Origin of the sequence: Streptomyces sp. NPDC091371 (genome assembly GCF_040684275.1) — a bacterium.
Lineage (GTDB): Bacteria > Actinomycetota > Actinomycetes > Streptomycetales > Streptomycetaceae > Streptomyces.
Genome location: NZ_JBFBFP010000009.1, coordinates 1 through 219,752, shown reverse-complemented (window position 1 = coordinate 219,752; position 219,752 = coordinate 1). Strand labels below are relative to the sequence as shown.

The following is a 219,752-nucleotide window of genomic DNA, read 5'->3' as shown; positions in this document are numbered from 1 at the left end:
GCACCAGGAGCACCGGGCGGACCGGGCGGCTGCGGAACCCCGCCACGCGGAGCCCCCGGCGGACCAGGAGGCGCCGGCGGCTGACCCGTCACAGCAGGACCGGCCAACATCGTCGCCGCATGGTCCAGCCCACCACCGAGCGACCCCGCACCAGGAGCACCGGGCGGACCGGGCGGCTGCGGAACCCCGCCACGCGGAGCCCCCGGCGGACCAGGAGGCGCCGGCGGCTGACCCGTCACAGCGGGACCGGCCAACATCGTCGCGGCATGATCCAGCCCGCCACCCAGCGACCTGGGAGCAGCCGGCGGGTTCGGCGGACCGGGCGGCGCCGGCGGCTGACCCGCACCCGGCGCGCCGGGAACACCCGGAGCACCCGGCCCGGCGGCGCCATCGGCGCCCCCGGCGGAGTCGCCCGGGCGGGAGATCCGTGCCTTGCTCGTCGGCGCGTCGGCGATGTCCGCCGCCTGTGCCCCGAGCGCCGGCACGACCGCGGTCCTCGGCAGCTGGCTGCCGCCCGGCATCAGCGTGGTCTTCGCCTCGGCCGCCACCCCGGGGGACGGCGCGTCGTCCAGGTCCGACCCGGACAGCGGCGGCGCGAACACGGTCGCCGGCAGCGGCACGGAAGCATCGTCGGAGCCGGGATTCACATCGGTCCCGGCCCACGGGGTGGCCCCGGCCGGCACTCCGTCGTTGGCGGTCGGCTCGTACGGGATCTCGCCCCCGCGCCGCAGCGGCACCGCGTCCACGGGCTCCGGGGCCCGAACGGGAGCGGGCGCCGGAGCCGGCACGGCGTCAACGGGCTCGGCGAAAGCGGGAGCCGGAGCGGGAGCGGGAGCGGGCGACGCGGCCGACACCGGCTCCGGCGAAGGCGTCACGGCCGGCGGAATCCCCGCCCGGTCCGCCGCCTCCTGCAGCCACTCCGGCGGACTCAGCATGAACGAGGTCTGCTCCGAGTCGATCCGCGGCGGCGGCACCGAGGCCTCCGAAGCCGACGCCGCCGCAGCGGCCCCGTACTCCTCCTCGTACCGGCGGATCACCTCACCCACCGGCAGCCCCGGCCACAGCGTGACCTCCCCGCTGTCCCGCGCGATGACCAGCCGCTGCCGCCCACCACCGGACACCGGACCGGCCGCGCGGTCCTCCGCCCACACCACGAACCCGAGTCCGAACTCCCGTACGCGCACCTCACGGTGCTGGTACGCGGGAACGTCCCCGTTGATCCACTCCTCGGCGCGCTCCTGCGCCTGCGCGAACGTCACCATCGCGCTATCACCCCTCCACCCGTGCCGGACCCGACACGGGAACCGAGCGTGCGAATCCGCCGTCCACCATCAGACCGGCCACCGTTTCCAGTTCCGGCGGATTGCCCGCCAACCGCTCCAGAAAGGCGTCGAAATCACCGCCGCACGGCAGCAACAGCCGCTCCACGCGCTCCTGCACGGACCATCCGTCCCGGTCGCGCGCGTCGTCGTACGGGGAGAACCACACCGACCCGATCGACTCGCCCTTGACCTTCACCGCGAGCAGTCCGCCCTGCGCGAAGCCCACGCAGAGGTAGTCCTTCGTCAGGTGGTCGCGCAGGCACTTGTTGATGTAGACGAGGTCGTTGACCGCCGCCTCCTCGCGCACCGTGAAGAACGGCTGGTCCACCAGCAGTCCGAGGTCCACGTCCAGACCCGCGCCCACCGGCGCGCAGCCGCCCGCCGCCTTCAGGAACGAGCGGTACGGCTCCGGCAACCGGTAGCCGAGGTCCTCCTCGACGCCCTGCACCTGCGACTCGGACACCGAGACCACCGACTTCGGCAGCCCCATGTGCACCGGGCGCACCTCCTGCAACGGCCGCGTCCCGCGCTTCTCGTGGTCCACCGGAGCCGTCGCCAGCCCGGCGTGGTGCCGCAGCAACGCCTTCACCTCGACCGGGACCAGCTCCATGCGCCGCGAGCCCGCCACGTGGTGCCAGGTCCAGCCGTGCGGGGTCGCGACCTCGCCGACCGTGTCCCACAACTCGTGCCCGGCCGCCTTCATCGCGGCGTTCGCGGACACGACGTCCGTCAGACGCAACTCGTCGACGCCGAAGCCCTCCGGCGGTTCGGCGATCTCCACCGCCGCGCGCGCGTACGCGGAGAAGTCCGGATGCCCGTTGGCGTCCATCCGCACACCGTGGGGATGCCGAGCTGCCCGGACCGGGTCCGGGAAGTGCACGACCTGCCCCGAGTAAGCGGCGTTGGGTGGCGCGGCCTGCTGCCCGAGCCGACCTGTCGTCATGGCGGTAGCCCCCTGCTGGATCTGGCTGGTTCACCACAGCCTATGCGCTGGGGCAAGAGCGTCACCCGCGCGCGACCGGCACACCCCCGCGAGGGCCGGGAACATCCGAATTGATACGAATATTCGACCCCGCTTCCGCATGACAGGTGACATTTGGCAGGCTGTCCCCGCAGCACGGGGGCGTGCGCACAGCGGCTACCACCGCGGCCACGGGAGGGAAGGCGCAACCATGCAGAACACGGCAACACGGACCGATCCGGCCGACACCACCGGCCCGGCCGCCACTTCGGCCACCGCCCCGGCCACCGACCCCGGCGGCCCCGCCGGCGACCCACGCCTGCGCTGGAGCAGCGCGGGCGACCGCCCCGCCGTACCCGTCCTGCGCTTCCGCCGCGACGGCATCCTGCCCACGGTCGCCGCAGCCCTCTCCGTACGCGGCGAAACCCTCACCGGCACCGCCGGCAAGGCCGACCAGCCACCCGTGCTCCACCCCCTCGTACAGGACTTCCTCGACACCCTCACGAGCGGCCAGCGCGAACGTTTCACCGGCCGCTGCCCCGAGGCCATCCTCATCTCCCGCCACCTGACGGCCATCGAGGGCGCCCGCTCCAAGCGCGCCTCCCGCAAGCCCCTATCCCCCAGCGAGGCCCGCCGCTCCCTCAAGCACGCGAAGATCACCGCCCGCCGCATCCGCGAGGACGGCGACCCCCTCCACGGCAGCTACGCAGCCCCCTGCCGCTCCTGCGAGCCCCTCCTCGCCCACTTCGGCGTACGCCCCGTCGACCTCACCCCAGCCGAGTAGCCATGACCACCGCCTCCGCCTCCTACGACCGCTCCTCGGCCACCCGCTTCCCCGTCGCCGTGGACTCCGCCCTGCGCACAGCCGGCTGGGAACCCGGCCGCTGGGACATCAAGCAGGCCGAGTACTGGGCCGACGCCCTGCGCGACCACACCACCCCCGCCGGCCACCGGCACACCGTCTTCCCCGCCGCCGTCGAGGCCTGGGCCGAATTCGGCGGCCTCACCGTCTCCGCCCCCGGACCGGGCCGCCAGATAGCGCCCACGACGCTCCGCCTCGACCCCCTCACGGGCCTGCACCTGGCCCGCACCTTCGCCGACCTCGGCCGCGCCCTGTCCAGCGAGCTCTGCCCCCTCGGCGTCGAGGCCGACGCGGGCTCCCACCTCGCCATCGACCGCGAGGGCCGCGTGTACGGGATCGACCACAGTGGCGACTGGTACCTCGGCTCCGACACGGACGAGGCCCTCACCCTCCTCCTCACGGGCCTCCAGCCCACCCGCCTCACCACGACCTGACCCGACCCCGCCGCGCGGATCCGGCCCCGCCGGGCAAAACCCAGCCCCGCCGGCGTTTGAGGCGCGGGGGCCCGGGGGCAGCGCCCCCGGCAACGGCGCCGCACCCGACCGCACACCGCGCGCCCGGCCCCGGCGCAACCAGCCCCCAGCCCTGCCCGACCTACCGCGCCGCCCCCACGGGAAGCACCGCCGACACCTTGAACCCGCCCCCATCCGTCGGCCCCGACACGAACACCCCGCCCAGCCCCAGCACCCGCTCCCGCATCCCCACGAGCCCGTTCCCCCCACTGGGAAGCCCCGGCTGCGGCGCCTGCCCGTCACACGGCCCGTTCTCCACCTGCATGGCCACCTCCCCCTCCCGGTGCGCGAGCCGTACGACGACCCGCGCGCCCGGCGCGTGCTTGTGGCAGTTGGTCAGCGCCTCCTGCACCACCCGGTAGGCCGTCTGCTCCAGCTCCGCCGGGTACCCGGACACCTCCCCCTGCACCAGCATCTCCACGGCCATCCCGGCCACCCGGGACTGCCCGACCAGCGCCTCCAGCTCCGCCAGCGAGGGCCCGTCCTCGAAACCCCCCACCAGCGCCACCGGCACGGCAGCGGCAGCCACGTCGGGCCTCGCCGGCTCCTCCCGCCGCAGCACCCCCAACATCTCCCGCAGCTCCGTCAACGCCTGCCGCCCCATGTCACCCACCAGCGCCGCGTTCTTCACCGCCCGCGCCGGATCCTTCGCCGCCACCGCCTCCAGCGCGGCCGCGTGCACCACCATCAGGCTCACCCGGTGCGCCACCACGTCGTGCATCTCCCGCGCGATCCGGGTCCGCTCCTCCGTACGCGCCCACTCGGCCCGCTCCTCGGCCCGGTCCGCCAGCAGCGACAGCTCCCGCTCCAGCGAGTCCGCCCGCTCCTGCAGGCTCTCCATCAGCCGGCGCCGGGCCCCCATGTACAACCCGAACAGCACCGGCGGCACGGTCAGCGCCACCGCCACGAACACGGACAGCATCAGCACGAAGGAGCCGCCGGCCGCCACGTCCCCCCGGGTCCGCAGGTACATCACGGCGAAGGTCGCGGCCAGCGCCATCGAGGTCAGCGTGGCGGTGATCCGCCGGGGCACCTCGGAGGAAGCCACCGTGTACAGCCCCACCACCCCGAGCAGGAAGCCCATCACGGCCGGCGTGACGCCGATCCCCACCAGCACCACGGCGACGGGCCACCGCCGCCGCACCACGAGCGCGGACCCCACCACCAGCCCGAACAGCACCCCGACCGCGGTCGGCACCCCCGCCTCCGCGGCGAAGCCGACCCCCTCCCACCCGCACTCAATCGCGGACGCCACGCCGAGCGCCACATCCACCACGGCATCCCGCCGCCGCACCCACCACCACACAGGCGGCCCAGCGCGGCCTTCCACATCCCCCGTACTGGTCATGCCGTCCAGCGTACGCAGGGGCCCCAGCACAGGGCCGAACGGATTTCCCGCAAACCCCCGGTAATCGCACGCACGGCTGAATCGTCCGTTATCCGGGACCTGAATCCTGCATTCCGGACGACATTGAAGCCATGACCGAAATCCGACGTCGCCCCGGCGACGGCACCGGCGGGCTCCGCCAGGGCACCGCGACCTTCGAAGCCCTCCGCGAGCAGGCGGTGGCCCTGCGCCGGGAGGGCCTCAGCCGCCGCGAGATCCGCGACCGCCTGGCCGTCCACAACAACGACATCCTCAACCGCCTCCTGGAGGGCGAGCCGCCGCCCGAGTGGACGAAGCGGCCGAACGCGAAGGACGACCTCCGCGCGAGGGCCCGCGAACTCCGCCTCCAGGGCATGACGTACGACCAGATCCAGCTGGAGCTGGGCTGCTCGAAGAGCTCGATCTCCCTCTGGGTCCGCGACCTCCCGAAACCGGAGCGCCGACGCAGCCCCGAAGAGGCCTCCGCCATCGCGAAGCGGGGCTGGGAACGAACCCTTCAGTTGCGCGATACCGAAAGAAGCCGGATCAAGGAACAGGCGGCATCGGAAATCGGGGCCCTTTCCGATCGCGAGCTGTTCGTCCTCGGAGTCGGCCTGTACTGGGCCGAGGGAAGCAAGGACAAGCCGTACGACCGGCGCGAGCGGGCCGTGTTCGTGAACAGCGACCCCGGCATGATCGGCGTCTACCTCGCCTGGCTCCGCCTCCTCGGCGTCGAGCAGCAGCACGTTCGCTACTTCCTGATGATTCACGAGAGTGCCGACATCGCGGAGGCGGAAGGGTTCTGGGCCGACTTCGTCGGCGCCGATCCGTCACAGTTCACGAAGACCACGCTCAAACGCCACAACCCGAGGACCCGCAGGAAGAACACCGGCGAGGAGTACCGCGGCTGCCTTGCCGTTCGGGTGCTCAAAAGTGCGGATCTGTATCGTCGCATTGAGGGCTGGTGGTGCGGCATAGTAGGGGCTGTGTCCGAAGCCGATCAACAGAATCGGACATAGGGGGCGAACCATCCCGGATCGTCTAAGGGCAGGACAAATGGTTTTGGTCCATTGAATGAGGGTTCGAATCCTTCTCCGGGAGCTCACAGAACACTGATGCTCAGATTCGGGTCCTGATCTCCACGGTCGGGACCCGCCCTCGTTTCCGCCCCTTAACGCCCCGGTATCCTTCACGGGTCCACCCCCGAAGCCGAAGGGCACACCCGTGAGCGCCAACCGCCCGGCAGCCGTCGTCGTCCTCGCAGCGGGTGAGGGCACCCGCATGAAGTCCGCGACCCCGAAGGTTCTGCACGAGATCTGCGGGCGCTCGCTCGTCGGTCACGTCGTCGCCGCCTCCCGCGAGCTGGACCCCGCCCACCTCGTCGTGGTCGTCGGGCACGCCCGTGAGCAGGTCACCGCGCACCTCGCCGGCATCGACGCCGGCGTCCGCACCGCCGTCCAGTACGAGCAGAACGGCACCGGGCACGCGGTCCGGATGGCCCTCGAAGAGCTCGGCGGCGCGCCCGACGGCACCGTGATCGTCGTCTGCGGCGACACCCCCCTCCTCACCGGGGAGACCCTCGCGCAGCTCGCGGCCACGCACACCGCCGACGGCAACGCCGTCACCGTGCTGACCGCCGAGGTGCCGGACTCCACCGGCTACGGCCGCATCGTCCGGGACGCGGAGAGCGGCGCCGTGAAGGCGATCGTCGAGCACAAGGACGCCACCGACGCCCAGCGCGCCATCCGGGAGATCAACTCCGGGGTCTTCGCCTTCGACGGCGCCCTGCTCGCCGACGCGCTCGGCAAGGTCCGTACGGACAACAGCCAGGGCGAGGAGTACCTCACCGACGTCCTCGGCATCCTGCGCGAGGCCGGCCACCGCGTCGGCGCGGCCGTCGGCGCCGACCACCGGCAGATCCTCGGGATCAACAACCGCGTGCAGCTGGCGGAGGCCCGCGCGCTGCTGAACGCGCGCCTGCTGGAGCAGGCCATGCTCGCGGGCGTGACGGTCGTCGACCCGGCCAGCACCTTCCTCGACGTGACGGTGACTTTCGGCCAGGACGCCCTGATCCACCCGGGGACCCAGCTCCTCGGCGCCACGCACATCGCCGAGGGCGCCGAGGTCGGCCCCAACACCCGCCTCAAGGACACCCGGGTGGGTGCGGGGGCCCGCGTGGACAACACGGTGGCGGACGGCGCGATCGTCGGCCCCCACGCGAGCGTGGGCCCGTTCGCGTACCTGCGTCCCGGTACGGACCTCGGCGCGAAGGCGAAGGCCGGCACGTACGTGGAGATGAAGAACGCGACGATCGGCGAGGGCACGAAGGTGCCGCACCTGTCGTACGTGGGCGACGCCACGATCGGCGAGTACACCAACATCGGCGCGGCGAGCGTCTTCGTGAACTACGACGGCGAGCACAAGCACCACACCACCGTCGGCTCGCACTGTAAGACGGGGTCGGACAACATGTTTGTGGCACCGGTCACCATCGGGGACGGTGCCTACACGGCCGCCGGGTCCGTGATCACGAAGGACGTGCCGCCCGGCGCGCTGGCCGTGGCCCGGGGCCAGCAGCGGAATATCGAGGGCTGGGTGGCCCGGAAGCGTCCGGGAAGCGCCTCGGCGACGGCGGCTCAATCGGCAGTCCAGGTGGACTCCGACGCCCGTTGAGGTGAACTGACCGGAAACGGGTACGTTCAGGACGGCGTACCGTGATAGGTGCACCCAATTCGGCTGGCTCACCGTGTGCGGGACGGACGCACATGGGGGCGAGCAGCTTTCAACACGTCTGAGGAGACAGTGCTGTGACCGGGATCAAGACGACCGGCGAGAAGAAGCTGATGCTCTTCTCCGGCCGCGCCCACCCCGAGCTGGCCGAGGAGGTCGCGCACCAGCTCGGTGTCGGCCTCGTGCCGACCAAGGCTTTCGACTTCGCGAACGGTGAGATCTACGTCCGCTTCCAGGAGTCGGCACGTGGCGCGGACTGCTTCCTGATCCAGAGCCACACGGCTCCGATCAACAAGTGGATCATGGAGCAGCTGATCATGATCGACGCGCTGAAGCGCGCGTCGGCACGCTCCATCACCGTGATCGTCCCGTCCTACGGGTACGCCCGCCAGGACAAGAAGCACAAGGGCCGCGAGCCGATCTCGGCCCGCCTGGTCGCCGATCTGCTGAAGACCTCGGGTGCCGACCGCATCCTGACGGTCGACCTGCACACGGACCAGATCCAGGGCTTCTTCGACGGCCCGGTGGACCACCTGTCGGCCCTGCCGGTCCTCGCGGACTACGTGGGCGCCAAGGTGGACCGCTCGAAGCTGACGATCGTCTCCCCGGACGCCGGCCGCGTGCGCGTCGCCGACCGCTGGTGCGACCGCCTGGACGCGCCCCTCGCGATCGTGCACAAGCGCCGTGACAAGGACGTCGCCAACCAGGTGACCGTCCACGAGGTCGTCGGTGAGGTCAAGGGCCGCGTCTGCGTCCTGGTCGACGACATGATCGACACGGGTGGCACGATCTGCGCCGCTGCCGACGCGCTGTTCGCGCACGGTGCGGAGGACGTCATCGTGACGGCCACGCACGGCATCCTGTCGGGTCCGGCGGCCGACCGCCTGAAGAACTCCAAGGTCAGCGAGTTCGTGTTCACGAACACCCTGCCGGACCCGTCGGACCTGGAGCTCGACAAGATCACGGTGCTGTCGATCGCCCCGATGATCGCGCGCGCGGTGCGCGAGGTCTTCGAGGACGGTTCGGTCACCAGCCTGTTCGAAGAGCAGGCGTAGCACCGTAGAAGATCCTTTTGAGTGCGGCCTCCCCGCCGGGTAGACTCCTTGAGTTGCTCGGCGAGGGAGGCCGCACTTTTGTGTGCGGGCACTCCGTTATCGACGCGCTCTTCGTAGCAGGCCGTTTCGGCCGGGTGACTCTGTCCGTTTTCCGTCACCCCACGAGGAGTGAACATGTCCGAGGTCAAGCTTTCCGCCCAGCTCCGTGACACCTTCGGCAAGGGCTCTGCCCGCCAGGCCCGTCGCGACGCCCTGGTTCCCGGTGTCATCTACGGTCACGGCAACGACCCGAAGCACGTCAACGTCGAGGCCCACGGCCTGGCGCTGGCGCTGCGTACCCCGAACGTCCTGATCTCCCTGGACATCGCGGGCGACGGCACCGAGCTGGTCATCCCGAAGGCCGTTCAGAAGCACCCCCTGAAGCGCTCCATCTCCCACGTCGACTTCCTGATCGTCAAGAAGGGCGAGAAGGTCACCGTCGACGTTCCGGTCGTGACCGAGGGCGAGCTGGCCGCCGGCGGCAACCTGCTGGAGACCCTGCTGTCGACCGTTTCGGTCGAGGCCGAGGCCACCCACATCCCGACCGAGATCACCGTCTCGATCGCGGGCCTGGAGGCCGGTGCCACGGTGCACGCCTCCGACCTGGTCCTGCCGGCCGGCACCACCCTGGCCGTCGACGGTGAGACCGCCGTCCTGCAGGTCGTCGCCCCGCAGGCCGAGGAGCCGGCCGCCGAGGCCGCGGCCGAGGGCACCGAGGCCTGAGCCTCGCCTTCACCCCTCAGCAGTTGCTGACCGACCGCCGTCCGGCTCCACTGGAGCGGGACGGCGGTCGTCTTCGTTCTCAAGGCGGTAAGGAGACAGTGATGTCGGACGACGCGGCGGCTCCCTGGCTGGTCGTGGGCCTGGGCAATCCGGGTGGTGAGTACGCCGGGAACCGGCACAACATCGGTTTCATGGTGGCGGACCTGCTCGCGGAGCGGATCGGCGGCAAGTTCAAGGCGCACAAGGCGCGTGCCCAGGTGGTCGAGGGCCGTATCGGTCCTCCCGGTCCGGCGAACCGCCGTGTGGTGCTGGCGAAGCCGATGTCCTTCATGAACCTGTCGGGCGGCCCGGTGACGGCCCTGCGCGACTTCTACAAGGTGCCGCTGGACCGGATCGTGGCGATCCACGACGAGCTGGACATCGACTACCCGACGCTGCGGCTGAAGCTGGGCGGCGGGGACAACGGCCACAACGGTCTGAAGTCGATGACGAAGTCGATGGGTCCGGACTACCACCGGGTGCGCTGCGGGATCGGCCGCCCGCCGGGCCGTATGCAGGTCGCGGACTTCGTGCTGAAGGACTTCTCCTCGACGGAGCGCAAGGATCTGGACTGGTTCGTGGACCGGGCGGCCGACTCGGTGGAGTGCCTGATCACGGAGGGTCTGGAGCGCGCGCAGTCGGCGTACAACTCCTAGGCCGGGGCGGGGCGGTCGGGTCGGTGGCGTGAAACGATCGCCACGACGGGCAGGGGACAAACGGCGCAGTCGACCCCAAGGTCACATAAATACTGTGCGGTACCTCTTGACCGGGCCGGGGCGGCGTCAGCAAGCTGGGCGGCGCCACCCCCACGGCCCGCTTCCCCCTCCTGTGCCAGAGGTGCCCCATGCACGTTTTCAGCCAGCGTTGGGCGGTGATTGCGGTCCCGGCCGCGGCTTCCCTCGTGCTCGCCGCCAGTGCCGTGCCCGCTTCCGCGATCGACTCGTACACGATCCCCCTGCACCAGCCGGTGCCCATCACCGCCGCTTCCTACGGTGAGAAGGAAGCGGCGTGCGCGGGCGTTCCCGCGTCGAAGGACGGCTGGCACTTCGTGCTGCCGGGCAACACCACCGTGTTCAAGAAGCTGACGGTGACCTTCGAGCCGGGTGGTACGCAGGTGATCACCGTTTTCGGTCCGCCGACCGGGAAGCACGCCTACGCGGCCTCCGCGGCCGGTGCCAAGCTGACGGCCGCGTCCGCGGTGGTCGAGGGCGGCTCGGTGGAGTGGTTCAACCTGTCGCACACCTGCCCGGCTTCGGTGACGCCGAGCCCCACCCCGTCGAAGACGCCGTCCGGCACTCCGTCGAAGACGCCGTCGGGCTCCGCCTCGGCCTCGCCGTCGCCGTCCCGGTCGGCCTCCCCGTCGGCCTCCAAGTCGGCTTCCCCGAGCCCCTCGGCGTCGGTGAGCCGGAGCGGCGGCTCCACGCCGTCCGGTTCGGGCACGCCGAGCTCGACAGCGAGTTCCCCGGCTCCGGTGACGGGCGGAGGCGGCGACCTGGCCGACACCGGTGCGGACCTGCCGGTGGCCCTGCTCTCGGCGCTGGCCGCCGCGCTGGTGGCCGCGGGCGGGGTGCTCGTGGTGCGGCGTCGGCGCGCGCGGTAGTCGCGTAGGGCGTACGGGAAAGCCCCCGCACCGTCGGCTTCGGTGCGGGGGCCTTCGCGTGTCCGGGGGCGGCTCAGCCGGTGTTGCGCAGGCCGGCGGCCACGCCGTTGACGGTGAGCAGGAGGGCGCGGGCGAGGAGCGGGTCGGCTTCCTCGCCGCGGGCCGCGGCGGCGCGCTGGCGGGCGAGCAGGGAGACCTGGAGGTAGGAGATGGGGTCCAGGTAGGCGTCGCGTACGGCGAAGGTCTGCTGGAGCACCGGCTGGGAGTCGAGGAGCTTGTCGCCTCCGGTGATGCGCAGGACTTCGGCGACGGTGAGCTCGTGTTCGGCCTCGATGCGGTCGAAGACGTGCTTGAGCTCGTCGGGGACGAGGGTGTCGACGTAGTGGCGGGCGATCCGCAGGTCCGTCTTGGCCAGCGTCATCTCGACGTTGGAGAGGAAGTTGCGGAAGAAGTGCCAGCGCTGGCCCATTTCGGTGAGGACGTCCTCCTGGCCGGCCTCGCGCAGGGCCTTGAGGCCGGAGCCGACTCCGTACCAGCCGGGGACGATCTGGCGGGACTGGGTCCAGCCGAAGACCCACGGGATGGCGCGCAGGCCGTCGAGGCCGGCGCCGGAGTCGGGGCGGCGGGAGGGGCGGGAGCCGAGGTGGAGGTCGGCGAGCTGGTCGACGGGGGTGGAGGCGAAGAAGTAGGAGGGCAGGTCGGGGTCCTCGACGAGCGCGCGGTAGGCGCCGTGGGCGGCGTCGGACACGATGTCCATGGCCGCGTCCCAGAGGGTGAGGGCCTCTTCGGACTGGCGGGGCGCGGTGTGCAGGGCGGAGGCCTGCAGGGTGGCGGCGACGGTCAGTTCGAGGTTTTCGCGGGCGAGGGAGGGGACGAGGTACTTGTCGGAGATGACCTCGCCCTGTTCGGTGACCTTGATCTCGCCTTCGAGGGTGCCCCAGGGCTGGGCGAGGATCGCGTCGTGGGAGGGGCCGCCGCCGCGGCCGACGGTGCCGCCGCGGCCGTGGAAGAGGCGCAGGCGGACGCCGTAGCGGTGGGCGACGTCGCGCAGTCGGCGCTGGGCGCGGTGGATTTCCCACTGGCTGGTGGTGATGCCGCCGAACTTGGAGGAGTCGGAGTAGCCGAGCATGACCTCCTGGACGTCGCCTCGGAGGGAGACGAGGCGCCGGTAGGAGGGGTCGGCGAGCATGTCGCCGAGGATGACGTCGGCGGCGCGCAGTTCGTCGGTGGTTTCGAGGAGCGGCACGATGCCGATCTTGGCCCAGCCGGCGTGGAGGTCGATGAGGCCGGCTTCGCGGGCGAGGACGGCGGCGGCGAAGACGTCGTCGGCGCCCTGGCACATCGAGATGATGTACGACTCGATGACTTCGGGGCCGAACTTCTCGAAGGCGTCCTTGATGGCGGAGAAGACGCCGAGGGTCTTGTGGCCGGCCGGGTCGAGGGGGGCCGGGGTGGGGGCGAGGGGGCGGCGGGAGCGGAGTTCCTTGGCGAGGAGCTTCTGCCGGTAGTCGCGGGGCATGTCGGCGTAGCGCCAGGATTCCTCGCCGAGCCGGTCGAAGAGCTGGCCGAGGGCGTGGTGGTGGGCGTCGGCGTGTTCGCGTACGTCCATGGTGGCGAGCTGGAGGCCGAAGGCGGCGAGGGTGCGGATGGTGCGGTCCATGCGGCCGTCGGCGAAGAGGGCGCCGCGGTGTTCGCGCAGGGAGGTCTGGATGAGGGTGAGGTCGGTGAGGAGTTCGGCGGTGCCGAGGTAGTCGCGGCCTTCCTCGTGGGGGATGCCCTTGGCGAGGCGCTCGCGGGTGTTGAGGAGCTTCTGCCGGATGCAGGTGGCCTTGAGGCGGTACGGCTCCTCGGCGTTCAGCCGCTTGTAGCGGGGGCTGATCTCGGGGAGGCGTTCGAGGTCGGCCTGGAGGGAGGCGAGGAGTTCCTCGGTGGCTCCGGTGTAGCGGATGGAGTTGGAGAGGAGCGAGCGCAGGAAGTCGATGAGTTCGAGGGCGTCGGTGATGCCGTGCTCGTGCTGGAGGATCAGCACGTCGCGGGTGACCTCGGGGGTGACGTTGGGGTTGCCGTCGCGGTCGCCGCCGATCCAGGTGCCGAACGTGAGGGGGCGGGTGCCGGCGGGGAGCTCGACGCCGACGCGCTGGAGTTCGGCGGCGAGGTCTTCGAGGACGTCGCCGACGGCGCCGGCGTGCAGCTCGTCGAGGTAGTAGATGGCGTTGCGGGCCTCGTCGGCGGGTTCGGGGCGGACCACGCGGAGCTCGTCGGTCTGCCAGACGAGGTCGATGTTCTCGGCGAGGCGCAGGTCGTGGCGGCGGCGGTCGCCGGCGCCGGTGACGGGTTCCTCGAGGAGGGCGGCGATGCGGCGCAGCTTGTTGAGGACGCTGCGGCGGGCGGCTTCGGTGGGGTGCGCGGTGAAGACGGGCCGGACGTTGAGGTTCTTGACCGTTTCGCGCAGGTGCTCGGGGTCGGCGTCCTTGAGCATGTCGGCGGTGCGGGCGAGGAGGCTGCCTTCGGCGGCGCGGTGGGCGCGCAGTTCCTTGCCGCGGTGCACCTGTTCGGTGACGTTGGCGAGGTGGAAGTAGGTGGAGAAGGCGCGTACGAGCTTGGCGGCGGTCTCCAGGTCGGTGTCGCCGAGGAGGGTGGCGGCGGCTTCGCCGTCGGTGCGGGTGAGTGCGCGCACTTGTTCGACGAGGTCGAGTAGGTCCTGGCCCTCCTGGCGGACGAGCGTCTCTCCGAGGAGGTCGCCGAGGCGGCGGATGTCCGCGCGCAGCTCTGCGTTCGCGGCGTCGGCGGTGTGGGCGGGGACCTGGTCAGCACTGCTCACAGGTGCGGCTCCTTGCAGTGTTCGAGCGCTACTGGGCGGTGGGCTCCCGACGGCGCGCGGCGTCGCCGCTCCTGATGCGCAGCTCGGGCTGCCCGTGCGGACCGCGCTGTCCGACGGCAACAGGATAGGTGTCCCGCGCGTGTGCCTGGGCAAATGTCTCACCAGACGGCAAGTGGGCGGCTCGCGGGCGGGGCGTCGGGTGCCTTCGCACGCCCCGGTCGCGCTCCTGTTGTCTCGGGCCGCGGCTTTGCCATACTTACGATGCCGTAGGTTACGGGTCCGTAACCTACGGCCCTGCCGACTTCTCACCCTCAGGGGACACCCATGACCATCAGCCCCGATCTGATCGAGGACGCCTCGGCGACCTCCGACGGGCCTGTGCCGTCCGCGACTCTCGGCGGCGAGAGCAAACGCTCGATCGAGCAGATCGCTCTCCTGCTGTTCATCACCGTTCCCTTCCTGGCCCTGCTGGCGGCGATTCCGCTGGCCTGGGGCTGGGGGGTGAGCTGGCTGGATCTCGGCCTGATGGTCTTCATGTACTTCCTGGCCTGCCATGGGATCACGATCGGCTTCCACCGGTACTTCACCCATGGTTCCTTCAAGGCGAAGCGGCCGCTGCGCATCGCACTCGCGATCATGGGGTCGATGGCGGTGGAGGGGCCGCTGGTGCGGTGGGTGGCCGACCACCGCAAGCACCACAAGTACTCGGACCACGAGGGTGACCCGCATTCGCCGTGGCGGTTCGGGGAGACGGTGCCGGCGCTGATGAAGGGCCTGTGGTGGGCGCACATCGGCTGGCTCTTCGACGAGGAGCAGACCGACCAGCAGAAGTACGCGCCCGATCTGATCAAGGATCCGGCGATCCGGCGGATCTCGCGCGACTTCATCTTCTGGACGATGTTCTCGCTGGCGCTGCCGCCGCTGGTGGGCGGTCTGGTGACGATGTCGTGGTGGGGCGCGTTCACGGCGTTCTTCTGGGGTTCGCTGGTGCGGGTCGCGCTGCTGCACCACGTGACGTGGTCGATCAACTCGATCTGCCACGCGGTGGGCAAGCGTCCGTTCAAGTCGCGTGACCGGTCGGGCAACGTGTGGTGGCTGGCGGTGCTCTCCTGCGGCGAGTCCTGGCACAACCTGCACCACGCGGACCCGACGTCGGCCCGCCACGGTGTGCTGCGCGGCCAGGTCGATTCCAGCGCCCGGCTGATCCGCTGGTTCGAGCAGCTGGGCTGGGCCAGTGACGTGCGCTGGCCGTCGGCGTCCCGGATCGAAGCCCGGCGCAGGGAATCCGAGCCGAACGCGGCATGATGGGGGACGTGGCGATCGACGGCAGCAACTCCAGCAGCGACAAGCCCAGGCGCGGCCGCCGGGTCCGGATGACGGGCGCGGAGCGGCGCCAGCAACTGCTGGACATCGGCCGGACGCTGTTCGCGGAGAAGGGCTTCGAGGGCACCTCGGTGGAGGAGATCGCGGCGAAGGCCGGGGTGTCCAAGCCTGTGGTGTACGAGCACTTCGGCGGCAAGGAGGGCCTGTACGCGGTCGTCGTGGACCGGGAGATGCGCCAGCTGCTGGACGGGGTGACGGGTGCGCTGACGGCCGGGCACCCGCGGGAGCTGCTGGAGCAGGCGGCGTTCGCGCTGCTCGACTACATCGAGTCGTACACGGACGGTTTCCGGATCCTGGTGCGCGATTCGCCGGTCGCGCAGTCGACCGGCACCTTCGCCTCGCTGATCAGTGACATCGCCACGCAGGTCGAGGACATCCTGGGCCTGGAGTTCAAGGCCCGGGGCTTCGATCCGAAGCTGGCGCCCCTGTACGCGCAGGCGCTGGTCGGGATGGTGGCGCTGACCGGGCAGTGGTGGCTGGATGTGCGCAAGCCCAAGAAGGCGGAGGTGGCCGCGCACCTGGTGAACCTGGCCTGGCACGGCCTGGACGGGCTGGAGTCGAAGCCGCACCTGGTGGGCCGCCGCAAGAGCTGAGTCCGTACCCCGTACGCGACGGCGCCCCGTCACCGGAGTTCCGGTGGCGGGGCGCCGTCGCGTGGTGCCGTGCGCCGTCCTAGGCGCAGGATTCCTGCGTGAGCGGTTCCAGGCTGTGCTGTTCGAGGAATTCGAGCCGGTTGCCCACCGGGTCCTCGGAGTAGAAGCGGCGGTGGTCCGGCAGGTTGTCGTCCCAGACGACCTTGGCTCCGCGCTCCTCCAGTCTGCTCGCGTACTCCACGATGCCGCTCACCCGTAGCCCCGGATGGGCCTTGCGTGCGGGCCTGAAGTCCTCTTCGACGCCCAGGTGCAGCTGTACGGGCCCGGCGGCGAACCAGCAGCCGCCGCGTGCGGCGAGGGCGGGCGGTTTGGGGATCTCCGTCATCCCGAGGACGTCGGTGTAGTAGGCGCGGAGCCGGTCCTCCGATCCGGGCGGCGCGGCGAGTTGGACGTGGTCCACGGCGATCAGCATGGTCAGGCCTCCTTGCGGGCTACGGCGAAGATGCGGCGGAAGGGGAAGACGGTGCCGCGCGGGCCGGTCGGGTAGGCGTCGCGCAGCAGTTCCCGGTATTCGGCGAGGAAGGCGCCGACGGCCTCCTCGTCGTCGCCCAGGGCGGTGAGGACCGGTCGCAGGGCGGTGCCCTTGACCCAGTCGAGCACCGGGTCCGGGCCTTGGAGCAGTTGGTGGTAGGTGGTCTCCCAGACGTCGGCGGCGCAGCCGAGTTCGGTGAACCGGGCGAGGTATTCGGCGGGTTCGAGGAAGTGCCGGTAGCGGGCGCCGTGGCCGGCGAGCCGGGCGCGCCAGCGCGGGGTGTCGCAGAGTTCGGCGAGCAGGGCGTGGCTGGGGGCGTGGAAGTTGCCGGGGATCTGGAAGGCGAAGGTGCCGCCGGGGCGCAGTCCGTTGATCCAGGTGCCGAAGGAGCCGGGGTGGCTGGGGACCCACTGGAGGGCGGCGTTGGAGACGATCAGGTCGTAGGGCTGGTCGGGCAGCCAGGAGGCGAGGTCCGCGTGCTGGAAGTCGAGGCGGCCGCCGCCGGCGGTGGGGCCCGCGTATTCCTGGTCGGCGCGGTGGAGCATTTCGGGGGACAGGTCGAAGCCGGTGATCCGGGCGTCGGGCCAGCGGCCGGCGAGGAGGGCGGTGACGTTGCCGGGGCCGCAGCCGAGGTCGGCGATGCGGGCGGGGCTGGTGGGGAGTTCGGGTATGCGGGTCAGCAGGTCGAGGAAGGGGCGGGTGCGGTGGCCGGCGTGCCGGAGGTACTGCTGGGGATCCCATGTGGGGGCGGACGGCGCTGTGGACGTGGGGGTCCCGGCGCGTGCCGTATCGGAATACATGTTCGAGCCTCCCTGCTGGCGGGGCGGTCGGAAGCGGAATCAGTTCCGGGACGCTCCATGCCCCATGGTCGCCGCAATTATATCTCGACGTCAAGATAATCGTGGTCGAGATACTCGACGTGAAGAGACTTCATGTCGACAGACCCCTTACACTGATCGGCATGGAGGACGAGGTCGACCGACTGGTAGCGGCATGGCGCCGGGAGCGCCCTGACCTCGACGTGGAACCGCTTGAGGTGCTCAGCCGCGTCAGCAGGCTCGCGCGCCACCTCGACCGGGCCCGCAGGCTGGCCTTCTCGGAGCACGGCCTGGAGCCCTGGGAGTTCGACGTACTCACCTCGCTGCGCCGCGCCGGAGCGCCCTACCAGCTCTCCCCCGGCCAGCTCCTGACCCAGACTCTGGTCACCTCCGGCACCATGACCAACCGCATCGACCGGCTCGCCAAGAAGGGCCTCGTCGAACGCCTCCCGGACCCCAGCGACCGCCGGGGGGTCCTGGTGCGGCTCACCCCCGAGGGCCGCGACCGCGCCGACCAGGCCCTCGCCGGCCTGCTGGCCCAGGAGCGGGCGATCCTCGCCCAGCTCTCGCGGAACGAGCGCGTCGATCTCGCGGGCCTGCTACGCCAGTTGACCGCTCCGTTCGACAACATCCCCGGCTAGCCCCAGATCCGCCGGCCGTACGCCCGCCCGCCGGGCCAGGGCCACCGCGGCGAGGGTGGAGTGCACGCCCAGCTTGCCCAGCACGTTCTGCATGTGCGTGCGGACCGTGTGCGGGGACAGGAACAGCCGCGCCGCCACGTCCTTGCGGCCCAGCCCGGCCACCATGCAGCGCAGCACCTCGTGCTCGCGCGGGGTCAGCGACTCGACCAGCCGCTCACTGTCCGTACGGTGCTTGCGCGCGGCCGTCAGCTCGCGCAGCACCCCGGTGAGCAGCGCGGGCGGCAGGTGGGTCTCCTCGCGCAGGACCCCCCGGATGACGGCCAGCAGCCGCGAGAGCGAGCAGTCCTTGGCCACCCAGCCCGAGGCGCCGGCCTGGAGCGCGTGCGCGGCCCTGCGCGGGTCGTCGCGCTCGGCGAGGACGACCGTGCGCACCCCGGGGTGGGCGACCCGCACCGTGGCGACCAGGGCGATGCCGTCCGGGCCCGGCGGCGGCGCCCCGGAGCCGGACTCCCGCTGGGCGGGCACGCCGCCCGGGGCGCCGGCGCCGGCCGCCACCGCGGCGAGGTCGGCGTCGACGAGCAGGACGTCGAAGCGGCGGCCCTCGGCCACCGCGCGTTCGAGGCAGCGCAGGGCGGCGGGACCGCTGCCGGCCGCGGACACGTCCACGTCCGGCTCGGCCGCGAGCGCGGCTGCGAGCGATTCGGCGAAGATGCGGTGATCGTCGACGACGAGAACCCGGATACGAGCCACAAAACCCCCAAGGGTAGGGGAACGGACGACGGCGGGTACGACGCCCGGGCCGGGTGGTCCAGAGCTGCCGCGGCCGCCGCCGAGACATCTCTGCACTACCCCGGACCGAACGCCGTACCCGACTTGTCTCGACCCCTGAATCAACACCGGCCCCCACCGGTGTCACGCATCAGCGTAGGGCCGGGGGCGGCTCGCGGTTGGCCGAATAGCAGAAGTTTTCCCGGCGATTTTCCAGCGGGGAGGGACCGAACGGCCTTTGTGGTGGCTTGAATTCGACCGCGCCGAAGGTCCGGATGACGGCATCCGCACCGGCGTGTGCCACAGGCAGTTGCACGGGGTGCATTTCACCCGGCGTGTGCACGCCGGGCGCCCGCGCACAGCGCCGGGACCCCGCGCACGGCGGATCCGCGCGCGCCCCCCGCACCGGAGGGTGCGGGGGGCGCGAGGGGAAGCAGATGGGCGGGTGGTTCAGGAGGCGTCCCTGCGCGCGAAGTTCCACGCGTCCGTGATGATGCCGGTGAGGTCCGGGCGGCTCGGGGTCCAGCCCAGGCGCTCGTGCGCGGTCCGCGCGGAGGCCACCAGCTTCGCCGGGTCACCGGCCCGGCGCGGGGCGACGACCTCGGGGATCTCGTGGCCGGTCACCTTGCGGACCGTCTCGACGACCTCGCGCACCGAGAACCCGCTGCCGTTGCCCAGGTTGCAGATCAGGTGCTCGCCCGCGGTGGCGTTCTCCAGCGCCGCCAGGTGGGCCTCCGCCAGGTCGGCGACGTGGATGTAGTCGCGCACGCAGGTGCCGTCCGGCGTCGGGTAGTCCTCGCCGAACACCGAGATCGACTCCCGCTCGCCCAGCGCGACCTGGAGCACCAGCGGGATCAGGTGCGTCTCGGGCGTGTGGCGCTCGCCGAACTCCCCGTAGGCGCCGGCCACGTTGAAGTAGCGCAGGGACACCGCGGCCAGGCCGTGCGCCACGCACTCCCCCGCGATCATGTGGTCCACGGCCAGCTTCGAGGCGCCGTACGGGTTGGTCGGCGCGGTCACCGAGGCCTCGGTGAGCAGGCCCTCCGTCGGCTCGCCATAGGTGGCGGCGGTGGAGGAGAACACCAGCTTGCCGATGCCCGCCTCGCGCATCGCGGCGAGCAGGGCGAGGGTGCCCCCGACGTTGTTCTCCCAGTACTTGCCCGGGTTCACCACGGACTCGCCGACCTGCGAGGAGGCCGCGAAGTGCAGGACCGCGTCGTAGGAGCCGTCCACGTACCGCGCCGCGTCCTGGATCCGGCCCTCGATGAAGGTGGCGCCCGCCGGGATCCCCTCGCGGAAGCCGGTGCTGAGGTCATCGAGGACGGTCACCTCGTGGCCGGCCTCCAGCAGGTGCGCCGCGACCACGCTGCCGACGTATCCCGCGCCGCCGGTCACCAGGTACTTGTGCATCGCCGTCTTGCTCACTCGCCTCTTGCCTCTCGCCGGGGAACACGCGCCCGTGCACGCGCGTGCTAGGACACTGGCTTACCCGATCCGGCGCCCCGGGGGAAATCCGGGGCCGGCATCAGTCCTGCCCGGCTTGCCCCGGCTGCCCGGCCTGCCCCGCCTGCCGCGGGACCGCCCGGTCCAGCAGACCGGTACGGGCGGCCAGCGCGGCCGCCTCCAGCCGCGAGCCCACGCCCAGCTTCATCAGGACCCGCTGCACGTGCGTCCGGGCGGTGCTCGGGGCGATGTCCATGCCCGCCGCGATGAGCCGGGTGTCCTCGCCCTCGGCGACCCGCACGAGCACCTCCACCTCCCGCGGGGTCAGCAGCCGCAGCAGCCTGCTGCCCTCGTCGTCGGGCTGGGCGGCGGGGTTCAGGAGCTCCGTGAAGGCCCCCTGGAGCAGTTGGGGGGCGATCGCCACCTCCCCCGCCCGCGCCTTGGCCAGCGCGCGCTCCACGCCCTCGATGCGCTCGTCCTGGCGTACGTACCCCGAGGCGCCCGCGGCGAAGGCGGCGGCGATGCCGCGCGGGCTGGGCACCGGGCCCAGGACGACGACGGCGATCTGCGGGCGCTCCCGCTTGATCCGCACGACGGGTTCGAAGACCCCGGGCTCGGCGGGGCTCGCGGTCCCCAGCAGGCAGACCTCGGGGGCCCGGCTGATGACCAGGTCGGCCGCGCCCGCGGCCGGGGCGGCGGCCGCCAGCACCCGGTGACCGCGCAGTTTCAGGGCAGAGGCGAGCGCCTCGGCCAGCAGCCGGTGCTCGTCGACCACCACGACCCGTACGCCCATTGAGGCACCCACCCCCGAATCTTCTGACCCGGCAAGCTACACGCTTGTTCGACGGTGCGCTCCGGTAACAGCGCAGAAGCCCCCGGAAGGGCGGACCTTCCGGGGGCTTCATGCCGCTTCGTGCTCGGCTCGGTTTCGGCTCCGCTCAGCTCGCGGTGAAGGAGACGAAGAGGTTGTCCGGGTCGCCGGAGACCGAGGTCGACTTGCGGGCGTACCGCTTCGCGATGAACAGCTTGCCGTTGTGGTAGCGGTACTCCGAGGAGTCGAACAGGAAGGAGGTCTCGGCGCGCTGGCTGGCCTTGTCCGCCGGGTTGTCCATGAGGAGGGTCTCCTTCATCGTCTTGCCGTCGATGCTGACGACCTGGCCGCCCTTGTCGTACGGGGGCACCTTGTAGGCGATGATGTTCGATCCGTCCATGCGCATCGGGTAGATGGTGTACCGCTCGCCCGCGTCGGCGCGGTCGGTGGTCTGCTTGCCGGTCTCCAGGTCGAAGGAGAGCAGCTCGTTGGTCCGGCCGTACTCCGCCGTTCCCTGGTGCTCGTACGAGGGGATGTAGACCTTGCCGTTGCCGACCACCATGCTGGAGCAGCGCTCGACGTCGTTGGCGGGGCACTTGGGCGCGAAGTTGCCCGAGGCGAGACCGATGCGCGCCTTCAGCTGGCCCGCGTCGTCGAGGACGAAGAGGTCGCTGACGTTGGTGGCGTTCTTGGCGGTGCCGCCGACGTTGGCCGCGATGACCACCGGCTTGGTGGAGATGATGCCGGCGTAGGGGATGCCCGGGGACAGCTTGTACGAGTACTTCGGCGCGCCCGTGGTCGCGTCGAGGAGCTGCGCGTACAGGGTCGGTTCGGTGGCGCGGCCGCAGGACCGCATCACTGCAAGGGCTTCACCGCCCGCGTAGCCGACGTCCTTGCAGCCCTCTCCGTCGACCTTGGGGGCCCACAGGGGCTTGCCGTCGTCGAGGTTCCAGGCGGCGCCGCCGCCGAGGCCGCCTGCGGCCACGGTCTTGCCGCTGATGGTCACCTCGCTGAAGGTGACGGGCTTGTCGCCGCCGGTGGAGGACTTGGCGGTCGCGGACCACAGGAGCTTGCCGGTCTCCAGGTCGATGACGCCGACCTGGTTGCACGACGGGTACTTCTTCTCCGCCGTGGGCAGGGCCTCGTCGAAGAGGACGGCCGTCTTCTTCTCGCTGATGTGCTTGGTCGCACCGCAGACGTGGGCGGGGAGCGGGGTCTCCCACTTCTTGCCGCCGTCGACCAGGTTGTAGCCGACGATCTTCGCCACGTCGGACTTGATGTAGGTGGAGTCCGTGAGCCAGGAGCCCTCGACGGTGACCTGGTCCACCGGCCCCGGGTTGGGGAGGTTGAACAGCGTCTTCGACTTGGGGTTGGCGGGCACCCTCTCGGTGCCGCCGGAGAGGGCCTGCTCGTTGCCCTTGCCGTCGGTCTTGCCGCTCGGGCCGCCGGTCGCGGTGGTGTTGGTACCGCCGTCGTCGCCCGAGACGTAGAAGAGCCCGCCGCCGACGATGAGGACGATGGCCAGCAGGGCCGCGCCGACGATCATCAGCTGGGTGCGCTTGTCGTTGCCGCCGGCCGGGCCGGCCGCCGGGGGCTGGGGCGCGTACATCGGCGTGGTGACCGGCCCGGACTGCTGCGGGTGGCCGTAGCCGGGCCCGGGCTGCGGGTACCCGTACGCGGGCTGCCCGGCCGGCTGGGCGGGCGGCTGCGCGGGCGGCTGCGCGGGCATCTGCGCAGGAGGCTGTGCGGGCATCTGCGCGGGCTGCGTCGGGGGCTGCTGCGGAGGCGCCGGCGGCATGGGCGGCGGGGACTTGGCGAACCCGCCCGGCGGGGGGTCCTGCGGCGCTCCGAAGCCGCCGGACGGCGGCTGGCTGGGGGGCGGCGGGGTACTCATGCGTTGCTACTGCCTCTCGGTGGGCGGCTCGTCGGACACGTTCACTTGCCGAAGACCATCAGGAGCTTCTCGTCCTTGCCCCGCGCCACCAGGTGGGTGGCGGAGATGAAGAACCGCCCGTCCACGTAGTCGAGCTTCGGGGTGCTGAAGGAACTCTCGATCGGAGCGGCGGGGCCCGACGGGTGGCGCAGGAGCGCGGTGGGCGTGCCTCCGGAGGCCGGGATCGAGAGGATCTCGCCGCCCCTGTCCTCCTCCGCCGTGCGGTAGAAGATCAGTTTCCCGCCCTCGGCCTTGAGCGGGGTGATGGTGCGCTTGTCCCCGGCCGGGGTGCGCCACTTGACCTTGCCTCCGGCCAGGTCGAAGGCGACGATCTCGTTGGCCGCGCCGGCGGCCGGCGAGGTGGCCAGGTAGAGGTTGCCCGAGTCGACGACGGCCGAGGAGCAGGTGGACAGGGAGCGCAGGCCGCCCCGTCCCCCGCAGTTCGTGGCGAAGCTGCCCTCGCCGGTGAGCGAGGCGGTCTGCTTCCCGTCGGGGCCGAGGACCAGGATGGAGCGGTCGGTGGATCCCTCGATGCCGATGTCGAGCACGACCGGGTCCACCGAGTAGATGCTGGTGACCTTGGCCTTCTTGGGGAGCCGGAAGATCCAGCCCTTCTTGCCGGTGACCGGGTCGATGCCGTGGACCTCGGCCGTCGTGTCCGCGTCGGCGCAGGTGGCGAGGGCGATCATCTTGCCGTTGCCGCCCTCGTAGGAATCGGGCTTGCAGCCCTCGGCCTGGTTGCTCCCGAAGAGCTTGTCGCCGGTGCTGATCTTGAAGGCGCTGGCGTTGCCGAGGCGGCTGACGGTGACGGTGTCTCCGGTGAGGGACAGGGTGGGGCTGGTGAAGATGTCGAAGAGCCCTTCCTTGGGCACCTCCTTCGACCAGCCCTCCTTGCCCGTCTTGAGGTCGACCATGCGCATCTGGGTGCAGTTGGCGGACTCGGAGTCGCCGTCGCGGTACATGACGACCGTCTTGCCGTCGGGGGTGGCGCGGTTGGTCACGGCGCAGACCAGGGCCGGGAAGGGCAGTGTCCACTTCTCCTTGCCGTCGGTGGCCGAGTAGGCGGTGAGGGACTTCCAGACGCTCTTGACGACGGTGTCGCCGACGACCCACTGGCCGACGGAGTCGACGCCCATGCCGGGTCCGTCGATCTTGGCGGTCTTGTACCAGAGGACCTTGTCCTCGCCCTGCTTGCGGCCGGAGTTGAGGTCGGCGTTCTGGGTGCCGCCGCCGCTGCCGTCGCCGTCGTCCACGGAGGGGGACGCGGACCCGGAGGGCTTGCCGTCGGTGGGCGTGGACGGCTGCGCGACGGGCTGCTCGGGGTCGTCGTCGCCGTTGGAGAAGGCGACGTAGCCGACGCCGCCGACGAGGAGGAGTCCGGCCACCGAGGCGGCGATCAGCAGGGTCAGCTTCTTCTTCGGCGGCATGCCGGGCGCGGTCGGCGGCATCCCGGGCGGGCCGGGGGGCGGCGGCGGGTAGCCGTAGCCCGGGTGCGCGGGCTGCTGGGGCTGCGTCGGGGGCTGTTGTGCGTACGGATTGGGGCCCTGCGCCGGATGGCCGTAACCGGACGGCGTCGGTCCGGGCAGGTGACCGTAACCAGAGGGAGTCGGCGGCTGGTTCGGCGGCTGGGGCGGCTCGGTCATCAGCGCACGCTTTCGGCTTCGGACGGTCGTGGGGAATGACCTTTCTATCACTGACGGCGCTCGCACAACGGGCCGGTCCCGCCCCTGTACCCAAGGGAGGACCGGCCCGTGATGCCGCCGTTATCGCGTCGGTTGGCGTGCCGCGGCTACTGGGCCTCCTCGGCCAGTTCGAGCCAGCGCATCTCCAAATCGTCGCGTTCCGAGAGGAGTTCCCGCAGTTCGGCGTCGAGCTTGGCGACCTTGTCGTAGTCGGTGGAGTGCTCGGCGATCTGCGCGTGCAGGTTGCTCTCGCGGTCGGACAGCTTGTTCAGCTGCCGCTCGATCTTCTGGAGTTCCTTCTTCGCCGCACGGGAGTCACCCGAGGAGGTGGACTTCGTCGCGGTGGCGGCCGGGGCGGGCGCGGGGGCGGCGGCCTCGATCATCCGCCGGCGGCGCTCCAGGTACTCGTCCAGGCCGCGCGGCAGCATCCGCAGGCTCGCGTCGCCGAGCAGGGCCATCACCGTGTCGGTGGTGCGCTCGATGAAGAACCGGTCGTGGGAGATCACGATCATCGAGCCGGGCCAGCCGTCGAGGAGGTCCTCCAGCTGGGTCAGGGTCTCGATGTCGAGGTCGTTGGTGGGCTCGTCGAGGAAGAGGACGTTCGGCTCGTCCATCAGCAGGCGCAGGATCTGCAGCCGGCGCCGCTCGCCGCCGGAGAGGTCGCCGACGGGCGTCCACTGCTTCTCCTTGGTGAAGCCGAACTGCTCGCAGAGCTGACCCGCCGTCATCTCGCGGCCCTTGCCGAGGTCGACGCGGTCGCGGACCCGCTGGACGGCCTCCAGGACCCGCAGGGACGGGTCGAGTTCGCCGACCTCCTGCGAGAGGTAGGCGAGGCGGACGGTCTTGCCGACGGTGACCTGGCCGGCGGCCGGCTGGGCCTCGCCCTGGGTGCGGGCGGCCTCGGCCAGGGCGCGCAGCAGGGAGGTCTTGCCGGCGCCGTTGACGCCGACGAGGCCGATGCGGTCGCCGGGGCCGAGGTGCCAGGTGAGGTGCTTGAGGAGGACCTTCGGGCCGGCGTGGACGCTGACGTCTTCGAGGTCGAAGACGGTCTTGCCGAGGCGGGCGTTGGCGAAGCGCATCAGCTCGGACTTGTCGCGCGGCGGCGGCACGTCGGCGATCAGCTCGTTGGCCGCCTCGATGCGGTAGCGCGGCTTGGAGGTCCGGGCGGGGGCGCCGCGGCGCAGCCAGGCCAGCTCCTTGCGCATCAGGTTCTGCCGCTTCTGCTCCTCGGTGGCGGCGATCCGCTCGCGTTCGGCGCGGGCGAAGACGTAGTCGCTGTAGCCGCCCTCGTACTCGTGGACGTCACCGCGCTGGACGTCCCACATGCGGGTGCAGACCTGGTCGAGGAACCAGCGGTCGTGGGTGACGCAGACGAGGGCGGAGCGGCGCTCCTGGAGGTGTTTGGCCAGCCAGGAGATGCCCTCGACGTCGAGGTGGTTGGTGGGCTCGTCGAGGATCAGGAGGTCCTGGTCGGCGATGAGCAGCTTGGCGAGCGCGATGCGGCGGCGCTCGCCGCCGGAGAGCGGGCCGATGACGGTGTCGAGGCCCTGGCCGAAGCCGGGCAGGTCGAGCCCGCCGAAGAGGCCGGTGAGCACGTCGCGGATCTTGGCGTTGCCGGCCCATTCGTGGTCGGCCATGTCCCGGATGATCTCGTGGCGGATGGTGGCCGCGGGATCGAGGGAGTCGTGCTGGGTGAGGACGCCCATGCGCAGGCCGCCGGACTGGGTGACGCGCCCGGTGTCGGGGTCCTCCAGCTTGGCCAGCATCCGGATGAGGGTGGTCTTGCCGTCGCCGTTGCGGCCGACGACGCCGATCCGGTCCCCCTCGGACACGCCGAGGGAGATGCCGTCGAGCAGGGTACGTGTGCCGTACACCTTGCTGACTGCCTCGACATTGACCAGATTGACGGCCATCAGACGCGCTCCAGGGAAGGGGTGTGGATCAGCCCCTCAGCCTAACGCGCCGGGCGGTGCCGGACCGTTCCACCAGGAGCCAGCCGCCCAGCGCCATCGCGATGGCGGCCGGCGCGGTGACGGGGACGGCGATCAGGGTGGCGCTGTGCCCGTCGAGCAGGCCGCCGAGGCCGGTCATGGAGAGCCCGAGGACGCCGAGGAGGCACAGGGCGATGCCGGCGGCGGCGCGGGGGCCGCTTCCGGCGGCGGTGGAGGCCTCGGCCGGCCGGGGCGGGGCCTCGAAGCGGCGGAACAGGGCGACCAGGACTGCGGTCAGGGCAGCCGCGGCCAGGATCCTCACGGGCACCTGCGCCCACCAGGCGGCGGTGGCGGGCTCGGGCAGCCGGATCCCGAGGGCGAGCTGGGCTCCGTAGACGGCGAGCATGGCGGTGAGGTGCCAGAGGAAGGCGGTCATGGCGATCCCGTTGGCGGCGACGACCCCGCGCCAGACGCGGGGGCGGCGCAGCCAGGCGGTGGCCGGGCCGGCCAGGAGCTGCACGGCGCCGACGAGCCACAGGCCGTGGCAGAGCAGGGCCAGGGTGGGCGGGGCCATGTTGGAGACCTTCTCGCCGGGCATCCCGACCATGGACAGCGGGTACGGCCCGTACGCCACCAGCAGCGCGGCCCCCGCCAGGCCGGCGGCGGCGAGGAGGGCGGGGCGGCGCAGCCCGTCGAGTCGGCCGTCGGCGCGGAGGAAGCCGAGCTGGTGGACGGCCAGCCAGACGAAGGCGAAGTTCAGGAACTCCACGTACGGCACGCCTTGCGCGAAGCGCAGTACGTCCACGACGGCGGCCGCGCCGAACAGCGCGGCGAAGGCCGCCCAGCCGTGGCGCTCGTGCAGCTTCAGCAGCGGCGGGGTGAAGGCCACCATGGCGAGGTAGATCCCGATGAACCACAACGGCTGCGTGACCATCCGCAGCGCGGCCCCGCTCAGCACCCCGTCGCCGCGCCCGGCGAGCTGCACGCCGAGGGCGAGGGCGGCCCACACGAGGACGAAGACGACCGTGGGCCGCAGCAGTCGGCGCAGCCGGGCGCGCAGGAAGGCGGCGTAGACGGGCCGGCCGTCGCTGCGGCGGACCAGGGAGCGGTACGACAGCGCGTGCGAGAACCCGCCGACGAAGAAGAACACCGGCATGATCTGCAGCCCCCAGGTGAGCACCTGGAGCCCGGGCACGATCGCGAGCAGGTTCCCTATGCCGCCGGTGCTGACGGCGGCCATCAGCCAGTGCCCGGCGATGACGGTGCCGAGGGAGGCGACCCGCAGCAGGTCTACGTACCGGTCCCGCGTGGCGGGCGTCGCCTCGGCCATGTCGCGTGCGCTAGCTGTCATGGGCCTACGGTCGCCCGCCGCGCGGCTCCGCCGACAGGGTGCGGGTACTCAACCCTGTCTAGGTACCGCTCCGCTCCCGGGGCTCCGCCCCGGACCCCGCGCCTCAATCGCCGGCGGGGCTGGATTTTGCCCGGCGGGACCGGAATGGCGCCCTGCGGAGCCATTCGCTGCGCGCACCTGGCGGCTGACGTCGCCCAAATCCAGCAGCACCTGCCGGACTGCAGGAGCGAAATCCAGCCCCTCCGGCGTTTGAGGAGCGGGTCTGGGCGGAGCCCAGGGTGCCGCGCAGCGGCATCTTCAGCCCCGCGGGGCTACGGCAGGACCGTGGCCCCGGGGGCAGGGGCCGCAGCCACGCGGGTGGTGCGGCAAGTACCGGAGGCTTCGAGCGCGGCAGCCACCTTCAGCGCGGATTCCGGGTCGCGGACCAGGAAGGCCGTGGTCGGGCCCGAGCCCGAGACCAGCGCGGCCAGCGCCCCCGCGTCCGTGCCCGCGGCGAGGGTGTCCGCCAGCTGCGGGCGGAGCGAAAGGGCCGCCGGCTGGAGGTCGTTGGCCAGTGCGCCCGCCAGCGCGTCCGGGTCGCCGGAGGCGAGGGCGGCGAGGAGGGCCGGGGAGGCTTCGGGGGCCGGGATCGCCGTCCCGGCGGTGAGGCGGTCGAACTCGCGGAACACCGCCGGGGTGGACAGCCCGCCGTCGGCCACCGCGAACACCCAGTGGAACGTGCCCGCGGCCACCGGGGTCAGCAGCTCCCCGCGGCCCGTGCCCAGCGCGGCCCCGCCGACGAGGCTGAAGGGGACGTCGCTGCCCAGATCCGCGCAGATGTCCAACAGCTCGGCCCGCGGGGTGTCCAGCCCCCACAGGGCGTCGCAGGCGAGCAGCGCCGCCGCGCCGTCCGCGCTGCCGCCCGCCATGCCGCCCGCCACCGGGATGTTCTTCGCGATGTGGAGGTGGACCGCGGGGTCGATCCCGTGGCGCCCCGCGAGGATCTCGGCGGCCCGCGCGGCGAGGTTCGTACGGTCCAGAGGGACCTGGTCGGCATCCGGGCCGGTGCAGGTGACGGTGAGGGAGTCGGCCGGTGTCGCCGTGACCTCGTCGAAGAGGGAGACGGCGAGGAAGACGTTCGCGAGGTCGTGGAAGCCGTCGGGGCGGGCCGCGCCCACCGCCAGCTGGACGTTGACCTTCGCGGGGACTCGTACGGTCACGTTCACAGCGCGGGCCTCTCCGCCACCGGCTTGTGCTCGGCGATCGCGGCGAACTCCTCCACCGTCAGCGACTCTCCGCGCGCCTGCGGGGAGATCCCGGCGGCGACCAGCGCGGCCTCGGCGCCCGCCGCGGAGCCGGCCCAGCCGGCCAGCGCGGCGCGCAGCGTCTTGCGGCGCTGCGCGAAGGCGGCGTCCACGACCGCGAAGACCTCGGCCTTGGAGGCGGTGGTCTTGATCGGCTCGGTCCGGCGGACCAGCGAGACCAGGCCGGAGTCGACGTTGGGCGCGGGCCAGAAGACCTTGCGGCCGATGGCGCCGGCGCGCTTGACGTGGGCGTACCAGTTGGCCTTGACGGAGGGGACGCCGTAGACCTTGTTGCCGGGCTCGGCGGCGAGCCGGTCGGCGACCTCCGACTGCACCATCACCAGGGTCCGCTCGATGCTCGGGAACCGGTCCAGCATGGTCAGCAGCACCGGCACCGCCACGTTGTACGGCAGGTTCGCGACGAGCGCGGTGGGCGCCGGCCCGGGCAGCTCCGTCACCAGCATCGCGTCGGAGTGGACCAGCGCGAAGCGGTCCTTGCGCCCGGGCAGGCGGGCTTCGATGGTGGCGGGCAGCGCGGCCGCGAGGATGTCGTCGATCTCGACGGCGGTGACCCGGTCGGCGGCTTCCAGCAGGGCGAGGGTCAGCGAGCCCAGCCCCGGCCCGACCTCGACGACCACGTCGTCGGGCCGCACCTCGGCGGTGCGCACGATCCGGCGCACCGTGTTGGCGTCGATGACGAAGTTCTGCCCCTTCTGCTTCGTCGGCTTCACGCCGAGTACGGCGGCCAGCTCCCGGATGTCGGCCGGTCCGAGGAGGGCGTCGGAAGGGGTGGAGGGGTTTTCGTTGGGCTGCTGCTCTGCGGTGCTCACCGGCCAAGCCTACGGCCGCAGTGCGGCCACGGGCTCGCCCCCCGCTGCACGTACAGCTTCTTCGCCCGGTACGTCTGTTCCGCGGCCGGTGCGTCCTGGGGGCGGCCGCTGCCGCCGAGGCCCTGCCAGGTGCGGACGTCGAACTGGTAGAGGCCGCCGTACGTGCCCGAGGCGTCGGTGGCGGTGGGACGGCCGCCGGACTCGCACTGGGCGAGGGCCGCCCAGTCGAGGCCGTCGGCGCCGGCCACGGTGGTGGGCAGCGGCTTGGTGCCGACCTTGACGAGCTGGGTGACGGGCTCGCGGACGATCTCCTCGGCGATGCGGCGGGGCTTCTGCCGGACCCCGTTGACGGTGCGCAGGCTGTAGGTGACCCGGCGGGCGCCGGGCCGGCCGGGCCGTTCGACGACCTCGGTGCCGTTGAAGAGGGTGGCGTCCTCGGTCTTCTCGGTCGCGTAGGGGATGCGCTCCTCGCGGACCTCGCGGGTGCCGGTGATGCGGAGCACGGTGACCGTCTGGCCGTCGCGCGGGAAGGAGTGCGGGGGGACGGAGGTGGTGTCCTGGCCGTGGAGGGTGATGCCGGCCTGGTCGAGGGCCTCCTGGACGGTGGCCGCGTTGGTGCGGATGGTGCGTTCGCTGCCGTCCGCGAGGAAGGTGATGCTGCGTTCGGTGCGGACGCTGAGGGCGAGGCCCGTGCGGGGGACGGGGGCGGTGCGGGGGGCGGAGAGGTAGGCGCCTTCGGCGCGGATGCCGAGCTGGCGCAGGGCGGCTTCGACGGTGCGGGCGGTGGTCCACACCTGGCGCTGCTGTCCGTCGAGGGTCAGGCGCAGGGGGCGGCCGTAGCGGACGACGACCTGTTCCCCGTCGTCGAGGGGTTCGCCGGGGGCGGGGGCGACGAGGTCGTGGGGGCCGACGCCGAGGCCTTCGGCGGCCAGCAGTTCGGTGACGTCGTCGGCGAAGGTGTGGAGGTCGCGCGGGACCCCGTCCACGGTGAGCCGAACGGTCTTGTCGGCGGCGACGAAGGCGGTGGTGCCGCCGGCGAGGAACGCGACGACGAGGGCCTGCGGCACGATCCGCCGCCAGCTCCCTCCCGGGGTGGGCGGGGGTTCGGGCGCGGCCCGGCGGCGGCCGGTCCCGGGCCCGGCCGGCGCCGGGAGCGTGGCGGTCCCCGCGCTCCGGCGCCGGCCGGTTCCGGGCGGGGCGGCGGAGGTGGGCGCTTCGGCCGTGGCGGCCCCGCCCCGACGGCGGCCGGGCGGGGCCGGGGCGGGGCCCGGGGGCTCGGCCGTCGCCGCCGCGCTCCGGCGCCGGCCGGTGCCCGCCGGCGCGGCCGGGCCCGCCGCCTCGGGGGCCGCGGCCCGCCGCCTGCCGGTCCCCGGCGGGGCGGCGGCCGTGGTCACGTCGGCGGCTGCCGGGCTCCGGCGGCGGCCGGTACCCACCCCGGCGGCGGGCGTGCCCTCGGGTCCTGCGGGGGCGGGCCCGGCGCTCCGGCGGCGGCCGTGGCCGGTCGGGCCGGGCTCCGGCACGGGCTCGGCGGCCGCCGGGCCGCGGGCGCGGCGGCGCGATGGGCGGTGATCGGCGCCGCGCGGGGCGGGGACGCCGGGCCCGGGATCCCCGGCGGCGCCCGCACCGGCGGGCCAGGCCGGGAGGGTGGGCTCGTACGCCCCCGGCAGGGGACTGCCCTGCGTATCGCTCACGACGCTCGCTCCACTGGTGGTCGGCACCCGCTGGTTCGGGCACGGCACCTTAGCGGAGGAGTCGTCACACTCCAAAGTTGTACGACTACCCAGGGTGGCCGCGGGATGGGGCGGGTCAGTAGTCGAAGGCGCGGGCCGTGTTGGCCGCCAGGGCCGTGGCCATCGCGTCCTCGTCGATGCCGCGGACCGCGGCCATGGCGCGCACCGTCAGCGGAATGAGGTACGGCGCGTTCGGCCGTCCGCGGTACGGCGCCGGGGTGAGGTAGGGGGCGTCGGTCTCGACGAGCACCAGCTCCAGCGGGGCCACGGCCAGGGCCTCGCGCAGCGGGGCCGCGTTCTTGAAGGTGACCGTCCCGGCGAAGGACATGTAGTACCCGGCGGCCGCGCACTCGCGGGCCATCTCGGCGTCCCCGGAGTAGCAGTGGAAGACGGTCCGCTCCGGGGCGCCCTCCTCGCGCAGGACGCGCAGGACGTCCGCGTGCGCGTCGCGGTCGTGGATGACGAGGGCCTTGCCGGTCCGCTTCGCGATCTCGATGTGGGCGCGGAAGGAACGCTCCTGCGCGGCCATCCCCTCCGGCCCGGTGCGGAAGTAGTCCAGCCCGGTCTCCCCGACCGCCTTGACGTGGTCGAGCCCGGCCAGCGCCTCGATCTCCGCGAGCGCCTCGTCGAGGGCCGCGTCGCCGCCGCCCGCGCGTGCGCCCTGCCGGGACCAGCCGTCGGGGTCGCCGTGCACGATGCGGGGGGCTTCGTTCGGGTGCAGGGCCACCGCCGCGTGGACGTTCTCGTACGCGGCGGCGGTCTCGGCGGCCCACCGGGAGCCCTTCACGTCGCAGCCGACCTGGACGACGGTGGTCACGCCCACCGAGGCGGCCTTCGCGAGGCCCTCCTCGACGGTGCCGGACTGCATGTCCAGGTGCGTGTGCGAGTCCGCCACCGCCACCCGGAGGGGCTCGGGCAGCGGCGGCGGCGCGTCCTTGGAGGCCTTGGAGCCGGAGGAGGAAGCCGAGGGAGCCGGAGAAGCCGGGGAAGAGCTCATACGGCCGATCTTATGACCGGCGGAAGAACCCCATCAGCCGGGAGAACCAGCCCCGGTCCGCGTCGTCCGCGGCGACGGGTCCCGGGCCTTCGTGGGCCTTCCGGGTCCGGGGGACGTCGGCGCCCGCCGGCACCGGCCCGGCGATCCCGGGGGCGATGCGGTGGTGGTAGAGCCGGTCGATCGTGCCGAGCACCGAGGAGACCTGGCCCGCCCGCATGATCCGTACGACGTGGCCGCCGCAGTTCAGGCAGGTCGGGTTCGACAGGGGAGAGGGCACCCGCTCGCCCTTGACCGTGTACATGATGAACGGCTCGCCCTTGCCGTCCACGTGGTGTTCGATCTCGTACCCCTGCTCCCAGCCGTACCCGCACTTCATGCAGGCGAAGGAGTACGCCTCGTGCACGACCTGCACGGGCGGCGTGGACACGTCGGCAGGGACTGCGGCCGCTACGGGTACCGGGGTGTCAGCGATCTCACTCATGCCAGCTCCTTTGCTCCACTGGTGCCATTGCCAGTGGACGCCTCTTCGGGCGGGAGCGCATCAGGCCCTGTCTAGTGTTGGACGGTCTTTGGGCGACTCATGCCCAAAGCGCCCGGTGCGCGGTCTGAGCTTTGCTTTTCAGGTTAGCTCTTTACCGACTTACGGCACCTTTTGTGCCGCGTTCTTTGCCGCGACGACCGCGTCGAACACCTCTCGCTTGGGTACCCCGGCCTCGGCCGCGACCGCCGCGATGGCCTCCTTGCGGCGCTCCCCCGCCTCCTCGCGCACCCGGACGCGGCGCACGAGCTCCTCGGCGTCCACGTCTCCGGGCCCGGCCGCCGGGGCGCCCTCGACCACGATGGTGATCTCCCCGCGCACGCCCTCGGCCGCCCAGGCCGCCAGCTCGCCGAGGCCGCCGCGCTTGACCTCCTCGTAGGTCTTCGTCAGTTCGCGGCACACGGCGGCCCGCCGGCCGGCGCCGAACACCTCGGCCATCGCGGCGAGGGTGTCGTCGAGCCGGTGCGGGGCCTCGAAGTAGACGAGCGTGCGCCGCTCGCCCTCGACCTCGCGCAGCCGGCCCAGGCGCTCCCCCGCCTTGCGCGGCAGGAACCCCTCGAAGCAGAACCGGTCCACGGGCAGCCCGGACAGGGCCAGCGCGGTGAGCACGGCGGAGGGCCCGGGGACGGCGGTGACCTTGATGTCCTTCTCCACGGCGGCGGCGACGAGCCGGTAGCCGGGGTCGGAGACGGAGGGCATGCCGGCATCGGTCACGAGCAGGACGCGCTTGCCGTCCTCCAGCGCCTCGACGAGCTCCGGGGTGCGCGCCGACTCGTTCCCCTCGAAGTACGAGACCACGCGCCCGGTGGTGTGCACGCCGAGCCCCTGGGTCAGCCGGCGCAGCCGCCGGGTGTCCTCGGCGGCGACCACGTCGGCCCGCTCCAGCTCGGCCGCGAGCCGCGGCGGGGCGTCCGCGAGATCGCCGATGGGCGTCCCGGCGAGGACGAGCGTGCCCGCCGCGGAGGAGGGTCCGGAACCGTGGAGCTGGTCAGTTGTCACCCGCCCATCCTCTCAGTCCCGTGGCCCGCCGCCCCCCGGTGCTGGGGCGCACACAGATCTCTTCCCTACGATGTGCCGGTGACCAGTACCGCGACGCCGCCGCCCAGCCCCGCGGGGGCCCCTCCCAGCCCGCCGCCGGGGCGGGCAGAAGAGCAGCCCGCCTGGCTGCGCCGCCTGCGCGGCTTCGGCTACGTGCCGCCCGCGGGCCCGTCCGCGCGCGCGGACGTCCGCGGCCGCCTGGTGCCCCCGTACGCCCAGCCCTCTCCACAGCTGTGGATGACGTTCGGCCTGCGGCCCGAGGTGTGGGGGACGTGGAACCGGATCCTGGCGTGGGCGGGGCCGCTGCTGGTGGCGCTGGTCGCGGGGGTGCTGCGGTTCGTGCACCTGGGCAGCCCGAAGGCGGTGATATTCGACGAGACGTACTACGCCAAGGATGCCTGGGCCACGATCAAGCAGGGCTACGAGGCGAGCTGGCCCAAGGACATCGACAAGCTGATCCTCGACAACCCGCACGCGGTAGCCCTCCCGGCGGACGCCGGCTACGTCGTGCACCCGCCCGTCGGCAAGTGGGTCATCGGGCTCGGCGAGTGGATCTTCGACTTCACGCCCTTCGGCTGGCGGTTCATGACCGCCCTGCTCGGCACCCTGTCGGTGCTGATGCTGTGCCGGATCGGGCGCCGCCTGTTCCGCTCCACCTTCCTGGGCTGCCTGGCGGGGGCGCTGCTGGCGGTGGACGGGCTGCACCTGGTGATGAGCCGCACCGCGCTGCTCGACCTGGTGCTGATGTTCTTCGTGCTGGCCGCGTTCGGTGCGCTGCTGATCGACCGGGACAAGGCGCGGGCCAGGCTCGCGGCGGCGCTCCCGGTGGACGAGGAGGGCCGTACCCGGCCCGACCTGAAGATCGCCGAGACGCTGCGGCTGGGCTGGCGCCCGTACCGGATCCTGGCGGGCGTCTGCCTGGGCCTGGCGGCCGGCACGAAGTGGAACGGTTTCATCGCGCTGGCCTTCTTCGGCGTGCTGACCGTGATGTGGGACGCGGCCGCGCGCCGCACCGCGGGTTCGGGGGCGCCGTACGCGTCGATGCTGCGGCGCGACGCGCTGCCCGCCTTCGTGTCCACCGTCCCGGTCGCGGTCGTGACGTACGTGGCCTCCTGGTCGGGGTGGATCTTCAGCCCGGACAACGGCAAGGGCGGGTACCTGCGCGACTGGGCGGCCAAGTACGACCAGAACAGCCCGCTGTCCTTCCTGCCGGAGTGGGTGCGGAGCCTGTGGCACTACGAGACCGAGGTCTACAAGTTCCACGTCAACCTGCACGACGGGCACACCTACGACTCCAATCCCTGGAGCTGGCTGGTCGCGGGCCGGCCCGTCTCCTATTTCTACGAGTCCCCCGCGCCCGGCACGGACGGCTGCCCGGCGACCGCGGCGGGCAAGTGCGCCCGCGAGGTGCTGGCGCTGGGCACCCCGCTCCTGTGGTGGGCGGGCTGCTTCGCGCTGCTGTACGTGCTGTGGCGGTGGTTCTTCCGCCGCGACTGGCGGGCGGGCGCGATCGCGTGCGCGCTGGGCGCCGGCCTGCTGCCCTGGTTCAACTACCAGGAGCGGACGATCTTCTACTTCTACGCCGTGGTCTTCGTCCCGTACCTGTGCCTGGCGGTGGCGATGATGATCGGCGCCCTGCTGGGCCCGGCCGGTTCGACCGAGCGGCGGCGGGCCCTGGGTGCGATCGGGGCGGGCGTGCTGGTCCTGCTGATCGTGTGGAACTTCATCTACTTCTGGCCCATCTACACGGGCCAGACCCTGCCGATGGAGTCCTGGCGGAACCGCATGTGGCTGGACACCTGGGTCTAACAGCGAAAACGAGGGGCCCGGCACCGTCAGATGCCGGGCCCTTCATGGTTGTTAGCGGTGGTCGCTGGCCGTCCTGGGCCGCCCTGCGACGGCCCACAGACGGCCCAGCAGTCCTCGTGTGGACCGCTCGCAGCGGGGCCTACTGGCGCCACCGCTCCCGGTGCAGAGCAACGCATGCCGGGTTGATGCCGGGTGGGAAAGGTCCGCAGCTTGCTCCCGCCTTGCTGTCCCCAATGATGGTGAGATCGTCGGCGAGGCCGATGGTGCCTCCGCTGAAAGGACGTGACAGGTCGGGCACAGGCAGAGCAAGTTGTCGGTCGCGTCAGGTCCGTTCTCCGGGCTGCCCAGCGCCTGGATACGCGCACCCTCGCTGCACTTTGCCGTCGGGCAGCTCAACCGTCAGGCCACAGATCTAGCGGGCGTGGTCATGCCAGATCTTCACCTGACGCGGCGTTTGCGATCACATGAGGGTAGGCGTAGAGAGGAAGTGAGGAAATTTCTGCCCGAGCCGCATGTATTGGGGATGGCCCCCATGCCTAACAGAGGGTGGATTTTGCTCGGGGTGTTGATTCTGCTCGGTGTTCTCGGAGCGATGGGTGCAGTTTTCGCATGGTGGATGGCTATCAAAGAGCCAGAGCGTGAGCCGAAGATTGAAGTGCTGGCCGGAATCGGGGGCGGGTTGATCACTGGCATCGCCGTAGGAGTGTCGGCTCTATTTCTGGAACAAGCACTCTCGGAGTCCCAGAAATATGCGGCTTGGCGCGCGAATGTTGAAATCGCCGAAAGCATACCGGGGTTCTCGCCCGGCGATCGCGACATCGCAGGGATTAATTTCAGCGGCAAGTCCCTCCATAATGCCGACCTCAGAGGAGCCGATCTGCGGGGGGCCCAGCTTCGGGATACCGACCTGACAGGGGCGAACCTTAGCGAGGCCAAGCTACAGGGTGCGCACCTGATCGGGGCCAACTTCTACGAAGCAGATTTGAGCGGCGCTAAACTCGACGGGGCTGAGCTGCATAGTGCGAACCTCACACACGCGCTGGTCAACGTTGAAGCCACCACCTTCCATGGAGCGATGGTTGACTCGCATACTTGCTGGCCGGAAGGCGTTCAGCAGGAGAAAGTTGACTCGACCATCCCCAACAATGAGGAGCGTGGGGAGAAGGTTCCCAAATGCACACTATGGAAGGACGGGGAGCGAACCAGGTGAATTGACATAAGTCGACCTTACCCATTTGAGCCTATTGGGAGTTCCCGGCTCAGCCCTCCACGGCCGGAACCCGCGTTCGGAGCCCCCGCTATTCCGGAGCCTGAGCGCCCCACCGGAGGCAGGTCGGTTCTGGCCGCAGGTTGGTCGCAGAGCTTGATCACTCGTCGGTGCCTCGTTCCTCATGCCGAGCAGCGAAGGGCGCACACGGAAAGCAGTCGATGCCCTCTTCGGGGCTCCCCGCCAGCAAGGGTGTGGCCAACTGCGTCAGCAGCGGAGCTAGCGCCTTGGTCACGCGGTCGGCGGCGCGTCGCTGCACCGCGCGACCATCCTGCGGGGTGGGGGTGGCGCTGCCGCACCGCCTGGCGTTGGGCGTTCCGGCCATCTTGTGCGAGCTGTAGGCGCTCCAAATGCCGCCTAATGCTGCCAGTCTATTTCGATTGGACTAGTGGTCTAGTCCAAAGAAGCCCGGGGGGGCGTTTGCCAGCTCCCATCACAAGGCTGATGCTGGAGGTGTATTGACGGCGCCCATCATCCGCAAGCTACCTGAGGCCGGTGATGCGACGTGAGCACGGCTGCATGGGCGCTCATCGCGTCGATTGTCGGCGGCATCGTGGGTGCGGGCATTAAGTTCACGTTCGAGGAGCTCCTCGGGCCGAGGCTAGGCCATCGGCGCGACACGCGAAATCTCGTTAGTCGCTACACAACACCCCTGCTCCGCTCCGCGGAGCAGTTGGAGCGCCGCATTAATAACCTTGTGCGTAACGAGAAGGAGCAATGGTTCGAGACGGACGATTACTATCAGCTCAGCACCCTCTACGTGTTTGGCGAACACCTTGGCTGGATCCGCATCATCGAACGCCGATTCGGCTTCATGCCGATCGAATCAGCCCGCCGCACAAGAGTTTTCACGGCGCGGCTCTACGGGAGCATCCGGGGGCTGTCAAGCTTCCAGTATTTTCACAGCCATCAATCAGCCACTGTCGGAAGATCCACAATTCCGCGCCTAATGCTCACAGCAATTGGCGAGGCGATGACCGCAGCGGATCGCGAGTCGGTAATCGAGTTTACCGAGTTCGTGACGAAGTACAGAAATGACCCTCAGTTCGCGAGTTGGTTTTCCAATCTTGAACTGTTCCTGCGGCGCGCCCATCCACGAGATCCAGTGGTGTGGGATCGAGTCGTCATTACCGGCGCCGAGCTGCGGGCACTGATCGGCTTTCTCGATCCGAAGGGGAGCCTTGCCCGTCGCCGCCCTCTGGTCAACCTCGACCACCTCATCACTCCAGGGTTGCAGGCCGAGTTGACGCGAGAACTCGCGAGGTGGGCGTCTACTCCGACTGGGGCGAAGAAGCCCGCAGGCGTGATAGACGCGGGGCAATGACGGGCGACTGTGGAACAGGAGCGACCTCGTGAGTCCGCAACCGGCCAACTGACAGCCTCTCCCGCCGATTCGCCAAGATCACGGCCCAGAGACGGCCCAAGCCACCCCAGAGGGCCCGGCCCGACCCGAACGCCCTGGTCGTGGCCGTGTGCCAGCCATGGCACGAGACTTCATCTACTTCTGGCCGATCTGCACGGGCCAGACCCTGCCGATGGAGTCCTGGCGGAACCGCATGTGGCTGGACACCTGGGTGTGACGCCTCGCCGCACAAAGCCGTAGGGCCCCTTCCCGGTGCGGGAAGGGGCCCTACGGCTATTGCACCGTGGATCACGGGTCGATGTCACCGAAGTCGAACGACAGGACTTCATTGCCCGGAGGCTGCTCGACGTGGAGCGTGACGTCGTTGAACGTCACGCTCGTCACGAGCACGGTCCAGCGGCGGTTGGGGCAGACGTCCTCGGCGGCCGGGGTCTCGGGCACCGGGAGCGTGGCCCGGATGTTGATCCGGCCGTTCCGCGGCGGGATGTCCACGACCGGGCCTTGGACGGCCCCGCTGATGGTGCGCTGACCGGGAACCATCTCGGTGGGCCGGCCGGGGTTGGCGCACGCGGTGGTGAGGACGATGCTGCTCGTGTCCAGGAAGACCCGGGTGACGTCGCTGCCCAGCCCGGCCACCTTGCCGGTGCACGTCAGGCCCGTCGAGAGGCTCTTGGTGCAGGTGGGGGTGCCCACGAAGTGCGGGCTCTGAGCCGTGGCCGTCGTCATGCCGACGACCGTGGTGGCTAGCGTCATGACCGCCGTGGCGAAGACGCGTCTCATGTATCTCTCCGAAGGGTGGGGGGGATGATCACCGCCCATGGGCCCGAGGGCACACGGGACGGACACCAGGCCGACCCCGAGGGGGAGGCGGGCCCGCTAGGTAATGAACCGCACATCGAACTCGTACGATGACATTTCGGGCTGGCAAACGAGGAGTCTCACCCGGAAGGAGCCCTCCTGCCATTTCGCCGTCCTTTTCGGCCATCGACATTCCGTTCCGGTAACAAGCGCGAACCGTGACGACGGGGCCACGTAAGGTCCACACCAAAGGGTTCTTTGAACGCGTTCAGGGGACCGTGGCTCTCGGGGGAGGACTCAACATGAACGGGGCAGCCAAGGGCGCCATAGTCGGCGGGGTGTTCCTCGCCCTCGTCGGCGGCGCCGGATACGGGGTGTACGCGCTCGTCGGGGACGGCGGCGAGGGCAAGAACGGCGGCACGGGCGGCGACAGCTCCGTCCAGGCGGGGAAGGGCAGCGGGCCGGTCACCGACAAGGAGACCCTGGCCACCGCAAAGGCCTTCCTCGCCGCATGGGCCTCGGGGGACGAGCGCGCGGCCGCCGACCTGACCAACAACGCCCAGGCCGCCCAGGTCGCCGTCCACGACTTCAAGGAGAGGGCGTACGTGTCCAAGGCGGTGATCACCCCCGGCCCGGCGAACGGCACGACCGTGCCCTTCAAGGTCGAGGCGGAGATCACCTACGAGGGCACCACCAAGCCCCTCGTCTACGACTCCGAGCTCAGCGTGGTGCGCGGCCTGACCACCGGGAAGGCACTGGTCGACTGGAAGCCCTCGGTGATCCACCCGCAGCTCCAGAAGGACGAGAAGCTGCGCGGGGGCTCCCCCGCGACCCCGCCGGTCAAGGCGCTCGACCGCAACGGCAAGGAGCTGACGGCCGAGCAGTACCCCTCGCTGCGCGCCATCCTGGACGACCTGCGCAAGACCTACGGGGAGAAGGCGGGCGGCACGAGGGGGGCGGAGGTGTGGATCGAGCCGGCGGCCCAGGACGCGCCCAAGCGGACCCTGCTGACGCTGGCGAAGGGCAAGCCGGGGGAGATCCAGACCGTACTGGACGCCGATGTTCAGGCCGCGGCGGAGAAGGCGGTGGCGAAGCACGCCGAGGCCTCGGTGGTGGCCGTCAAGCCGAGCACGGGCGAGATCCTGGCCGTGGCCAACCACCGCAAGGACGGCTTCAACGCGGCGATGCGGGGGGCGCGCGCGCCGGGCTCGACGATGAAGATCGTGACGGGGGCCATGCTGATCGAGAAGGGCCTGGTGTCCGCGGACCAGCCGGCGGCCTGCCCGCCCACCGCCACGTGGGAGGGGAAGTCCTTCCACAACCTGAAGAACTTCAAGTCCGAGGGCGAGCCCTTCTCGTCGAGCTTCGCCAAGTCCTGCAACACCGCCTTCATCAGCCTGATCGACAACGTGGGCGACAACGCCGCGCTGCCCCGTGAGGCGAAGGAGGTGTTCGGCATCGGGCTGGACTGGAAGACCGGGGTCATCTCGGTGGACGGGTCGGTGCCGCAGGTCTCGGGCCCGGCCGCGGCCGCCGCGTACATCGGCCAGGGCACGATCACGATGAACCCGCTCAACGTCGCCTCGATCACCGCGACCGCGCGGACCGGGGTGTTCCGTCAGCCGGTGATCGTGAAGGCCTCGCTGGACGGCCGTACTCTCGCCACCGCCTCGCGCCCCTTGAAGCCGGGGGTGTCGGCACAGCTGGTGAAGATGATGAAGCTGACGGCGACGAGCGGCACCGGGCGCGAGGCGATGGCCGCGGTCGGCGGCTCGGACAAGGGCGCGAAGACCGGCTCGGCCGAAGTCGACGGCGCGGGCAGCCCGGACAGCTGGTTCACCGGCTTCAGCGGCGACGTGGCCGCGGCGGCGATGGTCGAGGCCGGCGGGCACGGCGGCGAGGCGGCGGGCCCGATCGTCGCGGAGGTACTGAACGCCGGCTAGTGCTGTGGCCGGAAAGGTTTGCCGGGTCGCGGTGTCCGGTGCGGTGCATCGCAAGGCGGAGGGCCGCGGCTCGTACTGGACGTACTTGCGCGGTCCGACAACGCAGCGAGGTGCCGTGCCGGGCGCCGTGACCCGGTGAACCTTGCCGGTCACAGCACTAGCCCTCCCGGGCGGGGTCGGGCCGGTCGCCCTGCGCGGCCCCGCCGCCGGGGCTCCGCCGGGGTAGCCCTCCCGGGCGGGGTCGGGCCGGCCGTCCTGTGCGCCCCCGCTGCCGGGGCTCCGCCCCGGACCCCGCTCCTGTGGTGTCCGCGGGCGGGGCTTCGACCGTCCGGGTTGGTCCGCGGTGTCCCCCCGCGCATGCCATGCCACTACCCCCTGGGCCGGGGTGGAGTGTCCGCGACGACGAAATCCAGCCCCGCCGGCGATTGAGGCGCGGGGTCCGGGGCAGAGCCCCGGCAGCGGCACCGCCCCGACAGGGCGGCGGTCCCGCCGGGTGGGCTCCGCGCGGACGGGGAAACGTGGTCGACCCCGTCGGGCGGGCAGCGCTAGCGTCCCCGTATGACGACCACCACGCACCCCCTGTTCGCCGAGGCCCTGGACGGGCTGGGCCTCGAGCTCACCGTCCGCTCCTTCCCCGAAGGGACCCGTACGGCCGCCGACGCCGCCGCCGCGATCGGCTGCGAGCTCAGCCAGATCGTGAAGTCGCTGATCTTCGCCGCCGACGGGGTCCCCGTACTGGTCCTCATGGACGGGGCCTCCCGCGTCGACGTGGAGGCCGTACGCCGAGAGCTCGGCGCGGGGAAGGTGACCCGGGCGGACGCCGCCGTGGTCCGGGAGACGACGGGCTACGCCATCGGCGGGGTCCCGCCCTTCGGCCACCGCACCCGCACCCGGGTCCTGGCCGACCGGTCCCTGCTGGCCCACACCAAGGTCTGGGCGGCGGCCGGCACCCCGAACACCGTGTTCCCGATGGGCCCGACGGAGCTCATCGAGCATGCGGGGGCCACGCTGGCCGATGTACGGGAGCGGGTCTCAGAGGGCTGACAGCGCCGACTTCAGGGCCCGTACCAGGGCCTGCGCGCGCGGGTCGGCGGTCACCGACTTGGCCAGCGCGTTCGTCACGTAGCCGAAGCCGATCCCCGCCTCCGGGTCCGCGAACCCGAGGGAGCCCCCGCGGCCCGGGTGCCCGAAGGAGGCCGGGGAGAGCAGCGGCGAGGCCGGGCCGTGCAGCATGTAGCCGGGGCCGAAGCGGGTGTTCACGACGAGCACCCGGTCGGGGCCCGCCGAGAGCTCCCGGCCGGCGAGCGCGGTGGTCTCGGGGGTGAAGACGCGCGCGCCGTCCTCGACCACCCCGACGGTGGACCCGTAGAACCGGGCCAGGCCGCGGGCCGTGCCGATGCCCGCGGAGGCGGGGAGCTCGGCGGCCCGGTAGGCGGGGTCGTTCTCGTCGGGCAGCGGGTCGATGGCCGCGAAGGCGCGGCGGGTGAGCGAGGCGGGGTCGGCGTAGGCCTCGGAAACGTTTCGCCTCGGCCGGGTCTTCAGCATGCCCGCACTCTCGGGCGGGTCGACGGGGGCCACCCGGCCCACCCGGTGGGCCTCGGCCTCCGGCAGGCCGATCCAGAAGTCCACGCCCAGCGGTTCCGCCATCTCCTCGGCCAGCACCGAGCCCAGCGTGCGGCCGGTGACCCGCAGCACCAGCTCGGACAGCAGCCAGCTGTAGGTCTGCGCGTGGTAGCCGTGCCCGGTGCCCGGCTCCCAGAAGGGCCGCTGCGCGGCGATCGCGCGCGCCCCGGACACCCCGTCGGCGGCCTCGGCGGCGGTCAGCCCCCGGTCCAGCGCCGGGACGCCCGCGCGGTGCGCGAGCAGGTCGCGGACCAGCGTCTTCTCCTTGCCGCCCGTCTTGAACTCCGGCCAGTACGAGCCCACGGGCGCGGCCAGGTCCAGGAGTCCGCGCTGGTGCAGCAGCAGCGGCACGGCGGCGGCCACGCCCTTGGTGGCGGAGCGGACTATCTGCGCGGTGTCCGCCGTCCAGGGATCCGTACCGTCGGCGTCCTTCGTGCCGCCCCACAGGTCGACCACCTTGCGCCCGTCCCGGTAGACGGACACCGCCGCGCCCCGGTCACCGAGCACCTCGAAGTTGCGTACGAAAGCGTCGCGGACCGGCTCGAAGCCCTCCGCCACCTCACCCTGGATGTTCACGTGCACACCAACAACGGACGGCGTGCGCTTATGCCACGCTCACGGAGCGCGGGTCGAAGCCGAAGGGGAGCTCCAGCCGGTGCGCCCGCATCAGAGCCTCGTCGCACAAGAGGTCCCGCGTCGGGCCGTCGGCGGCGATGACCCCCTCGCTGAGGATCACCGAGCGCGGGCACAGTTCCAGCGCGTAGGGCAGGTCGTGGGTGACCATCAGCACGGTCACGTCGAGCGAGCGCAGGATGTCCGCGAGCTCGCGGCGCGAGGCCGGGTCGAGGTTGGACGAGGGCTCGTCGAGGACGAGGATCTCCGGCCGCATGGCCAGGACCGTGGCGACGGCCACCCGGCGGCGCTGGCCGAAGGAGAGGTGGTGAGGCGGCCGGTCGGCGAAGTCCGTCATGCCGACCTGCTCCAGCGCCGCGCGCACCCGCTCCTCCAGCTCCACGCCGCGCAGGCCCGCCGCGGCCGGGCCGAAGGCCACGTCCTCGCGCACGGTCGGCATGAACAGCTGGTCGTCGGGGTCCTGGAAGACGATCCCGACCCGGCGCCGGATCTCGGCGAAGTTCCGCTTCTCCACCGGCAGCCCGGCCACGGCCACCGTGCCGACCCCGCCGCCGAGGATCCCGTTGAGGTGCAGCACGAGGGTGGTCTTGCCGGCGCCGTTGGGGCCGAGCAGGGCGACCCGCTCGCCGCGCCCCACGCTCAGGTCGACCCCGAACAGGGCCTGGTGGCCGTCGGGGTAGGCGTAGGCGAGGCCGGTCACTTCGAGCGAGGGGGTGGGATTCACTTGGACCTCCGGTCACAGGATCCGATATGCTTCACTACAGACAGTGCGCAGCGAGAACCAAGCACGCACGTCCCTTACGCGTTGCTGTTATCCGGGCTGGTTTCAACCCGGCTGGCGTTGATCGTGGAAGACCTGACGGGCCGCCGGTCCACCAGGCAGCGTGAGCCAGGAATCCCCTCCCTCGGGAAGGGAGGATTCAAAAGGTCCAGCCCATCAGACAGACGGCGAGGGCCGTCACCGGGAGCACGGCCGCGTACGCCCACTGGGCGCGGGTGGCCACGACTTCGTCGATCACCGGCATCGAGCCGGCGTAGCCGCGGCTGACCATCGCGAGGTAGACCCGCTCGCCGCGTTCGTAGGAGCGGATGAACAGCGCGCCGGCCGTCTTGGCCAGCACCCCCCAGTGCCGGATGCCGCTGGCCTCGAAGCCGCGCGAGCGGCGGGCGATGGACATCCGGCGCAGCTCGTCGCTGATCACGTCCCCGTAGCGGATCATGAAGGAGGCGATCTGGACGAGGAGCGGGGGCAGCTTCAGGCGTTGCAGGCCGAGCAGCAGGGCCCGCAGTTCGGTGGTCGAGGCGAGCAGCACGGAGGCGGCGACGCCGAGCGTGCCCTTGGCCAGCACGTTCCAGGCGCCCCACAGGCCCGAGACGCTGAGCGACATGCCGAGGAACTCCACCCGCTCGCCCTGGGCGACGAAGGGCATGAGCACGGCGAAGGCGACGAAGGGGATCTCGATCAGCAGCCTGCGCAGCAGGAAGCCGGCCGGGATGCGGGCCACGGCCGCGGCCGCCGCGACGAGCACGGCGTACGCGCCGAAGGCCCACACCGCCTCGCGCGGGGTGGAGACGACGACCACGACGAAGGCGAAGGTCGCGGCGAGCTTGCAGTGCGGGGGCAGCGCGTGGACGGGCGTGTGGGCGTGCCGGTAGAGCTTGTGGGCGTGCCCCGCGCCCATCAGACCGCTGCCGACGGTGCGGCCGAGGGCTCGACCGCGCGGCGGCGGCGCACGACCCAGAAGATCCCGGTGCCGACGGCGACGGTCGCGCCGACGCCGAGGGCGCCCGCGAGGCCGCCGGAGAGGCGGGCGTCGGTGACGTCCTTGACGGCGTAGTCGGCGAGCGGGGAGTCCTTCGCGGCGTGGTCCTCGACCTTGGCGTCGATGCCCTGGTCGGCGGCGACCCTCTCCAGGCCGTCGGGGCTGGCGGAGGCGTAGAAGGAGACGAAGCCGGCCAGGACGAGGGCGGTGACCAGGCCGGTGACCCATACCTTCACGGTGGAGCGGGCGGCGGCGGGCGCGACCGCGGCCGCCGGGGCGTCGACGAGTTCGCCGCCGACGCGCAGCTTCAGCGGGGCGGTCAGCCCGCGCGCGCCGTGCACCAGGTCGGGCCGTACGGCGATCACGGCGCCCACGGTCGCCGCGGTGATGGCGGCCTCGCCGATGCCGATGAGCGTGTGGACGCCGACCATGGCGGTGAACACCTTGCCAATGGCGACGTCGGTGGTGCCGCCGATGGCGTAGAGGGCGGTGAAGGCCGCGGCCGCGCCGGGCACCGAAAGCAGGGCTCCGGCGAAGGCGGCGACGGTCACGGAGCGGCGGGTGGGCGGCAGCACCTTGAGCAGCCCGCGGAAGACGGCGTAGGCGACGACGACGGTGACGACGCCCATGACGGTGATGTTCACGCCGAGGGCGGTCAGGCCGCCGTCGGCGAAGAGGATGCCCTGCATGAGGAGGACGACGGACACGCAGAGCACGCCGGTGTAGGGGCCTACGAGTATCGCGGCGAGGGCCCCGCCCAGCAGGTGGCCGCTGGTGCCGGCGGCGACGGGGAAGTTCAGCATCTGTACGGCGAAGATGAAGGCGGCGACGAGGCCGGCGAGCGGCGCGGTGCGCTCGTCGAGCTCCCGGCGGGCTCCGCGCAGGCTCACGGCCACGGCGGCGGCGGCCGTCACTCCGGCGGCCACCGACACGGGTGCGTTGATGAATCCGTCGGGCACGTGCATGGGGGCTCCGCTTTCTCGCAGTCTGCAACCGTCCAAGAATAGTGCCCACCTGCAAACCACTGGCAATAGCGCCTTCATCACAATTGAATCCGTGCGGATCGGGCGGAATGTGCGAGGCTGGACGGACAAACGGACTCATTTGCTCCGATTCGAGGAGTCTTGTCGATGTCAGCCACCGCCGAGAATCCCGCACCGACCGTCACCGTCACCGCCGTCGAGGAGCGGGTCATCGCGCGCGTGATCAGCGACGATCCCCTCTACCGGAAGATTCCGGTGGCCCTGCGCTTCGCCCCGTCCGAGCCACTGGCCGTGCGGATCGTCTTCCCCGCCGACCTGTCCCCCGAGGGCACGGACAACGAGTGGGTCTTCCCCCGGGCCCTGCTGGAAGCCGGGCTACAGGCCCCGACGGGGACCGGGGACGTACGCGTCTGGCCCTGCGGCCGCGTCCAGGCGGTCGTCGAGTTCCACTCCCCGGACGGCGTAGCGGTGGTGCAGTTCGACATCGCGGCCCTGCGCCGCTTCCTGCGCCGCACGTACGCGCCCGCCGGCCGTTAGGCCGCCTCCTCCGGACCTGCGCGCGAACGGGCCCGGCCCCGTACCTCCTGGTGATCAGGGGGTGCGGGGCCGGGCCGTTTCAGTGCCTCACACGTTCAGCGGGTCACGCGTTGACCAGCTCGCGGTCCTTGCCCGGCCCCTCGGGGCCGTCGCCGGAACCGGACAGGTGCTTGCGCAGGCTCTCGCCCTCGACGTCGACGTTCGGCAGCAGCTTGTCCAGCCACTTCGGCAGCCACCAGGCCTTGTGCCCGAGCAGTGCGAGCACCGCGGGGACGATGGCCATGCGGACCACGAAGGCGTCGAAGAAGACGGCGACGGCCAGAGCGAAGCCGATCATCTTGACCATCTGGTCGCTCGCCCCCAGGAAGCCGGAGAAGACGGCGATCATGATGACGGCGGCGGCCACGACCACCCGGGCGCTGTACTGGAAGCCGGTCACCACGGCCTGGCCCGGGCGCTCGCCGTGGACGTACGCCTCCCGCATGCGGGTGACGAGGAAGACCTCGTAGTCCATGGCCAGACCGAAGACCACGCCCACCATGAAGATCGGCATCATCGACATGATCGGGCCGGTCTGCTCCACGCCGAACAGCGAGCCGAGCCAGCCCCACTGGAAGACCGCGACGACCGCGCCGAGGGCGGCGACCACCGAGAGCAGGAAGCCGAGGGCCGCCTTGAGCGGGACCAGGATCGAGCGGAACACCAGCATCAGCAGCAGGAAGGCGAGGCCGACGACGAGCGCCAGGTAGGGCAGCAGCGCGTCGTTCATCTTCTGCGAGAAGTCGATGTTCATCGCGGTCTGGCCGGAGACGAGGACGTCGTCCCCGTTGCCGTCGCGGATCTCGTGGACCAGGTCCTCGGTCTGCGTGGAGGACGGACGGTCCTTCGGGATGACGTTGATGATCGCCGCGTTGCCGTCCTTGTTGGGCATCGGCGGGGTGACCGCGGCCACGCCGTCCAGGCCCTTGATCCGGTCGACGGTCTGGTCGGCGAGCTCCTTGCCGCCGTCCACGACCACCATCAGCGGGCCGTTGAAGCCGGGGCCGAAGCCGTCGGACAGCAGGTCGTACGCCCTGCGCTGGCTGGTGGAGACCGGCGCGGCGCCGTCGTCCGGCAGGCCCATCTCCAGCTTGCTCGCCGGGATCGCGATGACGCCGAGGCCGATCACACCGGCCAGCAGGACCATGACGGGGCGGCGCAGGACGAAGCGGGCCCAGCGGGTGCCGCCGTTGGCCTTCTTCTCCGAGCCCGCAGGCTTGCCCTTGCCGAACAGCCTGCTCTTCTCGCCGGCCGGCAGGACCTTCTTGCCCGCGAAGCCGAGGATGGCCGGGACCAGGGTCAGGGCGACGAGCACCGCGATGACCACCGTTCCGGCGGCCGCGAAGCCCATCTTGCTCAGCATCGGGATGTTGACGACGGCCAGGCCCACGAGGGCGATGACCACGGTCAGACCGGCGAAGACCACGGCGGAGCCGGCGGTTCCGGCGGCCCGGCCGGCGGCCTCGTCGCGCTCCCGGCCCTCGGCGAGCTCCACGCGGTAGCGGGAGACGATGAAGAGGGCGTAGTCGATGCCGACCGCGAGGCCGATCATCATCGCGAGGGTGGAGGTGGTGGAGCCGAGGTCCAGCACGTTGGCGAGCGCGGTGATGGAGGAGACGCCGATGCCCACGCCGATCAGCGCGGTCAGCAGCGGCAGCCCGGCCGCGATCAGCGAGCCGAAGGTGATGACGAGGACGATCGCGGCGACCAGGATGCCGATGACCTCGCCGGAGCCGGTCTCGGGGGCCTCCATCAGCGCGTCGCCGCCGATCTCGACCGTGAGGCCGGAGGCCTTGGCGTCCTTGCCGGACTCCTTCAGCGCCTCGCGGGTCGCGTCGGTCAGCTCCATGCCGCTGACCTTGTACTTGGTGCTGATGTAGGTCGTGGAGCCGTCCTGGCTCACGGCCTGCGCCTCGTACGGGTTGGCGACCGAGGCGACCTGGTCCTTGCCGGGACCGGACTTCAGGTCGTCGATGATCTTCTCGACCTCGGCCTTGGGGCCGGGGTCGGTGACCTTCGCGCCCGCCGGGGCCTTGATCACGATGCGGGCGGTGGCGCCGTCGGCGGCCATGCCCGGGAAGCGCTCTTCGAGCAGGTCGAAGGCCTTCTGGGCCTCCGTGCCGGGTATCGAGAAGGAGCCGGAGGTGGGCGCGCCGGCCGACGCCGCGCCGAATCCGGCGGCGAACAGCAGCGCCACCCATATGAGGGCGACGAGCCCGCGGCGCCGGAAAGCGCCGCGGCCGAGCCGGTAGAGGAAGGTAGCCACGAGGGTGGTTCTCCCGTTCAGGTCGTGGGATGAGAAGGGCAGGAAAAGCCGGCCCGACGACGAGAGCGGCGTGTCAGGAGCAGCGCGGAGCGTGGAGCAACGGGGACGGGGTCGAACGGGGAGTGTCAGACGCCGAGGGCGGGGAAGACCACGGCGTCGATGAAGTCACCGAGGAAGGTCCGGTCCACCGGACGGTCCTCGATCAGCGGGAGCGCGATGAACGCCCCGATGAGCATGTGCGGTACGAAGTCGAGGGCGGGGCAGTCCGGGCGGATCTCGCCCCGGTCCACCGCGCGCCGCAGCATCGCCTGGAGACCGTTGATCTCCGGGTCGACGAGCAGGTCGCGCAGCGCCTTGTGGAGCTCCGGGCTCTCGTGGACGGCATGGGCCAGGCCCCGCATCAGCGCGGTGTCCTTCGCCATCTGCGCGTCGTCCGAGTGCTCCACCATGCGCGCGAAGTCCCCGCGCAGGCTGCCCGTGTCGATCTCCCGCAGCGAGACGGGCTGCGTACATCGCAGGGCCTTGGCGACCAGCTCCGGCTTGCTCCCCCACTGGCGGTAGAGGGTGGCCTTGCTGGACTTCGTACGGGCGGCGACCGCGTCCATGGTCAGCGCCTCGTAGCCGACGTCACGCAGGAGGTCGAGGACCGCCTCGTGCAGTTCGGCCTGCCGTTCGGGCGTGATCCGGCTGCGCCTCGGCGCATTCGCCTCGGTCATCTCCGCACCTCCATCCGAACGAAACGACTCCGTACACATAAGACCATACCCCCCGCCCCAACGAAACGAAACCGTTCCGTTTCGCTTGCGGGAGTGGTGTGGATCACCTGTACGAGTTGCCAGGCCCCCCTGGCGCGGAAAGCATTGGGGGGTGAGTCACGACGTCGCGTACCTCCGCTTCCCGCACCTGCACGACGACCTGCTGTGCTTCGCCACCGAAGACGATCTTTGGGTGGCGCCCTTGGTTCCCCCTGGAGAGCCGGTCGGCCGGGCCTGGCGCCTCACCGTCGACCGGACCCGGGTCAGCCACCCCCGCTTCTCCCCCGACGGCAGCCACATCGCCTACACCACCTGGCGCAGCCTCGACCCCGAGATCCACCTCGTCCCGGTGCACGGCGGGCCCGCCCGCCAGCTGAGCTACTGGGGTGCCACCGACACCCGCGTCTGCGGCTGGGACCCGGACGGCAACGTCCTCGCGGTCTCCTCCCACGGCCAGCCCTTCTCCTACTTCTCCTGGGCCTACAAGGTGCCCACGGACGGCAGCCCCGGCGGCCGCCTGCCCTGGGGGCCCGTCTCCGACATCCAGGTCGCCGACATCGACGGCGAGCACCGCACCCTGCTCCTCACCGGCAAGCCCCCGCACGAGCCCGCCGCCTGGAAGCGCTACCGGGGTGGCGCCACCGGGCGGCTGTGGCTGCACGGCAAGAGGCTGCTGGAGGACGTCGAGGGGCACCTCGACGCCCCCATGTTCGTGGGCGGCCGCATCGCCTTCCTCTCCGACCACCAGGGCGTCGGCAACCTGTACTCCTGCCGGTACGACGGCACCGACCTGCGCCGCCACACCGACCACGACGAGTTCTACGCCCGGCACGCCTCCAGCGACGGCCGCCGGATCGTCTACCAGTGCGCCGGGGACATCTGGCTCGTCGACTCCCTCGAACCCGACGCCGTCCCGCGCAAGCTCGACGTCCGCCTCGGCGGCCCGCGCGCCGGCCGGCGCACCTACCAGGTGCCGGCCGCCAGCCACGTCGACTCCCTGTCCGTCGACGCCACCGGGCGGGCCAGCGCCGTCGTGGTGCGCGGCAGCCTGTACTGGCTGACCCACCGCGACGGGCCCGCCCGAACCATCGCCGACACCCCGGGCGTGCGGGTACGGCTGCCCGAGATGCTCGGCTCCGGCGGCCAGGTCGCGTACGTGACGGACGCCGAGGGCGAGGACGCCATCGAGATCGCCTACCTCCCCCGGGCCTCCGGGGACCGGGAGCCGCGCCGGCTGGCCTCCGGCGAGCTGGGCCGCGTAACGGAGCTGCTGTCCGATCCGGACGGGGAGCGGCTCGCGATCGCCTCCAACGACGGCCGGCTGCTGCTCATCGACGCCACCGAGGAGTCCAACGGGGAGGTCACCGAGCTCATCCGGTCCATCAACGGGCCCGTCACCGACCTGGCGTTCTCCCCCGACGGCGGCTGGCTGACCTGGTCCCACCCCGGCATCGGGCGCTCGCTGCGGCAGATCAAGATGGCCCGGATCTCCGGCCCCGGCCCGCGCGTCATCGTGGACGTCACCAACGGCCGCTTCGAGGACGAGAACCCGGTCTTCACCCGGGACGGCCGCTACCTGGCCTTCCTCTCCTGGCGCGGCTTCGACCCGGTGTACGACGTGCACACCGGCGACCTGTCCTTCCCGCTGGGCTGCCGCCCCTACCTGGTGCCGCTGTCCTCGGCCACCCCCTCCCCCTTCGCGCTGTCCGCGGAGGGCCGGCCCGCCGCGGGCGGACTCGACCCGGCGGAGGGCGACACCGGCGACGGCACGGTGACCGTGGAGGTGGAGGGCCTGGAGAGCCGGGTCACCCCCTTCCCGGTGACCGCGTCCAAGTACTCGGCCCTGTACCCGGTGCACGGCGGCGGGCTGGTCTGGCTCCGCTGGCCGATCTCGGGCGCCCTCGGCGAGACCTTCGCCAACCCCAACGACATCAGCGGCAAGCCGACGCTGGAGTACTTCGACCTCACCAAGGCCCGCAAGACCGAACTGGCCTCCGGGCTCGACTGGTTCGCGGTCAGCGGCGACGGCACCCGGCTCGTCATCAACGACGACGGCGACCTGCGCGCGGCCCCCGCGACCGAATCCGGCGACAGCGACTCGACGGTCTACCTCGACCTGCGGCGCATCCTGCACGAGGTGGACCCGGCCGCCGAGTGGCGCCAGGCCTACGAGGAGGCCGGGCGGATCATCCGCGCGTACTTCTGGGAGCCGAAGATGTGCGGCATCGACTGGGACGGGGTGCTGCGCCAGTACCGCTCCCTGGTCGAACGGGTCGCCTCCCCCGACGAGTTCGCCGACCTGCTCCGCGAGGTCCTCGGCGAACTCGGCACCTCGCACGCCTACGTCTCCCCCGCCCGCCGCAACGAGGGCCCCCCGCACTACCAGCGCGCCATCGGGCTGCTCGGCGCCAACCTCGTCCCCCGGGACGGGGCCTGGGTGGTCAGCCGCATCCTGCCCGGCGAGTCCTCCGACTCCAAGGCCCGATCCCCGCTGGCCGGCACCGGCATCCGGGAGGGCGCGGTGCTCACCCACGTCGACGGCCGGCCCGTGGACCCGGTCACCGGGCCCTACCCGCTGCTGTCGGCGGCGGGCGGCACCACCGTCGAGCTGACCTTCACCCCGGCCGAGGGCGAGGGCCGGGCCCGGCGGGTCGCGATCGTGCCGCTGGTCGACGAGCGTCCGCTGCGCTACCAGGACTGGGTGGCCAAACGCCGCGCGGTGGTCCGCGAGGTCAGCGGCGGCCGGTGCGGCTACCTGCACATCCCCGACATGGGCGGCTCGGGCTGGGCGCAGTTCAACCGCGACCTGCGCATGGAGATGTCCCGGCCCGCGCTGATCGTCGACGTGCGCGGCAACGCGGGCGGGCACATCAGCGAGCTGGTGGTGGAGAAGCTGACCCGCTCGATCCTCGGCTGGGACCTGACGCGCAACGCGCAGCCGGTGTCGTACGCCTCCAACGCGCCCCGCGGCCCGATCGTGGCGCTGGCCGACGAGGCCACCTCCTCGGACGGCGACATGATCACCGCGGCCTTCAAACTGCTGGGCCTGGGCCCGGTGGTCGGCCAGCGCACCTGGGGCGGGGTGGTCGGCATGACAGGCCGGCACACCCTCGGCGACGGCACGGTGATCACGGTGCCGATGAACGCCGCGTGGTTCCCGGAGTACGGCTGGTCGGTGGAGAACCACGGCGTGGAGCCGGACCTGGCGATCCTGCGCACCCCGCTCGACTGGGCGGAGGGCCGGCACGCCCAGCTCGACGACGCCGTGCACCTGGCGCTGGAGCTGCTGGAACAGGACCCGGCCGCCGTGCCCCCCGGCTACACGGACGTCCCGGACCGCCGCCGCCCGAAGCTCCCGCCGCGGTAGTTCCGCATGCGGTAGGAGCGCATGCGGAAGGGGCGCGATCCGCAGGACGGTGCGGATCGCGCCCCTCGGCGCCGCGTGGACGTCAGGCGTCGAAGTCGTCGTCGAACCGGGCACGGGCCGAGTCGGCCTCGTCCTGCGCCCGCTGCTTCGCCCGGTCGCCGGTCTGCGAGGAACGCTCGGAGGCCTCGTCCTGCGCCGAGCCGAGCTTCTCCTTCGCCTGCTGCGCGAGCCGGTCGGCCTTGTCCTGGAACTGGTCCTTGATACCCATGCTTTTCACTCCATGAGGGGTGTTGGTGGTTGGGCCTCGACCAGACTTGCACGGGTGGACAAAGCTCGCATTTTGATCAGCTGCTCTGCGCGCGCTCCTGCTCGTCCGCAGCCCCGCCGGCTCCCACAAGTCCCCTGGAAACACCGGCCAGTCGCGGCTCGAAGCGCTTCATCTCGCGCTGTCCGACTGTCGAGATGATCCCCGGCAGGTAGCCGCGCACCCCCTGCATCCCGCGCAGCCACCACTGCGCGTACACGTGCGCCGAGCGCCGCTCGATGCCCGCCACGATCCGGTCGACGGCCGGGCCCAGCGGGTAGGTGCGGTTCGACGGCCAGGGCAGCCGCTGCCGCAACTCGCGCATGACCTCGTCCTGGTCGGCGCCGCGCACCATGTCGGTGTCGGTCCAGGAGAGGTAGCCGACGCCGACCTTGACGCCCTTGTAGCCCACTTCGGCGCGCAGGCAGTGGGCGAAGGCCTCGACACCCGACTTGGAGGCGCAGTACGCGGTCATCATCGGGGCCGGGGTGATCGCGGCGAGCGAGGCGATCTGCAGGAAGTAGCCGCGGCTCTCCATCAGTACGGGCAGGAAGGCGCGGGCCGTGACGGCCCCGCCGATGAGGTTGACCTCGATGACCCGCCGCCAGGCCTCGGGGTCCGAGTCGGCGAACGGCCCGCCGGCGGCCACGCCCGCGTTGGCGACGACGATGTCGACCTTGCCGAAGCGCTGCTTGACCTCCTGCGCGACCCGGGCCATGGCCTCGTGGTCGGTGACGTCGGCGTACCAGTGGTCGCTGTCGGTGTGCAGCCGCCCGGAGACCTCCTTGAGGGCCTCCGGCTCCAGGCCGACGAGCGCGATCTTCGCGCCGCGGGCGGACAGCTTGCGGGCGAGCAGCTCGCCGACCCCGCGGGCGGCGCCGGTGACGACGGCGACCTGGCCTTCCAGATTGCGGTGGGAGCTCATGCCGTCTTCTCCTTCGTGTGTGCGTCGACGAGTTCGCGGATGACGTTCGTGACGGCCTCGGGGGCCTCGATCGGGGTCATGTGCCCGATGCCGGTCAGCGCCGTCAGCCCGGCGCAGTTCGGCAGCGCGGCGGCCAGGGCGCGGGCGTGCACGATGGGGGTGAGCCGGTCGGCGGTGCCGCCGATCACCGCCGTGGGCACGGTCAGCGCGGCCAGGTTCGCGTCGAGGTCGAGCCCGGCCAGCACCTCGGACCACGCGTGGCGCACCTTGGTGGGGCAGGCATGCACGATACGGGCGCACGCCTCCACCCGGTCGGGCGCGGAGCCGGGGCCCATGGTGGCGTACTTGAGGACCTTCCGGGCGATGCCCGTGACCGGCCCGAGCGGGGCCCGGGACCCGAGTACCGCGCCGGTGATACCGGTCCGCACGCGCCCCGCGCGCAGCGGCAGCACCCGCGCCTCCTCGACCAGCCGGGAGCTGCCGGTGCTGCACAGCAGCGCGGCGGCGGCGTGCTCGGCGAACTCCGGCCGGCCGGCGGCCGCCATGATCGTCATACCGCCCATGGAGTGCCCGGCGACGACCGCCCGCTCCCCGGGCTCCAGGGCCGCCCCCAGCACCGCGACGAGGTCGTCGGCGAGGGCGGTCGTACTGTGGGCCGCCGCGGCGGGGCTGCGCCCGTGCCCCCGCTGGTCGTAGGCGATGACCCGGTGCCCCTTGGCCAGTTCCCGCACCTGGGCGGCCCAGAAGGCGGTGGAGCAGGTCCAGCCGTGGGCCAGCACCACGGCCGGCGCCCCCTCCTCCCCGTGCACCTCCACGTGCAGCCGCGCCCCGTCGGCGGACACCGCGACGAACTCCCGCCGCGCGACGGGCGGGGCGTAGCGCCCGAAGGCAACGTGCGCCACCCTGCTCACGCGCCCCCCTCCCCGCCCCCGCCGGGGGCAACTCCACCCCTGCCGGCCTTCGACGCCCCGCCAGGGGCAACCCCACCGCCGCCGGACTTCAACGCCCCGCCAGGGGCAACTCCAGCCCCGCCGGCGTTTGAGGCGCCGCCGGAGGCCAATCCAGCCTCGCCGGCGTTTGAGGCGCGGGGGCCCGGGGGCAGAGCCCCCGGCAGCGGCGCCGCACCGGACTCCCCGGAGCCCGCCCGCCGGCGGCCCGCCTTCGCCCCGGCAGCAGCCGGCTCGCGCTCCCGGACCCGTACGACCTCGTACTCCGCCAGATCGACGCTCCGCGTCACCCGCCGGAACTCCCCCGTCGTCCCCGGCCACACCGTGGTGTTGCGCCCCTGAGCGTCCAGGTACCAGCTGGTGCAGCCGCCGGTGTTCCACACCGTCCGCTCCATCCGCGCCTGCACGTGCCGGTTCCACTGGTTCACCGCCGACGGCCGCGCCGCCAGCGCGACCCTCCCGCCCGGCCCGCCCAGCACGCCCAGCTGCCGCAGGTAATCCGCCATGTAGTTCAGCTGCGACTCGATCATCAGGATCATCGAGCTGTTCCCCAGCCCGGTGTTCGGCCCGATGATCGTCATCCAGTTGGGGAAGCCCGCCGCCGTCGCCCCGCGCAGCGCCTGCATCCCGTCCTTCCAGGCGTCCGCGAGGGTCTGGCCCTCCGCGCCCACCACCCGGTCGGCGATCGGCATGTCCGTGACGTGGAAGCCCGTGCCGAAGATGATCGCGTCGACCTCGGTCTCGGTCCCGTCGTCGGCCACCAGCACCGAGCCCCGGATCTCCTTCAGCCCCGAGGCGACCAGGTCCACGTTGGGCCGGGCCAGCGTCGGGTAGTACTCGCTCGACAGCAGGATCCGCTTGCAGCCGATGCGGTACGAGGGCGTCAGCTTGGCCCGCAGCGCCGGGTCCTTGATCGAGCGCGCCATGTTGGCCTTGGCCAGCGACTGGACGATCCCGAGCTGGTTCGGCCGCAGGCAGAAGGCGCTGACCTGGAGCTCCCGGATCCCCCACAGCAGCCCGCGCCGGGCCGCCCGGGTGAAGGGCAGCCGGCGGTGCAGCCAGCGCTCCACGGAGGTGATGGCCCGGTCCGAGCGCGGCAGGACCCACGGCGGGGTCCGCTGGAACAGCGTGAGCCGCTGCACCTCCGGCGCGATGGCCGGCACGATCTGGATGGCGGAGGCGCCCGTACCGATCATGGCGACGCGCTTGCCGGCGAGGTCGTAGTCGTGGTCCCAGCGCGCGGTGTGGAACACCTTGCCCGGGAACTCGGCGAGCCCCGGGACCTCGGGCATCTTCGGGTCGGACAGCGGCCCGGTCGCGGAGACGACCACGTCGGCGGTGAAGTCCCCGCCGGAGGTCTCGATCTCCCAGCGCAGCTCGTCCGCGTCCCAGCGCATCATCCGGACCTCGTGGTCGAGGCGGATGTGGCGGCGCAGCCCGAAGGTGTCGGCGACGTGCTCCAGGTACTCCCGGATGGCCGGCTGCCCGGAGAAGGTGCGCGGCCAGTCCGGATTGGGCGCAAAAGAAAAGGAGTAGAGATGGGAGGGCACATCGCACGCGCACCCGGGGTAGCTGTTGTCGCGCCAGGTCCCGCCGACCGAGCCGGCCCGCTCCAGCACGACGAAATCGGTGATCCCCTCGCGCCGCAGCCGCACGGCCGCACCGAGCCCGCCGAACCCGGACCCGATCACCGCCACGCGTACGTGCTCGCGCTTGCCCACGCCGCCCATGCCGCCGCCTTCCGCATCTGCAACACTGCCAGCAATCACTGGCACAATCGGGAGAGTAGAGCAGGCCCGTACTCATGGGTAGGGGTCGCGCGCGGAAAGTTACCGGCAGTACGCCATAGGCTGCGCCCGTGGCGAAGGACGGCGTGCACGAGACGGGAACCGACACAGTGCGTGAGTACCGTACGGAGGAACTGGCCGAGGCGGCCGGCATCCCCGTGCGCACCCTGCGCTTCTACCGCGAGCGCAAACTGCTCCCGCCGCCGCGCCGCGAGGGCCGGATCGCCTGGTACGACGAGCACCACCTGGCCCGGCTGCGCACCATCGCCGCCCTGCTGGAGCGCGGCCACACCCTCGGCGGCATCGCCGACCTCACCGCCGCCTTCGAGAACGGCCGCGAGGTCGGCCGGCTCGGCGAGCTGCTCGGCATCGGCTGGTCCGAGGAAACACCCGTCCGGCTGTCACCCGAGGCCCTGGCCGACTACTTCGAGGGCGAGGTCACCCCGGAGAACCTGGCCGCCTCGCTCGACCTCGGCTACCTGGCCGTCGACGGGGACGCCATCGTGCACGTGAGCCGGCGCCTGCTGGACGTCTCCTCCGCCCTCGTCCGCGAGGGCGTGCCGCTGGCGGCCGTACTGGAGACGGGCCGCCAGGTCCGCGCGCACGCGGACGCGATGGCCGCCCTGTTCACGGAGCTCATCGCCGCCCACCTACCGGGCGAGGACGCCCCGGCCCGGCTGCGCCCGCTGGCGAAGAGCGTGGTCGAGGCGGAACTCACCATGGCGATGGACCGCCTCCTGGCCGCGCCCCGGCCCCAGGCCCCGGAGCAGACCCCGGATCAGGCCCCGAGCTCGTAGACCACGGTGACCGGCGCGTGGTCGGACCAGCGCTCGGGGTGCGTCTCGGCCCGCTCGACGAAGGCCTTCACGGCCTTGGCGGCCAGCCCCGGGGTCGCCACCTGGAGGTCGATGCGCCAGCCGGCGTCGTTGTCGAAGGCCCGCCCGCGGTAGGACCACCAGGAGTAGGGCCCCTCGGTGTCCGGGTGCAGCTCGCGCACGACATCCACGTACCCGGCCTCCTGGTACACCCTCCCGAGCCACTCCCGCTCCTCGGGCAGGAAGCCGGCGTTCTTCCGGTTGGTCTTCCAGTTCTTGAGGTCGGCTTCCTGGTGGCAGATGTTCCAGTCCCCGCAGACCACGACCTCACGCCCGTCGGCCGCGGCCCGGGCCTTCAGCCCCTCCAGGTACGTGAGGAACTCCCCCATGAACCGGTACTTCTCGTCCTGCTTCTCGGTCCCTGCCTCGCCGGAGGGCAGGTACAGACTGGCCACGGTCACCCCGGGCAGGTCGATCTCGATGTAGCGCCCGCTGGTGTCGAATTCGTCACTCCCGAATCCGACCTGCACCCGCTCGGGCTCCCGCCGCGTGTACAGCGCGACCCCGGCCCGCCCCTTGGCGGCAGCCGGCGCGAACACGGTGTGCCACCCCTCGGGCTTCCGGGCCTCCTCCGGAATCTGCCCCTCCTCGGCCCGCACCTCCTGCAGGCAGACGACGTCGGCGTCGGACCCGGCCAGCCACGGGACGAAGCCCTTCTTGGCGGCGGCGCGGATCCCATTCACATTCACGGAGGTCACGGTGAGCATCCCAGCACCATAGCCGGAGCGTTCCGTACGATATTCGAATGTCTCACGGTATAAACCTCCGCGCCGTGCCGTACGACCACCCGGACGCGGTCAAGCTCAACGACCAGGTACAGCTCGAATACCGGGAGCGGTACGACGGCGAGGGCGATGAAACGTTCCTCGACCCGGCGATGTTCGTACCGCCGCAGGGCCTGTACCTGATCGCGTACGACGCGTCGGAGGCCCCGGTCGCGAGCGGTGGCTGGCGGGGCCAGGAGCAGAACGACGAGGGCTACTCGGACGGCGACGCCGAGCTGAAGCGCATGTACGTGATCCCGGAGGCCCGCAGCCTGGGCCTGGCCCGCCGCATGCTCGCCGCCCTGGAGGAGGACGCCCGCGAGGCGGGCCGCGCCCGCATGGTCCTGGAAACGGGCGACCAGCAGCCGGAGGCGATAGCCCTGTACCTCTCGTCGGGCTACACGATGGCCCCCAAGTTCGGCTTCTACCGCTACTACGACTCCAGCCGCTGCATGTCCAAACCCCTCCGCTAGCCCCACACCCAGCCCCGCGGCACAACCCCGCCGGGCCACATCCAGCCCCGCCGGCGTTTGAGGCGCGGGGGTCCGGGGGCAGCGCCCCCGGCAACGGCGCCGCACCCGCCAACCCCACCGAGCCACATTCCAGCCCCGCCGGCGTTTGAGGCGCGGGGTCTGGGGCGGAGCCCCAGCAGCGGCGCCGCACCGTTCCAGCCCCCACCCCGGCGGAACCACACACCCCCGCCCTACCGGCGGAGCCACACGGCTTGGTCCGCGCCCCACCGCGACGGCCCCCGCCCCCAGTCCCCGAAGGGGCTGGCCGCGTACCGCAGCACCCCGTACCCCGACTCCGCCTCCCGCAGCCACGCCCCGGCGGCGTATCCCGCGTCCACGGGCGACACGCCACCGGCCAGGTCCCGCACCAGCCACGACCCCGTCCCCGCGAGGGAGAACCGCAGCCCGCGCCCGCCCCCCTCGGCCAGCGCCCTCAGCACGCCCGCCGCCACGAGGTAACCGGTCCCGTGGTCCAGCGCCTGCGCCGGCAGCACCCCCGGCGCTCCGTCCGGCCCGGCGCACGCGGCCGCGATCCCGTACCCCGCCTGCACGAGCGAGTCGAACCCCCGCCGGGCAGCCCACGGCCCCCGCCACCCCCACGCGCACAGCTCGGCCACCACGAGCCCCGGCCACCGCTCCAGCAGCTCCGCCGCGCCCAGCCCGTACGCCTCCAGCGCCCCCGGCCGGTACCCGGACACCACCACGTCGGCCTCGGCCAGCAGCCCCTCGAACACCGCCCGGTCCCCCGCCACCGCCAGGTCCAGCCGCGCCGACCGCTTCCCGAAGCCGGTGTCCGCGTACGCGTCGTCCGCCTCGCGCAGCCCCGGCGGGTCGATCCGCAGCACGTCCGCGCCGAGCAGCCCGAGCGTCCTCGTCGCCACCGGCCCGGCGATGACCCGCGTCAGGTCCAGCACCCGCACCCCGACGGCGGGCCGCCCGGCGGGGGCCTGCCCGAGCGGCCGGCCCCGCCCGCCCGATTCCCGTACGGGCTCCACCAGCGGCTGCGGCTCCCCGTACGCGCCGGCCACGGCGACGGCCAGCCCGCCCGCCGCGTACACGGCCTCCTGCACCTCGACGGCCGGCCGCTGGCCCACCGCGGCCCGCAGCGCCTCCGGGGTCGCGGACGGCAGCCCGAGCGCGCGCACCAAGGCGGCCTCGTGATGCGGGTAGTTGGCATGCGTGCGCACCCACCCGTCCGCCGCCCGCCAGAAGCCCGACAGCGGCGCGAAGGTCACCGGCGCCCGCCCCGCCACCCTCAGGTGCCGCTCGCTGACGAACGCCGTGGCGACCGCGCCCTCGTCCACCACCGCCGGAGCCGCATCCTCCGGCCGGCCACCGGCCCGTACGGCGGCCAGCTCGGCCGCCGCCAGCGCGCACGCCCCGACCGTGGCCCGCGCCAACTCCGCCACGGGAAGCGGCCCTTCGCCGAGATTCCCGGCCCCCTCGTACCGCACCCGCCCCGCCGGCTCCGGCGCCCCGCCGAGTGCCGCCCAGGCCTGGGCCGTACCGCCGTCCCCCGTGCCGCCGTCCCCCGCGCCCCGCTCAGTGATCGCCATGCGGCCATTCTGCGATGCCGGCCGCCACCATCGCGGCGATGCGCGGCGCGAGGGCCGGGCCGGGGGGCTCGGCCAGCAGGAACACCCAGGCGAAGACGGTGCCGAGCACGGCCGCGTGCACCAGCGCGGGGTCCGGCATCACGGCCAACTCGCCGCGCTCCACCGCCCGTTCCAGCAGCCGCGTGACCTGCACGCGCTCCCCGGCGATGAAGGTCTCCTGGAAGCGGGCGGCGATCTCGGGCTGCTGCTTCAGGTCGGCGAGCATCCCCGGCGCGGCAGCGAGGACGACGGGGTCCGAGAAGATGGCGAGGACCAGGCCCGCGAGCCCGGCGAGGTCTCCGAGCAGCGTTCCGGTGTCCGGCAGCGGCTTCGGCTCCCGCCCGTGCACGAGCGTGGAGAAGACCAGCTCGCCGCGCGAGGCGTGGCGGCGGTAGATGGCCGCCTTGCCCACGCGCGCCTTGGCGGCGACGGCGTCCATGGTCAGCGCGGCGTACCCGACTTCCGGCACCAACTCGCGTACCGCGTCACGGATCGCGTCGTCCACGCGGGCGTCCCGCGGCCGGCCGGGGGGTTGCTTCGAAGGCTCCACGGGGACATCATACGGAACTATGAGTATCGGAACTAGCAGTGCCGTAATTGCTCCTGCCGCCGACTCGGCCCGCGCACGCACCCTGACCGCCTGGGCGGGGCGCAGCATCGTCGTCATCGGCGCCGTCCACATCACCGTCTTCCTCTTCCAGACCTGGTCGATCTGGGGCGACTGGCTCACCGGCCGACTGCACGGCACCGCCGCCATCGAAGACCCCGCCAACCTCGAATCGCTCCGCCTGTTCTGGTCCCTGCCCGGCAGCTTCGCCGTACCGCTGATCCTGCTCGGCCTGCTGCTCGTCCGGATGGCCCGCACCGGCCAGCAGGTCCCCCGCTACGTCGCCGTGACCCTGACGGCGTGGGTGCTCCTCAGCGGCTGGATCCTCGTACCCTCCGGCTTCCCCCTCGGCCTGGTCCCCGCCGTCCTGCTGCTCCTCGCGCACCGCGCACGCCCGGCAACGGCATAGGTGCACGCACCACGAAACGGCCTGGTCCGCCCCTTTCCGATCATGTACGTTCCCCGTCACGCGCCACGGAGGGGCCGCGCCAAAAGAACGCCCCTGATCGGAAAGGCACCACGCCCGTGAAATACCGCGTCATCGGCACGGCCGCCGAAACCCGCCGCGAAGTCAGCGTGCTGAGCCTCGGCACGATGACCTTCGGCACCACCGTCGACGAGGCCGCCTCGTACGCGATACTCGACCGCTTCGCGGAAGCGGGCGGCACCTTCATCGACACCTCCAACAACTACGCGTTCTGGGTCAACGGGACCCAGGGCGGCGAGAGCGAGGAGCTGATCGGCCGCTGGCTGCGCAGCCGCGGCATCGGCGACGAGATCACCATCGCCACGAAGCTCGGCGCCCGCCCCAACCAGCCCACCAGCGGCTTCAGCCTCGACATCGAGGGCCTGTCCCCCAAGGTGATCCGCGAGTCCGCGGAGCGCAGCCGCGAGCGCCTGGGCGTCGAGCGCATCCACCTCCTCTACGCGCACGTCATGGACGAGCACACCCCACTGGAGGAGACCGTCCGGGGCTTCGCCGAAGTCGTCGCGGACGGCACCGCCGGCCTGCTCGGCGCCAGCAACCACTGGGCCTGGCGCGTGGAGCGCGCCCGTACGCTGGCCGCCGCGGCCGGCGTACCGGGCTACGAGGTGCTCCAGCACCACCACAGCTACCTGCGCCAGCGCACGGACCTCCCCAGCCTGCGCTCACCCGACGGCAACCAGGGCCTGGTCAGCGGCGACCTGCTCAGCTACCTCCGCGACAACCCGGCCCTCACGCAGGTCGCGTACTCCCCGCTGATCGCCGGCGCCTACGTCCGCGAGGACAAGCCGCTGGGCCCGGGCTTCGAGCACGCGGGCACCGAGCCCCGCCTGCGGGCGGTCCGCGAGGTGGCCGCCGAGACCGGCGCCACGGTCAACCAGGTGGTCCTGTCCTGGCTGATGGGCGGCGACATCCCGGTACTCCCCCTGGTCGGCGCCTCCTCGGTGGCCCAATTGGAGGAGAACCTGGGCGCGGTGGACCTGGACCTGACCCCGGACCAGCGCGCGAAGCTCGACGCGGCGCACTGACGCACGGTCTGCGGCCGGCCGATGGATCGCCGCGTGGTGTGACGGTGTGTCTGCCGCCCGCGCCGGGCCGCTGTGGCTTGATCGACGGGTGGTCCCGCGCAGGGGCCGGCCCATCGACCGACGTCCGTGCGCGCCCGGGGCGGGTGCCGCGGCCCTGTCCAGGAGTCCACATCGTGACATCGACCCCACAGCATGCGGCATTCCGACGACGCCGTGCCGGAGCCCTCTCCGGACACCCGCGGCGCGTGGCCCGACGGGTCGCCCTCCTGCTCGCCACGGCAGCGCTGCCGGCGGCGGCGCTGGTGCTGCCCACGGCGACGCCCGCCCTGGCTGCGCCCGTGACCGAGAACTTCACCGCGGGCGCCAACCAGCCGTTCACCGTCCCGGCCGGCGTCACCCAACTGAGCATCACCGCCACCGGCGAGGCGGGTCAGAACGGCACTGACGGCGGACAGGGCGGGATCGGCGCCACCGTCTCCGGCACCTTCACCGTGGTGCCCGGCACCACCTACTACGTCAACGTCGACACGGGCGGGGGTTCCGGCAGCGGTACGCCGCCCGGCGGGACCGGCGGTGGTGCCAGTGACGTCCGCACCTGCAGCTCGGCGACCGTCGGCTGCGACCTGACCGGCATTGTCGGCACCGACCCCCGCATCATCGTCGCCGGCGGCGGCGGAGGCGGCGGCTCCGGCGCCGACTCCGGGCTCTTCTCCGTCCCCCAGGCCACCGGCGGCGACGCGGGCGACACCGGGGAGCCCGGCGGCGAGCGCCCGAGCGGCGGCGGCGGGGGTGGCGGCGGAACCCAGACCACCGGCGGCGCGGGCGGAGCCGTCTGCGCCTCCCCCGGCGCTTCAGCCGGCACCGACGGCACGGCCGGTCAGGGCGGCGCGGGCGGTGACGCGTACGGCGGCGGCTCCGGCGGCGCCGGCTGGTTCGGCGGCGGAGGCGGCGCGGGCTGCGTCGCGATCGGCGGCGACGGCACCTTCGGGCCCGGCGGTGGCGGCGGCGGTTCGAACCTCGTCCCGCCGAGCGGCGCCTCCGGCCCGGCCATCGGGCCGGCGCAGGTGTCCATCAGTTACGAGCTGCCCCCCATGGACTGCACCGCCACTCCCACCATCATGGGCACCTCCCGCGCCGACAACATCACCGGCACCCCCGGCGACGACGTGATCTTCGCACTCGGCGGGAACGACGTCGTCGACGGCGCCGGGGGCAACGACGTCATCTGCGGCGGCGCGGGCAACGACACGCTCAGCGGTGGCACCGGCAATGACCACATCGAAGGCGGCAACAACAACGACACCCTCAACGGGAACGACAACGACGACACCCTCATCGGCGACGGCGGCAACGACACCCTCAACGGCAACACCGGCAACGACACCCTCCAGGGCAGCGCCGGCAACGACACCCTCGACGGCGGCCCCGGCACCAACACCAACGACGGCGGCCCCGGAAGGAACATCTGCACCAACCCGGCCGGCGGCGCACCGGGTGCGACGAACTGCCGAGTCTGACGGCCCCTGACCCACCACCGTCCACCGCGGTCCGAGTTGGACCGCCCCCGCAAACACGAAGGTCCCGCCCGATCTCGCGATCGGACGGGACCTTCGGCTCGTCTGATGCCGCCTCGAAACGGACCCCGCAAACGCCGAGATCCCGCCCAGCCTCTCGGCTGAACGGGATCTCGTGACGATTCCTGAGAGCTACTCAAGAACTGTCGTCTGTGGACCTGTGGGGATTTGAACCCCAGACCCCCTCGATGCGAACGAGGTGCGCTACCAGACTGCGCCACAGGCCCTTGCGACGTGTGAAACATTAGCATCCCCGCGCGGGTGCTCCAAAACGCGAATCCCGGAGCGTCCGCGCAGGTCACCGATCACTCGTTCGCGGCACGCGGGCGGTCGTCGCTCTCGTACTGGTCGAACAGCGGTGTGCGGCCCCGGCCCTGGCCTCGGGGGCGCGGCGCGGACTGGGGCTTCGCGTCCGGCTTCGGGTCCGGCTTCGCGGGTTCCGGCTGGGGGTGCGGCTGGGCGCGCAGGCGGGGTTCCGTCGGCTCGGCCGTGCTGGAGCGGGTGGCGCTCCAGGCGTCCGGGATCGCGGGGCCCGTGGCGCGGGGGGCCACCGGGGCCGTCACGTACGTCGGCAGCGGGACCGGGACCGGCTCCCAGCTGTCACCGCGCGCGGGGCCGCGTTCGCGCTCGCGCTGCTGGTCCACCCACTCGGCGTGGTCGGTCTGCTCGACCAGCGCGCGCCGCCCGGCCTCCTGGGGGGAGACCGGTGGCGCGGGGTCCGGGTCGGCGCCGGCCGCCGCGGGGTCGTCGGAGTCGCTGCGGCGCGGGCGGTTCTCCCTCAGGTGGCGCGCGGCCGCCTCGGCGCGGCGGCGGTCCATCGTGAACTCGTAGCGGCGCCGCTCCTGGACCCTCAGGTGCACGATGTACGCGCTGAGGAGCAGGGCGGGCACGGCAGGGGCCCACAGGTAGCGCAGGCCGCCCACCGCGGCGACGACCGCGCCGAGGGTGAAGACGAGGAAGAGGAGCGCGGTGGTGCGCCGGCGGCGCGCGAGGACCTGGAGGCGCTGTTCGCGCCGGGCCCGCTCCGCGCGCTGTTCCCGTTCGGCGGCGGCCGGTCTCGACTCCGCCCTGGTCGGGGGCACGACGAAGGCCCGGGCGTCGGCTTCCACGGAATCAACCGTTTCCGTCACCGCGTCCGGGTCCGCGTGGGGCTGGGGCTCCGCCTCCTCGGCACCGCGCTCACGCAGCCCCTTGGCGTAACGGCGCTCCATTCCCGCCCGGCCCGAAAGCAGCCGAATGGCAGTGGAGAAGCGTTCCGTCGGACGGGCTTCGTTCAGCTCGTCCTGCCTCCGGAGCCACATGGGCACCAAGTAGGCGGCCCAGGCCCCGACAATGACTGCGTAGATGAGGCCGCTGCTGCTCACACCTCACACCGTAGAGGGGCGCGGCCGACGGGATCGGCCAATTGGGCCGGTGTGTCGCGCGATCTCGCTGATATCACGGACTTTTTTTGTGATTCTTCCGATCGGGTTATCTGCGCATCGGCTAAATCGAACGGATAATCGATTATTTATTTCGGCGGGGACGGCGGGGACTCCGACTGCCGGGCCCGGTGCCAGCGCCGCAGCAGCCCCTCCGGAACCTCCTCCGCCGTGATCGCGTAGACGAGGTGGTCGCGCCAGGCCCCGTCGATGTGCAGGTAGCGCGGACGCAGCCCCTCCTCGCGCAGGCCCAGCTTCTCCACGACCCGCCGGCTCGGCCCGTTCTCGGGGCGGATGCACACCTCGATGCGGTGCAGTCCGACCTTCCCGAAGCAGTGGTCCACCGCGAGCGCCACCGCCGTCGGCATCACGCCGCGGCCGGCCACGTCGCGGTCCACCCAGTAGCCGACGTGGGCCGCGCACATCGAGCCCCAGGTGATCCCGGCGACCGTGAGCTGGCCGACCAGCCTGCCCTGGTACTCGATGACGAAGGGCAGCATCCGGCCCGCGTTCGCCTCCGCCCGCAGGTGGCGCACCATCTGGCGGTACGTCGGCCGCTGGATCACCGGCCCCCACGGGGCGGGCGGCGGAATGGTGGCCTCCCACGGGCGCAGCCAGTCGCGATTGCGGCGGTTGACCTCGCGCCACGCCTTCTGGTCCCGCAGTTTTATCGGCCGGAGCGTGACGTCGCCATCCTTCAGGACCACCGGCCAGGTGGGGCCGTTCAGCTCGTGCTCCCGGAGGGTTGTGCCGGTCTGGGGTGGTCGCCGCCGCGGATCTGGTCCACGGCGTGCGGGATGAGGCGGGCGAGGACGGCGAGGCCGTCGCGGACTCCGCCCGTCGAGCCCGGGAGGTTCACGATCAGGGTGTGCCCGGCGACGCCCGCCAGGCCCCGGGACAGGGCCGCCGTGGGCACCTTCGCCAGTCCTTCGGCGCGGATGGCCTGCGGGATGCCCGGGATCTCGTAGTCCAGCACCCGCGCGGTGGCGTCGGGGGTGCGGTCGGTGGGCGAGATGCCGGTGCCGCCGGTGGTCAGGATGACGTCGTAGCCCGCGGCCACGCCCTCGCGCAGCGCCTGCTCGACGGGATCGCCGTCCGGGACGACCCGCGGGCCGTCCACCGTGAAGCCGAGCTTCTCCAGCGCCTCGGCGAGCAGCGGGCCGCCCTTGTCGGCGTACACGCCCTGCGAGGCCCGGTTGGAGGCCGTGACGACCAGGGCCCGGCCGGCCGCGGCCGGGGGCGCCGCGGGCTCGGGGGCCGGCGCCGGGTGGCTGTGGCTGTGGACCTCGCCGCCGCGCGGGGGGTTCACGAGCGCGTCCAGTCGCCGGACTTGCCGCCGGTCTTCTCCTCCACCCGGACGTCCGTGATGACGGCTCCCTTGTCGACGGCCTTCACCATGTCGATCACGGTGAGCCCGGCGACCGCGACGGCCGTCAGCGCCTCCATCTCGACGCCCGTGCGGTCGGTCGTCTTGACGGTGGCGAGGATCTCGACGGCGTCGTCCGCGACCTTCAGGTCGAGCTTGACGCCCGAGACGGCCAGCGGGTGGCAGAGCGGGATCAGGTCGGGGGTCTTCTTCGCTCCCATGATCCCGGCGATCCGCGCCGTCGCGAGGGCGTCGCCCTTGGGAACGCCCTCGCCGCGCAGCAGCTCGATCACCCGGGGGGAGACGAGTACCCGTCCGCTGGCGCGGGCCGTCCGGGTGGTGACGTCCTTCTCGGAGACGTCCACCATCCGGGCCGCGCCGGCCTCGTCGATGTGGGTCAGCCTGCTCTGGGTACTCATTGCTGTGCCGCTCCGCTCTGGGCCCGCGCGGGGCCTGTGTGGTGCGACACACGCTACCCGCACCGACCCGGGTTCAGCCGAGCAGGACCACTTCCAGCTCAGTGCCCGGCTCCACCGAGGTGACGTCCTCCGGTACGACCATCAGCGAGTCGGCGTGGGCCAGCGCGGCGATCAGGTGCGAGCCGGATCCGCCGACCGGGCTGACCGTGCCGCTCTCCGCGTCGTACTTGCCGCGCAGGAACTGGCGGCGGCCGGCCGGGGAGCCGAGCGCCTTGTCGGCCTTCAGCACCGCCCGCACGCTGGGCCGGCGCACCTCGGACTCGGGCAGGCCCATGAGCGCCCGGATGGCGGGGCGCACGAACAGCTCGAAGGAGACGTACGAGGACACCGGGTTGCCGGGCAGGGCCAGCAGCGGGGTGTGGTCCGGGCCGATGGTGCCGAAGCCCTGCGGCTTGCCGGGCTGCATGGCGAGCTTGCGGAAGTCCATGCGGCCGCCGTCCACGTCCGCGCCCTCCCCGTCGCCGTCGGACTGCCCGACCGAGGACAGCGCCTCCTTGACGACGTCGTACGCGCCGACGCTGACCCCGCCCGTGGTGACGAGCAGGTCGGCCCGGATCAGCTGGTCCTCGATGGTGGAGCGCAGGGTGTCGGCGTCGTCCGCGACGGCCCCGACCCGGTAGGCGATGGCTCCGGCGTCCCGCGCGGCGGCGGCCAGCGCGAAGCTGTTGGAGTCGTAGATCGTCCCGGCGGCCAGCGCCTCGCCCGGCTGCACCAGCTCGCTGCCGGTGGACAGCACGACCACGCGCGGGCGCGGCCGCACCCGGACGGTGCCGCGCCCGATGGCGGCGAGCAGGGCGATCTGCGGCGGGCCGAGGACGGTGCCCGCGGCCAGCGCGAGGTCCCCGGCCTGTACGTCGCTGCCGCGCGAGCGGACGTGCGCCCGCGCCTCTGCCGCCCGGTGCACCCGCACCTCGCCGGCCGCGCCCTCGGGGGCCGCGCTGGCCGGGGTCATCCCGGAAGCCGCGCCGCCGCCCGTGCCGCCGTCGGTCCACTCGACCGGCACGACGGCTTCCGCACCGGGCGGGAGCGGGGCGCCGGTCATGATGCGGGCGGCCTCGCCGGGGCCGACGGCGGGCAGCTCACCGCTGCCCGCCGCGACGTCCCCGACGACCGTCAGCACCGCGGGGAACTCCTCGCTCGCACCCTGGACGTCGGCCACCCGGACGGCGTACCCGTCCATGGAGCTGTTGTCGAAGGGCGGGAGGGCGACGGGCACCGTGACGTCCTCGACCAGGACACAGCCCTGGGCGTCCAGCAGCTGGAGCTCGATGGGCTCCAGCGGTCGGACGGCGGCGAGGACGTCCGCGAGGTGCTCGTCCACGGACCACAGACGGTGGCCGGTCTCCTGCGGTGCGGAACTGCTCAAGGCGTTACATCTCCTCCGTCACGTAACGGTGAAGCCAGGTGCGGAACTCCGGGCCCAGGTCCTCGCGCTCGCACGCGAGGCGGACGATGGCCCGCAGGTAGTCGCCGCGGTCCCCGGTGTCGTAACGACGGCCCCGGAAGACCACGCCGTGCACCGGACCGCCGACGGTCTCGTCGGCGGCCAGCTTCTGCAGGGCGTCGGTGAGCTGGATCTCCCCACCACGGCCCGGCTCGGTCTCCCGCAGTATGTCGAAGATCGCGGGGTTGAGGACGTAGCGTCCAATAACGGCGTAGTTGCTGGGGGCATCGGCCGGGTCCGGCTTCTCGACGAGTCCGGTGATCCGGACCACGTCCTCCTCGTCGGTGGCCTCGACGGCGGCGCAGCCGTAGAGGTGGACGTTGGCCGGGTCCACCTCCATGAGCGCGATGACGGTGCCGCCGGTGCGGGCGTAGATGTCGGCCATCTGACGCAGGAGCGGGTCGCGCGGGTCGATGAGGTCGTCGCCGAGGAGGACGGCGAAGGGCTCGCGGCCGACGTGCGGCTCGGCGCACAGCACGGCGTGGCCCAGGCCCCGCGGGTCGCCCTGGCGGACGTAGTGCATGGTGGCGAGGTCGCTGGACTCCTGGACCTTCTTCAGCCGGTCGTCGTCGCCCTTGGCGATGAGGGCCGACTCCAGCTCGTAGTTCCGGTCGAAGTGGTCTTCCAGGGCACGCTTGTTACGCCCTGTGATCATGAGGACGTCATCGAGGCCGGCGCCGACGGCCTCCTCGACCACGTACTGGATGGCCGGCTTGTCCACAACCGGGAGCATTTCCTTCGGGGTCGCCTTGGTCGCCGGAAGGAAGCGGGTACCGAGGCCCGCGGCCGGGATCACGGCCTTCTTGATCACGGGGTGCAACATAGTCATGCCCCGAACGATAGTGGGTCCTACCGAACGCCCGACTAGATCGCGGTAGGAACATCCGGTTATGTCCCCATTCCCAAGGAAATTCAGTTTCGCTGTGAATGTGAACCCGCACGCCGCCCCGACCAAGGCCGAACTGCGCCGGGAACTGCTCGCCGCCCGCCGCGCCTTGTCCCCCGACGCATGCCGCGCGGCGGCCGCCGCGCTCGCCGTGCGGGCCCCTGAACTGCCCGAACTCGCCGGCGCCCGCACCGTGGCCGCGTACGTCTCCGTCGGCACCGAACCCGGCACCCGCGAGCTCCTCGACGCGCTGCGCGCGGCAGGCAAGCGGGTGCTGCTGCCCCTGCTGCTGCCCGACAACGATCTCGACTGGGCGGCCTACGAGGGCCCGGCGAGCCTCGCCGAGGCCGCGCACCCGGGGAAGATGCGGCTGCTGGAGCCGACCGGCCCGGCGCTCGGGCCGGACGCGGTGACCGGCGCCGACGCCGTGCTGCTGCCCGGGCTCGCGGTGGACGGCCGCGGCATGCGGCTCGGCCGCGGCGGGGGCTCGTACGACCGGGTGCTGGCGCGGCTGGAACGCGCGGGGGCGCATCCGGCGCTGGTGGTGCTCCTCTACGACGACGAGGTGGTCGCGCGGGTCCCGGAGGAACCGCACGACCACCCCGTGCAGGCGGTGGCCACCCCTTCCGGGGTGCTCCGCTTCGTCTAGCGGGAGGCGCTAGGGCTTGAGGGTCAGCGTCTCGACCGTCGCCTTGTCGACGGCCTCCTTGCCGAAGGGCCACTCCAGCAGCTCGCCCTTGGCCCACATCGTCGTCTGGTCGGTGTAGTTGGAGTGGTAGGTGTGCCCCGAGGCGCCCGTCAGGTTGATCCAGCGGGACTTGTCGAGGTCGTTGAGGTTCACGACCATCCGCATCGACGGCACCCAGGTGACCCCGTACCCGCTGGAGGCGTTCCAGCCGGTCGCGTTGACGGTGGCCTCGCCGCCGCCCAGGTTCCAGGGGCCGCGGTTGAGGAGCCACTGCATGAAGCCGGGGCCCTCGGTGCCGATCGTCTGGTTCTTCAAGGTCAGCTGGTGCAGCCGGCCCCAGCTCCAAGTGGACTGGTCCTTGCCGAGCTTGGCGGTCAGCTCCCAGCGGGCGTCCTCCATGGCCCGCGCGAACAGCTCGTCGCGGGTGGTGGTCGCCGGGACGGTGAGGTTCTTCTTGGGCGCGGCCCACCAGGGCGACTTCTCGTCCTTGACGAGGCGGCGGACCACCTCGAACCAGCGGTCGCCACCGTCCGGCTGCGCCGAGTCGCTGCCGCGCATGCCGCATTCGCGGACCACTTCGGCCAGGTCGTCGTTGGGACCGCTCGTCTGGTCGTGGACGTTCATGCAGCTGCCCTCGATGCGCAGCTCCTTCGGCATCTTGTCGCCGAAGGCCAGCTTGAGGATGTTGCGCCAGACCGCGTTGAAGTAGGCCGCGGCCGCCGAGTCGGGCTCCTGGGTGTAGTTCCAGCCCTCGAGCAGCTTCTGCGCGGAGCGCACGTCCGGGTCCTTGACCTCGATCTTGGCGAGCATCGGGGTCAGCAGCGCGGCGATCTCGCTGCTGTTGTCCATCTGCATGGCGCGCATGTCGTCGGTCGAGATCTTGCCGCTGTCCTTGATCTTCGCCTCGATGAGGTCGTTGATCCGCTGGCTGCGGGCGCCGTAGCCCCAGTCGGTGGTCAGCAGGTTCGGGTACTTGCCGGCGCCGGTGCCGCCCTCCGCGACCGCCTGGTTGGCGGTGACGATGAAGCCGCGCGAGGGGTTGTAGTCCCAGGGCAGTTCGTTCTGCGGGATCCAGCCGGTGGCGCCGCCCGCGGTGCCCTTCCAGGCGTACTTGGAGTCCCAGCCGGGGGCGGGCATCCGGCCGTCGCCGGAGCCGCGCACGGGGATCCGGCCCGGGGCCTGGTAGCCGATGTTGCCGGTGGCGCCCTTGTTGTCGGCGTAGATCAGGTTCTGGGAGGGGACCTCGAAGTCGGCGGCCGCCTTGCGGAAGTCGTCGAAGGTCTTGGCCCGGTCGAGCTTGAAGACCGCGTCCATGGACTTGCCCGGGTCGAGGGCGGTCCAGCGCAGGGCCACGGCGTAGCCGGGGCCGCGGTCGGGGGCCGAGGAGGCGACGGGGGCGCGGGCGCCGACCGTACCGAGCTCGTCGCTGCGGTCGGAGATCAGCGGGCCGTTGTTGGTGGTGCGGACGGTGATCTTCTTGCTCTTCTCGCCCGCGATCTTGATCTCTTCTTCGCGGGTGGTGAAGGGGAGCACCTTGTTGTCGTAGACGTAGCCCTCGGGCTTGACCTGCTCCAGGTAGAGGTCGGTGACGTCGGCGCCGAGGTTGGTCATGCCCCAGGCGATGTCGGCGTTGTGGCCGATGACCACGCCGGGCATGCCGGAGAAGGTGTAGCCGGCCACGTCGTACTGGCACTGGGCCGAGGCCGTGCGGCAGTGCAGGCCCATCTGGTACCAGACCGAGGGCAGCTGCGGGGAGAGGTGCGGGTCGTTCGCGAGCAGCGGCTTGCCGGTGGTGGTGTAGCGGCCGGAGACGACCCAGGAGTTCGAGCCGATGCCGCTGCCGTTGGGGCCGAGGATCGCGGGGATCTGGTCCAGGGTCTTGGCGAGCGAGGTCATCTGGGTGTGCAGGCCGACGGTCGCGCCCTGGGCGGTGGCGTTGCCGGCGAGGCCGGTGCCGGCGCCCGTGCCGGTGCCGGTGCCGGTGCTCACGTTCGCGCCGGTGCCCGTGCCCGTACCGGTGCCGGTGCCCGTGGTGCCCTGCGGCGCGTACTTGCCGCCCTCGACCTTGCCGCCCTCGACGATCGGCCGGTTCCGGTCGAAGGGGTACGGCGGGTACAGCTCGTCGATCTGCGCCTGCGAGAGCGTGCTCGACATCAGCGCGCGGTCGATCTCGTCCTGCATGTTGCTGCGCAGGTCCCAGGCCATCGCCTTGAGCCAGGCCACCGAGTCCACCGGCGACCACTGCTCGGGCTGGTAGCCGTCGCTGAGCTTGAGGGCCGCGTGCTCGACGGACAGGTCCTTGCCGGACTTGCCCTTCAGGTACGCGTTGACCCCGTCGGCGTAGGCCTGGAGGTACTTCTTCGTCTCCGGGGAGAGCTTCTTGTCGTACTCCTCCTGCGCGACCTGGCGCCAGCCCAGGGTGCGCAGGAAGGCGTCGGTCTCGACCTGGCCGGAGCCGAACATCTCGGAGAGCCGCCCGGAGGTCATGTGGCGGCGTACGTCCATCTCCCAGAACCGGTCCTGGGCGTGGACGAAGCCCTGCGCGCGGAAGAGGTCGTCGTCGTTGTCGGCGTAGAGCTGGGGGATGCCGTGGGCATCGCGCTTGACGTCGACCGTTCCGGTCAGACCCGGCACCTTGAGGGAGCCGGTCGTCTGGGGGAACGAGGCGCGCACGCCGTCCACAGCCCAGTACGCCCCGTAGCCGAGGCCCGCGAACAGCGCCAGGACCAGGACGAGCACGATCAGACGGGCGCGTCGTCCCTTCTTCTTGACGGGAGGAGCGGTTTCGTTGGCGGGCATCGCTGTCCTTAGAGGGGCAGGGTGGTCCTGGGAGTGCTGGGAGCAACCATAGGCGCAGGACCGGCCCCGTTGATCCGCCAGGGGTGCAGGTGCTCAGGACAGGGGGCGAGCACTCGTTTCACAATGTGGTTGTCACGTAAAGAGAGCGTCAAAGATTAGGTAAGGTAACGAACTACTTGCCGAACCTGCCGCCCGGAGGAGAACCCACCGGCTCCCCCCGCGCGCTTTGAGGAAGGGTCGCCCACTGACTGTCCACACGCTCAATGAGCTTCTGCTGGTCTGCTCGCTCGTGCTGCTCGTCGCCGTCGCGGCGGTACGCATCTCTTCACGCAGCGGCCTCCCCAGCCTGCTCATCTACCTCGGCATAGGCATCGCGATAGGCCAGGACGGCATAGGCAACGTCGTATTCGACAACGCCGAGCTGACCCAGGTCATCGGCTATGCCGCACTCGTCGTGATCCTCGCCGAGGGTGGTCTGGGCACCAAGTGGAAAGAGATCAAGCCGGCCCTGCCGGCCGCGATCGTGCTGTCGCTGGTGGGCGTCGCGGTCAGCGTGAGCGTCACGGCGGCCGGGGCGCACTACCTGGTCGGGCTGGACTGGCGGCAGTCCCTGCTGATCGGCGCGGTCGTCTCCTCGACGGACGCCGCGGCCGTCTTCTCCGTACTGCGCAAGGTCCCGCTCCCCTCGCGGATCACGGGCGTGCTGGAGGCCGAGTCCGGCTTCAACGACGCACCCGTCGTGATCCTGGTCGTGGCCTTCGCGACGGTCGGCCCGGTGGACCCGTGGTACGTCCTGATCGGCAAGATCGCGCTGGAGCTGCTGATCGGCGCCGCGATCGGCCTGACCGTCGGCTTCCTCGGCGCATACGGCCTGCGGCACGTGGCACTGCCCGCCTCGGGCCTCTACCCGATCGCCGTGATGGCCATCGCCGTCGTGGCGTACGCGGCCGGCGCGCTGGCGCACGGCTCCGGCTTCCTCGCCGTCTACCTGGCGGCCATGGTGCTCGGCAACGCGAAGCTGCCGCACTGGCCGGCGACGCGGGGGTTCGCGGACGGGCTCGGCTGGATCGCCCAGATCGGCATGTTCGTCCTGCTCGGCCTGCTGGTCACCCCGCACGAGCTGGCGCAGGACTTCTGGCCCGCCGTGATCATCGGACTGGTGCTCACGATGGTGGCGCGGCCGCTGGAGGTCTTCGTCAGCCTGCTGCCCTTCCGCATTCCCTGGCGGGAGCAGGCCCTGATGTCGTGGGCCGGCCTGCGCGGAGCGGTCCCCATCATCCTGGCGACCATTCCGATGGTGTCCGGGATCGAGGGCAGCGACCGCGTCTTCAACATCGTCTTCGTGCTGGTCGTCGTCTACACCCTGGTGCAGGGGCCGACGCTGCCCTGGCTGGCGCGCAAGCTGCGGCTCGGCGACACCGAGGAGGGCGCCTCCGACCTCGGTATCGAGTCGGCCCCGCTGGAGAAGCTGCGCGGGCACCTGCTCTCCTTCGCGATCCCGCCCGCCTCCCGGATGCACGGCGTCGAGGTGAGCGAGCTGCGGCTGCCGCCCGGGGCTTCCGTCACGCTGGTGGTCCGGGACGCGAAGAGCTTCGTACCGCTGCCGTCGACCGTGCTGCGGCGCGGGGACGAGCTGCTGGTCGTGGCCACGGATCCGGTACGGGACGCGGCCGAGGCGCGGCTGCGGGCGGTGGCCCGGGGCGGCAAGCTCGCGGGGTGGCTGGGAACGGGCAACGGCGCCGGGTCCGCGCGTTAGAGCGGCACTCTAATTCAACATCTTCGATGGATTACGTCCGGATTCGTCCATCTTTCTGCGCTTCCTGAATGCGAAGTTCCAGTTAATCGCAGGTGAAGACACGCCTTGTCGTCGCAATCACAAGGCGTTGCGGCAGACCTCCCTGTATGATGAAGGCACAACACATCGAACCAACTCTGCCTGACGCAGAGCTGGCGCGACCGCAAAGCGGCCGTGGCACCCTCCCGCAGTGGGCGCCCAGGTATCACTCGGTTCTGCGCAAGAGGACAGCTCTCGGGGCTCCCACATGTACGGGTGCGGCCGCTCACAAGGCGAAGCATCGTCCGCAGACGGGGACGCTCTACCAGGCAGCGGAAAGGCAAGGCCGTGACATCCGCGGTCACGACCGACAAGTCCGCCCGCCCCGGCTACGGGCAGCTCCTGCGCACGCCCGGCGCCCTCAATTTCGTACTCACCGGCTTCGCCGCCCGGCAGCCCTTCGCGATGCTCACGGTCAGCATCGTCCTCCTCGTCCAGCACACCACCGGATCCTTCGGCAGCGCCGGCATCGTCGCCGCCGTCACCGGCGTCTCCATGGCGCTCTGCGCCCCGCAGATGGGCAAGCTCGTCGACCGGCTCGGCCAGAGCCGCGTCCTGGTGCCGGTCGTCCTCGCACACGCCGCGTTCGTCGGCGCCGTGACGGCGCTCGCCCTGCTCGGCGCACCGCTGTGGGCGCTCGCGCTCGCCGCGGTCCCCGCCGGCGCCACCGTCCCGCAGGTCGGTCCCATGGTCCGGTCCCGCTGGGCCGCCAAGCTGGAAGGCTCCCCGCTGCTCCAGACCGCGGCCGCGTTCGAGTCCGTCACCGACGAGTTCACCTTCGTGGTGGGCCCGGTGCTGGCGACCTTCCTGTGCACCGCGGTCCACCCGTCGGCCGGCCTCGTCACCGAGGCGACGCTGACCATCGCCGGCGGTCTGCTCTTCGCCGCGCAGCGCGGCACCCAGCCGAAGCCGGTCGCCCGCGCGGCGAACGGCGAGAAGCACGCCTCCGCCCTGTCCTTCACGGGCCTGCGCGTCCTGATCGCGGCCTTCATCGGCATCGGCGCCGTGTTCGGCGGCATGCTGGTCTCGATCGCCGCCTTCTCCGAGGAGATCGGCAACCCGGGCGCCAACGGCCTGCTCTACGGCATCTTCGCGGGCGGCAACATGATCGCCGGCATCGCGATGGGCGCCATCACCTGGAAGATCGGCCCGCGCCGCCGCCTGCTGCTCGGCTACGTCGGCCTCACCGCCGCGGCGTCGGTCCTGTGGGCCGTGCAGTCCGCGGTCCTGCTGGGCGCGCTCGGCCTGATCGTCGGCCTGTGCATCGCCCCGGCGCTGATCACCGGCTTCACGATGGTCGGGCAGCTGGTCCCCGCCGGCGCCCGGACCGAGGCCTTCACCTGGCTGACCGGTTCGATCGCCTTCGGGCAGGCCATCGCCGTGACCCTGGCCGGCCGCCTGTCGGACGCGCACGGGTCCTCGTACGGCTTCCTGGTGCCCGCGGCGGCCACCGTTCTCGCGCTGGCCACCCTGCTGGTGCTGCGCGGGAAGCTGGCCCCGAAGGCCCCGAGCCGGATCGTGAACTCGTCCACTCCGGCCGCCGTCAAGGCGGTCCGGAACGCGGTGGACGAGCGTGGGATGGGTCACCGCGTGCCGGTGACGGTGGACTGATCCGCCGGAATACGTCACCATGGAGCGTCGTTAGCACTCATTGAGTCAGAGTGCCAGGAGGAAATTCGTGCCGACCTACCAGTACCAGTGCACCGAGTGCGGTGAGGGCCTTGAGGCCGTGCAGAAGTTCACCGATGACGCGCTGACCGTGTGCCCGAGCTGCGACGGACGCCTGAAGAAGGTGTTCTCCGCGGTCGGCATCGTCTTCAAGGGCTCCGGTTTCTACCGGAACGACAGCCGTGGCGCCTCGTCGAGCAGCAGCCCTGCTTCCTCGAAGCCCGCGACGGCCTCGTCGGCGTCTTCCACGACGTCCACCGCTGCCGCCGCCCCCGCCGCTTCGTCCTCCTCGACGTCGTCGGGCTCGGGCAGCAGCTCCGGCTCCACCTCGGCCGCCTGAGCCGTCCGACCGCCTTTCCCGAGGCCCCGCAGCCCTTTCCGGGCAGCGGGGCCTCGGGCATGCCCCGGTGGACCCCGTTAGGGTGAGCTCCATGGCGAACGCAGAGATCGGTGTCATCGGCGGCTCGGGCTTCTACTCCTTCCTGGACGACGTCTCCGAGATACAGGTGGACACCCCGTACGGGCCCCCGAGCGACTCCCTCTACCTCGGCGAGCTGGCGGGCCGCACGGTGGCCTTCCTGCCGCGGCACGGGCGCACCCACACCGTTCCGCCGCACAAGATCAACTACCGGGCCAACCTGTGGGCCCTGCGCTCCGTCGGCGTCCGCCAGGTGCTCGGCCCCTGCGCCGTCGGCGGCCTGCGGCCCGAATACGGACCGGGCACGCTCATCGTTCCGGACCAGCTGGTCGACCGTACGAAGTCCCGCGCGCAGACCTTCTTCGACGGCGAGCCGCTGCCCGACGGCAGCGTCCCGAACGTCGTGCACACCACCTTCGCCGACCCGTACTGCCCGGTCGGCCGGTCCGTGGCGCTCGCGGCGGCCCGGGAGCAGGGCTGGGCAGCGGTGGACGGCGGCACCATGGTCGTCATCGAAGGCCCCCGCTTCTCGACGCGCGCCGAGTCGCAGTGGCACGCGGCGGCGGGCTGGTCGGTGGTCGGCATGACGGGCCACCCCGAAGCGGTCCTGGCCCGTGAGCTGGGGCTCTGCTACACGTCGATGGCGCTGGTCACGGACCTGGACGCGGGCGCCGAGACGGGTGAGGGCGTGTCCCACACCGAGGTCCTGAAGGTGTTCGGCGAGAACGTGGGCCGGCTGCGCAAGGTCCTCTTCGACGCGGTGGCGGCCCTTCCTGAGACCGAGTCCCGCGACTGCCTGTGCACCCACGCGCATGACGGCTGGGACCTCGGCATCGAGCTGCCGTAGGGGTTTCGGATTTCGCAGAAGATCCGCGGAGGCTGTCACATTCCGCGCGGCTGACTTGTCTTCCCTGGTGAAGGCCCTGACAAGACCGCCTCACCGGGAGAAGACAGCCATGCCGCGGATCTCGCTCACCCCGCCCCGCACCCTCCTCATGCGCATCGGTACCTGGTACTCGCGCCGCACCTACGGCAAGGTGCTCAACCCCGGCCAGGCCTACGGGCACAACTCGCGCGTGCTGTTCTCGTACGTCCGCCTCGAACAGCAGGCGGCGAAATGGAACGCACTCGACGCCGGACTCAAGCACCTCGCGGTGATGGCCGCGGCGGCCCGCATCAACTGCTCCTGGTGCATGGACTTCGGCTACTGGGAGGGCCGGCAGAAGGGCCTGCCGGCGGAGAAGATCAAGCTGGTCCCGCAGTGGCGGGAGGCCCGCGAGGCCTTCACCGAGCTGGAGCTGCTCGTCATGGAGTACGCCGAGGCCATGACCGAGACCGAGCCGGCGGTCACCGACGAGCTCGCCGCGGAACTGATCGCGCGGCTCGGCGAGGCGGCGTTCGTCGAGCTCACCGCGATGGTCGCCCTGGAGAACTGGCGCTCGCGCGTCAACAGCGCCTTCGGCCTGACCAGCCAGGGCTTCGCGGAGGCGTGCGAGATCGCTCCCGTGTGAGTGACGGGATTATCCACAAGCGGGGGGCTGTCCACAGGGCGGAGCGGGATTCCGCGGGAGGCCGGATCGTGGGGTGTGTCCGGGCGCAGGGTCCGGGCACGACGACCCACTCGGCTTGGCGGTGTTCCTCATGTCCTGTACTTCTTCCACCACTTCTTCGATCGCTTCTTCGACCGCTTCCCCGACCCACTCCCCTTCTACGTGTCCCCCCGCGCGGACGGTCCCGCCGTTCCCCCCGCTGCGCGTGGGGCGGGGCGGCGACCGGCTGCGCCGGATGCTGCGGCGACGGCGGAGGGCCGCCGCGGCCGGGCTGGCCGTGGCGGCGGCGGCCCTGGCGGTGGGCGGGACGGAGGCGCAGGCCTCGCGCGGCTCCGCACCGGCGGAGGTGAAGGCCCCGCCGGCGGCGGTGCGGATGGTGTCGGCGCCCGTGCGCATTGCGGACGCGGCGACGGTGCGGCTGCTGCGGCCCGGGGACCGGGTCGACGTGGTGGCGGCGGAGCGCGCCGGGCCACCCAGGGTGGTGGCGGCGGGCGCTCGGGTTGCCGAAGTGCCGGATCCCGACCAGGGTGTTGGGGACGGTGGGGCACTGGTGGTCCTGTCCGTGCCCCGGGACACCGCACGGGCTCTCGTGGGGGCGGGCTCCGTGGCGCGACTGGCGGTGACGTTGTGCTGATTCACACTTACGGCCAGTCAAGTCACCTCCAGGTGGGGGTCGATTGGACACGCCGGGCCTGGACTGCCGTAGCTTTCGGAACCGTTGGCTCCGTGTTCGGCAGATTCAAAGAAAGGCTCAGTGGTGAGCGAGAAGAAGAAGGAGAGCGTCCTGGCGGGCTTCAAGGCCTTCCTGATGCGCGGCAACGTGGTCGACCTCGCGGTCGCCGTGGTGATCGGCGCCGCGTTCACGAACATCGTGAACTCGGTGGTCAAGGGGCTCATCAGCCCGGTCATCGGCGCGATCGGCACGCAGAGCCTGGACAGCTACAAGACCTGCATCAAGGCCCCGTGCACGGTCGGCGCGAACGGGCAGCCCACGGGCGTGGAGATCCTCTGGGGCTCGGTGCTGAACGCCGCGCTAACCTTCCTGATCACCGCGGCGGTCGTGTACTTCCTGATGGTCCTGCCGATGGCGAAGTACCTCGCCAGGCAGGAGCAGCGCCGCAAGGCCAGGGAAGGCGTCCAGGAAACCATCGAGATCACCGAGCTGGAGGTCCTGAAGGAGATCCGGGACACCCTGGTCGCCCAGCGCGGCCCGAACAACGTCCCCGCGCCGGGGTCGCGCGACGCGTTCTGACCGGTCCGCCGGCTCAGATGTGGTGCGGGGGCTTCTCGTCGAGGAAGCGGGCCAGGTCGGCCGTGCTTCCGCCGGCGGGCGGCCGCTCGCCCCAGCCGCGGTCGGTGTCGTCCGAGGACTGCTGGTCCAGCGGGTCGTCGAAGACCAGCTTGGGCTTGGGCTTCGACTGGGGCTCCGGCCGCGCGGCGGGCTCGGGGTGCGGGTCGGGGGCGGCGGAGGTGCTCATGCCTCCAGGGTACGGCCGCCCCCGGCGCCCGCCCCGCTCAGCTGGGAGCTTCGGCGCCCTTGCGGGCGTAGAACCACCAGCACACCGCCAGGCACGTGGCGTAGAAGCCGATGAAGATCCACAGGGCGTTGGTGACGGCCATCGCCGCGAACATCGCCGGGATGAAGAAGAAGCCGTAGGCGGCGATGGCGGAGGAGAAGCCGGTGACGGCGCCCGCCTCCATCTCGGACTGCTTCAGCGCTGCCGCCTGCGCCTCCGGCCCCCTGCCCTCGGCCTCGCGCATGTGCTGGTCCCGGAAGATCACCGGGATCTGCCGGAAGGTCGAGCCGTTGCCGAGGCCGGAGAAGGCGAAGGCCACCAGGAAGCCGATGAAGAAGGCCCAGAAGCTGCCCTGGTCGCCGCCGGACGGCAGCGCGAAGATCACCACGATCAGCGCCGCGGCCATGCCCACGAACGACAGCATGGTGACCCTGGCGCCGCCCAGCTTGTCGGAGAGCCAGCCTCCCGCCCAGCGTATGATCGCGCCCACGAAGGGGCCGATCCAGGCATAGGTGGTGGCCTGGTAGCCCTGCGCCTCGAAGTTGTTCTTGATCAGCAGGGGCAGGCCGGCGGCGAAGCCGATGAAGGACCCGAAGGTGCCGACGTAGAGCCAGGTCATCAGCCAGTTGTGCTTGCGCTTGAAGATGATCTTCTGCTGGCTGAAGGGGGCCGCGGCCACCTTGAGGTCGTTCATCATGAACCAGGCCAGCAAAGCCATGATCACCAGCAGCGGCACCCACAGGAAGGCGCCGTTCTGCAGCCAGATGTCACTGTTCTTCTTCGCGTCGTGCTGCGGGCCGCCCGCCGGGGCGCCCAGCACGGCGGCGGTGACCACCAGCGGGGCGACCAGCTGGACCACGCTCACGCCGAGGTTGCCGAGCCCGCCGTTGAGGCCGTTGGCGCTGCCCTTCTCCCGCTTGGGGAAGAAGAAGCCGATGTTGGCCATGGAGGAGGCGAAGTTCGCACCGCCGATGCCGCAGACGGCCGCGATCAGCGCCAGCTCCCAGTACGGGGTGCCGGTGTCCTGGAGCGCGAAGCCGAGCCACAGCATCGGCACGACCAGGATCAGCGTGCTGAAGGCGGTGAACTTCCGCTCGCCGAAGATCGGCCCGATGAAGGTGTACAGGATCCGGAAGGTGCCGCCGGTGATCCCGGGGATGGCGGTCAGCCAGAACAGCTGCGACTTGGAGAAGCCGAAGCCGACGTCGTTCAGCTTGACGACGGTGACCGACCAGACCTGCCAGACCACGAAGCCGAGCATCAGCGCGGGGATCGAGATCCAGAGGTTGCGCTGGGCGACCTTGCGCCCGGTGGACTGCCAGAAGCCGTCGTCCTCGGGCCGCCAGTCTCCGATGGTGGCGCCGGGCTTGTAGCTCTCCGCGCGGTGCGAACGCACCGTGGACGGGGTGGGCGTGGGTATCGACATGGTCATCGGTCCTTCGGGTCGAGGAGCCACAGGCCGATCACGACGAGGAAGGACAGGATCAGGAATCCCGCCCCCCACCAGGCCGTTCCGGTGTTGCCCTTCATCCACTCGTTGACGGTCACGGTCAGCGCCCAGAGCTGCCCGATGACCACGGTGAGGGCCAGGGCCAGACGGGCGTTGAGCTTCGAGGACCGCTCCGGCTCCTGTTCGGTGCCGGCTCCCGGGCCGGGGCCCGTGTTGCGGATCCGCGGGTCTCCGTAGCCGCTGGTGGCCCGGATCTGCGGATACCTCTCGTGGACCGGCCGGTTCAGCCGGGGCTGGGCACTGCCCGGGTGGTACTCCGGACGGGGAGGCGGCTGCGCGGCACTCATGTGCGCCTTCTCTCGGTCGCGGCGGCGCGATCCGCTCCCGGACAGCCCAGTCGGAGCGACATCTCGGGGCGGGAATCGCCGAACTGCCGGCAGAGCGCGTCCTTGGCCGGCTCTCCCGACCGTGCGGTGCCGACGGCCCAGACGCTGCCGTCGGCCTCCTCGGTCAGGAAGATCCTGGGGAGCGGGCGCGGTGGCGGGCCCGCGGTCACCTCGCCGGTGCGGGCGTCGAAGACGCCCTCGTGGCAGGGGCAGTACAGCTCCCCGTCGGCGCCCCGGTCTTCGCGCCACAGCACGGCGCAGGCCAGGTGGGTGCAGACGGCGGAGTAGCCGACGAGGGAGCCGTCGGTCAGCCGGACGGCGACGGCCCGGTCCTCGTCGCCGGGGAAGCGGAAGGCCACGGACTGGCCCGGGGCCAGCTCGTCGGTGACCTTCTTGGCCTCGGGCAGCTTCTCGCTGTCGCCGTGCCGGTGCAGGATGCCGGCGGCAACGCCGACACCGCCGACGGCCAGGCCGCCGGAGACGGTGGCGACGATCCGCAGGTAGTCGCGGCGGGTGGTGAGCGAGTCGGCGCTGATCCGGTCGCGCAGCTGCTCGGCGGCGGCATCGCCGTCGGGCTCCGGCCCGGGTGCGGCCGGCTGTTCGGTGAGGCTCATCGGACATCGACTCCATTCACCTCTACGACGGGCAGACCTCCGGGGACGGGCCACTGGACCTTGTCGGCGGGGACGACCATCGCCACACCGGTGCTGACGACCACGTCGCCGAAGGCGAAGGAGTCGGCGACCTGCACGCCGGGGCGCTCGGCCTGGAGCTCTTCGAGGGTTCCGTAGAAGAGGGCGCCGGTGGGGCAGACGGTGGCGCACATGGGGGCCAGCCCGTAGGCGGTGCGGTCGTAGCAGAGGTTGCACTTCATCTGCAGCTTCGCCTGGAGGTCGATCTTCGGGACGCCGAAGGGGCAGGCGTTGACGCAGTTGGCGCAGCCGATGCAGCGGGTGGTGTCGGCCTGCTGGACCACTCCGTCGGCGGTGACCAGGATCGCGTCGGCCGGGCAGACCTCGGCGCAGGGCGCGACCGGGTCCTCGCAGTGCATGCAGACGGTGGGAAGGGAGGCGACGGACATGCCGGGGTCGGTGTAGTCCAGGTGGATCATCGACTTGCCGCGGTGCGAGTCGCATTCGCGGCAGGCGGAGACACAGGCCTGGCAGCCGATGCAGCGACCCGGGTCGATGAAGATCGTGCGGCCCATCATGGCGGGTCAGCTCCTCTCCGCCGTGCCACGGCCCTGCGGGGACGTGGGCGGCAGGGGGTCGGTGCGGGAGACCTGGGTCTCCGGGTAGGCCTCGCGGCCCGGGGCCGTGGGCGGCGGTGGTACCTCGTCGACCTGTTCGGCGGCCTCGATCCGGGCGGCGCAGACCTTGTACTCGGGGATCTTCGAGCGGGGGTCGAGGGCGTCGATGGTCAGGGCGTTCGCGGCCGTCGGTACGGGCCAGTGGTACGGGATGAAGACGGTGTCCGGCCGGATGGCCTCGGTGACCAGGGCCGGGAAGACCTCGCTGCCGCGGCGGGTGACCACCCTGACCGGGTCGCCGTTGCGGAAGCCGTGCGAGGGGTGGACCTCCACCCAGGGGCGCGGGGTCTGTTCGACGAGGGCGCCCAGGCGTCGTGTCTGGTTGCCGGAGAGGAAGTGCGCGACGGTCCGGCCGGTGGTGAGGGAGAGGGGGAACTCCTCGGTGTAGGGGTCCATCGGCTGGTGCCATTCGACGACCTGCATGTGGACCTTCCCGTCGGGGTGGAAGGTCTTGCCGCCTTCGAACAGCCTCGGGGTGCCGGGGTGTTCGGTGGTGGGGCAGGGCCAGACGATGCCGCCGGTCTCCTCCAGGCGTTCGTAGGTGATGCCGTAGTAGTCGTTGACCGTGCCCGCGGAGGCGACGCGGAGTTCCTCGAACACCTCGCGGGAGCCGGCGAAGTCGAACTTGTCCCCGACCCCGAGCCGTCGGGCGAGCTCGCACATCACCCAGGTGTCGGTGCGCACTCCGGCGGGCGGCTCCTGCGCCTTGTTGTGCTTGACGACGCGGGCCTCGGTGTTGGCCATGACGCCCTCGTCCTCGGCCCAGACGGTGACGGGGAAGACCACGTGCGCGTTGGTCGCGGTCTCGGAGAGGAAGAAGTCGAACTGCGCGTGGAATTCGAGGCTGTCGTAGCCCTTCTTGACCGCCCCGTAGTTGGGGAGCGAGACGAAGGGGTTGTTGCAGATGCCGATCAGGCCGCGGATCTCCTGGCGCTGCATCTGCCAGACCATCTCCATCATGGAGGTGCCGGCGGGCGGGAGTTCGGACTCCTCGATGCCCCAGATCCGGCAGATCTGGCGGCGGTGCTCCTCGTTCATGATGGAGCGGCCGCCGGGCAGCAGGTCGGCCTTCTGGCCGTGCTCGCGGCCGCCCTGGCCGTTGCCCTGGCCGGTGATGGTGCCGTAGCCGGCGCCGGGCTTGCCGAGGTTTCCGGTGGCCACGCACAGGTTGATGATGGAGAGGCAGTTCTCGACGCCCTGCGAGTGGTGTTCGACGCCGCGCGCGTGGAAGGCCATGGCTTTGGCGGCACTGCCGAACATCCGGGCCACCTGGACGATCTGTTCCTCGGGGACCCCGCAGATCGCGGCGGAACGGGCGGGCGGGTAGTCCTGGACGGTCTTCTTTACCTCGTCCCAGCCGGTGGTGTGGGCGGCGAGGTATTCCTCGTCGGTCAGGCCCTCGGCGACGACCACGTGCAGGACGGCGTTGAAGAAGGCGGAGTCGGTGCCGGGCTTGAGGGCGACGTGGACGTCCGCGGTGCGGGCGATGGCCGTCTCCCGCGGGTCGACCACGATCAGCGAGGCGCCGCGGTCGCGGGCGCCCCACACGTACTGGGTCATCACCGGGAAGCACTCCCCCACGTTCGACCCGGCGATCAGCAGGCAGTCGGTGAGGAGGATGTCGGAGAAGGGGTTGGCGGCCCGGTCGATGCCGAAGGACAGCTTGTTGGCGCCGGCGGCGCTGACCATGCACAGGCGGCCGTTGTAGTCGACGTGCCGGGTCTTGAGGGCGACCCGGCCGAACTTGCCGACCAGGTAGGTCTTCTCGGAGTAGAGGCTGGCGCCGCCGAGCAGGCCGAAGGCGTCGTTGCCGTGGGCGCCCTGGATACGGCGGATCTCGGAGACGGTGAAGTCGAGGGCCTCCTCCCAGGAGGCCTCTCTGAACTCCTCGTCGCGGGAGCGGCGGAGCAGCGGGCTCGTCAGCCGGTCGGGGTGGTTGACCTGCTGGTAGGCGTTGATGCCCTTGGGGCACAGCCGCATCCGGTTGATGTCGTGGTTGCGGGGCTCGACGCCGAAGACCTTCCCGCCCCGGTCCACGCGCAGGTACATCCCGCACTGCACGCCGCAGAAGCAGCAGTGGGTGGGGACGAGGGTCTCGCCGTTCTGGTCGGCGTGCCACTTGTCGGCGGGGATGCCCCCCGCGTCGCGGAAGTTGCGGGTGCCGGGCGGCGCGATGGACGGGTCGATGGGCAGCGTGGCCCTCTGGGCGGGGTCCGTCGCGGTCACTTGAAGCCTTTCTTGACGTGGTTCAGGTAGGCGCTGCCGCGCAGGACCCGCTTGCAGCGCGGGCAGTATTCGACGAAGGCGTTGAAGTCGAGATTCAGGTCCTGCATGGTGCCGCGCAGGTTCTCCACGTACGGGGTGGTGTCGATGGGCTCCCCGCAGCGCTTGCAGGCGAAGACCTGCTCGTCCTGGCGGGCCGTGTACTTGAACAGCTGCATGCCGACGGCGGCGGGGCGCTGGACGATGTGGAAGAACTTTCCGAACGGGATGTAGATGAGGGTGAACACCACCGACACCATGTGCAGGATGGCCAGGAACTCGTAGCCGCCGCCGTGCAGGAAGATCGACGAGAAGGTCAGCAGCAGCCCGGTCACGGAGATCACGATCAGGCAGATCAGCGGCAGCAGGTCGTAGGCGAAGCGCTGGCCGGTGATGGCCCCGCGGTCCTTCATCCGGCGCCACAGGAAGTAGGAGGCGCCGGGGATGACGAGGACCGCGGCGATGTCCAGGCCGTGGAACATCAGCCAGCCCAGAACGTTCAGCGAGTCGAAGCCGAGGACCTTGAAGCCCCAGATCCGCATTTCGTAGCCCGGTCCGGAGCCGCTGCCGGAGGTGAAGGTGAACCAGCCCCAGGTCAGCGGGAAGGTGATGAGCGCGGCCAGGATGCAGCCCCAGAAGATGAGCTGGTGGGCGGCCCAGCGGGCGCGTGAGCGGGCGCCGAGGAACTTCTGGAAGCCGAGGTAGGTGGCGATCATCTTCGGCAGTGCCGTGGGCGCCTTGCGGAAGTTCTCGGCCGAGAAGAAGCTGCCGAACCCCTTCTTGAAGAGGCGCCGCGCGCCGGGCGCGGAAACCCACACGGTGTAGCGGTAGGCCACGCCGAAGGCGAGGAACACGGTGGCGACGGCGTACGGCAGCAGCGCCGAGTCGAAGTCGCGCAGGAAGCGGCTGCCCAGCACGATCGCGGCGATGAGCAGCAGCGAGACGACGATGCCGGCCAGGGTGGCCCGTGCGGTGACGGGTTTCCGGGCCGGCGGTGGGCTCTGGGGCGCCTCGGCTGGTGGCGGGGCTTCGTCGAGGACTTCGGTGGGCTCGGACACAGCACCACGCTAAGTGGTCTGTACCGTTTCAGCCCGTTATGCCGTACTGATGATTAGGCCGAACGGGTCAGACTGCGGTCAGCCCCTGCGCCGCGAAGACCGCCTTGGCCTCGGCCACCTGCTCGGGCGTGGGCGACGGGGTGTCGTGCAGGGTGAAGTTCATGTCCAGGGCCTGCCACTTGCTCTCCCCCAGCTTGTGGAAGGGCAGGACGTCGACCCGCGAGATGTTGCCGAGGGTGCCGGCGAAGGCGGCGACGCCCTCGATGTTCTCGCGCGCGTCGGTGAGCCCGGGCACCAGCACGAAGCGCAGGTGCACCTCCTTGCCGAGGTCCGCGAGGCGGCGGGCGAACTCCAGGGTGGGCTCCAGCGCCCGGCCGGTCACCTTCTTGTACGTCTCCCGGTCCCAGGACTTGATGTCGAGCAGGACCAGGTCCGCGTCGCGCAGCAGCGCGTCGGTGGCGCGGGCGCCCAGGAAGCCCGAGGTGTCCAGGGCGGTGTGCAGGCCGAGGTCGTTCTTCATCCGGTGCAGCAGCTCGCCCGCGAAGACGGGCTGGAGCAGCGGCTCGCCGCCGGAGATGGTGGCTCCGCCGCCCGAGGCGGAGATGAACCGCGTGTACTTGCGGGCCTCGGCGATGACGTCGTCGGCGGAGGTGCGCTTGCCGTTGCGCATCTTCATGGTGTCGGGGTTGTGGCAGTACAGACAGGTCAGCGGGCAGCCGGACAGGAAGGTCACGAACCGGGTCCCGGGGCCGTCCACCCCGGTGGAGAGGTCCCAGGAGTGCACGGAGCCCTCGCTCGGCCGCTGGGTCGCGGCAGCGGCCGGGGTCTGCCCGGCGCTGACGGCGACGGCCGCGGCGGGTCCGACGGGGATGCTCGTACCGAAGAGGACGGTCATGGCAGGTGCTCCAGACGTGATCCGGTGTCCGATGGAGTCGCGCGGTCCCGGGGCCGGGGTGAGGGCCCGGCCCCGGGCCGCGCGGTCTGGGCGGCTCCTCTCAGAGCGAGCCGTGGAAGGTGCGGTTCAGCACGTCGAGCTGCTGGTCCCGCGTGAGGCGGACGAAGTTCACCGCGTAGCCGCTGACGCGGATGGTCAGCTGCGGGTAGTTCTCCGGGTGCTCCATGGCGTCCATGAGCGTGTCGCGGCCCAGCACGTTCACGTTCATGTGGAAGCCGTCGACCGCCATGTAGCCGTCGAGCACGCCCGCCAGGTTCTTGATCCGCTCCTCGGGGGTGCGGCCCAGGCCGTCGGGGGTGACGGTGTTGGTCAGCGAGATGCCGTCCTCCGCGTCCTCGTACGGGAGCTTGGCGACCGACAGGGCCGAGGTGACGTAGCCGTGGGTGTCGCGGCCGTTCATCGGGTTGGCGCCCGGGGAGAACGGCTCGCCGGCGCGGCGTCCGTCCGGCGTGTTGCCGGTCTTCTTGCCGTAGACCACGTTCGAGGTGATCGTCAGCACCGACTGGGTGTGCTCGGCGTCGCGGTAGGTCGGGTGCTTGCGCACCTTCTTCATGAACTCCTCGACGAGCCAGACGGCGATGCCGTCGACGCGGTCGTCGTTGTTGCCGTAGGCCGGGTAGTCGCCCTCGATGGTGTAATCGGTGGCGAGCCCGGTCTCGTCGCGCACGACGCTGACCTTGGCGTGCTTGATGGCGGACAGTGAGTCGGCGGCGACCGAGAGGCCGGCGATGCCGCAGGCCATGGTGCGGCGCACGTCGCGGTCGTGGAGCGCCATCTCGATGCGCTCGTAGGCGTACTTGTCGTGCATGTAGTGGATGACGTTCAGGGCGTGGACGTAGGTGCCGGCGAGCCATTCCATCTGCTCGTCGAACTTGGCCAGGACCTCGTCGTAGTCCAGCACCTCGGCGGTGACGGCACCGGTGGACGGGCCGACCTGGACGCCCGACTTCTCGTCGCGGCCGCCGTTGATCGCGTAGAGCAGGGTCTTGGCGAGGTTCACGCGGGCGCCGAAGAACTGCATCTGCTTGCCGACCGGCATCGCCGAGACGCAGCACGCGATGGCCGTGTCGTCGCCGAAGCGCGGACGCATCAGCTCGTCGGACTCGTACTGGACCGAGGAGGTGTCGATCGAGACGCGGGCGCAGAACTCCTTGAAGCCCTGCGGCAGCTGCGGCGACCAGAAGACCGTCATGTTCGGCTCGGGGGCCGGGCCGAGGTTGTAGAGGGTCTGGAGGTAGCGGAAGGAGGACCTGGTGACCAGCGGGCGGCCGTCCTCGCCCATGCCGGCGATCGACTCGGTGACCCAGGTCGGGTCGCCGGAGAACAGCTCGTCGTACTCCGGCGTGCGCAGGAAGCGGACGATGCGGAGCTTGATGATGAAGTCGTCGACGAGCTCCTGGGCCTGCTCCTCGGTGAGCCGGCCGGCCTCGATGTCGCGCTGGAGGTAGACGTCGATGAAGGTGGAGGTGCGGCCGAGCGACATGGCCGCGCCGTTCTGCTCCTTCACGGCGGCCAGGTAGGCGAAGTACAGCCACTGGATGGCCTCGCGGCCGGTGGTGGCCGGGCCGGAGATGTCGTGGCCGTAGGAGGCGGCCATCGCCTTGAGCTCGGCGAGCGCGCGGATCTGCTCGGAGAGCTCCTCGCGCAGGCGGATCGTCTCCTCCAGCGAACGGTTGCCGGCCGGGAGGGAGTTCAGCTCCTCCTTCTCCTCCTTCTTGAAGGAGATGAGGCGGTCGACGCCGTAGAGGGCCACGCGGCGGTAGTCGCCGATGATGCGGCCGCGGCCGTAGGCGTCCGGCAGACCGGTCACGATGCCGGCCTTGCGGGCGGCGCGGATGTCGGGGGTGTAGGCGTCGAAGACACCGGCGTTGTGGGTCTTGCGGTACTCCGTGAAGACCTTCTCCAGCTCCGCGGAGACCGGGTAGCCGTAGGTCTCCAGGGCGCCGGCGACCATGCGCCAGCCGCCGTACGGCATGATCGCGCGCTTGAGCGGGGCGTCCGTCTGGAGGCCGACGATCAGGTCCTTGTCGCGGTCGATGTAGCCGGGGGCGTGCGCGGTGATCGACGAGGGGATGTCGTGGGCGACGTCGTAGACGCCCTTCTCGCGCTCCTCCGGGAACTTGTCCGTGATGGCCTTCCACACGGCGGTGGTCCGCTCGGTGGGACCGGCGAGGAAGGAGTCGTCGCCCTCGTACGGCGTGTAGTTCTGCTGGATGAAGTCGCGGACGTCGATGGCGTCGCGCCACAGCCCGCCCTTGAAGCCCTCCCAGGCCTCGCCGTTCTTCGTGGTTTCCGCAGGAGTGGCAGTCATCGCCCGCACCTTCCCAGTCGCCTCGTTGCTTGTATCCATTGCACGCCTTTTGATCGATCATTTGCCTCCGCGATGGTCCTGAGCTGGGGCCCGAAGGTCCCGCGATCACCGGCCCCCATCCTCCCCCGCCCTGCCTGACCTGGCATTTCGAGCGGTCCGAAGGTCCATCGTGCGCTTGTGAAAGCTTTCACAAGAATTTTGCGACGATCAGACGATCTGAACCAGAGCGAAGCCTGTGGATACCGCGACGCACGTCGTGACCAGGCCCGGCAGCATGAAGGAGTGGTTGGCGACGAAGCGGCCGACGCGGGTGGTGCCGGTCCGGTCGAAGTTGATCGCGGCGATGAAGGTGCCGTAGGTGGGGAGGAGGAAGTAGCCGTTGACGGCAGGCCACATCGCGATGAGCAGCGGCGCCGGGATACCGAGGGCGAGGCCGAGCGGCATCAGGGCATTGGTGGTGGTGGCCTGGCTGAAGAGCAGAGCGGAGAGGACCAGCAGCATGACCGCGAAGAACCACGGATGGTCCTTGGCGACCCCGCCGAGGGCCCCGGTGATCCGGGCCTCGTTGGCCCCGATGAAGGACAGCCCGAGCCAGGACAAACCGAAGACCCCGATGACCGCGACGAGACCGGACTTGGCCACGTCCGTCCCCGGTATGCGCTTGGCGTCGACCTTGCACAGGAGCAGGATCAGCGCGGCCACGGCCATCATGAGGATCTCGATGGTGGCGGACATGGACAGCGGCCCCTTGGCCGTGTCCGGGCGCAGACCCGGGAAGAGCCCGCTGAGCACGACGGCGACGGTCCCGCCGAGGAAGAGGTACGCCGACCAGCGCGCCCGCGGCCGCAGCGGCGGCGCGGCCTCGGCCGGGGCGGGGGCCTCGATCTCCCCGGCGGCCAGCCGGCGCAGGTACTCGGCGTCCTGGCCGAGCTCCTTGCCGATGCGCGACTGGACGGTGGCGGCCACGAGCACGCCGAGGAGGGTGGCGGGCACGGCGACCGCCATGATCCGGGGCAGGTTCCAGCCGTCGCCGTCGAACATCACGATCATGGCGGCCATGGCGGCGGAGACGGGCGACGCGGTGATACCGAAGGTGGCGGCGATGGAGGAGACGGCGATGGGCCGCTCCGGCCGGACCCCGCCCTCGCGGGCCACGTCGTGGATGACGGGCAGGAGGGGATAGAAGACGTGCGCGGTGCCGGCGCCGAGGGTGAACGCCCAGGAGACCAGCGGCGCGACGTACACGACGCGCCGGGGCTTGCGCCGGATCGCCCGCTCGGCGAGCCCGACGAGGTAGTCGATGCCGCCGGCCGCCTCCATGGCGGAGGCGGCCATGATCACCGCGAGGATGATCAGCATGACGTCGACTATGCCGGAGGTGTCGGCGGGGGTCACCCCGAAGAACGTCGCGAGCACGAACACCCCGACCGCTCCCCAGAGGCCCATCGCGACGCCGCCCTTGCGTGAACCGAGGGCGATGGCCGCCACCATGACGGCGAGCTGCAGGAACATGCCGAGCACTGGGCGTGGCCTTCCGTTCGTGTCGGGTCAGGTCGGGAGTCCGTCTGCGGCGCCGCTGCTGGGGCTCCGCCCCAGACCCCGCGCCTCAAACGCCGGCGGGGCTGGAGTTGCCCTTCGGGCAACCCAGCCCCGCCACATCCAGCCCCTCCGGAGTTTGAGGAGCGGGGTGCGGGGCGGAGCCCCGGATCTCTGAGGAGCGCGGAACAGCCGCGGCCGCTTAGCTCGGTGCCTCCGCGCCCTTACGGGCGTAGAACCACCAGGCCACGACCACGCAGGAGGCGTAGAAGGCCACGAAGCCCCACATCGCGCTCGTCACGGCGAAGTTGGCGAACATCGCCGGGATGAAGAAGAAGCCGTAGGCGGCGATCGCGGCGGTGAAGCCCGTCACCGCGCCCGACTCGATCTCGGCCTGCTTCAGCGCGGCCTCGTACTGCGGGGTGCCCTCCGTCAGTCCCTTCAGGTGCTGGCCCCGGAAGATGACCGGGATCTGGCGGAAGGTCGAGCCGTTGCCGATGCCCGAGAAGAAGAAGGCCGACAGGAAGCAGAGGAAGAAGCCTTGGAAGGAGCCCTGGTCGGAACCGGCCGGGAGGAAGGTGATCACGCCGATGATCGAGGCGCCCATGCCCACGAAGGACAGGATCGTCACCCGCGCGCCGCCCAGCTTGTCGGCGATCCAGCCGCCCGCCCAGCGGGCCAGCGCGCCCAGGGCCGGGCCCATCCAGGCGTAGGTGGCCACCGAGTACGCGGGGAAGGTGGTCTTGATCAGCAGCGGCAGCGCCGCCGCGAAGCCGATGAAGGAGCCGAACGTGCCGACGTAGAGCCAGGTCATCAGCCAGTTGTGCTTGCGCTTGAAGATGATCTTCTGCTGGCTGAAGGGGGTCGAGGCCACCTTCAGGTCGTTCTGGCCGAACCAGGCCACCACGGCCAGGACGATCAGCACCGGGACCCATACGAAGGCGGCGTTCTGGAGGTAGATCTCCGAGCCGTTCGCCTTCTTCTGGCCCGCGCCGATGGCGAGCACCGAGGACGTGATCAGGATCGGGGTGAGGAGCTGGACGACGGAGACGCCCAGGTTGCCCAGGCCGCCGTTGATGCCGGTCGCGTTGCCCTTCTCCTGCTTCGGGTAGAAGAAGCCGATGTTGGCGAGCGAGGAGGAGAAGTTCGCGCCGCCGATGCCGCAGAGGGCCGCGATGGCGATCATCGTGCCGTACGAGGTAGACGGGTCCTGCACCGCGAAGCCCAGCCACAGCAGCGGCACGATCAGCACGACGGTGGAGAGCGCCGTGAAGCGCCGCTGGCCGATCATCGGGCCGAGGAAGGTGTAGAAGATGCGGGCCGTACCGCCGGTGATGCCGGGGACGGCGGTGAGCCAGAACAGCTGGGACTGGCTGAAGCCGAAGCCGACGTCCTTCAGGTTGGTCGCCGTGATGCTCCAGACCTGCCAGACCACGAAGGCCAGCAGCAGGGCTGGCACCGCGATCCACAGGTTGCGGGTGGCGACCTTCTTCCCGGTGGTCCGCCAGAAGGACGGGTCCTCCGGCGTCCAGTCGGTGATGGTGCGGCCCGGACGATACTGCGCTGGGTCGGCGAGGTGCGGCCGTACCGCTTCCTGCGTGGCGGAACTCATGGCTTCGTCCTCAAGTGTCGAGGGTTGTCCTTGCCTATCCAGGTTCCGCCCGGCCCCCGGCCCCGCGGCAGAGGAGAACGCACTGTGGGCAACAGGACAAGGTCCCGTCGCCCACAGTGCGTTGGTCGGCCGGTCAGTTCAGCGGGAGCACCGGGAGGGAGACCTCCGGGTCGTCCAGGCACACGCCGGTCCGCAGGTCGAAGACCTGCTTGTGCATCGGGGAGGCGACGACGGGGACCCCGTCGCGCGAGCCCATGATGCCGTTGGCGATGACGTCCGCGCCCGAGAAGGGGTCCCGGTTGCCGACCGCGTACACCTCGCCGGCGCGGTCCTTGAAGAGCGCCGCCTGCGTGCCGTCCGGCAGGACCGCCGCACGTCCCCGGCCCGGTTCGAGGGAGTCGGCGGCCGCCCCGAAGTCCACCGTGCCGAAGCGTTCCAGCGCCGCCGGGTCCTCCAGGACCGCCTGCCATTCGTCCCGGTAGGCGGCGACGTGCCGCTCCATCTGCGCCTCCAGCTCCGCGCAGATGCCGAGCGAGTCCTCGATCAGGACCTCGCGAAGGTGCTCCAGGCCGCCGTCCAGCCGTTCGATCCAGGCCGCCGTGCGCTCCAGCCGCTCCCCGGTGCGGATGTAGTACATGAGGAACCGGTCGACGAGGGCGAGGAGTTCGCCCGTCGTCAGATCGGAGGCCAGCAGGTCCGCGTGGCGCGGCGTGGCCCCGCCGTTGCCTGCGACGTACAGGTTCCAGCCGTTGGCGGTGGCGATCACGCCGATGTCCTTGCCCCGCGCCTCCGCGCACTCGCGCAGGCAGCCGGAGACCCCGCCCTTGAACTTGTGCGGGGTGCGCAGCCCCCGGTAGCGCAGCTCCAGGTCGATGGCGAGCTGGATCGAGTCCCCCTGCCCGAAGCGGCAGAAGCGGGCGCCGACGCACGACTTCACCGCGCGCAGGGACTTCCCGTAGGCCTGGCCGGACTCGAAGCCCGCGCTGCCCAGGCGCCGCCAGATGTCGGGCAGTTGCTCCTTGCGGACCCCGAACAGCCCGATCCGCTGCGCACCGGTGATCTTCGTGTAGAGGCCGTGGTCGCGGGCCACCTCGCCCAGCGCGATGACCTGCTCGGCGGTGATCTCGCCGCCCGCGACCCGCGGGACGACCGAGTAGGTGCCGTCCTTCTGCAGGTTGGCGAGGAAGAGGTCGTTGGAGTCCTGCAGGGCCGCCTGCTCGCCCTCCAGGATGTGCCCGAGGCCGAGGTCCGGGGCGAGGGTGCCGAGCACGTTGGCGACGACGGGCTTGCAGACGGCGCAGCCCTCGCCGCCCTCCCCGTAGGCCTCCATCAGCTCGCTGAAGCCGCGGATGCGCTCGGTGCGGATCTTCTCGTACACCTCGGCGCGGGTCAGGGTGAAGTGCTCGCACAGCCCGCGCGGCTTCTCGATGCCGGCCGCCGCCAGTTCGGCGTCGAGGACGGCCTGGAGGGTCCCCAGGCAGCCGCCGCAGCCGGTCCCCGCCTTGGTGCACTTCTTGATGCCGCCGATGTCGGTGAGCGACTCGTCGACGACGGCGCCCCGGACCTGCGCCTTGGTGACGTTGTGGCAGGAGCACACCACCGCGTCGTCGGGCAGCGCGTCCGCGCCCGGCAGGGCCGTGCCGTCCGAGGCGGGCAGGATGAAGGCCTCCGGCGGTGCGGGCAGCACCCGGCCCGCGTGCGGCTTCAGCGAGCCGTACGCCTGCGCGTCGCCGACCAGGATCCCGCCGAGCAGGGCCCCGTCCGGGCCGAGCAGCAGTTTCTTGTACACGCCCTCGCGCGCGTCGGAGAAGACCACGGAGACGGCCCCGTCCCGGCCCTCGGGCGCGAAGGGGTCGCCGAAGGAGGCCACGTCGGCGCCCATCAGCTTGAGCTTGGTGGAGGTGTCGGCCCCGGTGAAGGTCAGCTCGCCGGCGCCCGCGAGGGCCTCGGCGACCGTCTCGGCCATCTGGTAGCCCGGCGCGACCAGCCCGTACACCTTGCCGTCCAGGGCTTGCGCGCATTCGCCGACCGCCTGGGGGTCCCCCCGGACGGAGTCTGGGGGATGTACGGGTCGCTCGTCCGGCAGTGCGCGTCGACGACGACCCCGCCCCGGTCGCCCACCGCGAGCCCGCACTCGCGCGCGAGGCGGTCGCGCGGGCGCACCCCGGCCAAGAAGACCACGACGTCCGCGCTGATCACGAAGGGTTCGCAACTGCTGTGCCCGCAAGTCGCTTGGGCGCACGATAGCCCGATCGGGTGAACAGTCGGGCGATCCGTGCGCCCGCCCGTGGGGCATACGTAGATTGCTCGGTGTGATCTGAGACGCCGGGTGCGGTGCCAGCGTGCGGGGCCCCCGCTCCACCAGAGAGATGGTCCGGGGCCTCCCCGTCGCCTCTGGCCGCATCCACATGGCCAGGTCGTGAGGGATTCCGCCCGCCTGGAACGGACCGCATACGGGATATGCGTCGCCGCCCAGGACGCGAAAGCGGATGACCAGTGCGTCCAAGACCGTTCGGGACGTGCCAGCGAGCCAGGGTTCATCCCTGCTCACTGATCAGGAACGGTAGGAGCCGGTTGCCAGCAACGGCCGGACACGGTGGTGCCCGTACGGGCGGCCGGGGCGAGCGCCCGACCGCCCGTACGGGCACCCAGCCGCAGGTCGACGCCGTACCGCTCCAGGAAGCCGGGCTCGACCAGCGACAGGTCCTCGCCGGTGGAGCCGGTGAAGGCGGCGGAGAGGTGCACCCGGTCGTAGGCGGGCCGCTCCTCCTCGGCGAGAACCGTCACCTGCCAGCCCGAGTCCCCCGGCCGGGCGGGGTCGGCGAGCGCGTCACGCTCGGCGAGCGCCTCCAGCAGGCGGTGCCCCACCATGCCGTGGCCGATGACAACGAGCGTCTGCGCCATGGTTCTCACTCCGTGTGCGTGCGGATGTTCCTCCTTCCGACGGTAGGTCCGCTCCACAGCCCCGAGCCGCGGAGAACGACCTCTGAGCAGGGGACCGGCGCCCCGTTCCGCACAGGACGTGTGGCCCTCGGAAGGGGCCCTTGGCCGCCTCGCCCCGGCCTGCCCCGCGGCTAGCGTGGGAGGAGCCCCGGCACGCCCGCCCGGCCCTGGGCGACCCGTCCCACCACGCGAAGCGAAGGGGGCACGTCCATGCTCGTCCTCGCCGTGCACGGCAGCGCGGTATCGGCGGCCGCCGCGACCATCGGGCGGCTCACCGCCGCCGTCGAGGCGCTGAGCGGGATCCGCCCGGTCGTCGGCCACCTGGACGTGCAGTCCCCGTCCCTCGCCGACGTCGTACGAAGGCACCCGCGCTCGGTGGTCGTCCCGCTGCTGCTGGGCGACGGCTACCACCGCCGCGTCGACATCCCCGCCGTCCTCGAAGGCACCGGGTGCGCGCTGACCGACGGGCTCAGCGGCGAGCCCGACATCGCCCTGGCCCTGCGCAGCCGGCTGCGCGACGCCGAGCGCCGCCGGGGCCCCTACACCCGTGCCGACGCCGTGATCGTGGCGGGCGCCGGCTCCTCCCGCCCCGGCGGCAACGCCGGTACGACCGCCTGCGCGGACCGGCTCGCCGCCCTGCTGGAGTGCGACCCCGACGCCGGCCCCGACCCCGTCCCGGTGGTCCCCGCGTACCTCACCTCGGCCGGGCCGACCGTGCCCGAGGCGCTGGCCGCCCTGCACGCCGCCGGGCACCGCCGCATCGCCGTGGCGGCGCACCTGCTGGCCCCGGGCCGGTTCACGCACGCGCTCGCGGGCTGCGGCGCGTGGACGGTGTCGGAGCCGCTGGCCGACCATCCGCGGCTGGCCCGGCTGGTAGTCGGGCACTACGAGTCCGCCCGGGGCACCCGGGTGGTGCGGGCTGCGCGCCTGGCCTGCTGAACGGGTACCCGTCTGCTCTCCTGGCCGCTATGGCGTACCTTCCGATGACCGCGCGCAGCCGCGACGAGCACTACCGCGCGGCCACCCCGCTGGAGCTGTTCTTCGACCTCTGCTTCGTCGTCGCGATCGCCCAGGCCGGCGCCCGCCTGGTGCACGCGCTGGCGGAGGGTCATCCCGGGGCGGGGGTGACCGGCTACTTCCTCGTCTTCTTCGGCGTGTGGTGGGCGTGGATGAACTTCACGTGGTTCGCCTCCGCCTACGACGTCGACGACGTCCCGTACCGGATCGCGACGCTCGTCCAGATCTCCGGCGTGCTCGTCTACGCGGCCGGGCTGAGCCGCGCCTTCGACGAGAACGACTGGACCGTCCCCGTCATCGGCTACGTCATCATGCGCGTCGCGCTGACCGCGCAGTGGCTGCGGGCCGCGGCCGGGGAGCGGGGCGCGGCGCGGTCGGCGGCGCTGAAGTACGCCGCCGGGCTGGTGATCTGCCAGGCGGGCTGGGTGGCACTGCTGTTCGCCCCGGAGGGCGCCAAGCGGTGGCTGTTCCTCGTCCTGGTCGTCGCCGAGCTGTCGGTCCCGGCGATCGCCGAGCGCGGGCACGAGACCCCGTGGCACGCGCACCACATCGTGGAACGGTACGGCCTGTTCACGATCATCGTGCTGGGCGAGACGATCGCGGCGGCCACGGTCGCCGTCAAGTCGGCGCTGGACGAACACGAGGCCCTCGGCGTACTGCTGCCGATCGCGGGCGGCGGGCTGCTGATCGTCTTCGCCGCGTGGTGGATCTACTTCGCGGTGCCGATGCACGAGCACCTGGCCTCCAACCGGGAGGCCATCCCGTGGGGGTACGGCCACCTGCTGATCTTCGCCTCGGGCGCGGCGATCGGGGCGGGCATCGAGGTGGCGGTGGAACACGCGGTCGGCAAGGCGCACATCTCCCAGACCGCGGCGAACGCGGCCGTGACGGTCCCGGCCGCGGGGTTCCTCCTGATGGTCTGGTTCCTGCACTCCCGCCACTTCAAGCGGGGCCTTGCCCAGCAACTCACCCTCCCGGTGTCCGCCGTCGTGGTCCTGGCCTGCGCGTGGCTGGGCCCGTACGCGGTGCTGTACGCGGGGCTGGTCTGCGCGGCCACCGTCGCGGTGGGCCTGACCCTGTCGAGCCGGTCGCAGCGCTGACACCTGCGGCGCCGTTGCGGGGGCGCTGCCCCCGAACCCCCGCGCCTCAAACGCCGGCGAGGCTGGATTTGCCGCTGCGCGGCAACGCAGCCCGCCCGGGGCAAGGTTGCTCTGCGCGCGCTTGACGGCTGACGCCGGCCACATCAAGCCCCGCCGGCGATTGAGGCGCGGGGTCCGGGGCAGAGCCCCGGCAGCGGCGCTCAGCCGAACCGTCACTCCTCCGCCCCCGGCGGCGTTGGGCAGGCCATGACACTCCCCGCACAGCGCACCGGCCAAGCCCCCGGCAGGGAACTGACCGAGCCAGGGTTCTGGCAGCGGCCCCCGGAACACCGCCTCGCCGCCTTCGCCCGTCTCCGGGCAACCGGCGGCCCCGTCTTCGTCCCCGACGGGCCCCGCGGGCACACGGCCCTCCTCCGCCACGCCCACGTGCAAGAGGCCAGCCGCCTGCCCAAGGTGTTCGCCAGTGCCCCCGGCGTGACCACCCCCGAGCCCGCCCGCTGGGTCCGCGCCCTGTTCGGGGACTCGATGGTGAACCTGGACGGCCCCGACCACGCCCAGCTCCGCAAGATCGTGCAGCGGGCCTTCACCCCCCGGCTGCTGGCGGCCGCCGAGGCGGACATCCACGCCGTGGCCACCCGCATCGTGGACGACGTACTGGCCGGGCAGCCGGACGAGTTCGTCTCCGCGGTGGCCTCCCGCCTGCCCCTGGAGGTCATCTGCAACATGATGGGCATCCCGGAGCGCCACCGCCCCGAGATCGCCGACCGCGTCAATCACGCCTCCGAGAACATCGGCGTGGAACGCGCCCTGGCCTCCCGGCTGCGGATGCCCGGCCGCGGCCTGCGCGCCCTCGCGCGCATGCAGCGGATGGTGGCCGGCATCGGGCGGGAGCGCCGCAAGAACCCCACCGACGACCTGATCTCGGCGCTGGTCTGCGCGAACGTGGACGGCCAGGCCCTGGGGGCCCGGCAACTCGGTGCCTTCTTCTCCCTCTTGATGGTCGCCGGGGTGGAGACCACCCGCAACGCGATCACCCACGGGCTGACCCTGCTCACCGATCACCCGGGCCAACGGGACCTGCTGCTCTCGGACTTCGAGAAGTACGCGGACGGCGCGGTCGAGGAGATGATCCGCCACTCGACGCCGATCATCCAGTTCCGCCGGACGGTCGTGGCCGAACACACCCTGGGGGGCCACCTGTTCCGCCCCGGCGACAAGGTGGTGCTGTACTACGCCTCCGCCAACCGCGACGAGGCGGTCTTCCCCGACCCCGACGCCTTCGACATCACCCGCTCGCCCAATCCGCACCTCGGCTTCGGCGGCGGCGGCCCGCACTTCTGCCTGGGCGCGCACCTGGCCCGGGTGGAGATGAGGGCCCTGTTCCACGAACTGCTGACCCGGCCGGTCGGGCTGCGCGCGGTGGGTCTGCCCGATCTGGCGGGGTCGAACTTCGACAACCGGGTCCGCTCGCTCAAGTTCGCCTTCGAGCGGCCCTGACCACGCCCCGGACCGAAAGGGCCGGCCACCGGGCAGGCTGGGAGCCCGGCGGCCGGAGCACGGGGAACCCCCCTGCGCGCGCCTACTTCTGCAGGCGCCGCACCGCGAGGACGCAGTGGGCGCTGCCCGTGAGCACCGCCTCGTCGCCCGCGAACGCCTGCAGGGTCTCCGGGGCGACCGGCTCGCCCGGGACCGCCTCGGGCCAGGCCCGCGTGGCGAAGAGGAAGTACGCCTGCCCGCTCTCGTCCGCCGCGGCGACCCACTCGTCGGGGGCGGTGCACCGCGCGTTCATCCCGGGCAGGGTGAGCGCGATCTGGTTGCCCTCCAGCAGGATCTGCACCGGGAAGGCGGCCGGGTTGCGGGTGCCGTCCATGACCACGTCGCCGATGGGCAGGCCGATCTCCTCCAGCAGCCCGCGGGCCGCCGCCTCGCCGGCCTCCCGGCCGCCCGGGCCGTCGCCGAGCGTGTAGGCGAGCAGGTACGGGATGTCGTGCGCCTCGGACGGGTCGCCGATCCAGGCGAGCACGGAAAGGGTGCCGAGCTGGGTCCGGTCGATTTCGGCTTGAGTAGAAGTCATGCGCCGCACCCTAGTGGTCCGGCCGCCGAGCCTTTCACGGCCTTTCACTCGGGCGGGCTAGACGGCCCAGAATCCCTCTCCGGAATTCGCCCGCATGTTCGCGTCCTGGTACTGGAGACGGTCAATGCGCGCGTTTTCCGGGATTTCGAACACCACCCAGCCCTCGGCCCGTTCGCCGACCGCGAGGGAATCGAAGACGAGTGGTTTGCCGGTCGTCAGTTCACCGGTGGGCACCACCCCGTGGCGCCGGCCCGCGCTGTCGTGCGCCCACATGCGTCCGAGCGCCCCGTACGAGTCCCCGCCCACGTTGACGAAGGACATCGAGGCGGCCACCCACCGCTTCCCCGGGGTCGGCGCGAAGTTCTTCTCCACGCTGATCGCCGGGTCCACGTACGCGCTCAGCACCACGTCCAGGTGACGGCCGACCCGCTGGCCGTGCACCCGTACGGAGTCACCCACATGGGCATCCTTCACCGCGTTGCGCCCGGCGCCCCCGGGAACGCCGTCGTCCACCGGGACGGCCGGCCCGGCGGCCGGGGCGACCGCGGCCCCCTCGGGGGCGGTGTCGCAGGCCGTGGCGCCGATCAGGAACAGCGGCAGCAGCGCCGCGCGGGCGAGAGCGGGGAGGGCGGGGAGCAGGCGGGGGGACTGCCGGGGGGAGTGGCTCATGCGGGATCCCTTCGGGGACGTATTCCGGCCAGTCTCACGCGCCCGAGCAGCCAATTGCACACACCGACACGAGTGCGCGGAGCGAGTACGCGCACCCGCCTGCCAGCACAATTCGTTCCGGCGGATTCCCGCCGCTCTCACCATCTGGAGGAAGAATGCGCATGTCCGGCCGCCGAATGGCGCTCGCAGCCCTCTCCGCACTGGCCGCCACCGCGGTATTCACGACCCCGGCCGGGGCCACCGTTTTCGACCAGGGTATTTCCGTACATCATGACGCTCATATCGCCGCGGACGGCGCCGTCACCCTTTCCGGCACCTACCACTGCGAGCAGGTGTCACCCATGGGAGCGATGCAGATCAGGGCGACCGTCGTGCAGGAGCCGGGCCGCCAGCTGACCATCGGCGGCGGCCAGGCCGTCTGCGACGGCGCGGAGCACCGGTGGGAGGCGCAGGTGCCGGGCTTCCTCGCGGGCGTGCACCCGGGCCGCGCGACGGTCACCGCGGCGCTCCAGGAGGTCCGGCTCCAGGGCCTGATGCCGCGGTCGGTCACCACGGTCGCCGAAGACACCGAGGACGTCGAGTTCCACGAGGAGCGCTGAGCGGTACCCGGCCCGTGGCGCGCGCCCGCCCATCCCGTAGCCGCCGCTACCGGCACTCGGGCGCGACGTCCGTCATCGACATGAACGCCACCGCCTGGCACCCGGGGTCCGCGTGCGGCCGTCCCGTCGTCCAGTCCACGACCGTGGGCACCCCGGCCGCCAGCAGGAGCAGCGCGAGGATCCCCGTCGCCGCGCCCTTGCTCAGCCGGCGCACGGAGCGCTCCCGCGGAGCCTGTCCGACACGGAGGCCGGTACGAAAGCCGGTACGAAAGCTGTCATAGCCCGCATCATCACCCCGCCCCCGCCGCCCCACAACTCGGCGTGACGGCCCGGTCACCCCACGCTCCGGGGGCTGCCGCCCGCGTCGAACTCGCACCACACCGCCTTGCCGTCGCCGCGGGACTCCACCCCCCAGTGCGTGGCCAGCGCGTCCACCAGCAGCAGCCCGCGCCCCGTCGTGGCCGCCTCGCCCGGGGAGCGCCGGCGCGGCCACACGCTGGAGCGGTCCTTGACCCACAGCCGGATCCGCCGGACCGGCTCGGGCAGCACCTCCATGGTCAGCACCGCCCCGCCGTCGGTGTGCAGCAGGGCGTTGACCAGCAGTTCCCCGGCCGCCAGTTCCACGTCGTCGGCGAGGTCCGGCATGCCCCAGTCGCGCAGCGCCTGCCGCAGCGCGTAGCGGGCCTCCGACAGCCCCTCGGGATCCGCCTGGTGCACGTACTGGTGGATGCGGGGAGCCCGGTGGGTGCCCGGGTCGGGGGCCCGGCGCAGCACCAGCAGGGCCACGTCGTCCCCGGAGCCCCAGCGCTCCCAGAGCCGGTCGGAGAGGTGGTCTGCGAGCGCCCCGGCCCCCTGCGGGCCGCTGCGCACCGCGTGGGCGAGGGCCTCCATGCCCTGGGTGATGGCCGTCCCGGGCTCCTCCACGAGCCCGTCGGTGCACAGGACGAGGGTCTCGCCGGGGACCAGGTCGAGCCGGGTCTCGGGGAACTCCTCGTGCTCGAAGACGGAGGCCAGCCCCAGCGGCAGGCCGCCGCGCACGTTGGGCCATCCGGTACGCCCGTCCGTGTGCCGGATCAGCGGGCCCAGGTGGCCCGCGCGGACGGCCCGTACGCCTCCGGTCTCCAGGTCCACCTGTGCGTACATGCAGGTCGCGAAGCGCTCGGTGTCCAGTTCGGCGAGGAAGCGCGAAGCCCGCGCCAGCACCGTCGACGGGGGGTGCCCCTCGCCCGCGTACGCCCGCAGCGCGATGCGCAGCTGGCCCATGATGGCGGCCGCGTGCGTGTCGTGGCCCTGTACGTCGCCCACGACGAGGCCGACCCGGTCGCGGGGCAGCGCGATCACGTCGTACCAGTCCCCGCCGACCTCCCGCCCGCTCCAGGCTGAGTGGTAGCGGACCGCGATCTCCCCGCCCGAGATCTCGGGGATCCGGCGCGGCAGCATGGCGGCCTGCAGGCCCGTGGCGAACTCCCGCTCCTGGTCGAAGAGGAGCGCCCGCTGGAGCGACTGGGCGACGATGCCCGCGAGGCCCAGGCACAGGTTGCGCTCCTCGGGGCTGAACTCGCTGCGCCGCCGGTAGAAGAGCACCAGCCCGCCGATGGCCTTGGCCTGCGCGATCAGCGGCAGGTAGGCGGCCGCGTCGTACTGGATGCGGCTCAGGTACTCCGACAGCAGCGGGAACTCGTTGCCGAGCTCCGTGAGCGAGGTGACGAAACGTGCCTTCCGGGAGAGCACCGCCTGCGACAGCGGCAGCGAGCCGTCCAGCCGGGTGAACTTCCGCTCGCTGAGGATCTCCAGCGTCTCCCCGCTCAGCGCGATGATCTTGATGGTGGCGCCCTCGACCAGCCCGAGCGCCAGCCCGTCCGCGCCGAGCCGCTCCAGCGCCCCGGCCCCGGTCAGCGCCGCCGTCACGTCATCGACGGTCACCGCCCGCGACAGGGCCTCCGTGGTCCGCTGCACGATCGTGGTCTGCTGGGCGCGCGCCGTCTCCAGCTTGCGCAGGAGGGTGGCGTGGGCCAGCTCCGGCGTGGCGTCCCGGACGATCCCCACGATCCGGTGCGGCCGCCCGTCCGGGTGCCGCAGCACCCGGCCCTGGGTGTGCGTCCACTGGTCGGTGCCGTCGCGCCTGCGCACCGTGAAGTACGCGCCGTACGTGTCCCCGCCGCCCTCCAGGACCGAGACCACGCTCTCGTTCAGCCGGGCGGCGTCCTCGACCGGGATGCGCACGCCCAGCGCCTCCGGAGTGCCGTCGAACTCCTGCGGCTCGACGTCGAAGACCGCCAGGCCCGCCTCGTCCGCCACCAGCGTCCCGGCGCCCAGGTCCCACTCGAAGCTGCCCATGCCGTTCAGCGCGAGCCGCTCCCCCGGCCCGGTCGCCGGGGAGCGCCCGTCGGGCCGCCGGTCCCGCCCGGGTCCGTCCTCCTCCGCCGCTGCCAAGACTCACACCACCTAACGGCCGGGCCAGCACGGCTGGGAGATCAACCGCTCCCACTCCTCGTCAGGATGCCCCGGAAGAGTGCGCCCGGCCTCCCGCCAGCGCTTGACGAGGGTGAGGTAGATCGTGGCGTGGTCGGCGACGGCCCCCGCCGGGTGGGCGGCCGGGTGCGGGGCCCCGTACGCCGATCCGTACGCGGACCCGTACGGGGCCCGGTGCGCGGACGCCGCCGCGGATCCGGCCGGGGCGCGGGCGGGGTCGTACCCGCCGGTCCTGGCCGCCGCCGGCTGTTCCCCGCGGCTGGCGGGGATCCGCACCCAGCCACGGCCCTGTGCTCGCTCCGCGCTCATCGCCGACCTCTCTCACCCGCAGTTCCGTCACTCACCGCAGATACGTCCTCGGGTGTCCGGCGGCGGCGCGGCGGGGCGCGATCGGTCTCGCACCCGGCGACCGGCCCCCGGCGCCGAGGCGCTTTCGGACTCCTCTCACCAGTCTCCCCGCCGTGAAGCCCGCACCGTGCACGAATCGCATGGAAGGGCCGAATGAGGGAGCCGTCAGCAGCCCCGCGAAGAACAGCCCGGGCCACGAGGACTCGAAACCCGGACCGAGCTCCGGCGTCCCGGTCTCCCCCACCGTCGCCAGCGCGGCCCGCAGCCGCGCGTCGAGCAGCTCCAGCCGGGCCAGGTCCGGGGCGAAGCCGGTGGCGGCGATGACGTGCGCGGTGTCCAGGACCACCGATTGCCCGGACCGGGTGGTCAGCCCGAGCCTGGTCCGCCCGCCCGCGGCCACCGCCCGGTGCAGTTCGTGCCCGAGCATCACGGGCACCCGCCGCTCGAAGCGCTCCCGCAGCCACCAGGCACCGGCCGGGCCGAGCGCGGTCGCCGTGATCCGCTCCCTGGTCGGCGCGGGCAGCCGGCGCACCGCCCACGGCAGCTCCGACCACACCCAGCTGCGCCAGCCGGTGCCGAGCCCGCTGTGCGGCTCGCGCAGCGCGCGCAGCGGGGGCCGGTCCAAGGGCTGCGGCACGGTGTTCCAGTTCAGCCGGGTGCGCCGGGCGACCAGGCACGGCCGGGCCCCCTGCTCGGCGAGCAGGGCCGCGGTCTCCAGCGCCGCCTGCCCGGCCCCGATCACGGCGACCTCCTGGCCTGCGAAGCGGGCCAGGTCCCGGTGGCCGCTGCTGTGCGAGCAGTGGCCGGGCGGGAGCTCCCGCAGGGCCGGGGGGAGGTGGACGAACGGCATCACGCCGACCGCGAGGGCCACCGTACGGGCGAGCAGCGGCGGTCCCTCGGCGGTGCGGACGCGGAAGCCGCCGCCCTGCGGGGTCACCTCCGTGACGGTCATCTCCTCCACCTCCGGCGCGGCGTGCCGGGCGAACCACATCCCGTACTCGCTGAACGTGCCGATGGGCAGCGGAGTGCCGTGTTCCGCGGGCAGTCCGCGGGTGGCGCAGTAGTCGGCCAGGGTGTGCCGGCCGTCCGGCGCGGACAGGTTGGAGGACCAGGGCTCCGACTTCAGGTACATCCCGTCGGGCATGTGGTCGCGCCAGGAGGCCATGGGCCGCCCGAGCAGCCGTACGCCGAGCCCCGCGCCGGCCGCGTGGGCGGCGATCGACAGCCCGTACGGGCCCGCGCCGACCACCACGAGATCGTCCATCCGCGTCAAAGCCGCTCCTCCTCTTCGCTGGGCGCCGGACCGGTCAACGGGCCACCAGTCCGTCCGGCTCCGCCGACGCCCCCGGCGGGGCGGGGCGGGAGAGCACCGGCGGCACCGGCCGCTCCCGGCCCCGCTGGCGCGGAGCCCGGACGGCCGCGAGGGCGGTGCGGCGGCCCTGGGCCGGGGCGTCGCGCAACGCCCGCGCCCCCTTCCCGGCGCCCCGCCCCAGGAACGCGGCGAGCATCGCCAGGAACGGCCACAGGTCGTCGGCCGCGAACCAGGCCGTCTCGACCCGGGCCCGCCGCGCCCTCGCGGGCGGGGCCGGATCCGCGGCGGACGCCGCCGGGCCCGGATGGGCCGACCGGGCGGCCACGGGTGGGGACTCCGCCGGGGCGCGGCCGCCGCGCGGTCCCCGGAGCCGCGCGGCCGCGGCCCCGGCGGGCGGCCGCGCCCGGCCACCGGCCGCCCGGTCCGCCGTCGGCGCGTCGGCAGGACCGGCCTGCGAGCAGCGCGGCGGAAGCGACCCGCCCCGGAGCACCGCCAGCAGGGCGTAGTTCTCCGCGACGAACACCCGGCCCGTACCGCCCGCCGGCTCCGGTACCCGCTGGGCCGTCAGGTCCAGGTACATCGCCTGTACGACGTCCAGCCCGGCCTCGTCGGCGAACAGCCGGAACTGCGCGCCCGGGCGCGGGTTGAAGTCCACGATCCGCAGGACGCCCCGCTCGTCCCGGCGGAAGTCCAGGTCCAGGATCCCCTGGTAGCCGAGCCGTTCGGCGAGCCGCAGCCCCGCCTCCTCCACCGCCGGATCCGGCAGCCAGCGGCCGACCGCCGTCAGCCCCGTCCGCACCGGCCAGGACAGCTCCTTGCGGCCCGACCCGGCGAGCAGCGGGCGCCCGCCGCGGGCGAAGGCTCCGTGGAAGAACCAGTCGGTGTCCGGCCCGGCCGGCAGGAACCGCTGGAGCAGCAGCGCGCTCCCCGCCTCGGCGGACCGCTCGTACAGCCGGACCGCCTCCGCGACGGTGTGCACGAGCGTGGTGCTCCGCAGCCCCCCGTCCCCGGCGGGCAGCAGCCACGGCCTGCTCCACTTGGCCACCAGCGGCAGGCCCAGCCCCCATGCGGCCCGCGCCGCCTCGGCCGCGCTGCTCGGGACCACCGTCTCCGGGTGCGGGACGTCCCACCGCGCGCAGAGCCTCGCCAACTCGGCCTTGTCCGCGACCCGGGCGGGCAGGTCGTCGGGCTGATGGGGGATCCGGAACCGGCCGCCCAGCATCGGCGCGACCCGCGCCACGGCGATCGCGCTCAGGTCGTCCATGGCGATGAGCACCGCCGGCCGCCCGATCCGCTCCGACACCCCGGTCAGGCACTCCAGCAGCGCCTCCGGCGCCTCCGGGTCCAGCCCGCCGGCGGGCCCCGGGTGCACGGCGCGCAGATACCGCGAACGCACCATGGGACCTCCCCCGGCCTCGACGACGGCATGGACCTCCACGCCCTTGCGGCCAAGGGATCTGACGGCGCCGAGGGTTCCGTGGTGGAACGGATTCCGGTCGAGTCTGAGCACAACAGCGGGCACATGGCTGGCGAACGCGTGCATGGCAACGGTGTCTTTCACCTAGTCGGACCAAGCGGGGGGCAGTACGCAGATGCGAATGGCCTAGGAGGCCGTCACCGAACAGGCCATTCGTCAGATGTGATGCCTAACGTCTTTGACAAGCACACCGATTCGGGAAAGCCCGGGAGACGCCATGCGCAGACCACGCCGCCGACTGGCGACCACCTGTATCGGTACGGTCGCGGCCGGACTGCTCGTCACCGGCGCCGCCCTCTCGGCGCCCGGGAAGGACTGGTCCGGCCACACCGACATCGCCATGGGCGCCTATCTCGACTACGGGCCGCCCGGGGTGGCCCGGATCCCGTACCTGTCCAACTGGCTGGGGGGCAAGGAGATCCGGGTGGGCCACACCTACCTGCCCGGCGACCAGTGGGCCGGTATCGAGGGCAACGTCTCCTTCCTGGCCGACTGGGCGGCGTGGCGCCTGGCCCGGCCCGGGCGGATGTTCGTGCTCAACGTGCCCATGCAGGAGCGCAACGAGGACCGGGTGCCCGACTCCGAGGTGGCGCAGCTGATCCGGCAGGGCGCCCGCGGCGACCACGACCGCCACTTCCGCCGGCTCGCCGAGCGGCTGGTGTCGCTGGGCGTCCCGGACACGGTGATCGTGCTCGGCTGGGAGATGAACGGCGTCACGTACACGCACCGCTGCGCACCCGACCCGGAGAACTGGAAGGCGTACTGGAGGCGCGTCGTCAACGCGATGCGGTCCGTCCCCGGCCAGCGGTTCAAGTTCGATTTCGCACCCAACAGGGGCCCGGACGCGATCGGCTGGACCCGCTGCTACCCCGGCGACGACGTGGTCGACGTCCTCGGAATGGATTCGTACGACCAGGCTCCCGGCCGGACCTTCGACGACCAGGTCACCCAGCCGTACGGGCTCCAGCACCATGTCGACTTCGCAGAAGCACACGGCAAGCGGATCTCCTACCCGGAGTGGGGGCTGTTCCGGCACGGGGACAATCCGGAGTACGTGCGGCGCATGCTGCAGTGGATCGAGCAGCACAAACCGCTCTACCACACCATCACCGACTACTGCCCGCACGGCGTGTGGCAGTGCAAGCAGAACCCCGAGTCGTCGAAGGCCTTCCGCGAGGCCCTGACCCCGGAGAAGGCCGGCCCGGTGATCCCGACCCCGGTCGTCCCGACGCCGGTGATCCCGACCCCGGTGATCCCCACCCCGGTCGTGCCCACGCCCGTCGTCCCGACGCCGCAGATCCCGACGCCGCAGGTCCCCACACCTCAGATCCCGACGCCGCAGATCCCGACTCCGGAGCCCACGGCCCCGGTCAGCCCGAGCCCGCTCGTCCCGGCACCCGAGCCCACGCCCGAGCCCACCCCGGAGCCCACGCCCGAGCCCACGCCGAGCCCGCTCGTCCCCGTCCCGGAGCCCACGCTCCCGGTGAGCCCGAGCCCGCTCGTCCCGGCACCCGAGGTCACGCCGAGCCCGGCCCCGTCGCCCGTAGCGCCGAGCCCGCTCGTGCCGAAGCCGGAGCCCACGCCGGCCAAGCCGACGGCGACGCCCAAGCCCAAGCCCACGCCCACGCCCAAGCCGACGCCCAAGCCCACGCCCAAGCCGGAGACCCCGCCGGCGAACAGCAAGCAGTGGTGCATGCCGCTCAACTTCGGCGAGTGGCTCTCCAAGCTGGTCGGCAGGCAGTCGGTCTGCGTCAAGGTCGACTGGGGCAAGGGCTCCGACTACTGGCCCTTCTAGACCGGTCATCGCACGCGCAGTTCGTTGAGCCGCGCCCGCCAGTCCCTGGCGGCCGGCAGCGCCTCCCGCAGCGCGTCCACCGCCCGCTCGCGCCCCGCCACCTGCGACTCGTGCAGCCGCAGCAGGGGCGCGAGCGCGGTCGTGGCCAGCAGGAACCGCTGGTTGACGACCCGCTCGGGCCGCCAGTGGTTCTTGTACGGCTCGTCGCCGCGCAGGAAGCTCACCACCGGGCGCCCGTCGGCGAGCGCGCGCCCGGCCTCGTGGCGCAGCAGCACCGTCGCCACGTCCACCTTCCGCGCCCGCAGGTCCGGGTCGGCCCCGTAGAGGTAGCCGCCGCTCAGGCCGGCCGACAGCAGCGACAGGTTGGCCGCCACCACCTTCCCGTCCAGCCGGAACTCCGTCAGCCGGCCCTCCCCCGCCCGCACCATCCGCCGGGTGGCCCGGGTCAGGTGCTCGGCGAAGCGCGGCTTCAGGTGCTCCGGGGTCACCCCGCGGCCGCGCCACTGCTTCTCGTGCAGCCGCAGCAAGGTCCGTACGGCACGCGGCACTTCCTGCTCGGTGACCTCGTACTCCTCGATGCCGACCGCGTCGGCCTTGCGCAGCTTGGCCCGCACCCGCTGGGCGCCCGAGGCCGGCATCCGCTTGACCAGCTCGTCGAAGGGCAGCGCGGGCAGTTCCATGCAGGTGGAGTCGGTGAGCCGGGCCCCGGTCCCGGGCCAGTGCTTGTGCAGCTGCTCGACGGCGGCCCCGGGTCGGACCTCGCGCAGGTCGACGACCGCGCCCCGGGCGGCCCGGTGCAGCCCGTGGGCCAGCGCCGGGACGACCTGGTCGGCGTACTCGGCGGCCACGAGCACGTCGAACCAGTCGGTGATGGGACCGCCGAGCGGCACCAGCAGCGGCAGCGGCCGGTGTACGAGCATCAGCGCGGCCGCACCGACCAGTTCCCCGCCGCGCCGCACGAGGACGAGCCGCAGCCGGCCGTCCTTCCCGTACGACAGCCACCAGGAGTGCAGCCAGGCGTGGCTCTGGAAGGGGGTGGCGGTGGGACAGGCGCGGACGAGCCGGTTCCACTGCTCCTCCAGCGCGGCGAACTGCCGGGGGTCCCGGCACAGGGTCACCGACAAGGGCTGCCCCGCAGAGCCCGAGGTCATCGCACGGACTCCTTCTCCTTGGTCTCGGTGTGCTCACCCTGGGCGGGAAGGGAGGCGTACTCCTCGACGACCGGCCGCACCTCGGGCTCTTCGGGGCGTCGTGTCCGGCCGCCGGGCCGGGCGAGCAGCCACAGCCCGCCGAGCAGGCCGCCGGCGCACAGCCCGACCGCTCCGCTGATGGCGGCGGACGGGGAGGCGGGGTCGGTCGGGGCGACGGCCTGGTTGAACAGCAGGAGCTGCACGCCGGTGTTCTTGGCGGCCTGGTTGCTGCTCAGCGAGAGCGCGTCGGCGACGGCGTTCGCGATGTCGGCGGCCTCGGCGGGGCTCTTCGAGGTACCGGTGATGGCGATCATCGGGGACTCGGGGGAGGTCTCGGCCCGCACCTGGGTCCGCAGCTTCCGGGCGCCGATGCCCGCGCGGGGCTGGGCGTAGGCGAGGGTGGAGCTGCTGGTGGCGATGCGGGCGTAGGCCTGCGCGAAGCCGAGGGCGGTGGCGGGCTCGGTGGTGTCGTCGGGGACGGCGACGACGTAGCTGGTGGCGGCGTACTCGGGGGCCTTGAGCACCCCGTACGCCCCGCCCGCGGCCAGCCCCAGTACCGCGCAGGCGGGCAGGGGCCACCAGGCCGGCAGCCGGCGGCGGCTCAGCCTGCGCCGGCCTGAACGGTGTTCGGATTCCTTCGGATCAACGGCCTCGGCCATGTGCGTGTGCTCGCTTCCTGTGTGTCGGGGAGTCGTTTCGGTCCTGCGGGGTCTCGGGGTCCTGATCAGTCGGTGTCGGCCCCGCCTGACCGCCCTGCCGCCGGGGTGCCGGCCGTGCCGGTCCCGGGGTGCGGGAGGGCCGCTGCGCGGAGCTGCTCCCCGCCCCGCCCTTCCTCCGTTTCCCGGGGCTCCGCCCCGAACCCCGCCGGGGACACCTCCAGCCCCGCCGGCGTTTGAGGCGCGGGGTCCGGGGCGGAGCCCCGGGTGGCCCGCGCCGCGAGCGGATCCGGCACCGCCCCCGCGGCCGCGGGTGGGGCGCCCAGGGGGGTGTCCAGGGCCAGGGCGTACACGTCCAGGAGCTGCCGCGCGCTGCGGGCGATGTCGTAGCGCCGGACCACCGGCGGCGGCGGCAGCCGCTTGGCGCCCGCCTCCATGTGCCCGCGCAGGGCCGCGACGAGCTCCTCCGTACCGGTACCGATGCGCCGGGCCCCGGGCGCCTGCGCGGCCGGCAGGTCGTCGATGGCCGGGCAGGTCACGTGGAGCACGGGCAGCCCCGCCGCCAACGCCTCGACCACGGCCAGCCCGAACGCCTCCTCCCGCGAAGGGGAGACGAAGACGTCCATGGCGGCGAGCAGCGCCGGGATCCCCGGCGTGCGCCCGTCCGCGCTGTCGCCGAGCGGGTCCCGCTCCCCCAGCAGGTGGATCCGGCTCTGCGCGCCCAGCTCCGCGGCCAGCCGCCGCAGGGAGGCCCGCTCCGGCCCGTCCCCCGCGAGCAGCAGGTGCGCCGCCGGCAGCGCCGCGACCGCCCGGACCAGTACGTCGAACCGCTTGCCCGGCACCAGCCGCCCGACCCCGCCGACCACGAAGGCCCGCTCGGGCAGCCCGGTCCGGGCCCGGGTCCCGCGCCGCACCCCCTCCTCGAAGCGGAAGCGGACGGCCTCGATCCCGTTCGGGACGACGTGGACCCGCTCGGCCGGCACCCCCCACGCCTCCAGCCGGGCGGCGACGGTGTCGGACACCGCGACCGTCGCCGCGCCGAGCCGCTCACTGGCCAGGTACAGCGCCCGCACCCCGCCCGTCAGCGGCCGCCCCTCGATCTCGCCCTCCCCGAGGGAGTGTTCGGTGGCCACGGCCGCCCCGACGCCCGCGAGGCGCGCCGCGAGGCGCCCGTACACGCAGGCCCGGTAGAGGTGGGTGTGCACGAGGTCGTACCGGCCGCGCCGGATGAACCGCACCAGCTTCGGCAGCGCCCCCAGGTCCCGGTTGCCGTGCATGCCCAGGTGCACGACCCGCACCCCGTCGGCGCGCAGCCCCTCGGCCACCGGCCCGGGGTTGGTCAGCGTCAGGACGTCGCACCGCATCGGCATGTGCCGCAGCAGCAGCCGCAGTTGCTGCTCGGCGCCGCCGACGCCGAGCCCCGTGATGATGTGCAGGGCCTTCACGGCAGGACCACCCGCCGCAGCTCCCGCACCTGGTGCCGCAGCTGCTTCAGGCGCAGCCGCGCGCCCCCGTCGGCCTGGCTCACGTGCGTGCGCGGCAGCGCGTGCGGGCCGGCGAGCCGACCGGGGTCGATGGCGCAGGCGTACGCGTACCCGGCGGCCCGGGTCGCCTCGACGACGCGGGCGTCGAGGTGCCCATACGGGTAGCAGAACCCCTCGGGCAGCGTCCCGGTCAGCTCCCGCAGCAGGTCGCGGCTGCCCCGCAGCTCCTGCTGGAGGACGTCGTCGGCGGCCGCGGTGAGGTCCTGGTGGAGCAGCCCGTGCGAGCCGATCTCCTGCCCGGATTCGGCGACTTCGCGGACGCCCTCGGCGGTGAGCAGGGCCTTGCGCGGCCCCAGCGGGTCCCACACGTTGTCCACGCCGAGCCGCCCGGGCAGCACGAAGAGGGTGGCGGTGCAGTCGTACCGGCGCAGCAGCGGCAGCACCCGCGTCAGGAAGTCGGAGTAGCCGTCGTCGAAGGTCAGCCCGACCAGCCCGGCGCCGCGCCCGGCCGCTCGGGCCCTCAGCAGCTCGCCGACGGACACCCCGCGCAGCCCCCGGGAGCGCAGCCACAGCAGCTGGGCCTCCAGCGCGGCGGGCGTGACGGTGATCCCGTACGGGTCCTCGGCGGGGTCGGTGAACTCGGCGACCGAGTGGTACATGAGGACCCACGGCGAGGCGGTCCGGCGGGGTGGGTCCACCACGGCGGCGGGCGCCGTGTCGGTGTCAGCGGACATTGCGGAACCTCTGCGTGAGCTGGGAGATCTGACCGGGCAGGGCGGTGACTTCGAGGGCGTGTATGGCCATGCCGGTGGCCCCGAACATGGCCGGGACGAGCAGGCAGCCCAGCGCCGCGCTGAGCAGCGGGTCGGGGATCATCGGCCCCGCGATCCAGCCGGTGGCGCAGGCGGCGACGGCGGCGACGCCGAGCCGGCCGATGCTGACGGCGACCCGGCGGACCTGGATGGCGATGATGCGGGAGCCGAGGCCTGTGAGCAGCAGCACCGCGGTCGTGGTGATTCCGGCCGCGTTGGCGGCGGCGATGCCGCAGGTGCCCCACCAGCGGACGGCGAAGGCGCCGGCCACGATGTTGACGAGGAGCCCGGCACCCATCGCGAGCGCCGGGAACCAGGTGGGCCGGGCGGTCGAGAAGAAGGGCCGGGACAGCGCCCCGACGAGGCAGTGGCCGAGGAGCCCGAGCCCGTACACCCGCATCACGGAGGCCGTGGCGAGCGTGTCCTGACGGGTGAAGGCGCCCCGCTCGAACAGCACTTGGATGATCTGCGGCGCGTAGCCGATGACCAGTGCGCTGCCCATCAGCACGGCGAGCGCGGCCAGCGCGAGGTCCCGCTCGACGCGGCGCCGGGCCTTCTCCCGCTCCCCGCCGGCCATGGCCTGGGCGACGACGGGGAAGGTGACGGTGCAGATCATCAGCGACAGCACCATCGGCATCTGCGCGACCTTCTGCGCGTAGTTCAGGTGGGAGATCGCCCCGGGCGGCAGGGACGCCGCGAGGAACCGCTCGACGAGCACCTGGGACTGCCGGAACACGGCGAAGAAGATCACCGGCGCGATGACCCCGAAGGCGAGGAGGGTGGGCCGGTCGCGGTCGCGCTGGCTGCGGGCGGCGCCCTTGGCCCGGGGCGGGCCGAAGCCGACGTTCCTGATGAAGGACGGCAGCTGGACGAGCACCATCAGCAGCCCGCCGACGGCGACCCCGGCGGCGGCGGCGCGGACCCCCCACAGGGCGTGGAGGGCGACCATCGTCCCGATGATGCCGATGTTGTACGAGACGTAGATCGCGGCGGGCGGTACGAAGGAGCGGTGCGCGCGCAGCGCGGCGCTGAAGTACCCGGCGACTCCGAAGGAGAGCACGGTCAGGGCGGTGAGCCGGGTGCACTGGACGGCCAGCCCGGGATCGGGCAGGCCGGGGGCGAGCACGGAGACGACGGCCGGCGCGGCGAGCACGAGCAGGCCCGCGACGAAGGCCAGGAACACCAGCAGCCGCGGCAGGGTCGCCCCCACGAGCAGCCGTACGGGATCCTGCGCGCGGGCCTCGCGGCGGCTGAGCCCGGCCCTGCCGGAGGCCCGCCGGGCCAGGGCGTGGCTGAAGGCGGGCACCATCAGCAGCGCCATGGCGTCCTCGATGAGCAGGGTCGAGGCCATCTCCGGCACGGTCCAGGCGATCAGGAAGGCGTCGCTGTCGTGCCCGGCCCCGAAGAGGTGCGCGATGGTCTGGTCCCGCACCAGCCCGAACACCGCCCCGGCCGCGGTCAGCCCGGCGGTGACGGCGGCGGCCTTGGCCAGGAACCGCCCGAGCGGGGCGCTCCCGCCGGGCGGCGCGGCCGTGGGGGGCGCGGCCGTGGGGGGCTCGCCCGTGCGGCGGGCGCAGCCGAAGCGCCCCCGGGCCCGCACGCGCGCGGCCGGGCCGCCGCTCCCGAGGTCCTGGCCGTCGCCCGGCCCCGGCCCGCTTCGGGCACGCACCGGGCCACCGGCCCGCGCGGCGATCCGCACGCTCCGCGGCCCTGGGTCGCCACCGGCGTACCCGACGGGGCCGTACTCCGGCGGGCCCGCCACGCGCATCGGCCCGGTCCCGGAGGCACGGGCGGTCCCAGTCCCGTACCCGGCCGGCTCCGCCAAGCCGTCGGCCGCCCGCGGCAGCGCCCCGGTCACGAACCCGGGATCCGGCACCGCGGGCACCCGGCCGGCATCCGGCCGCCCCGCGCCCACCGGACCGGAACCCGACCCGGCCGCGCCGTCGGCCGCCCGCGGCAGCCCCCCGGTCACGAACCCGGGGTCCGGGACGGCCGGGACATGGGTGGGGCCCGCTCCGGCCGGGGGGCCGGCGGCGGGCCGCCAAGGCGTCGTGTCCGTCACCGGCCGTCCGTACCCGGCACGGCGCGCGTACCGGCCGGATGGCCCCCGCGCCCGCCCGCGGCAGCAACCGCACCCCCGCGCGAGCGGCCTCCCGAATCCCCGCCCCGCGCACCGGCACCGGACCCCGAACCTCCGCCGGCGGAACCCGCGGCAGCGCGCGAGCGGCCGCCGCCTCGACCGGCGATCCCCCGCACCCCGCCCCATGCACCCGCGCCGGAGCCGGACCCGCCGCCCGCCCCCCGGGAGGGAAGGGCCCACCAGGCCGCCAGGCCGATGATCACGCCGGTCAGGACCGTGGACGGCCCGCCGATGTCCGCGTACAGGAAGTCGGTCAGCTGCCACACGAGCAGCCCGAGCGCGATCAGGCCGCAGTCCCGCACCCCGCCGGCCCCGCCGGCCCCGCCGGAGGCGACCCGGCGCAGGCCCGCCACCACCAGCACCGCCCAGCCCCCCGCCAGCGCGGTCAGGCCGATCAGCCCCTGCTCGCTCAGGACGAGCAGGTACATGTTGTGCGGGGAGAGCAGCGGCTGGCGGACGTACCCCTGGCCCGCGCCCGCGGTGTCGCTGCCGGAGGACAGCGCCAGCGAGGAGTGCCCGTCCCGGTGGGCCGGGAAGCCCTTCAGCCCGACCCCCGCCGCCGGCCGCTCGCGCCACATCGACTCGGCCGCGGCCCACATCGTGTAGCGGTCGGTCACCGACTGGTCGGGCGCGCTCGACACCTGGGTGATCGAGGCCAGCCGCTCGGCGGCCATCTCGGAGCCGACCCCGAGCCCGCCCACCAGGACCACCCCGGCCGCGCCCAGCGCGGCCAGCACCTTCAGGGCCCGCCGGATCCCGGCCAGGACCATGACGAGCAGGGCCGCCGCCGAGGTGGCGATCCACGCGCCCCGGCTGAACGACAGCACCAGCGGCACCACCAGCACCAGCGCGGCGCCCCCGGCGATCCTGCGCACCCGCCCCGGGGACCCCGGCGCCAGCGCCACCGCGGTCGCCACGATCAGCCCGTACGCCACCACCGTGGCCATGCCCATGACGTCACCGGGGCCGAAGGTCCCCACGGCGCGGATGTCCTCGCCCTGGTACGAGGCCCCCGTGTGGGTCGCGTACTGCACGACCCCCACCGCGCCCTGCACCAGCGCCAGCACCACGAAGCACCCGGCGGCCAGCCGGAACTCCCCCGCGTCGCGCACCAGCAGCACCACCGCCGCCGGGACCAGGACGAAGACCTGGAGGTAGCGCACGAAGCCCGGCAGGGCCGCGTACGGGTCCCCCGCCGTCATCGTCGCCACCGCGAGCCCGACCCCCGGCGCCCCGAGCACGAGCACGCCCAGCGGGGTCAGCTCCCGCACCCGGCCCCGCAGCGCCTGGACGGCGCACACGAACACCAGCAGCAGCGAGGCCGCGTCGGCCGGGCCGACCTTCCCGGAGGCGGTCGCGTCCCCCGCCGGGAGCGGGGCGAGGAGGAACAGCACGGTCGCCGCGAGCGGCAGCAGCGGCCAGTGCCGCCGCAGCAGCACCGGCAGACCGGGCCGCCCGCCCGTGAGGGATACGGCGAGGCTCATCAGCTGCCCCCCAGCCGGAAGCGGAAGAAGGAGGCCGCGGTGCGGGCGAGGATCCACAGGTCCTGCCACAGCGACCAGGTGTCGATGTAGTGGTTGTCGAAGCGGGCCCGGTCCTCGATGGACGTGTCCCCGCGCAGGCCGTTGATCTGGGCCAGCCCGGTGATGCCGACCGGCATCCGGTGCCGGGCCTCGTAGCCGGGGTGGACGGTGGAGAACTTGGCCACGAAGAAGGGCCGTTCGGGACGCGGGCCGACCAGGCTCATGTCACCCCGTACGACGTTCCACAGCTGCGGCAGCTCGTCCAGCGAGGACTTGCGCAGGAAGGAGCCGACCGCGCTCATCCTGCGGTCCCCCGCGACCGTCCACCGGGTGGCGGCCTCGTGCGCGTCGGCGCGCAGCGTACGGAACTTCAGCAGGGTGAACGGCCGCCCGTACAGGCCGACCCGCTCCTGCCGGAAGATCACCCCCGGCCCGTCCCCGAGCCGTACGGCGAGCGCGCACGCGGCCATCACGGGCGCGGCGAGGACGAGCGCGACCAGCGCGAGCAGCGCGTCGATGCCCCGCTTCGCCCAGCGCTCCACCGGCCGGGCCGGGCGCGGCAGCAGCGGCTGCACGGCGTACCCCCACAACTGGTCGCCGGGGCAGGCCACCCGCATGCCGGTGACCTTGGCCGTGCCGGCCGGGTCGGCGAGCCAGAGCCGGCAGCCGTGGTCGTGGAACAGCCGGACCAGGGAGGCGGTGCGCTCGTCGGCCTCCGGCGGGCGGGTGAACACCGCGTGCCGCACGGAGTTCTGGATGACCGCGCGCCGCACGTCCTCGTGGGTGGCGAGCACCGGCAGGGCGCCGGCGTCCCCTTCGGCGGCGCCCGCCGGGTCGGCGAGCCCGACCGGCCGCAGCCCGAACTCGGGCCGCCCCTGCAGGGCGGCGGCCACCGCGCCCGCCCCGGCGCCGGGTCCGACGACGAGGGCGGAGGCGGGCCTGCGCACGGCCGTGCGGCGCCGGCACTGGTTGGCGAACCCGCGTCCCGCGCACGTCAGTACGACCTGAAGGCAGACGGCGGCCAGCAGCGCGCTCCAGCCCAGCGCCCGGCCCGGGTCGACGGCGGCCGCGACGGCGGCGGCCGTACACCACACGACGGCGGACCGTCCGGCCAGCGCGGGCAGTTCGCGGAGCGCGGAGGGGGCGAGCCGCGGCCGGTACAGCCCGGCCTGCGCGTGCAGCGCCGCGAGCAGCAGGGGTACGGGAACGAGCGCCCCGGCCGGCAGCGCCGGTGCGGGCAGGGCCGTCACGGTCAGTACGCCGGCCAGCGCGTCGGCGGTGAGCAGCGGGAGCACCTGCCCACGGCGGCGGATCCGCTGCGGGCGCACGGCGGGCCGGGCCCGGTCGGCCTTGGGCCCGCGCGGGGGGTGGATGGCGGTCGCGGCACGGCGTGCCGCTGTATCCGGCGCAGGCGCCAACCCGGGCCCCGTGCCGCCCTGCCCGGTGTGCCGCCGGGCGGGTGCGCTGTCCATCGTCATCGGGTGCTGCGCTCCTGGTTCAAGGGCCGGGGCCGGCCCAGCAGTTCGTGGTACAGACCGGTGACCGCGTCCGTGGTCCGCCGCACGTCGAAGTCGGTCCGGGCGTGCTGCCGGGCCTGCTCTCCGAGTTCGGCGAGCAGCCGCGGCTCGGCGAGCAGCCCTCCCAGGGCCTTGGCCAGGGCCGTCGGGTCCTCCGGCGGTACCAGGCACAGGCGTCCCTGGCCGGGCGGCAGGCTCTCGCGGGCCCCGCTGACGTCGGAGACCAGGACCGGGCGGCCACAGGCCATGGCTTCGAGCGGGGCGAGCGCCATGCCTTCCCACCGCGACGGCAGTACAACGAGATCGGCGGCCCGAAGCCACGGTCGGATGTCCGGGGCGGCTCCCGCGAAGATCACGCTCGTGCCGCAGGGCGCTGCCGCGCGGCGCAGCCGTTCGGTGTCGGGGCCGTCGCCGACGAGGGCGAGACGGGCCCCGGGCACGGTGCCCAGCAGCTCCGGCCAGGCGCGCAGCAGCACGTCCTGGCCCTTCTGCTGGCAGAGCCGGCCCACGCAGACGGCGAGGGGCCCGTCACCCCGGAAGGCGGCGGGCAGCGGCAGTCCTGCGCGGGCCAGGGCCTTGTCCTGGCCGGGGTCGGGCGCGCCGGGGCGGAAGTGGTCCAGGTCGACGCCGTTGCGGATCACCGACCAGCGGGCGGTGATCCCCTCGCCCTCACCCGCGCGGCGCTCCGCCTCGCTGACGCAGAGCACCCGGTCGGCCCAGCGGGCCCCGTACCTCTCCCAGCGCAGCGCGAGGGCGGCGGTGGCCCCGCCGACGGCGTCGAAGGACCAGGCGTGGGGCTGGAAGACGGTGGGTACGGCGCCGCGCGCGGCGAGCCGCCCGGCCAGTCCCGCCTTGGCGCTGTGGGCGTGCAGCAGGTCGGGCCGTACGCGGCGCAGCAGCCGCCGGGCGCCCAGGACTTCGGCGGGCAGCCCGGGCCCGGGGGCCCGCCCGGCGCGCCAGGCGAGCACCTCGGCGCCGGCGTCCCGGGCGGCGTCGGCGAGGACGCCGCCGCGCGGGCAGCCGACGACGGTGCGCAGGCCTTCGGCGGTCTGGGCGCGGACGAGGTCGGTGACGACCCTGGCCACACCGCCGTCGACGGGCTGGACGAGGTGGAGGACGGTGGTGGGCCGTTCGGCCCGTGGCTGTGTGGGCACGTGGAGTGCTCCTACGTTCAGCGGCGCGCGTCTGTCTGAACGAAGAGCACACCGAGGAAATGACCCTGACTTTCGCCCGTGAACGTGAAGTTCAGGCTGCGGGCGCCACCGGACAGGGCGGGACTCAGGTCGAACACGTCCGCGTCATATCCGAGATTGTTAATATGTTCGGGCTGTCGCACGAACGAGTGATCCCCGAATTCCGTGACCGTGGAATTCATAACATCATTAAAAGGATTTTCTGCATCGCCGAGGACCACCCGCCGCCCGCTGTCGGACGTCACGGTGAGTGAGTCCCCGAGGACCCCCCGGTCCCCGTCGTAACCGACCAGCCCGACCTTCCCCGCGGCCCCGGGCGGCGCCTGCAGGCCCTCGATCCCGACGACCCCGCCGCCGGCCCGGGCGGCCGGCGCCTCGAAGCCGTCCCACAGCGAGATCCGGCGCAGCGGCTCCTTCGGGTGCTCATAGGCGACGACCAGGGTCCAGCCGCCCCAGGCCCCCACCTCGGAGTGGCCCATGGCGACGTTCAGCTGGGACACCGTCCACATCCCGGCCCCGCCCTTGCGCACCAGCGGGGTCACGTCGGCGGAGGCCTGGTAGGCGTCGCTGCCCGCGTCGGCGCGGTGGCCGATCACCGTGTCGGCGAGGACCTCCTTGTAGGCCCCGCCCGGCTCGGCGACCAGCACGCGGCCGTTGTCCCGCGGCGGCTTCTGCTCGCCCACCCGCAGGTTCCCGCCCCAGTAGAGCCGGGCGTACGAGACCTTCGAGCCCTGCGGGACCTTGAGCTCGGCCCGGGTGGAGTTGTAGGTGTCCGGGTCCGTGTCGACCTCGCTGTAGAACATCTCGAAGTCGCCGTTGACCCCCGCCGCCCCCCGCTTGACGTCGGCGCACGGCTCGGCCTCCGGGGACTGCTCCTTGCGGCAGCCGATGGCGGAGTTGGACGCCCGGACCAGCCCGCCGTGCTGCACGGCCTGATAACGCTCGGTGAACGCGACCCGGGGCAGCTCTTTCGGAGAAGGGGCGCCCGAAGCGGGCGAAGCGGAAAGCGTGAGGCAGGACAGCAAGCCGAGCGTGCCGAGGATTCTGCGGGAGGAACCCATGATCCTGTCTCCACTTTCGATCACCGTGCCAAAACAGGAGTGCACTTTGTCAGAAATCGGGCTGGAAATCACGTCGGACTCGCCCGTACGGCCTTTCGGGCGATAACGCGCACCCTCCGGACCGGCGGGTCGTTATGGCTTGCACCATTGTTCGAACCGAAAGGAATTACGGAGATGAAGAAGAGGCTGGTGCGCGGCACCACCATGGCCGTCGCGGGCGTCGCCATGCTGATGGGCGGCGCGGGCCTCGCCTCCGCGCACGGCGGGGGAGGCGCCACGGCGGACGGCTTCACCGGCGAGTCCCCCGGCGTCCTGAGCGGCAACCTGGGCCAGGTCCCGGTACACGTCCCGATCAACGCCTGCGGCAACACCGTCAACGTGATCGCCCTGCTGAACCCGGCGTTCGGCAACACCTGCGTGAACGCCTGACCGTCAACCGTGCCGCCCGAAACGGCTGCATCCGGGTGAAGCCACGCAACCCGAACCGGGGCCTGGCCGTTGATCCGGGTGCTCCACTACCGGGCAATCCTGCAAATAAGGGACGACAATGATCAAGAAGATGATGGCCTCGGCCGCGGTTGCCGCCTCGGTCGTGGGCATGGGCGCGGCCATGGCGCCGCAGGCGATGGCGATCGGCAACGACAACGGCATCAACACCGTGAACGGCAACGGCGCCTCGCAGATCTACGGCAACCAGGCCACCTACGGCAACATGAGCCCGCAGATGGCACTGATCCAGGGCTCCTTCAACAAGCCCTGCATCGCCCTGCCCGCCAAGGCCAACGTCCAGTCCGTGCTGGCCCTGGTCAACGTCGGCGTCCAGGACATCCCGGTCCTGTCCAGCCCGCAGAACCAGCAGTGCACCGAGAACTCCACCCAGGCCAAGGGTGACGAGGCCCTCTCGCACATCCTCAGCAACATCCCGGTGCTCTCCGGCAACGCCTCCGCCGGCAGCTGACCGAGCCCGGCCCGCGAGGCCGTCGCACCTTCGGGTCGCGGCGGCCTCGCCGCGTGTGAACTACCGAAAAACATCTCCATAAATCCAGCGGAGAACTGGAACCAGAATTCGAGCAGGGCATCGGAGTGAAATACCGGGCCATCGCCGAAAATCTGTGGTTTCTTTTCCTCCGACCGCTCGTTGTTAATTCTGCAGTGGATACGCCTCTGCGGGAAGGATCGAAATCAAATGACGTACAAGAAGGCAGTGGTGCTGGCCGCCGGCGCTCTGATGGCAGCCGGTGCCGCCTCCCCCGCCATGGCCGACGCGGCCGCCGACGGCAAGGCCGTGGGCTCCCCGGGCGTCCTCTCCGGCAACCTGCTCCAGGTCCCGGTGCACGTCCCGGTCAACGTCTGCGGCAACACCGTCAACGTGATCGCCCTGCTGAACCCGGCGTTCGGCAACACCTGCGTCAACGCCTGACGAAGCTCTTGTGCCCGCAAGGGCAACCTCCTCGGGGTGGCCTCGGAGTGCACGGCGGTGCACTCCGAGGCCACCTTCGATTCAGCACCGGCGCAGCGCCGGTAGACAGGGAAGGACCCATGCGACAGGTACTGAGCCGACAGGTACTGGGCAAGGGGATGCTCACGGCGGCAGCCGCGTCGAGTCTGCTGTCGATCGCGACCGGTGCGGCCTACGCACACCCCGGAGCGACGGCCGAGGCCTCGCATTCGCCGGGCGTACTGGCCGGCAACAGCGTCTCGGTACCGATCACCTTCGCGCCGAACGTGTGCGGCAACAGCGTGGACGCCGGAGCGGGACTCAACCCCGCGATGGGCAACACGTGCGCCACCACGACCGGCTCGCACAGCGATGACGAGTACGACTACTCGCGCTACCTCAGCCCCGAGAACGCCGAGGCCCTCGAGCGCCACCTCGACGCGCGCGAGGCCCGGCACCGGGTGCCGGAACAGCGCCAGGAGTCCCCCCGGAACCAGTACGAACACCCGGACCAGCAGGACCGGCGAGACCAGCCGGATCGTCGGGACCACCGCGACGAGGGCGGCTACGGCGGCTCCGAAGAGCAGCCGCCGGGCGAGGAGGAGTGCGACGACCACCCCCAGCCCCGGCCCGAGGCGGAACACCCGGCCCCCGCACCGCATCCGGCTCCCCCCGCTCCCGCTCCCCCGCAGCCGGCCCCGGCCCCGGTCGAGGAGGCCCCCAAGCCGCTCCCCGCCCCCGCGCCGGTCCCGGTCCCGGAGGCACCCGTCGAGCAGGCCCCCGCGCCGACTCCGGCCCCGGCTCCCGAGGCCCCGGTCGAGGAAGCCCCCGCCCCGCTCCCGGCGCCCGCACCGGCCCCCGAGGCCCCCGAGGCCCCCGCGCCGCTCCCCGCTCCGGCGCCCGTACCGGCCCCGGCCGAGGAGGCTCCGCAGCCGCTCCCCGCCCCGGCACCGCAGGCCCCCGCCCCCACGCCCGACGTGGAGGAGGCGCCCGCGCCCCGGCCGCCGCACGGGAGCCAGCCCGTGGACCGGCCCGCCGACCAGCCGCCGGCCGCCCCCGCGGGTGACGTCCCCGTACACCTGCCCCCGGCCCCCGCCCCGGCTCCGGCTCCGCAGGCCCCCGCGCCCGCGCCCGTTCCCGTACCGGCGCAGCTGACCGCGCCCGTGCTGGCCGAGACCGGTGCGGGTCAGCCGGCGGCCGCGGCGGCCCTCGCGTCGGCCCTGATCCTGGGCGGCGCCATTCTGTACCGGCGCTCGCGGATCGCCTGACCGGCAATACCGGTAATCAGAAGAAATACCGGCCGGAGAATCCATCATCGGATTCTCCGGCCGCTGTCATGACCACACCCCGCACCGCGCCCTTCCGCGTTTCCGTACCGGCGGGCGATCGTTACGCAGGGCGAAAGCGGCGACGCGACGGTCGCCGCCGACGCCTCTGCCCACGAGAAAAGAAGAGGATTTCGACAATGAAGCTCTCGAAGGTCGCCGCTGTCGTCGTCGGCTCCGTAGCCGCCCTCGGCGCCTCCGCCCCCGCCTTCGCCGCCGATGCCCCGGCCGCGGCGATGCCCCCGATGAGCCTGACCAGCGGGGCGACGGAGGTGCTGAACGCCGCCAACTCCGTCTCCGAGTCCTCCCCGCAGACCGTGGGCAACGCGCTGGCCGAGCAGGGCGACGCCGTCAACAAGGTCGTCGGCACGGCCCAGAAGGTCAACAAGGTCCGCAACGACGTGCCGGGCACGGTCCTCGGCCTCGCGAACGGCGCCACCCAGGCGTCCCCCATGCTCGGCGGCATCGACCTCAACGGCGGTCAGGGCTGAGCCGCCCGGAGACGACTGTGGGCGCCACCGGCAAGGCCGGGGCGCCCACAGTCGGTTGAGCCGTCCTGCCGCCGACGTCAGTCGTTGACGCAGACGTTGCCGAACGCGGGGTTCAGCGCGCCGATGACGTTCACGGAGTTGCCGCAGACGTTGATCGGGATGTGGATCGGGACCTGGCCGAGGTTGCCCGAGAGGACACCGGGGGAACCCGCGGCCACGCCGTCGGCCGACGAGTCGGCCATGGCGGAGCCGGCGGCACCGGCCGCAGCGAGACCAGCGGTGGCCAGGACCAGGGCGGCCTTCTTGGCAGAGTTCATGGGGAGTGCACCTTCTGTTCGATGTTCTGCCCCGATCCGGGGCTCACATCGAGCGAAACGGCCCACCTTCCCCGACGACACGGTCTCGCGCGAGATCAGACCTGTTCAGCTCAACGGCCGTGGCCGCGCGCGGGTCCGGTCCGTCCTGCGCTACCAGAGGTCGGGGATCTCGGGGATGTCCGGGATCTCGGGGATCTCGGGGATCTCCGGGACCTCGGGCGCGAGTTCCGCCGGCGGTGCGAGCGGGGCCGCCGGCACTGCGGGCGCGATCCCGTCGATCGGCGGGAGCTCCGGCAGCTTGGGGATGATGCCGGACAGGTCCGGGAGTTTGAGGTCCGGGAGCTTCGGCAGCTGGATCGGCGGCAGCGTCAGCCCGCCGGGCAGCAGGCCCCCCACCGACTTGAGGAGGTCCTCGAGGGTCTTGGTGAGGCCGGCGAGGAGGTCGTCGATCGGGCCGGCGGCCGCGGCCCGGCTCTCCACCTCCTCGATCTGCCGCTGGACGGCCGCCGCTCGCTTGTCGAGCGCGCCGGCGCCCGCACCGTCCGCGGCGCCCGCGGGGGCGGCCGCGCCGGTCAGTATGACGACGGCGAGGGCCGACGGGACGATCATGCGGGCGCGGGACGGCTTGGTGCGGTGCATGGGTGTTCCTTCTGGTGGTGGCATACAAGCGGACCAGAGCGATCCGCTTCCTCACTCACCGTGCGAACACCTCGCACGGAGCGCAACCGGATCTTGAACGGCTGAGGGGTGCGTACGGGCTTCGCGCACGCGTCCGCAGAAGCCTCACCCCCTCCGGGGAAAAGACCTCGGCACGCGGGCCGTTTGAGTGAAGGACCGGAACCAACCCCCCGGCAGGGCAGTTGACCAGGGCGCTCCATCAGCGGGCACTCGTGCGACAAAAGGATCAAGATGTTCAAGAAGTTCATGACCGCCGCCGCGGTCTCCGCCGTTGCGGTCGGCGCGGGCGCCGCTGCCGCTGCCCCGGCCATGGCCATCGGCAACGACAACGGCATCAACACCATCAACGGCAACGGTGCCACGCAGATCTACGGCAACCAGAAGACCCACGGCGACCAGAGCCCGCAGCTCGGCCTGGTCCAGGGCACCCTGAACAAGCCCTGCATCGGCCTGCCGGCGAAGGTCAACGCCCAGTCCCTGGTCGCCCTGGTCAACGTCGGTGTCCAGGACATCAACGTCCTGTCCAACCCGCAGAACCAGCAGTGCACCGAGAACTCCACCCAGGCCAAGGGCGACGAGCCGCTCTCGCACATCCTGGACAACATCCCGGTCCTCTCGGGCAACGGCTCCGTCGGCAGCTGATCTCCTCCCCCGGACTTCGTCCGGGGGAACCCCGCCCGCGTAGAGCGACGAGGGCCCCGGCAGCGTCCAGCTGCCGGGGCCCTCGCGCGTCCCGCCGTACGCGGCGGGGTCATCCGGTCCAGAAGTCCCACCACCGGGTGAGGATCAGCATCCCGATCACCCCGGTGTGCAGGGCGGGCGGGGCCCAGCCGAACTCGTCGAAGAAGCCGCGCACCGGGCCGGGTGCGGGCAGTGCGCCCGTACGGACGTTGTGCGCGGTGACCGCCCAGAACATCAGCAGGGTCGCCAACCAGGCCAGGCAGCACCACAGGCAGAGCGCGTTGATCTCGTAGAGGGACTGGATCATCAGCCAGGTGCAGAAGCCGACGCCGAAGAGCGTTCCCGCGTGCAGGCCGAGCCAGAACCAGCCGCGGTAGCGGGCGCCGGCCAGCAGGCCCGCGGCGACGCACACCACGACGGCGTAGGAAACCAGCCCGAGCATGGGGTTGGGGAAGCCGAACGCCGCCGCCTGCTCGCTCTGCATCACGCTGCCGCAGGAGACCACCGGGTTGAGGCTGCACGCCGGTTTGAAGTCGGGGTCCTCCAGCAGGAGGAACTTGTCGAGGGTGATCACCCAGGAGGCGAGCAGTCCGGCCGCCCCGGTGAGGGCCAGCAGCCAGGCCAGGCCCTTCGGAGCGGCTCCCGCGGCCTGCGGTCCGCCCTCGTGTCGACTGCCGGGCCTTTCCTGCTGGCGCGGGACGCCCACTGTATTCGTTGCCATGCGGGCCATCGTCCCGCGCTCCACCACAGACCGGGCCGAACCATGCCTCTTCGTACGCAAGTTGACCTGAAGGGGTGGCGGGAACCACGGTTGGTTCCCGGACGTTTTACCGAAGCCCGGACGTTATGTCAGAGCCAGGGGCTACGTTGAGCTCCCGCGAAGTGACAAGCTGCGACGGCCTGGAGACCCACCTTGAGCGATCCGTACGAGACAACCGAGGCGCACCTCGACCGACTCCTCGGCCGCACCCTCAACTCCTTCGACCTGCCCGACCGGTTGGTCGAGCGCCTGGGCACGGCCCTCGCCCACAGCTCTTCGCTGTACACCACCCACCACAGCCCGGCGACGGGGGTGTGGCGCGAGACGCACCGGCACACCTACCTGCTGGCGGACGGCGGTTCGGTCTCCCTGTGGGAGCTCTCCTACCGGCTGGGCGAGCGCGACCGCACGGTCCGGCACGAGGTCTTCGCGAGCAAGGCGGAGACCTGCCTGGCCGTGGCCCGGCTGTTCGGCGCGGCCGCGGCCGACACGGCGCTGGAGCCGGCGCTGCTGCCGGGCGACGATCACCCGGAGAACGACGTCGCCGTGCTGAGCGCGCTCTTCGCGGCCTCGGCGTCGGCGCAGCGGCACCGGGAGTACGCGGTGGAGCAGTCCGCCGACCACGCCCGGCGGGTGCTGCGCCGCGCGGAGAACGCGGACCGGCCCGGCGAGCGGGTCGCGTCGCTGCTGCGGTCGGCGTACGCGCACCACATCACGCAGGCGTTCGGCACCCGGCAGTGCCGCCTCGACGGGCGGGACGCGGGCTTCAGCCTCTACGAGCACGCCTTCGTCCTGCTGGACGGTACGGAGTTCAGCCTGTGGGAGGTCGAGCACACGGCGACGCCGGACGGGCGGCACATGTGCGAGGTGTACGAGAGCGAGGCGGCGGCGCGCGGAGCGATGGAGCTGCGCGCGCGGGTGCGGTGACATCGCCGATCCGTGCGGCGCCAAACGGCGAACGACGAACGGGGAACGACGAACGGCCCACCGGACAATCCGGCGGGCCGTTCGCGCAAGCGGCGGAAATCGGAGGCGTCTATTCTCCGGCGACTCGATAGTCGTTGCGCCGCCGCCTGACGGACGCCGCGTAGGTGAACAGCGACACCCCGATGATCCCGATGCTGAGGACGAAAAACAGCAGGGCGACGTCCTCCACCTTGGTCAGCGCGTAAACGATGCCCGCGAGCACCACGCAGACCCCCAGGCCCTTGAGGGGATTCATTACTCTCCTTGGTTCATTTCCAGGCGGAAACCCGGGTCACGTACGACTTGACGAGGGACGAGACGAGCCAATAGGTCCGGACCACGGTGTACACGAGCTCCGGAAGCAGCGAGGCTTCGACGAGCATTGCCTTCCAGCCGAGATTCCGTACCCGGAGAGCGGGATAGACGATCCAGAAGCCGACGAGGACGAGGAAGACGGGCTGGGCGGAGAAGCCGTGCTTCGCGGCCAGCCACAGCTGCGAGGTCCCCCATCCCAGAACGTAGGCGGATCCGAGGAGCGCCAGAATCATCGTGCAGATGGAGTGCCAGGTGAATTTCGTCCAGCCGCGGGCGCGCAGGGTGTCCACGGTGCCCCGGCTCCACCGCTCACGCTGCTGGATGAGTTCGCGCAGCGTGGGCATCAGGTCGGTGTACGCAATGCAGAGCTGGTTGGCGGTCACCTTCCAGCCGGACTCTTTGAGCGCCAGGGTCGTCTCGTAGTCCTCGACGAGATTGGCGTGATCCTCCCAGAAGACCTCGCCCCGCCAGTCGAGCAGGCTCTGCAGGGCCTCCGACCGGTAGAAGGAGCCGGCCCCGGACATGGTGTGGACGTCCTTGCGGTACCGGGAGTTGGCGGCCCGGCCGTACTCGATGATCTGCATGCCGAGGAGGTAGCGCTGCCACGGGTTGCGCCACAGCCCGGTACGGCCGAGGCAGGCGGCGCTGACGCCGCCGAGCTCGGGGTCCGAGGAGATGACGTTGCGGGCCCGCTCGATGAACTTCGGGTGCAGCTCCGTGTCGGCGTCCATGACCAGGACGTGCCGAACCGCGCTGGTCAGCCGCCCGCCGAGGGCTTCCCGGAGCCAGCCGAGGCCGTAGTTGAGGGCCCCCGCCTTCTTGTGCGGGTTGTCGGGGAGGTCCAGGACGACCGTCGGCGGCGTGCGCTCGTCGTCCGCGAACTGCTGCGCGAAGTCGAAGGTGCGGTCGGTCGAGTTGTTGACCACCACGATGATGAGGTCGGGGCGCCGGGTCTGGCCGGCGAGCGACTCCAGCGACGTGAGGACCCCGAGCTCCTCGTTCCGCGCGGGCACGAGGATGACGGTGTCGTACAGCGTCTCGTCGCCCGCGGTGTCGGGCGCGCCCCGGCCTCTGCGGTGCCGGCTGCGCGAAGCCGCGCGCGCCGTTTGGGCGTGCGAGCCGCGCGCGCGGCGGGCACGCCGACGCTCGATAGTGCCTGACAAGGCGTACTCCCCCATTAACGTTCACACGCAAAAGCCGGCGTCTGGCGCCGAGCTTGCGATCCCCCACGGAGAAGTTACAGCAGACCCGTTTTGGCATCACTGGCCAGTTCCGGTCATTCGGTGAATTCGCGGGGCACTTTCGGTCGACTGCACGCCGTTTCCATCTGACAAAACGTGACAAGATCGACATCCAAGTACCGCGGAATCAGGCGGGCGTGACCTTGAACACGTATCCGGCTCTCGGAGAGTCGACGGTTACGATGACGCGGAATCGGAGCCGTCCACACATGCGATGCGAAGCGGATTCATTCCATCCTGTTCTTTCGTCCCACCAAGGAGCCGTTTCGTGAGCCGTGCCCGCCGCAACTCTCGCCGCCGCGGGGGGACCGTGCTCAAACTGCTGCTCCTTCTTGTCGTGCTCATCGCAGGTGCAGGAGCTTGGTTCCTCTACCCCAAATTCCGCTCTGCTGAACCGGACCCCACGGGAATCGCCGTCCGGTACAAGAGCGAAGGACCGGCCTCGGGTGCAGTAGCCAAGCCCTGGCTGGAAGTTGTGAACAATTCCAAGGAGAGCGTGGCTCTCGTCAACGTGACTCTGCGGTACTACTTCAGCGCCGATGAAGGTTCCGCTTACGGCTCCAATTGCGTCCGGTCGGAGCTCGGGTGCACGAACGTCACCATGAAGATCACCGGGGTGGCGGCGCCGGGTCCCGGCACGAGCCACTACCTCGAGATCGGCTTCGCGGCCGGGGCCGGCAGCCTGGAGCCGGGCAAGAGCAGCAAGGGGATCGCGCTTCAGCTCTACCGGCTCGACCACAAGGACCTGAACCAGGCCGACGACCACTCCTTCAAGGCCAAGACCACCCGGTTCGCGTGGTCGAAGAAGGTGACCGCGTACGTCGGCGGCGCGCTCGCCTGGGGCGAGGAGCCCGCCGGCGCCGCCCCCGCCCCGGGGCAGGCGCCCGCACCGGCAGCGGCGGCGCCGCCGACAGGGCTCCTGTTCGACGCGTTCCGCTACAGCGGGCACGACGACCCGGCGCTCGTCAACAACGGCTGGAAGGTCCGCAGCGGCGAGGGCGGCCCGGGCATCGCCGACACCTGGGCGCCCCAGAACGTCACGTTCCCCGCCGACACCACCGCCCAGGGCGGCCAGGCCATGCTGCTCCGGTCCAGCACCGACGGCACCCCCGAGGGGACCAAACAGGCCGAGCTGCAGAGCGCCAAGCCCCAGTCCTTCACCGGAACCCTAGCCGCCCGGGTCTACCTCACCGACAAGCCCGTGAGCGGCCCCGCCGGCGACCACGTCGTCGAGACGTTCTTCGCGATCTCGCCCTCGGAATCCTCCTCCCAGTACAGCGAACTCGACTTCGAGTACACGCCGAACGGCGGATGGGGCGCACCGGGCCCCCGGCTCGACACCACGAGCTGGCGCGACGCCAAGAAGCCGGACCGGGTCACCCAGGCGCACAAGCGGAGCCTCCAGGGCTGGCACACCGTGGTGATCACCGCCATGAACGGGAAGGTCACTTACAACCTCGACGGGCGCGTGATCTTCACCAACGACAGCAAGTACTTCCCGCGCGAGCGCATGGGCATCCACTTCAGCAACTGGTTCATCGACCTCCCGCTGAAGGGGGCGCGCACCTGGGACATGCGGGTCAACTGGGCCTACTACCGGGCCGATGTGGCGGTGTCCCCGGCAGACGTGCAGAAGGCCGTCGACGGCTTCTATGCCAGTGGTACCAACTACGTCAACACCCTGCCCGCGTCCTGACCGTCACCCTGGTGACAGCGGGAGGTCCAGGGGCGGGTCCTGGGTGACGCGGACCGCGTCGGGGGTCAGGTCCGCGGGGGTCGGCATGGCGCTGCCGGGGAGCCGGACCGCGGCCGCGCCGTGGGCCAGGGCCGCGGCGAGGGCGGCCGGGCCGGTGCCTCCCGCGACGAGGAAGCCGGCCAGGGCGGCGTCGCCCGCCCCGACGTTGCTGCGGACCCGGTCCGCGGGGACGGGGGCGGTGCCGTGGTAGGTGCCTTCCGCGGTGACCAGGAGCTGGCCGTCGGCGCCCAGGGAGGCGAGTACCGCCCCGGCGCCCCGCGCGCGGAGCTCCTGCGCCGCCTCGGCCACGTCGCCCAGGGTGGCCAGCGGGCGGCCCACCGCGGCGGCCAGTTCGGAGGCGTTCGGCTTGATGACGTCGGGCCGGGCCGGGAGGGCCGCGAGCAGGGCCGGGCCCGAGGTGTCCAGGGCGATGCGGGTGCCCTGTTCGTGGGCGCCGGCGACCAGGTCGGCGTACCAGCGGGGGGCGAGGCCGCGCGGGAGGCTGCCGCAGCAGGCGATCCAGGAGGCGCCGCCGGAACTGCCGCGGACCGTCTCCAGGAGCAGGGCCGATTCCGCCGGGGAGAGTTCCGGACCGGGTGCGTTGATCTTGGTGAGGGTGCCGTCCGGTTCGGCGAGGGAGATGTTCGAGCGGGTCTGGCCGGCGATGGAGACCACGGTGACGTCCACGCCCTGGGCGCCCAGGAGTTCGGCGAGCAGGACGCCGGGGGCGCCGCCGAGCGGGAGGACCGCCGTCGTCGGGACGCCCGCGGCGGCCACCGCTCGGGAGACGTTGACCCCCTTGCCCCCGGGGTCGACCCGGTCGCCGGTGGCGCGCAGGACCTCGCCTCGGCCGAGCGAGGGGACCTCGTACGTCCGGTCGAGGGAGGGGTTGGGCGTGACGGTCAGGATCATACGAGCACAACTTCCGTACCGGCGGCCTCGATCGCCGTCTTGTGGGCGGGGTCGAGCCCCGTGTCCGTGATGAGCAGGTCGACGTCCGCGAACGAGCCGAAGCGCGCGAAGTGCTCCTGTCCGGCCTTCGCGGAGTCGGCGAGCAGGACGACGCGGCGGGCGGCGGCCACCGCGGCGCGTTTGACGGCGGCCTCGGCGAGGTCGGGGGTGGTCAGGCCGCCCGTGGCCGTGAAGCCGTTCGTCGCGAGGAAGAGGACGTCGGCGCGGATCTCGGCGTACGCGCGCAGCGCCCAGGCGTCGACGGCGGCGCGGGTGCGGTGGCGGACGCGGCCGCCGACGAGGTGGAGGTCGATGCCGGTGTGGTCGGCGAGCCGGGCGGCGACGGGCAGGGCGTGGGTGACCACGGTGAGGGCCGCGTCGACGGGGATGGCGGCCGCGAGGCGGGCGACGGTGCTGCCGGCGTCGAGGACGACGCTGCCGCCGTCGGGGAGTTCGGCGAGGGCGGCATCCGCGATGCGGTCCTTCTCGTCGGCGGCGGTGGTCTCGCGCTCCGTGAGGTCGGGTTCGAAGTCGAGTCGGCCGGCCGGGATGGCCCCGCCGTGCACGCGGCGGACGAGGCCGGCCCGGTCGAGGGCCTTGAGGTCGCGGCGTACGGTCTCGGCGGTGACCTGGAACCGGTCGGCGAGGGAGAGCACGTCGATCCGGCCCGCCTCGCGGGCGAGGCGGAGGATCTCCTGCCGGCGCTCCGGTGCGTACATGTGGGTTTACATCCGCTCAATGCCCGATTAGTTGGTTTTCCCCACCATACGCCTGGTTACGGGCGCGAACAAAGGAAAACGGACATGCCCGCCAGGAGAAGCGGGCACGTCCGTGAACCGGAGCCGAAGGATCCTAGGAGGCCGGGACCTTCTCGACCGCGGGCTCGGCGGGGCCGGCGTACTCCGAGCCGCCCTCGCGCTGCTCCATCGGGACCGGCTTGCGCGGCAGCAGGAACATCACCGCGAAGATCACGACGAGCACGGCCGCGACCCACCACAGTGCGGCGCGGAAGGCCTCGACGTACGGCGGGCCGAAGACCATGTCGTCGTCGATCAGCCCGAAGAAGACGACGGAGGTCAGCGCGAGGCCGAGCGCATTGCCCATCTGGCCGGTGGTGTTGATCAGGCCGGAGGCGGAGCCGGCGTGCTCGCGCGGCACCTCGGAGAGCGTGGTGTCGTTGAGCGGGGCCACGATCAGGCCCATGCCGATGCCCATCAGGATCAGCGGGGCCGCCATCTGCCAGGAGGCGATCCCCATGCCGTAGTGCTCGGACTCCCAGATGTAGAGGATCAGACCCGCGGCCATGATCAGCGCACCGGCCTGGAGCACCTTGCGGCCGAAGCGCGGCACGAGCTTGCCGACGGAGACGCCCGCGGCGGCCGAGACGGCGATGGAGAAGGGGATGCCGGTGAGGCCGGCCCGCAGGGCGCTCCAGCCGAGGCCCATCTGCATGTACAGCGTCCAGACCAGGAAGAAGATGCCGGTCGCGATGCCGAAGGTGAGCTGGACGGCGATACCGCCGGCGAAGCTCTTGACCCTGAAGAGGGAGAGCTCGACGAGCGGGGAGCCGTCCTTCTTGATCTTGTACTTCTCGTACGCGATGAACGCGGCGAAGACGAGCGGCGAGGCGAGCATGCAGACGAAGCCCCACAGCGGCCAGCCGTTCTCGCGGCCCTGGGTGAGCGGGAAGATCAGCATGACCAGGGCGAGGGTCGCGAGGACCACGCCGACGAGGTCGAGGCGCAGGGCCTTGGGTGCCTTGGACTCGCTGATGAAGAGGCGGCCCAGGATCACCGCCGCGATGCCGACCGGCAGGTTGATCAGGAAGATGGGGCGCCATTCGAGGCCGAAGAGGTTCCCCTCGGTGAGCAGTGCGCCGAGCATCGGGCCCGAGACCGCGGCGAGGCCCACGATCGCGCCGAACATGCCGAAGACCTTGCCGCGCTCGTGCGGCGGGAACGTGACGTGGATGATCGCCAGGACCTGCGGGACCATCAGGGCCGCCATGACGCCCTGGAGGAGGCGGGAGCCGACGAGCATGCCCGGGTTCGCGGCGATGCCGCAGAGCAGCGAGGCGATGGTGAAGCCGGCGACGCCGACGAGGAAGACCCGCTTGCGGCCGTAGATGTCACCGAGACGGCCGCCGGTGATCAGGCCGGCGGCGAAGGCGAGGGCGTAGCCGGCGGTGATCCACTGGATCGCGCTGGTGGAGGCACCGAGGTGCTCGCGCATGCTGGGGATGGCTATGTTGACGATCGTGACGTCGACCAGGTCCATGAAGGTCGCGGTCATCACGATGGCGAGCGCCAGCCAGCGGCGGCGGTCTGTGCCGGGTGCTTCCGTAGCTGCTGTCCGCTCTTCTCGTACGGGCCCGTTCGCTCTCTCGGGCGATGTCTTGGACGTCTCGGTGCTCATGAGGAGAAACTTAGACGGGATCTAGGTCAGTTCGTGTCCGCTTTCGCTGGCAATGTGGATCGCATGACCGATACTCCGGCACGGCTGTTCTCCCTGCTGTCCCTCCTCCAGACCCCGCGCGAATGGCCCGGGAGCGAACTGGCGCAGCGGCTCGGGGTGAGCGCGCGGACCATCCGGCGGGACATCGAGCGGCTGCGGGACCTCGGCTACCCGGTGGAGGCCACACTGGGCGCGGAAGGCGGCTACCGGCTGGTGGCCGGGGCCGCGATGCCGCCGCTGCTCCTCGACGACGAGGAGGCCGTGGCGATCGCGGTGGGGCTGCGGGCGGGCGCCGGGCACGCCATCGACGGGATCGAGGAGGCCTCCGTACGGGCCCTGGCGAAGCTGGAGCAGGTGCTTCCGTCGCGGCTGCGGCACCGGGTGGGCGCGCTGCAGTCGGCCACGACCGCGCTGACGCGGGGGGACGGGGCGAGCGTGGACCCGCGGACGCTGACGACGATGGCCGCGGCGGTGGCGGGCCCGGAGCGGCTGCGGTTCGCCTACCGGGCGGCGGACGGGGCGGAGTCGCGGCGGCTGGTGGAGCCGTACCGGCTCGTGAGCACGGGGAGCCGGTGGTACCTGGTGGCGTACGACCTGGAGCGCGAGGACTGGCGCACCTTCCGGGTGGACCGGGTGCGGGAGCCGTTCGCGACGGGTGCGCGGTTCGCGGGGCGGGCGCTGCCGATGGACCCGGAGGAGTTCGTACGGCGGGGCCTGCGGGGTGGGGGGACGTACGTGGTGGAGGCCGCCTTCGCGGCGGCGGCGGAGGGGCTCCCTCCGTGGCTCCGTGCCGTCGCCCTCCCGGGCGGGGGGCCGGAGACGGTGGTCCGCTTCGAGAGCTCGGACGCGCCGGAGTGGCTGGCGGCGCGGCTGGCGCTGGTCGGCGTGCCGTTCACTGTGCGGGAGCCGGGCGCCCTGCGGGCGGCGGCGGGTGAACTCGGGGCGCGGCTTGCCGGAGCCGGCGGGTCGGCCGGCTGAGCCCCGCTCCGCGGAACCACACGGGGCTCCGCCCCGTACCCCGCGAAATCCAGCCCCTCCGGCGTTTGAGGAGCGGGGTCTGGGGCGGAGCCCCAGAGGGTGAGGGGAGCCCCGGCACCTGGGGGGGTGGTACCGGGGCTCGTTCTCGGGTGGGCCGGCCGCGCTAGGCCGCGGCGTCGAAGCCCGTGTCCCGCGCCATCCGCTTCAGCTCCAGCAGCGCGTGCTTCTCGATCTGGCGGATCCGCTCGCGGGTCAGGCCGTGCTGCTTGCCGACCTCCGTCAGGGTCCGCTCGCGGCCGTCCTCGATTCCGTACCGCATCTTGATGATGGACGCGGTGCGCTGGTCGAGCTTGCCGAGCAGGTCCTCCAGTTCCTCGCTGCGCAGCAGCGAGAGCACCGACTGCTCGGGGGAGATCGCGGAAGTGTCCTCCAGGAGGTCGCCGAACTGCGTCTCGCCCTGGTCGTCCACCGACATGTTCAGGCTGACCGGGTCTCGCGCCCAGTCCAGGACGTCGCCCACGCGCTTCTCCGTCGAGTCCAGCTCGGCGGCGATCTCGGCGTGCTCCGGGTCGCGGCCGTTCTCGCGGTTGAACTCGCGCTGGACGCGGCGGATCCGGCCGAGTTCCTCGACCAGGTGGACGGGGAGGCGGATGGTGCGGGACTGGTCCGCGATGGAGCGGGTGATGGCCTGGCGGATCCACCACGTGGCGTACGTGGAGAACTTGAAACCCTTCGCGTAGTCGAACTTCTCGACCGCGCGGACCAGGCCGGCGTTGCCCTCCTGGATGAGGTCGAGGAGCGGCAGTCCGCTGCGCGGGTAGCGGCGGGCGACGGCCACGACGAGGCGGAGGTTGGAACGGATGAAGACTTCCTTGGCGCGCTCGCCTTCGGCGGCCAGCGCCTCCAGCTCCTCGCGTGCGGGAGCGTCGCCCTTCCGCTCCATCTCGCCGTCGAGGATCTGCTGGGCGTACACGCCCGCCTCGATGATCTGCGAGAGCTCCACTTCCTTGGCGGCGTCGAGCAGCGGGGTGCGCGCGATCTCGTCCAGGTACATGCCGACCAGGTCGCGGTCTGCGATCTCCCCGCCCACAGCGCGTGCGCTGCTCGTGGACTGACGACGGGCGACGGCGCGGGTTGCCATGCGTGCTCCCTTGCGATGAGTTCGGTCGCGGTGCGGTGCGGCTGCCGGACTTGGACACTCTCCCGAGTGCCCGCTTCCGAAGGAAACAACGACTGGAATCGGGACAGAATTCCCACGCCGCTCCCTCCTTTTCGAGATCTTGCAGTATCCTGCCCCGCCACGAGAGGGGGACGGATGTCGCAGGACTTCGAGGACGTGCAGGTCAGGCCCGGAACGGAGGCCGATCTGGCACCCCTCACGGGCGTGTACAACCACTACGTCCGTGAGACCGCCGTCACATTCGACACGGCCGTTTTCACCCCGGAACAGCGCCGCCCATGGCTGCACTCCCACCCTGAAGACGGCCCGCACCGGCTTCTGGTTGCCTGGACTGGCGATCGAATGGCCGGATACGCCACAAGCAGCCCATTCCGCCCGAAACCGGCGTACGCCTCGTCGGTGGAGGCGAGCGTCTACCTGGCTCCGCACGCGGTCGGCCGCGGCATCGGGACCGTGCTGTACGAGGCCCTCTTCGCGGAGCTGGCCAAGGAGCCGGTGCACCGTGTCTTCGCCGGGATCGCCCTGCCGAACGAGGCCTCGGTACGGCTCCACGAGCGCTTCGGGTTCCGGCGCGTCGGGGAGTTCACGGAGGCGGGTTGGAAGTTCGGGCGGTACTGGGACGTGCGGTGGTACGAGAAGCGGCTGGGCGACCACCCGTCCGGTGCGGGTGCGGGCCCCTCACGGGGGTGACACCTCTTCCGTCAGGTCGCTCTTGTGGGTGATCGCGAGATCGGGCCACCACGATTACGGTCGGGCTATGGAACCCAAGGAGCGGGCTGCGTTAGCCGCGCCGTTCGTTGCGCCCGGCCCGCCCGGTGTGTCGATCCGTGACCGTCTCAAGGGCCTAACGGATGCCGATGAGAAGGTGTTGCGGCTGGTAGGGGCGTATCTGGGGGCGCTGGCCGGGCGCGATCTCAAGACCCGCTGTTCGGATGGTCTGGAACATTCGAACAAGTCGTGGGCCAGGCGCAAGCGCGATCTGACCCCGTTGTCGTCGTCGCGTTGGGCCGGCAGCCTGACCAAAGCGACGCATGACCAGTGGGCACTGTCTCGCCGCGCTCAAGCCGCGCACCTGACCGGGCTCGATACGGGAATCCACATGCTGCGCCATCGTCTATCCCTCCCCATCGGGGAGAAGGGCACCAAGCGCGCTCCCGGCGGGTACCGGTCGAAACGTGAGTGGTTCACGAAGTCCCGCCGCCTGGCGTGTCTGGAGGAACGCCGCGAGCAGATCGCTGCAGACCGTGAGGCCGGTCGGGTCCATGTCGTGCGCGGCGGCAGGAAGCTGGCAAACACTCGCCACAACTTGACGGCCGCAGGTCTCACGGAGCCTGAGTGGCGGGAGCGGTGGGATGCAGCTCGCTGGTTCCTGTCCGCAGACGGCGAGTCCGGCAAGAGCTTCGGGAACGAGACCATCCGGGTCAGCCCGGCAGGTGAGGTGAGCATCAAGCTGCCGACCCCGCTCGCCGCGTACGCCAACAGCAGGAACGGTCGCTACACGCTGACAGCCAAGGTCGCCTTCCCCCGCCGGGGCACGGAGTGGCGTGACCGCGTGTGCGCGAACCGTGCAGTGGCATACCGCATCCACTACGACACTTCACGGGCCCGCTGGTATCTGGATGCGGCCTGGACACGGCCCGTCGTGCAGTCACTCCCCCTGGCGGCGGCCCAAGCCAACGGTGTCGTCGGCGTGGACACCAATGCCGATCACTTCGCCGCCTGGCGACTCGACTCCCATGGCAACCCCGTTGGCGAACCCCACCGCTTCCCCTACGACCTCACCGGTACCGCTTCCCACCGGGACGCCCAGATGCGTCACGCCATCACCCGCCTCCTCCACTGGGCACAGCGGTGCGGCGTTCGGGCCATTGCCATCGAGGACCTCGACTTCAGCCAGGAGAAAACCCGCGAGAAACACGGCCGGAGGAAGAAGTTCCGACAGCTCATCTCTGGCATCCCCACCAGCAAACTCCGCGTACGGCTAGCATCCATGGCCGCCGAACAGAACCTGGCGATCGTCGCGGTCGACCCCGCCTACACCAGCATCTGGGGCGCGCAGCACTGGCAGAAACCCATGGCCACACCCCACCGCACCACCACCCGACACGATGCCGCGAGCATCGCGATCGGACGACGCGCCCTCGGGCTCCCGATCCGGCGACGGATGGCACCGCCCCACGACGACCGGAGTGATCGTCGTGGGCATCGGACCGTCCAGGCCGAACCGGGCGCCCGAGGGCGTGAGGAAACCCGACGCCGTATTCCCGGACCACGCACACGATGCGCGCAGCCCGGACGCGGAGCGAAAGCGGGGGACCAGCACGCCCAGCACCGTCCGGGGCGTGCGGCTGACGGAGGTCGGTCCTGGCATCAGGACCCACTCCCACTCAGTCCCCAAGAACGGTTCATCGAGGTGTCACCTAGCCGAACTGGAGAGAGCGCTTCGAGAGGCCCATCCAGAAGCCCGTCACCGCATCGCGGCGGGCGGTGAGGTCGCCGGAGGCTTCGGCCGCGCCGAGGGTGACGAAGAGGGGGGCGAAGTGTTCCGTGCGGGGGTGGGCCAGGCGGCCCGAGGGGGATTTCGCCTCGAAGTCGAGCAGGGAGTCCAGGTCTCCCGACGCGAGGGCCTCGTGACCCCAGGCGTCGAATTCGGCGGACCATGACGGGATGCCGGCATGGCGGAGAGCCGCCAGGTTGTGGGTGAAGAAGCCGCTGCCGACGATCAGGACGCCCTCGTCCCGCAGCGGGGCGAGCTTGCGGCCGATGTCCATCAGGCGGCGCGGGTCCAGGGTGGGCATGGATATCTGGAGCACCGGTATGTCCGCCTCCGGGAACATCTCGACGAGCGGGACGTACGCGCCGTGGTCGAGGCCGCGGTCCGGGATGTCCTGGACGGGGGTGCCGGGAGCCTTGAGGAGTTTGCGGACCGCGGCGGCGAGCTCCGGGGCGCCGGGGGCCTCGTAGCGGACCCGGTAGTAGTGCTCGGGGAAGCCCCAGAAGTCGTAGACGAGCGGGATCATCTCCGTGGCGCCGAGGGCCAGCGGGGCCTCTTCCCAGTGGGCGGAGACCATCAGGATCGCCCTGGGGCGGGGCAGGGCGGCCGACCAGGCGGCCAGTTCGCCGGGCCAGACCGGGTCGTCGGCGAGCGGCGGCGCCCCGTGGCTGAGGTAGAGCGCCGGCATCCGGGTGTGCGGCGCGGTCGCGTCCGTGGGGGTCATGGGGGCGCTCCTCCGTGGTCGGTGCGGGGCTGCCCGAAAAGACTAACCCCGCTTGGTTCAAATTTGAACCAAGCGGGGTGGTCAGTCATTCCCGCACGCGCGCCGCCGTCAGTGGGCGATCACCGGGACCTTGACCTCGGCGTCCGAACCTCCGCCGGAGGCCACCACGCCGCCCGCGCCCGGACGGCCCGTGTTGATCAGCGTCAGCGCGATGGCCGCGCTCGCGAGCAGGATGCCGACGGCCCACCAGATCGCCGAGGCGTAGCCCTCGACCATCGCCTGCGCCTGGACGAGCTGCCCGGCCGGGCCGCCCGCCGCGGCCTCGGCCGCGTGGTCGGTGAGGTACGCGGTGGTCGCCGAGGCGGCGATGGTGTTCAGCAGCGCGGTGCCGATGGCGCCGCCGACCTGCTGCGAGGTGTTGACCATCGCGGAGGCGACACCGGCGTCGGCCGGGTCCACCCCGTGCGTGGCCAGGGACATGGCCGGCATGAACGCCGTGCCCATGCCGAGGCCCAGGAGGAGTTGGGCGGGCAGGATGAGCGCCGGGTACGAGGAGCCGACCTCCAGCTGCGTCAGCAGCAGCATGCCGGTGGCGGCGACCAGGAAGCCCGGGCCCATCAGCAGGCGCGGCGCGACGCGGGTCATCAGGCGGGCGCCGATCTGCGTGGAGCCCGTGATCATGCCGACGATCATCGGCAGGAAGGCGAAGCCGGTCATGACGGGCGAGTAGCCCTTCACGACCTGGAGGTAGTAGGTGAGGAAGAGGAACAGGCCGAACATCGAGATGACGGCGAGGCCCAGCGAGAGGTAGACACCGCCGCGGTTGCGCTCCAGCAGGACCCGCAGCGGCAGCAGCGGGGACTTCACCTTGGACTCGACGAAGACGAACGCCGCGAGCAGCGCCGCCGAGGCGACGAACATGGCCACGGTCACGGAGTCCGACCAGCCGGCGGACTCGGCGCGGGTGAAGCCGTAGACCAGCGCGACCAGACCGAGCGTGGAGAGGACCACGCCGGGGATGTCGAGCGGGGCGCGGTTGCGGCCGCCCGCGGGCTCGCGGATGACCATCCAGGCGCCCACGGCCGCGACGATCGCGAACGGGATGTTGACGAAGAACGTCCAGCGCCAGTTGAGGTACTCGGTGAGGAAGCCGCCGAGGATCAGGCCGACGGCGCCGCCGCCGCCCGCGATCGCACCGTAGATGCCGAAGGCCTTGGCGCGCTCCTTGGCGTCGGTGAACATGACGGCCAGCAGCGAGAGCGCGGCCGGTGCGAGCAGTGCGCCGAAGGCGCCCTGGAGGGCGCGGGCGCCCAGCATCATGGCCTCGCCGTTGGCGGCGCCGCCGAGCGCGGAGGCCAGGGCGAAGCCGGTGAGGCCGACGATGAAGGCGTTCTTACGGCCCCACTTGTCGGCGATGCGGCCGCCGAAGAGGAGCAGACCGCCGAAGGCCAGCGCGTACGCGGTGATGACCCACTGGCGGTTGCCGTCGGAGATGCCGAGGTCGGTCTGGGCGGACGGCAGGGCGATGTTCACGATGGTCGCGTCGAGGACGACCATCAGCTGGGCCAGGGCTATGAAGACGAGTGCCTTCCAGCGGCTGGGGTCGGCGGCAGCCTGCGGCGGTGTCGCGGCTGTTTTTGACATGGGGGTACCCACTTCACGGTGCGGAATGACTGGAATTCAGTGAAAAAGGATATTTGGGCCGGACTTGTGAGTCACATGGTTTTCCGCCTCAGGTCCTCCAGCGTGGCCGCCGAACCGGGCAGCACGGAGCGGGCCGGAGCCCTCAACCCGTCGAGGAAGAGCTGGAGATGGCGGTGGGTGAACCGGTCGGTGTCGAGGCAGTCGGTGCCGGGCAGGGGGCGGCTGAGCTGGGACAGGGCGACCATCAGGTCGCCGACGCCGATGTCCGCGCGGATCAGCCCCGCGTCCTGACCGGCGGTCAGCAGGGTTTCGACGGCCGCCTCCAGGGAGGCGCGCGCGTCGAGGAGTTCGGGGTGGTCGCGGTCGAAGCCCTCGGAGAGCATCGGGCACAGGGCGCCGATCCGCTCGTCCGCGGCGGCGTGCGTGAAGCGGCACAGGGCCGCGAAGGCGTCGGGCTCCTCCGCGAGGGAGGCCTCGGCGGAGGCGGTGACCTTGGCCATCACGAACAGCACGACCTGGTGGATCAGGGTGGGGCGATCGGGGAAGTGCCGGTAGAGGGTGGCGTTGCCGATCCCCGCCCGGCGGGCGACCTCGTCGAAGGGGGCGCCGCAGCCGAACTCGACGAACATCTCGCGGGCGGCCGTCAGGATGCGCTCGCGGTTGCGCACGGCGTCGGCCCGCGGCCGCGGTACCGCGCGGGGCACCGGCACTGCCGCGGGCTCGGTCGCGGGGGTGGTGCGGGCGTCCCCCGTGGCCGGGGACGGGTCCGGGAGCGCCAGGTCCACGGGGATCCCGGGGGCGGCGGGTGCCGCCTGGGCTGTGGTGGGGCGCTTCATTCCGGGGCCTCCCTGGCGCTGTGATCCGTACGGCCTCCCCGAAGCGGGGAGCTTGTCCCCACTTCGTGGGACTCCCGTACAAACGGGGAAACGATCCCCGGTTATTTCACTCGCCCGCGTGAGCTGGATCACACGGCGTTCCACGTTCGGACGCCTCCGGCGCGCGGCCGTGCCGGAGCCGTCAGAGGGTGATCGAACAGAGCGCAGACCGGGCAGGTCCGGCTGCCGCGGACCCGAAGGCGATCTCCATGCCGCAGACGCGCCACCGGATACGCAAGCCCCGCCGCACCAGCGCGTACATCAGCATCACCGCGCTGGCCCTCGGCGTCACGGCGACCGCGAGCGCCGGGATATCCAGCCGCGGCCAGTCCGCGTCCGGCCCCGTGGCCACCACCGCCGAATCGGCCCTCGCGCCGTGCCGGATCGCGGGAACGATGGGCGTACAGATGTCCGAGGGGATGCCGACCCCGCCGGGATACTCCCGCTCGACCGGCGAGGTCCGGGCACTGAACCTGATGATCGACTTCCCCGACGCCAAGGGCGAGGGCACGGCCGCGGACCGGCTCGCGGAGTTCTTCCCGCAGACCTCCGACTGGTTCCGCACCAGCTCCTACGGGCGGCTCACCTACCGGGCCGAGGCGCCGATAAGGAACTGGCTGCGGATGCCGATGCCCTTCGCGCAGTACGGGATCGAGCGCGGCTCCGCGTACGAGCCGGGCTACCGGCAGCTCGTCGAACACATCGCGAAGGCCGCCGACCCCGACGTGGACTTCAGCCGGTACGACCTCATCAACATCCTGGTCACGCCGAACGCCGGGCCGTCCGCCCTGGACACCGTCCTGTCGGTGACCTTCTCGGGCAACGGCGAGGCGCCCGTCGCCGACGGCGTGCCGCTGGCCAACACGTCCTTCGTCTACAGCCGGCAGGACGACGGCTCCGGCACCTACCGGGAGACCGGCTACCGGGTGCTCCCCCACGAGAACGGGCACGTCTTCGGCCTGCCCGACCTCTACACCTCCGACGGCGGGGGCACGGTCGGGCACTGGGACATCATGAGCGAGGACTGGGGCGCCAACAACGACCTGCTGGGCTGGCACAAGTGGAAGCTGGGCTGGCTGGACAGCACACAGATCAGCTGCGCGGCGAAATCGGGCACCAGCGACCACGTCCTGTCGCCGCTGGCCGTGGAGGGCGGGACGAAGCTGGCCTTCATCCCCACCTCGGAGAGCGCCGGATACGCGATAGAGGTGCGCACCCGGGCCGGGAACGACGAGGCCGTCTGCAAGCCGGGCGTCCTCATCTACAAGGTCGACTCCGACGTGGACACCGGGCACGGCCCGGTGACGGTCTCGGACAGCGCCGACGCGAGCGGGGGCTGCACCCGGCGGCCCAACGTGCACGCCGAGCTCTCCGACGCGCCGTTCCGGCCGGGCGAGACCTTCACCGACGAGAAGGCGGGCATCAGCGTCTCGGTGGTCGGTGAGCTGCGCAACGGCAGCTACCAGGTCCGGGTCATCCGCCCCTGATCCCCCTGGCGACCGGCCCGCCAGGTCCCGACCTCCGGCCCCCGGCGCGGGCGGCGCCGGGCGGCGAGGGTGGAGGGCGCAATGCCCACACCACCGCGATGGAGGGAGACCCCGTGCAGGCCCTCGTGCTGCGCCGGACCGCGGGCGGGAGCGGCGGCGAGCCCGCCGTGGCCGGCCTGCCCGTCCCCGAGCCCGGTCCGGGCGAGGTCCTCGTACGGACCACCGCCGCGCTCGTCTGCGCCTGGGACGGGCACCCGCCCCCGGCAGAACCCGGCCCGCTCGGGCACGAGGCCGTCGGCGTGGTCGAGGCGGCCGGACCCGGTGTGCCCCGCGCCCTGATCGGCCGGCGCGTCTGCGCCGAGGGGCACGGGCGGCTCGCGGAGTACTTCCGCGCCCCGGCCGCCGACCTGGTCCCCCTCCCCGGCTCCGTCACCGACCACCAGGCCCTGTACGCGGCCGGGGCGCCGGCCACCGGCTTCGAGGCGGCCGAGGAGGCGGCGCCCCGGGCCGGCGGCACCATCGCGGTGTTCGGGCAGGGCGCGGTCGGACTCAGCGCCACCGTGGCGGCCGGGCGGCTGCGCGGAGCCCGGGTCATCGCCGTCGAGCCGGAGATCAAGCGGCAGCGCCTCGCGCTGCGCTTCGGGGCGGACGTGGTGGTGGACCCGGCCCACGAGGACACGGCCGAGCGGCTGCTGGAGCTGACGGGCGGGGCCGGCGCGGACTGCGCGATCGTGGCCACCACCGGGCGCGGGGTGCGCCGGGGATTCCCCAGAAAAGAGAAGAGCACCCCGGGCCGTGGCCGGGGTGCTTCTTCGCCGCGCGCACCGCGCAGATCGGGCCTTAGTAGTCGATGCGGTCGGTCTTGGCCAGCCACGCGTCGAACGGAGCCGTACGGTTCGGCAGGTCGAGCTGCTCGATCGACATCGGCCAGGCGTCGGAAGCCTTCTTCTCGAGCAGGTCGTAGAACCGGCGGTCGTCGAAACCGGCCACCGCGGCATCGTCACGGTCGGCGGCGAAGATGATCCGGTCGACTCGCGCCCACAGGGCGGAGGAGAGACACATCGGACACGGCTCGCACGAGGTGACCAGGACGCAGCCCTCGAGGGAGAAGGTGCCGAGCTTCTGGCACGCGTTGCGGATCGCGGTGACCTCGCCGTGCGCCGTCGGGTCCAGGTTGGAGGTGACCTGGTTGTTCCCGGGTGCGATGATCTCGCCGTCCTTGGCGATCAGCGCGCCGAACGGACCGCCGCCGTTGGCCACGCTCTCGGTGGCCAGTCTGATCGCCTCGTCCAGCCAGGCCTGCTCAAGCGCCTGCGTGCTGGTTTCGTGGGTCTGCGCGGTCATGGTCGCTCCTCTTGGAGATGGTGGGGATTCCCCGGCTGCCAGGCCCGTACGGGACGGGGCTCCCGGGGCAACCGGTGGGGGCTGCGGATGTCGGAACGACGAGGCACCGACGTTGTTCTCCGCTGCGACCGGGGTGGGGTCGGGTTCGACCCGGTCATGCTGCGGAGGGCGTTCACTACCGCCGGGGTGGCGGACGACGGCAGGGCCGTGCGTTTATGACTGGCGGCTCACTTCGATAGTGCGCCGACGGCGCCGCACGGCACTCTCGGCCCCGAGCGGAGCGGGCATGGCTTCCGTCCGGAACCTCCCCACGGGGGAGGCCGGCATGGGCGCGGCAAACATACCGGAAGGGGACATTACGTCACGATTCGGATGAATACCCGCGGTAGCGGTGACACCCGGATCAGGCCGGACGGTCTCGATCTCCCGCCCACGACCAATCTCCCAGTCAAGACTTTTCCTTCGTTTGGCGAACACCGGCATCACACGAGCACCTCTCGACCCTGATGGTGCTGCGGACACGGCACGCGCATTTCCCTGCTTCATTGCGACTTGTGAGGAGTACACAGCCAACCGGGAGGAGACAGATAGGGGTGGAAAACATGAAAACTCCGCAGGCTGAGACCTCCTCTTCGTAGACATCTACAAGACAGGGTCCGCTCCCGATGCCTCCTCTGGTGGATACTCCAGCCCCGGTTCTTCTCGGCCAGAACGGCGATACGGAGTCAGCCACATGCGGTCAACAGCCCGACAGGGAGTGCGAGTTCGACGCACGCGTGGCTGAAAGTGGAATGCCGAAACCACCCCGCCCGGGGGCCCCGATCCGGGCTGAACGATCAGATCACGCCAGCAGCCGCCAGAGCTGTCCAGAACCCGCCGACCGAAAAGAACCCGCCAGTAGGGAGTAGGTCACATAGCCCCCGAAGCCGACATCCGGCACCTGAAAACCGGGCCACGGAGCCCCGACCTGATCCGCTACGCTGTCCCCGGGCCGGCCTCACGGCAGCCCAGGACACCCACCGTCCCGCCTTCGTAGCTCAGGGGATAGAGCACGGCTCTCCTAAAGCCGGTGTCGCAGGTTCGAATCCTGCCGAGGGCACGAACCGAGGACCCCCGACCGCGTCAGGTCGGGGGTCCTCGTCGTGCGCCCTGTGGTTTCATGGCGGACGTGTCGCGTGACGCCGCCTACTGAGAAGTGGGCCGGGCGGTGGTTGGGCAGGCACTTGTCTCGAAGGGCCGGGCCCATGGGCTTCCACGCCGCCGGCTACGGGTGATCTCCCCCGGTTGTCTCGCTGCCATCGCACGCGCACACACCGTGAGGAATCCACACTCCGTGTCATCGTTCAATCAAGCTGTCATCGAAGAGTTCAGGGCCAACGCCGGCCAGGTCGGCGGGCCCTTCGAAGGTGCCGAGCTGGTGCTGCTCACCACCACCGGGGCCAGGTCCCGGAAGCCGCACACCGTCCCGCTCGGCCTCGTACGGGAGGAAGCCGGCGGGGAGCCGTTCGTGCTCGCCTCCGCCGCCGGGGCCGACCGGCATCCCGACTGGTACGGCAATCTGCTCGCGCACCCCCTCGTGGAGGTCGAGACCGGAACCGAGACGTACGAGGCCGTCGCCGTGCCCGCCGAGGGGGCGCGGCGGGCCGAGCTGTTCGCGCTCGCCGTGCGCGGGGCGCCCGGGTACGGGGAGTACCAGGCGCGGACCGCGCGGGTGATCCCCGTCGTGGGCCTCCAGCGCACGCACGCGGCGGCCCCCGGCGAGGGCGGGATCGCCGGGAAGGTGCTGGAGGTGCACGGCTGGCTGCGGGCCCAGCTGGCCCTCGTACGCGACGAGGCGGCGCGGGCGGGCGGACCGGCCTCGCTCGGGATGCAGCTGCGCCAGCACTGCCTGGCGTTCTGCCACTCGCTGGACTTCCACCACCGGAGCGAGGACGGGGGCCTGTTCCCCTTCCTGGAGCAACGGCATCCGCACATGCGGGAGTTCTTCCGCCGGCTCGACGGCGAGCACCGCACCATCGCCCGGCTCCAGGAGGAGCTGGTGCGTGCGCTGGACGGGCCCGGCGGCGGGTTCAGTGCGCGGGTGGAGCCGCTGAGCCGGGAACTGGAGGCGCATCTCGACGCCGAGGAGGCGCACCTGCTTCCCGTACTGCGGGCGCTGGAAGCGTGACGCGGGCCTCGGCGCCCCCCGCCTCGCGGTTGCGGAAGGTGAGGGTGGCGCCGAGGGTGCGGGCCTGGCCGGAGGCGATGGTCAGGCCCAGGCCGTGGCCCTTGTTCATGCCCTCCGTACGGAACCGCTGCGGGCCGCAGGTCAGCAGGTACGCCGGGTAGCCGGGGCCCGCGTCGGTCACGGTCAGGGTGGGGCCGTCCACCGTGACCGTGACCGGGGCCGCGCCGTGCTTGTGGGCGTTCGCGATCAGGTTGCCCAGGATGCGGTCCAGGCGGCGCCGGTCCGTCTCCACCTGCGGGGAGGAGAGCACGGTGAGGGCGGTGTCGGTGCCGGAGGCGCGGATCGTGCGCGCCGCGACCTCGGCCAGGTCGTACGAGTCCAGCTCCGCGCGCTCGCTGCGGGTCTCCAGCCGCGATATCTCCAGCAGGTCCTCCGTGAGCGCGCGCATCGCCCGCACCCGGTCCCGGACGAGTTCCGCAGGGCGGCCCGGCGGCAGCAGTTCGGCCGCCGCGATCAGGCCGGTCAGCGGGGTGCGGAGCTCGTGGGCCACGTCGGCCGTGAAGCGCTGTTCCGCTTCGAGCTTGGCCTGGAGGGAGGCGGCCATCGTGTCCAGGGCGCGCGAGACGGCCGCCACCTCGTCGCGGGAGCGCGCGGAGTCCTCGACCCGCGCGTCCAGGTCGCCCGCGGTGATCCGGCGGGCCACCTGGGCCGTCTGGTGCAGCCGCCGGGTGATCCGGGTGACGCCGAACGCGCCGATGACGAGGGTGCCGCCGATGGCCAGCCCCGAGGAGCCGAGGATGGCCCGGTCCAGCTCGGCGATGGTGCGCTCGCTGCCGGTGAAGTCCACGGAGACGGCTATGGCGGTGTCGTGGTCGGCGGGGGCCGCCGCCCACATCGCGGAGCGGCCCCGGTGTTCGCCGACCGCCGTGCCGCGCTTGCCGCTCACGGCCAGTGCGCGCAGGTCGGCGGGCAGGCCCACGGGGTCGATGCCCTCGCCGCGCGCCGTGCGCCCGCCGGTCTCGTACTCCTTGATGACCCGTTCCAGCTTGCCCAGGGCCTTCTCGCGGGCCGTGGTGACCGTCTGGTGGGTCATCGCGCCGTGCACGAGACCGCCGAGGAGGGCGGCGAGCCCGCAGCACATGAGCGTGATGAAGACCGCGGCCTTCCAGGTGAGGGTCGAGGTCCAGGCGGGCAGACGTGGGCGGGGGCGCGGGGTCATCGGCTGGGCTCCGACAGGTTGCGGATGATCTGTGAGGTGATCGTTCCCGGTCGGTTCACGGTAATACGCGGGGCCCGGGGGGCGACGGGCGGCCTCCGGGCGGCGCCGGATCAGGCCACGAGGTCGGCGTAGAAGATCACGTTGTTGGTGCGGTGGCCGTCCTTGATCTCGCCGCCGCAGGTGAGCAGGCGCAGCTCGGGGCGGTCGGTGTCGCCGTAGACCTTGCCGGTGGGGAAGTCCTTCTTGTTCACGTCCTCGATCTCCCGGATCTTGAACGTGGCCGTCTTCCCGTCCTCGCGCGGCACCTCGACGAGGTCGCCGAGCTTGATCTTCTTGACGTCCTTCATCAGCGCCGGGCCGTGCCGGGTGTCGAAGTGCGCGACGAGTACGGAGACGCCCTTCTCGCCGGGGGTGACGCCCCCGGTCCACCAGCCGGGGCTGTTCGCGTCGGTGTCGGCGTCCGGCACGCCCAGCTCGCCTGTGGCGGCGTCCACCGTGAGGTCGACCATCTTCTTCGCGTCCACACCGGCCGCCTCGACCTTCATCCCGGTCGGCTTCGACCTGGGGAGGGCGGGGGCGCCCCCGGGCGCCGGGGCGGGGGCGGCGGTGCTGCCGACCCTGGGATCGGGCACCGGCTTCGGCGCGCCGCAGGCGGCGAGGCCGCCGGTGACCGCGACGGCGAGGGCCGCGGCCGCGACGAAGCGGGTCGGGCGGGCGGGGACGGCGGTGCGGGTCATGGAGTACTCCGGGCAGGCGCGGTGCCCGAGCCCGCCGGACGGACGCACCACGCGCCCGCCCGCGGCGCACCGGGCTGGGTGACGGGAAGGGGGCCGCGCCGGCCGCGGCAACCGGGTGGCCGCGACGGGCGTCGGGTCGCGGCCGGTACGCCCGCAGGCCGGTAGGACCAGCGGGCCGGTTTCGGGCCCGGCCCGCGACACAACCGATGCTACGAGCCCCATGTGTGCGCATTCCATCGGCTATGTAACGGTCATCCGGATACCGCCCCGCGAAGCCGTCAAGATCCGGGGCAGGGCCGAGGCCCCCGGCCGCAGACGCACGAAAGCCCTCCCGGCCATGAACCGGAAGGGCTCCGCCACCTCGAATCAGCTCAGGCCGCTACTGCGTTCGCCGATGCGGTCACCCTGCGGAGTGCCGGCCCGCTTGAGCGCGGCCTTGGTGTGCAGTCCGCCCTTCACCTTGCTCCGCAACGGCCCCTCGAAGCCGTGGCCCTGCGTGCGCGGCAGCACCCGATCCTGCGCCTGCGCCCTCGCGATGGCTGCCCGGACATCCTGCTTCTGCTCTTTGGTCATCCCGTCGTCAACTCCCTCGGGAAGCACAGCACCCAATCGGACTATTGGGATCGTATGCAGATATGCGGACGAACGCACCCGGACCGACGTTAAAGAATTACGGATCACGGAGCCGGCCGCGGCGGCGGCCCCAGCGTCCGGTGGATCAGCTCCTCCGGGCACGGCGTCCCCCGCGGCAGCTGGTACTTCGCCCCCACCTGGTACTCCCCCGGCGCCGGGGCCAGCAGCTCCGTCCACACGTCCCCGGCCGCGTCCGGGGCGGCCTTGAAGAGGCAGCCGGCCGTGTTCGCGTACTCCTTCGGGAGCGAGCTCCCGGCCCCGCTCCGCGCCCTCGACGCGAAGCTCTCCTCCGGCGGCGGCACCGGCTTGCCCGCCTTGTCCACCAGCCCCAGCCACGGCGAGTGCGGGATCCGCACCAGCACCCGCCCGGCCACCTTCACGTCGATGACCAGCCGGTCCGCGCTCGCCCGCACCACGGTCGCCGGCCCGGCCACCAGACCGGTCGGCTCGTGGACCTTGAACAGCTGCCAGTTCGCGTCGCCCCACACCTGCTGGAGGTACGGGAGCCCGCCGCGCACCAGCTTCGCCTCGGATTCCCCGCCCGAGTCGGGTTTGTCGGCGGGCAGCACCACGTAGTGCACGGCCCAGCGCTCCAGCCAGGCCCGGTAGCTGTCGGCGTTCAGGGTGTCGTCGTAGAAGAGCGGGTTCCGCTCCAGGTCGGCCTGCCGGTTCCAGCCGCGCGCGAGGTTCACGTACGAGGGGAAGGCGGAGGACTCCCTGTGGCTGCTGGCCGGGACCACCTCGACCCGGCCGCGCTCGGCGCCCGCCTTCTTCAGCTGGTCGACGAGCGGGGCCAGCTCCCGGTTCCAGGCGGCCACCGGGGTGGTGCGGACGACGTCCGTGACGCTGTTCGTGGTGATCCAGGCGTTCAGCCCGGCGAAGGCCAGCAGCAGCGCGTACCAGCGCCGCGAGCGCGGCACCGCGTACGGCAGCGCGGCCAGGAGCACGGCCCCGCCGAACAGCATCACCAGCCGGGTGACGTTGGAGCCGACCTGCGAGTCGATCGCCCAGGTCAGGAAGACCCCGACGGCATAGACCCCCGCGGAGAGCCGGACGGTCCGCCACCGCTCCGGTACGAGGAAGAGGACCGCGAGCGCGAACACGAACGGCAGCCACGCCGAGCCGAACTTCATGGGCTGCGTCCCGGAGAAGGGGAACAGCCACGCCGACAGCCCGACCACGGCCACCGGAGCCAGCCCCAGCGCGTACGCACCCGGGCGCCGCCCGCTCAGGAACAGCGCGGCCGCGACCACCCCGAGGAACAGCCCCGCCACCGGACTGGCCGCGGTCGCGAGCCCGGCCAGCGGAGCGGCCACCGCGGCCTTGGCCCAGCGCCGCTCCGACCACTTGCGGGGCCAGCAGAAGACGGCGGCGACCGCACCGAGCCCGAACATCACGCCGAGCGCGAAGGTGACCCGGCCCGACAGGGCGTTGCACAGCAGCCCGTACACCCCCGCCAGGGCGGGCCACAGCGGCTCGCGGACGGCCCCCCGGCAGCGGGTCAGGACCAGCGCGAGCAGGCCGGCCGAGACGGTGCCCGCGATCATCAGCGTGGTCCGGACGCCGAGCACGTGCATGAGGTACGGCGAGACCACGCTGTACGAGACGGGGTGCATGCCCCCGTACCAGGCGAGGTTGTACGCGGAGTCCGGGTGCCGGCCGACGAACTCGGCCCACGCGTCCTGCGCGGCCAGGTCCCCGCCGCTGTTGGCGAAGCTGAAGAACCAGACGACGTGCAGCAGCCCCGCGACCACCGTGGCCACGACCACCGGATTGCGCCGGGCCCAGCCGAGGACGGGCGGCCGGACGTCGCCGCCGGCCGGCGGCGCGACCACCTCGCGCTCGCGCACACGCCGGTCCTGCCGCTCAGCGGTGGTCACAGCCGTACTCCCCACATGAGTCCACGCCCGCGCACGCGCACGTGCGCACGCCCCCGTCCGCTAGACGCGATCCGGCGCCCCGGGGTTGCCCGGGACGCCGGATCCGCGCTCTCACCGACGGTCAGCCGACGCGCGTCAGCTTGCTGCCGATGCCGGGCGCGACGAGGTCGTCCTTCAGCGCCACGGGCACCTTCACCTGACTCGCGCCCTCACCCACGGTCAGCACGCCCATCTCGGTGCCGGCCTTCGCGGTCTGCGGGATGGCGCCGGCGCCGTCCGAGAGCTTCACGTTGACGGTGAGCGAGGCCCAGCCGATCGCCTGCACGTCGGCGGTGGCCACGACCGGCGCCTGGCCGCCAAGGCCGTCGTCCACGTAGCCGACGACTTCGCCCTTCTTGACGACGACCGCGCCTTCGAGGGCCTTCTGGGTGGCGAGCATCAGCTGCTTGCTCGCCGCGATGACGCTGTCGATGATCGGCGGCTTGTGCTGGCCGAGGACGGCTCCGACGATCAGCTGGTTGGTGCCGCCGATCTTCTTCTGGGCGGCGAAGAGGAGGTTTCCGCCGGCCTTCGTCGTCGTACCGGTCTTGATGCCGAGCGAGTCGTTGACCGGGACCAGGCCGTTCCAGTTCCGCCAGGTCTTGCCGTACGGGTCGACCCAGTTGGGCTTCTTCGTGATGTCGAGCAGCACGTCCATCTCGACGAGCTTCAGGCCCAGCTTGACCTGGTCCTCGGCGGTGCTGACCGTGGTCGCGTCCAGACCCGAGGGGTCGGTGTACGTGGTGTTGGTCATGCCGAGTTCCTTGGCGGTGTCGTTCATCTTCTTGACGAACGCCTCCTGGGAACCGGAGTCCCAGCGCGCGAGCAGCCGCGCGATGTTGTTGGCCGACGGGATCATGAGGGCGGCGATCGCGTCGTACTCCGTGATCTTGTCGCCCTCCGTGACCGTGTCGAGGGTGGACTCGTTGTCGGTCGCGTTGTTCTTCTTGCCCTCGGTCTCCGCCGTCTTGTCGACGTCGATCATCGCGCCCTTCTCACCCTTCTTGAAGGGGTGGTCGCGCAGGATGATGTACGCCGTCATCGACTTGGTGACGCTGGCGATCGGGACGGGCTTCTGCTCGCCGGACTGGCCGAGCGTGCCGAGGCCGGCGGCGGCCATGTAGGCCTGGCCCTCGCTGGGCCAGGGCAGCTCGGGCTTGGAGCCGCCGAAGGTGTACGAGGACTTCGCGGTCATCACGAGCTTCGGCTGGGGCAGGGGGCGCACCAGCTGGACGACGGCGAGGATGATCGCCAGCAGGACGACGATCGGCGCGTAGATCTTGAACCGCCGGATCGCCGTGCGCAGCGGGCTCGGCGGCGGGGGCGGGTTGTTCGTGAGGTCCGCGAGCAGGTCGAGCGGCGGCTTGGGCGGCAGCGGCTGCTGCATGGTCCGCTCACTGCGGTCCGCGGTGGGCTCCGCCGGTGTGGGGGGCTTGGGCGCGCTCGGCGCGGCCGGCGGCTTCGGCTGCTGCCCGGGGCCGTCGCCGCGCAGCGGTACGAACGTACTGTCCTTCGGCACCCGGAAGGCCGCGGTCCGCTCACTGTCACCCGGCCCACCCGCGGCGGGCTTCGGGGCGGCGGGAGCCGAACCGGAACCCGGCTTCCCGGCAGCGAGGGCCGCACCCGGCGCGGGCTTCACGCCGTCGGCCGCCCCGGCCGCGGGCTTCGCGGCACCCGAAGCGGAACCAGGCTTCACGGCCCGGAACACAGCCGTGCGCTCACTGTCGGCCGGCTCGTCGGCGACGGGCTTCACGGCGTCAGCCGCCGCCCCTTCCGAGGCAGAACCGGAACCCGGCTTCCCGGCACCAGAGGCCGGCCCGGCCGCGGGCTTCACGGCCCGGAACACGGCCGTGCGCTCGCTGTCGGCCGGCTCATCGGCGACCGGCTTCGGAACAGCGGGAGCCGCAGGCTTCGCGGCGTCAGCGGCCGCCCGCTCCGGGGCAGAAGCGGAACCCGGCTTCGGGGCAGCGGGGGCCGCACCGGGCGCGGGCTTCGCGGCGTCGGCCGACCCGGCCGCAGGCTTCGCGGCGCCGGAAGCGGAACCAGGCTTCGAGACCCGGAAAACGGCCGTGCGCTCGCTGTCGGCCGGCTCGCCCGCGGCGGGCTTCGGCGCGTCAGCAGCCGCCCCCTCCGGGGCAGAAACGGAACCCGGCTTCACGGCCCGGAACACGGCCGTGCGCTCGCTGTCGACCGACTGATCGGCAACAGGCTTCGGAACAGCAGGAGCCGTAGCAGCCGCAGGCTTCACGGCGTCAGCCGCCGCCTCGCCCAGGGCAGAACCGGAACCCGGCTTCGCGGCAGCGGGGGCCGCCCCCGGCGCAGCGTCATCCGCATCACCGGCCGGCTCGGCCGCGGGCTTCGCGGCGTCGGAAGCGGAAGCAAGCTTAGAGACCCGGAACACGGCCGTGCGCTCGCTGTCGGCCGGCTCGCCCGCGGCGGGCTTCGCCGCCTCGCTCGGGGTCGGGACGGAATCCGGCTTCCGGGCAGCAGGGGTCGTACCGGGCGCGGGCTTCGCGGCGTCGGCCGGCGCCTCGTCCGAGGCGGATTCCGGTTCGGCCTGTCCGGAGGACCCGGCGTCGGTCGTGGCGACCCAGGCCGCCACCGCCTCCCGCAGCGGATCCCGCCCACCGGCACCGGTCGCGCCCTCGCGCTCCCGCTCGGCAGGAGCACCGGCAGCGGCACCGCCCTCGGCCTCGGCCTCGGCAGCACGCTCCGTACCGGCGCCACCGGCAGCGGCTGACTCGGGCTCAGGGTCCCTCGGCCGCAGTACCGACAGCCTCGGGTCGCGCGCCTCGGAGGACTCCACCGCCCCCGGCGTTCCTTCATCTACCGACTTGTCGGGGGACTCGCCCGCCACCGTTCCTCCTCCATCGACGCCACGACCGGTTGTCCGAATGTCTAACAGTGTCCCGTCTCGGGGGCATCGCCCCCGTGCTAGACGAGAACGACATAGCTGCGGGTTCCCCCACAAAGCAGGCAGGCGCTCTCGACAGATGAATGTGAGAGGCGTCACCCTGTCACTCATCCACGCGGGGAGGCATGGATGGGCAGGAGCCGCAGAACAATTCCGGAGGAGCTTCTGCTGCTCGCCTTGGACCCGACCACGGGCACCACGGCGCAGCCGCAGTCGCTCGACCTCGGCCTGGCCGGGGCACAGCTAGTGGAGCTGGCTCTGGCAGGACGGATAGCCCCTGACGGGGATCGTATCGCCGTGGTGATGCCACGGCCGACAGGAGATCCGACTCTGGACTCCGCACTGGAACTGCTGCGCAGGCGCGGCAGCCCGGTACGGGCCGTTCACTGGATCGGTGGACCCCGGCTGGGGCTCCGCCAGATTTACCTCGCGCACCTGGAGCGCTGCGGCATGGTCCATGCCGTCGCGGGACAGATGTGCGGCGTGTTGCCGACGACTCGCTACCAGGCGACCGACACGGCGATCAGCCGGGAGATCCGTGCCCGGCTGGACACGGCGATCCGCACCGGTGTCCCACCGGACCCGCGGACCGCGGCGCTCGCCGCCCTGGCCCACGCGGTCGGACTCGGCAAGCACCTGTACCCCGGCAACGAGGGGCGGTCGTCCAGGTCCCGGCTGCGGGACCTGATCCGGCACGACCCGATGGGCGGTCTCGTGGCGCACGCCGTCATGGACGTCCAGAACGGCGTGGCGGCACAGCCGCGCCGCGACCGCGCACCGGCCCAGCCGGCCGCCCGGGCCACGGCGAGCGGTGTTCCGCTGCAGCCGCGCCGGACGGGTGCGATGGCCCGCGCGGCCGCGCACTGATCGAGCTCCACCCGTTCGAGAGCCACCAGCGCGCGGGGTGGCGGGTCCGGTTCGCCGGTCCCGCCACCCCGCGCGTCTGCTTTTCCCTGCCGTTCCCGGCCGTTCCCCAGCGGCGCCGCACGCTTCGGTGGCAGTCTGCTCAAGACCAGACACGCAGAGAGACAGCTGCTGCACGACAGAAGAAGGCGGAGGTGCCGTTCACGTGGCGTCCAATGTCAATCCCACCGTCCGACGCCGCCGACTGGGCATGGAGTTGCGCAAGCTCCGCGAGGACAAGGGCATGACGGCCGAGCAGGTCGCCGAGCGCCTGCTCGTCTCCCAGTCCAAGATCAGCCGGCTGGAGAACGGCCGCCGTTCCATCAGCCAGCGCGACGTCCGCGACCTGTGCGACGTGTACGAGGTCGAGGACCGCCGGCTCGTCGACTCCCTCATGCAGATGGCGAAGGACTCGCGCCAGCAGGGCTGGTGGCACGCCTTCGGCGACATCCCGTACAGCGTCTACATCGGCCTGGAGACGGACGCCGCCAGCCTGCGCACCTACGAGCCCCTGGTCATCCCGGGGCTCCTCCAGACCATGGAGTACGCCCAGTCGCTCGTCCGCGGCGCCTGGCCCGAGACCGCGCCGACCGACGTGGAGAAGCGCGTCCAGGTCCGCATGCAGCGCCAGAAGCGCCTGTCCGAGACGGACAACAACAATCCCGAGCTCGGCCCGCTGCGCCTGTGGGCGGTCATCGACGAGGCCGCGCTGCGCCGCCGGGTCGGTGACGCGCAGCTGATGATCCGGCAGCTGGAGTACTTGATAGAGCAGTCGGAGCAGCCGCACGTGACCGTGCAGGTGATGCCCTTCTCGCTGGGCGCGCATCCCGGGGTCAACGGCCAGTACGCCATTCTGGAATTCCCGGACGCCGCCGACTCGACCGTCGTCTACATCGAGGGCGTGACGAGCGACCTCTATCTGGAGAAGGCCAACGACGTCCAGAAGTACAGCGTGATGTACGAGCACCTGCGCGCGCAGGCGCTCAATGTCGACCAGACCCGTGAGTTCATCTCCGGGATCATCGACCAATACGCGGGAAAAAGTGACTAGACCTCAGGAATCGGGCGGGGCGCGAAAGTGGATCGGTAAGGTACACCGTCACTCCCCGGCCGCAGAAGGCCTGATCGGAATATGCCACTCGGTCGGGTGAACGGCCTCTTCACCCGTCCGGAGCTGCGGGTAGCGTCGTTCCGGTCAGCCGAAAACCGGCCGACGCGACACCGGAACCACTCGCTGAACCGGAGAGAAACATGGCTATTCGCCAGGGCGCCACGGACAACTGGACCAAGTCCTCCTACTCCGCCAACGGCGCCTGCGTCGAGGTCAAGTCCCCCGTCATGGAGGCCATCGCCGTCCGCGACTCGAAGGTGCAGGACGGTCCGTCCCTCACCTTCGCGCCCGGCTCCTGGACCTCGTTCGTCGCCGACGTCACCGAAGGACGGATGGGACGCCTCGCCTGAACGTCGCGGCATGCGTCCCAACCACCCCGTCAGTACGACCACCAGCACCACCAGCACCACCGACTGGAGCCCTCTCGACCGGCACGCCGTCCTGGCCGAGGGGGCTCGGCCATGTCCGGCTACCGCAGCTGGTCGACGTACCGGTCGGTCCCCGGCACCGTCGGGATGAACGGCGCCACCAGCTCCACCCGCCCCAGCCCCGCCGCCGCGACCTCCGCGTCCAGTCCCTGGAAGCGGTCCCAGCAGGTCCGCGGATCGGCTTCGAGGAACCAGAGCAGCGTGAGGCGGGTGTCGACCCCCTCCACCTGCTTGACGTAGGTCATCCGGTCGCCGGGCAGCGGCGTCGGCCGGAAGACGGTCACCATCGCGGCCGGTGACCCGTGCAGCCGCTTCGGCAGCGCGCTCGACCGCAGCCATTCCAGCAGCTCGGCCCGCTGCTCCGGCCCGTCGGCGTCGACGACCTGGACCACGAGTCCCGCGTACGGGTGGTCGAGGGCGTGGAAGTCGCGGGGGCCGGCGGCGCCGTCGCGGTAGACGGTGGCCTCGTGGTCCTGGAAGGACGTGAACACGTGCGTCCGGTCCTGGTAGACCCGGCCGTCGCGGCCCAGGCGCTTGTTGATGCCGACGGTCCACTTCATGTGCTCGTCGTAGCGGCCCTCGGTGACCCAGTACGTCGAGATGTAGCAGCCCGCCGTGACGGGCTGGGCGACGGCCGACTTCTCCGGGTAGCGCAGCTCCTGGAGTTCGCGGGTCGCCACCCAGCGGCGGCCGGCGTACATCCAGGGCATGGCCATGGCGCCGGCGTAGTAGTGGTCGTCCTCGTACCAGCGGTTGTACGCGAACTCGTGGCCCGGGTGCGGTTCCACCATCGTGATGAGCGCGTGGCCGGGGCGGACGCCGTAGGGGCCGACGGCCGCGAGGTCGGCGTAGTCCTCGACGCGGGTGTCCTGCTGCCTGTCTGTCGTCATGGGACCGGTCTAGCTGATGCGACGTCAGATCGGGAGGGGTCGGGCGCCCGCCGGTTCACGACCTGATACATGCATGCCATATACAAGCTTCTGTGGTTACGATGCGCGCACCCGAATCCCGAGGAGCCACCGTGCCTGCCGCCGCCGCCACTCCCGCTTCCGTCACCGCGCCCCCCTCGTTCGCCGCCCGGGCCACCTCCGTGGAGGGGTCCCCCGTGCGCGAGATCCTCGCGCTCACCCAACGCCCCGGGGTGATCTCCTTCGCCGGCGGCCTCCCCGCACCCGAACTCTTCGACACCGAGGGCCTGCGGGCCGCGTACGACGCCGCGTTCGCGACGTCCGCGCGGCGCGCGCTCCAGTACTCCACCACCGACGGCGACCCGGAACTGCGCGCGGCCGTCGCCGCCCGGGCCACCGCGCGGGGGCTCGCGACGGACGCGGACGACGTACTGATCACCTCGGGCTCCCAGCAGGCGCTCACGCTCATCACCGCCGCCCTGGTCGAACCCGGCGACGTCGTCCTGGTCGAGAACCCCACCTACCTGGCGGCGCTGCAGTGCTTCGGGCTGGCGGGGGCGCGGGTGGTGCCCGTGCCCTGCGACGAGGAGGGCATCGTCCCGGAGGCCCTCGCCGACCTCGTCGGGCAGGAGCGCCCGAAGCTGCTCTACACGATCCCCACCTTCCAGAACCCGACCGGCCGCACCCTGCCGGCCGGCCGCCGGGCCGCGGTCGCGGAGATCGCGGCCCGCATGGGGCTGTGGCTGGTGGAGGACGACCCGTACGGAGACCTCCGCTACGAGGGCGCGGACGTCCCCTGGCTGGCCGCGCACCCCGGGGCGGAGGACCGTACGGCGCTGCTCGGGAGCTTCTCGAAGATCATGGCGCCGGGGCTGCGGCTGGGCTGGCTGCGGGCGCCGGCCGCGCTGCGCCGGGCCGCGGTGGTCGCCAAGCAGGCGGCCGACCTCCACACCTCGACGGTGGACCAGCTGGCCGCGGCCCGCTACTTCGCCGCGGTGGACCTGGACGCCCACATAGCCACGGTCCGCACGGCGTACCGGGCCCGCCGCGACGCCCTGCTGGCGGGCCTCGGCGACGCCCTCCCGGCGGGCTCCTCGTGGAACCGGCCCGAGGGCGGCATGTTCGTCTGGGCCCGCCTCCCCGAGTTCCACGACGCGGCGGCCCTGCTCCGCGCGGCGATATCCCGCCAGGTGGCCTTCGTCCCCGGAGCCCCCTTCTTCACGGGCTCCCCGGACCCGCGCACCCTGCGCCTGTCCTTCTCGACGCACACCCCGCAGGAGATCGCGGAGGGCGTCTCCCGTCTGGGCGCGGCCCTGGCGGACCACGGGCTGCGTACGGGCTGACGGCCGGCGCGGGCCCTCAGTGCTGGAGCGCGACCTTGAGCAGCACGATGAGCAGCCCGAGCAGGAGGTTGGCCACGGCGGCGACCGCCATCAGCCCGCGCGTGGCGCCGGCGCGGCTGGCGGCCAGGACCGACCAGCCCACCTGGCCGGCCAGGGCCACGATGAGGGCCAGCCAGGCCATTCCCGCCGACCCCAGCCCGAACAGCGGGCTGACGGCCGCGGCGAGGGCCGGTGGGACGGCCGCCTCGATGATCGGGCGTTCCTCCCTGGCCCTGCCGCGGATCACGCGCCAGCTCAGGTGGCGCACGATGCGGGCCCCGAAGATGCGCGAGAAGACGTGGGCGGCCCAGAACACCACACCGGTGGACAGCAGCAGCACGACGAGGTGCAACCGCGGGAACGGGCCGGGCACTCCGGCACCGACCACCACGGAGGCGGCGAGCAGCGAGCCGTAGACGGCGCCGGAGTAGTCGCCACGCGCCGCTCCGGCCTCCTCGGGGCCGTCGGAGGGCGCCCCCGGACGGCCCCCGTCTTCGCGATGGGCCACGTGGGTTCGACCTCCGTTCCGCTGCGGACGGCAGGAGCACCGGGCAAGACTCATTGTGGGGCCGCCCGTGAAGCCGGGCATCCGCAGCACGCCAGGCGCTGCCGGGAGCCGACGGGGACGGACTGAGACCGCCGGGGCCGTCCCGGCACCGCGGCCACCGCGAGGCACCCCCGGGCACCGCCGGGCGCAGGCATGGGCCGACAGGCGCCGCCGGGCGCAGGCGCGGGCCGACAGGCGCCGCCAGGCGCAGGCATGGGCCGGGAAGCGGCCGCGCCCCCTTCACATCGCCGGACCGCCCCCGTACCCTGACGCACCGTCAGATCTATGGCCCCGCCCCAGGAGGCGCACCATGCTGCTGCAAGGGAAGACCGTCATCGTCTCCGGCGTCGGGGCCGGCCTCGGGCACCAGGTGGCCGCCACCGTCGTGCGCGACGGGGGGAACGCCGTGCTCGGGGCCCGCACCGAGGCGAACCTCGCGAAGTCCGCCGCCGAGATCGACCCCGACGGGATCCACACCGCCTACCGGACCACCGACATCTCCGACGAGGCGCAGTGCGAGGCCCTGGTGACGCTCGCGCGGGAGCGGTTCGGCGGGGTCGACGCCGTCGTGCACGTCGCCGCCTGGGACTCGTACTTCGGCGGCATCGAGGACGCCGACTTCGGAACCTGGCAGCAGATCATCGACGTGAACCTGCTGGGGACGCTGCGGATGACCCGCGCCGCCCTGCCCGCCCTCAAGGAGCGCGGCGGCTCCGTGGTCATCATCGGGACCCAGTCCGCCGTCGCCGCGCCCAACGAGGTGCAGCAGGCCGCCTACGCCGCCTCCAAGGGGGCGCTGACCTCGGCCATGTACTCCATGGCCCGCGAGCTCGGCCCGCACCGGATCCGCGTCAACACCGTGCTGCCCGGCTGGATGTGGGGGCCGCCCGTACAGGCCTTCGTCACCTTCACCGCCCACACCGAGGGCGTGCCCGAGGCAGAAGTCCACGCCCGCCTCACCGACCGCATGGCGCTGCCCGACCTCGCCACCGACGGGGACGTCGCCGACGCCGCCGCCTTCCTGGCCTCCGACCGGGCACGGGCGATAACCGGCCAGTCGCTGCTGGTCAACGCCGGTGAGCTGATGCGGTGAGGCCCTCCGCCCGCGCCCGAGCTGATCGTATGCTCACCGCATGACCACTCCGAGTGACGCTCCGACCGACAACGCGATGCGTCGCGCGCTCCGGCGCGCACGTGACGGCGTCGCGCTCGACGCGACCGAGGCGGCCGTACTCCTCCAGGCGCGCGGCGAGGCACTGAAGGACCTCGCCGCCTCCGCCGCCCGGGTAAGGGACGCCGGGCTCGCCGCCGCCGGGCGGCCCGGTGTCATCACGTACTCCCGCAAGGTCTTCATCCCGCTGACCCGGCTGTGCCGCGACAAGTGCCACTACTGCACCTTCGTGACCGTGCCCGGCAAGCTCCGCAAGGCCGGCCACGGGATGTACCTCTCCCCCGACGAGGTCCTCGACATCGCCCGCCAGGGCGCGGCGATGGGCTGCAAGGAAGCGCTGTTCACCCTCGGCGACCGGCCCGAGGACCGCTGGCCCGAGGCCCGCGAGTGGCTCGACGCGCACGGCTACGACGACACCCTCGCCTACGTGCGCGCCATGGCCATCCGCGTCCTGGAGGAGACCGGGCTGCTCCCGCACCTCAACCCGGGCGTCATGTCCTGGTCCGAGCTCCAGCGGCTGAAGCCCGTCGCCCCGTCCATGGGCATGATGCTGGAGACCACCGCCACCCGCCTGTGGTCCGAGCCCGGCGGCCCCCACCACGGCTCCCCCGACAAGGAGCCGGCCGTCCGGCTGCGGGTGCTGGAGGACGCCGGCCGCTCCAACGTCCCCTTCACCACCGGCGTCCTGATCGGCATCGGGGAGACGTACGAGGAGCGCGCCGAGGCCTTCTTCGAGCTGCGGCGGATCCAGCGCAGCTACCACGGCATCCAGGAGGTCATCGTCCAGAACTTCCGCGCCAAGCCGGACACCGCCATGCGCGGCATGCCGGACGCGGAGCTGGAGGAGCTGGCCGCCGCCATCGCGGTCGCCCGGCACATCCTGGGCCCGAGCGCCCGCATCCAGGCCCCGCCGAACCTGGTGGACGCCGAGTACGCCCTGCTCATCGGCGCCGGCATCGACGACTGGGGCGGGGTCTCGCCCCTGACCCCCGACCACGTCAACCCCGAGCGCCCCTGGCCGCACATCGAGGAGCTGGCCGAGCGCACCGCCGCCGCGGGCTTCGAGCTGCGCGAACGCCTCACCATCTACCCGGAGTTCCTGCAGCGCGGCGAACCCTGGCTGGACCCCCGCCTGCTGCCGCACGTGCGCGCGCTGGCGGACCCGGAGACCGGGCTCGCCGACGAGGGCGCGACCGTCGAGGGGCGGCCCTGGCAGGAGCCCGACGAGGGGTTCACCGCCTACGGGCGCACCGATCTGCACGCCACCATCGACACCGAGGGCCGCACCGGCGACCGCCGCGACGACTTCGACGAGGTGTACGGCGACTGGGAGGCGCTGCGGGAGATGGCCGCGCCCGGAATGGTCCCCGAGCGCATCGACACGGACGTGCGGGGCGCGCTCGCGCAGGCCGCCGACGATCCGACGAAGCTCACCGACGAGCAGGCCCTGGCGCTGCTCCACGCGGACGGGCCGGCCCTGGACGCGCTGTGCCGCATCGCGGACGACCTGCGCAAGTCGGTGGTGGGCGACGAGGTCACGTACATCGTCACGCGGAACATCAACTTCACCAACGTCTGCTACACCGGCTGCCGCTTCTGCGCCTTCGCGCAGCGCCGTACGGACGCGGACGCCTACACCCTCTCCCTCGACCAGGTCGCCGACCGGGCCGCGCAGGCCTGGGACGTGGGCGCGGTCGAGGTGTGCATGCAGGGCGGCATCCACCCGGACCTGCCGGGCACGGCCTACTTCGACATAGCGCGGGCGGTGAAGGAACGCGTCCCCGGCATGCACGTGCACGCCTTCTCGCCGATGGAGGTCGTCAACGGGGCCACGCGCACGGGGATGTCCGTACGGGACTGGCTGACGGCGGCCAAGGAGGCCGGGCTGGACTCCATACCGGGCACGGCGGCGGAGATCCTGGACGACGAGGTGCGCTGGGTCCTGACCAAGGGCAAGCTGCCGACGGCGGACTGGATCGACGTCATCACGACGGCGCACGAGCTGGGCATCCGCTCCTCGTCCACGATGATGTACGGACACGTGGACCAGCCCCGGCACTGGCTCGGCCACTTCCGCACGCTGGCCCGGATCCAGGAGCGGACGGGCGGCTTCACGGAGTTCGTCACCCTCCCCTTCATCCACACCAACGCGCCGGTGTACCTCGCGGGCATCTCCCGGCCGGGCCCGACGGTGCGCGACAACCGGGCGGTGACGGCGATGGCCCGGCTGCTGCTGCACCCGCACATCCCCAACATCCAGACGAGCTGGGTGAAGCTGGGCGCGGAGGGCGCGGCCGAGATGCTCCGCTCCGGGGCGAACGACCTCGGCGGGACCCTGATGGAGGAAACGATCTCCCGTATGGCGGGGTCGAGTTACGGATCGTACAAGTCGGTCCAGGACCTGATCGCGGTCGCGGAGGCGGCGGGACGGCCGGCGAAGGCCCGTACGACGCTGTACGGGGAGGTGCCGCGGGAGCGGCAGGAGGCGGCACGCGCCTCGGACGGGCACCTGCCGGAGCTGCTGCCCGTACTGGACTGACGCCGGGGCTGACGCGGAAGGGGCCCGGCCCGGAAGATCCGGCCGGGCCCCTTCACGCACCCGCTCTTCGGGGTCAGCCGACGAGCAGGTCCCGCTTGAGCTGCTTCAGCTCGTGGGAGTCGATGCCCAGGCCGTCCTTCAGGTAGCGGTCGAAGGAGCCGTACTGCGCCTTGACCTCGTCGTAGCCGGAGTTCAGGTACTCGGGTCGGACGTCGAGCAGCGGCTTGTAGACGGCGGCCTGCGGGGCCGGCAGGTGGGAGAGGATCTGGTCGTTGGCGGCCTTGCGGTAGTCGTTGCTGGCCAGGTAGTCGGCCATGACGGTCTCGCTCGGGACGCCGAGGGCGGTCAGCAGGGCGGCGTTCGCCCAGCCGGTGCGGTCCTTGCCGGCGGTGCAGTGGAAGAGCACGGAGCGGGCGCCGTCGTTGCGTATGCCGTCAAAGACCTGCGTGTACGCCTTCTTCCCGCCCTCGCCGCTGACCATCGCCTTTTCGGCGTCGACCATGGCCTTGACGGCCTCGTCGGGGGTCTTGGGCATCGACTGGAAGGAGCCGGAGCCCGCGAAGACGTCGGCGACGGCGTAGGCGGCGCCGGCCGGGACCTTGTCGACGTCCTTGGTGCGCTCGTCCTGCATGCGCAGGTCGAAGACGGTCTTGACGCGCAGGCGCTGGAGCTTGGCCAGGTCGTTCGCGGTCAGCTTGTTGAGGGCGTCGGAGCGGTAGACCTCGCCCATCTTGACCCACTGGCCGGTGGTGGTGCGGTAGCCGCCCGCGTCGCGGAAGTTGACGGCGCCTTCCAGCTTGACCTGGCGGTCGGCGAGGCGGAGGCCCTCGCCGCGCTCGGGGTCGAAGTCGAACCACTGGCGGTCGGCGGCGGGCAGCCCGGTGACCACGGCCTGGCCCTGGGCGCCGCCCTTGGCGACGACCTTGCCGTTCGCCTTGATCTCGACGCGCTTGGTGCCGTTGGCACTCCACTTCAGCGTGTACGAACCGTCGGCGCCGGCGGTGACGGTGGCCTCGGTGAAGGGGATCGAGGACCGGTGGTTGTTGTTGTGGTGCCCGGACCAGGGGAGGTCCCAGCCGGAGGCGGAGGCGGCGGGGACCGCGACCAGGGAGGCGGTGAGGGCGGAGGCGACGACGGTCGCGGCGAGGAGGGCCTTCTTCATGCCGCCGAGCGTGGGCGGCGGCGGGAAACGTCCGATGAACGCGGTGTGGCCGCGACCGACCCACTCGACGACAAGTGGCAAAACGTGCCATCAGCCAGGTGGCGGCCGGATGTGTTCGCTTTCCGGCCGTTCTCCCCTCACTTACGGGTTCGAACGAACGTGTCCACTACAGTGCGGGTTCGCATGCGCGGCGCCGGGGGTGGAAGCAATGATCGGTACGAGCGGCACGATGAACGACAAGAACAACCCGGACCGGGACAACCGGGCCGCCCTGCCCGGCACGGGCCTCGCCGCCGCAGGCCTGGCCCCAAGCACCACTCCGCCCGGAGGCACCCCCCTCACCCCGGGCCTCCCGCCCGGCGCGGGCCTCGCCGCCGCAGGCCTGGCCCCGGCCCCGGGGGCGACCCCGCCAGGGAGCACCCCCCTCGGCACGGGCCTCCCGCCCGGCGGGGGCCTCGCCGCCGCAGGCCTGGCCTCCGCCCCGGGGGCGACCCCGCCCGGTGGGATGCCCCTCGGCGGGGGCCTCGCCGCAGCGGGCCCGCACCCCGCCGCCGCACGCGCCGCCACCCCGCCGGCGGGCACGCCCGTACACCCGTACCTCCCGCCCACCGGGGACACCCCCCTGCGCACCCGCCCCGCAGCACCGGGCCCGTCCCCCGCCCCGGGGACAACCCCGCCCGCAGGCACCCCGAACGGCACGGGCCTGGTCACCGCAGGCCTGTCCCCCGCCCCCGGGACGACCCCGCCCGGGGGGACAGACCTGGGCGCGGGCCCCGCGCGCACCCCGACCCCCGCCGGCGGCACTCGCACCGCCGCGGGCCCGCACCCCGCGGCCGCCCGGGGTGCCGGCACGGCGAACGGCGCGGGCATCGCACCCGGCCCGGGGGCGACCCCGCCCGGGGGTACGGCCCTCCCCGCGGGCCCGACGCCCACCCCGCCCCCCGCCGCCGGCACCGGCACCGGCGCCCGTACCGAACAGCGCGGCGCCATCACCGGGCTGTGGGGCCGCGCCGAGCAGCAGGACTTCCGCAGCCGGGTCCGCGGCGCGCTCCTCGGGGGCGCCATCGGCGACGCCCTCGGCGCTCTGGACGCCCTGGACGCCCTCCGCGAGGAACCCGCGCACGGCCGCCGCGGTGGCGTCACGGCCGCCACCCAGCTCACCCTCTTCACCGTGGACGGCCTCATCCGGGCCCACGTACGCCGCGACACCGGCGCCTGGCACCCGCCCACCGACGTCCACCGCGCCTACCGCCGCTGGGCAGCGACCCAGCACGACTGGGGCCCCGACGAGCGCCGCAAGGACAACGGCTGGCTCGCGCAGCAGGAGTGGCTCTACGTCCGCCGCGGCCCGGACCGCGCCTGCCTCACCGGCTTCGCCGACGAAACCCTCGGCACCCTCGAGAACCCGAAGAACCCCACCGCCCGCGGCGCCGCCGCCACCGCCCGCTCGGCCCCGTTCGGGCTGCTCGTCGGCTGGGAGCCCGCCCTCGTCCTCCAGCTCGCCGTCGAATGCGCCGCGCAGAGCCACGGGCACCCCGCCGCCTACCTCTCCGCCGGGGCGTTCGCCGTCATCGTGCACGGCCTGACCCGCGGCGACTCCCTCGACTCCGCCGTCCAGCGCGCACTCGGCCTGCTCGGGGCCCGCCCCGGGCACCAGCCCGTCACCGACGCCCTCCAGCGCGCCCTGGCCGCCGTCACAGCGGCCCCGCCCGGCCCCGAGACCGTCGAAGCCCTGGCAGACACCCACGGCGCCGAGGATGCCCTGGCCGTCGCGCTCTACTGCGCGCTCGTCGCCGAGGACGTCCCGCACGGGCTGCGCCTCGCCGTCGACCACGGCGGCGACTCCCCCGCCACCGGCGCCCTGTGCGGGGCCCTGCTCGGCGCGCTGCACGGCGAAACCGCCCTCCCGGCCGCCTGGCTCGCCGACCTCGAAGGCCGCGCCACCCTCCTCGAACTCGCCGACGACTTCGCCCTGGAGATGACCCAGGGCCCGACCCTCCACGGCCCCGCCGCAACCGGCCCCGGCTGGCTGGCCCGCTACCCAGTGCACCCCCCGCACCAGATCTGACGCCCCCTCAACAATCAACGGCTCAGCCCGTACCGTTACGGTTCCCACGTCCCGGAGGTGCCAGAAGCCATGCGGATCGCCACGACCGTCATCCTCACCGACCGCACCGTCTCACCCGTCCGTCTCGCCCGCGCCCTCGAAGAGCGCGGTTTCTCCGGCCTCTACCTCCCGGAGCACACCCACATCCCGGTCAGTCGTGTGAGCCCCGCCCCCATGGGCGGCGAGCTCCCCGAGATGTACGGGCGCACGCTCGACCCCTTCGTCGCCCTCGCCCAGGCCGCGGCCGTGACCGAGCGCCTGCACCTCGGCACCGGCATCACCCTGGTCGCCCAGCACGACCCCATCGACCTCGCGAAGCAGATCGCCACGCTCGACCACCTCTCCGGCGGCCGCTTCACCCTCGGCATCGGCTACGGCTGGAACGTCGAGGAGGCCGCCGACCACGGCGTCGAGTGGCGCACCCGCCGCGAACTGGTCCGCGACCGCATGGCGTTGATGCGGGCCCTGTGGGCCCCCGAGCCCACCGCGTACCTCGGCGAGTTCTCCTCCGTCCAGGCCAGCTCCGCATACCCCAAGCCCGCCCAGACCCCCCGCGAACTCGCCCCCGGCACCCCCCTCCACGGCCCCCGAACCCTGATCGGCGGCGCGGCCGGCCCGAAGCTCTTCGCCGCCGTCGCCGACCACGCCGACGGCTGGCTCCCCATCGGCGGCCACGGCCTCACCGAGTCCCTCCCGGTCCTGCGCCAGGTCTGGGAAGCCGCCGGCCGCGACCCGAAGTCCCTCCAAGTGGTCCCCTGCTCCGTCCAGCCCAACCCCGGCAAACTGGCCCACTACGCCGACCTGGGCATCGAGGAGGTCGTCCTCCAGCTCCCCTCGGCCCCGGAGGCGGAGATCCTGCGGACGCTGGACGGGTTCGCCCAGTACCTCTGACCGCAGGCCCGCGCGGGCGCCCGCCTAAGCTGGCCCGACCATCACGCGACGCGGTCCGGGGGAACGCACACATGGAAACGGCCCAGCAGGCCCACACACCGGCCGGGAAGCCCACAACCCCCCGGTCCGCCGGCCGCACCGCACGGAACTCGCTCTTCTGGGCCCTGCTCATCCCCACGGTCACCTCGGCGGCCGGCTTCCTCGGCCAGTTCCCGTACGGCGGGCTGTGGGCCGGGGTTCTGGTCATCCTCGCCACGGCCGCCGTCGGCGCGACCGTGGCGGGCGCCAAGTGGCACCGCAGCGGCGCCGCGACGATCGTCGGCTTCGGAGTCTTCGCCCTCAGCCTGTTCGCGGGGCCGGCCCTGTACGAGGCGTACGCGAAGGAGTTCGGCGAACGGGTCGGCGCCGTGGTCGTCCTGACCGGGGAGCGCAGCGGCACCAAGGGGGACGGCGAGTACTACTGCCACGTCATCGACGACGCGGGCGAAGTCAGCGAACTCGGCAACCAGCAGAACTGCTTCGGCGACTTCGCCGAGGAGCAGCACGTCGTCCTCTACAAGGACCCGCTCGGCGTCCTGGCCCCCTGGATCGAGGCCACGGACGACCGCTCCGTCGACCCCATCGGCCCGGGCATCACGGCCGGCCTCTTCCTCCTGGTCGGCGGATCCATGCTCACCGCGGGCCTGCGCCGCCGATCCGACCGCGACCTCCTGGAAGAACAACGCCGCCGCCACGACCCCCCGTGGCACTCCCCGAGCTAGGCCGCGAAATCCCTTCGCCGCCGGGACCGCACCTCGCCGATCATCACTCCATGACGAACCCCGAGGCGCACGGCGACGACGCCACGGACCGGAGCATCGGCGACCGGTGGGACGCGCTCCCGGCGGGCATCCGCGACCAGGCCGACGGATACGTCCTGCAGGACAGCTTCCTGCCGGCAGTCCGGCTCGTGTGGAAGGCGGGCCGCGCGCAGGGCTTGGGCCTGAACGACGCCCAGGTGATCGTTTCCCGGCGCTACGAGCACTTCGGCGACCGCGTCGCCCGTACGCCCGACTCCCCGCTCGACTTGGCCTCGCTCACCGCCCTCGTCCACGGCATCCGGGCCCGCGTGGTGGCGATCGAGGCCGTCTGGGACGGAGACACCGTCCACGACTGGTTCGTGAACCTGCTGGCCATCACGGAAGACCCGGCCGGGCAGAACTCCCTGGCCACGATCTACCGGGGCACGGCCGTACGCGCCCTGGACGGCGCCGACCCGGGCCCTCTCCACCCCTCGGCGGCCGCCGCCACCCGCGCGGGCTCGGCCCTGGCCGACCACCTCGGCGTGCCGTTCCACTTCGCCGGCCCCGACACCCCGGACGACGAAGCGCCGCGCTGGCGGCCGTGACGCCCGGCTGCCTGTAGGAGGCCCTGTTCATGTACACCTGGTACATTGATCGCATGAGCGAGCCTGTGATCGAATCCATGGCAGAGGTCCGCAGCCACCTCGCGGACGCCATAGACCGCGCACGCCGCGAAGGCGTCCCCACGATCATCACGCGCCGCGGCAAGCAGGAAGCCGTCGTGATCGACATCGATGAGTACCAGCGCCTTCGGCGCCTCTCCGACGAGGCCGAGGAAGCGTGGCTGAACCGCTTGGCCGACGAAGCCGAGAGCGAAGGCACGGGAGGATCCGTGTCGCTTGAGGAAATGGCCGCCATCCTCCGCGACCAGGCCTGACGGATGGGTTACGTCACCCGGTTCACCTCACACGCGCAACGAGACCTCCTCGAGATCCCCCGCCCCGACGCCCTGCGGATCCTGCACCGGCTCGCCGAACTCCAGAAGGCCCTCACGGCGGGAGACACGGCAGCCTTCGACATCAAGGCCCTTCAAGGGCACGCGTCGCGCTGGCGCCTCCGCGTCGGCGACTACCGTGTGGTCTACACCGTCGAGGACGGGCGACTGATCATTTGGGGCCTGGCGGCGGGCCACCGGCGCGAGGCGTACCGAGACCGCTGCAGTCGATCTCGCCACCCGCCACCATCTGACGCATTCGCGCCACCGCTGCGGCCCGGCGGCTCAGCTCCGCCCAGACCGTCTTCCCGACCACCCGGTCCACGACCCCCCAGTCAGCCGCGACGGCCTCGACGATCCGCAGCCCGTACCCGGACTCCGCCAGGTACTCACGCGGCCGCACGACCGGCCGCCGGTCTCGCCGCGCGTCGGACACCTCCACCCGCAGCACGCCTTCGAGGAGCGTCATCCGCAACCCGAAGTCCCGCCCGGGGACGCGGCCGTGCGTGACCGCGTTGGCAGCGAGCTCCGCGACGAGGAGGCCCGCGTCGGCGGAGAGCGCGGTGGACTCCGGGATCTCCCAGTCGTGGAGCTCGACGAGCGCGAGCTGCCGGGCGAGGCGCGCCCCGCGGCGGGTGCAGCTGAAACGCTGAGTGAACGTGCGTACGAGGGCCCGGGTGGGGCCGGCAGGTGCGGTCATGGACTGAACGTCCCGCGTGACCACGGCAGTTCCCAGCAACCCGACTACTACTTTTGAAGAGTAGTAGTTCACTGTCTGGACAGTGACAGTCACCGTGCGTGAACCTGGTTCCGGGGAGGTGACCGCTGTGACGAGTGTCGACGAGAGCGCTGACGGCGAGGTCGAGCCCGACGACGACCTGCGGAACTTCGGCGAGACCATCAAGGCCTTCCGCAAACGCGCCGGCCTGACGCAGGAACAGCTCCGCCCGCTGGTGCGCTACTCGGTGCAGTACGTGGCCTCGGTGGAACAGGGCCGCCGCCACCCGTCCACGAAGTTCGTGGACCGGGCGGAGGAGGCACTGGACGGCTTCGGGGTCATCCGCATCGCAGCGAGCCGACTGGAGCGGCGGCGGGGGCTGGCGAAGTGGTTCAGGCGGTGGGCGGAGCTGGAGGAGACCGCCGTCGCGCTCAATACGTACGAGTGCAGGTCGGTGCCGGGGCTGCTGCAGACGGAGGCGTATGCGCGGGCCCAGATCAGGGACGTCCCACCGCTAGCGACGGTGGAGGAGGCGGAGGCCCGCATCCGCTCCCGGCTGGCCCGACAGGCACTGCTCCTCAAGACGCCGTACGTCGCCTTCAGCTTCATCATCGAGCAGTCGGTGATCGAACGGCAGACGGGCGGGCCGGAGGTGACGCGCGAGCTGATCGACCACCTGCTGGAGGTGGGGAGGCTGCCGAATGTGGACCTGCAGATCATGCCGAGGGTCAGCCCGGAGCACGCGGGCACCGACGGCCCCTTCCGTCTCCTCGAAACCGACGAACACGAGTGGGTGGGGTACAGCGAGGGACAGAAGACAGGCCAGGTGATCTCGGACCCGAAAGCCATCAGCGTGCTCCACCAGAGGTATGCCAAACTTCGCATCCAGGCCCTCAACCCGGCGGACAGCGCGGGCCTGTTGATGCGATTGCGAGGATCCCTGTGAACAGCTCCCCGTTGCGGTGGTTCAAGAGCAGCTACAGCGGAAGCGAGGGCGACGACTGCGTCGAGGTCGCCGCCTGTACGGAAGCCGTCCACATCCGGGACTCCAAGGTGACGGCGGGCCCCGAGCTGGCGGTCACCTCCACGGCCTGGGCGGACTTCCTCGGCGGGGTCACGGGCACCCGGCGCTGAGGAGGCGGAATGTTCGCCAACTCGTCGGCGCTGGCGGCCGGAAGGCGTCATTCGGTCGGACGGCGCCGGGATGGAACCGTTCTCGCCGTGGGCAATACCGCAGCCGCTGAATGTCGTGTCGAGCGATGGGAAGACATCGTCGCGGTGGCAGCCGGCAACGTCCATACCGCAAGGAACACGGGCAAGTCTCATACGGTGGGACTCCGGTCGGACGGCACCGTGCTGGCAACGGGGTGGAATGGCGATGGGCAATGTGACGTCACCGACTGGCGAGGCGTCACGGCCGTGGCCGCAGGCTGGCGCCGCACGCTCGGGCTACTCGCGAATGGCCGCGTGCTGGCGGTCGGCCGGAGTTCGGAAGGACAGTGCGACGTGCAGTCCTGGCGCGAGATGGTCGTCGTGTCATGTGGTGACTGGCACTCGGTCGGCGTCCGGTCGGACGGTTCTGCACTGGCCGTGGGGAGCAACCGGCGTCGGCAGTGCGCCGTTGAAGAGTGGCGTGACCTGGCTGCCATTTCGGCCGGGTATCTCCACACCGTCGGCCTCAGAGCCGACGGGCGGGCAGTAGCGACCGGGGACCGGGCAACCGGGGCATGTGAGGTCGATGAGTGGGAAAACGTGGTGGCCCTCGACGCGGGCAGCTACCACACCGTCGGGGTCACTGCGTCCGGACGGGTCCTCGCAGCGGGTGACAACAGCCACGGACAGTGCGAAGTCGGTGATTGGCACGACGTTGTCGCCGTGGCGGCCGGTTCCACGCACACCCTTGGCCTGCGTGCCAACGGCACGGTCGTGACCGCAGGGAACAATGCCGACAGACAGTGCGAAGCCGATGCCTGGTCCGGAGTCCAGCCTCCATAGGCCTCCGGACGCGGGACGCGGGGCGCGGGGCGGCGCCTGAACCCTCGGGGCACCGGGACGGGGGCCCTGGCCGGGGCGGACAGCAACAGACGACCGGAACCTCGGTCGGCGGGACCTTGACTGGCCCGAATCAGAGAAGTCCTGGGGGGGGTTTCCCGTCAGGACATCTCTGATTCCGCCCAGCCCGGACCCCGCCAACCGCGAAGCCCCCGCCCCACCCCCACCCCCGCCCCCGCCCCCTCACCCCCCGTACAGCCCCTCGATCTCGCTCGCGTACCGCTCCGCCACCGCCTTGCGGCGGAGTTTGAGGGTGGGGGTCAGGGTGCCCGCCTCCGGGGTGAAGTCCTCCGGGAGGATGTGGAAGGCGCGGATGCGGGCCGGGCGGGAGAGGGTGGTGTTGGCTTCGGTGACCGCCCGCTCGATCAGGGCGCGGACCTGCGGGTGGGTGGACGGGGAGTCGCCCAGGGCCACGGCCTCGCGGGTCGCCCAGGAGGCGACCTCGTCCGTGTCCAGGGTGATCAGTGCGACGGGGTGGGGGCGGCGGTCGCCGATCATGACGGCGCGGGAGACGTAGCGGGAGCGCTGGATGGCGAACTCGGCCTCCGTCGGGGTGATGTTCTTGCCCGCCGAGGTGATGATCAGCTCCTTCTTGCGGCCGGTGATGCTGAGGTAGCCGTCGGGGTCCAGTTCGCCGAGGTCGCCCGTGTGGAGCCAGCCCTCCGCGTCCAGTGCCTCGGATGATGCGGACGCGTTCGCGTGGTAGCCGGGGAAGACCATCGGGCCTCGGGCCAGCACCTCCCCGTCGCCCGCGATCCGCACCTCGCAGCCGGCGATCGGGCGGCCCACCGTGCCGTAGCGCACGGCCTCCGGATGGTTGAGGGAGATGACCCCGCCCGACTCCGTCATCCCGTACCCCTCGTACACGGCGATCCCGCAGGCCCGCAGGAAGTCCAGGGTCGCCGGGGCGATCGGGGCGCCACCCGTGAGCGCCCACTTCAGCCGGCCTCCGAAGGCGCCGCGGACGAGGGAGTAGAGGGTCGTCTCGGCGGCGGCGTGCTGCTCCGCGAGGGACTCCGGCAGGCGGCCCTCCGCCGCCAGCAGTCCCACCCGTACGGCCTCGTCGAGGCGCTCGCGGCCGCCCTCCTGGGACTCGGCCAGCGAGAGCACCACCGAGTGCAGCTTCTCGAACAGACGGGGGACGGAGGGGAGATGGGTGGGCCGGACGACGGCCAGCTCGGAGAGGACGTCTTCGATCCTGCCGCCGAAGTAGCAGAGCTCCCCGCCCTCCAGCAGCGTCGTGAACTGGATCAGCTGCGCCAGCAGGTGCGCGAGCGGGAGGTAGAGGTAGGTCGAGTCGCCCGGGCCGCCCTTGATCAGCGGCAGGGTCGCGTCCTGGATGGCGCCCAGGTTCGCGTGGGTGAGGCGGCAGCCCTTCGGCAGGCCGGTCGTGCCCGAGGTGTAGACGATCGAGGCGTCCGCCCCGGGGCTGACGGCCTCGGCCCGGGCCTGGAGTTCGGGCGCCGGGGCGAGGGGAAGGGTGGGGAGCGCGTCCATCAGGACGACCTCCCGCAGCCCCGGCAGCTTCGCCCGCAGCGCCTCGACCCTGGCCGCCTGCGCGGCGTCGTCGCAGACGACGAGCACCGCTTCCGAGTCGCCCAGGACCCAGGCGAGCTCCTCCTCTCCCGCCGTCGGGTACACCGGTACGAGGACCGCGCCCGCCGCCAGTACCCCGAAGTGGGTGTACGTCCACTGCGGACGGGTCTCCGCCAGTACGGCGACCCGCTCGCCGGCGGCCACGCCGAGGGCGAGCAGCGCGCGGCCGACGGCCCGGACCTCCGCACCCAGTTCGCCGTACGTACGGGTCTCCCAGCCGTCGCCGTCCGGCGCCCGGAACCTCAGTGCCGTCTCCGGCGCGTACCGCTTCTCGGTCCACTGGGTGAACCGCGCCAGCGTGCCGGGCCGAGGCCCGTCGTCGACATCCATCGCATGCCCTCCCGCGCCCGTGGTCGGTGGCCCTCGACGCTAGGCGGCGGGGCCGGTACGGCGGCATGACCGGAAGCGTCACTCGCGCTGACTCCAGCGCTCATCCCGCGCTCATCCAGGGCTCGATCGGCTCTTTTCGGTCAACAACGCGATACACAAGGCGTGTTGGACAACTCCCCACGGGCACGTGTTCGACTCGTGGGTAATGTGCGTGTGTGTACGCGTGCCCGGTACCCGGCAAAAAACGGAGCGTCCTGGATGACCGACACCAAGTCCGCCCGCCCCCTCGCAGCCGGCGATGGCGATTGGGCGCTGCCCCTGCTGCTGCTCCTGCCGCTGGTGGCCATCAGGCAGTTCGCCGACCAATCCGCGACACCGTGGACCGTTGTTTCCTGGGTGCTCTGCGCATTGTCGGCCGTATTCCTGGCGGTGGGCTGGGCAACCGTATCCCGCCATGGAATGCGCAACCTCTGGGCCTGGGTGGCATGCGTTGCCGCACACGTCGGTCTCGCGGTTCACATCATTCGGCTCGTCCTGAATTGAGATTGGCGCCGGACTGAGTTCGGCAAGCCCCGCACGTCCGTATCGCCCGGCGCCCCGGCCCGTTACCGTCGGACCATGGGGAGGCGGACGATCACCGTGCACCACGTGCGGGCCGTGCTCGCGGGGGCCCGCGGCGGCGGCATCGACACCGTGCCGCTGCTCCAGGAGGCGCAGATCCCGCCCCTGCTGCTGGGCGACGACCGGGCGCGGATCACGCCCGCGCAGTTCGCCCGGCTGTTCCGGGCCCTGTACCGGACCACGCAGGACGAGTTCCTCGGCCTGGGCGCGGTCCCGAGCCGCCCCGGCACCTTCGCGATGATGTGCCACGCCTCCCTCGGCTGCCGGGACCTGGGCGCGGCCATGGAGCGGGCCGCCGCCTTCTACGGGCTGTTCCCGGGCGGGCCGGAGCTGGCGCTCGAAGTCAGCGGCTCCGAGGCGCGGTTCACCGTCCGCAACGACTTCGCCCGCGACGAGGAGCGCTTCCTCACCGAGTGCGTGCTCGCCATCTGGCACCGGCTGAGCAGCTGGCTGATCGGGCGGCGCATCCCGCTCGCCCATGCCGCCTTCGCCTATCCCCCGCCGCCGCACAAGGACGAGTACGAGGTCCTCTTCGACTGCCCGGTCCGCTTCGGGGAGGACCGTACGGGGGCCGCGTTCGACGCGCACTGGCTGACGGCTCCGCTCGTACGGGACGAGGCCGCGCTCGACGCGATGCTGCGCCGTGCCCCCTTCGACCTGCTGTCCCGCCCGGAGTACGGGACCACGGTCGCGGAGCAGGTGCGCCGGACGCTGACCCAGCGGCTGCGCACCTCGCCGCGGCTGCCGGGGCTCGGGGAGGTGGCGGCGCTGCTGGCGGTGTCCCCGGCGACGCTGCGGCGCCGGCTCGGGCAGGAGGGGACCTCGTTCCAGGAGCTGAAGGACCACGTACGGCGCGACGCGGCCATCGCGGGCCTGGCCGAGAGCGGGGAGCCGATCGCGGAACTCGCGGCGCGGCTGGGCTTCTCGGAGGACACCGCCTTCCATCGGGCGTTCCGGCGCTGGACGGGAACGACGCCGGGCGCGTACCGCACCGCACCCCCGCCGGGCGCGACACGGTCTGTGAACCCGGGCCAGTAAAGGTGAGCTGCACGGTCAGCGACCTTCCGACCGGTCGGTCACTACCTTCTCCTCACCTGCCCCCACACGGAACCTCGGGAGAGCCGCCCATGCGCATCCGAAGCACGCGGAGCATCCGGAGCACTGCCCTCGCCGCCGTGGCCGCCGTGGCCGCCCTGGCGGCCGGGATCCCCGCCGCGACCGCCGCCCCCACGGAGGCGACCGCCGCCCCCGGCGACGTCGTCGCCAGCGCCCCCTCCGCCTTCCACCCGCTGCCCGGCCAGCCCACCAACACCAAGGCCTGGAAGGTCCACTACCGCTCCACCACCGCCGACGGCGCCCCCAACGTCGTCTCCGGCACCGTCATCGTCCCGCAGGACGGCCGCACCGGCCCGCGCCCGCTCGTCACGTACGCCGTCGGCACGGTCGGCATGGGTGACTCCTGCGCGCCGAGCAACAACCTCCCGTACGGCACCGCCATGGAGGCCAACCTCATCCAGCAACTCACCCTCCGGGGCTGGGCCGTGGTCGTCACCGACTACGAGGGCCTCGGCACCCCGGGCGTCCACACCTACACCGTCGGCCCCTCGGCCGGGCACGCCGTCCTCGACGCGGCGCGCGCCGCCATCCGCCTCCCCGAGGCCGGGCTGTCGGCGGACACCCCCGTCGGGATCATGGGCTACTCGCAGGGCGGCCAGGCCGGCAGCTGGGCGGCCGAGCTGCAGGGTTCGTACGCCCCCGAGCTCCGCGTGAAGGGCACGGCGACCGGCGGTGTCCCGGCGGACCTGCTGAGGGTGGCGGACTTCAACAACGGCTCCTACGGCTCCGGGCTCATCTTCATGGCGGCCGCCGGACAGGACGCTGCCTTCCCTGAGCTCAAGCTGGACTCCTACCTCAATCCGGTGGGCAGGCTGCTGGTCGCCGGCATGAAGGAGAACTGCGTCGCGATCGACTCGGTCGCCGGCTCCTTCAAGCGGATCTCCGACCTGACCACGAGCAACCCGCTCGACCGGCCGGACTGGCAGGCCCGGCTGAACCAGAGCAGGCTCGGGCGGACGGCCCCGGCCGCGCCGGTGTACCAGTACCACGCGCTCGGCGACGAGCTGATCCCGTACGGGGTGGGGCGCACCCTGCGCTCCGACTGGTGCGCGCGGGGCGCGAACGTCGAGTTCGACACCATCTGGGTCGGTGAGCACGTCAGCGGCGTGATCACCCAGTCCCTGGCGGCCGGCAACTGGCTGGCGGACCGCTTCGCGGGCCGTTCGACGCACGCCAACTGCTGAGGGCGGTCCGAGGCCGGTCACGGCGGAGCCGGCCGGGGGTCTCCCCGGCCGGCTCCTGCTCAGCCCTCGCCGGTCAGCCGGTTCCGCATGAAGGGGTAGGCGAGCGCGTATCCCGCTGCCACCGCGGCGGCCAGTGCGGCGCCCCAGGTCAGCGCCGTCCCCCGGTCCTGGCCGTAGAAGCGGCCCAGCCCCGCGGCCAGCAGTCCCGCGATGAGAGCCATCAGCAGGGCGGACAGCAGATAGCCGCCCCGGGTCTTCACCTTCCCGGGAAGGAAGTTGGCCAGTAACTCCGCGATCACCATCATGTGCCGGTGCCTCCGATGCCTGCGGAGCGACCGGCTCCGGCCGCACCTCGGGACGATCTTCCCACGCGTCCTTCCCGCGCCGCCCGGTCACTCTGCCCCGGCCACCGCCGGGGGAGCCCCCTCGGCGGGGCAGGACCGCGTCCCGGACGGCAGCCGCCCGTCGATCAGGAAGCGGTCCACGTAGCCCTGCACGCAGCGCGAGGACGAGTAGCCGGTGTGCCCGTCGCCCTTGTGGTCCACGATCACCGCCGAGCCGAGCCGCTGCGCCGTCTCCTCCGTCCACTCGTACGGGGTCGCCGGGTCGCCGCGGGTGCCGACGAGGAGCATCCGCGGGGCACCGGGGTGGTCGATCCGGCGGATGAAGTCGGTGCCGGCGGGGCGGCCGTAGCAGGCCAGCACGGTCAGCAGCTGCTCCGGCCCGAAGACCTCCGAGGCCTTGAGGAACTCGCCCCGCAGCTTCTCCTGGATGTCGAGCAGCTGCTTCGTGAGGGCGGCCGGGGAGCCCTCGGCCTTCAGCCGGTCGGGGTCGTCGGCGCAGTTCACTGCGGCGAGGGCGGCCTCGGCGTTGTCGGCGGGCACGTCGCTGCCGCCGCCCCTGCCCGCGCCCCCGGACTCCTCCCCCTCCAGCGGGCCGCCGAGCTGGAGCAGCCCGGCCGGGTCGCGCCGCTGCTCGGCCAGGGCGAGCGCGTCGGCGAGCGCCGGCCACGTGCTCGGCGAGTAGAGGGCGGCGCCGATCGCGCCGACCGCGTCCTGCCCGGTGAAGTACGACCCGTCGTGGCCGATCAGCGGGACCTTGTCGAGCCGCTCGACGAGGGCGGCCACCTCCTCCTTCGCGCTGCGGGTGTTGGTGCCGTAGACGCAGCCGGGCCGGTGGGCGCACCAGGCGAGGAAGTTGTCCAGGGCCCGCTGCTGGCCGCGCGCCGATACGAGGGCCTGCTCGGCGAGCGGTTCGGTGAGGGTGTCGACCCCGTCGAGGACCATGCGGCCGGTCTTGTCCGGGAACTGTGCGGCGTAGACGGCGCCGAGGCGGCTCCCGTAGGAGAAGCCGAGGAAGTCGAGCTTGTCCTCGCCGAGGGCCTGGCGGATGCGGTCCATGTCGCGGGAGACGTTGACGGTCCCGATGTACGGGAGCACGGGCCCGGAAGCCGACTCGCACCGCCGCACCCTGGCCCGCAGCGCGGCGAGCAGCGCGGCGGCGCCGTCACCGGAAACCTCCGCCTCCTCCGCTGCCTCTTGGCCGGCCCCGCAGGAGACGGGCTCGCTGTGGCCGACGCCGCGGGGGTCGAAGGCGACGAGGTCGTAGCGCTTGCCGAGCTCGGCGAAGGCCGTGGGGTCGGCGGCGAGGCTCGCGATGCCGGGGGCGCCGGGCCCGCCGTAGTTCAGCACGAGCGAGCCGAGCCGCCGCTCGGGGTCGGCGGCGGGTATCCGGCCCAGCAGCAGCCGCACGCTCCCCTTGCGCTTGCCCTCGTAGTCCAGCGGCACGTCGATGCTCGCGCACCGCATCCCGTCGGGCACCCGGGGCTCGGGGCACGCCCCCCATCGAAGCCCGCCGGGAGCGGGCGCGGCCCCCAGCGCGGCCAGCACCAGCGCGACGCCCGCGGCGGCGGTGACGGTGCGGGTGCGGGTGCGGGGCACGGAACCCTCCTCGGGCGACCCCCCGCCCCACGATAAGCGCGGCCAGCCGCAGCAGCACGTCCAGCTCGGGGGCCCGGGGGCCCCGGGCCGAGGGGGCCGCTGCGCGGGGCCTTTCCCCCACCCCGCCCCTTCCCGAACTGGGGCTCCGCCCCAGACCCCGCTCCTCAAACGCCGGAGGGGCTGGAATTGCCGCTGCGCGGCAACCCAGTCGCGCCTGGCGGACGGCAGCAGCGAAATCCAGCCCCGCCGGCGTTTGAGGCGCGGGGGTTCGGGGGCGGAGCCCCCGACAGCGGCGCCGCACCCGACCGGGCCCCCGCCGGGGGGCTACCCCCGGTACAGCTCCTCGATCCGCTCCGCGTAGTCGCGCGCCACCACGGCCCGCCTCAGCTTCATCGACGGCGTCAGGTGCCCCCGCGCCTCCGTGAACTCCCCCGGAAGCACCGCGAACCGCCGGATCGATTCCGCCCTCGACACCAGCCGGTTCGCGTCGTCCACCGCCCGCTGGAGGTCCGCCCGCAGTGCCTCGTCCTCCACGAGCACCCGCGTCGGCACGTCCTGCTTCTTGTGCATCTGCCGCCAGTGCGCCAGCCCGTCCGGCTCCAGGGTGATGAGCGCGGTGACGTACGGCCTGTTGTCGCCGACCACCATGCACTGGCCGACCAGCGGGTGGGCCCGCAGCCAGTCCTCCAGCGGGGCCGGGGCGACGTTCTTGCTGCCGGAGGTGATGATCACGTCCTTCTTGCGGCCGGTGATGGTGAGGTACCCGTCCGCGTCGAGTTCGCCGATGTCGCCGGTCGGGAGCCAGCTCCCGTACGGGACCGCCTGCCCGGTGTTCCAGTAGCCCGCGAAGACGTGCCGCCCGCCCAGCAGCACCTCCCCGTCGTCCGCGATCCGCACCGACGTGCCCGGCAGCGGCCAGCCCACCGTGCCGAGCCTCGGCCGCTGCGGATGGGTCACCGTGCTGGCGCCGGTCGTCTCCGTGAGTCCGTACCCCTCGAAGACCTCGATGCCCGCCCCCGTGTAGAAGGCGGCGAGCCGCCGCCCCAGCGGGGAGCCGCCGCTCAGCACGTAGCGGACGCGGCCGCCGAGCGCGGCCCGGATCCGCCGGTAGACGAGCGGGTCGTAGACCGCCCGCGCGGCGCGCAGCCCGAGCCCGGGGAGCTTGCCCTCCACCGACTCGCCGAAGCTGCGCGCGATGCGGGCGGCCCGGTCGAACGAAGACGCCCTGCCCATCTTCTCGGCAGTGGCCCTGGCCGTGTTGTAGACCTTCTCCAGGACGTAGGGAATGGCGAGGAGGAACGTCGGCTGGAACCCGGCGAGGTCCTCCAGCAGGTCCTCGGTGCGGATGCTCGGCGCGTGCCCCAGCTTCACCCGCGCCCGCAGGCACCCGATGGCGACCATCCGGCCGAAGACGTGCGACAGCGGAAGGAAGAGCAGCGTGGACGCCGGGTCCTTGCTGGCGGCCTTGAAGACGGGGTGCAGCAGCTCCACCGCGTTGTCCACTTCGGCGAAGAAGTTGGCGTGGGTGATCACGCACCCCTTCGGCTCGCCCGTGGTCCCCGACGTGTAGATCAGCGTGGCGACGGAGTCCGGCGTACGGGCGACCAGCCGCTCGTGCACGATCTCGTCGGGCAGGTGCTCCCCGGCCTTGACCAGCCGGCCCACCGCGCCCGTGTCGAAGGCCCAGAGGTGGGTGAGCCAGGGCAGGTTCGCCCGCTCGACACTGATCATCCGGGCCTGCGCGGTGTCTTCCACCGCACACGCGACGGCGCCGGAGTCCTGGATGATCCAGCGGGCCTGCAGTGCCGACGACGTCGGGTAGATCGGTACGGTGACCAGCCCGGCGGCCCAGCCGGCGAAGTCGAGCAGGGTCCACTCGTAGGTCGTACGGGCCATGATGGCGAGCCGGTCGCCCTCGCGGAGCCCCTCCGCGATCAGCCCCTTGGCGACGGCGAGCACCTCGGCCGCGAACTCGGCGGCGGTGACGTCGCGCCAGGTCCCGTCCGGCTCCTTCCGGGCGAGCACCGGCTCGCGGGGGGCCTGGCGGGCGTTCTCGAACGGGATGTCCCCGAGCGACCCGCGCTCCGGCACGGCGGCGAGCGCGGGGACGTAGACCTCGCGCACGACCCCGTCGACCACGGTCTTGACGGGCTCCACCAGTGTCGGCTCGGCTTCCATGGGCGTGCTCTCCTCGGCTCGGCACAGGTGTTACCGCCGGTAATCTACGTACCCGCCTCCACCGCTGCCCACCCCCTGCACCCGATATTCACCGCTCCGGCACGAATCGCCCTCCCCGTGAACGGAGCCTCCGGCGGGTCAGTCCTCCATCAGCTGCCGCAGCCGGCAGGCGTACCAGGTGGTCGCGGCGCAGCCCCCCTGACCCGGCTGCGGCCCTGGGGTGCGAGGAGCACCGCCGGCACCGGCAGGTGGCTGATCAGGGCGGCTGCCGGCCATGGCCCCGATGCTGACCGGGATGGCGCCGAGGTGGTCCAGGGCCTCGACGAGTCCGAACTGGCCGCCGTCGGCCGCTGGCTCACCGGCACCGTCGCCGTCATGCGCGAATCCGCGCTCGCCCTGGCGGAGGAGAACCGCGGTGGCGGTCCGGAGGAAGCGAAGCCCTAGCCGCAGCCGGCGACGCTCAGAGGTAGCGGGGCAGGTCGGCGGTCGAGATGGTCCAGCGGTCGATGGTGACGTCCTCGCCGTACACGAAGTCCTTGCGCGTGGCGTACCGGGGACCGGCGGAGGTGGAGTGGATGTCGGACAGCACGGCGCCGGAGCCCGTACGGGGATCGAAGATCGCGTAGACCGGGATCCCGAGCAGCGGGTAGTCGCGCATTTTGCCGACCCAATCGTTGTCGGGATTCGAGCGGGACACGATCTCGATCGCGGCGATGAGGGTCCGGGGGTCGAAGGAACCCTGGATCTCCATGTCGGCCTCGGCGATGAGGATGAGGTCGGGCAACCGCATGATGCCCTCGGGCTCCGCCTCGACATCGGGGGCCCCTGTATGCGCCACAAGCTCCTCCGGCATTACCTTTTCCAGCCGTTTCCGGAGGCGCAGCGCGGTCAGCTCGTGAGGGCCGGACGGAGCCATCATGTCGTGGACGATGCCTTCCTTGGTGATCTCGAACTTGCCGGGAACTGTGTCGTCCAGCGCCCCCACGACATCGCGCATCGCCTGGTACCGAAGGCTTTCCCGCCTCGCGTCGTCCTGGGCGATGGTCATGGTGTCGGCTCCTCGCCTGTCCCCTGGGGCCCGAGTCATCACCTCCATGCTAGGCCGCCGCATGCATATCGGGCGGGCAGTCGCGGCAGCGGCCGGGGTGCGGGGCGCGGAAGGCGCGTTCGCAGCCGTCGCAGGTCTGGAAGGGGTCCGGCCGTCTGACCGGCCGGGCCGCCGGGGCCGGGGGCAGGTGGGGCGGGAGCAGCGCGGTGAGGCGGTAGCCGAGTACGGCGGCGGGGCTGCGCATGTCCACCGGCAGGTCCGCGGCCAGGAACCGCCCCACGGCATCGGGCTCGATCCCGCGCTCCAGCCAGGCCGATACGCCCGGCGCGAGCCGCTGGACGTCCCGCTCGGACAGCAGCAGCCGCGGGTCGTACCGCCGCAGGCCGGCAAGCAGGTCGGCGGCCTGCGGGTGCGGGTGCTGCTCCGCAGGTGGGGCAGCGGGTGCGGGCGCCTTCTCGGGATCCGGCTCCGGCGCGGGTACAGGTTCGCGGTCCGGCGACGGGGGCGGAGGAGGCGGGGCGTCCGGGGCGTCCGGGGCGTCCGGGGCGTCCGGGGCGTCCGGGGCAACGGTGGCCCCCGGCTTGTTGTACGAGTACGTCCGCGTCACCACCCGCCCGCCGTCCAGCCGCTCGCGCCGCCGCTCCAGGTAGCCGCACCGCTCCAACTCCCGCAAGGCGGAGGCGATCCGCACCTCCCCCTCCGGGAAGCGGCCGGTGAGCGCCCTGATGCCGACCGGGGCGCCGTCGGGCAGCGACTGGATGTACGCCGCGACCCCGATCGCCGTCGCCGACAGCCCGCGGTGCTGGAGGAGGTGGTTGCCGACCACGGTGTAGTGACTCGTGTGCCGCGTGTTGACGTGGATGACACCGGATCGGGGGGTCCCGGAGGGAACACGGGACGTGGCGCACGAGGGCGCGCTAGGGTGCTCAAGAGCCATTGGGAAGGTTGCTGCTTCCTAGTTGGTCAGGCCCTCGACCGGGATGCCAGTCCCGCCGGGGGCCGTCTCATGTCTGCTGTTGTCGGGGCGAGCATATGCCCGGCAACCCGCCGGAAATCCAGCCCAGTTGGCATGATTCACCCGTCCGAGCGACGGGGGCCGGTTGGGTTGGGTTGGGCTGGGTTGGGTTGGTTGGTTTTCTCTCCCGGTCTTTGACTCCTTATACGTCTACGTGCGCCGGATCGCGGAGCCCCGCGACCCGGCGGCGAGGGACACCTCCGCCCACACCACCTTGCAGGGAACCGGCCCTTCCCTGACGCCCCAACGGTCCGCGAGCGCATCGACCAGCACGAGCCCCCGCCCCGGGTCGCGGATCTCCGGGATCCGGTCACCGCGGGTGTCCGTCACCTCGATGAGGAGCACGTCGGGGGCGACGGTCAGCGCCAGTCGGAAGTCCCGCCCAGGCACCCGTCCATGGGTCACGGCGTTGGCGGCGAGCTCGGCCACGATGTGCGCGGGATCGTGCAACGGGAGCCCCCATCCCCGCAGTTGTTCGACCGCGAGGAGGCGGGCGAGCCGGGCGCCGCGCGGGGTGGCGGAGAGCTGGACGTGGAAGTCGACGAGTTGAGGAATCACGTCACTCAGCGTGGCCATCCGTGCGTACCGTGAGAAGGGACGCCGCCCGTACGTCCGGCGTTTGTCCGGAGCTTGTCCGGTGCTGTCCTGGCTGTCCGGACCGGGTGAGGGGCACACAGCGTTGAGGAATTTCGCTGCGGTGGAGGGGGCGTGGGCATGACCGTGGACAGTGACGGTACGGAAGAACCCGGCTGGGACGTCGATCCGGAGGACGAGCAGGGAGTGGCGGTGGTGGCCGCGCTCGGCCGCCAGCTCAAGGCCTGGCGCGAGGCGGCCGGCCTGCGGCCCGCCGAGTTCGGGGCGGCCATCCGGTACGGGGAGGACCAGGTCCGCAAGGTCGAAGCGGGCAAGCGGATCCCCCGCCCCGAGTACCCGGACAGGGCGGACGAGGCGCTGAACGCGGGCGGCAAGATCACCGCGATGAAGGCGGATCTGGAGCAGGTCCGCTACCCCAGGAAAGTCCGCGCGTTGGCGAAGCTGGAAGCCAAGGCAGTCGAGATCGGCGTGTACAGCACGCACGCAGTACACGGCCTGCTGCAGACACCGGACCACGCGCGGGCCCTCTTCGAGATGCGACAGCCCGCGTACTCACACGACGAAGTGGAGCGGTACACGGCCGCACGGATGGCCCGCCAGACCATCTTCGACAAGACACCCGCCTGCGCCATCAGCTTCGTCCACGAAGCATCAGCACTGAGTCGTCCCATCGGAGGCACAATGGTGTGGCGCCGTCAGCTCGAACGGCTCCTGGAGGTAGGAACGTTGCGGAACGTATCGCTCCAGGTCATGCCGAATACCTGCGAGGCTCACGCTGGTATGGACGGTGGCATCGAGATCCTCAAGTTCGGGGACGGCACAGGCGTGGGACGTTCCGAAGGAGCATTCAACGGACGCCCGGTCTCCGACCCGAAGCACCTCCGGATCCTTGACCTGCGCTATGGCATCATCCGGGCTGAGGCTCTCACGCCACGGGAGTCGCGAGAGTTCATCAAGGGACTGCTGGGAGAGACATGATCAACAATCCCAAGCTCGACTGGTTCAAGAGCAGCTACAGCAGCGGCAGCGAAGGCGACTCCTGCGTCGAGGTGGCCAACACCCCCCGCGCGGTCCTGGTCCGCGACTCGAAGGACACCCGCCTCCCCCACCTCACCGTCGGCCCGCACGCATGGGCCGGGTTCGTGGCCCACGCGTCCGGGATCTGAGGACCTACGCCACCCCTCAGGCGCGGGTGCAGACGTGCACCGACTCGCTGTTGTGGCCGTCGTTGTGGACGATCCGCAGGACGTTGTTCTTGTACGTCACCTTCAGCTGCTGGCCGTCGCCCGTGCCGCTCGCGCCCGGCGGCTTCCAGGGCAGGACCAGCGAGGCGGTGTCCTCGACGGTCCCCGGGACCGTGTGGGCCTCGCCGCCGCTCAGCCTCCGCAGCTCCTTGCCCCCCTCGAACATCTGGTAGCTCAGGCGGCCGCCGCGCAGCAGCCACTGCCCCTCCCACCTGACCGGGGTGCCGTCTGCGTCCCAGACGATGGTGAAGCCGCCGTTGCCGCCGGGCGGGGCCATCACCGTGGCCGTTCCGCGGACCGTCTTGCTGCCGGGGGTGGTCGACTCCAGCTTCCAGGTGCCCCCGATGAAGGCGTCGAAGGCGCGGGCGACCGGACCCGAGGAGGCCGGCGCCGGGGTGGGGATCGGGTACCCGCCGGGCACGGGGGCCTTGCCCTCCGTGGAGGCGCCGGACGGCGGGGCGTCCTTGCCCTTGCCGCCGCACGCCGCGACCAGCGAGGCCCCGACGCCGATCGCCAGGTACCGCAGTGCGTTGCGCCTGCCGATCATCTGCGCCGCCGCGCGTATCTCTCGTACCGTCACCATTCCTCCAGACAAGGTGAGTTGATCATCGACGGTCGACTATAGGGCGCCGCCGCCCGCCCCCGCGGAACCGAGTGATCACCTTCGCGTCTCCAGGACACGGGGGTGATCGCATGGGTGCGTATCGCGACGCTCGGGCGAGGCTTCCGCGCGAGAACATCGACCTGCCCGAGGACCGGGGGTGTCTGCGGTGGGTGCTGGGCGTTCCGCTCACGCTCATCCACCTGCTGAACGCGTTCCTCGTCTACGCCGCCCTGCGCTACGGGCCCGAGGGCGAGTGGGACCACCACGGGTACCAGGCGCTCGGCACCGCGTGCTTCGTGTCGCAGTGCCTGAGCGTCATCGGGATCCTGATCACGCTCATCCCGAGCGTCCGCCGGGCCATGGGCCTGTGGTGGTTCTTGCCGCCCGTGGTCCTGGGCGTCATCGCCTACATCCGCGTCACGACGGCCTGAGACACGCCGCGGCCCCGCCCGCCCTCACACCGCGCACCCGCTGCGCACCATCGGAGACATCCGAGCGGCACTGCGGCAGGGCCAGGGGTTTCCCAACGACAGAGCCGACTTCGAGGCCGATCTGACACGGGCCCTCGAAGCATCCTCGGATCTCGACCTCGGTGCCGTCGCGGACGTCATCCGGGACTACCGGGGACGCATCCTGCTGCGCTCCGACCCCGTCCCGGACGACACCTCGGCCGACGACTAGCCGGCAGCTCCGGCACGCCGCAGCCCCCCGCCCGGACGGGGGCGGGGGGCTGCGGCGAGTGTGGCGGAGCCACAGGGGTCAGGCCGCGACGGCGACCTGGGTCGGGGTGGCGGGGGCCGGGTCGTCCAGCGGGGAGGCCGAGGCGGAGGCGTAGGCCTCCTTGTCGAGGATGCCTTCGCGGGCCGAGACGATGACCGGGACCAGGGCTTGGCCGGCCACGTTCGTGGCGGTGCGGATCATGTCCAGGATGGGGTCGATGGCCATGAGGAGGCCGACGCCCGCCAGCGGGAGGCCGAGGGTGGAGAGGGTCAGCGTCAGCATGACCGTCGCGCCCGTCAGGCCGGCCGTCGCGGCCGAGCCGATGACCGAGACGAAGACGATGAGCAGGTACTCCTTGATGCCCAGCTGGACGTCGAAGATCTGCGCGATGAAGATCGCGGCGAGCGCCGGGTAGATCGCGGCGCAGCCGTCCATCTTGGTCGTCGCGCCGAACGGGACGGCGAAGGAGGCGTACTCCTTCGGGACGCCGAGGCGCTCGGTGACCTTCTGGGTGACGGGCATGGTGCCGACCGAGGAGCGGGAGACGAAGGCCAGCTGGATGGCCGGCCAGGCGCCCTTGAAGAACTTGAGCGGGCTGACCTTGGCGACCGTGGCGAGGAGGAGCGGGTAGACGCCGAACAGGACGATCGCGCAGCCGATGTAGATGTCGGCGGTGAAGGTCGCGTACTTGCCGATGAGCTCCCAGCCGTACGTGGCGATCGCGGTGCCGATGAGGCCGACGGTGCCGATCGGGGCGAGGCGGATGACCCACCACAGGGCCTTCTGGAGGAGTTCCAGGGCGGATTCGGCGAGGTCGAGCACCGGCTTGGCCTTGGCGCCGAGCTGGAGGGCGGCGATGCCTGCGACGACGGCGAGGAAGACGATCTGGAGGACCTTGAGCTGGGTGAACGGCGTGACGATGTCCGTCGGCACGATGCCGGTGAGGAAGTCGATCCAGGAGCCGGTCTTCTTGGGGTCCTTGCCGTCGGCGGCGGTGAGACCGGTGCCGGAGCCCGGGTCGGTCAGCAGGCCGATGGCGATGCCGATGCCGACGGCGATCAGCGAGGTGATCATGAACCAGAGCAGCGTGCGGGAGGCCAGGCGGGCCGCGTTGTTCACCTTCCGCAGGTTGGTGATCGACACCAGGATCGCGAAGAAGACGAGCGGGGCGATGGCCAGCTTGAGGAGCTGGACGAAGATGTCGCCCGTCTTCTCCAGCGTGGTGGCGAGCCAGCTGACGTCCTGGCTGCGGGCTATCCAGCCGAAGAGGACGCCGAGGGCGAGACCGGCGACGATCTGGGCCCAGAAGGGGAATTTGAACGAGGCCTTGGCGGGGCTGCCGGGGGCCTGGGGGGTCGCGGACACGGACACTCTCCGGGGTTGGCGCACACGAAAGAAAGGGGTGCTGCGGGACGGGGTGACGAGGGTGGTGCGGTGCGGCGAACGGCAACCGGAAGGGCCGGCCGGGACCGCTGCTGCGCGAGCTCAGCTCAACAGCAACAGGCCGCGGACGCGCGGCGGCAGAGGTCGACGTGCAGGCGCGCCACGAGCGGGACGCTCGTGGTCATCGGGTGCGCAGCTGTGGTCAACATGTTCGACACGCTAACACTCATGCTTTGAGAAACTCAAAGGCGTACTTTGAGCCAGGGGCGCACCGAGCCCCCTTGCGCAGCCGTGGAAAACACCAACGCCCCAGCGCTGCGGGCGGTCTACCCGGCGCTGGGGCGGTTCGGTGTGTGATGAAACTAACTGGCCCGTCGCGGGCCTCCCGCTCGTTACGGGCTCTACGAGTTCACGCGCGCGGCCTCGTCGGCCACGTCCTCCTGGCTCCGGTTCTCGGCCAGCTTCTGCTTCGCACCCGCGACGCGGCCGGAGATCTGCGCGGACATCTCGTCGCGCTGCTTGCGCAGGAAGACGAAGGAGAGCGGCGCGGAGAGCACGAGGGCGAGCAGGACGACCCAGATCGGGTTGGCATCGCCGAGGCCGGCGGGGACCCAGCCGAGGCTGACGAGCCCGGCGACGACGACGAGGCATCCGACGAAGATGCCCAGCCGCATCGCGGTGTAGCGGATCGTTGCGCTCGGCTTGAGGGACACGGTGACCCCTTCTCTCTCGTCGTCCTGCGGCTGTACGTGCCCGTCCAGTGAAGCACGCCGCGGCTAGCCGCAAGGCCGCCGGGGGTCGTCGGTCGGCACCAGCCTCAGCGAGGCGAGCGGGATCTTGAGGGCCGCCGCGTCCCGGGCGGACCAGAGCACGACGGTGCCGTCCGCGTCCCCGAGGGAGAGGTAGGGGTGCGACGGATCCAGCAGCCCGCCGTCGGTGGGCACCTTCGCCACGTCCTCGACGGGCCGGGCGCAGACCCACTCGGGCTCGATCCCGTACAGGGCGGGCGGGGTGCTTCCTTCGGCGGCTGCGGCGACGGCGTCCCGGCCGGCGTCGACGGCCGGAAGGTAGGCGAGCCGCCAGACACCGAAGAGGAGGCTCCAGACGGAGACGAACACGAAGGCGGTGTAGGCCATCCACCGGTCCCGCACCATCAAGTGGAAGTGCTTGGCGAAGCCCAGCAGGGCGGGCGCCAGCAGCCACAGGCTCATCGCTGCCAGGACCGTGAGTGCGGCCGCGAGATGGTGCACGGCGGGCACCTCCACGTCCTCCAGGTCGACGCCGAACTCATCCAGGTACACCGCGGGCAGGGACAGCCCCACGGTCGGCAGCAGTCCGGGCAGGAACGGCACCAGCGCCGGCAGCAGCCACGGCAGGGACCTGCGCAGGCCGGACTGCCGGAACAGCCGGCCCAGGCCGACGAGGATGAACAGGGCGAGCGCGAGGAGGCCGGTCGCGTGGAAGCCCCGCAGGCGATCGGGCAGGAAGATCCAGACGACCACTCCGATGAGACCACCGCAGAGGGCCGCGCACACGAACTGCACGACGGCGGCGAAGACGGCGAGTCCGAGCGGCCAGTCCGCACGGTTGCGGCGGTACAGGGCGGACCCGAGCGCCACGGTGGGCACGGCCAGGGCAGCGAACAGGGCGAGGGGGGCGAGACTCTGCTCGCTCAAGGCCAGCGGCAGCAGGCCCGCCCCGAGGACCAGCGCGCACGCCACGGGGTACTGGGCGTCCCGGTGGGAGTGGCCGGCGCGCCGGATGACGTGCTGCCCGGGGGCGCCCGGCAGCGCGAAGCCCGACCTGCGCACCTCGACGCCGGCCGGCGGATCCGGTGCCCCGGGCAGCGGGCGGGCGGCCAGCGCCCTGGCCCGCTCCTCCTCCCGGGCCCGTACCTGCCGTCCGCTGCCCACCAGCCGCGCGGTCTCGTCGCGCAGCCGCGTCGCGGCGGTCGCGAACGGCCCCGGGGCGGGGGCGGGATCCGGGGCGGGGGCGGGATCCGGGGCGGCGGCCGGATCCGGGTCCGGGGCCGGGCTCGCCGGGCCGCGGTACGCCTGCCAGTACGGTCGCACCTCCGGCCTGCGCTCGATCCGGTCCACCGCGTCCACCACCAGGTCGAGGCAGAGGTTCTCGGCGAGCACCTCGATGCGCTGTCGGGCTCCGGTGACCGCCCGGAAGTACGAGCCCGGGTAGCGGAGCTCGACCAGGTACTCGGTGCGGGACTCGGTGACCGGGGTGGCGGCCGGGCCCCGCCGTTCGAGGACGGGCCAGCCGCGCTCGGCGAGGGCGGCCTCGAAGAGGTCGCGGTCCGTCTGCGTGCCGCGCAGTTGCACCAGCGCCACGGCCCGCCGGTCCCACCGCACCACGGTCACGGCCATCCTCAGCCCCCTCCTCGCTGCGCCCCGACTGGGGATCAGTGAAGCGGAAGCAGCATGACGATGTCGTCCCTATCGTCGTTTTCCGCCACCCGGATGGCTCCGGGGATCCGGCCGACCTCCTTGTAGCCGCAGGCCGCGTAGAAGTGCTCCAGGCCGAGGCCGCCGCGGCAGGTCAGGCGGACGGCCTCGATGCCGTCGAGGGTGCGGGCGCCGTCGGCGAGGGCGGCCATCAGGTCGCGGCCGTAGCCCTTGCCCTGGTGGCGGGGGTGGACCATCACCGTGTAGGCCCAGAGCCAGTGCGTCTGCAGGCGGTGGGTGTTGAGGGTGAGGAAGGCGGTGGCGGCCACCTCGCCCTGTTCGTCGTGTCCGACGAGCAGCCGGGTTCCCCCGTCCGCGACCGCGGCGAGCTGCTTGATCAGCTGCGGGCGGATGTCGTCGACGGCGACCGGGGGCACGAAGCCGACGGCGCCGCCCGCGTTGGTCACGTCCGCCCACAGGCGGAGGATTCCGGCGTGCAGGGCGGAGTCGACGACCGGATCCAAAGTGAAGGTAATAGACACAGGGTGAGTTTAGCTATTACAGCAACGCTGGTCCAGCATCAACCAAGCCCCGATCCGGGCGGATCGGGGCTTGGCTGTCCTGCGGCAGACCGCGAGGTCAGACGCGCATCGCCTGCGGCGTCTCGCGCAGGCCCGCCTCCGGGCCGGGGTACTCGCGGATGATCTCGTAGCGCGTGTTGCGCTCGACCGGCCGGAAGCCCGCCTCGCGGATCAGCTCGAGCAGGTCCTCACGGCCCAGCTTGTTCGGCGTGCCGTAGTTGTCGGCGTCGTGCGTGATCTTGTACTCGACGACCGAGCCGTCCATGTCGTCCGCGCCGTGCTGGAGCGCCAGCTGTGCGGTCTGCACGCCGTGCATCACCCAGAAGACCTTGACGTGCGGGACGTTGTCGAAGAGGAGCCGGGAGACCGCGAAGGTCTTCAGGGCCTCGGCGCCCGTCGCCATCGTCGTCCGCGCCTGGAGCTTGTTGCGTACCTTGCCGTCCTTCATGTCCACGAAGTCGTGCTGGTAGCGCAGTGGGATGAAGACCTGGAAGCCGCCGGTCTCGTCCTGGAGCTCGCGCAGCCGCAGCACGTGGTCCACGCGGTGGCGCGGCTCCTCGATGTGCCCGTAGAGCATCGTCGAAGGCGTCTTGAGGCCCTTCGAGTGCGCGAGGCGGTGGATGCGCGACCAGTCCTCCCAGTGGGTGCGGTGGTCGACGATGTGCTGACGCACCTCCCAGTCGAAGATCTCCGCGCCGCCGCCGGTGAGCGACTCCAGGCCGGCCTCGATCAGCTCGTCGAGGATGTCGGAGGCCGACATGCCCGAGATCGTCTCGAAGTGGTGGATCTCCGTCGCCGTGAAGGCCTTCAGCGAGACGTTCGGCAGCGCCTTCTTCAGCTCGGACAGCGAGCGCGGGTAGTAGCGCCACGGCAGGTTCGGGTGCAGGCCGTTGACGATGTGCAGCTCGGTGAGGTTCTCGTTCTCCATGGCCTTGGCCAGGCGGACGGCCTCCTCGATGCGCATCGTGTACGCGTCCTTCTCGCCCGGCTTGCGCTGGAACGAGCAGTACGCGCACGAGGCGGTGCACACGTTCGTCATGTTGAGGTGCCGGTTGACGTTGAAGTGGACGACGTCACCGTTCTTGCGCGTGCGCACCTCGTGGGCGAGGCCACCGAGCCAGGCCAGGTCGTCCGACTCGTAGAGGGCGATGCCGTCCTCACGGGTCAGCCGCTCGCCGGAGCGGACCTTCTCCTCCAGCTCGCGCTTGAGCCCAGCGTCCATGTACCGGTCGCCTCCCTATGCCTTTTGCCTGTCCTGCAACCGTCGCCCACCGTACTCTCAGGCCTCTTCGGGCAGCTCCCCGACCCGGTTCTCCCACTTGGTGGAGAGCACGATGGTGGTGCGGGTGCGGGAGACGCCCTTGGTCCCGGAGAGCTTGCGGATGATCTTCTCCAGGCCGTCCACGTCGCTGGCGCGCACCTTCAGCATGAAGGAGTCGTCGCCCGCGATGAACCAGCAGTCCTCGATCTCGGCGAGGTCGCGCAGCCGGCGGGCGACGTCCTCGTGGTCCGCGGCGTCGGAGAGGGAGATGCCGATCAGCGCGGTGACGCCCATACCGAGCGAGGCCGAGTCCACGGTCGCGCGGTAGCCGGTGATCACGCCGGCCGTCTCCAGCCGGTTGATGCGGTCGGTGACGCTGGGGCCGGAGAGGCCCACGAGACGGCCCAGCTCCGCGTACGAGGCACGGCCGTTTTCCCGGAGTGCCTGGATGAGCTGCCTGTCCACCGTGTCCATTTACGTGGAGCCTTCCATTATTCGGCGATCCTGCAAGTCTAGGTATAGAATCAAAGGCGCACAGGGTCAACACCCTGTGAATCTTTCAACAGATCAATGACGATCTTCAGGAGTGGTTCACCGTGTACACGATCGAGATGGCCTACGCACACATGCGACAGCTCCAGGAGCTGGCCAACCGATCCCGCACCGACCAGCCGTCCGCCGCGCACCGCGTCGACAAGACCCGCAAGCCGCGCACCGCCAAGAAGCGCTAGCCACCGCTTGCCTCCGAGGGGCGGGCTCCACCGAGCTCCCCTTCCCAACGGCGGTACAGCCGGTGCGGCACCCCTGCCGCGTCCAGCACCCGCCCCGCGACGAAATCCACCAGGTCCTGGATGTGCGTCGCACCCGCGTAGAACGCCGGCGAGGCGGGCAGCACGACCGCGCCCGCCTCGTCCAGCGTCACCAGATGCTTCAGCGTCTGCCCGTTCAGCGGGGTCTCCCGCACCGCGACCACCAGCCGGCGCCGCTCCTTGAGCGTCACGCTCGCCACGCGCTGGAGCAGGTCCTTCGACAGCCCGAGCGCCACCCCCGCCACGCAGGCCGTGGACGCCGGCACGATCAGCATCCCCCTGACGGGGTACGAGCCCGAGCTCGGACCGGCCGCCAGGTCCCCGGCGCCCCAGTAGCGGACGTCGGCCAGTTCCGGACGCGCGAAGGTGCCGGGCTTCCCGTCGGCCCCGCGCTCCAGCCACTCCCCGAGGTCCGCCCGCCAGTGCGCGTCGCGAAAGGCGATGCCGGTCTCGTCCAGCAGGGTGAGCCGCGAGGCCCGGCTCACCACCAGGTCGACGCTCTCCCCGGCCGCGAGCAGCCCGCGGAGCACCGCCGCCGCATAGGGCGTCCCGGAGGCGCCGGAAACCCCGACCACCCACGGGGTGCGCTTGCGCTCAGTCATACCTCCGAGACTATCCGGCCACCGCGGGCGGGCACTCGCTAAGGTGGCCGCACGTTCCAGAGGGTGGGACGGACGGGGGGCGGAGATGGACACGACCATGGGCACGACGGCCGAGGGGTCCTGGCGGCAGGGCGACCGCGCGAAGGCCGCCGCCCAGCTGATGCTGGGGTGGGTGGCCCTGCTGTGGGTGATCGAGGCGGCCGATCTCGCCACCGGGCACGCGCTGGACTGGTACGGCATCCGTCCGCGCGAGGCCGACGGCCTCGGCGGCATCCTCACCGCCCCGTTCCTGCACTTCGGCTTCGGGCACGTGGCGGCCAACAGCGTCCCGCTGCTGGTCTTCGGCTTCGTCGCGGCCCTCAGCGGCATACGCCGCTTCCTCGCCGTCAGCGCGCTGATCATCCTGGCGGACGGGATCGGCATCTGGCTGATCTCGCCCCCGAACACGATGACCGCGGGCGCCTCGGGCCTGGTCTTCGGCCTCTTCGGCTACCTCGTGGTCCGCGGCTTCGTCGAACGGCGGGCCCTCGGCATCGCGGTGGGCGTGGTGATCGCCGCGATCTGGGGCGGCTCCTTCTTCCTCGGCATCCTGCCCACGAACACCGAGGTCAGCTGGCAGGGCCACCTCTGCGGCCTCGCGGCGGGCGTGGTGACGGCCCTGTACTTCCGCCGCCCGGCCGCCAGGCCCGCCCTCGGCTAGAAGGTCAGGCCCCGGACCACCAGGTCCAGCAGGGCGCACACGAAGAGGGCGATCCCGATGAAGCCGTTGACCGTGAAGAAGGCCCGGTTCAGGCGGGACAGGTCGTGCGGCGTCACGATGCTGTGCTCGTAGAAGAAGGCGCAGACGACGATCAGCAGGCCCGCCCAGAAGAACATCCCCGCGTCCGTGGCGAGGCCGTACCAGGCCAGCAGCGCCGTGGTCACGACGTGCGCGCCCCGGGCGCCCCACAGCGCGGCGGCGACGCCGAAGCGGGCCGGGACCGACTTGACGCCCTCGGCCCGGTCGGCGGCCACGTCCTGGCTGCCGAAGATCAGGTCGAAGCCGCCGATCCACACGCCCACGGCGAGGCCGAGGATGACGGCGTCCCAGGACCACTCGCCGGTGACGGCCAGCCAGGCGCCGATGGGGCCTATGGCCTGGGCGAGGCCCAGGATGGCGTGCGGGAAGTTCGTGAACCGCTTGCCGTACGGGTACACCACCATCGGGACGACGGCCAGCGGCGCCAGCATCAGGCAGAGCGGGTTCAGCAGCGCGGCCGCCCCGAGGAACACGACGAGCGCCACCCCGGCCCCGGTCCACGCGGAGCGCACGGACACCGCCCCGGTGACCAGCTCACGGCCGGCGGTGCGGGGGTTGCGGGCGTCGATCTCGCGGTCGATGATCCGGTTGGCGGCCATCGCGAAGGTCCGCAGGCCCACCATGCAGACGGTGACGAGCAGCAGCTTGCCCCAGTGCACGTTCCGGTCGAGCTGGAACATGGCGGTGAGCGCGGCGATGTAGGCGAAGGGCAGCGCGAAGACCGAGTGCTCGATCATCACGAGCCGCAGGAACGCCTTGACCTTGTTGCCGGCCTCGGGGGCGGGGCCCGGTCCTACGACCTCATCGGCGGTGGTCATCATGCGGGGCTCCTGCGGAGGGCTGCGGGGTGGACGAGTCGGCTGTCCGGGCGGACGGTGCCTCTCACGCCAGGCTCCGGCGGAACTCTTCGAGGTGGGCCAGCAGGGTCGTAAGCGCAATGGGGCCGGTCTGCAGTGTGACCGTGGGCGCGCCCTCGGGCTCGGGCGGGGTGGCGTGCACTGTGAACACGTAGCCCTCGTCCACGCGGGCGGAACTGCCCGGACGGGCGTCCAGCCGGAGGACGGCACCCGCATCGACGGTGAACGGCTCGCCGGTGCCGAGCCCGGCCTGCAGCCGCTCCGCGAAGTCGTCGACCTCGGCGTCACGCACACCGGGCAGCTCGAAGCCGCCGTCGGCTTCGTAGTTGTCGTCCAGCACCAGGGCCCACAGGTTGCCGGGGCCCGCGAACTCCTCGGCCGAGACACCCGCCTGCTCGGCAGCTTCCTGGACGAACGGGTCCGCCGGGTCGAGCTTCGGGCGCACGAGGAGCATGAACGTCGTGTCCTCGCCGATGAACAGCGCCGGTCCACCGAATTCGGAGGTCACAGGCCGTACTCCTTCCAGCGGCGGTCCACCAGGGCGGCGGTCGCGGGGTCGGACTCCACCATGTCGGGCCAGCCGCCGTCGCGGGTGTAGCCCTCCTCGGGGAGTTTCTTCGTGGCGTCGATGCCGGCCTTGCCGCCCCAGAACTGCTGGTACGAGGCGTGGTCCAGGTGGTCCACCGGGCCTTCGACGACCGTCAGGTCGCGGGAGTAGTCCGTGTTGCCGAGCGCCCGCCAGGACACCTCGTGCAGGTCGTGGACGTCGCAGTCGGAGTCCACCACGATGATCAGCTTGGTCAGCGACATCATGTGGGCGCCCCAGATGGCGTGCATGACCTTCTGCGCGTGCTTGGGGTACTTCTTGTCGATCGAGACGATCGCGCAGTTGTGGAAGCCGCCCGACTCGGGGAGGTGGTAGTCGACGATGTCCGGCACGATGATCTTGAGGAGCGGCAGGAAGAACCGCTCCGTGGCGCGGCCCAGCGGGCCGTCCTCCGTCGGCGGCCGGCCGACGACGATCGACTGGAGCAGCGGACGCTTGCGCATCGTCACGCAGTCGATCTTCAGCGCCGGGAAGGGCTCCTGCGGGGTGTAGAAGCCGGTGTGGTCGCCGAAGGGGCCCTCCGGGAGCATCTCCCCCGGCTCCAGCCAGCCCTCGATGACGACCTCGGCGTTGGCGGGGACCTGGAGCGGGACCGTCTTGCAGTCGACCATCTCGATCCGCTTGCCCGCGACGAACCCGGCGAAGAGGTACTCGTCGATGTCGCCCGGCAGCGGGGCCGTGGACGCGTACGTGACGGCCGGCGGGCAGCCGAAGGCGATCGCGACCGGCAGCCGCTCGCCGCGCTTGGCGGCGACCGCGTAGTGGTTGCGGCTGTCCTTGTGGATCTGCCAGTGCATGCCGATGGTGCGCTTGTCGTGGCGCTGGAGGCGGTAGAGGCCGAGGTTGCGGACGCCCGTCTCCGGGTGCTTGGTGTGCGTGAGCCCCAGGTTGAAGAAGGACCCGCCGTCCTTGGGCCAGGTGAACAGGGCCGGCAGCTGGTCGAGGTCCACGTCGTCGCCGGTGAGGACGACCTCCTGTACGGGGGCGGAGTCGCCCTTCACCTTCTTCGGCGGCACGTGGACCATCGAGCCGAGCTTGCCGAAGGCCTCGCGGACCCCGATGAAGCCCTGCGGCAGCTCGGGCTTGAGCAGGCCGCCGATCTTCTCGCTGATCTCGCCGTACGACTTCAGGCCCAGGGCCTTGAGCAGGCGGCGGTCGGTGCCGAAGACGTTCATGGCCAGCGGCATCGCCGAGCCCTTGACGTTCTCGAAGAGGAGCGCCGGACCCCCCGCCTTGTTCACTCTGTCGACGATCTCCCCGACCTCCAGGTACGGGTCGACTTCGGCCTTGATGCGCTTGAGGTCGCCTTCTCGCTCCAGAGCCCGGAGCAGCGAGCGGAGATCGTCGTAAGCCATAGGGGCCAGTATCGGTCACCGGCTACGCTGGGCCTGTCACCGGGGCCGTGGAAATCGAACCCCGCCATTGCTCACAGGGGGCTGTTCCGCATGATCAGGGCACTGCTGTACATCCTGCCGATCGTGCTCACGATCTACGCGTTCATCGACTGCCTCAACACCCCCGAGGACGAGGCCAAACACCTCCCCAAGGTCGTCTGGGTCATCATCATCCTGCTGTTCTGGATCGTCGGCCCGATCGTGTGGTTCGCGGCGGGCAAGATGCGCCACGCCCCGGCCGGCGGCCGTACGCCCTCCGAGTGGCACCGCAACCACCGCCACGAGTGGGTCGCCCCCGACGACAACCCGGAGTTCCTCAGCGCCCTCCGCGATGAGAACAAGAAGGACGAGGCCCTCCTCAAGGACTGGGAGGCGGACCTGCGCCGCCGCGAGGAGGAGCTCAAGCGGCGCGAGGAAGACGGGAACAAGGACGGCTGACGGGAGCGGTCACTGCGCCCAGGGCAGGACTCGGGTTCCCTCGGTGCCGGGGACGGAGACGACTCCGTCCGCGCGCATGGCCACGTACGCCTGGAAGGGCTCGGTGGAGTGGATGCGGCGCATCACGTCGGGCGGCAGGACCAGGGTCTGACCGGCGGTCACCTTCTCGGTGCGGCCGTCGCAGGTGGCTTCCAGGGAGCCGGCGGTGAGCGTCCAGACCTGTTCGCGGCTGACGGAGTGCTCGGGGCCGGTGATTCCGGCGGCCATGTCGACGCGCCAGGTGCTGAGCTCGGCGCTGCCCCGGCTGGGGGCGGCGAGCCGGGTCATGGTGGCGTTCGGGGTGACGACGGCGTCGTCGGGAGAAGCGGCGATCACACGCAAGGCAGAGTCCTCGTTCCGGTTGAGTCAAGTAGCTTTACTCGAATGAGTAAAGCAGCTTGTCTTGCCCGTGTCACCATGTTTCCGTGACCGATCACCGAAGCGACGACGGCATCGAGCTGACCTTCCTGCTGGGGCTGGGCTTCCAGCTGGTGCTGGGCGAGTTCACCCGCAGGGTCGCCGACGCCGGATACGCCGACCTGCGCCCCGTGCACGGCATGGCCTTCCAGGCCCTCAAGGGGCCCGGCGCCACCGCCAGCGAGCTCGCCGAGCGGCTCGGGGTGACCAAACAGGCCGCCGGGCAGATCGTCGACGACCTGGAGAAGCGCGGCTACGTCCGCCGCGAGCCGCACCCCGAAGGGGGCCGGCGCAAGCTGGTGGTGCTGACCGGCGCGGCCACCGAGCACCTGGCCGTCGCGGGGCGGATCCTGCACGAGCTGGAGGCCGAGCTGGGGAGCTCCGTAGACCTCGGCGCCCTGCGCGGGGAGCTCGGGCGGCTGGTGCGGGCGCTGCACGGGGAAGAGGGGCTGCCGCCGCTGCGGCCGGTGTGGTGAAGGCGGGAGGGCGGGGCTACGTCCTGGAGAAGGACGCGTAGGCCTCGCGCAGTTCCGCCCAGCGGGTGTCGGACCAGGTGGCCCAGTTCGCCGGGTGCCCGGCGAGCGCGGATTGCAGCAGCTCGAAGTGCTCGTGCCAGCCGGCCAGGCAGTCCAGGCGCTCGTCCTCGGGACCGCCGCGCTCGTTGACGAAGCGGATCACGGTGGAGTCCGTGCCGACCGCCTCCAGGTGGAAGCGGATCCGCCCGTGCTCGGTGACGGTGTACTCCACGACGCGCTCGACGTCCCAGGCGGTGATGCGGCCCGTCGCCACCGTCCCGGTGTTCTGCCAGCGGAGCATGACGGCCCCGCCGAGCCGGCGCTCCAGTACGTCGGCCGCGGCCAGCCAGCCGCGCAGCCCCTGCGCCGTGGTCAGGGCGGGCCAGAGCACCTCGCACGAGTACGGCAGGTGCAGCTCGAAGCGGAGCAGCCAGCGGTTCTCGCCGCGGCGCTCGCTGGTGGCATGGCTCACGAGGGACATGCCACCAGCGTCCCACTCCCGGCGGCGGGACGCCCGGCGGTCGGAACCCCGGCGGTCGGAACCCCGGCGGTCAGACGCCCGAGTAGGAGTGCAGGCCGTTGAGGACCATGTTCACGCCGTAGTAGTTCCAGATCCAGCAGACGAAGGCGAACAGCCCCAGGTAGGCGGCCTTGCGGCCCTTCCAGCCGGCGGTGGCGCGGGCGTGCAGGTAGCAGGCGTACGCGACCCAGGTCACGAAGGACCAGACCTCCTTGGGGTCCCAGCCCCAGTAGCGGCCCCAGGCGTCGCCCGCCCAGATCGCGCCCGCGATGATCGTGAACGTCCACAGCGGGAAGACGGCCGCGTTGATGCGGTACGAGAACTTGTCGAGCGAGGCCGCCGAGGGCAGTCGCTCCATCACCGACGAGGCGAACTTGCCCGGCGTTCCGCCGCCCGCGAGCTTGCTCTCGTAGGAGTCGCGGAACAGGTAGAGGACCGTGCCGGCCGCACCGAGGTAGAAGACGGCGCCGCAGAAGATCGCGGTGGAGACGTGGATGTACAGCCAGTACGAGTCCAGGGCCGGGACCAGCTGGTCGCTGTCGGTGTAGAGGACCTTGACGGCGATGCCGAGGTCCAGCAGGACGGAGGTGACCAGGATCAGGCCGAGCCAGCGGACGTTCTTCTTCAGGGCGAGCAGCACCAGGTACGCGCCGACGGCCACCGTGGAGAAGGTGATCGAGAACTCGTACATGTTGCCCCACGGGGCCCGCTGCACCGACAGCGCGCGGGCGAGGACGCCGCCCGCCTCGATGAGGAAGGCGAGCGCGGTCAGCGAGACCGCGATCCGCCCGTACAGGTCGCCCTGCACGGTGCCGCCCGCGGCGCCGGGGCCGTCGGGCAGGTCGCGGGTGCCGGCGGCGGAGCGGGTGGTGACCTTGGGCCGGTCGATGACGGCCGTGGCCCCGTTCTTGCCCCGCACCTGCACGGCGGGGGCGGCCTGGCCGTCCTTGGCGCCGGTCAGCGCGGCGGCCGTGCGGGCCACCTTGCTGCGGCTGCCGAAGGTCCACTCGGCGATGTGCGCGAAGAAGGCGAGCGTGTAGACCGCCATCGACGAATAGATCAGGTAGTTGCTGATCTGAGCCAGGTTCTCGTTGGCTGCGGCTGCGAGCGGCGTCATCCGCGCTCTCCTTCAGGGGTTTCTTCAACAGGAGCAGGTGCGGTCGGCGCCTGCTGGTGGAGCGTGGCGGCGAGGTCCGCCAGCTCCTGCGGGAGCCTGGCGGACTCGCTGCGGCCGAGGCCCGCCATCTCGACGACGGTCACGCCGTCCGCGCCGGGCACCGCGCGGACCCAGATCCGGCGGCGCTGGATGAACAGCGAGCCGGACAGGCCCGCGATGGCGGCGATCGCACCGGCGAGGGCGAGGCCGCTGCCGGGCTGGTGGGTGACGGAGAAGGTGGCCCAGCGCTCGATGCCCTCGAACGTGATGGAGCCCGCGCCGTCGGGCAGCTCCATCGACTCCCCGGGCAGCAGCATCTCGGCGAGCGGGTCGCCGTTCTCCTTCTTGAACTGCTGCATCTTGCTCGTGTCCAGCTGGTACACGTTCTGCGGCAGGCCCGAGTCCACGCCGAGGCTGCCGTGGTAGGCGTTCAGGGCCATCACCGGGAAGTTCGCGTCCGGGAACTGGGAGAGCATCGTCCCCTTGCCCTTGCCCGCGAAGGTCGGCACGAACTGGACGTTGAAGCCGAGCTGCTCCTTCTCGCCGTTCTTGTTCTTGTAGCCGTCGGTGACCTTGATGGCGCCGGCCGAGGTGAGGTTCGCGTCCTGCGGCAGCACCGGGACGGCGTCCTTGTAGACCACCTTGCCGGTGGGGTCGGTCACCGAGACGATCGGCGCGTAGCCGTGGCCCAGCAGGTAGACCTTGGAGCCGTCGATCTCGAGCGGCTTGTTGACCTCGATCTCGGCCTTCCTCGGCGTGCCGTGGGCGCCCTCGCTGTAGGTGACGTACGCCTTGAAGTCGCGCGGGGTGCCCTTCTGCGGGCCGCTCGGCTCGAAGGTGGCGTCGAACTTGTCGAGGGTGAAGCTGAACGGCGGCAGGTCGTCGGCGTCGAACATGCTGCCCGACTTGAAGTCGTCGTACTGGGTCAGCGTGTTCGAGAAGCCGCCGCCGCGCAGGACGAGCTTGCCGCCCTCGGACATGAACAGCTTGCCCCAGGCGAAGGCCACGAGCATCACGATGAGCGCGACGTGGAAGACCAGGTTCCCGGCCTCGCGGAGGTAGCCCTTCTCCGCCGCGACGTGGCCCGTGCCGGTCTCGGTGCGGAAGCGGCGCCCGCCGAGCAGCGTCTTCGCGTGGGCGAGGACCTCCTCGGGGGACTTCTCCGTGCGCCAGGTGGTGTGCGCGGGGAGCCGGTCCAGCCGGCGGGGGGCGGCCGGCGGGCGGCCGCGGAGCTGGCCGACGAACTGCCAGCTGCGGGGCAGGATGCAGCCGATGAGGGAGACGAAGAGCAGGATGTAGATCGCGGAGAACCAGAACGACGTGTAGACGTCGAAGAGCTGGAGCTTCTCGGCGGCGGTCGCCCAGGAGGCGTGGGTGCGCTTCCACTCGGCGACCTTCATCAGGTCGACGGAGTTCTGCGGGATCAGCGAGCCGGGGATCGCGCCGAGGGACAGCAGGAAGAGCAGGATCAGTGCCACCCGCATGGAGGTGAGCTGCCGCCAGATCCAGCGGGCCCAGCCGAGCACGCCGATGCCGACGGGACCGCCGTCCTCGGCGGGGGCGGTGGACAGCTGGGAGCCGGCCGCGGCGAGCGCCGCTTCGGGGTCGTGCGACGGCTCGTGCGACGCCTCGGTGGACGCGTTGTCTGTCGTACTCATGTGCGTGTAGTCCTCAGATCCCCACCGTGAAGCCTTGGGTCCAGCTCTGCATGTCGCTGACGATGCTGTCCCACAATCCTGTGACGAGCAGCAGACCGGTGAGGACCAGCATGCCGCCACCGATGCGCATCACCCACGCATAGTGCTTCTTCACCCAGCCGAACGCGCCGAGCGCCTTGCGGAAGGCGATCGCGGCGAGGATGAAGGGCAGGCCGAGGCCGAGGCAGTAGGCCACGGTCAGCAGGGCTCCGCGGCCGGCGCTCGCCTGGTCGATGGAGAGGGTGTTGACGGCGGCGAGGGTCGGGCCCATGCAGGGCGTCCAGCCGACGCCGAAGAGCACGCCGAGCAGGGGCGCGCCGAGGAGGCCCGCGGTCGGCTTCTTGTGGAAGCGGAACTCCCGCATCGTCAGACCGGGGATGGCCCCCATGAAGAAGAGGCCGAGGACGATCACCAGGGCGCCGAGCACCCGGGAGATGACCTCCTTGTTGTCCTGGAGGCTCGCGCCGAAGTAGCCGAAGAGGGCCCCGGTGGAGACGAAGACGGCGGTGAAGCCCGCGATGAACAGGCTCGCGCCCGCCAGCATCCGGCCGCGCCGGGCCTCGGCGAGGTCGGCGCCGCTCACACCGGTCACGTAGGAGAGGTAGCCGGGGACGAGCGGCAGCACGCAGGGCGAGAAGAAGGAGACCAGCCCGGCGAGGACCGAGATGGGCAGGGCGAGCAGCAGGGCGCCGTTGAGGACCGTGGTGTTCACGCCGGCCGGCTCACTTCTCCGCGAGGAGCGGGACGATCATCGAGCGCAGCTGCTCCTCGTTGACCGCGACCAGGGTGCGGGCCGCGATCTTCCCCTCCTTGTCGAGGACGATCGTGGAGGGGATGGCCTGCGGGTTGAGCGTGCCCTTGGGGAAGCGGAGCATCAGCTTGCCGTCGGGGTCGTAGAAGCTCGGGTAGGTGATCCCGTAGTTCGTCTCGAAGGCGGTCGCGTTCTGCTTGCTGGTGTCGCGGGTGTTGATGCCGACGAAGGCCACGTCCTGGCCGGCGTCGGCGAGCTCCTTGGAGACCTTCGCGAAGTGCGGGGCCTCGGCCCGGCACGGCGGGCACCAGGAGCCCCACACGTTGAGGACGACGACCTTGCCCTTGAGGGCGGTGGTGTCGAGGGTCTTGCCGTCGACGCTCTCGCCGTCGAGCTTGGGGGCCTCGGTGCGTTCGCCCCGGGCGACGGTGGAGATGCCGCCGGCGCCCGTGACGTAGTTGCCGCCGGAGCTGCCGTTCGGCTTGCTGCCGCTGTCCCCGTCGCCGCACGCCGTGAGGGTGAGGGCGCTCGCGAGGGTCACCGCGGTCAGCAGGAGGACGCGGCCGCTGGTCGAGCGGCGACGGGGGGCGCGGCTAAGGCTCATGTGAAAAGTTTCGCATGAGCAATTCCGGGATCTGCCGCGCCCCCCGGAGGGCTGTCAATGCGCTGGTCAGGCGTACGGGGCCGGGTCAGGCGGCCGTCATGTAGGCGCTCCAGCCGCCGGCGGGTGCCTGGCCGGGGCCGAGGCCGCGGAGCCGGGCGAGGACCTTGGGGTCCTGGACGTCGAGCCAGTCGGCGAACTGACGGAACGATACGAGCCGTACATCCTTTTTGTCCGCCATGCCCTTGAGGGCTTCCTCGACGGCGTCCATGTAGATGCCGCCGTTCCACTCCTCGAAGTGGTTGCCGATGAAGAGCGGCGCACGGTTGGTCTCGTAGGCCCGCTTGAAGCCGCCGAGGTAGGTGGCGGTGGCCTGGGTGCGCCAGGCCGGGTAGTTGGAGGGGACGCCCTTCGTGGTGTTCTTCGACTGGTTGGCGAGGATGTTGTAGTCCATCGACAGCACCTCGAAGGAGTGCCCGGGGAAGGGCAGGGACTGCAGCGGCAGGTCCCAGAGGCCGGACTTCTTCACCGGCCACTGCTGGAGGCCGCCCGGCGAGCTGGAGTCGTAGCGCCAGCCGAGCTTCTGGGCGGTGGCGAGCAGGTTGTCCTGGCCGAGGAGGCAGGGGGTGCGGGCGCCGACCAGTTCCTTGCGGTAGTCGAAGGGCAGGGGCGCCAGGTCGGTGAAGCCGGTGTTCGTGCGCCAGTTGGTGACGAAGGACACGGCCTGGTCGATCTCGCTCTGCCAGTCGGCGGGGCTCCACTTGCCGACGGAGCCGGAGCCGCCGCAGAAGTGGCCGTTGAAGTGGGTGCCTATCTCGTGGCCGTCGAGCCAGGCCTCGCGGACGTACTTGATGGTGGAGCGGACGTTCTCGTCCTTGAGGTAGCCGATGTCCGAGGCCCCTACGGGGTTGTTCGGCGGCTGGTAGAGGCTCTTCTTCGACTCGGGCAGCAGGTAGAGGCCCGAGAGGAAGAAGGTCATGCCCGCGCCGTGGTCCTTGGCGAGCTTGAGGAAACGCGGGAAGAGTCCGTTGCCGATCTCCCCCGCGCCGTCCCAGCTGAAGACGACGAACTGCGGCGGCGTCTCGCCCGGCTGCAGGGGCACCGGTTTGGCCGGCTGGTTGGGCTGCGGACCGGTGTCGGCGGTGGAGCCGTCACCGATGGCCTTGGCGGCCGGGCTCTCGCCGGCCTTGGGGTTCTTTATCGGCCCGGGGGTGCCGGGCTCGGCCTTGTCCGGTGAGCCGCAGCCCGCGATACCCACCGCGGCGGCCGCCCCAAGTCCGAGCCCCAGCACTCCCCTTCGACTGAAGTCGCGCATGTCACCGTCCCCACTGTCGTTCACACATTCCGACCCAAAGTCCATATAAACGGACAAGTTGGACGCAGCTGTGTGCTGACACGGTGATTCCCGCGCATCTTTGTATTTAGTTGGACCGGTATGTAACGGCCCGTAACAGTCCGCCGATCAGGCGCCGAACGCCTTCGACGCGCCCTTCACCGGCTTCGCTCCGGCCAGGAGATGGGCCGGGACCAGGTCCCGGGCCGGCTCGCTGTAGCCCACGGACACCAGCTTGTCGCCCTGGAACGTGAACGACGTCAGCGAGGCGAGCGTGCACTGCCGGCGGCGCGGGTCGTGCCACAGCCGGCGCTTCTCCGCCCAGCTCCGCACGATCCAGATCGGCAGCTGGTGGCTGACCGCCACCGCCTCGTGGCCGCGCGCCGCGTCGCGCGCCGCCTCCAGCGCGCTCATCATCCGGACCACCTGGTCGACGTACGGCTCGCCCCAGGAGGGCTTGAACGGGTTCGTCAGGTGCTTCCAGTTGCCCGGCTTGCGCAGCGCGCCGTCGCCGACGCCGAAGGTCTTGCCCTCGAAGACGTTCTCCGCCTCCAGCAGCCGCGCGTCCGTCGCCAGGGCCAGGCCGTGCACCTTGGCGATCGGCTCGGCCGTCTCCTGCGCCCGCTCCAGCGGGGAGGCCACCACGTAGGTGACGTCCCGGCCCTTCAGGTGCTCGGCGACCCGGTCCGCCATCTGCCGGCCCAGCTCGGAGAGGTGGTAGCCCTCGCGGCGCCCGTACAGGACCCCGTCCGGGTTGTGCACCTCGCCGTGGCGCACCAGGTGCACGACGGTGAGGTCGTTCGAGGGGGCTGTGCTCATGCGGTGGCCTCCGCGGCGGCCCGGGCGGCGGCGGGCAGGGCCGCCGCGATCCGCTCGATCGCCTGCTCGTCGTGGGCGGTGGACACGAACCAGGATTCGAACGCGGACGGCGGCAGGTAGACGCCCTGCGCCAGCATCGAGTGGAAGAAGCCGTTGAAGCGGAAGGACTCCTGCTTCTTGGCGTCGTCGTAGTTGCGGACCTCGTCCTCGGTGAAGAAGACGGAGAACATGTTGGACGCGGTCTGCAGCCGGTGCGCCACGCCCTCCTTGGCCAGCGCCGCCGTGACGAGCCCCTGGATCTCCTTCGACACGGCGTTGACCTTGTCGTACGCGGCCGCGTCCAGCAGGCGCAGCTGCGCGAGGCCGGCGGCGGTGGCGATCGGGTTCCCGGAGAGCGTGCCGGCCTGGTAGACGGGCCCGGCGGGCGCGAGGTGGCCCATGACGTCGGCGCGGCCGCCGAAGGCCGCGGCCGGGAAGCCGCCGCCCATGACCTTGCCGAAGGTCATCAGGTCGGGCTTGACCCCGTCCACGCCGTACCAGCCGGCGCGGGAGGTACGGAAGCCGGTCATGACCTCGTCGGAGATGTACAGGGCGCCGTTCTCGCGGCAGAGGTCGGCGAGCCCCTGGTTGAACCCGTCGAGCGGGGTCACCACGCCCATGTTGCCGGGCGCGGCCTCGGTGATCACGCAGGCGATCTCGCCGGGGTGCGCGGCGAAGGCCGCCCGTACCGCTTCGAGGTCGTTGTAGGGCAGCACGATCGTGTCGCCGGCCTGCGCGCCCGTGACACCGGGCGTGTCCGGCAGCGCGAAGGTCGCGAGACCGGAACCGGCGGCGGCCAGCAGCGCGTCCACGTGGCCGTGGTAGCAGCCCGCGAACTTCACGACCTTGGCCCGGCCGGTGAAGCCGCGCGCGAGGCGGATCGCCGACATGGTCGCCTCTGTGCCCGACGACACCAGCCGGACCTGCTCGACCGGCTCGATCCGGGCGACGATCTCCTCCGCAAGGGCGACCTCGCCCTCGCCGGGGGTGCCGAAGGAGGTCCCGCGGGCGACGGCGGCCTGGACGGCCTCGATCACCTCGGGGTGGGAGTGGCCGAGGATCATCGGTCCCCACGAGCACACGAGGTCGACGTACTCGCGACCGTCGGCGTCGGTGAGGTACGGACCGGTGCCGGACACCATGAACCGGGGCGTACCGCCCACGGCGCGGAAGGCGCGCACGGGAGAGTTCACGCCGCCGGGGGTCACGAGGGAGGCGCGCTCGAAGAGCGTCTGCGAAACTGGGGCTTCATACGGGTACGGGTAGCTCACACCAGCCATGGTCTCAGAGGCCGCGACAGACTTGCGGGCGGGCGTTTCACCGCGTCGCCGCGGGGGAGGTCACTGCCATGATGATCAGGCTGCGTGGCGGGGGCCGCGGGGCCGGGGCGAGCAAGACCAGTCGGGTGGAGATATGCAACGCGGTGGTGGACCGGGCGAGGGTACGGACGGCCTCGATCCGCAGCGCGCCCGCGAAGCCCGCGAGGCCCGCCGCCGGGGCAAGCACCGCCGCCGCGCGGCGGAGGCGGCCGACGCCGTCCCCGGGCCCACCCTGCCGTCGGACGACGACCTGCCCAAGGGCGGCCGGGGCATGGGAGTGACGTACAGGTACTTCGGCGCCCCCGACGGCGCTTCCGCCGCCCGGGTCCCGGTCACCATGCGCCCGGAGGAGCTCGGCGGCGACGAGCTCGGCATGGGCGGCCTCTTCAGCAAGATCAAGCCGGAGACGGTGGCCGCGATGGTCCTGACCGGCATCGAGGGCATACCCCTCCACAAGGTCCCGCCGCTGGAGCTCGTCGTCCTGCACCCCGACTACGCGGTGGTCAAGCTCCCGATGACGGTGGTCGACCCGCTGCGCGGCATCGGCGAGGAGTCGGTGGGAGCGGCGGCGTTCATCTGGTCCACGGTCCCGGACCGCGGCGGCCCGAGCGACGCGTTCAACGTCTACCAGCTGCTCCACGAGTGGCAGGACTTCTCCCACCGCCTCCACGAGAACGGCCACCAGGCGTACTGCCTGGTCTGGCCCTGACGGGCCGCAGCACCCGGTCGCGCGGGTGCGCGACCGGGCGTCGGTACCGGGCAACCGCCTAGGCCAGGAGCTTCTGCTTGGCCTGGTCGAACTCCGCCTGGGTGATGTCGCCCTTGTCCTTGAGCACGGAGAGCTTGTGCAGCTCGTCCGCCGAGCCGCCGCCTCCGCCGCTGCCGGCCGCCTGGCGGACGTAGGCCTGGAAGGCCTCCTCGCTCTGCTTCATCTGCTTCGCGTCCCGCTCGGCCATGCTCGGGCCGCGGGCGATCAGGTAGATGAAGACGCCGAGGTACGGCAGCAGGAGCACCAGGATCAGCCACCCCGCCTTGCCCCACCCGCTCATCCCGTGGTCCCGGAAGATGTCCGAGATGACCTTGAAGAGCAGGAAGAACCACATGATCCACAGGAACAGCCACAGCATCGTCCAGAAGAGGTTCAGCAGCGGGTAGTCATCCATGCCCGACTCCGATCGTCTCCGCGCGTATCCGCATATATACGGATCATCCGCGCGCTCCAATCCTTCATACCGTCCGGTGATCGGAGTCGCACGCGGAGCGCATGGCCCCCGACGATGAAGACATGAGCCTTCCGGACGACTGGCAGCGCCGCCGCCGTGTCATCGGTCACCTGGCCCGCTCGGTGGCCTCGACCGCCCTGCTCACGGCGCTGTACTACCTGGTCCCGCTGGACCGCCAGGTGGGGCTCGGCACCGTCTTGATGCTGCTCACCGGGCTGGCCCTGTTCGGCGCCCTGCTGGCCTGGCAGGTCTCCGCCATCGCCCGTTCGGAGTATCCGCGGCTGCGCGCGATCGAGGCCCTGGCCACCGCGGTGCCGTTGTTCCTGGTGATGTTCGCGGCGGTGTACTTCCTCATCGCCAAGGAGTACCCGGCCTCGTTCACGGAGTCCCTGACCAGGACCGACGCCCTGTACTTCACCGTCACCGTGTTCGCGACCGTCGGCTTCGGCGACATCGCGCCCGTCTCCGAGTCCGCCCGCGTCCTCACCACCGCACAGATGGCCGCCGACCTGATCGTCGTCGGCATCGTCGCGAAGGTGCTGTTCGGCGCCGTCCGGATGGGGCTGCGCCGGAAGGGGATCGAGGAGGACCTCGAAGAAGAACCGTAGGGTGCGGTCATGGTGGAACGCGAGGACCCCGCGGTACGGCTGGCGCCCTGGACGGCGGACGACTTCTGGCTGCTGGAGCGCAAGAACGAACCCGTCATGACCGAGCACCTCGGCGGACCGGAGCCCGCCGCGAAGCTCCTCGACCGGCAGCGGCGCTACGAGGCCATGAGCGCCCGGGAGCCGGCCGCCGGGCGGATGTTCCGGGTGGTGCTGGAGCCGGCCGGCGAGAGCGTCGGCTCCATCGGCTTCTGGGAGCGGGAGTGGCAGGGCGAGCCGGTGTACGAGACCGGCTGGGGCATCCTGCCCGAGTACCAGGGGCTGGGCCTCGCGGTGGTCGCACTGCGGGAGCTGCTGTCGTACGTCCGCGCCCACGGCTCCCCCGGCCGCGCGACCCTGCACGCCTTCCCCGGCACCGACCACCCGGCCTCGAACGCCGTCGCCCGCCGGGCGGGGTTCGCCTGCCTCGGCGAGGTCGAGTTCGAGTACCCGCCCGGGGTGCCCCACCCGAGCAACGACTGGTGCCTGCGGATCGGGCGGCCCTGAGGACACGCCCTCAGGGCCGCGCGGCGGGGGGGCGCGCGGCCGGGGTCGCGTGGCCAGGTCACACCGCCCCGGTCACGCCGCCCAGGTCACGCCGTCAGGATGATCCGGCCCCGCACGCCCGGGGTCGCCAGCCGGTCGTGTGCCTCGGCGGCGTCCGCGAGGTCGAAGGCCTCCCCGGCCCGCAGCGCGAGGCCGCCCGCGTCGACCAGGGAGACCAGGCGGGCCAGGTGCTCCCCGTCCGCGGCGACCTCCTGTTCCACCACCCGCACCCCGCGCTCCGCGGCCGGGGCCGGGGCCGCACCCGGGATCAGGCCGACGTACACGCCGCCGTCGCGGACGAAGCCGAGCGCGGACTCCCCCAGTACGGCCGCGTCCAGCACCCCGTCCACCGGCTCGGCCGGCCCCGCCCCGCCGCGGGGGACGAAGGCGGCCGCGCCCAGCGAGCGCAGGTACGCCTCGTCGCCGGCGCCCGCGAGAGCCGTCACCTCCAGCCCGGCCCGTACCGCGAGCTGCACCGCGAGGGCTCCGACCACCCCGGCGGCGCCGGTGACCAGCACCGAGGAGCCGGGGGCGAGGCCGAGGAGGTCCACGGCACGGCCCGCGGTGAGCCCGGCGAGGGGCAGTCCCGCCGCGGTCGCGGTGTCCACGGTGGCCGGCGCGGCGGCAATGGCGGTGGCGTCGAGGACGGCGTACTCGGCGTGCGTGCCCAGCGGCTTGACCGTCCCGTAGTGCAGCCCGACGACCCGCTGCCCGGCGGCCCAGCCGGCCACCCCGGCGCCGACCTCGTCGATCTCCCCCGCCACGTCCCAGCCGAGGCCGATCCGCTGCCCGGCCCCGCCGAACACCCCGGCGCGGACGGCGCCGTCCACCGGGTTGACCCCGGCGGCGCGGACCCGGACGCGGACCTGGCCGGCCTCCGGGCGCGGGAGCGGCACCTCGGCGATCTCGACGCGCTCGGGCCCGCCGAACTCGCTCACGACCACTGCCTTCATCGTTGCGATGCTCATGATCTCTCCCCGTTGCTCGTTTTCCGTGAGCACTAACCTAGGGAGAGGTACTCTCTTTCCGTAAGTACGTACCTCTGAGTGCGTACCCGACCCGGAAGTGGGGCACCCATGGCCACCCGCACCGCCGCGGCCCGCCGCGAAGAAGCCCGTCACGCCTACGACGCCTTCCTCAAGGAATGCCCCACCGGGCAACTCCTGGCCCGCATCAGCGACAAGTGGGTCGGCCTCGTCGTCAGCGCCCTCGCCGAGGCCGACGACCGCACCATGCGCTACAGCGACCTCGGCCGCAGGATCCCCGGCGTCAGCCAGAAGATGCTCACCCAGACCCTGCGCTCCCTCGAACGCGACGGCCTCGTCACCCGCACCGTCACCCCCACCGTCCCCGTCCGCGTCGACTACCGGCTCACCGAACTCGGCGGCAGCCTCGCCTGCCTGCTCTCCTCCGTGAAACTGTGGGCCGAGAACCACTTCGACAAGGTCAGCGCCCACCGCCAGGCCTACGACGAGGCCGCGGCCGCGGCCGAGCAGTAAAACCCCCGCGCCCCACACCCCCGCAGTGGCATGCTGACAACGTGAACGGACCCGGCATTCAGCTCACCCTCGCCCCCGACCTGCGCCTCTTCGCCGCACCCAGCAGGCGCGCGGAGCGCGTACCGACGGCAACCGACGGCGCCTCCAGCATCGGACACGTCGTCGAATCCGCCGGAGTCCCGCTCACCGAAGTCGGCCGCCTCCTCGTCGACGGCCACGAGGTGCCCGTCTCGTACGTGCCCCAAGACGGCCAGAACGTCGAGGTGTTCGGCGTCGAGCGGCCCCAGCGCGTCGACGGCGCCCCGCTCCGCTTCCTCCTCGACGTCCACCTCGGCACGCTCGCGCGCCGCCTGCGCCTGCTCGGCGTCGACGCCGCCTACGAGAACGAGGACATCGGCGACCCGGCCCTCGCCACCCGCTCCGCCGCCGAACAGCGCGTCCTGCTCTCCCGCGACCGCGGACTGCTGCGCCGCCGCGAGCTCTTCGCCGGCGCGTACGTCTACAGCGACAACCCCGACGAGCAACTGCGCGACGTACTGGGCCGGTTCGCTCCCGCCCTCGCACCGTGGACCCGCTGCACCGCCTGCAACGGGCCGCTGCGCGAGGCCGACAAGGACAGCGTCGGCGACCGCCTGGAGCGCGGCACGCACCGCTCCTACGACGTGTTCGCGCAGTGCACCGAATGCGAGCGCGTCTACTGGCGCGGCGCCCACCACGCCCGCCTGGAGCGGATCGTCGACGAGGCCCTCACGGAATTCGGCGGTACGGAGGCACGCGCTCAGAAGGCGTAGGCGTCACCGGTGTCCAGCGCGAGCACCACGTGCTCGTTGTTGGCGAGGTTGCGGTCCGTGGCGCCGCCGTTCCACCACGTGTCCACCCGCACCACCACCTCCGGCGCCCGCTCCCGCAGCCCCAGCACCATCCCGATGTGCCGGCCGCGGCCGTGCAGCGGCATCGGCCCGGTCTCGCACACCACCTCGCGCAGCCCCGCCCGGGCACAGCCCGCGGCCAGCTCCTGCCGGTCCGCGAGGTCGACCGACAGCCGCACCCGCACCGTCGCGTTCGGCACCTCCGAGGGCCCCTCGTTCTCCGGGACCAGCCAGACCCTCAGCTGCGCGTCGGCCAGGGCGACGCGGCCGTGGTACGAAACGTCCGCCTCCGGCCCGGCCCAGGCCCCCGCGGGAGCCTGGGCCCCGAACGCCAGCAGCCCGGACAACCCCGCCACCACCACACCCGACACGGCACCACGGCGCATCGCCACCGCCACCACCTCCTCTTCGCGCTCTTCGCGCGGAGGCTAGCCAGCGCAGTACCCGACCGGTCGGACCATCACACGAATGAGGGCGGGGCATGCACCCATCCGCCCACGCCGCCGCCCCGCGCCGCTCGGCCGCCGACCCCCGCCGCCCGGCCTATGCTGGCGAGTATTCGCCCGTACGAACGAACGACCGAGGAGCCCCGCACATGAGCACGACCACGGCCACCCGCACCGCCGTAGTCACCGGAGCGAGCAGCGGCATCGGCGCGGCCACCGCCCGGCAGCTCGCCGCGGCCGGCTACCACGTCATCCTCACCGCCCGCCGCAAGGACCGCATCGAGACCCTCGCCGCCGAGATCACCGCGGCCGGCCACTCCGCCGCCGCCCACGCCCTCGACGTCACCGACCGGGCCGCCGTCGACGCCTTCGCCGCGTCCCTCGACCGCTGCGACGTGGTCGTCAACAACGCGGGCGGCGCCCTCGGCGTCGACCCCGTGGCCACCGGCGACCCGGCCGACTGGCGCACGATGTACGAGACCAACGTCATCGGCACCCTCAACGTCACCCAGGCCCTGCTCCCCGCGATCACCGCCTCCGGCGACGGCACGGTGGTCGTCCTCTCTTCCACCGCCGGGCACGCCACCTACGAGGGCGGCGCGGGCTACGTCGCCGCCAAGAACGGCGCCCGCGTCCTCGCCGAGACCCTCCGCCTGGAGCTCGTCGGCCAGCCCGTACGCGTCATCGAGATCGCCCCGGGCCTGGTCAAGACCGAGGAGTTCGCGAAGACCCGCTTCCGCGGCGACACCGAGCGCGCGGCCAAGGTCTACGAGGGCGTCGCGGAGCCCCTCTCCGCCGACGACGTGGCCGAGACCATCACCTGGGCGGTGACCCGTCCCAGCCACGTCAACATCGACCTCCTGGTGGTCCGCCCCCGCGCCCAGGCCTCGAACACGAAGCTGCACCGCGAGCTCTAGTCCCTACGGGACCAGCCCGGCCGCCTTCAGGTGCGGCACGAGGGCGGCCGGCTTCAGCCCGGCCGCCTTCGCCGCGTCCAGCGCCCGCTGCAGGTCGGCGGCCAGGGTCGGCGTGAAGTGCAGCAGCACGATGTCACCGGCCTTCAGCTGCGGGGTCGGCGGCGTCTCGCTCCAGGTCGTGAAGTCGTACGTCCACGTCACGAGCGCCTTCACCCCGCACGCCTTCGCCGCGAGCCGCACCTCGTCGTTGACGGCCCCGTACGGCGGCCGCAGCAGCTTCGGGGTCCGCCCGAAGGCGGCCTGCAGCTGCTCCCCCGCCCCACACACCTCGGCGTCCTTCCCGGCGGCGTCGAGGGTGGTCAGATCGGGGTGGTTGACGGTGTGGTTCTCGACGCTCGCCCGCCCCTGCTCCGTGAGCGCGGTGAAGTACTGGGTGTCGTACGAGGTCGCCCCCGGCAGCAGGAACAACGACACCGGCACCCGCTTCTCCAGCAGGATCCGTGCGGCCTCCGGATCGTGGTTCCAGCCGTCGTCGATGGTGATGAAGACGACGTTCTCCTGAGTCGGCACATGCGCCACGACGGGCGGCAGCCCGACCCCGGCCTGAGCGGACCCGGCGGCGGTGAGGGCGAGCGACAACGACGCGAGCGCGGCGACAAGCACGCGAGATCTCCACATGCCGCACACCTTGGTCTAGACCAAGTCCGGGCGTCAACCCCCTACTTGGGCGTTCCCTCCGCCGAAAGCGGGCGCGCGATGAAGGAGTTGCCGCTCCCCACCACATCGGACGGCCGTGGGGCCCGGGCAGCCGGCTACGACCGGTCCGGGCCCCCCGGCAGCTCACCGCAGCGTGAGCGGCGTCTCCGACTCAGCGCGCGACAGCTTCTCCGGGTTGCGGACGTAGTAGAGGCCAGAGATGCGCCCGTCCTCGACACGCGCCGCCATGATCCCGTCGAGCTCCCCGTCCAGGTGGACCACCAGCGCCGGGCTGCCGTTGACCAGGGTCAGGCCGACGGTGAACGGGATCTCGTTCTTGCGGAGCCCGCCGATCATGAAGCGGGACACCTTGTCCGAGCCGAGGATCGGCCGCACCGCCGCCTGCTTGATGCCGCCGCCGTCGCTCATCAGCACCACCTCGGGCGCCAGCACATCGAGGAGACCTTGCAGGTCACCGCCTTCGAGCGCCCGCTGGAACGACTCCAGGGCCGCCCGCGTCTCGCTCTGCGACACCACCTCACGCGGGCGCCGGGCATCGACGTGCTTCCGGGCCCGGTGCGCGATCTGGCGCACCGCCGCCGGGGTCTTGTCCACCGCGGCCGCGATCTCCTCGTACCCGACGTCGAACACCTCGCGCAGCACGAACACCGCACGCTCCGTCGGCGACAGCGTCTCCAGCACCAGCATGACCGCCATCGACACGCTCTCCGCCAGCTCGACGTCCTGCGCCACGTCCGGCGCCGTGAGCAGCGGCTCCGGCAGCCACGGCCCGACGTACGACTCCTTGCGGCGCGACATGCTGCGCAGCCGGTTCAGGGCCTGCCGGGTCGTGATGCGGACCAGGTACGCGCGCTGGTCGCGCACCTGCTCCAGATCGACCTCCACCCACCGCAGCCAGGTCTCCTGGAGCACGTCCTCGGCGTCGGCCGCCGAGCCGAGCATCTCGTAGGCGACGGTGAAGAGCAGATTGCGGTGGGCGACGAACGTCTCGGTCGCCCCGTCGGTGGCTTGATCACTCATACCTTGATCATCTCCCTTTCGACCTGCCCCGCCAGCCCGTTGCGCAGAACCTCCTCGCGCACGCCACCGCCCGAGACCTTGTGCAGGCCGTACCCGCCGGGCTTGTGCGCCTCCTCGGCCAGGTGCTTGACGACGCCCTTGCAGACGATCTCCTTCAGCTTCGCGCCCGGAGTGCCGGCAACGTGGAACCACAGCGCGGTGTCGTTCTTGTGCGCGAACTGGAAGATGCCCGCACCCCGCCCCAGGCTGATGCACTGGCCGGCGAACACCTGGTTGAGGGTCGCGGGCTGCTCGTCCCCGATCCTGCTGAGCACGGTGTCCGCGGCCCGCGCGCCCAGCGGGATCGCGGCCTGGCAGCTCATCCGCAGGGGCAGCCCCGACGGCGCAGCCGAGTCCCCGGCCGCGAGGATCCTGTCATCATCCAGGCTGGTCAGCGTCTCGTCCGTCAGCAGCCGCCCCAGCGCGTCGGTACGCAGCCCGCTCCGCACTGCCAGGTCCGGCACGCCGAAGCCGGCCGTCCAGATGGTCACCGCGCTCGGCAGCTCACGGCCGCCGGCCAGCCGCACGGCATCCCGGGCCACCTCCGCCACCCGCGCGTCGGGGCCCTCCAGCACGGTCACCCCGAGCTTGCCCAGCCGCCGCGCGACCGAGCGCCGACCCCGGGCGTGCAGGTACGGCCCCAGCACCCCACCGCACACCAGCGTCACGGCCCGCCCCTGCTCCGCCAGCTCCGCGGCCGTCTCGATCCCGGTCGGCCCGGCCCCGACCACCACCACCGGAGCCGTCGCCGGCGCGGCCTCCAGCGCCGGGCGCAGCCGCTCCGCCTCCTCGAAGGTCGCGATCGGGTACGCGAACTCCGCGGCCCCGGGCACACCCGGATCGGCGCTCCCGCTGCCCACCGCGTAGACCAGGTAGTCGTAACCGACCGCACCCCCGCCCGCCAGCTCCACACACCGCCCGGCCGCATCGATCCGCACCGCGGCGTCGACGACCAGCCGCACGCCCTCGGCGAGCACCTCCCGGTACCCGACGACCGCGGGGTCCTTCCCGGCCACCATCTGGTGCAGCCGGATCCGGTGGACGAAGTCCGGGCGCGGGTTGACCAGGGTCACGGTCACGCCGTCGCGCTGCGTCAGCCGATTGGCGGCCATGACTCCGGCGTACCCGCCACCGATCACCACAACGTCGATGTTCTCGCTCACGGTGTCTCCTTCGTCCGTCTCCATGGGCTCGCCCACAAGACACCGCACCCCCGCCGGCTGTGACACGGTGTGGCCCGGATCACTTCCCGGGCACCGTCCGGGCATGCCAAAGGGGCCCGGACCGTTGCCGGTCCGGGCCCCTCGCGTGCGGGCGTCAGCCCTTGATGCAGATGACCTGCTTGAGCTTGGCCACCACCTGCACGAGGTCGGTCTGCTGGTCGATGACCTGCTCGATCGACTTGTACGCGCCCGGGATCTCGTCCACGACGCCCGAGTCCTTGCGGCACTCGACGCCCTTGGTCTGCTCCGCCAGGTCGCGTGCCGAGAACTTCTTCTTCGCCGCCGTGCGGCTCATCTTCCGGCCCGCGCCGTGCGAGGCCGAGTTGAAGGACTTCTCGTTGCCGAGGCCCTTCACGATGTACGAGCCCGTGCCCATGGAACCCGGGATGATCCCGTAATCGCCGCTGCCTGCGCGGATCGCGCCCTTGCGCGTGACCAGGAGGTCCATGCCGTCGTACCGCTCTTCCGCCACGTAGTTGTGGTGGCAGCTGATCTCCTGCTCGAAGGAGACCTTCGCCTTGCGGAACTCCTTGCGGATGACTTCCTTGAACAGGCTCATCATCGCGGCGCGGTTGTACTTGGCGTACTCCTGAGCCCAGAACAGGTCGTTGCGGTACGCCTCCATCTCCGGGGTGGCGGCCAGGAACACGGCCAGGTCGCGGTCGACCAGACCCTGGTTGTGGGCGAGGCCGTGGGCCACGCCGATGTGGTGGGCCGCAAGCTCGTTGCCGATGCCCCGGGAGCCGGAGTGGAGCATCAGCCAGACCGAACCTGACTCATCGAGACAGAATTCGATGAAATGGTTGCCGGATCCGAGCGTTCCGATCTGCTTCATGGCGCGTTCCCGACGGAATTTGACCGCATCGGCGATGTAGTCGAACCGCGTCCAGAGGTCGTCATACCCCTGCACCGAGAAGCCGTACAACCTCGAGGGGTCCACGGCCTCCTTGTGCAGACCCGTCCCCACCGGAATCACCTGCTCGATCCGCGACCGCAGCTTCGACAGGTCCCCCGGCAGGTCGTTCGCCGTCAGGGACGTCTTCACCGCCGACATACCGCAGCCGATGTCCACGCCCACCGCCGCCGGGCAGACCGCGTCCTTCATCGCGATGACCGAGCCGACCGTCGCACCCTTGCCGTAGTGGACGTCCGGCATGACGGCCAGGCCCTTGATCCACGGGAGGCCGGCCGTGTTCTGCAGCTGGCGCATCGCGCTGTCCTCGACCGACGCGGGGTCGGTCCACATCCGGATCGGAACCTTCGCCCCGGGTACCTCTACGTACGACATGCGGAATCAATCCCCCGAAAAACACAGAAAAGTCGGAATGCGCAAAAAGCCTCGCTCTTAGCCCCAAATGCGACAGGGGACCGGCGCCGGCACCAGCGTGTGCGATAGACATTGTGTCCATCCGCGCCCGAGTCGCGGCAACGTATTTAAGGGGGCCAGTGGACGTGCAGCGCAAGGCGGCGGTACGGCGAGTCCTGCCCGGCATCGCGATGTTCGCCGCGCTCGCGGCCGGCGCGAGCGGCCTGACCGGGTGCACCGGCGGGGGTGACGCCCCGGGCGGCAGCGACGCGAAGGGCGGCGGGAACCAGGCCGCGCCCGCGCAGCCCGGGAAGTACCGCAGCCTGCCCGCGCCCTGCAAGGCCGGCGTCGAGAGCAAGCGGCTGAAGGGGATGCTGCCGATCCCCGACACGCTGCCCGCCCCGCAGCGCGACCAGTTGTACGCGGGCGTCGCGGACGCCTCCTACGACGGCGACCGGCACGTCGGCTGCCGCTGGAGCGCGACGACGCCCGAGGAGACGCGGCTGCTGTCGGTGGTCTTCGAGCGCGTGGTCTCGTACGACCGGGCCACGATGAGCGACGACGACAAGGCGCGGCAGGTGTACGTGCGCCGACTGACGGATGCGCACCTTCCGCTGCCCGGGCCGGCCGCTGGTACGAGTCCGACGGCCACGCCCACGCCCACGCCTACCGCGCCCGCCGCCCCCGCCGCCCCGGGCGCGCCGGGCGTACCTTCGCCGAGCACGAGTCCGTCGACCAGTCCGTCGACGCCCGTCGAGCTCGGGTCGCGGGTGCTGGAGGGGCTCGGGAGCGAGGCCTACGTCGAGGACAAGCTGAGCCCCGCGGGGGCGAGCGCGGCGCAGTCGCGGACCGTGCGGATTGTGTTCCGTACCTCGAATGTCATCGTGACCGTGGAGTACAGCGTGCAGCCGGCCCTGCCCGGTGTGGTGCCGCCGAGCGGTGAAACCCAGGACAGGGCAAGGCAGTTGGCGCAGGCGTTGGTCGAGCGTTTCAACGAGTGAGGGGTGTGCGCCGCGCCCGGGGGTGACGGCGCGCACAGCATGCCGGCGGCGGGTCGGGCTACCGTTGCTCGGGTTCGCGTCCGAAGTAGTCCGACCATCGCATCTGAAGGAAATATGCACCGATCAGCCTCGCGCCTCACCCGCGTTCTCGCCTGCGCAGCCGTCCCGGTGATCCTCACCGTCGCCGGCTGCTCCTCCGACTCGGGCAAGGACTCGGACTCGGGCAGCGGCAAGAAGTCCGGTTCCTCCTCGTCCGCGAAGCCGAGCGGGAAGGCTTCGGCCTCCCTGGAGAAGGCGACGTACGCGGCCCTGCCGGACCCGTGCAAGGTCCTGCAGACGTCGACGATCGACGCGCTCGTCCCGGAGGCGAAGGACAAGAACGGCTCGGCCGCCAAGTCGAACGACCTGGCCAGCCGGGCGAGCTGCTCCTGGAACGGTCTGGACGAGGACGGCCTGAAGGGCTCGCAGTACCGCTGGCTGTCGGCGTCCTTCTTCCGCTACGACTCCCACGCCTCGCTCGGCAGCGCCGACAAGCGTGCCGAGGAGCAGTACAACAAGCAGGTCGAGCTGGCGAAGGCGACCGAGGGTGCGCAGAACCTGAAGGCGGAGCCGGCGGGCGGCATCGGCGACCAGGGGACGTCGGTCGTGTACTCGGTGAAGAAGGACGTGGACTCCTTCAACACGACGATCGTGGCGCGCACGCACAACGTGGTGATCACGCTCGACTTCAACGGTGCCGCGTACGAGGGTGCCGGCGCGCCGGACCACGCGAAGATGCTGCAGGACGCCATCGTGGCGGCGAAGGAGATCGTGGCCTCGGTGGACTCCGCGAACCAGCAGCAGGCGCAGCAGCCCCAGCAGCAGCAGTCGCAGTCCGCGCAGCCCCAGCAGTAGCGGGGCCAGGGGAGCCGAGACTTCCGGTCGGGCTTACGCTGTGCCTGCCGTGGCGTGGTAAAGGCTCGGTAAGTGCTCCGTACGGGCTCCGTACGTGCTCGACAAGGGGAGGGGATCACGGGTGGCCGCGATGCAGCTGACTCGTACGCACCGGATACTCATCGGTGTCGTGGTCGCCGGTGCCGTGGTCATCGCGGGGATCGGCTTCGCGGGTTCCTACTCCGCGGTGCGGGCCCTGGCGTTGCAGAAGGGCTTCGGCAGCTTCTCCCTGGTGTTCCCGATCGGTATCGACGCCGGCATCTGCGTGCTGCT

The 219,752-nt window shown here is 71.9% G+C and carries 205 protein-coding genes, 3 tRNA genes and 6 pseudogenes; 88 read left to right on the top strand and 126 right to left on the bottom strand.

Going from position 1 to position 219,752, the window contains the following annotated elements; genetic code table 11:
• Positions 1-1,262 (bottom strand): annotated as a pseudogene (locus AB0O21_RS13855) (hypothetical protein); the annotation flags it as partial.
• 7 nt (positions 1,263-1,269) lie between these two features.
• Positions 1,270-2,265 carry an SMI1/KNR4 family protein gene (locus AB0O21_RS13850; protein WP_365170597.1) on the bottom strand — a complete coding sequence of 332 codons (996 nt, stop codon included), beginning with the start codon at positions 2,263-2,265 and terminating at the stop codon, positions 1,270-1,272.
• A 229-nt stretch (positions 2,266-2,494) separates the two neighbouring features.
• Between AB0O21_RS13850 and AB0O21_RS13845 the strand changes: the two genes are divergently transcribed.
• Both AB0O21_RS13845 and AB0O21_RS13840 read left to right on the top strand, forming a co-directional pair.
• Positions 2,495-3,067: a YwqJ-related putative deaminase gene (locus AB0O21_RS13845; RefSeq protein ID WP_365170594.1), complete on the top strand. Its 573-nt coding sequence runs from the start codon at positions 2,495-2,497 to the stop codon at positions 3,065-3,067.
• Between the two features lie 2 nt (positions 3,068-3,069).
• A complete protein-coding gene (locus AB0O21_RS13840; protein WP_365170591.1) occupies positions 3,070-3,579 on the top strand; it encodes an SUKH-3 domain-containing protein in 510 nt (169 codons plus the stop codon).
• Positions 3,580-3,739: 160 nt separating this feature from the next.
• Here the strand turns inward: AB0O21_RS13840 and AB0O21_RS13835 are convergent, their stop codons facing one another.
• A complete protein-coding gene (locus AB0O21_RS13835) occupies positions 3,740-5,005 on the bottom strand; it encodes a histidine kinase (RefSeq protein ID WP_365170588.1) in 1,266 nt (421 codons plus the stop codon).
• Between the two features lie 131 nt (positions 5,006-5,136).
• On the opposite strand from AB0O21_RS13835, the gene AB0O21_RS13830 reads away from it, so the two are divergent.
• The 7 genes from AB0O21_RS13830 to AB0O21_RS13800 all read left to right on the top strand — a co-directional run bounded on the left by AB0O21_RS13830 (position 5,137) and on the right by AB0O21_RS13800 (position 11,209).
• On the top strand, positions 5,137-6,042 hold the full coding sequence (locus AB0O21_RS13830; RefSeq protein ID WP_365170585.1) for a hypothetical protein: 906 nt from the start codon (positions 5,137-5,139) through the stop codon (positions 6,040-6,042).
• 11 nt (positions 6,043-6,053) lie between these two features.
• Positions 6,054-6,124 (top strand) — tRNA-Gln (locus AB0O21_RS13825).
• Between the two features lie 123 nt (positions 6,125-6,247).
• Entirely contained in the window at positions 6,248-7,696 is a 1,449-nt protein-coding gene (glmU, locus tag AB0O21_RS13820) for a bifunctional UDP-N-acetylglucosamine diphosphorylase/glucosamine-1-phosphate N-acetyltransferase GlmU (protein WP_365170582.1), read from the top strand.
• 134 nt (positions 7,697-7,830) lie between these two features.
• A complete protein-coding gene (locus AB0O21_RS13815) occupies positions 7,831-8,808 on the top strand; it encodes a ribose-phosphate diphosphokinase (protein ID WP_365170579.1) in 978 nt (325 codons plus the stop codon).
• 174 nt (positions 8,809-8,982) lie between these two features.
• Positions 8,983-9,570, top strand: coding sequence for a 50S ribosomal protein L25/general stress protein Ctc (locus AB0O21_RS13810; RefSeq protein ID WP_365170577.1), 588 nt, complete (start codon positions 8,983-8,985; stop codon positions 9,568-9,570).
• A gap of 101 nt (positions 9,571-9,671) precedes the next feature.
• Positions 9,672-10,265 (top strand): aminoacyl-tRNA hydrolase, encoded by a 594-nt coding sequence (pth, locus tag AB0O21_RS13805; RefSeq protein ID WP_365170574.1) that lies wholly within the window; start codon positions 9,672-9,674, stop codon positions 10,263-10,265.
• A 188-nt stretch (positions 10,266-10,453) separates the two neighbouring features.
• Positions 10,454-11,209 carry an LPXTG cell wall anchor domain-containing protein gene (locus AB0O21_RS13800; RefSeq protein ID WP_365170571.1) on the top strand — a complete coding sequence of 252 codons (756 nt, stop codon included), beginning with the start codon at positions 10,454-10,456 and terminating at the stop codon, positions 11,207-11,209.
• 73 nt (positions 11,210-11,282) lie between these two features.
• Here the strand turns inward: AB0O21_RS13800 and ppc are convergent, their stop codons facing one another.
• Entirely contained in the window at positions 11,283-14,030 is a 2,748-nt protein-coding gene (gene ppc / locus AB0O21_RS13795) for a phosphoenolpyruvate carboxylase (RefSeq protein WP_365170568.1), read from the bottom strand.
• A 324-nt stretch (positions 14,031-14,354) separates the two neighbouring features.
• Between ppc and AB0O21_RS13790 the strand changes: the two genes are divergently transcribed.
• Together AB0O21_RS13790 and AB0O21_RS13785 are read left to right on the top strand one after the other, a co-directional pair.
• Positions 14,355-15,335, top strand: coding sequence for an acyl-CoA desaturase (locus AB0O21_RS13790; RefSeq protein WP_365170565.1), 981 nt, complete (start codon positions 14,355-14,357; stop codon positions 15,333-15,335).
• Positions 15,332-16,006, top strand: coding sequence for a TetR/AcrR family transcriptional regulator (locus tag AB0O21_RS13785; RefSeq protein ID WP_365170562.1), 675 nt, complete (start codon positions 15,332-15,334; stop codon positions 16,004-16,006). The genes AB0O21_RS13790 and AB0O21_RS13785 overlap by 4 nt, the downstream gene beginning before the upstream one ends.
• A 79-nt stretch (positions 16,007-16,085) precedes the next feature.
• Here AB0O21_RS13785 and AB0O21_RS13780 read toward each other — a convergent pair whose 3' ends face one another.
• Complete coding sequence (locus AB0O21_RS13780; protein ID WP_365170559.1) at positions 16,086-16,478, bottom strand: VOC family protein; 393 nt, start codon at positions 16,476-16,478, stop codon at positions 16,086-16,088.
• Positions 16,479-16,480: 2 nt separating this feature from the next.
• Positions 16,481-17,338, bottom strand: a complete 858-nt coding sequence (locus AB0O21_RS13775; RefSeq protein ID WP_365170556.1) for a trans-aconitate 2-methyltransferase — start codon at positions 17,336-17,338, stop codon at positions 16,481-16,483.
• A gap of 161 nt (positions 17,339-17,499) precedes the next feature.
• Here AB0O21_RS13775 and AB0O21_RS13770 point away from each other — a divergent pair, with 161 nt between their 5' ends.
• On the top strand, positions 17,500-17,997 hold the full coding sequence (locus AB0O21_RS13770; protein WP_365170553.1) for a MarR family transcriptional regulator: 498 nt from the start codon (positions 17,500-17,502) through the stop codon (positions 17,995-17,997).
• On the opposite strand, the gene AB0O21_RS13765 is transcribed toward AB0O21_RS13770, so the two are convergent.
• The 13 genes from AB0O21_RS13765 to rsmI form a co-directional block, all read right to left on the bottom strand.
• Positions 17,956-18,747 (bottom strand): response regulator transcription factor, encoded by a 792-nt coding sequence (locus AB0O21_RS13765; protein ID WP_365170551.1) that lies wholly within the window; start codon positions 18,745-18,747, stop codon positions 17,956-17,958. The genes AB0O21_RS13770 and AB0O21_RS13765 overlap by 42 nt on opposite strands.
• Positions 18,748-19,215: 468 nt before the next feature.
• On the bottom strand, positions 19,216-20,175 hold the full coding sequence (gene galE / locus AB0O21_RS13760) for a UDP-glucose 4-epimerase GalE (RefSeq protein ID WP_365170648.1): 960 nt from the start codon (positions 20,173-20,175) through the stop codon (positions 19,216-19,218).
• Between the two features lie 115 nt (positions 20,176-20,290).
• Positions 20,291-21,001, bottom strand: a complete 711-nt coding sequence (locus AB0O21_RS13755) for a response regulator transcription factor (RefSeq protein WP_365170646.1) — start codon at positions 20,999-21,001, stop codon at positions 20,291-20,293.
• 145 nt (positions 21,002-21,146) lie between these two features.
• On the bottom strand, positions 21,147-22,913 hold the full coding sequence (locus tag AB0O21_RS13750) for a PQQ-binding-like beta-propeller repeat protein (RefSeq protein ID WP_365170548.1): 1,767 nt from the start codon (positions 22,911-22,913) through the stop codon (positions 21,147-21,149).
• A gap of 41 nt (positions 22,914-22,954) precedes the next feature.
• Positions 22,955-24,595: a PQQ-binding-like beta-propeller repeat protein gene (locus tag AB0O21_RS13745; RefSeq protein ID WP_365170546.1), complete on the bottom strand. Its 1,641-nt coding sequence runs from the start codon at positions 24,593-24,595 to the stop codon at positions 22,955-22,957.
• Between the two features lie 146 nt (positions 24,596-24,741).
• Positions 24,742-26,547, bottom strand: a complete 1,806-nt coding sequence (locus tag AB0O21_RS13740) for an ABC-F family ATP-binding cassette domain-containing protein (protein WP_365170543.1) — start codon at positions 26,545-26,547, stop codon at positions 24,742-24,744.
• Between the two features lie 28 nt (positions 26,548-26,575).
• The gene (locus tag AB0O21_RS13735) at positions 26,576-27,916 is read right to left on the bottom strand and encodes an acyltransferase (RefSeq protein ID WP_365170540.1); all 1,341 of its coding nucleotides are present in this window, start codon (positions 27,914-27,916) and stop codon (positions 26,576-26,578) included.
• Between the two features lie 311 nt (positions 27,917-28,227).
• Complete coding sequence (locus AB0O21_RS13730; protein ID WP_365170537.1) at positions 28,228-29,115, bottom strand: 4-(cytidine 5'-diphospho)-2-C-methyl-D-erythritol kinase; 888 nt, start codon at positions 29,113-29,115, stop codon at positions 28,228-28,230.
• Between the two features lie 2 nt (positions 29,116-29,117).
• The gene (gene rsmA / locus AB0O21_RS13725; protein ID WP_365170534.1) at positions 29,118-30,029 is read right to left on the bottom strand and encodes a 16S rRNA (adenine(1518)-N(6)/adenine(1519)-N(6))-dimethyltransferase RsmA; all 912 of its coding nucleotides are present in this window, start codon (positions 30,027-30,029) and stop codon (positions 29,118-29,120) included.
• Positions 30,026-31,549 (bottom strand): ubiquitin-like domain-containing protein, encoded by a 1,524-nt coding sequence (locus AB0O21_RS13720; protein WP_365170644.1) that lies wholly within the window; start codon positions 31,547-31,549, stop codon positions 30,026-30,028. Before AB0O21_RS13720 ends, rsmA begins: the two co-directional genes overlap by 4 nt.
• A 286-nt stretch (positions 31,550-31,835) precedes the next feature.
• The gene (locus AB0O21_RS13715; protein WP_365170532.1) at positions 31,836-32,756 is read right to left on the bottom strand and encodes a TatD family hydrolase; all 921 of its coding nucleotides are present in this window, start codon (positions 32,754-32,756) and stop codon (positions 31,836-31,838) included.
• Positions 32,757-32,766: 10 nt separating this feature from the next.
• Positions 32,767-33,237, bottom strand: coding sequence for a hypothetical protein (locus AB0O21_RS13710; protein ID WP_365170529.1), 471 nt, complete (start codon positions 33,235-33,237; stop codon positions 32,767-32,769).
• Positions 33,238-33,396: 159 nt separating this feature from the next.
• Entirely contained in the window at positions 33,397-34,293 is an 897-nt protein-coding gene (gene rsmI / locus AB0O21_RS13705) for a 16S rRNA (cytidine(1402)-2'-O)-methyltransferase (RefSeq protein WP_365170526.1), read from the bottom strand.
• Positions 34,294-34,371: 78 nt separating this feature from the next.
• Between rsmI and AB0O21_RS13700 the strand changes: the two genes are divergently transcribed.
• The 3 genes from AB0O21_RS13700 to AB0O21_RS13690 all read left to right on the top strand — a co-directional run bounded on the left by AB0O21_RS13700 (position 34,372) and on the right by AB0O21_RS13690 (position 38,732).
• Positions 34,372-36,141, top strand: a complete 1,770-nt coding sequence (locus tag AB0O21_RS13700) for a phospholipid carrier-dependent glycosyltransferase (protein WP_365170523.1) — start codon at positions 34,372-34,374, stop codon at positions 36,139-36,141.
• Positions 36,142-36,703: 562 nt separating this feature from the next.
• The gene (locus tag AB0O21_RS13695) at positions 36,704-37,351 is read left to right on the top strand and encodes a pentapeptide repeat-containing protein (RefSeq protein WP_365170520.1); all 648 of its coding nucleotides are present in this window, start codon (positions 36,704-36,706) and stop codon (positions 37,349-37,351) included.
• Positions 37,352-37,913: 562 nt separating this feature from the next.
• Positions 37,914-38,732, top strand: coding sequence for a hypothetical protein (locus tag AB0O21_RS13690; protein ID WP_365170517.1), 819 nt, complete (start codon positions 37,914-37,916; stop codon positions 38,730-38,732).
• Between the two features lie 327 nt (positions 38,733-39,059).
• On the opposite strand, the gene AB0O21_RS13685 is transcribed toward AB0O21_RS13690, so the two are convergent.
• Positions 39,060-39,551, bottom strand: coding sequence for a hypothetical protein (locus tag AB0O21_RS13685; RefSeq protein WP_365170514.1), 492 nt, complete (start codon positions 39,549-39,551; stop codon positions 39,060-39,062).
• A 320-nt stretch (positions 39,552-39,871) separates the two neighbouring features.
• On the opposite strand from AB0O21_RS13685, the gene AB0O21_RS13680 reads away from it, so the two are divergent.
• Positions 39,872-41,512, top strand: coding sequence for a penicillin-binding transpeptidase domain-containing protein (locus tag AB0O21_RS13680; RefSeq protein ID WP_365170511.1), 1,641 nt, complete (start codon positions 39,872-39,874; stop codon positions 41,510-41,512).
• Positions 41,513-42,070: 558 nt separating this feature from the next.
• Positions 42,071-42,556: a YbaK/EbsC family protein gene (locus tag AB0O21_RS13675; RefSeq protein WP_365170508.1), complete on the top strand. Its 486-nt coding sequence runs from the start codon at positions 42,071-42,073 to the stop codon at positions 42,554-42,556.
• Here the strand turns inward: AB0O21_RS13675 and AB0O21_RS13670 are convergent.
• The 4 genes from AB0O21_RS13670 to AB0O21_RS13655 form a co-directional block, all read right to left on the bottom strand.
• Positions 42,545-43,711: a serine hydrolase domain-containing protein gene (locus AB0O21_RS13670; protein ID WP_365170505.1), complete on the bottom strand. Its 1,167-nt coding sequence runs from the start codon at positions 43,709-43,711 to the stop codon at positions 42,545-42,547. The genes AB0O21_RS13675 and AB0O21_RS13670 overlap by 12 nt on opposite strands.
• A gap of 28 nt (positions 43,712-43,739) precedes the next feature.
• On the bottom strand, positions 43,740-44,492 hold the full coding sequence (locus AB0O21_RS13665; RefSeq protein ID WP_365170502.1) for an ABC transporter ATP-binding protein: 753 nt from the start codon (positions 44,490-44,492) through the stop codon (positions 43,740-43,742).
• A gap of 196 nt (positions 44,493-44,688) precedes the next feature.
• On the bottom strand, positions 44,689-45,450 hold the full coding sequence (gene cbiQ, locus AB0O21_RS13660) for a cobalt ECF transporter T component CbiQ (protein WP_365170500.1): 762 nt from the start codon (positions 45,448-45,450) through the stop codon (positions 44,689-44,691).
• Positions 45,450-46,496 carry an energy-coupling factor ABC transporter permease gene (locus tag AB0O21_RS13655; RefSeq protein WP_365170497.1) on the bottom strand — a complete coding sequence of 349 codons (1,047 nt, stop codon included), beginning with the start codon at positions 46,494-46,496 and terminating at the stop codon, positions 45,450-45,452. Before AB0O21_RS13655 ends, cbiQ begins: the two co-directional genes overlap by 1 nt.
• Before the next feature lie 165 nt (positions 46,497-46,661).
• Between AB0O21_RS13655 and AB0O21_RS13650 the strand changes: the two genes are divergently transcribed.
• A complete protein-coding gene (locus tag AB0O21_RS13650) occupies positions 46,662-47,051 on the top strand; it encodes an SsgA family sporulation/cell division regulator (RefSeq protein ID WP_365170495.1) in 390 nt (129 codons plus the stop codon).
• Between the two features lie 103 nt (positions 47,052-47,154).
• Here AB0O21_RS13650 and AB0O21_RS13645 read toward each other — a convergent pair whose 3' ends face one another.
• Both AB0O21_RS13645 and AB0O21_RS13640 read right to left on the bottom strand, forming a co-directional pair.
• A complete protein-coding gene (locus AB0O21_RS13645) occupies positions 47,155-49,356 on the bottom strand; it encodes an MMPL family transporter (RefSeq protein ID WP_365170493.1) in 2,202 nt (733 codons plus the stop codon).
• A gap of 125 nt (positions 49,357-49,481) precedes the next feature.
• Positions 49,482-50,072, bottom strand: coding sequence for a TetR/AcrR family transcriptional regulator (locus AB0O21_RS13640; protein WP_365170490.1), 591 nt, complete (start codon positions 50,070-50,072; stop codon positions 49,482-49,484).
• 151 nt (positions 50,073-50,223) lie between these two features.
• Here AB0O21_RS13640 and AB0O21_RS13635 point away from each other — a divergent pair, with 151 nt between their 5' ends.
• Entirely contained in the window at positions 50,224-53,478 is a 3,255-nt protein-coding gene (locus AB0O21_RS13635; RefSeq protein WP_365170487.1) for a S41 family peptidase, read from the top strand.
• Between the two features lie 82 nt (positions 53,479-53,560).
• Here AB0O21_RS13635 and AB0O21_RS13630 read toward each other — a convergent pair whose 3' ends face one another.
• The 4 genes and pseudogenes from AB0O21_RS13630 to AB0O21_RS13615 all read right to left on the bottom strand — a co-directional run.
• Positions 53,561-53,746, bottom strand: a complete 186-nt coding sequence (locus AB0O21_RS13630) for a hypothetical protein (protein ID WP_365170484.1) — start codon at positions 53,744-53,746, stop codon at positions 53,561-53,563.
• A 76-nt stretch (positions 53,747-53,822) separates the two neighbouring features.
• Positions 53,823-54,707, bottom strand: coding sequence for an SDR family oxidoreductase (locus AB0O21_RS13625; protein ID WP_365170481.1), 885 nt, complete (start codon positions 54,705-54,707; stop codon positions 53,823-53,825).
• Positions 54,704-55,618 carry an alpha/beta hydrolase gene (locus tag AB0O21_RS13620; protein WP_365170478.1) on the bottom strand — a complete coding sequence of 305 codons (915 nt, stop codon included), beginning with the start codon at positions 55,616-55,618 and terminating at the stop codon, positions 54,704-54,706. Before AB0O21_RS13620 ends, AB0O21_RS13625 begins: the two co-directional genes overlap by 4 nt.
• A gap of 284 nt (positions 55,619-55,902) precedes the next feature.
• Positions 55,903-57,375 (bottom strand): annotated as a pseudogene (locus AB0O21_RS13615) (NAD(P)/FAD-dependent oxidoreductase); the annotation flags it as partial.
• Between the two features lie 137 nt (positions 57,376-57,512).
• On the opposite strand from AB0O21_RS13615, the gene AB0O21_RS13610 reads away from it, so the two are divergent.
• Complete coding sequence (locus AB0O21_RS13610; protein ID WP_365170475.1) at positions 57,513-58,238, top strand: MerR family transcriptional regulator; 726 nt, start codon at positions 57,513-57,515, stop codon at positions 58,236-58,238.
• Here AB0O21_RS13610 and AB0O21_RS13605 read toward each other — a convergent pair.
• Entirely contained in the window at positions 58,220-59,023 is an 804-nt protein-coding gene (locus AB0O21_RS13605) for an exodeoxyribonuclease III (RefSeq protein WP_365170472.1), read from the bottom strand. The genes AB0O21_RS13610 and AB0O21_RS13605 overlap by 19 nt on opposite strands.
• A gap of 38 nt (positions 59,024-59,061) precedes the next feature.
• On the opposite strand from AB0O21_RS13605, the gene AB0O21_RS13600 reads away from it, so the two are divergent.
• Positions 59,062-59,553, top strand: coding sequence for a GNAT family N-acetyltransferase (locus AB0O21_RS13600; RefSeq protein WP_365170469.1), 492 nt, complete (start codon positions 59,062-59,064; stop codon positions 59,551-59,553).
• A gap of 230 nt (positions 59,554-59,783) precedes the next feature.
• On the opposite strand, the gene AB0O21_RS13595 is transcribed toward AB0O21_RS13600, so the two are convergent.
• Positions 59,784-61,148, bottom strand: a complete 1,365-nt coding sequence (locus AB0O21_RS13595; protein ID WP_365170466.1) for a CoA transferase — start codon at positions 61,146-61,148, stop codon at positions 59,784-59,786.
• On the bottom strand, positions 61,135-61,737 hold the full coding sequence (locus AB0O21_RS13590; RefSeq protein ID WP_365170463.1) for a TetR/AcrR family transcriptional regulator: 603 nt from the start codon (positions 61,735-61,737) through the stop codon (positions 61,135-61,137). Before AB0O21_RS13590 ends, AB0O21_RS13595 begins: the two co-directional genes overlap by 14 nt.
• Positions 61,738-61,756: 19 nt before the next feature.
• Here AB0O21_RS13590 and AB0O21_RS13585 point away from each other — a divergent pair, with 19 nt between their 5' ends.
• The 3 genes from AB0O21_RS13585 (at position 61,757) to AB0O21_RS13575 (ending at position 64,823) form a co-directional block, all read left to right on the top strand.
• Positions 61,757-62,203 carry a DUF6463 family protein gene (locus AB0O21_RS13585; RefSeq protein ID WP_365170461.1) on the top strand — a complete coding sequence of 149 codons (447 nt, stop codon included), beginning with the start codon at positions 61,757-61,759 and terminating at the stop codon, positions 62,201-62,203.
• 116 nt (positions 62,204-62,319) lie between these two features.
• A complete protein-coding gene (locus AB0O21_RS13580) occupies positions 62,320-63,306 on the top strand; it encodes an aldo/keto reductase (protein WP_365170458.1) in 987 nt (328 codons plus the stop codon).
• 245 nt (positions 63,307-63,551) lie between these two features.
• Entirely contained in the window at positions 63,552-64,823 is a 1,272-nt protein-coding gene (locus tag AB0O21_RS13575; protein ID WP_365170451.1) for a calcium-binding protein, read from the top strand.
• Positions 64,824-65,033: 210 nt separating this feature from the next.
• Here the strand turns inward: AB0O21_RS13575 and AB0O21_RS13570 are convergent.
• The 7 genes from AB0O21_RS13570 to galU form a co-directional block, all read right to left on the bottom strand.
• Positions 65,034-65,107, bottom strand: a tRNA-Ala gene (locus AB0O21_RS13570).
• Positions 65,108-65,185: 78 nt separating this feature from the next.
• On the bottom strand, positions 65,186-66,244 hold the full coding sequence (locus AB0O21_RS13565; protein WP_365170448.1) for a hypothetical protein: 1,059 nt from the start codon (positions 66,242-66,244) through the stop codon (positions 65,186-65,188).
• Between the two features lie 146 nt (positions 66,245-66,390).
• Entirely contained in the window at positions 66,391-67,008 is a 618-nt protein-coding gene (locus tag AB0O21_RS13560) for a GNAT family protein (RefSeq protein ID WP_365170445.1), read from the bottom strand.
• A 17-nt stretch (positions 67,009-67,025) separates the two neighbouring features.
• The gene (locus AB0O21_RS13555; protein WP_365170642.1) at positions 67,026-67,517 is read right to left on the bottom strand and encodes a MogA/MoaB family molybdenum cofactor biosynthesis protein; all 492 of its coding nucleotides are present in this window, start codon (positions 67,515-67,517) and stop codon (positions 67,026-67,028) included.
• An 89-nt stretch (positions 67,518-67,606) separates the two neighbouring features.
• Entirely contained in the window at positions 67,607-68,086 is a 480-nt protein-coding gene (moaC, locus tag AB0O21_RS13550; protein WP_365170442.1) for a cyclic pyranopterin monophosphate synthase MoaC, read from the bottom strand.
• 73 nt (positions 68,087-68,159) lie between these two features.
• A complete protein-coding gene (gene glp, locus AB0O21_RS13545; RefSeq protein WP_365170439.1) occupies positions 68,160-69,512 on the bottom strand; it encodes a gephyrin-like molybdotransferase Glp in 1,353 nt (450 codons plus the stop codon).
• Between the two features lie 4 nt (positions 69,513-69,516).
• On the bottom strand, positions 69,517-70,419 hold the full coding sequence (galU, locus tag AB0O21_RS13540; RefSeq protein WP_365170436.1) for a UTP--glucose-1-phosphate uridylyltransferase GalU: 903 nt from the start codon (positions 70,417-70,419) through the stop codon (positions 69,517-69,519).
• A 94-nt stretch (positions 70,420-70,513) separates the two neighbouring features.
• Between galU and AB0O21_RS13535 the strand changes: the two genes are divergently transcribed.
• Positions 70,514-71,125, top strand: a complete 612-nt coding sequence (locus tag AB0O21_RS13535; protein ID WP_365170433.1) for a 5-formyltetrahydrofolate cyclo-ligase — start codon at positions 70,514-70,516, stop codon at positions 71,123-71,125.
• 9 nt (positions 71,126-71,134) lie between these two features.
• Here AB0O21_RS13535 and AB0O21_RS13530 read toward each other — a convergent pair whose 3' ends face one another.
• Positions 71,135-73,963: a penicillin acylase family protein gene (locus AB0O21_RS13530; protein WP_365170430.1), complete on the bottom strand. Its 2,829-nt coding sequence runs from the start codon at positions 73,961-73,963 to the stop codon at positions 71,135-71,137.
• A 289-nt stretch (positions 73,964-74,252) separates the two neighbouring features.
• On the opposite strand from AB0O21_RS13530, the gene AB0O21_RS13525 reads away from it, so the two are divergent.
• The 7 genes from AB0O21_RS13525 to mscL all read left to right on the top strand — a co-directional run bounded on the left by AB0O21_RS13525 (position 74,253) and on the right by mscL (position 80,685).
• Entirely contained in the window at positions 74,253-75,719 is a 1,467-nt protein-coding gene (locus AB0O21_RS13525; RefSeq protein ID WP_365170427.1) for a potassium/proton antiporter, read from the top strand.
• Between the two features lie 366 nt (positions 75,720-76,085).
• Positions 76,086-77,408 carry an MFS transporter gene (locus AB0O21_RS13520; protein WP_365170424.1) on the top strand — a complete coding sequence of 441 codons (1,323 nt, stop codon included), beginning with the start codon at positions 76,086-76,088 and terminating at the stop codon, positions 77,406-77,408.
• Positions 77,409-77,475: 67 nt separating this feature from the next.
• Entirely contained in the window at positions 77,476-77,805 is a 330-nt protein-coding gene (locus AB0O21_RS13515; protein ID WP_365170421.1) for an FmdB family zinc ribbon protein, read from the top strand.
• A 91-nt stretch (positions 77,806-77,896) separates the two neighbouring features.
• A complete protein-coding gene (locus AB0O21_RS13510; RefSeq protein WP_365170419.1) occupies positions 77,897-78,730 on the top strand; it encodes an S-methyl-5'-thioadenosine phosphorylase in 834 nt (277 codons plus the stop codon).
• A gap of 109 nt (positions 78,731-78,839) precedes the next feature.
• Complete coding sequence (locus AB0O21_RS13505; protein WP_365170416.1) at positions 78,840-79,394, top strand: carboxymuconolactone decarboxylase family protein; 555 nt, start codon at positions 78,840-78,842, stop codon at positions 79,392-79,394.
• A 130-nt stretch (positions 79,395-79,524) separates the two neighbouring features.
• Positions 79,525-80,067 (top strand): hypothetical protein, encoded by a 543-nt coding sequence (locus tag AB0O21_RS13500; RefSeq protein WP_365170413.1) that lies wholly within the window; start codon positions 79,525-79,527, stop codon positions 80,065-80,067.
• A gap of 123 nt (positions 80,068-80,190) precedes the next feature.
• On the top strand, positions 80,191-80,685 hold the full coding sequence (gene mscL, locus AB0O21_RS13495; RefSeq protein WP_365170410.1) for a large conductance mechanosensitive channel protein MscL: 495 nt from the start codon (positions 80,191-80,193) through the stop codon (positions 80,683-80,685).
• A 13-nt stretch (positions 80,686-80,698) separates the two neighbouring features.
• On the opposite strand, the gene AB0O21_RS13490 is transcribed toward mscL, so the two are convergent.
• The 13 genes and pseudogenes from AB0O21_RS13490 to AB0O21_RS13430 form a co-directional block, all read right to left on the bottom strand.
• Positions 80,699-80,911: a hypothetical protein gene (locus tag AB0O21_RS13490; protein WP_365170407.1), complete on the bottom strand. Its 213-nt coding sequence runs from the start codon at positions 80,909-80,911 to the stop codon at positions 80,699-80,701.
• A 37-nt stretch (positions 80,912-80,948) separates the two neighbouring features.
• Entirely contained in the window at positions 80,949-82,376 is a 1,428-nt protein-coding gene (locus AB0O21_RS13485; protein WP_365170404.1) for a NarK family nitrate/nitrite MFS transporter, read from the bottom strand.
• Between the two features lie 2 nt (positions 82,377-82,378).
• Positions 82,379-82,747 (bottom strand): DUF6755 family protein, encoded by a 369-nt coding sequence (locus AB0O21_RS13480; protein ID WP_365170401.1) that lies wholly within the window; start codon positions 82,745-82,747, stop codon positions 82,379-82,381.
• Complete coding sequence (locus tag AB0O21_RS13475) at positions 82,744-83,400, bottom strand: Rieske (2Fe-2S) protein (protein WP_365170399.1); 657 nt, start codon at positions 83,398-83,400, stop codon at positions 82,744-82,746. The genes AB0O21_RS13480 and AB0O21_RS13475 overlap by 4 nt, the downstream gene beginning before the upstream one ends.
• Positions 83,397-83,996 (bottom strand): 4Fe-4S dicluster domain-containing protein, encoded by a 600-nt coding sequence (locus AB0O21_RS13470; protein WP_365170396.1) that lies wholly within the window; start codon positions 83,994-83,996, stop codon positions 83,397-83,399. Before AB0O21_RS13470 ends, AB0O21_RS13475 begins: the two co-directional genes overlap by 4 nt.
• 6 nt (positions 83,997-84,002) lie before the next feature.
• Entirely contained in the window at positions 84,003-86,321 is a 2,319-nt protein-coding gene (locus AB0O21_RS13465; protein ID WP_365170393.1) for a molybdopterin oxidoreductase family protein, read from the bottom strand.
• On the bottom strand, positions 86,318-87,415 hold the full coding sequence (locus AB0O21_RS13460) for an MFS transporter (protein ID WP_365170390.1): 1,098 nt from the start codon (positions 87,413-87,415) through the stop codon (positions 86,318-86,320). The genes AB0O21_RS13465 and AB0O21_RS13460 overlap by 4 nt, the downstream gene beginning before the upstream one ends.
• Before the next feature lie 67 nt (positions 87,416-87,482).
• Complete coding sequence (pflA, locus tag AB0O21_RS13455) at positions 87,483-88,310, bottom strand: pyruvate formate-lyase-activating protein (protein ID WP_365170387.1); 828 nt, start codon at positions 88,308-88,310, stop codon at positions 87,483-87,485.
• Between the two features lie 100 nt (positions 88,311-88,410).
• Positions 88,411-90,681 (bottom strand): formate C-acetyltransferase, encoded by a 2,271-nt coding sequence (gene pflB / locus AB0O21_RS13450; RefSeq protein ID WP_365170384.1) that lies wholly within the window; start codon positions 90,679-90,681, stop codon positions 88,411-88,413.
• Between the two features lie 207 nt (positions 90,682-90,888).
• The gene (locus AB0O21_RS13445) at positions 90,889-92,193 is read right to left on the bottom strand and encodes an anaerobic C4-dicarboxylate transporter (RefSeq protein ID WP_365170381.1); all 1,305 of its coding nucleotides are present in this window, start codon (positions 92,191-92,193) and stop codon (positions 90,889-90,891) included.
• Between the two features lie 226 nt (positions 92,194-92,419).
• Entirely contained in the window at positions 92,420-93,829 is a 1,410-nt protein-coding gene (locus tag AB0O21_RS13440) for a NarK family nitrate/nitrite MFS transporter (RefSeq protein WP_365170378.1), read from the bottom strand.
• A gap of 133 nt (positions 93,830-93,962) precedes the next feature.
• Positions 93,963-96,025, bottom strand: a pseudogene (gene nirB / locus AB0O21_RS13435) (nitrite reductase large subunit NirB); the annotation flags it as partial.
• A 351-nt stretch (positions 96,026-96,376) separates the two neighbouring features.
• Positions 96,377-96,733: a hypothetical protein gene (locus AB0O21_RS13430; RefSeq protein WP_365170375.1), complete on the bottom strand. Its 357-nt coding sequence runs from the start codon at positions 96,731-96,733 to the stop codon at positions 96,377-96,379.
• Between the two features lie 249 nt (positions 96,734-96,982).
• On the opposite strand from AB0O21_RS13430, the gene AB0O21_RS13425 reads away from it, so the two are divergent.
• The 3 genes from AB0O21_RS13425 (at position 96,983) to AB0O21_RS13415 (ending at position 100,386) form a co-directional block, all read left to right on the top strand.
• Positions 96,983-97,711, top strand: coding sequence for a CbiX/SirB N-terminal domain-containing protein (locus AB0O21_RS13425; RefSeq protein WP_365170372.1), 729 nt, complete (start codon positions 96,983-96,985; stop codon positions 97,709-97,711).
• Between the two features lie 29 nt (positions 97,712-97,740).
• Positions 97,741-98,889: a low temperature requirement protein A gene (locus AB0O21_RS13420; protein ID WP_365170370.1), complete on the top strand. Its 1,149-nt coding sequence runs from the start codon at positions 97,741-97,743 to the stop codon at positions 98,887-98,889.
• 246 nt (positions 98,890-99,135) lie between these two features.
• Positions 99,136-100,386 carry a cytochrome P450 gene (locus AB0O21_RS13415; RefSeq protein WP_365170367.1) on the top strand — a complete coding sequence of 417 codons (1,251 nt, stop codon included), beginning with the start codon at positions 99,136-99,138 and terminating at the stop codon, positions 100,384-100,386.
• A gap of 82 nt (positions 100,387-100,468) precedes the next feature.
• Here the strand turns inward: AB0O21_RS13415 and AB0O21_RS13410 are convergent, their stop codons facing one another.
• Both AB0O21_RS13410 and AB0O21_RS13405 read right to left on the bottom strand, forming a co-directional pair.
• Positions 100,469-100,963, bottom strand: coding sequence for a DUF5949 family protein (locus tag AB0O21_RS13410; protein WP_365170364.1), 495 nt, complete (start codon positions 100,961-100,963; stop codon positions 100,469-100,471).
• A 57-nt stretch (positions 100,964-101,020) separates the two neighbouring features.
• Complete coding sequence (locus tag AB0O21_RS13405; protein WP_365170361.1) at positions 101,021-101,632, bottom strand: hypothetical protein; 612 nt, start codon at positions 101,630-101,632, stop codon at positions 101,021-101,023.
• Positions 101,633-101,793: 161 nt separating this feature from the next.
• On the opposite strand from AB0O21_RS13405, the gene AB0O21_RS13400 reads away from it, so the two are divergent.
• Complete coding sequence (locus tag AB0O21_RS13400; protein WP_365170358.1) at positions 101,794-102,231, top strand: DUF6299 family protein; 438 nt, start codon at positions 101,794-101,796, stop codon at positions 102,229-102,231.
• Between the two features lie 46 nt (positions 102,232-102,277).
• Here AB0O21_RS13400 and AB0O21_RS13395 read toward each other — a convergent pair whose 3' ends face one another.
• The 5 genes from AB0O21_RS13395 to AB0O21_RS13375 all read right to left on the bottom strand — a co-directional run bounded on the left by AB0O21_RS13395 (position 102,278) and on the right by AB0O21_RS13375 (position 107,762).
• Positions 102,278-102,445 carry a hypothetical protein gene (locus AB0O21_RS13395; RefSeq protein WP_365170355.1) on the bottom strand — a complete coding sequence of 56 codons (168 nt, stop codon included), beginning with the start codon at positions 102,443-102,445 and terminating at the stop codon, positions 102,278-102,280.
• 119 nt (positions 102,446-102,564) lie between these two features.
• Complete coding sequence (locus tag AB0O21_RS13390; RefSeq protein ID WP_365170640.1) at positions 102,565-104,577, bottom strand: SpoIIE family protein phosphatase; 2,013 nt, start codon at positions 104,575-104,577, stop codon at positions 102,565-102,567.
• Between the two features lie 99 nt (positions 104,578-104,676).
• The gene (locus AB0O21_RS13385; protein WP_365170352.1) at positions 104,677-105,012 is read right to left on the bottom strand and encodes a hypothetical protein; all 336 of its coding nucleotides are present in this window, start codon (positions 105,010-105,012) and stop codon (positions 104,677-104,679) included.
• Between the two features lie 31 nt (positions 105,013-105,043).
• Positions 105,044-106,315, bottom strand: coding sequence for an NAD(P)-binding domain-containing protein (locus AB0O21_RS13380; RefSeq protein WP_365170349.1), 1,272 nt, complete (start codon positions 106,313-106,315; stop codon positions 105,044-105,046).
• 43 nt (positions 106,316-106,358) lie between these two features.
• Entirely contained in the window at positions 106,359-107,762 is a 1,404-nt protein-coding gene (locus AB0O21_RS13375; protein WP_365170346.1) for an ATP-grasp domain-containing protein, read from the bottom strand.
• A 418-nt stretch (positions 107,763-108,180) separates the two neighbouring features.
• Between AB0O21_RS13375 and AB0O21_RS13370 the strand changes: the two are divergent.
• Positions 108,181-109,014 (top strand): annotated as a pseudogene (locus AB0O21_RS13370) (glycosyl hydrolase); the annotation flags it as partial.
• 626 nt (positions 109,015-109,640) lie between these two features.
• Here the strand turns inward: AB0O21_RS13370 and AB0O21_RS13365 are convergent.
• From AB0O21_RS13365 to AB0O21_RS13325, 9 genes are all read right to left on the bottom strand, one after another.
• Complete coding sequence (locus AB0O21_RS13365) at positions 109,641-110,786, bottom strand: GNAT family N-acetyltransferase (RefSeq protein WP_365170343.1); 1,146 nt, start codon at positions 110,784-110,786, stop codon at positions 109,641-109,643.
• On the bottom strand, positions 110,783-111,484 hold the full coding sequence (locus tag AB0O21_RS13360; RefSeq protein WP_365170340.1) for a lipopolysaccharide biosynthesis protein: 702 nt from the start codon (positions 111,482-111,484) through the stop codon (positions 110,783-110,785). The genes AB0O21_RS13365 and AB0O21_RS13360 overlap by 4 nt, the downstream gene beginning before the upstream one ends.
• A 65-nt stretch (positions 111,485-111,549) precedes the next feature.
• On the bottom strand, positions 111,550-112,926 hold the full coding sequence (locus AB0O21_RS13355; RefSeq protein WP_365170337.1) for a glycosyltransferase: 1,377 nt from the start codon (positions 112,924-112,926) through the stop codon (positions 111,550-111,552).
• Complete coding sequence (locus tag AB0O21_RS13350) at positions 112,923-113,699, bottom strand: polysaccharide deacetylase family protein (RefSeq protein WP_365170334.1); 777 nt, start codon at positions 113,697-113,699, stop codon at positions 112,923-112,925. Before AB0O21_RS13350 ends, AB0O21_RS13355 begins: the two co-directional genes overlap by 4 nt.
• Positions 113,689-115,839: a lipid II flippase MurJ gene (locus AB0O21_RS13345; protein ID WP_365170331.1), complete on the bottom strand. Its 2,151-nt coding sequence runs from the start codon at positions 115,837-115,839 to the stop codon at positions 113,689-113,691. The genes AB0O21_RS13350 and AB0O21_RS13345 overlap by 11 nt, the downstream gene beginning before the upstream one ends.
• On the bottom strand, positions 115,836-117,401 hold the full coding sequence (locus AB0O21_RS13340; RefSeq protein WP_365170329.1) for an O-antigen ligase family protein: 1,566 nt from the start codon (positions 117,399-117,401) through the stop codon (positions 115,836-115,838). Before AB0O21_RS13340 ends, AB0O21_RS13345 begins: the two co-directional genes overlap by 4 nt.
• The gene (locus AB0O21_RS13335; RefSeq protein ID WP_365170638.1) at positions 117,401-118,912 is read right to left on the bottom strand and encodes an exopolysaccharide biosynthesis polyprenyl glycosylphosphotransferase; all 1,512 of its coding nucleotides are present in this window, start codon (positions 118,910-118,912) and stop codon (positions 117,401-117,403) included. The genes AB0O21_RS13340 and AB0O21_RS13335 overlap by 1 nt, the downstream gene beginning before the upstream one ends.
• Before the next feature lie 2 nt (positions 118,913-118,914).
• Entirely contained in the window at positions 118,915-120,111 is a 1,197-nt protein-coding gene (locus AB0O21_RS13330; RefSeq protein ID WP_365170326.1) for a glycosyltransferase, read from the bottom strand.
• 17 nt (positions 120,112-120,128) lie between these two features.
• Entirely contained in the window at positions 120,129-121,211 is a 1,083-nt protein-coding gene (locus AB0O21_RS13325) for a DUF3344 domain-containing protein (protein ID WP_365170323.1), read from the bottom strand.
• A gap of 174 nt (positions 121,212-121,385) precedes the next feature.
• Between AB0O21_RS13325 and AB0O21_RS13320 the strand changes: the two genes are divergently transcribed.
• The 5 genes from AB0O21_RS13320 (at position 121,386) to AB0O21_RS13300 (ending at position 124,465) form a co-directional block, all read left to right on the top strand.
• Positions 121,386-121,640: a chaplin gene (locus AB0O21_RS13320; RefSeq protein WP_365170320.1), complete on the top strand. Its 255-nt coding sequence runs from the start codon at positions 121,386-121,388 to the stop codon at positions 121,638-121,640.
• Between the two features lie 118 nt (positions 121,641-121,758).
• Positions 121,759-122,169, top strand: coding sequence for a rodlin (locus AB0O21_RS13315; protein WP_365170317.1), 411 nt, complete (start codon positions 121,759-121,761; stop codon positions 122,167-122,169).
• 228 nt (positions 122,170-122,397) lie between these two features.
• Positions 122,398-122,631, top strand: a complete 234-nt coding sequence (locus tag AB0O21_RS13310; RefSeq protein WP_365170314.1) for a chaplin — start codon at positions 122,398-122,400, stop codon at positions 122,629-122,631.
• Between the two features lie 119 nt (positions 122,632-122,750).
• Positions 122,751-123,917, top strand: coding sequence for a chaplin (locus tag AB0O21_RS13305; RefSeq protein ID WP_365170311.1), 1,167 nt, complete (start codon positions 122,751-122,753; stop codon positions 123,915-123,917).
• 197 nt (positions 123,918-124,114) lie between these two features.
• Positions 124,115-124,465: a hypothetical protein gene (locus tag AB0O21_RS13300; RefSeq protein ID WP_365170309.1), complete on the top strand. Its 351-nt coding sequence runs from the start codon at positions 124,115-124,117 to the stop codon at positions 124,463-124,465.
• Between the two features lie 77 nt (positions 124,466-124,542).
• On the opposite strand, the gene AB0O21_RS13295 is transcribed toward AB0O21_RS13300, so the two are convergent.
• Both AB0O21_RS13295 and AB0O21_RS13290 read right to left on the bottom strand, forming a co-directional pair.
• A complete protein-coding gene (locus tag AB0O21_RS13295) occupies positions 124,543-124,782 on the bottom strand; it encodes a chaplin (protein ID WP_365170306.1) in 240 nt (79 codons plus the stop codon).
• A 150-nt stretch (positions 124,783-124,932) separates the two neighbouring features.
• Entirely contained in the window at positions 124,933-125,421 is a 489-nt protein-coding gene (locus AB0O21_RS13290) for a hypothetical protein (RefSeq protein ID WP_365170303.1), read from the bottom strand.
• A 270-nt stretch (positions 125,422-125,691) separates the two neighbouring features.
• Between AB0O21_RS13290 and AB0O21_RS13285 the strand changes: the two genes are divergently transcribed.
• On the top strand, positions 125,692-126,102 hold the full coding sequence (locus tag AB0O21_RS13285; protein WP_365170300.1) for a rodlin: 411 nt from the start codon (positions 125,692-125,694) through the stop codon (positions 126,100-126,102).
• A 109-nt stretch (positions 126,103-126,211) separates the two neighbouring features.
• On the opposite strand, the gene AB0O21_RS13280 is transcribed toward AB0O21_RS13285, so the two are convergent.
• Positions 126,212-126,862 carry a vitamin K epoxide reductase family protein gene (locus AB0O21_RS13280; protein ID WP_365170297.1) on the bottom strand — a complete coding sequence of 217 codons (651 nt, stop codon included), beginning with the start codon at positions 126,860-126,862 and terminating at the stop codon, positions 126,212-126,214.
• Between the two features lie 192 nt (positions 126,863-127,054).
• On the opposite strand from AB0O21_RS13280, the gene AB0O21_RS13275 reads away from it, so the two are divergent.
• Positions 127,055-127,828 carry a DUF6227 family protein gene (locus AB0O21_RS13275; RefSeq protein WP_365170294.1) on the top strand — a complete coding sequence of 258 codons (774 nt, stop codon included), beginning with the start codon at positions 127,055-127,057 and terminating at the stop codon, positions 127,826-127,828.
• 109 nt (positions 127,829-127,937) lie between these two features.
• On the opposite strand, the gene AB0O21_RS13270 is transcribed toward AB0O21_RS13275, so the two are convergent.
• Together AB0O21_RS13270 and AB0O21_RS13265 are read right to left on the bottom strand one after the other, a co-directional pair.
• Positions 127,938-128,123, bottom strand: coding sequence for a hypothetical protein (locus AB0O21_RS13270; RefSeq protein WP_365170291.1), 186 nt, complete (start codon positions 128,121-128,123; stop codon positions 127,938-127,940).
• Between the two features lie 13 nt (positions 128,124-128,136).
• The gene (locus AB0O21_RS13265; protein ID WP_365170288.1) at positions 128,137-129,345 is read right to left on the bottom strand and encodes a glycosyltransferase family 2 protein; all 1,209 of its coding nucleotides are present in this window, start codon (positions 129,343-129,345) and stop codon (positions 128,137-128,139) included.
• Between the two features lie 346 nt (positions 129,346-129,691).
• Between AB0O21_RS13265 and AB0O21_RS13260 the strand changes: the two genes are divergently transcribed.
• Positions 129,692-131,119 (top strand): cellulose binding domain-containing protein, encoded by a 1,428-nt coding sequence (locus AB0O21_RS13260; protein ID WP_365170285.1) that lies wholly within the window; start codon positions 129,692-129,694, stop codon positions 131,117-131,119.
• 3 nt (positions 131,120-131,122) lie between these two features.
• Here AB0O21_RS13260 and pfkB read toward each other — a convergent pair whose 3' ends face one another.
• From pfkB to AB0O21_RS13245, 3 genes are all read right to left on the bottom strand, one after another.
• Positions 131,123-132,070, bottom strand: a complete 948-nt coding sequence (pfkB, locus tag AB0O21_RS13255; RefSeq protein ID WP_365170282.1) for a 1-phosphofructokinase — start codon at positions 132,068-132,070, stop codon at positions 131,123-131,125.
• Positions 132,067-132,828 (bottom strand): DeoR/GlpR family DNA-binding transcription regulator, encoded by a 762-nt coding sequence (locus tag AB0O21_RS13250; RefSeq protein WP_365170280.1) that lies wholly within the window; start codon positions 132,826-132,828, stop codon positions 132,067-132,069. The genes pfkB and AB0O21_RS13250 overlap by 4 nt, the downstream gene beginning before the upstream one ends.
• Positions 132,829-132,961: 133 nt before the next feature.
• Positions 132,962-134,524 carry an MFS transporter gene (locus AB0O21_RS13245; RefSeq protein ID WP_365170277.1) on the bottom strand — a complete coding sequence of 521 codons (1,563 nt, stop codon included), beginning with the start codon at positions 134,522-134,524 and terminating at the stop codon, positions 132,962-132,964.
• Between the two features lie 63 nt (positions 134,525-134,587).
• On the opposite strand from AB0O21_RS13245, the gene AB0O21_RS13240 reads away from it, so the two are divergent.
• Positions 134,588-135,541 (top strand): YafY family protein, encoded by a 954-nt coding sequence (locus AB0O21_RS13240; RefSeq protein ID WP_365170274.1) that lies wholly within the window; start codon positions 134,588-134,590, stop codon positions 135,539-135,541.
• Positions 135,542-135,704: 163 nt separating this feature from the next.
• On the opposite strand, the gene AB0O21_RS13235 is transcribed toward AB0O21_RS13240, so the two are convergent.
• Positions 135,705-136,682 carry a sigma-70 family RNA polymerase sigma factor gene (locus AB0O21_RS13235; protein WP_365170271.1) on the bottom strand — a complete coding sequence of 326 codons (978 nt, stop codon included), beginning with the start codon at positions 136,680-136,682 and terminating at the stop codon, positions 135,705-135,707.
• A 174-nt stretch (positions 136,683-136,856) separates the two neighbouring features.
• Between AB0O21_RS13235 and AB0O21_RS13230 the strand changes: the two genes are divergently transcribed.
• Entirely contained in the window at positions 136,857-137,411 is a 555-nt protein-coding gene (locus tag AB0O21_RS13230; RefSeq protein ID WP_365170269.1) for an N-acetyltransferase family protein, read from the top strand.
• A 67-nt stretch (positions 137,412-137,478) separates the two neighbouring features.
• Positions 137,479-139,212: an IS200/IS605 family accessory protein TnpB-related protein gene (locus AB0O21_RS13225; RefSeq protein ID WP_365170266.1), complete on the top strand. Its 1,734-nt coding sequence runs from the start codon at positions 137,479-137,481 to the stop codon at positions 139,210-139,212.
• On the opposite strand, the gene AB0O21_RS13220 is transcribed toward AB0O21_RS13225, so the two are convergent.
• From AB0O21_RS13220 to AB0O21_RS13210, 3 genes are all read right to left on the bottom strand, one after another.
• Positions 139,142-139,939, bottom strand: coding sequence for a class III extradiol ring-cleavage dioxygenase (locus tag AB0O21_RS13220; RefSeq protein WP_365170263.1), 798 nt, complete (start codon positions 139,937-139,939; stop codon positions 139,142-139,144). The genes AB0O21_RS13225 and AB0O21_RS13220 overlap by 71 nt on opposite strands.
• 108 nt (positions 139,940-140,047) lie before the next feature.
• Positions 140,048-141,583, bottom strand: a complete 1,536-nt coding sequence (locus tag AB0O21_RS13215; RefSeq protein WP_365170260.1) for an MFS transporter — start codon at positions 141,581-141,583, stop codon at positions 140,048-140,050.
• Positions 141,584-141,654: 71 nt separating this feature from the next.
• On the bottom strand, positions 141,655-142,419 hold the full coding sequence (locus tag AB0O21_RS13210) for a TetR/AcrR family transcriptional regulator (protein WP_365170257.1): 765 nt from the start codon (positions 142,417-142,419) through the stop codon (positions 141,655-141,657).
• 248 nt (positions 142,420-142,667) lie between these two features.
• Here AB0O21_RS13210 and AB0O21_RS13205 point away from each other — a divergent pair, with 248 nt between their 5' ends.
• Together AB0O21_RS13205 and AB0O21_RS13200 are read left to right on the top strand one after the other, a co-directional pair.
• Positions 142,668-143,945 (top strand): M6 family metalloprotease domain-containing protein, encoded by a 1,278-nt coding sequence (locus AB0O21_RS13205; RefSeq protein ID WP_365170254.1) that lies wholly within the window; start codon positions 142,668-142,670, stop codon positions 143,943-143,945.
• Positions 143,946-144,043: 98 nt separating this feature from the next.
• A pseudogene (locus tag AB0O21_RS13200) lies at positions 144,044-144,628 on the top strand (alcohol dehydrogenase catalytic domain-containing protein); the annotation flags it as partial.
• Between the two features lie 157 nt (positions 144,629-144,785).
• On the opposite strand, the gene AB0O21_RS13195 reads toward AB0O21_RS13200, so the two are convergent.
• Positions 144,786-145,289, bottom strand: a complete 504-nt coding sequence (locus AB0O21_RS13195; RefSeq protein WP_365170252.1) for a nucleoside deaminase — start codon at positions 145,287-145,289, stop codon at positions 144,786-144,788.
• A gap of 1,026 nt (positions 145,290-146,315) precedes the next feature.
• Here AB0O21_RS13195 and AB0O21_RS13190 point away from each other — a divergent pair.
• Both AB0O21_RS13190 and AB0O21_RS13185 read left to right on the top strand, forming a co-directional pair.
• Positions 146,316-146,388 (top strand) — tRNA-Arg (locus AB0O21_RS13190).
• 234 nt (positions 146,389-146,622) lie between these two features.
• Positions 146,623-147,456, top strand: a complete 834-nt coding sequence (locus AB0O21_RS13185; protein WP_365170249.1) for a nitroreductase/quinone reductase family protein — start codon at positions 146,623-146,625, stop codon at positions 147,454-147,456.
• Here the strand turns inward: AB0O21_RS13185 and AB0O21_RS13180 are convergent.
• The 5 genes from AB0O21_RS13180 to AB0O21_RS13160 form a co-directional block, all read right to left on the bottom strand.
• Positions 147,359-148,675, bottom strand: coding sequence for a HAMP domain-containing sensor histidine kinase (locus tag AB0O21_RS13180; protein ID WP_365170246.1), 1,317 nt, complete (start codon positions 148,673-148,675; stop codon positions 147,359-147,361). The two genes, AB0O21_RS13185 and AB0O21_RS13180, sit on opposite strands and share 98 nt — an antisense overlap.
• Before the next feature lie 110 nt (positions 148,676-148,785).
• Positions 148,786-149,412 carry a sortase gene (locus AB0O21_RS13175; protein ID WP_365170243.1) on the bottom strand — a complete coding sequence of 209 codons (627 nt, stop codon included), beginning with the start codon at positions 149,410-149,412 and terminating at the stop codon, positions 148,786-148,788.
• 366 nt (positions 149,413-149,778) lie between these two features.
• Entirely contained in the window at positions 149,779-149,985 is a 207-nt protein-coding gene (locus tag AB0O21_RS13170) for a hypothetical protein (protein WP_365170240.1), read from the bottom strand.
• Positions 149,986-150,089: 104 nt separating this feature from the next.
• A complete protein-coding gene (locus tag AB0O21_RS13165) occupies positions 150,090-151,880 on the bottom strand; it encodes an MFS transporter (protein ID WP_365170636.1) in 1,791 nt (596 codons plus the stop codon).
• Positions 151,881-152,046: 166 nt separating this feature from the next.
• Positions 152,047-153,660 carry a D-alanyl-D-alanine carboxypeptidase gene (locus AB0O21_RS13160; protein ID WP_365170238.1) on the bottom strand — a complete coding sequence of 538 codons (1,614 nt, stop codon included), beginning with the start codon at positions 153,658-153,660 and terminating at the stop codon, positions 152,047-152,049.
• Between the two features lie 1,347 nt (positions 153,661-155,007).
• On the opposite strand from AB0O21_RS13160, the gene AB0O21_RS13155 reads away from it, so the two are divergent.
• From AB0O21_RS13155 to AB0O21_RS13145, 3 genes are all read left to right on the top strand, one after another.
• Positions 155,008-155,745 (top strand): GPP34 family phosphoprotein, encoded by a 738-nt coding sequence (locus AB0O21_RS13155; protein ID WP_365170235.1) that lies wholly within the window; start codon positions 155,008-155,010, stop codon positions 155,743-155,745.
• A 202-nt stretch (positions 155,746-155,947) separates the two neighbouring features.
• A complete protein-coding gene (locus AB0O21_RS13150; protein ID WP_365170232.1) occupies positions 155,948-156,832 on the top strand; it encodes a helix-turn-helix transcriptional regulator in 885 nt (294 codons plus the stop codon).
• 200 nt (positions 156,833-157,032) lie between these two features.
• Positions 157,033-157,242, top strand: a complete 210-nt coding sequence (locus AB0O21_RS13145; protein ID WP_365170229.1) for a DUF397 domain-containing protein — start codon at positions 157,033-157,035, stop codon at positions 157,240-157,242.
• 119 nt (positions 157,243-157,361) lie between these two features.
• Here AB0O21_RS13145 and AB0O21_RS13140 read toward each other — a convergent pair whose 3' ends face one another.
• Entirely contained in the window at positions 157,362-158,210 is an 849-nt protein-coding gene (locus AB0O21_RS13140; RefSeq protein WP_365170226.1) for a hypothetical protein, read from the bottom strand.
• Between the two features lie 101 nt (positions 158,211-158,311).
• On the opposite strand from AB0O21_RS13140, the gene AB0O21_RS13135 reads away from it, so the two are divergent.
• Complete coding sequence (locus AB0O21_RS13135; protein ID WP_365170223.1) at positions 158,312-159,571, top strand: PLP-dependent aminotransferase family protein; 1,260 nt, start codon at positions 158,312-158,314, stop codon at positions 159,569-159,571.
• Between the two features lie 16 nt (positions 159,572-159,587).
• Here the strand turns inward: AB0O21_RS13135 and AB0O21_RS13130 are convergent, their stop codons facing one another.
• On the bottom strand, positions 159,588-160,016 hold the full coding sequence (locus AB0O21_RS13130; protein ID WP_365170634.1) for a hypothetical protein: 429 nt from the start codon (positions 160,014-160,016) through the stop codon (positions 159,588-159,590).
• A gap of 451 nt (positions 160,017-160,467) precedes the next feature.
• Between AB0O21_RS13130 and AB0O21_RS13125 the strand changes: the two genes are divergently transcribed.
• Complete coding sequence (locus tag AB0O21_RS13125; protein ID WP_365170220.1) at positions 160,468-161,250, top strand: SDR family oxidoreductase; 783 nt, start codon at positions 160,468-160,470, stop codon at positions 161,248-161,250.
• Positions 161,251-161,290: 40 nt separating this feature from the next.
• Positions 161,291-163,867 carry a bifunctional FO biosynthesis protein CofGH gene (locus AB0O21_RS13120; RefSeq protein WP_365170217.1) on the top strand — a complete coding sequence of 859 codons (2,577 nt, stop codon included), beginning with the start codon at positions 161,291-161,293 and terminating at the stop codon, positions 163,865-163,867.
• A 73-nt stretch (positions 163,868-163,940) separates the two neighbouring features.
• Here AB0O21_RS13120 and AB0O21_RS13115 read toward each other — a convergent pair whose 3' ends face one another.
• Complete coding sequence (locus AB0O21_RS13115; protein ID WP_365170214.1) at positions 163,941-165,029, bottom strand: tyrosine-protein phosphatase; 1,089 nt, start codon at positions 165,027-165,029, stop codon at positions 163,941-163,943.
• Between the two features lie 988 nt (positions 165,030-166,017).
• On the opposite strand from AB0O21_RS13115, the gene AB0O21_RS13110 reads away from it, so the two are divergent.
• The 6 genes and pseudogenes from AB0O21_RS13110 to AB0O21_RS13085 all read left to right on the top strand — a co-directional run.
• Complete coding sequence (locus tag AB0O21_RS13110; protein WP_365170632.1) at positions 166,018-167,097, top strand: ADP-ribosylglycohydrolase family protein; 1,080 nt, start codon at positions 166,018-166,020, stop codon at positions 167,095-167,097.
• Positions 167,098-167,166: 69 nt separating this feature from the next.
• On the top strand, positions 167,167-168,027 hold the full coding sequence (locus AB0O21_RS13105; protein ID WP_365170211.1) for an LLM class F420-dependent oxidoreductase: 861 nt from the start codon (positions 167,167-167,169) through the stop codon (positions 168,025-168,027).
• Positions 168,028-168,098: 71 nt separating this feature from the next.
• Positions 168,099-168,788 (top strand): hypothetical protein, encoded by a 690-nt coding sequence (locus AB0O21_RS13100; RefSeq protein ID WP_365170208.1) that lies wholly within the window; start codon positions 168,099-168,101, stop codon positions 168,786-168,788.
• 50 nt (positions 168,789-168,838) lie between these two features.
• A complete protein-coding gene (locus AB0O21_RS13095; RefSeq protein WP_365170205.1) occupies positions 168,839-169,414 on the top strand; it encodes a hypothetical protein in 576 nt (191 codons plus the stop codon).
• Positions 169,415-169,467: 53 nt separating this feature from the next.
• Entirely contained in the window at positions 169,468-169,746 is a 279-nt protein-coding gene (locus AB0O21_RS13090; protein ID WP_365170202.1) for a type II toxin-antitoxin system Phd/YefM family antitoxin, read from the top strand.
• Positions 169,747-169,749: 3 nt separating this feature from the next.
• A pseudogene (locus tag AB0O21_RS13085) lies at positions 169,750-170,019 on the top strand (type II toxin-antitoxin system RelE/ParE family toxin); the annotation flags it as partial.
• Here the strand turns inward: AB0O21_RS13085 and AB0O21_RS13080 are convergent.
• Positions 169,976-170,503, bottom strand: a complete 528-nt coding sequence (locus tag AB0O21_RS13080) for an ATP-binding protein (RefSeq protein ID WP_365170199.1) — start codon at positions 170,501-170,503, stop codon at positions 169,976-169,978. The pseudogene AB0O21_RS13085 and the gene AB0O21_RS13080 sit on opposite strands and share 44 nt — an antisense overlap.
• Positions 170,504-170,630: 127 nt before the next feature.
• Here AB0O21_RS13080 and AB0O21_RS13075 point away from each other — a divergent pair, with 127 nt between their 5' ends.
• From AB0O21_RS13075 to AB0O21_RS13065, 3 genes are read left to right on the top strand one after another with little or no spacing between them, the layout of a single operon-like run.
• Positions 170,631-171,467: a helix-turn-helix transcriptional regulator gene (locus tag AB0O21_RS13075; RefSeq protein WP_365170196.1), complete on the top strand. Its 837-nt coding sequence runs from the start codon at positions 170,631-170,633 to the stop codon at positions 171,465-171,467.
• On the top strand, positions 171,464-171,655 hold the full coding sequence (locus AB0O21_RS13070) for a DUF397 domain-containing protein (protein WP_365170194.1): 192 nt from the start codon (positions 171,464-171,466) through the stop codon (positions 171,653-171,655). Before AB0O21_RS13075 ends, AB0O21_RS13070 begins: the two co-directional genes overlap by 4 nt.
• A 9-nt stretch (positions 171,656-171,664) precedes the next feature.
• On the top strand, positions 171,665-172,516 hold the full coding sequence (locus AB0O21_RS13065) for a chromosome condensation regulator (protein ID WP_365170192.1): 852 nt from the start codon (positions 171,665-171,667) through the stop codon (positions 172,514-172,516).
• 240 nt (positions 172,517-172,756) lie between these two features.
• Here AB0O21_RS13065 and AB0O21_RS13060 read toward each other — a convergent pair whose 3' ends face one another.
• Positions 172,757-174,499 carry a long-chain fatty acid--CoA ligase gene (locus AB0O21_RS13060; protein ID WP_365170189.1) on the bottom strand — a complete coding sequence of 581 codons (1,743 nt, stop codon included), beginning with the start codon at positions 174,497-174,499 and terminating at the stop codon, positions 172,757-172,759.
• Between the two features lie 258 nt (positions 174,500-174,757).
• Between AB0O21_RS13060 and AB0O21_RS13055 the strand changes: the two genes are divergently transcribed.
• From AB0O21_RS13055 to AB0O21_RS13045, 3 genes are all read left to right on the top strand, one after another.
• Positions 174,758-175,042 (top strand): hypothetical protein, encoded by a 285-nt coding sequence (locus AB0O21_RS13055; protein WP_365170186.1) that lies wholly within the window; start codon positions 174,758-174,760, stop codon positions 175,040-175,042.
• Between the two features lie 75 nt (positions 175,043-175,117).
• The gene (locus AB0O21_RS13050) at positions 175,118-176,158 is read left to right on the top strand and encodes an AraC family transcriptional regulator (protein ID WP_365170183.1); all 1,041 of its coding nucleotides are present in this window, start codon (positions 175,118-175,120) and stop codon (positions 176,156-176,158) included.
• Between the two features lie 89 nt (positions 176,159-176,247).
• Positions 176,248-177,420, top strand: a complete 1,173-nt coding sequence (locus AB0O21_RS13045) for a lipase family protein (RefSeq protein WP_365170180.1) — start codon at positions 176,248-176,250, stop codon at positions 177,418-177,420.
• A gap of 59 nt (positions 177,421-177,479) precedes the next feature.
• Here the strand turns inward: AB0O21_RS13045 and AB0O21_RS13040 are convergent, their stop codons facing one another.
• The 3 genes from AB0O21_RS13040 to AB0O21_RS13030 all read right to left on the bottom strand — a co-directional run bounded on the left by AB0O21_RS13040 (position 177,480) and on the right by AB0O21_RS13030 (position 181,538).
• On the bottom strand, positions 177,480-177,725 hold the full coding sequence (locus AB0O21_RS13040; protein WP_365170177.1) for a hypothetical protein: 246 nt from the start codon (positions 177,723-177,725) through the stop codon (positions 177,480-177,482).
• An 87-nt stretch (positions 177,726-177,812) separates the two neighbouring features.
• The gene (locus AB0O21_RS13035; RefSeq protein WP_365170174.1) at positions 177,813-179,360 is read right to left on the bottom strand and encodes an alpha/beta hydrolase; all 1,548 of its coding nucleotides are present in this window, start codon (positions 179,358-179,360) and stop codon (positions 177,813-177,815) included.
• 324 nt (positions 179,361-179,684) lie between these two features.
• Entirely contained in the window at positions 179,685-181,538 is a 1,854-nt protein-coding gene (locus AB0O21_RS13030; RefSeq protein ID WP_365170171.1) for an AMP-dependent synthetase/ligase, read from the bottom strand.
• Between the two features lie 306 nt (positions 181,539-181,844).
• Between AB0O21_RS13030 and AB0O21_RS13025 the strand changes: the two genes are divergently transcribed.
• Positions 181,845-181,982 carry a hypothetical protein gene (locus AB0O21_RS13025; protein WP_365170168.1) on the top strand — a complete coding sequence of 46 codons (138 nt, stop codon included), beginning with the start codon at positions 181,845-181,847 and terminating at the stop codon, positions 181,980-181,982.
• Between the two features lie 16 nt (positions 181,983-181,998).
• Here the strand turns inward: AB0O21_RS13025 and AB0O21_RS13020 are convergent, their stop codons facing one another.
• From AB0O21_RS13020 to AB0O21_RS13010, 3 genes are all read right to left on the bottom strand, one after another.
• On the bottom strand, positions 181,999-182,586 hold the full coding sequence (locus AB0O21_RS13020; protein ID WP_365170165.1) for a Uma2 family endonuclease: 588 nt from the start codon (positions 182,584-182,586) through the stop codon (positions 181,999-182,001).
• A 49-nt stretch (positions 182,587-182,635) separates the two neighbouring features.
• Positions 182,636-183,412 (bottom strand): helix-turn-helix domain-containing protein, encoded by a 777-nt coding sequence (locus AB0O21_RS13015; RefSeq protein WP_365170162.1) that lies wholly within the window; start codon positions 183,410-183,412, stop codon positions 182,636-182,638.
• A 339-nt stretch (positions 183,413-183,751) separates the two neighbouring features.
• Positions 183,752-184,177, bottom strand: coding sequence for an ATP-binding protein (locus AB0O21_RS13010; protein WP_365170159.1), 426 nt, complete (start codon positions 184,175-184,177; stop codon positions 183,752-183,754).
• Positions 184,178-184,315: 138 nt separating this feature from the next.
• On the opposite strand from AB0O21_RS13010, the gene AB0O21_RS13005 reads away from it, so the two are divergent.
• Positions 184,316-185,173: a helix-turn-helix transcriptional regulator gene (locus AB0O21_RS13005; protein ID WP_365170156.1), complete on the top strand. Its 858-nt coding sequence runs from the start codon at positions 184,316-184,318 to the stop codon at positions 185,171-185,173.
• Entirely contained in the window at positions 185,170-185,361 is a 192-nt protein-coding gene (locus AB0O21_RS13000; protein WP_365170153.1) for a DUF397 domain-containing protein, read from the top strand. The genes AB0O21_RS13005 and AB0O21_RS13000 overlap by 4 nt, the downstream gene beginning before the upstream one ends.
• A 16-nt stretch (positions 185,362-185,377) precedes the next feature.
• Here the strand turns inward: AB0O21_RS13000 and AB0O21_RS12995 are convergent, their stop codons facing one another.
• On the bottom strand, positions 185,378-186,022 hold the full coding sequence (locus AB0O21_RS12995; RefSeq protein ID WP_365170150.1) for a hypothetical protein: 645 nt from the start codon (positions 186,020-186,022) through the stop codon (positions 185,378-185,380).
• Positions 186,023-186,132: 110 nt separating this feature from the next.
• Here AB0O21_RS12995 and AB0O21_RS12990 point away from each other — a divergent pair, with 110 nt between their 5' ends.
• Positions 186,133-186,474 carry a hypothetical protein gene (locus AB0O21_RS12990; RefSeq protein WP_365170147.1) on the top strand — a complete coding sequence of 114 codons (342 nt, stop codon included), beginning with the start codon at positions 186,133-186,135 and terminating at the stop codon, positions 186,472-186,474.
• Positions 186,475-186,514: 40 nt separating this feature from the next.
• The gene (locus tag AB0O21_RS12985; protein WP_365170630.1) at positions 186,515-186,724 is read left to right on the top strand and encodes a DUF6247 family protein; all 210 of its coding nucleotides are present in this window, start codon (positions 186,515-186,517) and stop codon (positions 186,722-186,724) included.
• A 78-nt stretch (positions 186,725-186,802) separates the two neighbouring features.
• Here AB0O21_RS12985 and AB0O21_RS12980 read toward each other — a convergent pair whose 3' ends face one another.
• The 6 genes from AB0O21_RS12980 to AB0O21_RS12955 all read right to left on the bottom strand — a co-directional run bounded on the left by AB0O21_RS12980 (position 186,803) and on the right by AB0O21_RS12955 (position 192,858).
• Complete coding sequence (locus tag AB0O21_RS12980) at positions 186,803-188,134, bottom strand: dicarboxylate/amino acid:cation symporter (RefSeq protein ID WP_365170144.1); 1,332 nt, start codon at positions 188,132-188,134, stop codon at positions 186,803-186,805.
• A 413-nt stretch (positions 188,135-188,547) separates the two neighbouring features.
• Positions 188,548-188,820, bottom strand: coding sequence for a DUF4229 domain-containing protein (locus tag AB0O21_RS12975; RefSeq protein WP_365170628.1), 273 nt, complete (start codon positions 188,818-188,820; stop codon positions 188,548-188,550).
• Between the two features lie 102 nt (positions 188,821-188,922).
• Positions 188,923-190,524 (bottom strand): hypothetical protein, encoded by a 1,602-nt coding sequence (locus tag AB0O21_RS12970; RefSeq protein ID WP_365170141.1) that lies wholly within the window; start codon positions 190,522-190,524, stop codon positions 188,923-188,925.
• 35 nt (positions 190,525-190,559) lie between these two features.
• Positions 190,560-191,084, bottom strand: a complete 525-nt coding sequence (locus tag AB0O21_RS12965) for a GNAT family N-acetyltransferase (RefSeq protein ID WP_365170138.1) — start codon at positions 191,082-191,084, stop codon at positions 190,560-190,562.
• Between the two features lie 97 nt (positions 191,085-191,181).
• The gene (gene mqnE, locus AB0O21_RS12960) at positions 191,182-192,345 is read right to left on the bottom strand and encodes an aminofutalosine synthase MqnE (protein ID WP_365170135.1); all 1,164 of its coding nucleotides are present in this window, start codon (positions 192,343-192,345) and stop codon (positions 191,182-191,184) included.
• Positions 192,346-192,402: 57 nt separating this feature from the next.
• Positions 192,403-192,858 carry an Lrp/AsnC family transcriptional regulator gene (locus AB0O21_RS12955; protein WP_365170132.1) on the bottom strand — a complete coding sequence of 152 codons (456 nt, stop codon included), beginning with the start codon at positions 192,856-192,858 and terminating at the stop codon, positions 192,403-192,405.
• A 122-nt stretch (positions 192,859-192,980) separates the two neighbouring features.
• Between AB0O21_RS12955 and AB0O21_RS12950 the strand changes: the two genes are divergently transcribed.
• On the top strand, positions 192,981-193,115 hold the full coding sequence (locus AB0O21_RS12950; RefSeq protein WP_365170129.1) for a hypothetical protein: 135 nt from the start codon (positions 192,981-192,983) through the stop codon (positions 193,113-193,115).
• On the opposite strand, the gene AB0O21_RS12945 is transcribed toward AB0O21_RS12950, so the two are convergent.
• Entirely contained in the window at positions 193,112-193,795 is a 684-nt protein-coding gene (locus tag AB0O21_RS12945) for a UbiX family flavin prenyltransferase (protein ID WP_365170126.1), read from the bottom strand. The two genes, AB0O21_RS12950 and AB0O21_RS12945, sit on opposite strands and share 4 nt — an antisense overlap.
• A gap of 85 nt (positions 193,796-193,880) precedes the next feature.
• Between AB0O21_RS12945 and AB0O21_RS12940 the strand changes: the two genes are divergently transcribed.
• Complete coding sequence (locus tag AB0O21_RS12940; RefSeq protein ID WP_365170123.1) at positions 193,881-194,495, top strand: rhomboid family intramembrane serine protease; 615 nt, start codon at positions 193,881-193,883, stop codon at positions 194,493-194,495.
• Here AB0O21_RS12940 and mqnP read toward each other — a convergent pair.
• The 3 genes from mqnP to AB0O21_RS12925 all read right to left on the bottom strand — a co-directional run bounded on the left by mqnP (position 194,492) and on the right by AB0O21_RS12925 (position 197,413).
• The gene (gene mqnP, locus AB0O21_RS12935) at positions 194,492-195,412 is read right to left on the bottom strand and encodes a menaquinone biosynthesis prenyltransferase MqnP (protein WP_365170626.1); all 921 of its coding nucleotides are present in this window, start codon (positions 195,410-195,412) and stop codon (positions 194,492-194,494) included. The two genes, AB0O21_RS12940 and mqnP, sit on opposite strands and share 4 nt — an antisense overlap.
• Before the next feature lie 64 nt (positions 195,413-195,476).
• Positions 195,477-195,959: a hypothetical protein gene (locus AB0O21_RS12930; RefSeq protein WP_365170120.1), complete on the bottom strand. Its 483-nt coding sequence runs from the start codon at positions 195,957-195,959 to the stop codon at positions 195,477-195,479.
• A complete protein-coding gene (locus AB0O21_RS12925; RefSeq protein ID WP_365170117.1) occupies positions 195,956-197,413 on the bottom strand; it encodes a menaquinone biosynthesis decarboxylase in 1,458 nt (485 codons plus the stop codon). The genes AB0O21_RS12930 and AB0O21_RS12925 overlap by 4 nt, the downstream gene beginning before the upstream one ends.
• Before the next feature lie 90 nt (positions 197,414-197,503).
• On the opposite strand from AB0O21_RS12925, the gene AB0O21_RS12920 reads away from it, so the two are divergent.
• The gene (locus tag AB0O21_RS12920) at positions 197,504-197,890 is read left to right on the top strand and encodes a PLD nuclease N-terminal domain-containing protein (RefSeq protein ID WP_365170114.1); all 387 of its coding nucleotides are present in this window, start codon (positions 197,504-197,506) and stop codon (positions 197,888-197,890) included.
• A 9-nt stretch (positions 197,891-197,899) separates the two neighbouring features.
• Here AB0O21_RS12920 and AB0O21_RS12915 read toward each other — a convergent pair whose 3' ends face one another.
• Positions 197,900-198,265 (bottom strand): cupin, encoded by a 366-nt coding sequence (locus tag AB0O21_RS12915; protein WP_365170624.1) that lies wholly within the window; start codon positions 198,263-198,265, stop codon positions 197,900-197,902.
• 89 nt (positions 198,266-198,354) lie between these two features.
• Between AB0O21_RS12915 and AB0O21_RS12910 the strand changes: the two genes are divergently transcribed.
• Complete coding sequence (locus AB0O21_RS12910; RefSeq protein ID WP_365170111.1) at positions 198,355-198,822, top strand: MarR family transcriptional regulator; 468 nt, start codon at positions 198,355-198,357, stop codon at positions 198,820-198,822.
• 16 nt (positions 198,823-198,838) lie between these two features.
• Here the strand turns inward: AB0O21_RS12910 and AB0O21_RS12905 are convergent, their stop codons facing one another.
• From AB0O21_RS12905 to hemL, 8 genes are all read right to left on the bottom strand, one after another.
• Positions 198,839-199,342 (bottom strand): SRPBCC domain-containing protein, encoded by a 504-nt coding sequence (locus AB0O21_RS12905; protein ID WP_365170109.1) that lies wholly within the window; start codon positions 199,340-199,342, stop codon positions 198,839-198,841.
• 70 nt (positions 199,343-199,412) lie between these two features.
• Positions 199,413-200,498: a c-type cytochrome biogenesis protein CcsB gene (gene ccsB / locus AB0O21_RS12900; RefSeq protein WP_365170107.1), complete on the bottom strand. Its 1,086-nt coding sequence runs from the start codon at positions 200,496-200,498 to the stop codon at positions 199,413-199,415.
• Positions 200,495-202,195, bottom strand: a complete 1,701-nt coding sequence (locus tag AB0O21_RS12895) for a cytochrome c biogenesis protein ResB (protein ID WP_365170104.1) — start codon at positions 202,193-202,195, stop codon at positions 200,495-200,497. The genes ccsB and AB0O21_RS12895 overlap by 4 nt, the downstream gene beginning before the upstream one ends.
• A gap of 13 nt (positions 202,196-202,208) precedes the next feature.
• Complete coding sequence (locus AB0O21_RS12890) at positions 202,209-202,946, bottom strand: cytochrome c biogenesis protein CcdA (RefSeq protein ID WP_365170101.1); 738 nt, start codon at positions 202,944-202,946, stop codon at positions 202,209-202,211.
• Between the two features lie 10 nt (positions 202,947-202,956).
• A complete protein-coding gene (locus tag AB0O21_RS12885; RefSeq protein WP_365170099.1) occupies positions 202,957-203,589 on the bottom strand; it encodes a TlpA disulfide reductase family protein in 633 nt (210 codons plus the stop codon).
• An 85-nt stretch (positions 203,590-203,674) separates the two neighbouring features.
• Positions 203,675-204,901, bottom strand: coding sequence for a hypothetical protein (locus AB0O21_RS12880; protein WP_365170096.1), 1,227 nt, complete (start codon positions 204,899-204,901; stop codon positions 203,675-203,677).
• Between the two features lie 147 nt (positions 204,902-205,048).
• Complete coding sequence (locus AB0O21_RS12875) at positions 205,049-205,738, bottom strand: histidine phosphatase family protein (RefSeq protein ID WP_365170093.1); 690 nt, start codon at positions 205,736-205,738, stop codon at positions 205,049-205,051.
• Positions 205,735-207,057, bottom strand: coding sequence for a glutamate-1-semialdehyde 2,1-aminomutase (gene hemL, locus AB0O21_RS12870; protein WP_365170090.1), 1,323 nt, complete (start codon positions 207,055-207,057; stop codon positions 205,735-205,737). The genes AB0O21_RS12875 and hemL overlap by 4 nt, the downstream gene beginning before the upstream one ends.
• Before the next feature lie 310 nt (positions 207,058-207,367).
• On the opposite strand from hemL, the gene AB0O21_RS12865 reads away from it, so the two are divergent.
• On the top strand, positions 207,368-207,805 hold the full coding sequence (locus tag AB0O21_RS12865; protein WP_365170622.1) for a hypothetical protein: 438 nt from the start codon (positions 207,368-207,370) through the stop codon (positions 207,803-207,805).
• 58 nt (positions 207,806-207,863) lie between these two features.
• Here AB0O21_RS12865 and AB0O21_RS12860 read toward each other — a convergent pair whose 3' ends face one another.
• On the bottom strand, positions 207,864-208,259 hold the full coding sequence (locus AB0O21_RS12860; protein WP_365170087.1) for an SHOCT domain-containing protein: 396 nt from the start codon (positions 208,257-208,259) through the stop codon (positions 207,864-207,866).
• Between the two features lie 122 nt (positions 208,260-208,381).
• On the opposite strand from AB0O21_RS12860, the gene AB0O21_RS12855 reads away from it, so the two are divergent.
• Both AB0O21_RS12855 and AB0O21_RS12850 read left to right on the top strand, forming a co-directional pair.
• Complete coding sequence (locus tag AB0O21_RS12855) at positions 208,382-208,927, top strand: ion channel (RefSeq protein ID WP_365170084.1); 546 nt, start codon at positions 208,382-208,384, stop codon at positions 208,925-208,927.
• A 9-nt stretch (positions 208,928-208,936) separates the two neighbouring features.
• Positions 208,937-209,470, top strand: coding sequence for a GNAT family N-acetyltransferase (locus AB0O21_RS12850; protein ID WP_365170081.1), 534 nt, complete (start codon positions 208,937-208,939; stop codon positions 209,468-209,470).
• 86 nt (positions 209,471-209,556) lie between these two features.
• Here AB0O21_RS12850 and AB0O21_RS12845 read toward each other — a convergent pair whose 3' ends face one another.
• Positions 209,557-210,462 carry an NADP-dependent oxidoreductase gene (locus AB0O21_RS12845; protein WP_365170620.1) on the bottom strand — a complete coding sequence of 302 codons (906 nt, stop codon included), beginning with the start codon at positions 210,460-210,462 and terminating at the stop codon, positions 209,557-209,559.
• Between the two features lie 123 nt (positions 210,463-210,585).
• Here AB0O21_RS12845 and AB0O21_RS12840 point away from each other — a divergent pair, with 123 nt between their 5' ends.
• The gene (locus AB0O21_RS12840) at positions 210,586-211,008 is read left to right on the top strand and encodes a helix-turn-helix domain-containing protein (RefSeq protein ID WP_365170078.1); all 423 of its coding nucleotides are present in this window, start codon (positions 210,586-210,588) and stop codon (positions 211,006-211,008) included.
• Between the two features lie 41 nt (positions 211,009-211,049).
• A complete protein-coding gene (locus AB0O21_RS12835; protein ID WP_365170075.1) occupies positions 211,050-211,799 on the top strand; it encodes a Mut7-C RNAse domain-containing protein in 750 nt (249 codons plus the stop codon).
• Here AB0O21_RS12835 and AB0O21_RS12830 read toward each other — a convergent pair.
• The gene (locus AB0O21_RS12830; RefSeq protein WP_365170618.1) at positions 211,787-212,263 is read right to left on the bottom strand and encodes a hypothetical protein; all 477 of its coding nucleotides are present in this window, start codon (positions 212,261-212,263) and stop codon (positions 211,787-211,789) included. The genes AB0O21_RS12835 and AB0O21_RS12830 overlap by 13 nt on opposite strands.
• Before the next feature lie 209 nt (positions 212,264-212,472).
• On the opposite strand from AB0O21_RS12830, the gene AB0O21_RS12825 reads away from it, so the two are divergent.
• On the top strand, positions 212,473-213,240 hold the full coding sequence (locus tag AB0O21_RS12825) for an SDR family NAD(P)-dependent oxidoreductase (protein ID WP_365170072.1): 768 nt from the start codon (positions 212,473-212,475) through the stop codon (positions 213,238-213,240).
• Positions 213,241-213,243: 3 nt separating this feature from the next.
• On the opposite strand, the gene AB0O21_RS12820 is transcribed toward AB0O21_RS12825, so the two are convergent.
• The 4 genes from AB0O21_RS12820 to AB0O21_RS12805 all read right to left on the bottom strand — a co-directional run bounded on the left by AB0O21_RS12820 (position 213,244) and on the right by AB0O21_RS12805 (position 217,527).
• Complete coding sequence (locus tag AB0O21_RS12820; protein WP_365170070.1) at positions 213,244-213,918, bottom strand: polysaccharide deacetylase family protein; 675 nt, start codon at positions 213,916-213,918, stop codon at positions 213,244-213,246.
• 162 nt (positions 213,919-214,080) lie between these two features.
• Positions 214,081-214,977, bottom strand: a complete 897-nt coding sequence (locus AB0O21_RS12815; RefSeq protein WP_365170068.1) for an RNA polymerase sigma-70 factor — start codon at positions 214,975-214,977, stop codon at positions 214,081-214,083.
• Complete coding sequence (locus tag AB0O21_RS12810) at positions 214,974-216,179, bottom strand: FAD-dependent oxidoreductase (protein WP_365170065.1); 1,206 nt, start codon at positions 216,177-216,179, stop codon at positions 214,974-214,976. Before AB0O21_RS12810 ends, AB0O21_RS12815 begins: the two co-directional genes overlap by 4 nt.
• Positions 216,180-216,333: 154 nt before the next feature.
• The gene (locus tag AB0O21_RS12805; protein ID WP_365170062.1) at positions 216,334-217,527 is read right to left on the bottom strand and encodes an RtcB family protein; all 1,194 of its coding nucleotides are present in this window, start codon (positions 217,525-217,527) and stop codon (positions 216,334-216,336) included.
• Between the two features lie 164 nt (positions 217,528-217,691).
• Here AB0O21_RS12805 and AB0O21_RS12800 point away from each other — a divergent pair, with 164 nt between their 5' ends.
• The 3 genes from AB0O21_RS12800 to AB0O21_RS12790 all read left to right on the top strand — a co-directional run.
• Positions 217,692-218,546, top strand: coding sequence for a DUF3558 domain-containing protein (locus AB0O21_RS12800; RefSeq protein ID WP_365170059.1), 855 nt, complete (start codon positions 217,692-217,694; stop codon positions 218,544-218,546).
• A 114-nt stretch (positions 218,547-218,660) separates the two neighbouring features.
• The gene (locus AB0O21_RS12795; protein WP_365170056.1) at positions 218,661-219,440 is read left to right on the top strand and encodes a DUF3558 family protein; all 780 of its coding nucleotides are present in this window, start codon (positions 218,661-218,663) and stop codon (positions 219,438-219,440) included.
• Positions 219,441-219,561: 121 nt separating this feature from the next.
• A partial coding sequence (locus AB0O21_RS12790; RefSeq protein ID WP_365170053.1) for a DUF2637 domain-containing protein occupies positions 219,562-219,752 on the top strand: 191 nt, incomplete at its 3' end.

What these genes read in the sequence shown, in the direction of transcription:
- AB0O21_RS13310 (WP_365170314.1), top strand. Translation starts at nt 122,398, where the DNA reads ATGACGTACAAGAAGGCAGTGGTGCTGGCCGCCGGCGCTCTGATGGCA.
- AB0O21_RS13675 (WP_365170508.1), top strand. Translation starts at nt 42,071, where the DNA reads ATGACGACCACCACGCACCCCCTGTTCGCCGAGGCCCTGGACGGGCTG.
- AB0O21_RS13215 (WP_365170260.1), bottom strand. Translation starts at nt 141,583, where the DNA reads ATGTCAAAAACAGCCGCGACACCGCCGCAGGCTGCCGCCGACCCCAGC.
- AB0O21_RS12860 (WP_365170087.1), bottom strand. Translation starts at nt 208,259, where the DNA reads ATGGATGACTACCCGCTGCTGAACCTCTTCTGGACGATGCTGTGGCTG.
- AB0O21_RS13750 (WP_365170548.1), bottom strand. Translation starts at nt 22,913, where the DNA reads ATGAGTACCCCGCCGCCCCCCAGCCAGCCGCCGTCCGGCGGCTTCGGA.
- AB0O21_RS12970 (WP_365170141.1), bottom strand. Translation starts at nt 190,524, where the DNA reads ATGGCCGTGACCGTGGTGCGGTGGGACCGGCGGGCCGTGGCGCTGGTG.
- AB0O21_RS13315 (WP_365170317.1), top strand. Translation starts at nt 121,759, where the DNA reads ATGATCAAGAAGATGATGGCCTCGGCCGCGGTTGCCGCCTCGGTCGTG.
- AB0O21_RS13360 (WP_365170340.1), bottom strand. Translation starts at nt 111,484, where the DNA reads ATGGCCGAGGCCGTTGATCCGAAGGAATCCGAACACCGTTCAGGCCGG.
- hemL (WP_365170090.1), bottom strand. Translation starts at nt 207,057, where the DNA reads ATGGCTGGTGTGAGCTACCCGTACCCGTATGAAGCCCCAGTTTCGCAG.
- AB0O21_RS13415 (WP_365170367.1), top strand. Translation starts at nt 99,136, where the DNA reads ATGACACTCCCCGCACAGCGCACCGGCCAAGCCCCCGGCAGGGAACTG.
- AB0O21_RS13005 (WP_365170156.1), top strand. Translation starts at nt 184,316, where the DNA reads ATGACCGTGGACAGTGACGGTACGGAAGAACCCGGCTGGGACGTCGAT.
- AB0O21_RS13475 (WP_365170399.1), bottom strand. Translation starts at nt 83,400, where the DNA reads ATGAGCCTCACCGAACAGCCGGCCGCACCCGGGCCGGAGCCCGACGGC.
- AB0O21_RS13175 (WP_365170243.1), bottom strand. Translation starts at nt 149,412, where the DNA reads ATGACCCGCACCGCCGTCCCCGCCCGCCCGACCCGCTTCGTCGCGGCC.
- AB0O21_RS13270 (WP_365170291.1), bottom strand. Translation starts at nt 128,123, where the DNA reads ATGAATCCCCTCAAGGGCCTGGGGGTCTGCGTGGTGCTCGCGGGCATC.
- AB0O21_RS13210 (WP_365170257.1), bottom strand. Translation starts at nt 142,419, where the DNA reads ATGAAGCGCCCCACCACAGCCCAGGCGGCACCCGCCGCCCCCGGGATC.
- AB0O21_RS13510 (WP_365170419.1), top strand. Translation starts at nt 77,897, where the DNA reads ATGGCGAACGCAGAGATCGGTGTCATCGGCGGCTCGGGCTTCTACTCC.
- AB0O21_RS13640 (WP_365170490.1), bottom strand. Translation starts at nt 50,072, where the DNA reads ATGACCGAGGCGAATGCGCCGAGGCGCAGCCGGATCACGCCCGAACGG.
- AB0O21_RS13135 (WP_365170223.1), top strand. Translation starts at nt 158,312, where the DNA reads ATGCGCGCACCCGAATCCCGAGGAGCCACCGTGCCTGCCGCCGCCGCC.
- ccsB (WP_365170107.1), bottom strand. Translation starts at nt 200,498, where the DNA reads ATGACGCCGCTCGCAGCCGCAGCCAACGAGAACCTGGCTCAGATCAGC.
- AB0O21_RS13650 (WP_365170495.1), top strand. Translation starts at nt 46,662, where the DNA reads ATGTCAGCCACCGCCGAGAATCCCGCACCGACCGTCACCGTCACCGCC.
- AB0O21_RS13225 (WP_365170266.1), top strand. Translation starts at nt 137,479, where the DNA reads ATGGAACCCAAGGAGCGGGCTGCGTTAGCCGCGCCGTTCGTTGCGCCC.
- AB0O21_RS13230 (WP_365170269.1), top strand. Translation starts at nt 136,857, where the DNA reads ATGTCGCAGGACTTCGAGGACGTGCAGGTCAGGCCCGGAACGGAGGCC.
- AB0O21_RS13780 (WP_365170559.1), bottom strand. Translation starts at nt 16,478, where the DNA reads ATGCTGATCGCCGTGGACCACGTCCAACTCGCCGCGCCGCCCGGATCG.
- AB0O21_RS12875 (WP_365170093.1), bottom strand. Translation starts at nt 205,738, where the DNA reads ATGAGCACAGCCCCCTCGAACGACCTCACCGTCGTGCACCTGGTGCGC.
- AB0O21_RS13485 (WP_365170404.1), bottom strand. Translation starts at nt 82,376, where the DNA reads ATGTCGATACCCACGCCCACCCCGTCCACGGTGCGTTCGCACCGCGCG.
- pflA (WP_365170387.1), bottom strand. Translation starts at nt 88,310, where the DNA reads ATGACCGTCCTCTTCGGTACGAGCATCCCCGTCGGACCCGCCGCGGCC.
- AB0O21_RS13350 (WP_365170334.1), bottom strand. Translation starts at nt 113,699, where the DNA reads ATGTCCGCTGACACCGACACGGCGCCCGCCGCCGTGGTGGACCCACCC.
- AB0O21_RS13770 (WP_365170553.1), top strand. Translation starts at nt 17,500, where the DNA reads ATGGAGGACGAGGTCGACCGACTGGTAGCGGCATGGCGCCGGGAGCGC.
- galE (WP_365170648.1), bottom strand. Translation starts at nt 20,175, where the DNA reads ATGCACAAGTACCTGGTGACCGGCGGCGCGGGATACGTCGGCAGCGTG.
- AB0O21_RS13840 (WP_365170591.1), top strand. Translation starts at nt 3,070, where the DNA reads ATGACCACCGCCTCCGCCTCCTACGACCGCTCCTCGGCCACCCGCTTC.
- AB0O21_RS13755 (WP_365170646.1), bottom strand. Translation starts at nt 21,001, where the DNA reads ATGGGCGTACGGGTCGTGGTGGTCGACGAGCACCGGCTGCTGGCCGAG.
- pth (WP_365170574.1), top strand. Translation starts at nt 9,672, where the DNA reads ATGTCGGACGACGCGGCGGCTCCCTGGCTGGTCGTGGGCCTGGGCAAT.
- AB0O21_RS13685 (WP_365170514.1), bottom strand. Translation starts at nt 39,551, where the DNA reads ATGAGACGCGTCTTCGCCACGGCGGTCATGACGCTAGCCACCACGGTC.
- AB0O21_RS13020 (WP_365170165.1), bottom strand. Translation starts at nt 182,586, where the DNA reads ATGACCATCGCCCAGGACGACGCGAGGCGGGAAAGCCTTCGGTACCAG.
- AB0O21_RS13320 (WP_365170320.1), top strand. Translation starts at nt 121,386, where the DNA reads ATGAAGAAGAGGCTGGTGCGCGGCACCACCATGGCCGTCGCGGGCGTC.
- AB0O21_RS13240 (WP_365170274.1), top strand. Translation starts at nt 134,588, where the DNA reads ATGACCGATACTCCGGCACGGCTGTTCTCCCTGCTGTCCCTCCTCCAG.
- AB0O21_RS13195 (WP_365170252.1), bottom strand. Translation starts at nt 145,289, where the DNA reads ATGACCGCGCAGACCCACGAAACCAGCACGCAGGCGCTTGAGCAGGCC.
- AB0O21_RS12850 (WP_365170081.1), top strand. Translation starts at nt 208,937, where the DNA reads ATGGTGGAACGCGAGGACCCCGCGGTACGGCTGGCGCCCTGGACGGCG.
- AB0O21_RS13090 (WP_365170202.1), top strand. Translation starts at nt 169,468, where the DNA reads ATGAGCGAGCCTGTGATCGAATCCATGGCAGAGGTCCGCAGCCACCTC.
- AB0O21_RS13115 (WP_365170214.1), bottom strand. Translation starts at nt 165,029, where the DNA reads ATGAAGAAGGCCCTCCTCGCCGCGACCGTCGTCGCCTCCGCCCTCACC.
- AB0O21_RS13445 (WP_365170381.1), bottom strand. Translation starts at nt 92,193, where the DNA reads ATGTTCCTGCAGCTCGCCGTCATGGTGGCGGCCATCGCCCTCGGTTCA.
- AB0O21_RS13305 (WP_365170311.1), top strand. Translation starts at nt 122,751, where the DNA reads ATGCGACAGGTACTGAGCCGACAGGTACTGGGCAAGGGGATGCTCACG.
- AB0O21_RS13325 (WP_365170323.1), bottom strand. Translation starts at nt 121,211, where the DNA reads ATGGGTTCCTCCCGCAGAATCCTCGGCACGCTCGGCTTGCTGTCCTGC.
- AB0O21_RS13605 (WP_365170472.1), bottom strand. Translation starts at nt 59,023, where the DNA reads ATGCTCACCGTGACCTCCGTGAATGTGAATGGGATCCGCGCCGCCGCC.
- AB0O21_RS13205 (WP_365170254.1), top strand. Translation starts at nt 142,668, where the DNA reads ATGCCGCAGACGCGCCACCGGATACGCAAGCCCCGCCGCACCAGCGCG.
- AB0O21_RS13680 (WP_365170511.1), top strand. Translation starts at nt 39,872, where the DNA reads ATGAACGGGGCAGCCAAGGGCGCCATAGTCGGCGGGGTGTTCCTCGCC.
- AB0O21_RS13335 (WP_365170638.1), bottom strand. Translation starts at nt 118,912, where the DNA reads ATGGACAGCGCACCCGCCCGGCGGCACACCGGGCAGGGCGGCACGGGG.
- AB0O21_RS12990 (WP_365170147.1), top strand. Translation starts at nt 186,133, where the DNA reads ATGGGTGCGTATCGCGACGCTCGGGCGAGGCTTCCGCGCGAGAACATC.
- AB0O21_RS13830 (WP_365170585.1), top strand. Translation starts at nt 5,137, where the DNA reads ATGACCGAAATCCGACGTCGCCCCGGCGACGGCACCGGCGGGCTCCGC.
- AB0O21_RS13850 (WP_365170597.1), bottom strand. Translation starts at nt 2,265, where the DNA reads ATGACGACAGGTCGGCTCGGGCAGCAGGCCGCGCCACCCAACGCCGCT.
- AB0O21_RS13630 (WP_365170484.1), bottom strand. Translation starts at nt 53,746, where the DNA reads ATGGGTATCAAGGACCAGTTCCAGGACAAGGCCGACCGGCTCGCGCAG.
- AB0O21_RS13425 (WP_365170372.1), top strand. Translation starts at nt 96,983, where the DNA reads ATGCTCGTCCTCGCCGTGCACGGCAGCGCGGTATCGGCGGCCGCCGCG.
- AB0O21_RS13105 (WP_365170211.1), top strand. Translation starts at nt 167,167, where the DNA reads ATGCGGATCGCCACGACCGTCATCCTCACCGACCGCACCGTCTCACCC.
- AB0O21_RS13065 (WP_365170192.1), top strand. Translation starts at nt 171,665, where the DNA reads ATGTTCGCCAACTCGTCGGCGCTGGCGGCCGGAAGGCGTCATTCGGTC.
- AB0O21_RS13030 (WP_365170171.1), bottom strand. Translation starts at nt 181,538, where the DNA reads ATGGAAGCCGAGCCGACACTGGTGGAGCCCGTCAAGACCGTGGTCGAC.
- AB0O21_RS13530 (WP_365170430.1), bottom strand. Translation starts at nt 73,963, where the DNA reads ATGCCCGCCAACGAAACCGCTCCTCCCGTCAAGAAGAAGGGACGACGC.
- AB0O21_RS13000 (WP_365170153.1), top strand. Translation starts at nt 185,170, where the DNA reads ATGATCAACAATCCCAAGCTCGACTGGTTCAAGAGCAGCTACAGCAGC.
- mqnE (WP_365170135.1), bottom strand. Translation starts at nt 192,345, where the DNA reads ATGGACGCTGGGCTCAAGCGCGAGCTGGAGGAGAAGGTCCGCTCCGGC.
- AB0O21_RS12825 (WP_365170072.1), top strand. Translation starts at nt 212,473, where the DNA reads ATGAGCACGACCACGGCCACCCGCACCGCCGTAGTCACCGGAGCGAGC.
- AB0O21_RS13785 (WP_365170562.1), top strand. Translation starts at nt 15,332, where the DNA reads ATGATGGGGGACGTGGCGATCGACGGCAGCAACTCCAGCAGCGACAAG.
- AB0O21_RS12820 (WP_365170070.1), bottom strand. Translation starts at nt 213,918, where the DNA reads ATGTGGAGATCTCGCGTGCTTGTCGCCGCGCTCGCGTCGTTGTCGCTC.
- AB0O21_RS13155 (WP_365170235.1), top strand. Translation starts at nt 155,008, where the DNA reads ATGGGCAGGAGCCGCAGAACAATTCCGGAGGAGCTTCTGCTGCTCGCC.
- AB0O21_RS12815 (WP_365170068.1), bottom strand. Translation starts at nt 214,977, where the DNA reads ATGAGTGATCAAGCCACCGACGGGGCGACCGAGACGTTCGTCGCCCAC.
- AB0O21_RS13235 (WP_365170271.1), bottom strand. Translation starts at nt 136,682, where the DNA reads ATGGCAACCCGCGCCGTCGCCCGTCGTCAGTCCACGAGCAGCGCACGC.
- AB0O21_RS13500 (WP_365170413.1), top strand. Translation starts at nt 79,525, where the DNA reads ATGTCCTGTACTTCTTCCACCACTTCTTCGATCGCTTCTTCGACCGCT.
- AB0O21_RS13045 (WP_365170180.1), top strand. Translation starts at nt 176,248, where the DNA reads ATGCGCATCCGAAGCACGCGGAGCATCCGGAGCACTGCCCTCGCCGCC.
- AB0O21_RS13835 (WP_365170588.1), bottom strand. Translation starts at nt 5,005, where the DNA reads ATGACCAGTACGGGGGATGTGGAAGGCCGCGCTGGGCCGCCTGTGTGG.
- AB0O21_RS13480 (WP_365170401.1), bottom strand. Translation starts at nt 82,747, where the DNA reads ATGAGTGCCGCGCAGCCGCCTCCCCGTCCGGAGTACCACCCGGGCAGT.
- AB0O21_RS13040 (WP_365170177.1), bottom strand. Translation starts at nt 177,725, where the DNA reads ATGATGGTGATCGCGGAGTTACTGGCCAACTTCCTTCCCGGGAAGGTG.
- AB0O21_RS13080 (WP_365170199.1), bottom strand. Translation starts at nt 170,503, where the DNA reads ATGACCGCACCTGCCGGCCCCACCCGGGCCCTCGTACGCACGTTCACT.
- AB0O21_RS12920 (WP_365170114.1), top strand. Translation starts at nt 197,504, where the DNA reads ATGATCAGGGCACTGCTGTACATCCTGCCGATCGTGCTCACGATCTAC.
- AB0O21_RS12975 (WP_365170628.1), bottom strand. Translation starts at nt 188,820, where the DNA reads ATGCGGCTGGGCATCTTCGTCGGATGCCTCGTCGTCGTCGCCGGGCTC.
- AB0O21_RS13595 (WP_365170466.1), bottom strand. Translation starts at nt 61,148, where the DNA reads ATGGCGATCACTGAGCGGGGCGCGGGGGACGGCGGCACGGGGGACGGC.
- AB0O21_RS13715 (WP_365170532.1), bottom strand. Translation starts at nt 32,756, where the DNA reads ATGAGCTCTTCCCCGGCTTCTCCGGCTCCCTCGGCTTCCTCCTCCGGC.
- AB0O21_RS13400 (WP_365170358.1), top strand. Translation starts at nt 101,794, where the DNA reads ATGTCCGGCCGCCGAATGGCGCTCGCAGCCCTCTCCGCACTGGCCGCC.
- AB0O21_RS13245 (WP_365170277.1), bottom strand. Translation starts at nt 134,524, where the DNA reads ATGAGCACCGAGACGTCCAAGACATCGCCCGAGAGAGCGAACGGGCCC.
- AB0O21_RS13375 (WP_365170346.1), bottom strand. Translation starts at nt 107,762, where the DNA reads ATGGTGCGTTCGCGGTATCTGCGCGCCGTGCACCCGGGGCCCGCCGGC.
- AB0O21_RS12905 (WP_365170109.1), bottom strand. Translation starts at nt 199,342, where the DNA reads ATGTCCCTCGTGAGCCATGCCACCAGCGAGCGCCGCGGCGAGAACCGC.
- AB0O21_RS12840 (WP_365170078.1), top strand. Translation starts at nt 210,586, where the DNA reads ATGGCCACCCGCACCGCCGCGGCCCGCCGCGAAGAAGCCCGTCACGCC.
- AB0O21_RS12830 (WP_365170618.1), bottom strand. Translation starts at nt 212,263, where the DNA reads ATGCGCCGTGGTGCCGTGTCGGGTGTGGTGGTGGCGGGGTTGTCCGGG.
- AB0O21_RS13740 (WP_365170543.1), bottom strand. Translation starts at nt 26,547, where the DNA reads ATGGCCGTCAATCTGGTCAATGTCGAGGCAGTCAGCAAGGTGTACGGC.
- moaC (WP_365170442.1), bottom strand. Translation starts at nt 68,086, where the DNA reads ATGAGTACCCAGAGCAGGCTGACCCACATCGACGAGGCCGGCGCGGCC.
- AB0O21_RS13625 (WP_365170481.1), bottom strand. Translation starts at nt 54,707, where the DNA reads ATGAGCTCCCACCGCAATCTGGAAGGCCAGGTCGCCGTCGTCACCGGC.
- AB0O21_RS13055 (WP_365170186.1), top strand. Translation starts at nt 174,758, where the DNA reads ATGACCGACACCAAGTCCGCCCGCCCCCTCGCAGCCGGCGATGGCGAT.
- AB0O21_RS13125 (WP_365170220.1), top strand. Translation starts at nt 160,468, where the DNA reads ATGCTGCTGCAAGGGAAGACCGTCATCGTCTCCGGCGTCGGGGCCGGC.
- AB0O21_RS13170 (WP_365170240.1), bottom strand. Translation starts at nt 149,985, where the DNA reads ATGACCAAAGAGCAGAAGCAGGATGTCCGGGCAGCCATCGCGAGGGCG.
- AB0O21_RS13290 (WP_365170303.1), bottom strand. Translation starts at nt 125,421, where the DNA reads ATGCACCGCACCAAGCCGTCCCGCGCCCGCATGATCGTCCCGTCGGCC.
- AB0O21_RS12880 (WP_365170096.1), bottom strand. Translation starts at nt 204,901, where the DNA reads ATGCGCGACTTCAGTCGAAGGGGAGTGCTGGGGCTCGGACTTGGGGCG.
- AB0O21_RS13775 (WP_365170556.1), bottom strand. Translation starts at nt 17,338, where the DNA reads ATGTATTCCGATACGGCACGCGCCGGGACCCCCACGTCCACAGCGCCG.
- AB0O21_RS13220 (WP_365170263.1), bottom strand. Translation starts at nt 139,939, where the DNA reads ATGACCCCCACGGACGCGACCGCGCCGCACACCCGGATGCCGGCGCTC.
- galU (WP_365170436.1), bottom strand. Translation starts at nt 70,419, where the DNA reads ATGACTATGTTGCACCCCGTGATCAAGAAGGCCGTGATCCCGGCCGCG.
- AB0O21_RS13380 (WP_365170349.1), bottom strand. Translation starts at nt 106,315, where the DNA reads ATGGACGATCTCGTGGTGGTCGGCGCGGGCCCGTACGGGCTGTCGATC.
- AB0O21_RS13285 (WP_365170300.1), top strand. Translation starts at nt 125,692, where the DNA reads ATGTTCAAGAAGTTCATGACCGCCGCCGCGGTCTCCGCCGTTGCGGTC.
- AB0O21_RS13420 (WP_365170370.1), top strand. Translation starts at nt 97,741, where the DNA reads ATGGCGTACCTTCCGATGACCGCGCGCAGCCGCGACGAGCACTACCGC.
- AB0O21_RS12945 (WP_365170126.1), bottom strand. Translation starts at nt 193,795, where the DNA reads ATGACTGAGCGCAAGCGCACCCCGTGGGTGGTCGGGGTTTCCGGCGCC.
- AB0O21_RS12795 (WP_365170056.1), top strand. Translation starts at nt 218,661, where the DNA reads ATGCACCGATCAGCCTCGCGCCTCACCCGCGTTCTCGCCTGCGCAGCC.
- AB0O21_RS13060 (WP_365170189.1), bottom strand. Translation starts at nt 174,499, where the DNA reads ATGGATGTCGACGACGGGCCTCGGCCCGGCACGCTGGCGCGGTTCACC.
- AB0O21_RS13800 (WP_365170571.1), top strand. Translation starts at nt 10,454, where the DNA reads ATGCACGTTTTCAGCCAGCGTTGGGCGGTGATTGCGGTCCCGGCCGCG.
- AB0O21_RS12955 (WP_365170132.1), bottom strand. Translation starts at nt 192,858, where the DNA reads ATGGACACGGTGGACAGGCAGCTCATCCAGGCACTCCGGGAAAACGGC.
- AB0O21_RS13810 (WP_365170577.1), top strand. Translation starts at nt 8,983, where the DNA reads ATGTCCGAGGTCAAGCTTTCCGCCCAGCTCCGTGACACCTTCGGCAAG.
- AB0O21_RS13430 (WP_365170375.1), bottom strand. Translation starts at nt 96,733, where the DNA reads ATGGCGCAGACGCTCGTTGTCATCGGCCACGGCATGGTGGGGCACCGC.
- AB0O21_RS13100 (WP_365170208.1), top strand. Translation starts at nt 168,099, where the DNA reads ATGGAAACGGCCCAGCAGGCCCACACACCGGCCGGGAAGCCCACAACC.
- AB0O21_RS12995 (WP_365170150.1), bottom strand. Translation starts at nt 186,022, where the DNA reads ATGGTGACGGTACGAGAGATACGCGCGGCGGCGCAGATGATCGGCAGG.
- AB0O21_RS13490 (WP_365170407.1), bottom strand. Translation starts at nt 80,911, where the DNA reads ATGAGCACCTCCGCCGCCCCCGACCCGCACCCCGAGCCCGCCGCGCGG.
- AB0O21_RS13505 (WP_365170416.1), top strand. Translation starts at nt 78,840, where the DNA reads ATGCCGCGGATCTCGCTCACCCCGCCCCGCACCCTCCTCATGCGCATC.
- AB0O21_RS13655 (WP_365170497.1), bottom strand. Translation starts at nt 46,496, where the DNA reads ATGCACGTGCCCGACGGATTCATCAACGCACCCGTGTCGGTGGCCGCC.
- AB0O21_RS13710 (WP_365170529.1), bottom strand. Translation starts at nt 33,237, where the DNA reads ATGAGTGAGATCGCTGACACCCCGGTACCCGTAGCGGCCGCAGTCCCT.
- AB0O21_RS13010 (WP_365170159.1), bottom strand. Translation starts at nt 184,177, where the DNA reads ATGGCCACGCTGAGTGACGTGATTCCTCAACTCGTCGACTTCCACGTC.
- AB0O21_RS12855 (WP_365170084.1), top strand. Translation starts at nt 208,382, where the DNA reads ATGAGCCTTCCGGACGACTGGCAGCGCCGCCGCCGTGTCATCGGTCAC.
- AB0O21_RS12925 (WP_365170117.1), bottom strand. Translation starts at nt 197,413, where the DNA reads ATGGCTTACGACGATCTCCGCTCGCTGCTCCGGGCTCTGGAGCGAGAA.
- AB0O21_RS13340 (WP_365170329.1), bottom strand. Translation starts at nt 117,401, where the DNA reads ATGAGCCTCGCCGTATCCCTCACGGGCGGGCGGCCCGGTCTGCCGGTG.
- AB0O21_RS13585 (WP_365170461.1), top strand. Translation starts at nt 61,757, where the DNA reads ATGAGTATCGGAACTAGCAGTGCCGTAATTGCTCCTGCCGCCGACTCG.
- AB0O21_RS13600 (WP_365170469.1), top strand. Translation starts at nt 59,062, where the DNA reads ATGTCTCACGGTATAAACCTCCGCGCCGTGCCGTACGACCACCCGGAC.
- AB0O21_RS13745 (WP_365170546.1), bottom strand. Translation starts at nt 24,595, where the DNA reads ATGACCGAGCCGCCCCAGCCGCCGAACCAGCCGCCGACTCCCTCTGGT.
- AB0O21_RS13440 (WP_365170378.1), bottom strand. Translation starts at nt 93,829, where the DNA reads ATGAGTTCCGCCACGCAGGAAGCGGTACGGCCGCACCTCGCCGACCCA.
- AB0O21_RS13470 (WP_365170396.1), bottom strand. Translation starts at nt 83,996, where the DNA reads ATGATGGGCCGCACGATCTTCATCGACCCGGGTCGCTGCATCGGCTGC.
- pfkB (WP_365170282.1), bottom strand. Translation starts at nt 132,070, where the DNA reads ATGATCCTGACCGTCACGCCCAACCCCTCCCTCGACCGGACGTACGAG.
- AB0O21_RS13385 (WP_365170352.1), bottom strand. Translation starts at nt 105,012, where the DNA reads ATGAGCGCGGAGCGAGCACAGGGCCGTGGCTGGGTGCGGATCCCCGCC.
- AB0O21_RS13295 (WP_365170306.1), bottom strand. Translation starts at nt 124,782, where the DNA reads ATGAACTCTGCCAAGAAGGCCGCCCTGGTCCTGGCCACCGCTGGTCTC.
- AB0O21_RS12940 (WP_365170123.1), top strand. Translation starts at nt 193,881, where the DNA reads ATGGACACGACCATGGGCACGACGGCCGAGGGGTCCTGGCGGCAGGGC.
- AB0O21_RS13095 (WP_365170205.1), top strand. Translation starts at nt 168,839, where the DNA reads ATGACGAACCCCGAGGCGCACGGCGACGACGCCACGGACCGGAGCATC.
- AB0O21_RS13120 (WP_365170217.1), top strand. Translation starts at nt 161,291, where the DNA reads ATGACCACTCCGAGTGACGCTCCGACCGACAACGCGATGCGTCGCGCG.
- AB0O21_RS13140 (WP_365170226.1), bottom strand. Translation starts at nt 158,210, where the DNA reads ATGACGACAGACAGGCAGCAGGACACCCGCGTCGAGGACTACGCCGAC.
- AB0O21_RS13405 (WP_365170361.1), bottom strand. Translation starts at nt 101,632, where the DNA reads ATGAGCCACTCCCCCCGGCAGTCCCCCCGCCTGCTCCCCGCCCTCCCC.
- AB0O21_RS13280 (WP_365170297.1), bottom strand. Translation starts at nt 126,862, where the DNA reads ATGGCAACGAATACAGTGGGCGTCCCGCGCCAGCAGGAAAGGCCCGGC.
- AB0O21_RS13145 (WP_365170229.1), top strand. Translation starts at nt 157,033, where the DNA reads ATGGCTATTCGCCAGGGCGCCACGGACAACTGGACCAAGTCCTCCTAC.
- AB0O21_RS13410 (WP_365170364.1), bottom strand. Translation starts at nt 100,963, where the DNA reads ATGACTTCTACTCAAGCCGAAATCGACCGGACCCAGCTCGGCACCCTT.
- AB0O21_RS13735 (WP_365170540.1), bottom strand. Translation starts at nt 27,916, where the DNA reads ATGACAGCTAGCGCACGCGACATGGCCGAGGCGACGCCCGCCACGCGG.
- AB0O21_RS13050 (WP_365170183.1), top strand. Translation starts at nt 175,118, where the DNA reads ATGGGGAGGCGGACGATCACCGTGCACCACGTGCGGGCCGTGCTCGCG.
- AB0O21_RS13845 (WP_365170594.1), top strand. Translation starts at nt 2,495, where the DNA reads ATGCAGAACACGGCAACACGGACCGATCCGGCCGACACCACCGGCCCG.
- mqnP (WP_365170626.1), bottom strand. Translation starts at nt 195,412, where the DNA reads ATGACCACCGCCGATGAGGTCGTAGGACCGGGCCCCGCCCCCGAGGCC.
- AB0O21_RS12805 (WP_365170062.1), bottom strand. Translation starts at nt 217,527, where the DNA reads ATGTCGTACGTAGAGGTACCCGGGGCGAAGGTTCCGATCCGGATGTGG.
- AB0O21_RS13180 (WP_365170246.1), bottom strand. Translation starts at nt 148,675, where the DNA reads ATGACCCCGCGCCCCCGCCCACGTCTGCCCGCCTGGACCTCGACCCTC.
- AB0O21_RS12845 (WP_365170620.1), bottom strand. Translation starts at nt 210,462, where the DNA reads ATGAAGGCAGTGGTCGTGAGCGAGTTCGGCGGGCCCGAGCGCGTCGAG.
- AB0O21_RS12885 (WP_365170099.1), bottom strand. Translation starts at nt 203,589, where the DNA reads ATGAGCCTTAGCCGCGCCCCCCGTCGCCGCTCGACCAGCGGCCGCGTC.
- AB0O21_RS12895 (WP_365170104.1), bottom strand. Translation starts at nt 202,195, where the DNA reads ATGAGTACGACAGACAACGCGTCCACCGAGGCGTCGCACGAGCCGTCG.
- AB0O21_RS13365 (WP_365170343.1), bottom strand. Translation starts at nt 110,786, where the DNA reads ATGACCTCGGGCTCTGCGGGGCAGCCCTTGTCGGTGACCCTGTGCCGG.
- cbiQ (WP_365170500.1), bottom strand. Translation starts at nt 45,450, where the DNA reads ATGGGCGCGGGGCACGCCCACAAGCTCTACCGGCACGCCCACACGCCC.
- pflB (WP_365170384.1), bottom strand. Translation starts at nt 90,681, where the DNA reads ATGACTGCCACTCCTGCGGAAACCACGAAGAACGGCGAGGCCTGGGAG.
- AB0O21_RS13300 (WP_365170309.1), top strand. Translation starts at nt 124,115, where the DNA reads ATGAAGCTCTCGAAGGTCGCCGCTGTCGTCGTCGGCTCCGTAGCCGCC.
- AB0O21_RS13790 (WP_365170565.1), top strand. Translation starts at nt 14,355, where the DNA reads ATGACCATCAGCCCCGATCTGATCGAGGACGCCTCGGCGACCTCCGAC.
- AB0O21_RS13250 (WP_365170280.1), bottom strand. Translation starts at nt 132,828, where the DNA reads ATGTACGCACCGGAGCGCCGGCAGGAGATCCTCCGCCTCGCCCGCGAG.
- AB0O21_RS12865 (WP_365170622.1), top strand. Translation starts at nt 207,368, where the DNA reads ATGGGAGTGACGTACAGGTACTTCGGCGCCCCCGACGGCGCTTCCGCC.